The organism is Allobosea sp. LjRoot9 (assembly GCF_964252745.1).
Lineage (GTDB): Bacteria > Pseudomonadota > Alphaproteobacteria > Rhizobiales > Beijerinckiaceae > Allobosea.
The window spans coordinates 56,578-263,637 of the sequence record NZ_CAXUPC020000008.1 but is presented as its reverse complement, the minus strand read 5'-3'; the positions used below and the strand labels follow the sequence as shown (position 1 = coordinate 263,637).

General features: G+C 65.8%; 192 protein-coding genes, 3 tRNA genes, 2 pseudogenes and 1 other annotated feature (1 of these 198 only partly in view). Of the genes and pseudogenes, 83 read left to right on the top strand and 114 right to left on the bottom strand.

The window, feature by feature from the left end; all coding sequences use genetic code 11:
* The 3 genes and pseudogenes from ACSQ3P_RS25575 to ACSQ3P_RS25565 all read left to right on the top strand — a co-directional run.
* The coding region (locus ACSQ3P_RS25575) for a hypothetical protein (protein WP_436168273.1) at positions 1–1,318 on the top strand (1,318 nt) is incomplete at its 5' end.
* Positions 1,319–2,099: 781 nt separating this feature from the next.
* A pseudogene (locus tag ACSQ3P_RS25570) lies at positions 2,100–2,180 on the top strand (IS5/IS1182 family transposase); the annotation flags it as partial.
* A 59-nt stretch (positions 2,181–2,239) separates the two neighbouring features.
* Positions 2,240–2,680 carry a hypothetical protein gene (locus ACSQ3P_RS25565; RefSeq protein ID WP_436168272.1) on the top strand — a complete coding sequence of 147 codons (441 nt, stop codon included), beginning with the start codon at positions 2,240–2,242 and terminating at the stop codon, positions 2,678–2,680.
* A gap of 293 nt (positions 2,681–2,973) precedes the next feature.
* On the opposite strand, the gene ACSQ3P_RS25560 is transcribed toward ACSQ3P_RS25565, so the two are convergent.
* Positions 2,974–3,429 (bottom strand): hypothetical protein, encoded by a 456-nt coding sequence (locus ACSQ3P_RS25560; protein ID WP_436168271.1) that lies wholly within the window; start codon positions 3,427–3,429, stop codon positions 2,974–2,976.
* Between the two features lie 79 nt (positions 3,430–3,508).
* Positions 3,509–3,599: transfer RNA gene (locus ACSQ3P_RS25555), tRNA-Ser, on the bottom strand.
* A 225-nt stretch (positions 3,600–3,824) separates the two neighbouring features.
* Here ACSQ3P_RS25555 and ACSQ3P_RS25550 point away from each other — a divergent pair.
* Positions 3,825–4,187, top strand: coding sequence for a hypothetical protein (locus tag ACSQ3P_RS25550; RefSeq protein ID WP_436168270.1), 363 nt, complete (start codon positions 3,825–3,827; stop codon positions 4,185–4,187).
* Positions 4,188–4,342: 155 nt separating this feature from the next.
* On the top strand, positions 4,343–4,630 hold the full coding sequence (locus ACSQ3P_RS25545) for a BrnA antitoxin family protein (protein WP_310152049.1): 288 nt from the start codon (positions 4,343–4,345) through the stop codon (positions 4,628–4,630).
* Positions 4,631–4,884: 254 nt separating this feature from the next.
* Here ACSQ3P_RS25545 and ACSQ3P_RS25540 read toward each other — a convergent pair whose 3' ends face one another.
* The 8 genes from ACSQ3P_RS25540 to ACSQ3P_RS25505 all read right to left on the bottom strand — a co-directional run bounded on the left by ACSQ3P_RS25540 (position 4,885) and on the right by ACSQ3P_RS25505 (position 10,113).
* Entirely contained in the window at positions 4,885–5,145 is a 261-nt protein-coding gene (locus tag ACSQ3P_RS25540) for a hypothetical protein (RefSeq protein ID WP_436168269.1), read from the bottom strand.
* An 85-nt stretch (positions 5,146–5,230) separates the two neighbouring features.
* Positions 5,231–5,548 carry a hypothetical protein gene (locus tag ACSQ3P_RS25535; protein WP_436168268.1) on the bottom strand — a complete coding sequence of 106 codons (318 nt, stop codon included), beginning with the start codon at positions 5,546–5,548 and terminating at the stop codon, positions 5,231–5,233.
* 491 nt (positions 5,549–6,039) lie between these two features.
* Positions 6,040–6,480: a GFA family protein gene (locus ACSQ3P_RS25530; protein WP_436168267.1), complete on the bottom strand. Its 441-nt coding sequence runs from the start codon at positions 6,478–6,480 to the stop codon at positions 6,040–6,042.
* A 113-nt stretch (positions 6,481–6,593) separates the two neighbouring features.
* Positions 6,594–6,905 (bottom strand): OmpA family protein, encoded by a 312-nt coding sequence (locus ACSQ3P_RS25525; protein WP_436168266.1) that lies wholly within the window; start codon positions 6,903–6,905, stop codon positions 6,594–6,596.
* A gap of 354 nt (positions 6,906–7,259) precedes the next feature.
* Positions 7,260–7,976: an ABC transporter permease gene (locus ACSQ3P_RS25520; protein ID WP_436168265.1), complete on the bottom strand. Its 717-nt coding sequence runs from the start codon at positions 7,974–7,976 to the stop codon at positions 7,260–7,262.
* Positions 7,977–8,001: 25 nt separating this feature from the next.
* A complete protein-coding gene (locus ACSQ3P_RS25515; RefSeq protein WP_436168264.1) occupies positions 8,002–8,670 on the bottom strand; it encodes an ABC transporter permease in 669 nt (222 codons plus the stop codon).
* A complete protein-coding gene (locus ACSQ3P_RS25510; protein WP_436168263.1) occupies positions 8,667–9,350 on the bottom strand; it encodes a hypothetical protein in 684 nt (227 codons plus the stop codon). The genes ACSQ3P_RS25515 and ACSQ3P_RS25510 overlap by 4 nt, the downstream gene beginning before the upstream one ends.
* A gap of 22 nt (positions 9,351–9,372) precedes the next feature.
* Complete coding sequence (locus ACSQ3P_RS25505; RefSeq protein ID WP_436168262.1) at positions 9,373–10,113, bottom strand: transporter substrate-binding domain-containing protein; 741 nt, start codon at positions 10,111–10,113, stop codon at positions 9,373–9,375.
* Between the two features lie 328 nt (positions 10,114–10,441).
* On the opposite strand from ACSQ3P_RS25505, the gene ACSQ3P_RS25500 reads away from it, so the two are divergent.
* Positions 10,442–11,257, top strand: a complete 816-nt coding sequence (locus ACSQ3P_RS25500; RefSeq protein ID WP_436168261.1) for a helix-turn-helix domain-containing protein — start codon at positions 10,442–10,444, stop codon at positions 11,255–11,257.
* An 18-nt stretch (positions 11,258–11,275) separates the two neighbouring features.
* On the opposite strand, the gene ACSQ3P_RS25495 is transcribed toward ACSQ3P_RS25500, so the two are convergent.
* On the bottom strand, positions 11,276–14,731 hold the full coding sequence (locus ACSQ3P_RS25495) for an indolepyruvate ferredoxin oxidoreductase family protein (protein ID WP_436168260.1): 3,456 nt from the start codon (positions 14,729–14,731) through the stop codon (positions 11,276–11,278).
* A gap of 138 nt (positions 14,732–14,869) precedes the next feature.
* On the opposite strand from ACSQ3P_RS25495, the gene ACSQ3P_RS25490 reads away from it, so the two are divergent.
* Entirely contained in the window at positions 14,870–15,337 is a 468-nt protein-coding gene (locus ACSQ3P_RS25490; protein ID WP_436168259.1) for an Lrp/AsnC family transcriptional regulator, read from the top strand.
* A gap of 60 nt (positions 15,338–15,397) precedes the next feature.
* Here the strand turns inward: ACSQ3P_RS25490 and ACSQ3P_RS25485 are convergent, their stop codons facing one another.
* Positions 15,398–16,102, bottom strand: coding sequence for a L,D-transpeptidase (locus ACSQ3P_RS25485; RefSeq protein WP_436168258.1), 705 nt, complete (start codon positions 16,100–16,102; stop codon positions 15,398–15,400).
* A gap of 147 nt (positions 16,103–16,249) precedes the next feature.
* Between ACSQ3P_RS25485 and ACSQ3P_RS25480 the strand changes: the two genes are divergently transcribed.
* Complete coding sequence (locus ACSQ3P_RS25480) at positions 16,250–16,513, top strand: hypothetical protein (RefSeq protein WP_436168257.1); 264 nt, start codon at positions 16,250–16,252, stop codon at positions 16,511–16,513.
* A gap of 271 nt (positions 16,514–16,784) precedes the next feature.
* Complete coding sequence (locus tag ACSQ3P_RS25475; RefSeq protein WP_436168256.1) at positions 16,785–17,996, top strand: hypothetical protein; 1,212 nt, start codon at positions 16,785–16,787, stop codon at positions 17,994–17,996.
* A 328-nt stretch (positions 17,997–18,324) separates the two neighbouring features.
* Here the strand turns inward: ACSQ3P_RS25475 and ACSQ3P_RS25470 are convergent.
* The 5 genes from ACSQ3P_RS25470 to ACSQ3P_RS25450 form a co-directional block, all read right to left on the bottom strand.
* Positions 18,325–18,400: transfer RNA gene (locus tag ACSQ3P_RS25470), tRNA-Phe, on the bottom strand.
* 149 nt (positions 18,401–18,549) lie between these two features.
* The gene (yacG, locus tag ACSQ3P_RS25465) at positions 18,550–18,762 is read right to left on the bottom strand and encodes a DNA gyrase inhibitor YacG (RefSeq protein WP_436168255.1); all 213 of its coding nucleotides are present in this window, start codon (positions 18,760–18,762) and stop codon (positions 18,550–18,552) included.
* On the bottom strand, positions 18,755–19,576 hold the full coding sequence (locus tag ACSQ3P_RS25460; protein WP_436168254.1) for an SDR family NAD(P)-dependent oxidoreductase: 822 nt from the start codon (positions 19,574–19,576) through the stop codon (positions 18,755–18,757). The genes yacG and ACSQ3P_RS25460 overlap by 8 nt, the downstream gene beginning before the upstream one ends.
* 170 nt (positions 19,577–19,746) lie before the next feature.
* Positions 19,747–20,226, bottom strand: a complete 480-nt coding sequence (locus ACSQ3P_RS25455) for a GNAT family N-acetyltransferase (protein ID WP_436168253.1) — start codon at positions 20,224–20,226, stop codon at positions 19,747–19,749.
* Between the two features lie 412 nt (positions 20,227–20,638).
* On the bottom strand, positions 20,639–21,247 hold the full coding sequence (locus ACSQ3P_RS25450; protein ID WP_069693701.1) for a Maf-like protein: 609 nt from the start codon (positions 21,245–21,247) through the stop codon (positions 20,639–20,641).
* A 331-nt stretch (positions 21,248–21,578) separates the two neighbouring features.
* On the opposite strand from ACSQ3P_RS25450, the gene ACSQ3P_RS25445 reads away from it, so the two are divergent.
* Positions 21,579–21,938, top strand: a complete 360-nt coding sequence (locus tag ACSQ3P_RS25445) for a hypothetical protein (RefSeq protein WP_436168252.1) — start codon at positions 21,579–21,581, stop codon at positions 21,936–21,938.
* 167 nt (positions 21,939–22,105) lie between these two features.
* Here the strand turns inward: ACSQ3P_RS25445 and ACSQ3P_RS25440 are convergent, their stop codons facing one another.
* The 4 genes from ACSQ3P_RS25440 to ACSQ3P_RS25425 all read right to left on the bottom strand — a co-directional run bounded on the left by ACSQ3P_RS25440 (position 22,106) and on the right by ACSQ3P_RS25425 (position 25,054).
* Positions 22,106–22,951: a CDP-alcohol phosphatidyltransferase family protein gene (locus tag ACSQ3P_RS25440; protein WP_436168251.1), complete on the bottom strand. Its 846-nt coding sequence runs from the start codon at positions 22,949–22,951 to the stop codon at positions 22,106–22,108.
* Positions 22,952–23,168: 217 nt separating this feature from the next.
* A complete protein-coding gene (locus tag ACSQ3P_RS25435) occupies positions 23,169–23,906 on the bottom strand; it encodes a phosphatidylserine decarboxylase (protein ID WP_436168286.1) in 738 nt (245 codons plus the stop codon).
* Between the two features lie 102 nt (positions 23,907–24,008).
* Positions 24,009–24,488: a hypothetical protein gene (locus ACSQ3P_RS25430; protein WP_436168250.1), complete on the bottom strand. Its 480-nt coding sequence runs from the start codon at positions 24,486–24,488 to the stop codon at positions 24,009–24,011.
* A gap of 29 nt (positions 24,489–24,517) precedes the next feature.
* The gene (locus ACSQ3P_RS25425) at positions 24,518–25,054 is read right to left on the bottom strand and encodes a hypothetical protein (protein ID WP_436168249.1); all 537 of its coding nucleotides are present in this window, start codon (positions 25,052–25,054) and stop codon (positions 24,518–24,520) included.
* A 274-nt stretch (positions 25,055–25,328) separates the two neighbouring features.
* Here ACSQ3P_RS25425 and tam point away from each other — a divergent pair, with 274 nt between their 5' ends.
* The 3 genes from tam to ACSQ3P_RS25410 all read left to right on the top strand — a co-directional run bounded on the left by tam (position 25,329) and on the right by ACSQ3P_RS25410 (position 28,381).
* Complete coding sequence (tam, locus tag ACSQ3P_RS25420) at positions 25,329–26,105, top strand: trans-aconitate 2-methyltransferase (RefSeq protein WP_436168285.1); 777 nt, start codon at positions 25,329–25,331, stop codon at positions 26,103–26,105.
* A gap of 171 nt (positions 26,106–26,276) precedes the next feature.
* The gene (locus ACSQ3P_RS25415) at positions 26,277–26,756 is read left to right on the top strand and encodes a GNAT family N-acetyltransferase (RefSeq protein ID WP_436168248.1); all 480 of its coding nucleotides are present in this window, start codon (positions 26,277–26,279) and stop codon (positions 26,754–26,756) included.
* 263 nt (positions 26,757–27,019) lie between these two features.
* Positions 27,020–28,381: a cytochrome P450 gene (locus ACSQ3P_RS25410; RefSeq protein WP_436168284.1), complete on the top strand. Its 1,362-nt coding sequence runs from the start codon at positions 27,020–27,022 to the stop codon at positions 28,379–28,381.
* 168 nt (positions 28,382–28,549) lie between these two features.
* Here ACSQ3P_RS25410 and ACSQ3P_RS25405 read toward each other — a convergent pair whose 3' ends face one another.
* Both ACSQ3P_RS25405 and ACSQ3P_RS25400 read right to left on the bottom strand, forming a co-directional pair.
* Positions 28,550–29,038, bottom strand: coding sequence for a hypothetical protein (locus ACSQ3P_RS25405; RefSeq protein WP_436168247.1), 489 nt, complete (start codon positions 29,036–29,038; stop codon positions 28,550–28,552).
* A 258-nt stretch (positions 29,039–29,296) separates the two neighbouring features.
* Complete coding sequence (locus ACSQ3P_RS25400; protein WP_436168246.1) at positions 29,297–31,249, bottom strand: ABCB family ABC transporter ATP-binding protein/permease; 1,953 nt, start codon at positions 31,247–31,249, stop codon at positions 29,297–29,299.
* Positions 31,250–31,380: 131 nt separating this feature from the next.
* Here ACSQ3P_RS25400 and ACSQ3P_RS25395 point away from each other — a divergent pair, with 131 nt between their 5' ends.
* A complete protein-coding gene (locus ACSQ3P_RS25395; RefSeq protein ID WP_436168245.1) occupies positions 31,381–31,728 on the top strand; it encodes a hypothetical protein in 348 nt (115 codons plus the stop codon).
* A gap of 156 nt (positions 31,729–31,884) precedes the next feature.
* Here the strand turns inward: ACSQ3P_RS25395 and cimA are convergent, their stop codons facing one another.
* From cimA to cysS, 3 genes are all read right to left on the bottom strand, one after another.
* Positions 31,885–33,483, bottom strand: a complete 1,599-nt coding sequence (gene cimA / locus ACSQ3P_RS25390; protein WP_436168244.1) for a citramalate synthase — start codon at positions 33,481–33,483, stop codon at positions 31,885–31,887.
* A gap of 112 nt (positions 33,484–33,595) precedes the next feature.
* Positions 33,596–33,997, bottom strand: coding sequence for an endonuclease domain-containing protein (locus ACSQ3P_RS25385; RefSeq protein WP_436168243.1), 402 nt, complete (start codon positions 33,995–33,997; stop codon positions 33,596–33,598).
* Positions 33,998–34,206: 209 nt separating this feature from the next.
* Positions 34,207–35,673 carry a cysteine--tRNA ligase gene (cysS, locus tag ACSQ3P_RS25380; RefSeq protein WP_436168242.1) on the bottom strand — a complete coding sequence of 489 codons (1,467 nt, stop codon included), beginning with the start codon at positions 35,671–35,673 and terminating at the stop codon, positions 34,207–34,209.
* Positions 35,674–35,992: 319 nt separating this feature from the next.
* Between cysS and ACSQ3P_RS25375 the strand changes: the two genes are divergently transcribed.
* Positions 35,993–36,319, top strand: a complete 327-nt coding sequence (locus tag ACSQ3P_RS25375) for a hypothetical protein (RefSeq protein ID WP_436168241.1) — start codon at positions 35,993–35,995, stop codon at positions 36,317–36,319.
* Here ACSQ3P_RS25375 and ACSQ3P_RS25370 read toward each other — a convergent pair.
* Positions 36,303–36,854: a hypothetical protein gene (locus ACSQ3P_RS25370; RefSeq protein WP_436168240.1), complete on the bottom strand. Its 552-nt coding sequence runs from the start codon at positions 36,852–36,854 to the stop codon at positions 36,303–36,305. The genes ACSQ3P_RS25375 and ACSQ3P_RS25370 overlap by 17 nt on opposite strands.
* A 133-nt stretch (positions 36,855–36,987) precedes the next feature.
* Positions 36,988–37,506 carry a CreA family protein gene (locus ACSQ3P_RS25365; RefSeq protein WP_436168239.1) on the bottom strand — a complete coding sequence of 173 codons (519 nt, stop codon included), beginning with the start codon at positions 37,504–37,506 and terminating at the stop codon, positions 36,988–36,990.
* 147 nt (positions 37,507–37,653) lie between these two features.
* On the opposite strand from ACSQ3P_RS25365, the gene ACSQ3P_RS25360 reads away from it, so the two are divergent.
* Positions 37,654–38,235 (top strand): GNAT family N-acetyltransferase, encoded by a 582-nt coding sequence (locus ACSQ3P_RS25360; protein WP_436168238.1) that lies wholly within the window; start codon positions 37,654–37,656, stop codon positions 38,233–38,235.
* Positions 38,236–38,305: 70 nt separating this feature from the next.
* Here the strand turns inward: ACSQ3P_RS25360 and ACSQ3P_RS25355 are convergent, their stop codons facing one another.
* Positions 38,306–38,839 (bottom strand): hypothetical protein, encoded by a 534-nt coding sequence (locus ACSQ3P_RS25355; protein ID WP_436168237.1) that lies wholly within the window; start codon positions 38,837–38,839, stop codon positions 38,306–38,308.
* 175 nt (positions 38,840–39,014) lie between these two features.
* Here ACSQ3P_RS25355 and ACSQ3P_RS25350 point away from each other — a divergent pair, with 175 nt between their 5' ends.
* Positions 39,015–39,296 carry a HigA family addiction module antitoxin gene (locus ACSQ3P_RS25350; RefSeq protein ID WP_310160283.1) on the top strand — a complete coding sequence of 94 codons (282 nt, stop codon included), beginning with the start codon at positions 39,015–39,017 and terminating at the stop codon, positions 39,294–39,296.
* A 39-nt stretch (positions 39,297–39,335) separates the two neighbouring features.
* Here ACSQ3P_RS25350 and ACSQ3P_RS25345 read toward each other — a convergent pair whose 3' ends face one another.
* Positions 39,336–40,349, bottom strand: coding sequence for a fumarylacetoacetate hydrolase family protein (locus ACSQ3P_RS25345; RefSeq protein ID WP_436168236.1), 1,014 nt, complete (start codon positions 40,347–40,349; stop codon positions 39,336–39,338).
* A 63-nt stretch (positions 40,350–40,412) separates the two neighbouring features.
* Here ACSQ3P_RS25345 and ACSQ3P_RS25340 point away from each other — a divergent pair, with 63 nt between their 5' ends.
* Positions 40,413–41,498 carry a TRAP transporter substrate-binding protein gene (locus tag ACSQ3P_RS25340; RefSeq protein ID WP_436168235.1) on the top strand — a complete coding sequence of 362 codons (1,086 nt, stop codon included), beginning with the start codon at positions 40,413–40,415 and terminating at the stop codon, positions 41,496–41,498.
* A 37-nt stretch (positions 41,499–41,535) separates the two neighbouring features.
* Here the strand turns inward: ACSQ3P_RS25340 and ACSQ3P_RS25335 are convergent, their stop codons facing one another.
* Positions 41,536–42,519 (bottom strand): CHAD domain-containing protein, encoded by a 984-nt coding sequence (locus ACSQ3P_RS25335; RefSeq protein WP_436168234.1) that lies wholly within the window; start codon positions 42,517–42,519, stop codon positions 41,536–41,538.
* Positions 42,520–42,733: 214 nt separating this feature from the next.
* On the opposite strand from ACSQ3P_RS25335, the gene ACSQ3P_RS25330 reads away from it, so the two are divergent.
* The 4 genes from ACSQ3P_RS25330 to ACSQ3P_RS25315 all read left to right on the top strand — a co-directional run bounded on the left by ACSQ3P_RS25330 (position 42,734) and on the right by ACSQ3P_RS25315 (position 46,965).
* A complete protein-coding gene (locus ACSQ3P_RS25330; protein WP_436168233.1) occupies positions 42,734–43,228 on the top strand; it encodes a MarR family winged helix-turn-helix transcriptional regulator in 495 nt (164 codons plus the stop codon).
* Positions 43,229–43,404: 176 nt separating this feature from the next.
* Positions 43,405–44,046, top strand: a complete 642-nt coding sequence (gene maiA / locus ACSQ3P_RS25325; RefSeq protein ID WP_436168232.1) for a maleylacetoacetate isomerase — start codon at positions 43,405–43,407, stop codon at positions 44,044–44,046.
* Between the two features lie 231 nt (positions 44,047–44,277).
* Positions 44,278–45,429 (top strand): DUF2865 domain-containing protein, encoded by a 1,152-nt coding sequence (locus tag ACSQ3P_RS25320; protein WP_436168231.1) that lies wholly within the window; start codon positions 44,278–44,280, stop codon positions 45,427–45,429.
* A gap of 216 nt (positions 45,430–45,645) precedes the next feature.
* The gene (locus tag ACSQ3P_RS25315; RefSeq protein ID WP_436168230.1) at positions 45,646–46,965 is read left to right on the top strand and encodes an MFS transporter; all 1,320 of its coding nucleotides are present in this window, start codon (positions 45,646–45,648) and stop codon (positions 46,963–46,965) included.
* Between the two features lie 160 nt (positions 46,966–47,125).
* Here the strand turns inward: ACSQ3P_RS25315 and gltX are convergent, their stop codons facing one another.
* Positions 47,126–48,466, bottom strand: a complete 1,341-nt coding sequence (gltX, locus tag ACSQ3P_RS25310; RefSeq protein ID WP_436168229.1) for a glutamate--tRNA ligase — start codon at positions 48,464–48,466, stop codon at positions 47,126–47,128.
* Between the two features lie 159 nt (positions 48,467–48,625).
* Positions 48,626–48,681, top strand: a sequence feature (sul1 is cis-regulatory element that is thought to sense ions involved in sulfur or methionine metabolism; They are found in Alphaproteobacteria).
* A 62-nt stretch (positions 48,682–48,743) separates the two neighbouring features.
* Here gltX and ACSQ3P_RS25305 point away from each other — a divergent pair.
* A complete protein-coding gene (locus ACSQ3P_RS25305) occupies positions 48,744–50,228 on the top strand; it encodes a SulP family inorganic anion transporter (protein ID WP_436168228.1) in 1,485 nt (494 codons plus the stop codon).
* A gap of 18 nt (positions 50,229–50,246) precedes the next feature.
* Here ACSQ3P_RS25305 and ACSQ3P_RS25300 read toward each other — a convergent pair whose 3' ends face one another.
* Positions 50,247–51,986: an NAD+ synthase gene (locus ACSQ3P_RS25300; RefSeq protein WP_436168227.1), complete on the bottom strand. Its 1,740-nt coding sequence runs from the start codon at positions 51,984–51,986 to the stop codon at positions 50,247–50,249.
* Between the two features lie 133 nt (positions 51,987–52,119).
* Between ACSQ3P_RS25300 and ACSQ3P_RS25295 the strand changes: the two genes are divergently transcribed.
* The gene (locus ACSQ3P_RS25295; protein WP_436168226.1) at positions 52,120–53,001 is read left to right on the top strand and encodes an outer membrane protein; all 882 of its coding nucleotides are present in this window, start codon (positions 52,120–52,122) and stop codon (positions 52,999–53,001) included.
* An 82-nt stretch (positions 53,002–53,083) separates the two neighbouring features.
* Here the strand turns inward: ACSQ3P_RS25295 and ACSQ3P_RS25290 are convergent, their stop codons facing one another.
* Complete coding sequence (locus ACSQ3P_RS25290; RefSeq protein WP_436168225.1) at positions 53,084–54,469, bottom strand: class II 3-deoxy-7-phosphoheptulonate synthase; 1,386 nt, start codon at positions 54,467–54,469, stop codon at positions 53,084–53,086.
* Positions 54,470–54,855: 386 nt separating this feature from the next.
* Here ACSQ3P_RS25290 and ACSQ3P_RS25285 point away from each other — a divergent pair, with 386 nt between their 5' ends.
* The 3 genes from ACSQ3P_RS25285 (at position 54,856) to ACSQ3P_RS25275 (ending at position 56,723) form a co-directional block, all read left to right on the top strand.
* Positions 54,856–55,890, top strand: a complete 1,035-nt coding sequence (locus ACSQ3P_RS25285) for an esterase (RefSeq protein ID WP_436168224.1) — start codon at positions 54,856–54,858, stop codon at positions 55,888–55,890.
* A gap of 153 nt (positions 55,891–56,043) precedes the next feature.
* Positions 56,044–56,283 carry a type II toxin-antitoxin system Phd/YefM family antitoxin gene (locus tag ACSQ3P_RS25280; RefSeq protein ID WP_436168223.1) on the top strand — a complete coding sequence of 80 codons (240 nt, stop codon included), beginning with the start codon at positions 56,044–56,046 and terminating at the stop codon, positions 56,281–56,283.
* Positions 56,280–56,723, top strand: a complete 444-nt coding sequence (locus tag ACSQ3P_RS25275; protein ID WP_436168222.1) for a type II toxin-antitoxin system VapC family toxin — start codon at positions 56,280–56,282, stop codon at positions 56,721–56,723. The genes ACSQ3P_RS25280 and ACSQ3P_RS25275 overlap by 4 nt, the downstream gene beginning before the upstream one ends.
* A gap of 65 nt (positions 56,724–56,788) precedes the next feature.
* On the opposite strand, the gene gor is transcribed toward ACSQ3P_RS25275, so the two are convergent.
* Together gor and ACSQ3P_RS25265 are read right to left on the bottom strand one after the other, a co-directional pair.
* The gene (gene gor / locus ACSQ3P_RS25270; RefSeq protein WP_436168221.1) at positions 56,789–58,156 is read right to left on the bottom strand and encodes a glutathione-disulfide reductase; all 1,368 of its coding nucleotides are present in this window, start codon (positions 58,154–58,156) and stop codon (positions 56,789–56,791) included.
* Positions 58,153–59,385, bottom strand: coding sequence for an O-antigen ligase family protein (locus tag ACSQ3P_RS25265; protein ID WP_436168220.1), 1,233 nt, complete (start codon positions 59,383–59,385; stop codon positions 58,153–58,155). Before ACSQ3P_RS25265 ends, gor begins: the two co-directional genes overlap by 4 nt.
* Before the next feature lie 689 nt (positions 59,386–60,074).
* Between ACSQ3P_RS25265 and ACSQ3P_RS25260 the strand changes: the two genes are divergently transcribed.
* The 3 genes from ACSQ3P_RS25260 (at position 60,075) to ACSQ3P_RS25250 (ending at position 63,182) form a co-directional block, all read left to right on the top strand.
* Positions 60,075–61,040 carry a Bug family tripartite tricarboxylate transporter substrate binding protein gene (locus ACSQ3P_RS25260; RefSeq protein WP_436168219.1) on the top strand — a complete coding sequence of 322 codons (966 nt, stop codon included), beginning with the start codon at positions 60,075–60,077 and terminating at the stop codon, positions 61,038–61,040.
* Positions 61,041–61,192: 152 nt separating this feature from the next.
* Complete coding sequence (locus ACSQ3P_RS25255; protein ID WP_436168218.1) at positions 61,193–61,669, top strand: tripartite tricarboxylate transporter TctB family protein; 477 nt, start codon at positions 61,193–61,195, stop codon at positions 61,667–61,669.
* A 13-nt stretch (positions 61,670–61,682) separates the two neighbouring features.
* Positions 61,683–63,182 (top strand): tripartite tricarboxylate transporter permease, encoded by a 1,500-nt coding sequence (locus ACSQ3P_RS25250; RefSeq protein ID WP_436168217.1) that lies wholly within the window; start codon positions 61,683–61,685, stop codon positions 63,180–63,182.
* A 110-nt stretch (positions 63,183–63,292) separates the two neighbouring features.
* On the opposite strand, the gene ACSQ3P_RS25245 is transcribed toward ACSQ3P_RS25250, so the two are convergent.
* The 4 genes from ACSQ3P_RS25245 to ACSQ3P_RS25230 form a co-directional block, all read right to left on the bottom strand.
* The gene (locus tag ACSQ3P_RS25245; protein ID WP_436168216.1) at positions 63,293–63,805 is read right to left on the bottom strand and encodes a DUF2059 domain-containing protein; all 513 of its coding nucleotides are present in this window, start codon (positions 63,803–63,805) and stop codon (positions 63,293–63,295) included.
* Between the two features lie 108 nt (positions 63,806–63,913).
* Positions 63,914–64,615 (bottom strand): ribose-5-phosphate isomerase RpiA, encoded by a 702-nt coding sequence (rpiA, locus tag ACSQ3P_RS25240; protein ID WP_436168215.1) that lies wholly within the window; start codon positions 64,613–64,615, stop codon positions 63,914–63,916.
* On the bottom strand, positions 64,612–66,063 hold the full coding sequence (locus tag ACSQ3P_RS25235; RefSeq protein ID WP_436168214.1) for an NAD-dependent succinate-semialdehyde dehydrogenase: 1,452 nt from the start codon (positions 66,061–66,063) through the stop codon (positions 64,612–64,614). The genes rpiA and ACSQ3P_RS25235 overlap by 4 nt, the downstream gene beginning before the upstream one ends.
* A gap of 157 nt (positions 66,064–66,220) precedes the next feature.
* Positions 66,221–66,640: a hypothetical protein gene (locus tag ACSQ3P_RS25230; protein WP_436168213.1), complete on the bottom strand. Its 420-nt coding sequence runs from the start codon at positions 66,638–66,640 to the stop codon at positions 66,221–66,223.
* 136 nt (positions 66,641–66,776) lie between these two features.
* Here ACSQ3P_RS25230 and gph point away from each other — a divergent pair, with 136 nt between their 5' ends.
* The 3 genes from gph (at position 66,777) to ACSQ3P_RS25215 (ending at position 68,080) form a co-directional block, all read left to right on the top strand.
* Positions 66,777–67,481, top strand: a complete 705-nt coding sequence (gph, locus tag ACSQ3P_RS25225; protein WP_436168212.1) for a phosphoglycolate phosphatase — start codon at positions 66,777–66,779, stop codon at positions 67,479–67,481.
* 70 nt (positions 67,482–67,551) lie between these two features.
* Positions 67,552–67,626 (top strand) — tRNA-Val (locus ACSQ3P_RS25220).
* Between the two features lie 199 nt (positions 67,627–67,825).
* Entirely contained in the window at positions 67,826–68,080 is a 255-nt protein-coding gene (locus ACSQ3P_RS25215; protein ID WP_436168283.1) for a DUF7696 family protein, read from the top strand.
* 153 nt (positions 68,081–68,233) lie between these two features.
* Here the strand turns inward: ACSQ3P_RS25215 and ACSQ3P_RS25210 are convergent, their stop codons facing one another.
* The 6 genes from ACSQ3P_RS25210 to ACSQ3P_RS25185 form a co-directional block, all read right to left on the bottom strand.
* Positions 68,234–68,467, bottom strand: a complete 234-nt coding sequence (locus ACSQ3P_RS25210) for a hypothetical protein (RefSeq protein ID WP_436168211.1) — start codon at positions 68,465–68,467, stop codon at positions 68,234–68,236.
* Positions 68,468–68,612: 145 nt separating this feature from the next.
* On the bottom strand, positions 68,613–68,903 hold the full coding sequence (locus tag ACSQ3P_RS25205) for a DUF7696 family protein (protein WP_436168210.1): 291 nt from the start codon (positions 68,901–68,903) through the stop codon (positions 68,613–68,615).
* 149 nt (positions 68,904–69,052) lie between these two features.
* Positions 69,053–69,619: a hypothetical protein gene (locus tag ACSQ3P_RS25200; protein ID WP_436168209.1), complete on the bottom strand. Its 567-nt coding sequence runs from the start codon at positions 69,617–69,619 to the stop codon at positions 69,053–69,055.
* 173 nt (positions 69,620–69,792) lie between these two features.
* Complete coding sequence (locus ACSQ3P_RS25195) at positions 69,793–70,017, bottom strand: hypothetical protein (protein ID WP_436168208.1); 225 nt, start codon at positions 70,015–70,017, stop codon at positions 69,793–69,795.
* Complete coding sequence (locus ACSQ3P_RS25190) at positions 70,014–70,886, bottom strand: glycoside hydrolase family 108 protein (RefSeq protein WP_436168207.1); 873 nt, start codon at positions 70,884–70,886, stop codon at positions 70,014–70,016. The genes ACSQ3P_RS25195 and ACSQ3P_RS25190 overlap by 4 nt, the downstream gene beginning before the upstream one ends.
* 206 nt (positions 70,887–71,092) lie before the next feature.
* Entirely contained in the window at positions 71,093–71,491 is a 399-nt protein-coding gene (locus ACSQ3P_RS25185) for a hypothetical protein (protein ID WP_436168206.1), read from the bottom strand.
* Between the two features lie 115 nt (positions 71,492–71,606).
* Here ACSQ3P_RS25185 and ACSQ3P_RS25180 point away from each other — a divergent pair, with 115 nt between their 5' ends.
* On the top strand, positions 71,607–72,383 hold the full coding sequence (locus ACSQ3P_RS25180; protein WP_436168205.1) for a toll/interleukin-1 receptor domain-containing protein: 777 nt from the start codon (positions 71,607–71,609) through the stop codon (positions 72,381–72,383).
* A gap of 95 nt (positions 72,384–72,478) precedes the next feature.
* Here ACSQ3P_RS25180 and ACSQ3P_RS25175 read toward each other — a convergent pair whose 3' ends face one another.
* Both ACSQ3P_RS25175 and ACSQ3P_RS25170 read right to left on the bottom strand, forming a co-directional pair.
* On the bottom strand, positions 72,479–74,224 hold the full coding sequence (locus ACSQ3P_RS25175; RefSeq protein WP_436168204.1) for a tetratricopeptide repeat protein: 1,746 nt from the start codon (positions 74,222–74,224) through the stop codon (positions 72,479–72,481).
* A gap of 213 nt (positions 74,225–74,437) precedes the next feature.
* Complete coding sequence (locus ACSQ3P_RS25170) at positions 74,438–75,190, bottom strand: class I SAM-dependent methyltransferase (RefSeq protein ID WP_436168203.1); 753 nt, start codon at positions 75,188–75,190, stop codon at positions 74,438–74,440.
* 41 nt (positions 75,191–75,231) lie between these two features.
* On the opposite strand from ACSQ3P_RS25170, the gene ACSQ3P_RS25165 reads away from it, so the two are divergent.
* The gene (locus ACSQ3P_RS25165) at positions 75,232–75,576 is read left to right on the top strand and encodes a hypothetical protein (protein ID WP_436168202.1); all 345 of its coding nucleotides are present in this window, start codon (positions 75,232–75,234) and stop codon (positions 75,574–75,576) included.
* Positions 75,577–75,595: 19 nt separating this feature from the next.
* Here the strand turns inward: ACSQ3P_RS25165 and ACSQ3P_RS25160 are convergent, their stop codons facing one another.
* Both ACSQ3P_RS25160 and ACSQ3P_RS25155 read right to left on the bottom strand, forming a co-directional pair.
* A complete protein-coding gene (locus ACSQ3P_RS25160; protein WP_436168201.1) occupies positions 75,596–77,395 on the bottom strand; it encodes a hypothetical protein in 1,800 nt (599 codons plus the stop codon).
* Entirely contained in the window at positions 77,395–77,733 is a 339-nt protein-coding gene (locus ACSQ3P_RS25155; protein WP_436168200.1) for a hypothetical protein, read from the bottom strand. Before ACSQ3P_RS25155 ends, ACSQ3P_RS25160 begins: the two co-directional genes overlap by 1 nt.
* A 159-nt stretch (positions 77,734–77,892) precedes the next feature.
* Between ACSQ3P_RS25155 and ACSQ3P_RS25150 the strand changes: the two genes are divergently transcribed.
* Positions 77,893–78,387 carry a hypothetical protein gene (locus ACSQ3P_RS25150; protein ID WP_436168199.1) on the top strand — a complete coding sequence of 165 codons (495 nt, stop codon included), beginning with the start codon at positions 77,893–77,895 and terminating at the stop codon, positions 78,385–78,387.
* A gap of 140 nt (positions 78,388–78,527) precedes the next feature.
* Here the strand turns inward: ACSQ3P_RS25150 and ACSQ3P_RS25145 are convergent, their stop codons facing one another.
* The 17 genes from ACSQ3P_RS25145 to plsY all read right to left on the bottom strand — a co-directional run bounded on the left by ACSQ3P_RS25145 (position 78,528) and on the right by plsY (position 96,310).
* Positions 78,528–80,654, bottom strand: a complete 2,127-nt coding sequence (locus tag ACSQ3P_RS25145; protein ID WP_436168198.1) for a hypothetical protein — start codon at positions 80,652–80,654, stop codon at positions 78,528–78,530.
* The gene (locus tag ACSQ3P_RS25140) at positions 80,654–81,667 is read right to left on the bottom strand and encodes a hypothetical protein (protein ID WP_436168197.1); all 1,014 of its coding nucleotides are present in this window, start codon (positions 81,665–81,667) and stop codon (positions 80,654–80,656) included. The genes ACSQ3P_RS25145 and ACSQ3P_RS25140 overlap by 1 nt, the downstream gene beginning before the upstream one ends.
* Positions 81,668–82,504 (bottom strand): hypothetical protein, encoded by an 837-nt coding sequence (locus ACSQ3P_RS25135; protein WP_436168196.1) that lies wholly within the window; start codon positions 82,502–82,504, stop codon positions 81,668–81,670.
* 10 nt (positions 82,505–82,514) lie between these two features.
* On the bottom strand, positions 82,515–83,141 hold the full coding sequence (locus tag ACSQ3P_RS25130) for a hypothetical protein (RefSeq protein WP_436168195.1): 627 nt from the start codon (positions 83,139–83,141) through the stop codon (positions 82,515–82,517).
* Positions 83,141–83,437, bottom strand: coding sequence for a hypothetical protein (locus ACSQ3P_RS25125; RefSeq protein WP_436168194.1), 297 nt, complete (start codon positions 83,435–83,437; stop codon positions 83,141–83,143). The genes ACSQ3P_RS25130 and ACSQ3P_RS25125 overlap by 1 nt, the downstream gene beginning before the upstream one ends.
* On the bottom strand, positions 83,437–84,063 hold the full coding sequence (locus ACSQ3P_RS25120) for a hypothetical protein (RefSeq protein WP_436168193.1): 627 nt from the start codon (positions 84,061–84,063) through the stop codon (positions 83,437–83,439). The genes ACSQ3P_RS25125 and ACSQ3P_RS25120 overlap by 1 nt, the downstream gene beginning before the upstream one ends.
* Positions 84,063–85,433 (bottom strand): hypothetical protein, encoded by a 1,371-nt coding sequence (locus ACSQ3P_RS25115; protein WP_436168192.1) that lies wholly within the window; start codon positions 85,431–85,433, stop codon positions 84,063–84,065. The genes ACSQ3P_RS25120 and ACSQ3P_RS25115 overlap by 1 nt, the downstream gene beginning before the upstream one ends.
* A complete protein-coding gene (locus ACSQ3P_RS25110) occupies positions 85,433–85,804 on the bottom strand; it encodes a hypothetical protein (RefSeq protein WP_436168191.1) in 372 nt (123 codons plus the stop codon). The genes ACSQ3P_RS25115 and ACSQ3P_RS25110 overlap by 1 nt, the downstream gene beginning before the upstream one ends.
* Before the next feature lie 441 nt (positions 85,805–86,245).
* Positions 86,246–87,481, bottom strand: a complete 1,236-nt coding sequence (locus tag ACSQ3P_RS25105; RefSeq protein WP_436168190.1) for a P22 phage major capsid protein family protein — start codon at positions 87,479–87,481, stop codon at positions 86,246–86,248.
* Between the two features lie 121 nt (positions 87,482–87,602).
* Positions 87,603–88,460: a hypothetical protein gene (locus ACSQ3P_RS25100; protein ID WP_436168189.1), complete on the bottom strand. Its 858-nt coding sequence runs from the start codon at positions 88,458–88,460 to the stop codon at positions 87,603–87,605.
* Between the two features lie 298 nt (positions 88,461–88,758).
* Positions 88,759–90,960, bottom strand: a complete 2,202-nt coding sequence (locus ACSQ3P_RS25095; protein WP_436168188.1) for a portal protein — start codon at positions 90,958–90,960, stop codon at positions 88,759–88,761.
* A gap of 8 nt (positions 90,961–90,968) precedes the next feature.
* The gene (locus ACSQ3P_RS25090; RefSeq protein ID WP_436168187.1) at positions 90,969–92,549 is read right to left on the bottom strand and encodes a hypothetical protein; all 1,581 of its coding nucleotides are present in this window, start codon (positions 92,547–92,549) and stop codon (positions 90,969–90,971) included.
* Positions 92,550–92,772: 223 nt separating this feature from the next.
* The gene (locus tag ACSQ3P_RS25085) at positions 92,773–93,054 is read right to left on the bottom strand and encodes a hypothetical protein (RefSeq protein ID WP_436168186.1); all 282 of its coding nucleotides are present in this window, start codon (positions 93,052–93,054) and stop codon (positions 92,773–92,775) included.
* Positions 93,055–93,519: 465 nt separating this feature from the next.
* Entirely contained in the window at positions 93,520–93,969 is a 450-nt protein-coding gene (gene rpiB / locus ACSQ3P_RS25080) for a ribose 5-phosphate isomerase B (RefSeq protein ID WP_436168185.1), read from the bottom strand.
* A 157-nt stretch (positions 93,970–94,126) separates the two neighbouring features.
* Positions 94,127–94,624 (bottom strand): N-acetyltransferase family protein, encoded by a 498-nt coding sequence (locus ACSQ3P_RS25075; RefSeq protein ID WP_436168184.1) that lies wholly within the window; start codon positions 94,622–94,624, stop codon positions 94,127–94,129.
* A 96-nt stretch (positions 94,625–94,720) separates the two neighbouring features.
* Positions 94,721–95,461 carry a class I SAM-dependent methyltransferase gene (locus ACSQ3P_RS25070; protein WP_436168183.1) on the bottom strand — a complete coding sequence of 247 codons (741 nt, stop codon included), beginning with the start codon at positions 95,459–95,461 and terminating at the stop codon, positions 94,721–94,723.
* A gap of 207 nt (positions 95,462–95,668) precedes the next feature.
* Complete coding sequence (gene plsY, locus ACSQ3P_RS25065; protein WP_436168282.1) at positions 95,669–96,310, bottom strand: glycerol-3-phosphate 1-O-acyltransferase PlsY; 642 nt, start codon at positions 96,308–96,310, stop codon at positions 95,669–95,671.
* A gap of 253 nt (positions 96,311–96,563) precedes the next feature.
* Between plsY and ACSQ3P_RS25060 the strand changes: the two genes are divergently transcribed.
* Positions 96,564–97,559: an aldo/keto reductase gene (locus ACSQ3P_RS25060; protein ID WP_436168182.1), complete on the top strand. Its 996-nt coding sequence runs from the start codon at positions 96,564–96,566 to the stop codon at positions 97,557–97,559.
* A gap of 179 nt (positions 97,560–97,738) precedes the next feature.
* On the opposite strand, the gene ACSQ3P_RS25055 is transcribed toward ACSQ3P_RS25060, so the two are convergent.
* The 5 genes from ACSQ3P_RS25055 to ACSQ3P_RS25035 form a co-directional block, all read right to left on the bottom strand.
* On the bottom strand, positions 97,739–98,251 hold the full coding sequence (locus tag ACSQ3P_RS25055) for a DUF305 domain-containing protein (protein ID WP_436168181.1): 513 nt from the start codon (positions 98,249–98,251) through the stop codon (positions 97,739–97,741).
* Positions 98,252–98,363: 112 nt separating this feature from the next.
* Positions 98,364–100,667: a copper-transporting P-type ATPase gene (locus ACSQ3P_RS25050; protein WP_436168180.1), complete on the bottom strand. Its 2,304-nt coding sequence runs from the start codon at positions 100,665–100,667 to the stop codon at positions 98,364–98,366.
* A 74-nt stretch (positions 100,668–100,741) separates the two neighbouring features.
* Positions 100,742–101,023, bottom strand: a complete 282-nt coding sequence (locus ACSQ3P_RS25045) for a hypothetical protein (protein ID WP_436168179.1) — start codon at positions 101,021–101,023, stop codon at positions 100,742–100,744.
* Complete coding sequence (locus ACSQ3P_RS25040; RefSeq protein ID WP_436168178.1) at positions 101,016–101,234, bottom strand: DUF2933 domain-containing protein; 219 nt, start codon at positions 101,232–101,234, stop codon at positions 101,016–101,018. The genes ACSQ3P_RS25045 and ACSQ3P_RS25040 overlap by 8 nt, the downstream gene beginning before the upstream one ends.
* Before the next feature lie 216 nt (positions 101,235–101,450).
* Positions 101,451–101,714 (bottom strand): winged helix-turn-helix transcriptional regulator, encoded by a 264-nt coding sequence (locus tag ACSQ3P_RS25035; RefSeq protein WP_436168177.1) that lies wholly within the window; start codon positions 101,712–101,714, stop codon positions 101,451–101,453.
* A 172-nt stretch (positions 101,715–101,886) separates the two neighbouring features.
* Between ACSQ3P_RS25035 and ACSQ3P_RS25030 the strand changes: the two genes are divergently transcribed.
* The 7 genes from ACSQ3P_RS25030 to ACSQ3P_RS25000 all read left to right on the top strand — a co-directional run bounded on the left by ACSQ3P_RS25030 (position 101,887) and on the right by ACSQ3P_RS25000 (position 109,364).
* On the top strand, positions 101,887–102,540 hold the full coding sequence (locus ACSQ3P_RS25030; protein WP_436168176.1) for a hydrolase: 654 nt from the start codon (positions 101,887–101,889) through the stop codon (positions 102,538–102,540).
* A 3-nt stretch (positions 102,541–102,543) separates the two neighbouring features.
* Positions 102,544–103,380 carry an alpha/beta fold hydrolase gene (locus tag ACSQ3P_RS25025; protein ID WP_436168175.1) on the top strand — a complete coding sequence of 279 codons (837 nt, stop codon included), beginning with the start codon at positions 102,544–102,546 and terminating at the stop codon, positions 103,378–103,380.
* Between the two features lie 69 nt (positions 103,381–103,449).
* Positions 103,450–103,734 (top strand): XapX domain-containing protein, encoded by a 285-nt coding sequence (locus tag ACSQ3P_RS25020; protein ID WP_436168174.1) that lies wholly within the window; start codon positions 103,450–103,452, stop codon positions 103,732–103,734.
* Positions 103,731–105,698 (top strand): amidohydrolase, encoded by a 1,968-nt coding sequence (locus tag ACSQ3P_RS25015; RefSeq protein ID WP_436168173.1) that lies wholly within the window; start codon positions 103,731–103,733, stop codon positions 105,696–105,698. Before ACSQ3P_RS25020 ends, ACSQ3P_RS25015 begins: the two co-directional genes overlap by 4 nt.
* A gap of 131 nt (positions 105,699–105,829) precedes the next feature.
* Positions 105,830–106,276, top strand: a complete 447-nt coding sequence (locus tag ACSQ3P_RS25010; protein WP_436168172.1) for a DoxX family protein — start codon at positions 105,830–105,832, stop codon at positions 106,274–106,276.
* A complete protein-coding gene (locus ACSQ3P_RS25005; RefSeq protein ID WP_436168171.1) occupies positions 106,276–107,919 on the top strand; it encodes an MFS transporter in 1,644 nt (547 codons plus the stop codon). Before ACSQ3P_RS25010 ends, ACSQ3P_RS25005 begins: the two co-directional genes overlap by 1 nt.
* Positions 107,916–109,364 carry an alginate export family protein gene (locus ACSQ3P_RS25000; protein ID WP_436168170.1) on the top strand — a complete coding sequence of 483 codons (1,449 nt, stop codon included), beginning with the start codon at positions 107,916–107,918 and terminating at the stop codon, positions 109,362–109,364. The genes ACSQ3P_RS25005 and ACSQ3P_RS25000 overlap by 4 nt, the downstream gene beginning before the upstream one ends.
* Before the next feature lie 174 nt (positions 109,365–109,538).
* Here ACSQ3P_RS25000 and ACSQ3P_RS24995 read toward each other — a convergent pair whose 3' ends face one another.
* Entirely contained in the window at positions 109,539–113,882 is a 4,344-nt protein-coding gene (locus ACSQ3P_RS24995) for an autotransporter domain-containing protein (protein WP_436168169.1), read from the bottom strand.
* 230 nt (positions 113,883–114,112) lie between these two features.
* Here ACSQ3P_RS24995 and ACSQ3P_RS24990 point away from each other — a divergent pair, with 230 nt between their 5' ends.
* Positions 114,113–115,771, top strand: coding sequence for a winged helix-turn-helix domain-containing protein (locus tag ACSQ3P_RS24990; protein ID WP_436168168.1), 1,659 nt, complete (start codon positions 114,113–114,115; stop codon positions 115,769–115,771).
* 331 nt (positions 115,772–116,102) lie between these two features.
* Here ACSQ3P_RS24990 and ACSQ3P_RS24985 read toward each other — a convergent pair whose 3' ends face one another.
* The 6 genes from ACSQ3P_RS24985 to ACSQ3P_RS24960 form a co-directional block, all read right to left on the bottom strand.
* Entirely contained in the window at positions 116,103–116,984 is an 882-nt protein-coding gene (locus ACSQ3P_RS24985; RefSeq protein WP_436168167.1) for an AraC family transcriptional regulator, read from the bottom strand.
* 277 nt (positions 116,985–117,261) lie between these two features.
* Complete coding sequence (locus tag ACSQ3P_RS24980; protein ID WP_436168166.1) at positions 117,262–120,636, bottom strand: molybdopterin-dependent oxidoreductase; 3,375 nt, start codon at positions 120,634–120,636, stop codon at positions 117,262–117,264.
* Positions 120,637–120,761: 125 nt separating this feature from the next.
* Complete coding sequence (locus ACSQ3P_RS24975) at positions 120,762–121,823, bottom strand: ABC transporter ATP-binding protein (protein WP_436168165.1); 1,062 nt, start codon at positions 121,821–121,823, stop codon at positions 120,762–120,764.
* Positions 121,824–121,833: 10 nt separating this feature from the next.
* Entirely contained in the window at positions 121,834–122,658 is an 825-nt protein-coding gene (locus tag ACSQ3P_RS24970; protein ID WP_436168164.1) for an ABC transporter permease, read from the bottom strand.
* A 2-nt stretch (positions 122,659–122,660) separates the two neighbouring features.
* Entirely contained in the window at positions 122,661–123,557 is an 897-nt protein-coding gene (locus tag ACSQ3P_RS24965; protein WP_436168163.1) for an ABC transporter permease, read from the bottom strand.
* Positions 123,554–124,456, bottom strand: a complete 903-nt coding sequence (locus ACSQ3P_RS24960; protein WP_436168162.1) for an ABC transporter substrate-binding protein — start codon at positions 124,454–124,456, stop codon at positions 123,554–123,556. The genes ACSQ3P_RS24965 and ACSQ3P_RS24960 overlap by 4 nt, the downstream gene beginning before the upstream one ends.
* Between ACSQ3P_RS24960 and ACSQ3P_RS24955 the strand changes: the two genes are divergently transcribed.
* Positions 124,403–125,506, top strand: a complete 1,104-nt coding sequence (locus ACSQ3P_RS24955; protein WP_436168161.1) for a response regulator transcription factor — start codon at positions 124,403–124,405, stop codon at positions 125,504–125,506. The two genes, ACSQ3P_RS24960 and ACSQ3P_RS24955, sit on opposite strands and share 54 nt — an antisense overlap.
* Here the strand turns inward: ACSQ3P_RS24955 and ACSQ3P_RS24950 are convergent.
* Both ACSQ3P_RS24950 and ACSQ3P_RS24945 read right to left on the bottom strand, forming a co-directional pair.
* Positions 125,464–127,755, bottom strand: a complete 2,292-nt coding sequence (locus ACSQ3P_RS24950) for a response regulator (RefSeq protein WP_436168160.1) — start codon at positions 127,753–127,755, stop codon at positions 125,464–125,466. The genes ACSQ3P_RS24955 and ACSQ3P_RS24950 overlap by 43 nt on opposite strands.
* 301 nt (positions 127,756–128,056) lie before the next feature.
* Entirely contained in the window at positions 128,057–128,986 is a 930-nt protein-coding gene (locus ACSQ3P_RS24945) for an FCD domain-containing protein (RefSeq protein ID WP_436168159.1), read from the bottom strand.
* A 96-nt stretch (positions 128,987–129,082) separates the two neighbouring features.
* Here ACSQ3P_RS24945 and ACSQ3P_RS24940 point away from each other — a divergent pair, with 96 nt between their 5' ends.
* The 8 genes from ACSQ3P_RS24940 to ACSQ3P_RS24905 all read left to right on the top strand — a co-directional run bounded on the left by ACSQ3P_RS24940 (position 129,083) and on the right by ACSQ3P_RS24905 (position 136,458).
* Positions 129,083–130,546, top strand: a complete 1,464-nt coding sequence (locus ACSQ3P_RS24940) for an amidase (RefSeq protein WP_436168158.1) — start codon at positions 129,083–129,085, stop codon at positions 130,544–130,546.
* The gene (locus ACSQ3P_RS24935; RefSeq protein WP_436168157.1) at positions 130,546–131,385 is read left to right on the top strand and encodes an alpha/beta hydrolase; all 840 of its coding nucleotides are present in this window, start codon (positions 130,546–130,548) and stop codon (positions 131,383–131,385) included. The genes ACSQ3P_RS24940 and ACSQ3P_RS24935 overlap by 1 nt, the downstream gene beginning before the upstream one ends.
* Positions 131,386–131,423: 38 nt before the next feature.
* The gene (locus ACSQ3P_RS24930; RefSeq protein WP_436168156.1) at positions 131,424–132,986 is read left to right on the top strand and encodes an ABC transporter substrate-binding protein; all 1,563 of its coding nucleotides are present in this window, start codon (positions 131,424–131,426) and stop codon (positions 132,984–132,986) included.
* A gap of 140 nt (positions 132,987–133,126) precedes the next feature.
* Positions 133,127–134,437 (top strand): bifunctional sulfur transferase/dioxygenase Blh, encoded by a 1,311-nt coding sequence (gene blh, locus ACSQ3P_RS24925; protein ID WP_436168155.1) that lies wholly within the window; start codon positions 133,127–133,129, stop codon positions 134,435–134,437.
* Positions 134,438–134,463: 26 nt separating this feature from the next.
* Positions 134,464–134,802, top strand: a complete 339-nt coding sequence (gene bigR / locus ACSQ3P_RS24920; RefSeq protein ID WP_436168281.1) for a sulfite-sensing transcriptional repressor BigR — start codon at positions 134,464–134,466, stop codon at positions 134,800–134,802.
* Positions 134,799–135,209 carry a YeeE/YedE family protein gene (locus tag ACSQ3P_RS24915; protein ID WP_436168154.1) on the top strand — a complete coding sequence of 137 codons (411 nt, stop codon included), beginning with the start codon at positions 134,799–134,801 and terminating at the stop codon, positions 135,207–135,209. The genes bigR and ACSQ3P_RS24915 overlap by 4 nt, the downstream gene beginning before the upstream one ends.
* Positions 135,206–135,694, top strand: a complete 489-nt coding sequence (locus ACSQ3P_RS24910) for a DUF6691 family protein (protein ID WP_436168153.1) — start codon at positions 135,206–135,208, stop codon at positions 135,692–135,694. Before ACSQ3P_RS24915 ends, ACSQ3P_RS24910 begins: the two co-directional genes overlap by 4 nt.
* Positions 135,691–136,458, top strand: coding sequence for a sulfite exporter TauE/SafE family protein (locus ACSQ3P_RS24905; protein ID WP_436168152.1), 768 nt, complete (start codon positions 135,691–135,693; stop codon positions 136,456–136,458). Before ACSQ3P_RS24910 ends, ACSQ3P_RS24905 begins: the two co-directional genes overlap by 4 nt.
* Before the next feature lie 143 nt (positions 136,459–136,601).
* Here the strand turns inward: ACSQ3P_RS24905 and ACSQ3P_RS24900 are convergent, their stop codons facing one another.
* Entirely contained in the window at positions 136,602–136,964 is a 363-nt protein-coding gene (locus tag ACSQ3P_RS24900) for a winged helix-turn-helix transcriptional regulator (RefSeq protein ID WP_436168280.1), read from the bottom strand.
* Positions 136,965–137,235: 271 nt separating this feature from the next.
* Here ACSQ3P_RS24900 and ACSQ3P_RS24895 point away from each other — a divergent pair, with 271 nt between their 5' ends.
* Entirely contained in the window at positions 137,236–137,970 is a 735-nt protein-coding gene (locus ACSQ3P_RS24895) for an SDR family NAD(P)-dependent oxidoreductase (RefSeq protein WP_436168151.1), read from the top strand.
* An 82-nt stretch (positions 137,971–138,052) separates the two neighbouring features.
* Here the strand turns inward: ACSQ3P_RS24895 and ACSQ3P_RS24890 are convergent, their stop codons facing one another.
* The 6 genes and pseudogenes from ACSQ3P_RS24890 to ACSQ3P_RS24865 form a co-directional block, all read right to left on the bottom strand.
* Positions 138,053–142,213 (bottom strand): autotransporter domain-containing protein, encoded by a 4,161-nt coding sequence (locus tag ACSQ3P_RS24890; protein WP_436168150.1) that lies wholly within the window; start codon positions 142,211–142,213, stop codon positions 138,053–138,055.
* Positions 142,214–142,458: 245 nt separating this feature from the next.
* Positions 142,459–143,109: a glutathione S-transferase family protein gene (locus tag ACSQ3P_RS24885; RefSeq protein ID WP_436168149.1), complete on the bottom strand. Its 651-nt coding sequence runs from the start codon at positions 143,107–143,109 to the stop codon at positions 142,459–142,461.
* 128 nt (positions 143,110–143,237) lie between these two features.
* Positions 143,238–143,990, bottom strand: a pseudogene (locus ACSQ3P_RS24880) (YoaK family protein); the annotation flags it as partial.
* A gap of 293 nt (positions 143,991–144,283) precedes the next feature.
* On the bottom strand, positions 144,284–145,360 hold the full coding sequence (locus tag ACSQ3P_RS24875) for a cache domain-containing protein (protein ID WP_436168148.1): 1,077 nt from the start codon (positions 145,358–145,360) through the stop codon (positions 144,284–144,286).
* An 11-nt stretch (positions 145,361–145,371) separates the two neighbouring features.
* Positions 145,372–147,342: a glycosyltransferase gene (locus ACSQ3P_RS24870; RefSeq protein ID WP_436168147.1), complete on the bottom strand. Its 1,971-nt coding sequence runs from the start codon at positions 147,340–147,342 to the stop codon at positions 145,372–145,374.
* The gene (locus tag ACSQ3P_RS24865) at positions 147,342–148,547 is read right to left on the bottom strand and encodes an HlyD family secretion protein (protein ID WP_436168146.1); all 1,206 of its coding nucleotides are present in this window, start codon (positions 148,545–148,547) and stop codon (positions 147,342–147,344) included. The genes ACSQ3P_RS24870 and ACSQ3P_RS24865 overlap by 1 nt, the downstream gene beginning before the upstream one ends.
* 324 nt (positions 148,548–148,871) lie before the next feature.
* Here ACSQ3P_RS24865 and ACSQ3P_RS24860 point away from each other — a divergent pair, with 324 nt between their 5' ends.
* The gene (locus tag ACSQ3P_RS24860) at positions 148,872–149,480 is read left to right on the top strand and encodes a class I SAM-dependent methyltransferase (RefSeq protein ID WP_436168145.1); all 609 of its coding nucleotides are present in this window, start codon (positions 148,872–148,874) and stop codon (positions 149,478–149,480) included.
* 177 nt (positions 149,481–149,657) lie between these two features.
* Here ACSQ3P_RS24860 and ACSQ3P_RS24855 read toward each other — a convergent pair whose 3' ends face one another.
* Complete coding sequence (locus ACSQ3P_RS24855; protein WP_436168144.1) at positions 149,658–150,311, bottom strand: hydrolase; 654 nt, start codon at positions 150,309–150,311, stop codon at positions 149,658–149,660.
* Between the two features lie 153 nt (positions 150,312–150,464).
* Between ACSQ3P_RS24855 and ACSQ3P_RS24850 the strand changes: the two genes are divergently transcribed.
* Positions 150,465–151,358 carry a LysR family transcriptional regulator gene (locus ACSQ3P_RS24850; protein ID WP_436168143.1) on the top strand — a complete coding sequence of 298 codons (894 nt, stop codon included), beginning with the start codon at positions 150,465–150,467 and terminating at the stop codon, positions 151,356–151,358.
* Positions 151,359–151,441: 83 nt separating this feature from the next.
* On the opposite strand, the gene ACSQ3P_RS24845 is transcribed toward ACSQ3P_RS24850, so the two are convergent.
* A complete protein-coding gene (locus ACSQ3P_RS24845) occupies positions 151,442–152,224 on the bottom strand; it encodes an SDR family oxidoreductase (RefSeq protein WP_436168142.1) in 783 nt (260 codons plus the stop codon).
* On the bottom strand, positions 152,221–152,547 hold the full coding sequence (locus ACSQ3P_RS24840) for a nuclear transport factor 2 family protein (RefSeq protein ID WP_436168141.1): 327 nt from the start codon (positions 152,545–152,547) through the stop codon (positions 152,221–152,223). The genes ACSQ3P_RS24845 and ACSQ3P_RS24840 overlap by 4 nt, the downstream gene beginning before the upstream one ends.
* Positions 152,548–152,626: 79 nt before the next feature.
* On the opposite strand from ACSQ3P_RS24840, the gene ACSQ3P_RS24835 reads away from it, so the two are divergent.
* From ACSQ3P_RS24835 to ACSQ3P_RS24825, 3 genes are all read left to right on the top strand, one after another.
* On the top strand, positions 152,627–153,037 hold the full coding sequence (locus ACSQ3P_RS24835; protein WP_436168140.1) for a winged helix-turn-helix transcriptional regulator: 411 nt from the start codon (positions 152,627–152,629) through the stop codon (positions 153,035–153,037).
* Positions 153,038–153,208: 171 nt separating this feature from the next.
* Positions 153,209–153,730 (top strand): RNA polymerase sigma factor, encoded by a 522-nt coding sequence (locus tag ACSQ3P_RS24830; RefSeq protein WP_436168139.1) that lies wholly within the window; start codon positions 153,209–153,211, stop codon positions 153,728–153,730.
* Positions 153,731–153,734: 4 nt separating this feature from the next.
* A complete protein-coding gene (locus tag ACSQ3P_RS24825; protein WP_436168138.1) occupies positions 153,735–154,073 on the top strand; it encodes a carboxymuconolactone decarboxylase family protein in 339 nt (112 codons plus the stop codon).
* Positions 154,074–154,255: 182 nt separating this feature from the next.
* On the opposite strand, the gene ACSQ3P_RS24820 is transcribed toward ACSQ3P_RS24825, so the two are convergent.
* Together ACSQ3P_RS24820 and ACSQ3P_RS24815 are read right to left on the bottom strand one after the other, a co-directional pair.
* Positions 154,256–155,005: an SDR family oxidoreductase gene (locus ACSQ3P_RS24820; protein WP_436168137.1), complete on the bottom strand. Its 750-nt coding sequence runs from the start codon at positions 155,003–155,005 to the stop codon at positions 154,256–154,258.
* 120 nt (positions 155,006–155,125) lie between these two features.
* Complete coding sequence (locus tag ACSQ3P_RS24815) at positions 155,126–156,034, bottom strand: AraC family transcriptional regulator (RefSeq protein ID WP_436168136.1); 909 nt, start codon at positions 156,032–156,034, stop codon at positions 155,126–155,128.
* Between the two features lie 188 nt (positions 156,035–156,222).
* Here ACSQ3P_RS24815 and ACSQ3P_RS24810 point away from each other — a divergent pair, with 188 nt between their 5' ends.
* From ACSQ3P_RS24810 to ACSQ3P_RS24790, 5 genes are all read left to right on the top strand, one after another.
* Positions 156,223–156,438, top strand: a complete 216-nt coding sequence (locus tag ACSQ3P_RS24810; RefSeq protein ID WP_436168135.1) for a type II toxin-antitoxin system Phd/YefM family antitoxin — start codon at positions 156,223–156,225, stop codon at positions 156,436–156,438.
* A 242-nt stretch (positions 156,439–156,680) separates the two neighbouring features.
* A complete protein-coding gene (locus tag ACSQ3P_RS24805; RefSeq protein WP_436168134.1) occupies positions 156,681–156,971 on the top strand; it encodes a hypothetical protein in 291 nt (96 codons plus the stop codon).
* On the top strand, positions 156,971–157,867 hold the full coding sequence (locus ACSQ3P_RS24800; protein ID WP_436168133.1) for a Ku protein: 897 nt from the start codon (positions 156,971–156,973) through the stop codon (positions 157,865–157,867). The genes ACSQ3P_RS24805 and ACSQ3P_RS24800 overlap by 1 nt, the downstream gene beginning before the upstream one ends.
* An 18-nt stretch (positions 157,868–157,885) precedes the next feature.
* Positions 157,886–160,528 carry a DNA ligase D gene (gene ligD, locus ACSQ3P_RS24795; protein WP_436168132.1) on the top strand — a complete coding sequence of 881 codons (2,643 nt, stop codon included), beginning with the start codon at positions 157,886–157,888 and terminating at the stop codon, positions 160,526–160,528.
* A 116-nt stretch (positions 160,529–160,644) separates the two neighbouring features.
* Positions 160,645–161,667: a DNA topoisomerase IB gene (locus ACSQ3P_RS24790; protein WP_436168131.1), complete on the top strand. Its 1,023-nt coding sequence runs from the start codon at positions 160,645–160,647 to the stop codon at positions 161,665–161,667.
* A gap of 295 nt (positions 161,668–161,962) precedes the next feature.
* Here the strand turns inward: ACSQ3P_RS24790 and ACSQ3P_RS24785 are convergent, their stop codons facing one another.
* On the bottom strand, positions 161,963–164,359 hold the full coding sequence (locus ACSQ3P_RS24785; protein WP_436168130.1) for a xanthine dehydrogenase family protein molybdopterin-binding subunit: 2,397 nt from the start codon (positions 164,357–164,359) through the stop codon (positions 161,963–161,965).
* Positions 164,360–164,643: 284 nt separating this feature from the next.
* Here ACSQ3P_RS24785 and ACSQ3P_RS24780 point away from each other — a divergent pair, with 284 nt between their 5' ends.
* From ACSQ3P_RS24780 to ACSQ3P_RS24760, 5 genes are all read left to right on the top strand, one after another.
* Positions 164,644–165,675: a cupin domain-containing protein gene (locus tag ACSQ3P_RS24780; protein ID WP_436168129.1), complete on the top strand. Its 1,032-nt coding sequence runs from the start codon at positions 164,644–164,646 to the stop codon at positions 165,673–165,675.
* A 280-nt stretch (positions 165,676–165,955) separates the two neighbouring features.
* Positions 165,956–166,327: a hypothetical protein gene (locus ACSQ3P_RS24775; protein WP_148663426.1), complete on the top strand. Its 372-nt coding sequence runs from the start codon at positions 165,956–165,958 to the stop codon at positions 166,325–166,327.
* Positions 166,328–166,438: 111 nt separating this feature from the next.
* Positions 166,439–166,837, top strand: coding sequence for a FixH family protein (locus ACSQ3P_RS24770; protein ID WP_436168128.1), 399 nt, complete (start codon positions 166,439–166,441; stop codon positions 166,835–166,837).
* Positions 166,834–168,228, top strand: a complete 1,395-nt coding sequence (locus tag ACSQ3P_RS24765) for an efflux RND transporter periplasmic adaptor subunit (RefSeq protein WP_436168127.1) — start codon at positions 166,834–166,836, stop codon at positions 168,226–168,228. The genes ACSQ3P_RS24770 and ACSQ3P_RS24765 overlap by 4 nt, the downstream gene beginning before the upstream one ends.
* A complete protein-coding gene (locus ACSQ3P_RS24760) occupies positions 168,225–171,416 on the top strand; it encodes an efflux RND transporter permease subunit (protein ID WP_436168126.1) in 3,192 nt (1,063 codons plus the stop codon). The genes ACSQ3P_RS24765 and ACSQ3P_RS24760 overlap by 4 nt, the downstream gene beginning before the upstream one ends.
* Before the next feature lie 77 nt (positions 171,417–171,493).
* On the opposite strand, the gene ACSQ3P_RS24755 is transcribed toward ACSQ3P_RS24760, so the two are convergent.
* Positions 171,494–172,888: an MFS transporter gene (locus ACSQ3P_RS24755; protein WP_436168125.1), complete on the bottom strand. Its 1,395-nt coding sequence runs from the start codon at positions 172,886–172,888 to the stop codon at positions 171,494–171,496.
* Between the two features lie 98 nt (positions 172,889–172,986).
* Here ACSQ3P_RS24755 and ACSQ3P_RS24750 point away from each other — a divergent pair, with 98 nt between their 5' ends.
* Together ACSQ3P_RS24750 and ACSQ3P_RS24745 are read left to right on the top strand one after the other, a co-directional pair.
* Complete coding sequence (locus ACSQ3P_RS24750) at positions 172,987–173,934, top strand: LysR family transcriptional regulator (protein WP_436168124.1); 948 nt, start codon at positions 172,987–172,989, stop codon at positions 173,932–173,934.
* A 262-nt stretch (positions 173,935–174,196) separates the two neighbouring features.
* On the top strand, positions 174,197–178,228 hold the full coding sequence (locus ACSQ3P_RS24745) for an autotransporter domain-containing protein (RefSeq protein WP_436168123.1): 4,032 nt from the start codon (positions 174,197–174,199) through the stop codon (positions 178,226–178,228).
* On the opposite strand, the gene ACSQ3P_RS24740 is transcribed toward ACSQ3P_RS24745, so the two are convergent.
* The 7 genes from ACSQ3P_RS24740 to ACSQ3P_RS24710 form a co-directional block, all read right to left on the bottom strand.
* A complete protein-coding gene (locus ACSQ3P_RS24740; protein WP_436168122.1) occupies positions 178,218–179,384 on the bottom strand; it encodes a glutamine amidotransferase-related protein in 1,167 nt (388 codons plus the stop codon). The two genes, ACSQ3P_RS24745 and ACSQ3P_RS24740, sit on opposite strands and share 11 nt — an antisense overlap.
* A gap of 54 nt (positions 179,385–179,438) precedes the next feature.
* On the bottom strand, positions 179,439–180,608 hold the full coding sequence (locus ACSQ3P_RS24735; RefSeq protein ID WP_436168121.1) for a M24 family metallopeptidase: 1,170 nt from the start codon (positions 180,606–180,608) through the stop codon (positions 179,439–179,441).
* A 3-nt stretch (positions 180,609–180,611) separates the two neighbouring features.
* Positions 180,612–181,769: a mandelate racemase/muconate lactonizing enzyme family protein gene (locus tag ACSQ3P_RS24730; protein WP_436168120.1), complete on the bottom strand. Its 1,158-nt coding sequence runs from the start codon at positions 181,767–181,769 to the stop codon at positions 180,612–180,614.
* An 11-nt stretch (positions 181,770–181,780) separates the two neighbouring features.
* On the bottom strand, positions 181,781–182,938 hold the full coding sequence (locus ACSQ3P_RS24725) for a M20 family metallopeptidase (protein WP_436168119.1): 1,158 nt from the start codon (positions 182,936–182,938) through the stop codon (positions 181,781–181,783).
* An 85-nt stretch (positions 182,939–183,023) separates the two neighbouring features.
* Positions 183,024–183,767 carry an amino acid ABC transporter ATP-binding protein gene (locus tag ACSQ3P_RS24720; protein ID WP_436168118.1) on the bottom strand — a complete coding sequence of 248 codons (744 nt, stop codon included), beginning with the start codon at positions 183,765–183,767 and terminating at the stop codon, positions 183,024–183,026.
* Positions 183,768–183,831: 64 nt separating this feature from the next.
* Complete coding sequence (locus ACSQ3P_RS24715; protein WP_436168117.1) at positions 183,832–184,551, bottom strand: amino acid ABC transporter permease; 720 nt, start codon at positions 184,549–184,551, stop codon at positions 183,832–183,834.
* A 127-nt stretch (positions 184,552–184,678) separates the two neighbouring features.
* Positions 184,679–185,488 carry an ABC transporter substrate-binding protein gene (locus tag ACSQ3P_RS24710; RefSeq protein ID WP_436168116.1) on the bottom strand — a complete coding sequence of 270 codons (810 nt, stop codon included), beginning with the start codon at positions 185,486–185,488 and terminating at the stop codon, positions 184,679–184,681.
* Positions 185,489–185,773: 285 nt separating this feature from the next.
* Between ACSQ3P_RS24710 and ACSQ3P_RS24705 the strand changes: the two genes are divergently transcribed.
* Positions 185,774–186,700: a GntR family transcriptional regulator gene (locus ACSQ3P_RS24705; RefSeq protein ID WP_436168115.1), complete on the top strand. Its 927-nt coding sequence runs from the start codon at positions 185,774–185,776 to the stop codon at positions 186,698–186,700.
* A gap of 483 nt (positions 186,701–187,183) precedes the next feature.
* On the opposite strand, the gene ACSQ3P_RS24700 is transcribed toward ACSQ3P_RS24705, so the two are convergent.
* Genes ACSQ3P_RS24700 through ACSQ3P_RS24690 form a run of 3 tightly spaced genes read right to left on the bottom strand, consistent with a single transcriptional unit; the run spans position 187,184 to position 189,924 of the window.
* Entirely contained in the window at positions 187,184–187,615 is a 432-nt protein-coding gene (locus ACSQ3P_RS24700; protein ID WP_436168114.1) for a hypothetical protein, read from the bottom strand.
* A gap of 16 nt (positions 187,616–187,631) precedes the next feature.
* Positions 187,632–188,972, bottom strand: coding sequence for an RHS repeat-associated core domain-containing protein (locus ACSQ3P_RS24695; RefSeq protein WP_436168113.1), 1,341 nt, complete (start codon positions 188,970–188,972; stop codon positions 187,632–187,634).
* A gap of 52 nt (positions 188,973–189,024) precedes the next feature.
* Complete coding sequence (locus tag ACSQ3P_RS24690) at positions 189,025–189,924, bottom strand: AraC family transcriptional regulator (protein ID WP_436168279.1); 900 nt, start codon at positions 189,922–189,924, stop codon at positions 189,025–189,027.
* A 216-nt stretch (positions 189,925–190,140) separates the two neighbouring features.
* On the opposite strand from ACSQ3P_RS24690, the gene ACSQ3P_RS24685 reads away from it, so the two are divergent.
* Positions 190,141–190,866, top strand: a complete 726-nt coding sequence (locus ACSQ3P_RS24685; RefSeq protein WP_436168112.1) for a DUF1028 domain-containing protein — start codon at positions 190,141–190,143, stop codon at positions 190,864–190,866.
* Between the two features lie 201 nt (positions 190,867–191,067).
* Here ACSQ3P_RS24685 and ACSQ3P_RS24680 read toward each other — a convergent pair whose 3' ends face one another.
* The gene (locus tag ACSQ3P_RS24680; protein ID WP_436168111.1) at positions 191,068–191,376 is read right to left on the bottom strand and encodes a hypothetical protein; all 309 of its coding nucleotides are present in this window, start codon (positions 191,374–191,376) and stop codon (positions 191,068–191,070) included.
* A gap of 33 nt (positions 191,377–191,409) precedes the next feature.
* Positions 191,410–191,598, bottom strand: a complete 189-nt coding sequence (locus ACSQ3P_RS24675; RefSeq protein ID WP_436168110.1) for a DUF3008 family protein — start codon at positions 191,596–191,598, stop codon at positions 191,410–191,412.
* A 161-nt stretch (positions 191,599–191,759) separates the two neighbouring features.
* On the opposite strand from ACSQ3P_RS24675, the gene ACSQ3P_RS24670 reads away from it, so the two are divergent.
* On the top strand, positions 191,760–193,040 hold the full coding sequence (locus tag ACSQ3P_RS24670) for a DUF763 domain-containing protein (RefSeq protein WP_436168109.1): 1,281 nt from the start codon (positions 191,760–191,762) through the stop codon (positions 193,038–193,040).
* Positions 193,041–193,116: 76 nt separating this feature from the next.
* On the opposite strand, the gene ACSQ3P_RS24665 is transcribed toward ACSQ3P_RS24670, so the two are convergent.
* Entirely contained in the window at positions 193,117–193,761 is a 645-nt protein-coding gene (locus tag ACSQ3P_RS24665) for an extensin-like domain-containing protein (RefSeq protein ID WP_436168108.1), read from the bottom strand.
* A 149-nt stretch (positions 193,762–193,910) separates the two neighbouring features.
* The gene (locus ACSQ3P_RS24660; RefSeq protein WP_436168107.1) at positions 193,911–194,909 is read right to left on the bottom strand and encodes a L,D-transpeptidase; all 999 of its coding nucleotides are present in this window, start codon (positions 194,907–194,909) and stop codon (positions 193,911–193,913) included.
* Positions 194,910–195,141: 232 nt separating this feature from the next.
* Between ACSQ3P_RS24660 and ACSQ3P_RS24655 the strand changes: the two genes are divergently transcribed.
* Positions 195,142–195,441, top strand: coding sequence for a DUF1028 domain-containing protein (locus tag ACSQ3P_RS24655; RefSeq protein WP_436168106.1), 300 nt, complete (start codon positions 195,142–195,144; stop codon positions 195,439–195,441).
* Here ACSQ3P_RS24655 and ACSQ3P_RS24650 read toward each other — a convergent pair.
* Positions 195,335–196,690 carry a serine hydrolase domain-containing protein gene (locus ACSQ3P_RS24650; protein ID WP_436168105.1) on the bottom strand — a complete coding sequence of 452 codons (1,356 nt, stop codon included), beginning with the start codon at positions 196,688–196,690 and terminating at the stop codon, positions 195,335–195,337. The genes ACSQ3P_RS24655 and ACSQ3P_RS24650 overlap by 107 nt on opposite strands.
* Positions 196,691–197,035: 345 nt before the next feature.
* Between ACSQ3P_RS24650 and ACSQ3P_RS24645 the strand changes: the two genes are divergently transcribed.
* Together ACSQ3P_RS24645 and ACSQ3P_RS24640 are read left to right on the top strand one after the other, a co-directional pair.
* Positions 197,036–199,513 carry an EAL domain-containing protein gene (locus ACSQ3P_RS24645; protein ID WP_436168104.1) on the top strand — a complete coding sequence of 826 codons (2,478 nt, stop codon included), beginning with the start codon at positions 197,036–197,038 and terminating at the stop codon, positions 199,511–199,513.
* 610 nt (positions 199,514–200,123) lie between these two features.
* Positions 200,124–202,928, top strand: coding sequence for an autotransporter outer membrane beta-barrel domain-containing protein (locus ACSQ3P_RS24640; protein ID WP_436168103.1), 2,805 nt, complete (start codon positions 200,124–200,126; stop codon positions 202,926–202,928).
* Positions 202,929–203,045: 117 nt separating this feature from the next.
* Here the strand turns inward: ACSQ3P_RS24640 and ACSQ3P_RS24635 are convergent, their stop codons facing one another.
* On the bottom strand, positions 203,046–203,327 hold the full coding sequence (locus ACSQ3P_RS24635; protein WP_436168102.1) for a hypothetical protein: 282 nt from the start codon (positions 203,325–203,327) through the stop codon (positions 203,046–203,048).
* Positions 203,328–203,441: 114 nt separating this feature from the next.
* Positions 203,442–203,747 (bottom strand): hypothetical protein, encoded by a 306-nt coding sequence (locus ACSQ3P_RS24630; RefSeq protein WP_436168101.1) that lies wholly within the window; start codon positions 203,745–203,747, stop codon positions 203,442–203,444.
* A gap of 66 nt (positions 203,748–203,813) precedes the next feature.
* Here ACSQ3P_RS24630 and ACSQ3P_RS24625 point away from each other — a divergent pair, with 66 nt between their 5' ends.
* The 5 genes from ACSQ3P_RS24625 (at position 203,814) to ACSQ3P_RS24605 (ending at position 205,960) form a co-directional block, all read left to right on the top strand.
* On the top strand, positions 203,814–204,068 hold the full coding sequence (locus tag ACSQ3P_RS24625; RefSeq protein ID WP_436168100.1) for a hypothetical protein: 255 nt from the start codon (positions 203,814–203,816) through the stop codon (positions 204,066–204,068).
* A gap of 165 nt (positions 204,069–204,233) precedes the next feature.
* Positions 204,234–204,602: a GNAT family N-acetyltransferase gene (locus tag ACSQ3P_RS24620; RefSeq protein ID WP_436168099.1), complete on the top strand. Its 369-nt coding sequence runs from the start codon at positions 204,234–204,236 to the stop codon at positions 204,600–204,602.
* Positions 204,602–204,979: a VOC family protein gene (locus tag ACSQ3P_RS24615; protein ID WP_436168098.1), complete on the top strand. Its 378-nt coding sequence runs from the start codon at positions 204,602–204,604 to the stop codon at positions 204,977–204,979. The genes ACSQ3P_RS24620 and ACSQ3P_RS24615 overlap by 1 nt, the downstream gene beginning before the upstream one ends.
* A 187-nt stretch (positions 204,980–205,166) precedes the next feature.
* Complete coding sequence (locus ACSQ3P_RS24610; RefSeq protein WP_436168097.1) at positions 205,167–205,724, top strand: hypothetical protein; 558 nt, start codon at positions 205,167–205,169, stop codon at positions 205,722–205,724.
* Between the two features lie 11 nt (positions 205,725–205,735).
* Entirely contained in the window at positions 205,736–205,960 is a 225-nt protein-coding gene (locus ACSQ3P_RS24605; protein WP_436168096.1) for a hypothetical protein, read from the top strand.
* 178 nt (positions 205,961–206,138) lie between these two features.
* Here ACSQ3P_RS24605 and ACSQ3P_RS24600 read toward each other — a convergent pair whose 3' ends face one another.
* Together ACSQ3P_RS24600 and ACSQ3P_RS24595 are read right to left on the bottom strand one after the other, a co-directional pair.
* Positions 206,139–206,573 carry a CBS domain-containing protein gene (locus tag ACSQ3P_RS24600; protein WP_436168278.1) on the bottom strand — a complete coding sequence of 145 codons (435 nt, stop codon included), beginning with the start codon at positions 206,571–206,573 and terminating at the stop codon, positions 206,139–206,141.
* Between the two features lie 213 nt (positions 206,574–206,786).
* Positions 206,787–207,060, bottom strand: partial view of a hypothetical protein gene (locus ACSQ3P_RS24595; protein ID WP_436168095.1) — the 3' portion only. The gene runs 128 nt beyond the window's last position; 274 of the gene's 402 nt are visible here — the last part of the coding sequence; its start codon lies off the right edge, out of view; it ends in the stop codon at positions 206,787–206,789.

The window sequence follows — 207,060 nt, the reverse complement described above, 5'->3', positions numbered from 1 at the left end:
GCTTTCAGCCATGGCCGCCGCTACCGCCGTGACCGCCACCGCCACCGTGACCGCCGCCACCCTGGCCACCGCCACCCTGGCCGCCGCCGCCACCCTGGCCACCGCCACCGTTACCGCCGCCGCCATGGCCGCCACCGCCACCGTGACCACCACCGCCATGGCCACCGCCACCACCGTGACCGCCACCACCGCCATGGCCACCGCCACCGTGGCCACCGCCGCCACCATGGCCGCCGCCGCCATGGCCGCCGCCGCCATGGCCGCCGCCACCGCCGTGACCGCCACCACCGCCATGGCCACCGCCACCGTGGCCACCGCCGCCGCCATGGCCACCACCACCACCGTGACCGCCGCCGCCATGGCCGCCGCCGTCGCCGTTACCGCCGCCACCGTGACCACCACCGCCGTGGCCACCGCCACCGCCATGGCCGCCACCGCCGTGACCGCCGCCACCGCCATGGCCACCACCACCGTGACCGCCGCCACCGCCATGGCCACCGCCACCGTGACCGCCGCCACCGCCATGGCCGCCGCCGCCGTGACCGCCGCCACCGCCATGGCCACCGCCACCGTGACCGCCGCCACCGCCATGGCCACCGCCGCCGTGACCGCCGCCACCGCCATGGCCGCCGCCACCGCCATGGCCACCACCGCCGTGGCCGCCGCCGCCCTGGCCACCGCCACCCTGACCGCCACCACCTTGGCCGCCGCCGCCCTGGCCGCCACCACCCTGACCGCCGCCACCTTGGCCGCCGCCGCCCTGGCCGCCACCACCCTGACCGCCGCCACCTTGGCCGCCGCCGCCCTGGCCGCCACCACCCTGACCGCCGCCGCCTTGGCCGCCGCCGCCCTGGCCGCCACCACCTTGGGCGCCACCACCCTGACCGCCGCCGCCCTGGCCACCGCCACCTTGGGCGCCACCGCCCTGACCGCCTCCGCCCTGACCGCCACCACCTTGGGCGCCACCGCCCTGACCGCCTCCGCCCTGACCGCCACCACCTTGGGCGCCACCGCCCTGGCCGCCGCCGCCCGAATTGCCGCTCGCCCCGCCATTGGAGGCGCTTCCAGAACCGTCGTTAGAGCCGTCGCCTCCGCTGCGGCCGTTGCCTTCGGGGCCTGCGGCGCCGCTCGGGCCGCCCGAGGACAAGGCTCCCGTCGTCAAGGGCGGGCACATCCAATATTGACTGCCGCCCTGCTGAATCAGGCTGCACGCGGCATTGGGTGCGCGTACGCGCCTGCCATTGGCGGAAACCGCACTGTAATATTGGACATTGCCGGCAGTGGCGCCCTGAGGCGCGGGCGTCGGCGCGCCGATTGACGCGGTTGTCAGTGGCGGGCAGGTCCACAGCAGGTCGCGGTCGTATTGTACGACGATGCAATCCCGGCTCGGCGCCCGCGTTCTGCGGCCATTTGGGGATACGGCGTTGTAGTATCGTACCCCACCTGCATCTGCCAGGGTTGGCCCGGGCGCTGCCGCTGGGACTGTGCTCTGGCGGAATGGGTTGCCGGGTGCCGCCGGATCGCATTCCCACAGCCAGTTATCTTTACCCAACAGCCAGTTGTCTCTGATGAGCTTGCGTTCGCAAGCGCTGTGGGGCCTCGGTGTCGGACTGCCGTCGACCGCGAAGCCCGCGTGGTACTGCGGCCATGGCTTGGCCCCTTGCGCGTAAGCAAAGGTCGACGTAGTCGCAAGAAGTCCCGCAATAAGGATCTTGTTCTGCAGGTAGCGCATGACGTACCTCCCGCCCGGGAGGTCTAGCGGCCACCCAGCGCAAAAAAAGATGCACTTCGAGATGGCCTGCTTTAGATTTCGGAAGAAGGCCAATCCGACACCTTAAGCAATAGCATGCGGTATTGTTTTGACTTTATTCTATTCGAGCGAACGATTCAGTTCGTTCGAACTAATCCGATGGGATTACTGCCGGACAAGGCGACCGGGAGGGAGACGAGGGATGCTGACGTCCTGGAAATGGGCGATGACGAGCGGCTTCTCCGAGAAGCTCGAAAACCACGTCTTCGCCGTCGCTCTGCATATGAAGCATCACGACTTCCTGCGCATCCATTCGATGCTGCGGGTGTCCCCTGCTGGTATTGGGATGAGCCGATATGATAAGCTCGCAGCCAACTTCCTTGCCATGGCCCGGCTCGCTTCAATGCGGCTGCGGCTCCGTACTTATTAGTCAACAGCCTAAATTACCGAGCTGCGATGAAACGATACACTTTTCTCCGGATTAATTTAATGTCGATATCGTTCGTTATAGGAATTATTTTGTTCTGTCTTGCGTTAATCGCGGGCAATCGAATGTGGATAAATCATAATCTTCGAAAATATGTATTCCTCGATTACAATGAAACGAAAATATATCATAGTTGGAAGGGCGATCGACCGCTTAGTTACTGGTATGCACTTGCGCCAAATCATGAGGCGGAACAATTTGAGCCGCAAGATTTTGACATTCGGGAGCTGCCGCCAAAATACACTTCTGGCCTTGCTATTAATACTGAGAAACTCCGCCTGGCAAACGCCAAGCCAGGCGAGAAGATGCCAGCACGTAGTAGCGAGGAAATAAGACGCGACATAGAAGAGATGCAGGAAGCGCATAAGGAAGCCCTGAGAAGGGCCATCGATGACCACTATGTATTTGTAGAGCGGCAGGAGCCAAAAATAAAATCACAGTAGAATGACGTTGTGGCAACAAATCCCGACCATGCTTGGCTTCGCGGCGCCGCCGGCGCTGCGGTCCGATTTACGGACGGCTCAATTTTGCTGCACCAGCTCATTGAAGGGGAAAAAGTCGGGGCGCCTGTAGGCGTATGAGCGGGCTCCAATCAACATTTCACCCCCCTCTAGTCTTTGGGCTCGTCGCACGATGACGGGCTCGAAGCAATGGGGCTCTCGTAGGTCCTGGCAGTCCGCTCGCGGATGCCAACTCACGACCCATATCAGACTGAGGGCCGATGATCTGTGCCGAACTATCGGGAAGCAGCGTAGGTCAGGATCGCTTGGCACGCGATACGGATCGGCTCGTCAAGCCGCGCCTCAACCTCGGCCAATTCGGATTGCTTTCGATCACGGATGTCAGGGTGCCACGCGTCTAGGTTTTCGCCGATGAAACCAATTCGATCTGCCTCGTCGCAGGCCATGTAAATCACCGAGAGCGGTCCGTGGGCGCCCTTTGTGTCCTCCCAAACTGATTGAGCGAGGTCGACGTAACGGACTAGGCGCAGGGCAGCCTGGAGCGGCCTCAATCTACCCTCCAGCATTGCTGAAGCGATGTTCGCCGCCTCACCGATATCTCCGCCGTCCGCCATGGCGGCAGTCTGCCGAATGTGGCTCATGAGGTCACCGAAAGATTTTGAATTGCGGCTCTCCACCCGTTGCTGACGGTGAGAAAGACCGCCGTTGATTGGCCGGCGAGCGCACGCCATCCGCGCTCTCGCCCAGCCCGACCCCGAGGGTGCTTTCCGGCGCTCAGCAAAATTCAGCGAAATCAGAAAAAGGGAAGGTTGGCGGAGACGGAGGGATTCGAACCCTCGATACCCTTGTGGGGTATGCTCATTTAGCAAACGAGTGCCTTCAGCCTCTCGGCCACGTCTCCGTTACGCGCTCTATGCCCGATTGCCGCGCGCTTTGACAAGCCGTCCCGTGGCGATTTGCGTAGGTTTTGCTGTGAGCCGCTGAATCAGGGGCAAGCGGCGCCGCGTAAACCGCCGCCCTGCCCGGCTCCGGAGTGCCAGTGGCAACGCAGCAGAAACAATCCAGAACAACTTGCCCGGCAAGCTCCTAGCGAATCGCGCGCGCGGCGCGCGCTCCGGAGCCGGTCATGAGCAGCATATCAGGCGTCAGCGCCGCATCAGTCATCAGCACGGCGTCGCTCGGCAGCGACAATACCTCCGCCCTCGCCCAGGCCGACGCCGCGGCGGCACAGGCTTCGGCCGCACTCGCCACGGCCTCGGCGAAGCTCGCCGCCGACGAGAAGGACAAGGCCGACGACCAGACGCTGCAGCAGGACCGCGCCGCCGTGCAGCAGGCCGAGCAGGCCTTGCGGGCAGCCGAGCAGCGCGCAGCCCAGCTCAAGCAGGCGACTGAGGCGAACAAGAGTGCCGAGCAGGCGAAGCCGGCCGAGGAGGCGCAAGAGAGAAACCCCGTGCCGGGCCTCGGCGAAGTGGTGGACGTCTCGGTCTGAGCCAGGCTCGCGGCTCCCAGCGAAAACGGCTCCCGTCCTGTACAGCGGTCGCGGCAATCACTAGCCTTTGCTTGGACACGTTCGACCACCTCGCTTTGCCTGGTGAGTCGGCCGGATGTCGCCGCGACGATCCATGCACAACGCCAAGGCCTCTCATGAGCCAAGATAGACCCCGCCGGCCGGTCAATCTCCGGGACAAGGCCGAAGCCTTGTTCAAGCCAGCCCCACCGAAAGTCCCCGCCCCGGCCGTGAAGCGGCCCGCCATTCCCGGAGCCCGGGAGCTGGTCTCGCTGCGGATCGACAGCGAGGTGCTGGAGCATTTCCAGAGCGGCGGCCCCGGCTGGCAGGACCGGATCAACGATGCCCTGCGGCAGGCCGCGGGCCTCGGCAGCGACGATGAGGGCCTGACGCCGGACGAATTGAATTCCTCGAATGACGGCTGATTGGCGGGGTTAGGCCCTGATGGCTTGATCTGGAAACACCGCCGTCATTCCGGGGCGGCCCGCAGGGCCGAGCCTGGAACCCATAACCACCGGAGTTGCCAGATCGGGTGCGACCGCCCTTGCGCCTTACCCGTCTCCAGCTGAGGATATGGGTTCCAGGCTCAGGCCTTCGGCCTGCCCCGGAATGACGGCGTGGTTCCAACCGAAATCATGAGGCTCTGGCGCACCGCTCGCCAGCACCTCACTGGAACGCCTCACTTGGCGGCCACGCAGGTCCCAAGGCTCGCGACAGTGCCGGCGGGGCAGGTCTTCTTGCCGAGCGTCGGCGCGGCCCGTTGCGCGCTGGCCTGGAAGGATTCGCAGCAGGCGCCGCGCACATAATAGCCGCTCGGGCAGGCGCCGCTGCGCTCGATGCGGTCCTTGCCGTCCAGCGTCGGCCGGCAAGCCCCGGCAGCAAGAGCCTCGCCGGCGAGACCGGTGATGGCAACAGTGATGAGGGCGGCGACTCGGATCATGCCGGCAAACATCGCCCATCCCGCCCGGCCTGTCACCGGCGAAACGCGCCTGTCCCCGGCTCAGGAGAGCCGGCCGGCCTTCGCGTCAATCGCACTCGCGGACGCGGTTATAGCCGACGAAATCGCCCCAGCTGTTATAGACCGGGCGCCGCGTGACATAGCAGTCGGACTCATAATAGCGCGGCCCGGCATAGACGGGGGCGGGTCCGTAATAGGGCGGCGGCGGAGCATAGCGCCCGGCTCCGGCGAGCGCGCCGCCGACGAGAGCGCCGGCCGCCATACCGCCGAACAAGGCGCCGTTGAAGCCGTCACGTGCCTGCGCGGCCGTCGACAGCGACAAAGAGGCTGCAGAGATACCCACCGCCAGAAGACCAGCGATACCGATTCGAGTTAGCGCGCCCATGGCACCCTCCATCACGTGTAGGGTAGGTTTAACAATCCAAAAATGAATAAAAACTGAATGACAAGGTATCGCAGCGTCATAACCATGCCGAAATTCGGCCACAACTGTTAATTTGCATGAATCCCTCTTGGCATTATCAGTACAATCTCGAGATCTTTCGCAGTTTATTACGACAGATTCAAAATACTCTCTTTGTCGCTGCATCGTCATGAGACGTTTCTTGGGCGTTCCCCAGAACCCGGTCAATCATGTGAGCAAGGATTTCAGTCGGTTGGAATTTCGGGAAACGCGCCGTCATCCCGGGCGACTGCAAGGAGACCCGGGATCCATGCCGGAACCTCTCCTGCAAGCACTCCCGAATGGATCCCGGATCTCCGCTTCGCTGCGTCCGGGATGACGGCGCGGGTGATGGCAAGCGATCGAGGCCTCCTGAGATCGCTCGTTTCATGTCAGGCCAGCCCCACCGTGGTGGAATACAGCCCACGCGCCCCTCAGCGCCCCGCCGGCCAGCCGACAAGCGTCGTCGGTATCCAGCGCGCCTTGCGCCGCGCGATGCGTCCCTCGGCTGCCTCGGCGCTGAAATCCCTGGGCTCGGCCGGCCGGATGAAGGCGGCACGCTCGTCGAGCAGGTCGATATTGAGCGTGGTCCAGGCCTCGCCCTGATCCGTCATCAGCATCGCGACATAAACCCCGCAACGCCTGCAGATCACCACCTCCGAAGTGCTCAGCCCGAAGGTGTAAAGCTGCAACTGCTCGGGCTCGCGCGCTGTCAGCGTGGCGCTCGATTTCGGATCGGAGAAGGTGCGGGCATTGTGCTTGCGGCAAAACGAGCACTGGCAGGCGCCGATGACCTGCTCATCAGGACCGCGCGGCGTGCGCAACTCCACCGCGATCGCCCCGCAATGGCAGGCACCCTTGTGAAGGCGTTCCATGCTCAGTCCTCGCGGGTTTGCTTGCAGTGAGCGCGAGGCTGCGCCCGGGCGGCGGCTTCGGTCAATGGCCGCGCAAGGCGGGCGCAGCGACCGCGGCCGCTAACGGCGCAAGCCTAACGGATCGTCACGGAGACAAAGCGATTGCGAGGCTCCCGCTCCCCTGCCGCGGTGGCAACGGGCAGTCCGCGGGTGCCGGCAGCTTCGAGACGAACAATGGCCCGGCCCGGCACGCCCGCCGCAATCAGCGCCTCGCGAACGGCCTCTGCGCGCGCACGAGCCAATTGGGCGGAGCGCTCTTCCGACCTGTCGGTGTGGCCGGAGATGGTTATGCGAGACGACGGGGTTGCGCTTTCGCGGATGGCCGCGATGATCTGCCCGGCCGACGGCGACACAGTCGCCAAGCCCCAGTCCATGAAAATCATCATGGTTCGCGGCGAGCGTGCAGCAGCCGCGATGGGCCTGCACTGATATTGTTCAAAGCAGGATGGCAAACCGGCCGCCCGGTCCTCCGGCCTCTGCACGCTGCAGAGCGCGCCACTGGAGATCCGCTTCGTTTGGGAAGGGCACCTGCATTCCGGAGCGACCTTCCCGTCTTGTGTCGCGCAGGTCTCCGCACGAGCGGGGGCGTAAGTCGCCAGCGTCAGAGCCAGCAGCGTCGGCAGAACTGTCCAGAATTTCACGCCCATTCCCCCCAGTTTATGCGTGGAGACTATGAGCCGCATCATGGGCCTGTGCTAGGGCGGGTTCCGAACCGTCAGGACGAGCGCCTGCCCGATCGCTCAGCCGTGAGCCGCTACGGCAGCCTTCGCAAGGATACCGGGATCCACCGCCTTCAAATTCTCGATGGCCAGCCGCCGTTCGAGCTTGCGCAGCGCCCATGAGAGCGTTGTCGTGATGCAGAAATAGATGGCGCCTGCGGTGAGAAACACTTCGTAGGGGGCGTAGGTGTTCGTCACTTCCAGACGCGCGACGCCGGTCAGATCGAGCAGTGTGATCGTGCTCGCCAGCGAGGTCGCCTTCACCGTCAGGATGATCTCGTTCTCGTAGGCGGGGAGCGCGGCGCGCATGGCGAGCGGAAGGGTGACCAGGAACTGCGTTTGAAGCCATGACAGCCCCATGGCGTGCGCCGCCTCGACGAGCCCTTTCGGGATCAACCGCAGCGCCCCCGAGATGATTTCGGCGGTGTAGGCTGCCGAGTTCAGGCCCAGCGCCAGGATCACGCAGAAGAACGGGTCGCGGAAGACGGGCCAGAGGAAGGAGTTGCGCACGATCTCGAACTGGGCGAGGCCGTAATAGACCAGAAAGACCTGCAGCAGTGCCGGTATGCCCCGGATGATCAGGATGTAACCGTTTGCAGGCAGCGACAGCCATGTCGAGGTCGAATTCCGGGCAAAGGCCAGCGGCACGGCCAGGAGCATTCCGGCGATCAATACCAGGACGGCCAGCTTTCCCGTCATGCCCAGGCTTTTGAGCATCGGCGGAAGGACGTCGGCCATGATCGAGACATCCAGCATGGTACCCTCACGCGAAGCCGCGATTGGCTCGGCTCTGCGCCCAGCGAAGCAAGACGGTCGCGATCGTCGTCATGACCAGGTACATGAACGCGGCGATCGCATAGACGTAGAACGGTTCCCGGGTGGACCCGGACACAACCGCCGAGGCGCGAAGCAACTCCTCGAGCCCGATGACGGAAATCAGCGACGTCTGTTTCAGAAGGATGATCGTGAGGTTGCTGAACCCGGGCAGAGCAAGCCTCCAGGCCTGCGGGAGAATGACGTGGAAAAACGCGATTCTCTTTGAAAGCCCGAGAGCGTCGGCGGCTTCCTTCTGGCCTCGGGCCACCTGTTGGATGCCAGCTCGAATGATGTCGCTGGCATAGGCGCCGAAGATCAGCCCCAGGGCGAACACACCGGCTGTGAAGCCGTTGATGTCGACATAGGCGCCGGTCAGCTTGGTCAGGGCAACGGTGCTGCCGAAATAGATCAGGTATATGACGATCAGGTCGGGGACGCCCCTGACAACCGCCGTATAGGCTTCGGCGATGTAGCGCAGAGGACGGGGACCGTAGATCTTCGCGGCGCCAAGGCCCAGGCCCAGAACCGAGCCGAAGATCAGGGCGAAAAACGCGACGGAGAGCGAAACCAGCGCTCCGGCGAAGAGCTGGTAAGTGTAGCCGGAGAAGAGGGTCACGTGCGCGCTCGCGCAAAGGTCCTGGGTTTGGCTAAAGTCTTGGGCTTGATCGCCGCCTTGTTGCGGACGAACTGAGCTCCCGGGCTGTCATACCATGCCTGCAACCTGCCGCCGGAGGTGCGTTCCGTGCCGTAGACGATCCACACGTCGTCGGGGGAGCCGATGATCTGATCGATCCGAACCCGATCGGGATGCTGGTCGGCATATTCGAGATAAACGAGCGCGGAATCGTATTTCCCGCCCAGCAGATTCTCGAAAATGATTGGAAGAGACCGCTCCGACACCCTGGTTTCCCATTTGTCGATGTCGATGTAGCTCTCGGTCGCCGGCATGAGCAGGCCGATCGACTTTGGCGTCTCGACATCCCTGCGGGTCAGGACGGCAAGATCCTTGCTGCGCGAGATGAATGTGTCGATCGCGAAGACTTCGTTGAAATAGGCGCCCATCGTCCCCGGAGTCGCCGGATGGACCGCGCATTGCAGCACGAAATCATAGCGGCCCGCTCGAAGCCCCTTGATCGCGATTTCGAAATTGTCGACCAGGGCGATATGCGCGTCTTCCAGCTGGTTGAACGCGATGTATTGCTGCGTCACCAGCTCATGGTTCGTCCCGGTGGGGCCGAGCGTCGCAAAGGAAATCATGGTGTCATCCTGACTGGGAGGATTGGCGCCGCAGGCCAATCCTCCGGGCTCGGTCGGCGTTTCACATCAGCTTGAAGCTGAAGTATTTTGCCGTGACCTTGTCATAGGTTCCGTCCGCGATGATCGCGTCGATCGCTGCATTGATCTGGGCAAGCAACGCCGTGTCTTCCTTGCGCAAGGCGATCGCATTGCCGTCGCCGAGCAGGCCGCCGCTGTACTCTTCGCCCACGAGTTCGAAAGCGGCTGCTTCGGGCTTCTTCAGGAAGCCGAGCATCGACGTGACCTTGTTTGCCAGCAGCGCGTCGACCCGGCCCGACAGCAGATCCATCTCGACATCGGTGGTCTTGTCGTAGCGGACGATTTCCGACTTGGCGTAGGTCTGGGTCAGGAAGGTGTCCTGGATCGAGCCGCGCTGCACGCCGATGCGCTTGCCGGCCAGCCCGGCAGGAGACGTATCCGTCAGGGCGCCCTTCCTTGCCGCGAACTGGCTGGAGGTATTCTTGTATTTCTTGGTGAAGGCGACCTGCTGCTTGCGCTTCTCGGTCACGCCCATGCTGGCGACGATGAGGTCGTATTTCCTCGCATTCAGGCCGGGAATGATGCCGTCCCATTCCTGCGCCTGGATGGTGCACTTTGCCTGCATCTGCTTGCAAAGCGCGTTTGCGATATCGACGTCCCAGCCGGTCAATTGGCCCGCATTATCGACGAAACTCCACGGCGCATAGGTGCCTTCCGTCGCAATTCTAAGGGTTTTCTCCTGTGCCGACAGGTTAGTGGATGTAACGGCGGCAGAAACAATCATCGCCGACGCAAGAAAGAGCCCACTGAAGCTGGGTTTCTTCATTCAGATCGTCCCCTCTTTTTATCATGACCCGCATTGAGCGCTCCCGACATGCAGCGGCACTCAACCGACGAATGGGCAATTTTCAGCCATCGGAACCGGTCGGTCAATAATCTGGAAAATATTTTCATCTAAGGAAAATACCTGCTCCAACTCGGTGTCGGACGGTTCATGACGCGCGCCTTTCTGCGATCCGTTCATGCGGGGCCAGACAAGGAATCTTCCTCGGGACAAGGCCATCGCCACGCGATGAAGACGGAGACCGCCGCGTTGGCCATAGTGGCTCGCGGTGCTAGAATCTGCTGTCGGATGCGGGATCCGGTCCGATGCCTCAGAAGACGGAAACAGGGCCGTTCGGGCCCGGCCATCACGAAAACGGGGTGATTTGCTCTTGGTTCAGCCACCAGTCAAAAAGAAACCGACGGCGGCAAAACGCGTCCGGCGGGGCGCGCTTTCGATGATGATCCGGCCCAAGACCGACGACGCTAACCAAGACGATGCGCAATCCAGCGCTGCTTCGGCGAAGGCGAAGGAAACCGATGCGCTCGCCCTTGCGGTCGGCAAGGAGATTCGCAGCCTGCGCTTGAGCCTCAATATGGCGGCCAACGCACTCGCCGAGGCGGCCGGCCTGTCCAACGGAATGCTCTCGAAAATCGAGAGCGGTCAGTCGACCCCGTCCTTTGCGACCTTGCTGGCGCTCTCCGGCGTGCTGAAGGTGCCGGTGGCAAGACTATTCGCCAGCCACAACACGCATGCCGATTACTCGCTGGTGCGCGCCGGCAAGGGGATCGACGTGCAACGCCGGGGCTCGAAGATCGGGTTCAACTACCAGCTTCTGGGCCATCTCCTCTCCGGAGAGAAATACGCCGAGCCCTATCTGGTCACCATCAGCGACGCGGCTTCCCCCTCGCCCGGCTTCCAGCACACCGGGATCGAATTCATGCATATCTTGGAGGGTTCGATGATCTATCGATACGCCGATGCATTGGTCGAGCTGCATCCCGGCGATACGATGATTTTCGACGCCAATTCGATTCACGGGCACGAGCGATTGCTGAAATCGCCCGTGCGTCATCTCTCGGTTGTCTTCAACCTTCGCGCATAGCCGGCTCTTGAGATTGCACTATCCCCCGGCAACCCGGCGCACCCTGCCATTCGCGGCCGGCGGCAGCGGCCGGGCGAGCAACTCGCTTACACGCGCCCTCACCTCCTCGACCGCCTTGTCCTTGACCGGACCATAGCCGCGGATGTCCATCGGCGCCGTGGCGATCTCGGCTGCCCCCGCCGGGCCCTGCTGCGGCAGGCGCTCCAGCAGCTGCGCGACGATGCCTTCGTACCAGCCGATAAGGCCCCGCTCCATCCTGCGCTCGGCGGTATAGCCGAACAGGTCGAAGGCGGTGCCCCGCAGCCGCTTGAAGCGAGCCAGCACCCGCAGCGGCGTCTGGATCCATTGGCCGAACTGGCGCTTGAGCGGCCGGCCTCGCGCGTCCCTGCCGCTCGCGAGCAGAGGCGGCGCGAGGTGGTAGTTCACGGAGAAGTTGCCTTCGAACTCGCGCTTCAGCTCGTCGAGAAACCCGCTCTGCATATGCAGCCGCGCGACCTCGTATTCGTCCTTGTACGACATCAGCTTGAAGAGCGAGCGCGCCACCGCCTCGGTCAGTGCGGTGGAGTTGAAGGGAGCCTCCGCAAGCCGGACACGCTCGACGGCGTCGCGGTAGCGTCGCGACCAGGCCTCGTCCTGATAGCCGACGAGAAACGCGGCGCGGCGCGCGATCACCTCGTCGAGCGTCTCGGGGCCGGCCGCTTCCTCCGTGCCGTTGAAGTCCGGATCGGCGCAGGCCAGACGTCCCGCCGCGAAGGCCTGCCGGTTCTTCTCGACCGAGACCCCGTTGAGCGCGATGGCGCGATCGAGTGCGGCATGCGAGACCGGCACCAGCCCTTGCTGCCAGGCATGCCCCAGCATGAGGACATTGGCGAAGACGGCGTCGCCGAAACGCTTTTCCGCCATGGCGTTGGCATCGAAAGCGCTGATGTTTCCGGCCCCCGCCACGGTCTCGATTTCACGCAGCCGGCGGCGCGAGGCGAGATCGGCATCGCGGATGCGGACGATGTCGCCGGTCGGCATCTCGGCAAGATTGACGACCGCTCGCATGCCGCGCCGATAGGTCGCCGACGCCTTCGGCGAGGAGGACACGACGATGTCGCAGCCGATCAGGGCATCGGCCGCGCCGTTGTCGATCCGGACCTGGTTGATGGCCGATGGCGTGCCGGCCAGGCGGATGAAGGACAGGACCGGCCCGAACTTCTGCGCGAAGCCGGTGAAATCGAGCACCGAGCTGCCCTTGCCCTCGAGATGGGCCGCCATCGCGATCAGCGCGCCGATCGTGACCACGCCGGTGCCGCCGACGCCGGTGACCAGAAGATCGAACGGCTTGTCGAGCGACACTGGCGCCGGCGCAGGAAGGACGGCGGCACGGGCCACGAAATCGTCTTCCAGCACGGTTTTCTTGCGCCGCGTGGCGCCTTCGACCGTGACGAAGCTCGGGCAGAAGCCGTTCAGGCAGGAGAAATCCTTGTTGCAGTTCGACAGGTTGATCTTGCGCTTGCGCCCGAACGGCGTCTCCTTCGGCTCGACGCTGAGGCAGTTCGACTCGACCGAACAATCGCCGCAGCCTTCGCAGACGAGATCGTTGATGTAGGCGAAGCGCTTTGGGTCCTCCATCGTGCCGCGCTTGCGGCGGCGACGCTTTTCGGTGGCGCAGGCCTGTTCATAGATCAGCACCGAGACGCCCTTGACGTTGCGCAGCTCGCGCTGCACGGCGTCGAGATCGCGGCGGTGATGAATGGTGATGCCGGCTGGCAGGTCGCGGCTTGAGAATTTCTCGGGCTGGTCCGACACCAGCGCGAGACGCTCGACACCTTCGGCGCGGACCTCCTGCGCAATCGCCTGCACGCTGATCGGCCCGTCGACCGGTTGACCGCCGGTCATCGCCACGGCGTCATTGTAGAGGATCTTGTAGGTGATGTTGGCTTTGGCCGCGATCGCCTGGCGGATCGCCATCGACCCGGAATGGTAATAGGTCCCCTCGCCGAGATTCTGGAAGATGTGCCCCTTGCCGGTGAACAGCGACGAGGCCGCCCAGTTCACGCCCTCGCCCCCCATCTGGATCAGCGAGGTCGTCTCGCGGTCCATCCAGCTCGCCATGAAATGGCAGCCGATGCCTGCCAGCGCCTTGGAACCTTCCGGCACCTTGGTCGAGCTGTTGTGCGGGCAGCCCGAGCAGAAATAGGGCGTGCGCGTCGCGCCCGGCACCTGGATGAGGCGGTCGGCCTCGGGCACCAGGCTCGCCGCCCGCGCGGACAGGCGCAGATCGGGAAACAGCGCATCCAGGCGCCGCGCGACGATCGGCGCCAGCATGATCGGCGACAATTCGCCGATCCAGGAGATCAGCCGGTTGCCGTCCTCGTCGCGCTTGCCGACCATGGCGTGAGGCTTGTGGCCGGGATAGTCGTAGAAATACTCCTTGAGCTGACTTTCGATGATACCGCGCTTTTCCTCGACGACGAGGATCTCGGTCTTGCCGCGCACGAAATCGAGCGCATCGCGGCGCGCCAGCGGCCAGACCATCCCGACCTTGTAGATGTCGATCCCGAGCTTACGGCAGGCCGCCTCGTCGACGCCGAGCAGGCGCAACGCCTCCATCAGGTCGAGATGGCCTTTGCCGGTGGTGACGATGCCGAAGCTGGCGTCGGGTATGTCATAGATGCGGCGGTCGATCGGATTGGCCTCGGCGAAGGCGAAAACGGCCATCTTCTTGGCCTCCATCCGCTCCTCGATCTGCGGCCCGGGCAGATCGGGCCAGCGATAATGCAGGCCGGTTGCGGGCGGCGTGTAGGCGGGCGCGTTGAAATCGCGCGGCGGCGGAATCTCGACCGATTGGCCGCTTTCGACGGTTTCCGAGATTGCCTTGAAGCCGACCCACATGCCCGAATAGCGCGACAGCGCGTAGCCATATTCGCCGAAGGCCAGGTATTCGCCGATCGAGGCCGGATTCAGCGTCGGCATGAACCAGGCCATGAAGGCGACGTCGGACTGATGCGGCATGGAGGACGAGACGCAGCCATGATCGTCGCCCGCCACGACGAGAACGCCCCCGTGCGGCGAGGAGCCATAGGCGTTGCCGTGCTTGAGCGCGTCGCCGGCGCGGTCGACGCCCGGCCCCTTGCCGTACCACATCGCAAAGACGCCCTCGACCTGCTTGTCGGGGTTGGTCTCGACCTGCTGCGAACCGAGCACGGCGGTCGCGGCAAGGTCCTCGTTCACCGCCGGCAGGAACGCGATGTTGTGCTGCGCGGTCAGGTCCTTGGCGCGCCACAACTCCAGATCGACACCGCCGAGCGGGGAGCCGCGATAGCCAGAGATGAAGCCTGCCGTGTCGAGGCCGCAGGCCTTGTCGCGCCGCGCCTGGTCGAGCGCGATGCGCACCAGCGCCTGGGTTCCGGTCATGAAGACGCGGCCGGAGCTCTTCGCGTAACGGTCGCCAAGCGCGTAGTCGCCAACCGGGACATCGTAAGCCATGGGCGAAACCTCCCGCATGCGTTGTTGCGGTCGATTCAACCAGGATTCTCTGGAAAATCCTGCCTCACTTTGTAGGCTTTGCCTTTAATTCGGTTTATCCTACCGAAAATTGCCGCAACACCGGTGGAAATTTCCAGAATGGCTAGGATCGAACTCGGCACCCAGGACAGCAAGCTGCTGCAGATCCTGCAGTCAGATGCGCGCGTCTCCAATCAGGATCTGGCTGATCAGGCCGGCATGTCCGCGTCGGCTTGCTGGCGCCGGGTGCGAGTGCTGGAGGAGGCCGGCGTGATCGCGGGCTACATGGCGATCGTCGATGCCGAGAGGGCGGGGTTTGGCTTCAGCGCGATCGTGCATGTGACGCTGCTGCGCCACGAAGCCGATCACGTGTCCAATTTCATCGCGCGCGTCGCCCAACAGCCCGAAGTGGTGGAATGTTTTTCGACCACCGGCGAGGCGGACTATCATTTGCGCGTCGTCTGCCGCGACAAGGACGACTACAACGTCTTTCTTGAGCAGTTTCTCTTCCGCCTGCCGGGCATCGCGCATGTGCGCACCAATCTGGTGCTGAAGGAGATCAAGCTACACGGCAAGATTCCGGCATAGCGCGGCGGAAGACGGTCGAGATGCTGTTCGCGCACCTCAAACCCCGATCGTTCGACGCGTTTACGCGGGCAACACGGTTACAGGCGTGCCCAGCGACACCCGCGCATACAAATGAATGATGTCCTGGTTTATCATCCGAACGCAGCCGGACGACACGTTGGTGCCCACCGTATAGGGTTCGAGGGTTCCGTGAATGCGGTAACCGAGATCGCCGCTTGCATCGAACAGATACATGGCGCGCGCGCCTAGCGGGCTTTTCGGGCCGCCGAGCACGCCGAGGCCTCGGGGCGTCCTTTCGAGCTTGGCTTTGATTTCCGGGTCGCGTTCGACCATTTCATGAGGCGGCACCCAGTCCGGCCAGTCGCGCTTCATATTGATCTTCGCCGCGCCGGACCAACCGAAACCCTCGCGGCCGACACCAACCCCATAGCGGGTCGCGATCCCCGGCGATTCAACGAAATAGAGATGGTAGGATGCAGGATCGACAACGATCGATCCCGTTGCATGATCCCGGCTGAGCTCGACGGTCTGGCGAAGATATTGCGGATCAATATCGCCGGAGTTGACCGCAGGAACCGGAAAGCGCTCGCCTGGATAGGCGGTGTAAACCTCGGCATAGTTCGGGCGCGCCAGCGTACGGGTCCGAGCGCTCGGCTTGCCCACTGACATGTCCGGAAGGGCAACGATGCTGCCGGTCCCACAGCCTGCCAGGCCGGCCGCGCCAACGGACAGGGTGAACAGGTTAAACGATCGGCGGCTCAGCATCGGGTATCTCTCGGCAAAGGCTGAGGAGAGACATGGGCTTATATGGTTACCACCGCGTGAAGGCGGGCGGGCCATCTGGGCTGGCCGGGAGGACTTGCAGTCATCTACGGTATGAGTGTCAGGAATAACTCCACTGGGGCTGCAATCTTGCTGGAAGCAATCGTTGGGCAAACGCTCCGTTTCCTTTGGTCCGTCATCTCGGAAATCATCTGCTTCCACACGGGCAAGGCTCTTGTGGAGTGCCTTACGTTTGGCAGCCTAGCTGTCGCCGACTACCGCGAAACCAAGAAGCCATTCGCAGCTTACTGGCGGGAAGGGCGGCAGCCCGTTCTCAACAGCGGCATCGCGGTTTTGATCGGCTGGGCGTTCTGGATCGCGCTTTTCATCAGCGCCATTCATCTTCTTCGGTGACGGCTATCGGGGCTCGACTTACCGGATCAGTGTCTCCGTCGACTGGCGCAGAGTTGAGGCGTGAAAGGACAAGACCGGCAATATCAGCTTCCTGGCGCGCTAGCAGTCGACATTTGAGGGTGCGAGCATGACGGTTCAATCGCTTCGCGGGCGAGCCGGTCGCTTTGCCGCGCAGCCGGTGGCGGCTGTCGTCGATTGCATGGTACAAATAGGCTGGAGGGCGCTGGCTTCACAGTAAAATTTGCGCAATGCTCGTTGCGGGGGACGGGCTATGCATGTGCGGTTGGTATTGTTGGCGTGTTTGCTGGGCAGCGGAGCGGCAGCTGAAGAGGACAAGGCCCGGCGTGAACTGCTTCCAACGGTAAGAGCCGCAACCGACTGCGTGTCGCGTTCCCTAATCCAGGAGAAGGTCACAGCATCGGCGAACGACGATGCGATCCGAAATGGGGCCCGCCGGGCTTTCGGCCTGCAGTGTCAAGCCGAAGGCCGCAAGCTTGTTCTAGAGCACGATCGTCTCCACGGCGTAGGAACAGGGAGAGGCTTCGTCGACGGCCCGTATTTCGCGGATCTGCCTCGCGCGGTCCGCGTGAGGATGGCCAATACCTATGCCGGTACGATGCCGTCAGCAAAGCCGCGGCGCTGCCCCGATATGCTCGAAATCTACGAAGTACAGGACAGTGGGCGAACACTTGCCCAAGCTGAGCAGGCTGGCCTGCAGCGTCAGACGAAGACCGAAATGGAGGTGCTGGCCAGTTTCACGCAGCGCATGGAACAGCGGCTACAGCAGGCGCGTCACGCGATGGCTAGGCCCGTTCTGGAAGAATTCAGGGCGCTGCCTGCTTCGGATATGGGGATCTGTTTTCCCGCCATCGTGCCAGTTATGGCCGAAGCCCGGGCCATCGCTGAGCAAATCGAGTTGCGCCGGCAAGAGGCCGAGCGGCAGCAGGCCGAGTCCGAGCGCCAAAGGTACGAAGAGGCCCAGAGACGGGCGGAGGCCGAGCGGATAGCAGAGGTCCGGCGCGCCGAAACGCAACGGATAGAGGAAGAACGTCGCGCGGAGGCCCAGCGGATCGCTGAAGAGCGGAGGCAGGAAGCGAGGGCCGCCGCAGAGCGTGCTCGCCTAGCCGCTGAGAAAGCCGCGGAGGAAGAGCGCCTTGAGGCGCTGCGCCCGATCAACGTCCTGAAAACCGCCTATCAGTACTACGCCTTCGTCAAAAAATGTAACGAGTTCCGAGACGGCTACGTCAGCATCTTCATCTCGGAAAATGAAATCGTTCGCGCACGGACCGCCATCAAAGCGATCGAGACCAAGATCAAGATTTTGGAGCCATCGATAAACACGGATATGGCTTGGTCCACAGCAACTGGGGGAACGCTAAACGTCGTACCGGAGAGGGCCATGTGCCAGGGGTCTCTCCAGAGTCTAATCGCAATGTTTGAAAAGCTCGCGCCAGACGCGGCCGCTCCGAAAAAAGATTTTTGACCCACGCTTTAGGGTCCGTTTGCCTCCGCCCGCGCTGGGCCTGAGCGTCGAGCTAGGCGCAATGGTCGAAATGGCGCTGCCAACCACGCAAAGCCGATCTCAGGCCGGTTGATGTCCCAGGCGCGGCGTAAGGCTCCGCGTATCCCCGCGGCCTCGAGAAGCGGGCCGACGCCTGCTTTTCGATCACTGACAACCCTGCCAAGCGGTCAGTAAGCCCACCGTCCCGCCCCGCGGCAGGAAGAAGTCACGAACCGCGAGCGTTCCAATCGGTGAAACCACCGATTTCTCGGACTTTTTAGAGGCTCATGGAAATTGATGGAGAAAGGAATGGTGCCCAGAGCTGGAATCGAACCAGCGACACTGCGATTTTCAGTCGCATGCTCTACCAACTGAGCTATCTGGGCGCCGGAGATGGGCAAGCGCCCGTCCCTGTTGGTGGAGGCGGTATAATGGCCGGGCTCGCGGCTGTCCAGTCGCTTGCGCAAGCTTTCCATCGCTATCGCGACAAGGCGCTTTCCGGCCCCCTTCGCGCCGGCTTTCCCGCCAAACCCGCTCAATCCTCGTCGTCGCGCTCGCGGCCGGGCTTGTCGGCCTCGGCCTCGTCGACGGGCGCGCCTGGAATCACATAGCTGCCCTTGAGCCAGCGGCCGAGGTCGATATCGGCGCAGCGGGGCGAGCAGAACGGCTTGTATTGGGCGACCCGCGGCTTGCCGCAGATCGGGCAGGGTTTGGCGGCGGGCGGCGCGGCGTTTTCATTGTCAGCCATATCCGAGCGTGATTCCTCCATCGACGACGAGTTCGAGGCCGGTGACATAGCGCGCTTCGTCGCTGGCGAGAAACAGCGCGGCGTAAGCCACGTCCCAGGCCTCGCCCATATGGCCCATCGGCACCTGCGCATCGCGCGCCGCCCACATCGCATCGATGTCGCCATCGCCATAGACCTGGGCGAGGCCGGCGGAATGCTCGACCATCGGCGTCTTCATCAAACCGGGCAGGATCGCGTTGACGCGGATCTTCTGGGGCGCGAACTGCGCGGCCGTGGTGCGGGTGAGCTGGTTCAGCGCCGCCTTGGTCGCGGAATAGCTGGCATAGGGCACGCCGGTATGGCGAATCGAGGCGATCGACGAGATGTTGATGATCGAGCCGCCCTCGCCGCTCTCCTCGAACTGGCGCTGCATCACCGGGATGACATGCTTCATCGCCAGGAAGGCGCCGGTGAGGTTGACCTTGAAGACGCGGTCCCAGACCTCCTCGGGCAGGTCGACGACGCTGCCGACCTCGGCGATGCCGACATTGTTGTCGAGGATGTCGATGCGGCCATAGCGGCCGAGCGCGCGCGCGACGAGATCGGCGACCGCATCGGCCTTGGTCACATCGGTCTGCACGGCAAAGGCCTGGCCGCCCTCGTTCTGGATGATGGCGGCGGTTTCCTCGGCCGCGTCGCGGTTGATGTCGGCGCAGATCACTTTCGCGCCCTCGCGGGCGAAGATCGTCGCGGTCGCCTTGCCATTGCCCCAGCCCGGCCCGATCGAGCCCGCGCCGGCCACGATCGCGACCTTGCCCCTGAGACGTCCCGTCATGCGCAGTCCTCCTGGAGGCGCGCCTTGTCAGGCCGGCGCGCTTATGGGACGTAAGGATCGGAGGTTACGGGATACGGCGCAAGATGCGGCGCGGCAGACGGGCCAAGCAAACCCGCCTGCCCTGAACCGAGCGGATCGCCTCGGCCCGGCGGCCGCCTCATCCGTGAGCTCTACGTCAGATCCTTGACCATCAGTATCCACTCTCCGGGTTCATCCGACCCCGGAAATGCGGAAAAGGGGCGCCTGTCCCACTCCCTGAAGCCGGTCTGCCGATAAAGCCCATGGGCTCTCGCGTTGAAGCTGCCGACCATCAGCGTCAGCCGATCTTTCCCAGCGGCCCGCGCAATGGCTTCGGCCTCGGCGAGGAGGGACTTTCCAAAGCCCTTGCCCTGATGCTCGGGATAGATCGCCGCCGCCGCGATGTACCAGGTCCCGGCGGCCATGGCCTTCAGCTCGTTCAGCGCCCGCACGACCTCCGCGGACGGTGCGGCAGGGCTGGTTGGCGCGGGGATGACATATCCGTTCAACGCCCCGGCGATCCGCCCTTCACGCTCGGCGACGCGCCAGTTGCTGAAATGCGTGAAGTGCGTCTCATCATTGCGGATGACGCCGCGACCGACCTCGAAAGCCGACCGGCCGGCATCGGCCATCTGGCCCCACAGGAAGGAGGTCAGGCGGCGCGTCGCCATGTCGGCCAGCAGCGCCAGATGAGCGCAATCCTCCTGGGATGAGGGCCGAAATGAGATGCTTGGCGAGGCGGGCGCTGAGGACATATCTGCTCCAAGGGGTCGACGATTTCGGGTTCGGCGATTTCAGACAACAAAAAACCCGCCGACCGAAAGGTGGGCAGGTTGCGGAAAACTCAGGGACGATGACGGGGCCTAATGTCCCCGGAAACCTCGTCGCAGAATCGACACGCCACGCTGCGCGGTGATGCAGCGTCGGCGTCGGACGATCTCAGCGAGGCGATGGTTGAGATTCATGGGCCGCGAGGATGATGGGGATTCGTCCCCTGGTCAACGGCATTGCCCGGCGCTCGCGACCCATGTCGCGACAGCCCCCTCACCCGACATTCATCCAGCCGAACCGCACCGGAAACCCCTCACCGCCGAGCAGGTTGACCGTCTCGTAGAGCGGCAGACCGACGACACCGGTATAGGAGCCGACGAGCTTGATGACGAAGGAGCCGGCGATGCCCTGGATGGCATAGCCGCCGGCCTTGCCGCGCCATTCGCCCGAGGCGAGATACATCTCCAGATCCTCGTTGGAGAGCCGCTTGAAGCGCAGGCGCGTCTCGACGATGCGGTCGCGGATCGTGCCATTGGGCGCAACCACCGCAACCCCGGTATAGACCCGGTGCGCGCGGCCTGAGAGCAGGCGCAGGCAGGCGGCCGCCTCGTCGACGATCTCGGCCTTGGGCAGGATGCGCCGGCCGACCGCGACCACGGTATCGGCGGCAACGATGTAGCAGCCTTCGAGATCGGCCCGGCTCTTGGCGCCCTCGCGCGCAGCTTCGGCCTTCTCGCGAGCGAGCCGGCGCGAGAGGTCGCGCGGGCGCTCGCCCTTGAGCGGGGTCTCGTCGAGATCGGCCGGCAGCAGCGCGTCGGGCTTGAGACCGGCCTGCTCCAGCAGCGCGAGCCGGCGCGGCGAGGCCGAGGCCAGAACCAGCATGGGGCGCCAGCCGGGATGTTTGGGAGAGGCGAAGAAGCTCACAAGGCGGCTCGACGAATTGGGGGCGCGCAACGGGCGGCGCGCTCGTGGCTAAGGCTCTAGAGCATTTTCCACGGCGGATAAATCCACCGCTGGCGCAATGCATTGGGCGCAAGCGGTGGGGCGTGTTTCACTCCGGCCATACATCCTGCGCATATTATAGGCGGGACTACGGGCCATGCCGCATTGCACAATGGCGCGTGAGGCACCACACTACCCGACCAAGCGGGCTGTACGTCCCGCGTTCCGGAGTCACTCCCTTATGGCAATATCGAGCAAGCCTCCGTCCGCCGTGACAAAAGCGGGGGTGGAAGCGCAGGCGCTCGCCACGAAGGTGCTGACGATGCAGGCCGATGCCGGGCTGACCATCGCCATGCGGATGCCGATCCTGCTGAAGGGCGCCTTCGGCGACAGCCATGGCCAGCGCGAGGCGGCCAAGGCCGTCAGCGAAAAGGTTTCGGCCGTGATGGAGAGCGGGCTTGCCGCCTCTCAAGCCGCCGCGATGTTCTGGTGGGGCTTTGCCCTCAACCCGCTGGCGCAGGTCGATTTCGCCGAGGCCGTCGCCAAGGTCGCCAACAGCTCGCTGGAGCCCTTCGCCAAACGCACCCGCGCCAATGCGAGCAGGCTCACGGGCCGCGCCCGCACGCGCTGAGGGCTGTCATCCCGTGCGCGCTGCGGCACGCAGTGCTGCGGCGCAGACACGGGACCGCGCGACGTGAAGGCGCCTTTTCCTGAGCGCGCCGCAATAAGTGCTTTTTCTGATGACGGTCCCGCATCTGCGCAGCAGCACTGCGTGCCGCAGCGCGTGCGGGATGACACTCAGACGCTATCGGCCAGCACTTCCGCCGCGACGGCAGGCCCAGCGGGCGAAGCCGCATGCTGGCGCTCGAGCTTGCGATAGCGCGCCACGCTGAGCGGCAGCAGCGCGAGATAGGCGACCACGATCAGCGCCAGCATCTCGAAGGGATAGGCGAAGAGCAGCCCCGCCACGACGACGACCGCCACGAAGATCGGCAGCACCTTGTCGCGCGGCACGCGCGTGCCCAGCGTCTTGCCGGCATAGCAGGGGATGCGCGAGATCGTCAGGAAGGCGATGAACAGGATGTAGAGGCCCACGAATGGCGCGCCATATTCCGCCACCGGCAGGCCGATGAACTGCAGATAGAGCGGCAGCATGGCGGTGATCGCACCCGCAGGCGCCGGCATGCCGACGAAGAAGTTCTTCTGCCAGTCGGGCCGGTTGGGATCGTCGATCATCACATTGAAGCGCGCGAGCCTCAGCGCCATGGCGCAGGCCAGCGTCAGCACGATGATCCAGCCGAAGGATTTCAGATCGTGCAGCACGAAGATCCACAGCACATAGCCGGTGGCGACGCCGAAATTGACGAAATCGGAGAGCGAATCGAGCTCCGCGCCGAAGCGCGAGGTGCCCTTCAGCATGCGCGCCAGGCGGCCGTCGACGCCGTCGAGCGCGGCTGCGATCAGGATGCAGACGGTCGCGATCTCGAGCTTGCCCTCGACGACCATGCGCATCGCGGTGAGGCCCAGGCACAAGGCCAGCAGCGTCACGACATTGGGCGCGATCAGCCGGAACGGGATCGGCTTGAAACGGGCGCGCTTGGATTCGACGCGCTCGGGCTCGAAGGGGGGAAACAGGTCGCTCATGCGAGCGGGAATACGCGGTTTTGCAGGCGGAGGCTAGAACCGCCTGTCATCCCGCGCGCGCTGCGGCGCGAAGTGCCGCTGCGCAGATGCGGGACCGTGATCTGGAAGGGGCGAATCATCCCGACTCCGGGCGAAAGGACGCTTTTCTCGTCTTGCGGTCCCGTGTCTGCACCGCGGCATTCCATGCCGCAGTGCGCACGGGATGACACCCCTGCCCTCAAATCCCCCGGAACGTCCGCTTCACCGCCTCGTTGCCGCTCATATCGGCCAGCACCGTCTCGCCCGCGATCGCGGTCTGGCCTTCGCCGACCAGCGGGATCACGCTTGTGGGCAGATAGACGTCGACGCGCGAACCGAAGCGGATCAGGCCGAAGCGCTCGCCGGTCGCGATCGAATCGCCCTCCTTGACGAAGGGCACGATGCGGCGCGCGATCAGCCCGGCGATCTGGACGACGCCGACGATGCCGGCCGGCGTCTCGATGGCGAGCGCGTTGCGCTCATTGTCGTCGCTGGCCTTGTCGAGCTCGGCATTAAGGAAGAGGCCCGGCGTATAGGCCATCTTGACGATGCGGCCCGGGACGGGCGCGCGGTTCACATGGCAGTCGAAGACGTTCATGAAGATCGAGACGCGCGTCATCGGCTCGGCCGGCAGGTTCAGCTCCGGCGGCGGCAGGGCCGAGGCGATCTGGCTGATGCGGCCATCGGCCGGCGAGATCACCAGCCCCTCGCGCTGCGGCGTGATCCTGATCGGGTCGCGGAAGAAATAGCAGATCCAGATCGTGATGATCGCGCCGATCCAGCCGAAGGGCGACCAGAGATTGGCGAGCACGATCGTCGCCACGAGGCCGATGGCGATGAAGACATAGCCCTCCTTGTGGATGGGCACGATCACCTTGCGGACGGAATCGACGAGCGACATGGATCTGGTTCCGTTGGCTTTAGTTGGCGCCCGCAGGCGCGGATGTGGCGGCTTTCTGCGGCGAAACTCGGGCGCAGAGCGTGGCGCTGGTTTAGGGGGTTCGGCGCGCGGGGGGAAGAGGCCCGCAGTCGCGCGCTATCACCCGGCCGGGCAATTCCCGATAAGATCGGCCAGCGCCCGCTTGGCGAGGCGCAGATCGAAGCGCGCCTCGGCGGGTGCCCCAGTAGCGTCGGGCACCGAGACCGCCATCTGCTGCGTCGCCAGCACCAGCCCGAGCATGGGCGCGGGCGCCGCCAGATAGAGCGCGCGATCCTCGGTGACGCGGCCGGCCATCTCGGTTGCCGCACGCCCAGCGGGCTGGACGGACACGGCAGCCGTGCGGCCCCTGGCGCCGAACAGCCCCTCATCCCGGAGCGGTACGAGCGCAACCGACAGGGTCGCATCGATGCAGCGAATGGCGAGGCCAAAGGGCGCGCCCGGCCCGGAGACGATCGCTGCGACATCCTTGCGACCATCGAGTTTGTCGTTGGTGATCACCACGAAGGGGCCGACCTTCCTGGTCCCGGTTGCCTGCACAGCCCCGATCGATTGGAACAGCAGGACAACGACGCCCAGCAACAGTGCTCCCCGCCCCATCACGAAATACCTCATCGCAGGGTGGGGGCCGAGGCTGTGCTGAGCGGGGTCAGCGCCTGGCTCCAGGCCGCAGAGACCGGCTGCGCGATCTCGGCAGGAAAGGCCGGCAGCAGCGAGAGGCTGAGCGGCGCTCCGGCCTTGTCGCTCTGGATCACCAGCGTGTCGAACCTGAGCAGCCTGGCCGATTCCCGCCGAAGCACGGCTCCGGCCGCGACGACCGTGCCGCGCACGCTCAGCAGGAAGCAGGAATCGAAGGCGTTCCAGCGCTCAGTCGCGTGCTCGCCCTGCCGGCCCGGTTGCGCGAGATAGCCGCCCTGCCAGCGGATCGAGAGCGGCTGTTCGAGCCGCAAGGGCGTGCGGCCGCCCGGCAGCATGGTGGAGGCCGAGAGCGCGGAAACCGTCCTGAGCGAGGCGCAGCTTTCGAGATGGCCCGGCCTGTCCGGCTTGACGACCCAGAGCGCCCAGCTCTGCGCCGGCTCGGCGGCAAGCGGCCCCGCAGCGAGGCAAGAGACGAGAAGCACCCCCATCGGGCGCTGGCGCTTCCACATCTCGTCCACCTCACGACCTTGCTCGGAGCCCAGCCTTGCTCAGAGCCCGGCCTTGCTCAGAGTTCATGCCTATGGCCCGCTTTGCGTCGGCGCAAGCGCCATCGCCGCGCGCCCTGCCCTTTGGGGATTGCTGTGGACGGCGCTTGGCGGTGACAGCGCTTGGCAGGCCCGCGCCATCCGGGCTGGAACGCCTCGGGTCGCGGGCGTAACCTCTGCGCCGTTCGCGCTCAGGCCCGAACCCGATCCGATGCGGCCGCAAACAGCGGCCATGGAGATGCAGATGAGCTGGTCCGCCACGCAGTACAGCAAGTTCGAAGCCGAACGGAACCGCCCGATCCGGGACCTGCTCGCCCAGCTTCCAGGCGACGATGTCGCATCCGCGGCCGATATCGGCTGCGGCCCCGGCAATTCGACGGAACTGCTCAAGCAGCGCTTCCCTGAAGCAACGGTCATCGGCATGGATTCCTCGCCCGACATGATCGAGGCCGCCCGCAAGCGCATGCCCGGAACCGGCTTCGAGATCGCCGACATCGCAAGCTGGCAGAATCCAGGCCCGTTCGACCTGATCCTGTCCAATGCCGCGCTGCAATGGGTGCCGGACCATCGCGCGCTGCTGCCGGCGCTCATCGCCAAGCTGAAGAACGGCGGCTGCCTTGCCGTGCAGATGCCCGACAATTTGGATGAGCCGGCCCATATCCTGATGCGCGAGACGGCAGCCGACGGCCCCTGGGCCGGGGCGCTGGTCAACGCCTCCAAGGCGCGCGGCACCCGCCAGAGCGCCGACTGGTACTACCGCCTCCTGCGGGAGAGCGCCTCCGGGGTCGACATCTGGCGCACCACCTATCACCATCCCCTGGCGGGCGGTCCGCCGGCGATCGTCGAATGGTTCAAGGGCACGGCGCTGCGCCCTTTCCTCGACCCGCTCGACGCGGCGCAGCGGGCGGGCTTCCTCGAACGTTACACGGCTGTGATCGCACAGGCCTACCCCGCCTTGCCCGATGGCAGTGTGCTCCTGCCCTTCCCGCGATTGTTCTTCGTCGCGACGCGGTGAGCATGGGCTAGAGCGTTTTCGAGCGAAGTGGCTACCGGTTCGCTCGCGACAAACGCGAAGCGTTTGCGCGGAGAAAACGCGTTAAAACAAAGCGCTAGAGCAATTTAACGATCCAATTGGATCGGAAATTGCTCTAGCCTGCAACGATCGCTCGGGGAGAGGAGAGCGCCCATGATCCGGCCTGGCTCGACCGCCGATGCAGATGACGCCCTCCCCTCCGGGCTCGCCTTCGAAGACGTCAGCTTGCGGCTCAGCCATGTCTACCCGGTCGAGACCTCGCCCTGGGGCGTGCGCACCTTCCGCTTCGACATCCTGGTCGAGGGTATGGTCGCGGGCACGATCAGCCTGCGGCCGGCGACCACGCATCTCCTGACCCATCTCTCCGGCCAGATCGGCTTCTCGGTCGAGCCCGGTTTTCGCGGGCGCGGGCTCGCCGCAAAGGCGGTCCGCGCGCTCGTGCCGGCCGCACGCGCCCATGGCCTCGACGCGCTCTGGTTCACCACGACGCCCGACAATGCCGCCTCAAGGCGCACGCTGGAAAAGCTCGGCTGCGTACTGGTCGAGAGCGTCGCGGTGCCGGAAGACTATGTCAGCCATGCCAGCGGCGAACGGACGAAACTGCGCTACCGGCTGGACCTGGCGGATGAATAATGAAGGGCGCGCTTCTTCCCTTCTCCCCTCGCGGGAGAAGGTGGATCGGCGCAGCCGAGACGGATGAGGGGGCGCTGTGAGCTCGCCGCCTGGCTGAACACGACGCCAACCGGAAAGGGCACAGCGCCCCCTCATCCGGCGCTACGCGCCACCTTCTCCCCCGAGGGGAGAAGGAAAGAGCATCCCGGTTGTTCATTCGCCACATTCGCAGGCACAATGCCGGCGCGTGGCGGAGCGCGAACCGGGAGACCGAAGCCTTGACCATGATGGCCGCCGCTGCCGCCGAGATCGCCCCCGAAATCCCGTTCCGGAGCCGGCGCTCCTCGCTCTCCGTGCTGACCTCGCTGCTGCGCAACCCACTCGAGGCGATACCGCCGGAGGCGTTTTCGGAAAAGCTCGTGCTCTCGCGCGTCGCCGGGCGGGACAGCCTCTATATCTGCGACCCCGCGCTGATCCAGGAGGCGCTGCTGCGCAATGCCGACGCTCTCGGCAAGGGCGACACCATGCGCCGGGTGCTCGGTCCCGCGCTCGGCCAGGGCCTGCTGACGGCCGATGGCGCACATTGGCGCTGGCAGCGTCGTGCGGTCGCGGCGAGCTTCCAGCATGACAGCCTGACCGGCTTCCTGCCGGCGATGATCGCAGCCGCCGAGGCAACGCGCGACGACTGGCTCGACAAGACGAGGCCGCTCGACATCGGCCATGAGATGATGCGCACCACCTTCGCCATCATCGTCGAGACGATGCTTTCGGGCAGCGGCGATTTCGACGCCGGCAAGGTCGAAGGTGCCATCACCGACTATCTCGAACCGAGCAACTTCATGTTCGCCTACAGCCTGCTCCGCACGCCGGAGTGGCTGCCTTATCCGGGCCGCAGGCGCGCCTTCACCTCCGTCGCCTATCTGCGCGAAACGCTCGGCGCGATGGTCGCCAAGCGGCGCGCCAGCGGCGACCACCGCAACGACCTCATCGACATGCTGCTCGCCAGCGCCGACCCTGAATCCGACCGCGCGATGAGCGATGCCGAGATCGTCGACAACCTCCTGACCTTCGTCACCGCCGGCCATGAGACGACCGCGCTCGGCCTGGCCTGGACCTTCCATCTCCTGGCACGGAACCCTGCGGTCGAGGATGCCGTACTGGCGGAGATCGAGGCGGTGACCGGCGGCGGCGTGCTGCAGCCGGAGCAGGTCATGGCGCTGCCTTTGACCAGGGCCGTTTTCCAGGAAGCTATGCGGCTCTACCCGCCCGTGCCGGTCATCACCCGGCAGGTCGAGGAACCCTTCCAGCTGGGCGGCGTCGCACTGAAAGAGGGCATGGTGCTTTATGTGCCGATCCTGGCGGTGCACCGGCATGAGCGGCTCTGGGACCAGCCCGATCTTTTCGACCCGGCCCGCTTCCTGGGCGAGGCTGCGCGCCAGCGGCATCGTTATGCCTATCTGCCCTTCGGTGCCGGTCCGCGCACCTGCATCGGCAGCGCCTTTGCCACCATGGAGGCGGTCGCGATCCTGGCCGTGCTGCTGCGCGCGATCAGGCTCGAGCCGCTGACGCAGGAGCCGCCCGTGCCGACTTTGAAGATCACCTTGCGGCCGAAACGGCCCTTGCTGATGACTGCAGCGCCTCGCTGAGAGACCGTTTGGAAACTTCAGCCCTCATCCTGAGGAGCCGCGCAGCGGCGTCTCGAAGGATGCTCCAGGAGGCTCTTGAACCATCTGGAGCATCCTTCGAGACGCCATTCCTCGCGGAATGGCTCCTCAGGATGAGGGCTGAGGAATATCTCAAACGGGTGCTGAGACTCAGGCGGCCACATGGACGCTGGTGAAGCGCCTCGAGGCGAGCCAGGTCAGCACGGCGAAGACGACCAGCACCACGCCTTGCGCGATGGCAAAGGGCGGCTCGGCTTGCGTCGGCGCGAGCGCGCGCAGCGCCGGCACCTTGAGGAAGGCCTGCGCGACAGCGACGAAGACGAGCAGATATAGCGCCAGCATCGCGGTGATCGCATAGATCCGCCGCCAGCCATCGGCGAGACCGCGACCATAAAGCGCGAAACCCGCCACGATCAGCAGCACGAGCGAGATCGCGCCGACGATATGGGAGGGCAGTACGCCGGTGAAGGGAAAGCCGTAGCCCGTCGCGCTCGTGGCGAAGGCGGTGGCAAGATAGACCCCGGTCCAGCGCGGAACAGTGTGGCCCTTGAGCAGGCCGCTCGCGACGGGAATACCCGTCAGGATGGCGATGATGCTGAGCCAGGTGTGAAAGCCTACGAAACTAGTCGGATCGAACATTGGAAGCCCCCGCTTCGGCCATTGGAGCCACCGGCTCCACCATGGTCACGATGCAGGAAGCGCGCCGCAGACGCGAGTGGTTTTAAACGGCTTCCCTTCTCCCCTCGCGGGAGAAGGTGGCTCGGCGAAGCCGAGACGGATGAGGGGGCGCTGTGAGCCTTCCGTTTAGACGAACACGACGCTGACCGGAAAGGGCACGGCGCCCCCTCATCCGGCGCTGCGCGCCACCTTCTCCCGCGAGGGGAGAAGGAAAGCTGCCTACTCCGTCAGGCTCACGCGCACGCTCGGCGCTTCCTCCGCGGTCGCGCGCTGCAGTGTCGCCTTGGCCTCGTCGACCTGGCGCTGGCGGTTCCAGAGCGCCGCATAGACGCCATCGGCCGCGAGCAGCTGCGGATGGCTGCCGCGCTCGACGATCAGGCCCTTGTCGAGCACGATGATCTCGTCGGCATTGATCACGGTCGAGAGCCGATGGGCGATGACCAGCGTGGTGCGGCCCTCGCTGACCCGGTCGAGCGCATCCTGGATCTCCTTCTCGGTGAAGGAATCGAGCGCCGAGGTCGCCTCGTCCAGAACCAGCACGGGCGGGCCCTTGAGGATGGTGCGGGCAATCGCGACGCGCTGCTTCTCGCCGCCCGAGAGCTTCAGGCCGCGCTCGCCGACCGAGGTGTCGTAGCCCTCCGGCAGGGATTTGATGAAGCGGTCGATCTGGGCGAGCCGCGCCGCCTCCTCGACCTCGGCCTCGCTCGCATCGGGCCGGCCATAGCGGATGTTGTATTCGATGGTGTCGTTGAACAGCACCGTATCCTGCGGAACCATGCCGATGGCAGCGCGCAAGCTGACCTGCTGGACATCCGCGATCGGCTGCCCGTCGATCAGGATGCGGCCGGAATTCGGCTCGTAGAAGCGGAACAGCAGGCGGGAGATCGTCGACTTGCCGGCGCCTGACGGCCCGACGATCGCGATGGTCTTGCCCGGCGGCACGGTGAAGGAGATGCCCTTCAGGATGGGCCGCTCCGGGATATAGGCGAAATGGACGTCCTCGAAGCGGACCTCGCCGGCATCGACCCGCAGCGGCAGCGAACCCGGCTTGTCCTGGATCTCGGGATCCTTGCCGATCAGCGAGAACATCTGCTCGATGTCGAGCGTCGCCTGCTTGATCTCGCGATAGACGGTGCCCATGAAATTCAGCGGCTGGTAGAGCTGGATCAACATGGCGTTGATCAGCACGAAATCGCCGACCGTATGGGTGCCGGCGCGAAAACCGCGCACCGCCATCACCATCGAGAGCGTCAGGCCGGCGGCGAAGATGGCGGCCTGACCGAAATTGAGCCAGGCGAGCGAGGTGTAGGCCTTGATCGAGTTGCGCTCATAGCGCGCCATGGAGAGGTCGTAGCGCGCCGTCTCGCGGGCTTCGGCGCCGAAATACTTCACCGTCTCGTAGTTCAGCAGCGAGTCGATCGCCTTGGAATTGGCGTCGGTATCGGACTCGTTCATCTGCGAGCGGATGGCGATGCGCCACTCCGTCGCCTTGATGGTGTAGGTCATATAGGTCGTCACCATCACGACCAGCACGACGACATAGACCCAGTCGAACATCACCAGCAGCACGGCGATGATCAGCACGAGCTCGATCACCACCGGAACGAGCTGGTTGAGGCCGAGCCGGACCATCTCCTCGATGCCGTTGCGTCCGCGCTCCAGGACCCGGGTCAGGCCGCCGGTCTTGCGCTCCAAATGGAAGCGCAGCGAGAGATAATGCAGATGGCCGAAGGTCTGCAGCGCCAGCGTGCGCACCGCATGCATGAAGACCGGTGCGAACAGCGCATCGCGCAACTGGATGAAGGCAGCCGAGCCGACGCGCGCCAGCCCGTAGATCACCGTCAGCGCCAGGGGCGCGCCGACGAGCCAGGGCAGCCAGCGCTCCAGGCTGGTGGGCGTATTGGCGAGCGCGTCCGTCGTCCATTTGAAGGCGAAGGGCACGCCCATCAGCACGATACGGCCTGCGACCAGCAGGGCGAAGGCGAGCACGACGCGCTTGCGCAGGTCGGCGCGATCGGCCGGCCAGAGATAAGGCCAGAGCGCGCGGAAGGTCGCGACGAAGCCGGAGCCGGGCTGGAGCACGGCCGAGCGGGCGAAACTCGGCGGCGGGTTGGACACGGCTGGCGCAGACATCTTGAAACGATTCCAGTTGGCCGGGTGATATAGGCGCATTCGCGCGGCAATGCATGCCCATCCGGCGCAAGGTTCCGATTGCGCCGGCTTGCTGCCTTGTTCTCGTCCCAAGCCCGGTGTCAGATATCGGCGGAGAACGCCAAAGCTTTGCTAATGGGGACGAAACAATGATGAAGTTCCAACGCGTTATCGCCACCGCCGCTGTGGGCCTCTGCGCCGGGCTGATGCTCGCGGCTGCTCCCGCCGCCGCGCAAAAGGCCAAACCGCCGGCGCAGATCAAGATCACCAATATGCGCGCCTCGCCCCTGACGACCTTCGAGATCGCCACCACAGGCGACCAGTCGCGCCTCGTCGGCAAGCTCGCCAAGCCGCTGGAGCCGGGCAAGAGCACGGCGGTCAAGCTCAACAAGCCCTTGGGCTGCAACTACTACGTGCTCGCCCGCTTCGGTGACGATGCCGAGAGCGACGGCGAGAGCATGGATCTGTGCAAGGACAGGGTGATCCGCCTGACGGAGTGAGGACGATATCATCATCCTCGCCGTCATCCCGGACAAGTCGCGCAGCGACGCAGATCCGGGATCCATCGGAGGGCTCCGGAGCTCTACGATGGATCCCGGATCTCCGCTTCGCTGCGTCCGGGATGACGGCGTGTTTCCATCGCCCCATTCAGCTGTTCAAGCCGTCGCGCCCTCGCGCATCAGCTTGTAGGTGATCGAATCCACCAGCGCCTGGAACGAGGCGTCGATGATGTTGGCGCTGACGCCGACCGTGGTCCAGCGCGCGCCGGTCTCGTCGGCCGATTCGATCAGCACCCGGGTGACCGCGTCGGTGCCGCCCTGGAAGACCCGGACCTTGTAGTCGACGAGGCGCAGGCCCTCGATCAATGACTGATAGCGGCCGAGATCCTTGCGCAGCGCCAGGTCGAGCGCGTTGACCGGGCCGAGCGCGCTCTCGGCGACCGAGATCAGCGCCTCCTCGCCGACCTTCACCTTCACGATCGCCTCGGAGAAGGTGACGAGCTCGCCCAGCGCATTATGGCGGCGCTCGACATTGGCGGTGAAGCGCTCGATCTCGAAATAGGCCGGCAATTCGCCCATGATGCGCTTGGCGAGCAGGAAGAAGGAAGCGTCGGCGCCCTCGAAAGCGTAGCCTTGAGCCTCCTTCTCCTTGACCTCGTCGAGCACCCGGCCGAGGCGCGGATCGTCGCGGCCGAGCGTCACGCCGATCCGCTCCAGCTCGGCGACGAGGTTTGACTTCCCGCCCTGGTCCGAAATCAGAACCTTGCGCAGATTGCCGGTCGCCTCGGGCGGGACATGCTCATAGGTGCGCGGGTCCTTCAGCACGGCCGAGGCATGGATGCCGGCCTTGGTGGTGAAGGCGGAGGCTCCGACGAAGGGCGCGTGGCGGTTGGGCGCCCGGTTCAGCATCTCGTCTAGCGCGCGCGAGACATGGGTGAGCTCACTGAGCTGCGCCGCGTCGACACCGATGGCGAAGCGCTCGCGATAGCGCTCCTTCAGCTTCAGCGCGCCGATCAGCGTCACCAGATTGGCATTGCCGCAGCGCTCGCCGAGCCCGTTCAGCGTGCCCTGGATCTGGCGCGCGCCGGCCTCCACCGCGGCCAGCGAATTGGCCACCGCGCAGCCGCAATCATCATGGGCGTGGATGCCGAGATGGTCGCCGGGAATGGTTTTCGTCACCGCGGCGACGATCGCCGCGATCTCATCGGGCAGCGTGCCGCCATTGGTGTCGCAGAGCACGACCCAGCGCGCCCCGGCCTCATAGGCCGTACGGGCGCAGGAGAGCGCATAATCGGGGTTGGCCTTGTAGCCGTCGAAGAAGTGCTCGCAATCGAGCATGACCTCGCGGCCGGCGGCCCTGGCGGCCTCGACGCTCTCAGCGATACCAATGAGGTTGTCTTCGAGCGGGATCTCGAGCGCGACATGGACATGGTAGTCCCAGGCCTTGGCGACGAAGACGATGGCGTCGGCCTTGGCTTCCAGCAGCGCCGCGATGCCGGGATCATTGGCGGCCGAGCGGCCGGCGCGCTTGGTCATGCCGAAGGCGGCGAATTTGGCCTGCGTCGTCGGCTTCTGCGCGAAGAACGCCGTATCCAGCGGATTGGCGCCGGGATAGCCGCCCTCGACATAGTCGATGCCGAGCCTGTCGAGCATGGCGGCGACGTTGCGCTTGTCATCGAGCGAGAAATCGACGCCCGTCGTCTGCGCGCCGTCGCGCAAAGTGGTGTCGAAGAGGTGGATGCGGGCAGCGCTCATCGCCCCCGCCTCAGTTTGAAGCGCAGCACGCGCGGCATCACCATGGCGAGCATGACGAGCTTCATGGCGACGGACAAAGCGCCGGCGGGGCGGATTTTGGGGGTGGTGGTCATCATCGAAGTTCCGCTGTTTCTGTCGGCTCGACCCGAACCAGGCCGTCCAAATCGTGCCAAAATGTATCGCGCACCTCGTCGGGGCGCTGCAGGATGTCTGCGTTCCAGAAGCGGCGGAGACGAAAGCCCTGACCAGCGAGCCAGGCATCGCGCTCCGCGTCATATGAATTTTCGGCGTGCTGCCCGCCATCCGCCTCGACGATAAGCCGCCGATCGAGACAGACGAGATCGACGATGTAGCGCCCGATCGGCACCTGCCGACGGAATTTGAAGCCGCTGAAACGCCGATCTCGCACCAGATGCCAAAGCTTGCGCTCGGCCTCGGTCGGCTCCTTGCGCATGGCGCGAGCGCGCCCTCGCAAGGTCTGCTGAAGCGTCGCCGCATCCTCCCCTTCTCCCACCCATCTCGGGCCTGCCCGAGATGGGCAACCCAAAGTGTCAAAGTCGGCAACAGCCGACTTTGATGCGGGAGAAGGTGGCCGCGCAGCGGACGGATGAGGGGGCGCCGTGAGGTTTCCGGTTGGCGCTTGGTCGTGCGCGAACCCGGCGCTGTCACGGCGCCCCCTCACCCCAACCCTCTCCCGCGAGGGGAGAGGGGGTAGGTCGCGGTTCATCGCTTTACCTCCCACGTCGTGGTCGGGTTGCCGTCAGCACCCTTGCCGTCCTTGAGCTGGATGCCTTGCGCCAGAAGCGCGTCGCGAATGCGGTCGGATTCGGCGAAATTCTTGGCGCGGCGGGCTTCGAGACGAGCGGCGATCTGCATCTCGACAGCAGCACGAAGCGTTGTGTCGTCCAGCGAGTTGCTCTGGGAACGCAGGCCGATGCCGAGCAGCGACAGCCCTCCGCGCAGCCGGGACAGCTCGCCTGCTTTGCGAAGCGCATGAAGCTCGGCCAGCGCCTTGGCGATGTTCAGATCATCAGCCAACGCATCCAGGAACGCCTGCGAGGGCGGTCCGACCTCCGCATCGCCGGCGACATCCGACCATTCGGCAAGCGTCTTCTCCGCCTCCTCCAGCGCCTTCACCGTCCAGTCGATCGGCTGGCGGTAATGCGTCTTCAGCATCGCGAGCCGCAGCACTTCGCCCGGCCATCTCCGCCCGCCAAAGACCTCCGTCTCCAGCAGTTCGTTGATGGTGACGAAGTTGCCGAGCGATTTCGACATCTTCTCGCCCTCGACCTGCAGGAAGCCGTTATGCATCCAGATATTGGCCATGCGCCCTGCCCCGTCGGCGCCGCCAAAGGCGCAGCAGGATTGGGCGATCTCGTTCTCATGATGCGGGAAAACGAGATCGATGCCGCCGCCATGGATGTCGAAGAGGTTTTTGGCCGGGTCGTCGCAGGCGAGCCCGCCGCCGAAAGGCGACAGCAGCTTCGCCATCGACATGGCCGAGCACTCGATATGCCAGCCGGGGCGGCCGGGCGTGGCGATCCCTGCCGGCGACGGCCAGCCAGGATCGACGCCCTCGCGGCTCGGCTTCCACAGCACGAAATCCATCGGATCTCTTTTGTAGGGCGCAACGTCCACCCGTGCCCCGGCGATCATCTCGTCGAGCGGCCGGCGCGCCAGCGAACCGTATTTCGGCGCGGCCTTGAGATGTTCGACGGCGGGCACATGGAACAGCACATGCTCTTCCGCGACATAGGCGACGCCGCGCGCGATCAGGCGCTCGATGATCGCCTTCATCTCCTCGATATGGTCGGTCGCGCGTGGCTCGGCGTCGGGCGGCAGGTTGCCGAGCGCGCCGATATCGGCATGGAACTGCGCCGTCGTCGCTTGCGTGACTTTCGCGATCGCCTGGTTCAGCGGCAGGCCGGGATAGTCGCGGGCCGCCCGCGCGTTGATCTTGTCGTCGACGTCGGTGAGGTTGCGGGCATAGGTGACATGGTCGGTGCCATAGAGATGGCGCAGCAGCCGGTAGAGCACGTCGAAGACGATGACCGGGCGGGCATTGCCGATATGGGCATAGTCATAGACCGTCGGGCCGCAGACATAGATGCGCACGTTTTGGGGATCGATCGGAGCGAAATCCTCCTTCGTCCGCGTCAGCGTGTTGTAGAGCCTCAAGGTCGGCGACATCGGAGAGTGTCCTGGCGAAACGGCGGAAGGCATGGAGACGAGCATATCCTGGCCGCTGGCCGGGGCGCTGTCTGTCTTTCCGTTTCAGGACGAGGACGTGAGCAGCCGGCCAGCGAAAGCTAGCGGCAAATAATGCAAATCGGGTTGGCGGCTCGCGTCATAAAAAACTGATTGCCTGCATGCGAGCTTTGCGTCAAGAGGGCGCCCCACTTGTTGCGCCGCACCATGGCTTGCGCAAGTTCATCCAAATTTAACCGGTTGGAACCATCCTCACGATTTGAGGGTTGAGCGCCCGACCGGGTCACGAGGAATATCTGAAATGCGCCGCGCCATCGCTCTTGTCGGCCTCTTCGGAATCATCGGCGCGGGCCTGTCCCTGTCGATCCTGCCCTCGACCAAGACTGTCGCGGCCGCCAGCGACCAGCGCACCTTCCTGATCCCGGCCAGCGACGGCTACGGCGTCGCCGATTGCATCTCGTCCAAATCCGAATGCGGCAAGATCGTCGCCAATGCCTGGTGCGAGGCCAAGGGCTTCAAGATGGCGACCAGCTTCGGCCTCGCCGATCGCGAGGATTTCACCGGCGCGCTGACGAAGACGGCCGTGACGGCAGAGCCCGAGCAGCCGCTGGTCATCGTCTGCGGCTAAGGCTGCCTGGCCTGTTCTCTGCCCACCAGTCGCACTGCCAATCCGTGTAACCCAGCAATTTCCCTTCGCGGCGCTCTGACGCTTCGCTCCATCCCGATTTTTCGGCGCTCTGCCACATCTCGATATAGGCATCGATGCGCCATTCCTGCCCCGGCAAGGCAAAGCACACGCGGCGTATCCCATCGAGAGGCTGACTATCTACGACACCCCGCTTCGGCGACGGGAACGGGTGGTCGATAGTGCGCCGCACGAGGCGTCCTTGCTCCACGAAAGGGTCGAAAGGCGCGAGCTGCTCGTCAAGAATGGCACTGGGATAGGCGTCGCTGAAGACGGCGAGAGGCTTTCGTCCTTCCAGCATCAACGCCAGTTCGAAACCGGTGTGAATGAGGTAAGGCACATCGCGAAGAGAGCTCCAAGGAACCAGCGAGACTGTGCCCATGTCTGCTGGAAACGGGCAGTCGAACGCTCGCGAGATTACCGAGAGCTGTCCGCTGTCGAGTTCATACCCGTGTTCAAGCTCATGATCATCACCCACATCCGAGCCTAGCACGACGCGAAGTCGAGCCAGATCGTCGCACCGGATCTGGGCTTCTAGGATGGGACAACCGGTCCGGGGATCACCGACTTGCAAGACGAAGCGGCGTGGCGCCGTCGCTTCCAACTCGCCCTCACTTCACCCATTCGGCGCATTTCGGCGCATCGCCATTCGCGCCCCAGGGCATGATCGGCACGGTCGAGGTCGAATTCTGCGGGGAGCCGTCGATCAGCTTGTCGGTATAGACCATGTAGATCAACACGTTGCGCTTGGCGTCGCAGCCGCGCACGATCTGCATCTTCTTCCAGATCAGCGAGCGGCGCTCGCGAAAGACGACATCGCCCTGCTCCGACTTGTCCTTGAACTTGATCGGGCCGATCTGCCGGCAGGCGAGCGAGATGTCCGAGACCTGCTCGGCAACGCCGAACATGCCGGCGACGCCGCCCTTCTCGGGCACAGTGTAGTGACAGGCGACGCCCTCGACGACCGGATCGTCGACGCCGTAGACCGCGAGCTTGTCGTCGGGCGTCAACATCTTCCAGACGGTCGACTTGCGGAAGATCAGGTCTTCCTGAGCCTGGGCCGGCGAAAGCGCGGCGCCAGCAAGAGCCAACGCCGCCAAAGCGACCAGGACGTGACGACGAAACCGCATTCTCTCTCTCCCGACGCTTTTCCGCATGGCGGCGGTCAGGATATGGGATATCGCGCCCTGCCGCACCAGAGCCGGATCAATGCGAAAAACCGGTTGCTCTGAGGCGGTGACGGCTCAGCCGAGATCGCGCCCTGCGAGACCCGCGACATGACCATGACGGCACTGCCAGAATTGAAGACCGCGCGACTGGCGCTGCGGCCGCGCCAACTGGCCGATCTCGACGCCATCGCCACGATGAACGCCGATCCCGAGGTGATGCGCTACATCGCGCCGATCGGCGATCCCGCGATGGGCCGGGACGGCATCGCGGCGCGCAGCTTCGTCCATGTCGGGCGCGGGCTCGGCTACTGGTCGGTCTTTCCCGCGGTGCAGGCAAATGACGTCATCGAGGCGGAGCTCATCGGCTATGTCGGGCTCATCCCCGATGGCGAGGCGCAGCAGGTCCAGCTCAGCTACCGCTTTGCGGCCCGCCATTGGGGCCAGGGCCATGGTTTCGAGGCCGTTTCCCGCCTGCTCCGCCATGGCTTCAAGACGCTGGCCCTGCCGGAGATCGTCATCGTCACGCATCCGCAGAATGCAGCTTCGCTGCGGCTGGCGGAAAAACTCGGCTTCGAGCCGGCACTGAGGCAGGCGGAGACGCTGATCGGCGCACCGCCCGTCATCGCGACCCGCTTGCGCTTGGAGCGCCCCCGCGAACACAAGAGCGAGCCCTATTGGCCGATGCCGTAGCTCGTCAGCGCCGCCATACGCTGCGCGATGATCTCCGCCCGACAGGCCGGGACATGCAGGGCCTGCATGGTCACGCCGCCAGCGGCTTGAACACCAGATAAGCCGCCACAATCGCACCGATGATGCCGAGCGAGAACAGCACCAATTTCAATCGCGTGGTCCCGCTGGCGAAGGCGACATCGCCGGCCTCGACCTTGGGATATTTGTCGAGCAGGCGCGCAATGCCGAAATTCTCGGCGACATCGCAGAGCCCGCCGAGCAACCAGCCGCCGCCGCACAGCGCCGCGACCCACCAGGGTTGCCCGCGCATGCACAGCCCGGCGATGATGACCGCACCGACGATCGCATAGACGAAGGCGACAGCGACATCGGCGGGTAATACGCGGTGGCGGTATTTCGCGCGGCGCTCGTCGCCATAGGCGGCAAAGAGCTTCTCGACATCGGCCACGGTGAAACCGTTCCAATCGCTCTCGAGCAGGCGCGCCACGCCCTGCCGGCTCGCCCAGACGCCGACCAGCCAGTACAGCAGCATCACCAGCGCCGGGCCCCAGACGAAGAAGGCCAGCGGGATGGTGGTCGGGTAGAGCGGCACGGATTCGATCATGGCAGGCAGGGCTCTCGCGGCAAGCGGGTTGCGAACAGAGCCTAGAACATCAAGCCGAAGCGTGGAAACCGGTTTTCGGACCGGGCCTCGATTTCATGTGGTATTAAAGGTGCTTCGCGAGCGGAGAGGCAGCCGGCGGCGGTCGAGATCGTCGATTGTCATTGAGGAGCCAGCGATGCCGCGCATCCGCACCCATCCCGGCGAGATCCTGCGCGAGGAATATCTCGCCCCGCTCGGCATGAGCGCAAGGCAATTGGCGAAGGCGCTCGGCGTTCCCGGCAACCGCGTCAGCGAATTGCTGCGCGAGCGCCGGGATGTCTCGGCCGATACCGCAATCCGGCTGGGGCGCTATTTCCAGACCGATCCGCGCTTCTGGCTCAATCTTCAGGCAGCGCACGACCTCTCCAAGGCCGAGACGCAGCAGGACTATTCAGCCGTCCAGCCGCACGCCGCCTGAAGCGCCCCTTCCCTCGACCCGCGGGCTTGGCGCAGCCCATCACTCGGCGTGAGGCAGGATCTCCTGTTCGATCGCGCCAAAGATCGAGTGGCCGGCGGCGGTCTTCATCTCGATGCGGATGCTGTCGCCGAAGCGCAGGAACGGCGTCGTCGGCGCGCCGCGCGCGATCGTCTCGACCATGCGCTGCTCGGCGATGCAGGCATAGCCGAGCCCACCCTCCGCCAAAGGCTTGCCCGGGCCGCCCTCAGCGCCGCGATTCGAGACCGTGCCCGAGCCGATGATCGTACCGGCCGCGAGCGGACGGGTGCGTGCCGCATGGGCGATCAGCGTGCCGAAATCGAAGGTCATGTCGATGCCGGCCTCGGGTCTGCCGAAGGGCTTGCCGTTGAGCTGCGCCAGCAGCGGCAGATGCAGCTTGCCGCCGGCCCAGCTCGCGCCCAGTTCGCCCGGCGTCACGGCGACCGGGGAAAAGGCGGTCGGCGGCTTTGACTGAACGAATCCAAAGCCTTTCGCCAATTCGTTCGCAACCTGATTCCGTAGGCTCACGTCGTTTGCGAGCATGATCAGGCGGATATGATTGAGGGCCTGGGCGGGCGAGACGCCCATCGGCACGTCGCCGGTGACGACCGCGATCTCGGCCTCGAAATCGATGCCGTCGACCTCGCTGCGGGCGCGGATCGCCTGGCGCGGCCCGAGATTGGAATCGCTGCCGCCCTGATACATCAAAGGGTCGGTCCAGAAGCTCTCCGGCATCTCGGCGCCGCGCGCCTTCCGGACCAGCTCGACATGGTTCACATAGGCCGAGGCATCGAGCCACTGATAGGCGCGCGGCAGCGGGGCCGCGCAATCATGCTCGTGGAAGCGGAAGGACGGGACCGAACCATGCTCCAGCGTCTCCGCCAGATCGGCGAGGCGCGGCGCGTAGCGATCCCAATCGTCGAGCGCCGCCTGCAGGGTCGGCACCACGGGGAAGGCGTCGGTGGCTCGGGTAAGGTCTTTCGAGACCACGACGAGTCGGCCATCCCGGCCGTGCATAAGCGACGCGAGTTTCATGTCTTTTCATTCCTCCCCGGACGCGCCAGAAAGAGCGCAACAAGCTTTTTGGGAGACGAGCATATGAAACGTCGCGACTTTTTGAAAACAGGGGCACTTGCTGCCGCCGCGACCCCGGTCGCGATGCCTGCGATCGCGCAGTCGGCTCCCGAGGTGAAATGGCGGTTGACGTCGAGTTTTCCGAAGTCGCTCGATACGATTTACGGCACCGCCCAGCAGTTCTCGAAATTCGTCAGCGACGCCACGGACGGCAAGTTCGAGATCCAGGTTTTTGCGCCCGGCGAGATCGTGCCCGGCCTGCAGGCGCTCGACGCGGTCTCCTCCGGCACGGTCGAATGCGCGCATTCGCCGACCTATTTCTACATCGGCAAGGATCCGACGCTGGGGCTCGGTACCGGCATCCCGTTCGGGCTGAATGCACGCCAGCAGCATAGCTGGTGGTATTTCGGCGGCGGCGAGCAGATCGTCAACGGCGTGCTCGACCGCTTCAACGCCTATTCGATCCCCTGCGGCAATTCCGGTTGCCAGATGGGCGGCTTCTTCCGCAAGGAGCTGACCGGCCTCGATGACCTCAAGGGCCTGAAGTTCCGCATCGGTGGCATGGGCGGCGCGGTCTTGGCCAAGCTCGGCGTGGTTCCGACCCAGATCGCGCCCGGCGACGTCTATCCAGCGCTGGAGCGCGGCACGATCGATGCGGCCGAGTTCGTCGGTCCCTATGACGATGAGAAGCTCGGTTTCATCCGGGTCGCGAAATATTACTACTATCCCGGTTGGTGGGAGGGCGGCGCGATGCTGCACCTGATCATCGGAAAGGAGGCCTGGGCCAAGCTGCCCAAGCATTATCAGGCGATCGTCCAGAACGCCTGCGAGGCGGCCAATAACTGGATGCTGGGGAAATACGACTTTGTAAACCCCGGCGGCCTGCGCCGCCTGGTGGCGCAGGGCGCGCAGTTGAAGGCGTTCCCGATGCCGGTGATGGAAGCCGCGCTCAAGGCCGCCGAGGAATACTACGCCGAGACCTCGGCCAAGAGCCCGGACTTCAAGAAGGGCTATGATTCCCTGGTCGCCTTCCGCGGCGAGAACCTGCTCTGGTGGCAGGTGGCGGAGCTTTCGTATGACTCGTTCATGAACAGGCTGCGGGCGCGCTGAGGCCGAGGCCTCCGGCGAGACGACGAGGCGCACCGGGTCAGCTCAACTTGACCCGGCGTGGCTCGCGAAGCGCCATCATCTCGCCGAGGCGGGCGCGCAGGGTCTTCGGCTGCTCATCGAGCAGCCGGCGCGCCAGCCGCGCCGCCTTCCCACGCCGCTTGAGGGCGCGCCGGGCGATTCTGTGCTCGGCCTTCTTGTGCTCAGCCCGCTTATACTCAGCCTTGGCCCTGTGCCCGGCCGGCATAAGCGTGACCAGATGTCTTTGGGCCAGATCGAGATCGACGACAGCGCCGAGCTGCGAACGCAGGCGCTCTGCCAGTTTGCCCCGCAGCGCAAACTCCGCCGCCTCAGCCGGGCGAAAGAACTGGAGCTGATAGCCGAGATCGACAATCGCCGTCCGCGATGCGTGCAGGCGTTTCAAACTCATCCTGAGCGGATCACGATGCAGGCGCCGACGCGTTTTCCGACAAGAGCGTTCGAAGCCCTTCAGCAGAAAGGCGCCGCCCTCCCCAGCCACCGACCAGCGCGCCATCTCGACGGAGAGCCGGCCCAGCTTGATGCGAGCCGCCTCCAGTCGCGGTCGCAGATCGGACGGAGCCGGCGACCCGGCCTCGCCCTCCGGTTTCGGCAGACGCTCGAAGAGGCTCTTCCCCAGCGCGTCCTCGAGGGTCCTTGCCAGGACGACGGCATCGCGTGCGGCGCCGAAATCCCGGCGCAGCGCCCTGATCTCGGCGCGCACCGCCCTGGCCTCCTCGGCCAGCGAGTCTGGCGCGAGCTTCAGCAGGGAACGCCATGCCTTCATCAGGCGGCGGAAAGCGTGGACCTGCTTCTCGGGTTCGGCCCCTGCGTCGTTGATCAGGCGAAGGGCGTGCTTGGGCATGTCGCGGCAGCTGCGCAACCAATGGCGAGCCCAGCGCTGCATCATGGCGCTGCCTTCGGCGGAGCGCTCCGGCGCGTGACGCGCGGCCAGTCCGCTACCGGAACGAGCCTGCCTGGCCGGCGCTTTCGCTCGGACCGCCACAACGCCCTCCTCATGCCCCTTGCCGGAGAGACAACCCCAAACGCCGGGAAGCCGCAAGCCCAGCGGCGACGCCCTGGCCTTGTGCAAGGCGGAACGAAGATGCAAGGCGGGACGAAAAACGGCCTCAACCCACTTCGTCTGCCTGGGACCTAGGCTCCGAGGTCACGAGGCCGCATCATGCCCTGTAAACTGACGCCGCCGGACGTAAAAATCGATGTCGACGAAAAATCCTCCATCCGCCGCCGATCCCCTGCTCCGGCTGGAGCAGTTCCTGCCCTACCGGCTCAACGTCGTCGGCCTTCTCGGCAGCCGGGCGCTCGGGCGGATCATCGGCGCGCATTTTGGCATCGACATCCCGCAATGGCGGGTCATCGCGCAGCTCGGCGAATTCGGCAAGCTGACCTCGCGCGACATCGGCGAGCTCGCCGAGATGCACAAGACCAAGGTCTCGCGCGCCGTCGGCGAGCTGGAGAAGCGCGGCCTGGTCTCGCGCGCCGAGAACCGCCAGGACCGGCGCGAATCCTTCGTGGCGCTGACCGCGGCGGGCGGGCGCATCTACGGCCAGATCGTGCCGCTGGCGCTCGCCTTGCAGGCGCGCTGGACGGAGGGCATCGCTCCCGAAGAATTGAAGGTGTTCGAGCGCGTGCTCTCGACTCTGACCGAACGCGGCCGCCATCTCGCCGGTGGCTATCGCGGCGACGAGGCCTGACGGCAAGGACGAGAACGGACGGCAGGGAGCGACAGGCAAGAGCAGGATACGAAAAAGTGGGAACCGCTTTTTCGTATCCTGCTCTCACTCTTGGATGAGAGACGGATTCAGATTTCAGATGGAACCACCTTGTGATTCCATCTGAAATCATCCGGCTCTAGCGGGAGGTCTTCGAAATGCGCCTCATATCGCGTTGGCAGAATTCGGCTGGGGAGCGTGTCCGCATCGCGCTTCGCCTCAAGGGCCTGGACTACAGCTATGTTCCGGTGAACTCCCTGGCGCCGGGCGAATATCTGCGCCTGAACCCGCAAGGATTGCTGCCTGCCCTGGATGTCGACGGCCAGATCATCGCTCAATCCTCGGCGATCCTCGATTATATCGAGAGCATGTTTCCCGCTCCCCGCCTCCTGCCGTCCGAGCCCGTCACCCGTGCGCAAGCCCGCGCCTTCGGCGCGCTGATCGCCTCCGAGATGCATCCGCTCACCGTTCTGCGCGTCCGCCGTGTCCTGCAATCCCAGATGAACGTCGACGAGGCTGGCGTCGCCCGCTGGGTGCAACATTGGCTGGCGCTGGGTTTCGGAGCGCTTGAAACGACGCTGGCGCAACGGACGCAGCAATGGCCGTTCTGCTTCGGCGAGCGGCCGGGCTGGGCCGACCTTCACCTCATTCCGCAGCTCGGCGCCGCTCGCCGCCTGCATTGCGACCTCTCCGCCTACCCGCTTCTGCTGCAGGTGGAGCAGCTTTGCACTCCCATCGAAGCCTTCCGTCTGGCGCGCCCCGAGGCGCAGCCCGACTTTCCCGCCGAGGAGCGTTCCTGATCTGCGTGCCGAATGGGACGCCGCGCCCCGCCGAATGCCCAAAACCACAGCCGATTGCCGCTCGCAGGCAAATATGGCATGCGGGCTCAGCTACGGCTCCCAGCGAATCCGCGCCAGGTCGCCGCAGGAGCCGTCCTTAGTTCCGTCGCGTTTGGCAGGTGTTCTCGCGCGTGAGCAATCGGCGCGGCAAGCGCCTGGACCAGCAAAACAGGTGATGTGGCCCGACCCGCGATGACAGTTCCGTTTTTCCGACGCTTCGGCGCCGTGCTGGTGGCGCTGGCGAGCCTGGGTGGCGCGGCTTTCGCGCAATCGCCGGCATGCAATGCCTGGCGCTCCGAGCTCGCCAGCCTGCAGGGCCAGCGTGGCGGCGATCCGCGCTCCGCCCAGGCAGCCCAGCGCGCCGGCGCGCAGCTTGCGCAGGTGACCAGCCAGTATCGCGCCATGGGCTGCGACCGCAACTTCTCCTTCTTCGGCGAGGGGCCGCCGCCGCAATGCGGCCTGCTGCGCTCGCAGATCGGCCAGTTGCAGGCGCAATATGGCGCGGCTCAGCGCCAGGCGGAGGGCGGCGGCGTCGAGCAGCGCCGCGCCCAGCTGACCGCCGCGATCGACAATAACTGCCGGCAGCAGCAGCGCGGCTTCTTCGAGACCATCTTCGGGATCGAACCGCGCCGGGGCGAGATCGACACGACCTTGCCGGAGCTCCAGCCCGAGCAGCCGCTGGAGCCCGAGAAGCCGCGCATGGGCGGCGCCTACACCGTCTGCGTACGCAGCTGCGACGGCTTCTTCTTCCCCCTCGCCAACAATCCCGGCAATGCCGACGAGATGTGCCAGGCCCTGTGCCCGGGCTCGGAAACCACCGCCTTCGGCATGACCGGTGGCGGCGATATCCAGAACGCCGTCTCCCGCAGCACCGGCCAGCCCTATACCTCCCTGGCGAACGCCGGAAAATATCAGCGCAGTTTTGACGCCGCCTGCACCTGCCGAGGCCAGGGCCAGAGCTGGGCGCAGACGCTGAAGGACGCCGAATACCTGCTCGACAAGCGCAAGGGCGACGTCATCGTCACCGAACAGCGCGCGGCCGAATTGTCGCGGCCCAAGGTCGATCCCAAGGTCGATCCCAAGCGCCGGGGCGCCACGCCTGCGACCGTGCAGCCCGCCGCCGTTCCCGATGTCGCCGACGAGAAGCCCATGCCATCCGAGAACTCGCCGACGGCGGGCACGGAATCGGCCGGCGTCGGCCCCGATACGGTCGGCGAAAAAGTCCTCAGCAAGGGCGACGGGGTGAAGAGCGAGACGAAGAGCGTCACCGGCGAGAAGCGCACGGTGCGGATCGTCGCGCCGAACCTTGCGCCCAATCTCGGCCCCTCGGCGACGCGGCAATAGAGCAGTGCTCTAAACTCCTGGAATCGATCATGGCTTCATGCACAGAAACCATGACGCTACACCGCCAACCGGGCAACCCGGCACTGGACGCATGACCAGCCAGCGCGCATTAAAGGGCCACCCCTCATAAGGGGACGCCGCCTGGCCGCAGAATGACGCGCCCGTCTCCCGACGGCGCGAGGCCGCCTCCGTCCCCCCAAAGACCCAGAGGCCGCCATGTCAGACGACGCCATCCCCGCCCACCCCCATCCGATCGAATTCAACGACGCCAAACGCCGCCTGAAGGCGATTTTCATGGGCTCGGTCGGCAATCTGGTCGAATGGTACGACTTTTACGCCTATACGGCCTTCGCGCTGTATTTCGCGCCGCATTTCTTCCCGTCCAGCGACCCGGTCGTGCAGCAGCTCAACGCCGCGACCCTGTTCGCCGCCGGCTTCATCGTGCGCCCGATCGGCGGCTGGCTGTTCGGCCATCTCGCCGACCGCTATGGCCGCCGGCTCTCGCTGACCGTCTCGGTCGTGCTGATGTGCTTCGGCTCATTGATCATCGCGGTGACGCCGACCTATGCCTCGATCGGCTTCGCCGCGCCCGCCCTGCTCGCCTTCGCCCGCATCGTCGAGGGCCTGAGCCTCGGCGGCGAATACGGCGCCAGCGCGACCTATCTCACCGAGGTCGCCGACCCCGAGCATCGCGGCTTCTATTCGAGCTTCCAATACGTCACGCTGATCGGTGGGCAGCTCACCGCGATCCTCGTGCTGCTGCTGCTCCAGAACGTCTTCCTGACGCATGAGCAGCTCGTCGCCTGGGGCTGGCGCATCCCCTTCGTCATCGGCGCGGCGCTCGCCATCATCGCCATGTTCATGCGCCGCCATATGCACGAGACCGAGAGCTTCGAGGCGCTGAAGGGCAAGAAGCGCGAAAGCTCGATCCGCGGGCTGTTGCGCTATCCGCGCGAGGTCGCGATCGTGGTCGGCCTCACCGCCGGCGGCACCGCCGCCTTCTACACCTTCACCACCTATATGCAGACCTTCGTGAAGCAGACGGTGGGCCTCAGCGACCTGACCACGACCTATGTCATCGCCGGCTCCCTGATCTTCGCCGCCGCCCTGCAGCCAATCTATGGCTCGATCTCGGACCGGATCGGCCGCAAGCCGATGCTGATCTTCTTCGGCGTCGCCGGCACGCTGCTGACGGTGCCGATCCTGACCGCGCTCGCCGGGACGAAATCGCCCTGGATCGCCTTCCTGCTGATCTCGGGCGCCTGGGTCTTCGTCGCCGGCTACACCTCGATCAACGCCGTGGTGAAGGCCGAATTGTTCCCGACCTCGATCCGCGCGACGGGCGTCGCCGTGCCCTATGCGCTGACGGTCTCGATCTTCGGCGGCACGGCTCCGGCGATCGCGCTCTGGTTCAAGACGCTCGGCCACGAGCAATGGTTCTACTACTATCTCGCCGGCGTGATCTTCCTGTCGCTCCTGGTCTACACGACGATGCGCGACACCAAGCACGATTCGGCGATGCACCGGCACGATTGAGCTTTTACGGCTCTCTCGGGAACACCACGTCATCCCGGACGCAGCGATGCGGAGATCCGGGATCCATCGTAGAGCGCCGGAGAGCCCTTCGATGGATCCCGGATTGGCGCCGCTATCGCGGCTTGTCCGGGATGACGAGCTTTATTCTGCCACGGTGGAGCTAAGCCGCCTCGCCGGCCAGCCGCTTCAGCGCTTTTTCCCGCCCGATCAGCGGCAGCAGGGTCGCCAATTCCGGGCCGTGCTCCAGCCCGGTCAGGGCCAGGCGCAGCGGCATGAACAGGGCCTTGCCCTTGGCGCCGGTCGCGGCCCCAACGGCCTGGGTCCAGCTCTTCCAGCTCGTCGCATCGAAAGGCTCGGCCGGCAGCACGGAAGCCGCCATAGCGGCGAAAGCGGGGTCGGTGACGACCGGCTGCAGCGGCCCTTCGACGACCTGCCACCAGGCCTTCACATCATCGAGCTTGCCGAGATTGCCGCGCACCGCGAGCCAGAACGGCTCGCTCGCAGGCACGCCCAGCACTGCCAGCCTCTCGGCCACGGCGTCATAAGGCAGTTGGTGGATTGTGCGGGCGCTCAGCGCCTCCAGCTCGTGCTCGTCGAACTTGGCCGGCGCGCGCGAGACATGGGCGAGATCGACGAGGCCAGCGAGCTCATCCAAGCTCGCGACGGGCCTGACCGCATCCGAGGAGCCGACGAGCACGGCAAGTGCCGCGACGGCCAGGGCCTCGACGCCGCTTTCGCGCAGGCCGCGCAGCGAGAGATGGCCGAGCCGCTTCGACAGCCCCTCCCCGCTCGCCGTCGTCAGCAGATTGTGGTGACCGAAGAGCGGCAGCGTTGCGCCCAGCGCCTCAAAAATCTGGATCTGCACCGCCGTGTTGGTGACGTGGTCCTCGCCGCGGATGACATGGGTCACGCCGGTCTCGGCATCGTCGACGACGGAAGGCAGATGATAGAGATAGCTGCCATCCTCGCGGATCAGCACCTGGTCCGACAGCGAGGCGCAATCGACATGGGCCTCGCCGCGGACGAGATCGTTCCAGGCGACGATGCGCGGCTCGAGCAGGAAGCGCCAATGCGGCTTGCGGCCCTCGGCCTCGAGCTGCGCCCTGTCTTCAGCCGTCAATTTCAGAGCGGCGCGGTCATAGACTGGCGGCAGGCCGCGCGCGAGCTGGCGCTTGCGGCGGCGGTCGAGCTCGTCGGCCGTCTCGTAGCAGGGGTAGAGCCGGCCGGCCTCGCGCAGGCGGGCAGCTGCGGCGTCATAGATCGCCAGCCGGTCCGACTGCCTGATGACGAAGTCGGGCGCGACGCCGAGCCAGGCCAGGTCTTCCGCGATTGCCTCGGCGAATTCCGGCTTCGAACGCGCCAGATCGGTATCGTCATAGCGCAGCAGGAAGCGCCCACCATGGCGGCGCGCGAACAGCCAGTTGAACATGATCGACCGGACATTGCCGATATGCAGGAAGCCGGTCGGAGACGGTGCGGTGCGGACGAGCGGAGAAGTCATGCGCGGCTTATGGCGCGTTTGACGGGGGCGGACAATCGCCGAGTGATCGCTGCGCCCAGTGATCGCCGCGCCCAGTGAACCTCTCTGTTGCGCGCCGATCGCTTCCGCAGCAATTCCTGTTGCGGCGCAGCAGGACTCATGGCTAGAAGATCTCATTCGAATGGACCCGGTGAAATTCCGGGTGGCTCTTCCGGCCGCCGATCCGCCGGACAACCCAAATGTCGATCAAGCCTGATCCTGCGCATCGCGCAGGCGCTGATTGCTCGTGGGTTCCGCAATGTCAAAAATGACTGCCTATCGCCGTGAATGGTTCTCCAACATCCGGGCCGACATCCTGTCGGGCATCGTCGTCGCGCTCGCGCTGATCCCGGAAGCGATCGGCTTTTCAGTCATCGCCGGCGTCGATCCCAAGATCGGGCTCTACGCCTCCTTCGCCATCGCCTGTGTCTCCGCCTTCGTCGGCGGGCGCCCCGGCATGATCTCGGCCGCGACCGCCGCCACGGCCGTGCTGATGGTCACGCTGGTGAAGGAACACGGCCTGCAATATCTCTTCGCGGCAACGATCCTGATGGGGCTGATCCAGCTCGGCGCCGGAGCGCTCAGGCTCGGGCGAGTGATGAGTTTCGTTTCGCGCTCGGTCATCACCGGCTTCGTCAATGCGCTCGCCATCCTGATCTTCATGGCGCAGTTGCCCGAACTGATCGGCGTGCCGACCCTGACCTATGCGATGATCGCGGCCGGCCTCGCGATCATCTATCTCCTGCCCTATCTGACCAAGGCAATCCCTTCGCCGCTCGTCGCCATCGCCGTGCTGACGGCGGTCGCATGGGGCTTCGGGCTGAACCTGCGGACGGTCGGCGATCTCGGCGAACTGCCTTCGACCCTGCCCGTCTTCGCGCTGCCGCAGGTTCCGCTGACCTTCGAAACGCTGAAGATCATCTTCCCTTATTCGGTCGCGCTCGCCGCGGTCGGGCTCCTGGAATCACTGCTGACGGCACAGATCGTCGACGACATGACGGAGACCGGCAGCAACAAGAGCCAGGAATGCTACGGACAGGGCGCGAGCAACATCGCCTCGGCGCTGATCGGCGGCATGGGCGGCTGCGCCATGATCGGCCAGTCCGTGATCAATGTGACGTCGGGCGGGCGCGGCCGGCTCTCGACCTTCGTTGCCGGAGCCTTCCTGCTGTTCCTGATCGTCGTGCTCGACGACCTCGTGCGAATCATCCCGATGGCCGCCCTCGTCGCCGTGATGATCATGGTCTCGATCGGCACCTTCTCATGGCGCTCGATCCTCGATCTGCGCCTCAACCCGCTGCCGTCCTCCATCGTCATGCTGGCGACCGTCACGACAGTCGTCGCCACGCATGATCTCGCCAAGGGCGTGCTCGTCGGCGTTTTGCTGTCGGGCGTGTTCTTCGCCGGCAAGGTCGCGCGGCTCGTCGCCGTCGATAGGCGCGAGAGCGCTGACGGGACGAAGTGCGACTACATCGTCCGGGGTCAGATCTTCTTCGCCTCGACCGAGAGCTTCCTCGCGGGCTTCGCCTTCGACGAGCGGCCGGAGCGCGTGACGATCAACCTGACCCATGCGCATTTCTGGGACATCTCGGCGATCGCGGCGCTCGACAAGGCGGTCTTGCGGTTCCGCCGTAACGGAGCGGAGGTCACCATGATCGGCCTGAACGAAGCCAGCGCGACCATGGTCGACCGCTTTGGCCAGCACGATAAGGCTGGCGCGTCCAACTCGGCCTCAGTGCATTGATCGCGGGAGGAGAGCCTCTCAGAAGTCGAAACTCTCCCCGCCCGCCCGGCCCACGCCCTTCACCAGCGTCGCATCGGGCTGGTAGGCGCCCTCGCCCGGATCGCTGAAACCGTTGACGACCGGGTAGCGGCGATCGCGGCCGAGATTGCGGCCGGTGACCTTCACGCCCGGCGCAGCCTGGCGGCGCTTGTATTCGGCACGATGCAGCAGGCGCTCGACCGCGAGGACGGTTTCACGCTCATGGCCGAGCGCGACGATATCGGCGACGCGCATCTCGCGCTCGATCAGGCAGGCGAGGATGGCGTCGAGCACCTCATAGGGCGGCAGCGCATCCTGGTCGGTCTGCCCCTCGCGCAGTTCGGCGCTGGGCGGCCGGGCAATGATGCTTTCGGGGATGACCACGCCATTAGGGCCAAGCGCACCCGCCGGCTTCCAGTGGTTGCGCAGCTGCGCGAGGCGGAAGGCCTGCGTCTTGTAGACGTCCTTGATCGGGTTGAAGCCGCCATTCATGTCGCCATAGAGCGTGGCGTAGCCGCAGGACATCTCGGATTTGTTGCCGGTCGTCACCAGCATCCAGCCGAATTTGTTGGAGAGCGCCATCAGGAGCGTGCCGCGCGTCCGGCTCTGCAGGTTCTCGTCCGTGACGTCGCGCTGCGTGCCCGCGAAGAGCCCGGCCAGAGCCGCCTCGAAGCCCGCGACCGGCGCCGCGATCGGCAGCGTCTCATAGCGGACACTAAGTGCCTTGGCGCAGGCCTTGGCATCGTCCAGGCTCTGCTGCGCGGTGAAGCGGGAGGGCATCATCACGCAAGTAACGCGCCCCGGCCCGAGCGCATCGACGGCGATCGCGGCGCAAAGCGCGGAGTCGAGGCCCCCGGAGAGGCCGAGCACCACGCCGCGGAACCCGGTCTTGCCGACATAATCGCGCAGGCCCAGCACGCAAGCCGCGTAATCCGCCTCGTCGCCGCTCTCGATCGCCGCGATCTCGCCCGGCTGGGCGCGCCATTGCCCGGCCGCGCGCGCCCACTCGGTGACGACGAGCGCCTCGCGGAAGGCCGGCAGTTGATGCGCCAGCGTTCTGTCTGAGGCGAGCACGAAGGAGGCGCCGTCGAAGACGAGCTCGTCCTGGCCGCCGAGTTGGTTGAGATAGACCAGCGGCAGGCCGGATTCGACCACGCGCGCGACCGCGATATTCATGCGCTCGTCGCCGACATCGCGGCGATAGGGCGAGCCGTTCGGCGCGAGCAGGATCTCGGCCCCGGTCTCGGCCAGGCACTCGACCACCTCCTCGCTCCAGATGTCCTCGCAGATCGGCAGGCCCAGCCGGACCTTGTCGCGGAACACCACCGGGCCGGGCAGCGGGCCGGGCGAGAACACGCGGGAATCGTCGAAGACGCCATAATCGGGCAGCGCCACCTTGAAGCGCACCGACTGGATCAGGCCGCCATCGAGCAGCGCATAAGCGTTGTAGAGCTTGCCGCCCTCGGCCCAGGGCAGGCCCAGGAGCACGGCCGGACCGCCATCCCCGGTCTCGTGCGCGAGCGCCTCGCAAGCCTTGCGGCAGGCATCCTGGAAGGCCGGCTTCAGCACCAGATCCTCCGGCGGATAGCCGCAGAGGAAGAGCTCCGGCAGCATCAAGAGCTCGGCGCCGGCATCGCCTGCGGCGCGGCGAGCGGCGCGGACCTTGTCGGCATTGCCGCAGATGTCGCCGATGGTCGGGTTGAGTTGCGCAAGCGCAAGACGAAGGGAGGTCGCAGTCATGACTTTGCCTGTAGCGCGGCGCCCCAAAGCCAGCAATGCGCGTAGCGCGGGCTTAACTGCCCGTTAGGGTTAATCGGGCATGAATAGCAGCGTGTCGGGCAGTGACGATGACCGGCCGGCTTGGAGAAATTTCATGCGCATCCGCTCCCTCATCCTCACCGGCGTAGCAGCAGCCGGGCTCGTTCTGGCCGTGGACCGGGCCGCTTCGGCCGCGGATTACCCGGTCCTGCGCGGGTCGCAGCAGACCGAGGATACGCCGCCGCGAGATTTCGAATCCGGCACCTTCAACTGGTCGGGCTTCTACTTCGGTGGTGGCGCTGGCGTATCCGATACCAAGTTCCAACCCGGTAGCGGCACCATGCAGGATCTGGCGCGCTTCGCCTTCCGCAACACCACGCTGGGCAATGAGGTCGATATGGGAGCGCTGGTTTCTGACCTGCCGTCCAAACGCGACAGTGGAGCGACTTTTTTCGGATTTACAGGCTATAATTACCTGTTCGGCGATGCAATGCTGGGCTTCGAGGCCGATTATACCCGCTCCGGGCATAGCTACAGCGTCAGTGACTATATCGCGCGGCGCTTTATAACCTCAGATGGCACGGTCAACGATTTTTCACTGAGTTCAAATCAAGGTGCGAAACTGCACGACTACGCGACCGCCCGCCTGCGCATGGGCTGGGCCTATGGCCGTATCATGCCATTCGCGACGATCGGCGGTGTCGTCGGGCGCTTCGATACGACATCGACCATTGATGCGACCTGGCGCTTTACCCGGACCGACCCTGTTACGGGCGCGATTCAGAACAACGTCGTCGCCAGCGGCTACCCGCTCCGCGTTGGCGCGACCAAGAACAATGTCTACGGCTTCGGCCTGGCCGTCGGCGGCGGCATCGACATGGCGCTCACCGACAATCTCTTCGTCCGGGCCGAGTATCAGTTGATCCGCTTCGCGGATATCGAAGGCACCACGACGACGGTCAATACAGCCCGCGTCGCGGCCGGCTTGAAGTTCTGACGCTCGCTCCAAGGCTATCAACGAAAAGGGCCGGGCTTTTCGCCCGGCCCTTTGCTTTTTTTGACGACCCTCGAAGCGATCTTTACTCCGCCGCCTCGACCTCCGGACGCACTCGGCCCGAGCGCTCGCGCTTGACCAGCTCGGCGACGAGGAAGGCGAGCTCCAGCGCCTGCTCGGCATTGAGGCGCGGATCGCAGACCGTGTGGTAGCGGTCGTTGAGGTCCGCATCGGTCATGCCGCGCGCGCCGCCGGTGCATTCGGTGACGTTCTTGCCGGTCATTTCCAGATGCAGGCCGCCGGCATGGGTGCCCTCGGCCTGGTGGACGGCGAAGAAGTTCTTCACCTCGGTCATGATCAGGTCGAAAGGCCGCGTCTTGTAGCCGCTCGCCGCCTTGACCGTATTGCCGTGCATCGGATCGCAGGACCAGACGACATTGCGCCCTTCCCGCTTGGTGGCGCGCACCAAAGCCGGCAGGTTGTCAAAGACCTTGTCAGCGCCGAAGCGGGCGATCAGCGTCAGACGGCCCGGCTGGTTTTGCGGATCCAGGACATCGATGAGCTTCAGCAAGCCGTCGACGGTCGTGGACGGCCCGCATTTCAGGCCGATCGGATTGCGGATGCCGCGGAAGAACTCGACATGGGCATGGTCGAGCTGGCGCGTGCGATCGCCGATCCAGACCATGTGGCCGGAGGTGTCGTAGTACTCGCCCGTGGTCGAGTCCGTGCGCGTCATCGCCTGCTCGTAGCCGAGCAGCAGCGCCTCATGGCTGGTGTAGAAATCCGTCGTGCGCATCTCGGGATGCGTCTCGGGATCGATGCCGATGGCGCGCATGAAGTCGAGCGACTCGGTGATGCGTTCGGCGACCTCGTTATAGCGCGACGAGGCCGGCGCATCCTTGACGAAGCCGAGCATCCAGCGATGTGCATTGTCGAGATTGGCGTAGCCGCCGGTCGCGAAGGCGCGGATCAGGTTCAGCGTCGCCGCAGACTGGCGATAAGCCTCGAGCTGGCGGCGCGGATCTGGGATGCGCGCCTCCGGCGTGAACTCGATGTCGTTGACGATGTCGCCCTTGTAGCTCGGCAATTCGACGCCGCCGATCGTCTCCGTTCCAGCCGAACGCGGCTTGGCGAACTGGCCGGCGATGCGCCCGACCTTCACCACCGGCGAGCCGCCGGCGAAGGTCAGCACCACCGCCATCTGCAGGAAGAGCCGGAAGAAATCGCGAATGTTGTCGGCCGAGTGCTCGGCGAAGCTCTCCGCACAATCTCCACCCTGGAGCAGGAAGGCCTCGCCGCTTGCGACTTTCGCGAGAGCCTTCTTCAACTTGCGCGCCTCACCCGCAAAAACGAGCGGCGGAAAGCCGGCGAGCTGCTGCTCAACCGCCTTCAAGGCTGCCTGATCCGGGTATTCCGGCATCTGCTGAACGGGCTTGGCCCTCCAGCTCTCGGGCGTCCAACGCTCCGACATTTGTCTTGCTCCTGCTTACGATCGCGCGGCTGTTAACCTCATCTCAGCGCGAAGCGGGGCCTATACACCCATCATCGCGGGCTGACCACCATGGCGAAGCGACATCGCCGGGAAAGGCCAAGGCAGCCTCGCCGGCCAAGGGCGGAAGCTTGAATCATCGCAACGCGATGGCGCAATCGGCTCGCATCCTGAATCCGGCCGCTGAGACGCTGATTCAAGTCGCTGAGATGGCGATTCAACCAGCTCTGATTTTGAATCATACCAGACAAGGCCGAATTTTGCGCAAGCTCGACTGCGGCATGGGGCCATGTCCCGCCGTTGACTTCCGGCCGCCGTCTCTTAGCGTCCGCCCCAAGATAGAAAGAGAAACTGTCAGGGAAACGCAGATGGGCTTTCGTTGCTTCGCAATGGCGGGGGCATTTTTCGCCGCCACACTCTCCGGTGCTTTCGCAGAGGAGCCGCTGTCGCTACGTGGCATGGGTTCGTTCCATGTCGGCGGCAAGCTGGTCGAGATTTCAGGCCGGCCGGTCAAGGAGGTGACCTTCACCCCCGGCGGCGTTCCGGCCAAAGTCGATCCCAACGGCACCTATCAGACCGGCCAGATGTATGTGCAGTATTTCCTGCCACAGAACGAGCGCGGCGCCGCCCCTCTCCTGCTCTGGCATGGCGGCGGCATGACCGGCGTCAATTACGAGACGACGCCGGACGGGCGGCAGGGCTGGCTGGAGTTCTTCCTGCGCAAGGGCTGGGCAGTCTACAACTCAGACGCGGTCGAGCGCGGCCGTTCGGGCTGGGCGATGTATCCCGACGTCATTCCAGGCGAGCCCGTCTTCCTGACCACGGCGAACCCGTTCGAGCGCTTCCGCATCGGCGACGGCGCGGGCAGCTACAATGGCGATCCCGCCAAGCGGAAATATCTCACTGGGAGCCAGTTCCCAGCCGATGGCTACGACAACTTCGTCAAGCAGATCGTGCCGCGCTGGACCTCGACCGACCAGATGATCATCGACGCCTATATCGCCGAGGTCGACAAGGTCTGTCCCTGCGTGATCGCCTTCCACAGCCAGGCCGGGCAGTTCGGCTTCAAGGTGGCGCAGGCGCGCCCCGACAAGGTCAAGGCGCTGATCGCGGTCGAGCCGGCAGGCCTGGGCGACCCTGCCAAGGCCGATCTCCTGAAGAACATCCCCGTGCTGATGGTCTATGGCGACTATGTCGAGCAAGATGCGCGCTGGCCGGCGATCCGCAAGGCGGGAACCGATTTCGGCGACAAGATCAAGGCGGCCGGCGGCTCGGTCGACGTCGTCAACCTCCCGACTGTGGGCATCAAGGGAAACTCCCACATGATGATGCTCGACAAGAACAATCTGGAGGTCGCCCAGCTGATCCAGGACTGGCTCGCCAAGAAAGGGCTGAGCAAATAACGGATGGCGGACGCGCTCTTCCGCCGCATTGGGATGCCACGCGACCGTGCGGTCGAAATCGGCCTTGGTCGTGCCCAGCATCACGGCTCTGGCCCCGCCGGCCATACCGACCTATCTTTTCATCTCGTTTGAAAGTCAGGTTGGAAATTCGCCATGGTCACGATTGGCGCTTTTGAGGCCAAGACTCATCTCTCGGCGCTGCTCGAACGGGTCGCCGCCGGCGAGGAGCTGGTCATCACCAAACATGGCAAACCGATCGCGCGGCTGACCGGCGCGAGCGATATCGATCAAACGCGCCGCGACGAGGCCTTCGCCAAATTGAAAGCACTGCGCGGCAGAACGACGCTCGGCGGGCTGCCCTGGAAGGATTTGCGGGACGAGGGGCGGCGGTGACGCTCGTCATCGACGCCTCGATCGCACTCGCGTGGTGTTTCGAGGATGAGGCGTCCCCGGAGAGCGATGCGATCGCGGAACGGGTTCGCCAAAGCGGAGCGATCGTGCCCGGCCTGTTCGCACTGGAAATCGGCAACATCCTGTTGCAGGGCGAGCGGAAGGGCCGCCTCAGCGCCGCCGCGGTCTCCGAGCGCCTGGAACTGCTCGGCCAATTGGGCTGGTCACGGATGCGGAGACGGCGGGCCGCGCCTGGCGCGATACGCAAAATCTCGCGCGCGCATCGCCTGACGAGCTATGGCGCAGCCTATCTTGAACTGGCGACGCGCGACCGAGACTTGGCGCCGCCGCCCGATCGCTCGGCGTGCCCGTGCTGCCATAGAGCAGGATGCGAAAAAGTGGGAACCGGTTTTTCGCGTGATCCTGCTCTAACTCTTAGATGAGAGACGGATTCAGATTTCAGCTGGGATCACTTCGTGATTCCATCTGAAATCATCCGGCTCTAGCCCTACCCCGCCCGCGCCGTCCGCATCGTCACGAGCTCCTCCGCAGCGCTGGGATGAAGCGCAATGGTGCGGTCGAAATCGGCCTTGGTTGCACCCATCGTCACCGCGATGGCGACGGCCTGGATGATCTCGCCCGCGTCATGGCCGAGGATGTGGACACCGAGCATCCTGTCCGTCTTCGCGTCGACCACCAGCTTCATGTAGATGCGCTCCTGCCGACCCGAGATCGTCGCCTTCATCGGCCGAAAAGCCGATTCGAAGACACGCAGCTCGTAGCCGGCCGCAAAGGCCTGGTTCTCGGTCAAGCCGACCGTGCCGATCTCCGGCGTGGTGAAGACCGCAGAGGCCACGAGGTTGTGGTCCATGTGCCAGGGCTTGCCGCCGAAGGTCGTATCGGCGAAGGCGTGCCCCTCCCGGATCGCCACCGGGGTCAGGTTGACGCGGTTGGTGACGTCGCCGACGGCGTGGATCGAGGGCACGCTGGAGGCGGAATTCTCGTCGACCATGATCTCGCCGACGGGGCCGAGCTTGACGCCGGCGGTCTCCAGCCCGAGCCCGACCGTATTGGGCCGGCGGCCGGTCGCGACCAGCACCACCTCGGCGTCGATCGGGCTGCCCTTGGCGCAATGAGCGCGGCGCACGCCATCCGGCAGCAATTCGATCCGGTCGATGGTGCAGCCCAGCCGCAGCGTGATACCGGCATGCGCGAGCGCGTCGCGCAGGCGAGTGCGGATGTCCTCGTCGAAGCCGCGCAGGATGTTGTCGCCGCGATGCAGCAGCGTCACCGCGACGCCGAGCCGCGCGAAGACGCTGGCGAATTCGAGCGCGATATAGCCGCCGCCGACGACCAGCATGCGCTTGGGCAGGCTCGGCAGATGGAAGATCTCGTTCGAGGAGATGCCGAGCTCGCCGCCCGGGATCGGCGGATCGAAAGCGGGATAGCCGCCGGTCGCGACCAGGATGTGGCGGGCGCGGATGGTCTCGCCGCTCTTTGCCAGGCGCAGGCTATGGGGCCCCTCGACCACGGCGCGCTCCTCGCGGATCGCGACCTTGGCGCCCTCCAGGCCCTTGCGGTAGAGACCCGACAGCCGTGTGACCTCGCCCGCCACAGCATCACGCAAGGTCGGCCAATCGAAGCTCGGCTTGGGAACGCTCCAGCCGAAGCCGGCGGCGTCCTCGAAATCCTCCGCGAAGCGGCTGGCATAGACGAAGAGCTTCTTGGGCACGCAGCCGCGAATGACGCAGGTGCCGCCGATGCGGTCCTCCTCCGCGATCATCACCTTGGCGCCGTGGCCAGACGCGATGCGGGCGGCGCGCGTGCCGCCGGAACCCGCCCCGATGACGAAGAGATCGACGTCGAATTCACTCATCGGCTTGTCTCCGCATCGTTCCGCTTGGCATCGTTTCGCCTGGCATCATTTCGCCCGATGCTCATGAACCAGATCGCCGTTGCGCCAAGAGCCGCGATCCACCAGCCCTGCCAGGCGCCATGGCCGACCGAGGCCACCCCCAGCGCCGCAGTGATCACCGCAAGACGCGGGGCGAGAGCCCGGGCCGGCATATGGCGAAGGCGGCCCAGAAATGCGAGCCCCGCAGCCGAGATCAGCAGGACGCCGATCAGGCCGGTCTCGACCCAGACCTGCAGGAAGGCGTTATGGGGATGGCCGACATCGAGCAGCAGCCGGTGCGGCTCGGAGACCGCGGCCGCGGCCGGATGCGTGCGCAAGGCGGCCGAGGTTCCAAAGCCGAAGCCGGTCAGCGGGCGCGCCCTGATCGCCTCGCCGAAGCTGAGCCAGATGTCGACGCGGTCGCGCGCATGGGCGCGGGCAAGCTGCTGATAGACGCCAACTGGCAGGACGCGGTCGGCGAGCGGGCCGAGCACGGGCGCGACCGCCACCATGGCGACGAAGGCGAGCGCCAAACCGGCCAGCGCCAGGCGCGGCAAGGCCAGCGCGACGAGCCAGGTAGCGGCCATCAGCATCAGCCCGAGCTTGGCCGCGCCGCTCTCGCCGGCCATGATCGCGGCGGCGACGAAGAACGCCGCGAGCACGGCAAGCCTGCGGCCGCCGCGCCCACCCCCGGGGACAGTCCAAAGGCCGTAGACAGCCGGGGCCAGCAGGAGCAGGCAGGTCAGGAGCGGCCGGTTGAAGATATAGAGCTGGCTCCGAAGCCCCAGAGCGTCACGCAGGCCCGGCCCGAGGCGCAATTCGCCCAGGACCAGGATACCGGTCAGTGCCAGCGACCAGCCCTGCGCCCGCCTGGCGCGCGCAGGCGCCGTCTGCGGCCAGCACAGGGCGATGACGAAGCCAGACGCCAGCGACAGGACCAGTTCGCCATACATGGCGAGCCCGGCGCGCGGGAGATGGCTCCACAGCAGCGTCACCAGGGCCCAGCCGAGGAAGCCGAGCAGCGCCAAGGCCAGGGGCTGCATGAGAGCATTGCGCGCCTGCTTCAGTCGGGCCGGCAGGCGCCCGGCCAAGGCATCGGCAGCAAGGACCGCCAGCGCCGCCAGCGAGAGCAGCAGCGGCGCGGAGCGATTGGCCGCCCACATCACCGGCGGGAGCATGATGAGAAGCGCGCTGGCAATATTCAGGGCCAACGCGGCATGGCCAAGTGGCGCAGGCTCCTTCGGCGCGGATTCTCGCGGCGCGGGCTCTTGAGATGTCGGAGACAAGGTCGATCGGCTCATCGGCAAGCGATTACGCGATCATGGCAGGCCCGCCTAGAGGCTGTTCTGAACCATGGGGTCGATTTGACGCTGGCGATTTTGCGCGAATGCCAGGAGTTCGAGGACGCAAACCTTCCGGTTTGCTACGAAGAACGACGCCGCAGTCGCGCAAAAGCGCCGCGCCCTGCGGGTGAGGTGAAAACGCCGGAGCTGCAGCGTCGCATCGCTTGCCGATACCGATGGTATCGCCTGCGCAATGCTCCTCCCATCTCCGTCGTTTTGACCTCATCACATCGGCCCCCATGGTTCATAACAGCCTCTGGAGCATTGCGCGAAAAAGTGGAGACCGGTTTTTCGCAGGAGCAATGCTCTAAGCTTTTGGAACCGATCACATTTTTCGCATTCGGGTGGAAATGTCCCGATGCGACGTGATCGACGGCCGGCGACAGCAATTCAAACATCGGCGGACGTCGCAGAGGCAGATCATTCCTCGCTGCCGCGCGCGGTAATTTATGACATAAGATTGTGCAATCACGTGCAATTGACGCTGGAAGTGTCAAAGTGTCACTGCGGGTCGTTCAAGATAAAATCTGCGGGAAACCCGCGAGCGGAGGAAACCCATGCTGAGATCCATTCTGAAGCGCGGCGCTGTCACTGCCGTAGCGTTGGCTGGCCTGTCGACGGCCGCTTTCGCCCAGCTCGAACTGAAGATCATGGCGCCCGCCGCGCCCGGCGGCGGCTGGGACGGAACCGCCCGCTCGATGCAGCAGGTGCTGACGGCGTCTGGCATCGCCAAGAGCGTGCAGGTCAACAACGTCAACGGCGCCGGCGGCACGATCGGCCTCGCCCAGTTCGTCAATGGCGCCAAGGGCGACGGCTCGCAATTGATGGTCAACGGCTTCGTCATGGTCGGCGCCATCCTGCTGAACAAGTCGCCGGTGAACCTGTCGCAGATCACCCCGATCGCGCGGATCACCGCCGAGGCCGAGGTCATCGTCGTGCCGACGGACTCGCCGATCAAAAACGCCAAGGACCTGGCCGACCGCGTCAAGGCCGATCCGGCCAAGGTGACCTGGGCCGGCGGCTCGGCCGGCGGCGTCGACCACATCATGGCGGCACTCTTCGCCGGCGCCGTCGGCGCCGACGCGACCAAGGTCAACTACATCCCGTTCTCGGGCGGCGGCGAGGCACTGGCTGCGATGCTGGGCGGGCGCGTCACGGCCGGCATCTCCGGCTATGGCGAGTTCGAAGGCCAGATCAAGGCCGGCAAGCTGCGCGTGATCGGCGTCAGCTCCGGCTCGCGCCTGCCCAACGCACCCGACGCCCCGACTCTGAAAGAGGGCGGCGTCAATCTCGAAGTGCTGAACTGGCGCTCGGTGATGGCACCGGCCGGCATCACGCCCGAGCAGCGCAAGGTTCTCTCGGACGCGATCGAGAAGATGGTCAAGACCAAGGAATGGGCCGAGGTCCTCAAGGCGCGCGGCTGGGACGACGCCTATCTCGGCGGCGCCGCCTTCGAGACCTTCCTGAAGGACGAAGATACCCGCGTCACCAAGGTGCTCAAGGATGTCGGCTTGGTAAAGTAAGGCAGCCTGGTCGAGTAGGGCTTGGTAAAATAAGGTCCATCTGCAAAACCACTTGACGAAGGGGCCGTGCAAGCGGCCCCTTTGTTTACGGATCAACGCCGGATCAACCGGCGGAGCCGCTAGGCAAGAGCGCGCAAGGCAAGAGGGTTGGAATGAACCAGGATGTCACCACAAGCCGGGTCGACTGGCCTGCCCTCGTCGTCGCGGCCCTGCTGCTCATCGCAGCGGCACTCGTGTTCTACGACGCCCGCTCGCAGACCATCGTCTCGACCTACGGCCTCGGCCCCACGGCCATGCCCTATCTGGTCAGCGCCGTACTGGCCATTCTGGGCTTGTCGCATGTCGTCGTCGCCTTCCGCGAAGGCCTTCCCAAGCCGGAAGCGGTCGACCGCAACGCCATCCTCTGGCTGACCGGCGGGCTGATCGGCCTGATCGCCTGCATCGGGCTCGGCGGCGGCTTCATCATTGCGACCGCGATCGTGTTCTCCTGCACCGCCCGCTCCTTCGGACGTCAGGCCTTGGCGATCGATTTCGGCATCGGCGCGGTGCTGGGCCTGTCGATCTTCCTGCTGTTCTCGAAGCTGCTGCAGCTGACGCTGCCGTCCGGCCCCCTCGAAAACCTGTTCTGAGAGGCCCGGGACAATGGATACCTTCGCCTCACTGATGCACGGCTTCTCCGTCGCGCTCGAACCCTCCAAGCTGCTCTTCGCCCTGGTCGGCGTGTTTCTCGGCACTGCTGTCGGCGTGCTGCCGGGCATCGGGCCGGCCCTGACGGTTGCGCTGCTCCTGCCCGTCACCTTCAAGCTCGACCCTGCCGGCTCGATGATCATGTTCGCCGGCATCTATTACGGCGGCATGTATGGCGGCTCGACCACGGCGATCCTGATCAACGCGCCGGGCGAAAGCGCCTCGCTGGCGACGGCGCTCGAAGGCTCGAAAATGGCCAAGGCCGGCCGCGGCGGGCCGGCACTCGCGACCGCCGCAATCGGCTCCTTCGTCGCCGGTACGATCGCGACCCTGGGACTTGCCTTCCTCGCGCCCTGGCTCGTCGACATCGCGGTCAAGTTCGGGCCGTGGGATTATTTCGGCCTGATGATCCTGGCCTTCGTCACGGTGTCGGCGACCTTCGGCGACTCGCCCCTGCGCGGGCTGACCAGCCTCGCGATCGGCGTGACGCTCGGGCTGGTCGGCATCGATAAATTGACCGGCCAGGCGCGCCTGACTTTCGGCGTACCCGAACTGCTCGACGGGGTCGAGGTGACGACGCTCGCGGTCGGCCTCTTCGCGGTCGGCGAGGCGCTCTATGTCGCCTCCAAGCGCTTCCGCGACCCCGAAGAGATCGTGCCTATCAAAGGCTCGCTCTGGATGACGAAGGAAGACTGGAAGCGCTCCTGGGCGCCCTGGCTGCGTGGCACCGCCTTCGGCTTTCCGATCGGCGCGTTGCCGGCGGGCGGCGCGGAAGTTCCGACCTTCCTGAGCTATTCGACCGAGCGGAAGCTCTGCAAATATCCCGGCGAATTCGGCAATGGCGCGATCGAGGGCGTGGCGGGGCCGGAAGCGGCCAACAACGCCTCGGCCGCAGGCACGCTCGTGCCGTTGCTGACGCTGGGCCTGCCGACCTCGGCGACGGCGGCGATCATGCTGGCGGGCTTCCAGCAATATGGCCTGAACCCGGGCCCGCTGCTCTTCGCCGAACGGCCGGACCTGGTCTGGGGGCTTATCGCCTCGCTCTTCATCGCCAACGCCATGCTGGTGATCATCAACCTGCCGCTGATCGGGCTCTGGGTCCGCCTGCTGGCGATCCCGCAGCCCTGGCTTTATGCCGGCATCCTCGTCTTCGCGGCGATGGGCACGCTCGCGGTCAAGGCCTCGGTGGTCGAGCTCTCGATGCTGTTCGTCTTCGGGTTTCTTGGGTTCCTGATGCGCCGCTACGACTATCCCGTCGCGCCAATGGTGGTCGGGCTGATCCTGGGGCCGATGGCGGAGGCGCAGCTCAGGCGCGCCCTGCAGATCAGCCTCGGCGATCCGATGATCCTGCTGGAAAACCCCGGCTCCGCCATCCTGCTGGGCTTGGCCTTCATCGGCCTGATCGCGCCCTTCGTGATGAGCGGGCTGAACAGGTTCAAGGCCTCGGAGGACTGACGGCGCAAGGTGGAGAAGCCCCCGCGGGGGCAAACCATTCTCAAAAAAGAAACCCGCCTGCGTTCTCCGCAGGCGGGTTTCTCGATTCTTGTCCGGCTTGCGGCCCAAGCTTACATCTGGTGGCCGCGCTTGCGCATTTCCTGGGTGAAGCGGTCGAACAGGAAGTTGCTGGTGTTGATGCTCCAGGGCTCGAGCACCACGTAGATCTCGTCGATCGCCTTGGTGCGCGCCGCGTTGTAGCGCTGGCCAACCGGCGATTTGAAGAAGGCGACGACCTCCTTGAGATCGGCTTCGTTGATCTTCCGGGCAAAAATCTCCGACGCCGTGACCATGATCTCGGCCCGCTTGGCGTCCGCCTCCGGCTTCAGCGCCTCGATGACGAGGTCCATGTCCTTCTTCATCTCGGGGCGGGTCGTGCCGACGAGCTGCTTCGTGCGCTCGCTGAACTCGGTGTAGATCGACTCCAGCGACGAGGAGATGCCGGTGAGCTCGGCGGCTTCACGCGCCAGTTGAAGGTGGCTGGGCGTGATAGCCGGAGCCGGAGCCGCCGTCTGCGCGAAAGCCGGTGCCGACAGGATCAGGGCGAGACCAAGAGCCGCGCTGGCGAGAGAGTGACGGATCATGCAGTGGTCCTTCGTCATGCGGCCGGACAACGGCCCGGTGCGCCGTCGGCCGCGGCGGGCCGTTTCGGTTTCGGGGCGATCCTTAGCGTGGTTTTCACTGATTGGGAATCACCCGGTCGCACCAAGCAGGCGCAAGCCGTCGGCGCCCGCCAGGATGGCGCCCGACGCAAGGCCGATGAAGAGCCCGTGTTCGACGACGCCGGGAACCTGGCCGAGCGCCAGCGCCAAAGCCTCGGGCTGCGCGATCGCTCCCAGATGAGCGTCCAGGATGTAATTGCCGTTATCGGTGACCACGGTCGCGCCATCGGGCCGCTTGCGCAGCACGAGCTCTCCGGCAGAGCCGCAGCCGGCGATGGCAGCGGCCACGGCGCGGCGCGTCGCCTCCAGGCCGAAAGGCACGACCTCGATGGGCAGCGGAAAGCGGCCGAGCCGCTCGACCAGCTTGCTGTCGTCGGCGATGACGATCATCCGCACTGACGCGGCCGCGACGATCTTCTCGCGTAGATGCGCCGCGCCGCCGCCCTTGATCAGGCGCAATTGCGGATCGATCTCGTCGGCCCCGTCGACCGTGAGATCGAGCTCCGGCGTCTCGTCCAGAGACGACATCCTGATGCCGAGTGCAAGCGCCTGCGCTTGCGTCGCCTCCGAGGTCGCGACGCAGATCACGTCGAGCCCGGCAGCGACGCGCTGGCCGAGCAGATCGACGAAATGCTTCGCTGTCGAGCCCGTGCCCAGGCCCAGGCGCATGCCGGGGCGCACGAGCTCGAGCGCCCGCGCCGCCGCCAGCTTCTTCAGCTCATCAGCGGTCAAACGCCCAGCCCGCCCATCAGCATGTATTTGATCTCGACGAACTCATCCATGCCATGGAGCGAGCCCTCGCGGCCGAGCCCCGATTCCTTGACGCCGCCGAAGGGGGCGACCTCGGTGCCGAGCATGGCCGAGTTGATGCCGACCATGCCGTATTCCAGCTCCTCGGCGACGCGGAAGGCGCGGCCGAGATCCTTGGAGTAGAAATAGGCGGCCAGGCCGAAGGGCGTGTCGTTCGCCATCGCCACGACCTCGTCCTCGGTCTTGAAGCGATAGACTGGGGCGACCGGGCCGAAAGTCTCCTCATTGGTCACCAGCATCTTGGTGGTGACGCCCGAAAGCACGGTCGGCTCGTAGAAGGTGCGGCCAAGCGCATGGCGCTTGCCGCCAACGACGACCTTGGCGCCATGGGCTACGGCGTCGGCGACGTGGCGCTCGACCTTCTCGACCGCGCGCTCATTGATCAGCGGGCCCTGCACGACGCCGACCTCGACGCCGTTGCCGACCTTCATCTTGGCGACCTCGCCGGCGAATTTCGCGACGAACTCGTCATGGACGCCGTCCTGGACGAAGAGGCGGTTGGTGCAGACGCAGGTCTGGCCCATGTTGCGGTACTTGGCGGCGATCGCGCCCTGGACGGCGGCGTCGATATCGGCATCGTCGAAGACGATGAAGGGCGCGTTGCCGCCCAGTTCCAGCCCGACCTTCTTCACCGTCGAGGCGGCCTGCTGCATCAGGAGCTTGCCGACAGGCGTCGAGCCGGTGAAGCCGATGAAGCGCACGGCCGGGTGCGAGGTCATGACGCCGCCGATCTCCTTGGCATCGCCGGTGACGATGTTGAGGACGCCAGCGGGAATGCCCGCACGCTGCGCGAGCTCGGCCAAAGCGAGTGCGGTCAGCGGCGTATCGGGCGCGGGCTTGACCACGAAGGTGCAGCCAGCAGCGAGGCCGGGCGAGCATTTGCGCGTGATCATCGCGGCCGGGAAGTTCCAGGGCGTGATCGCGGCGCAGACGCCGACGGGCTGCTTCTGGATGATGATGCGCGAATTCGGGAAGGGCGAGGGAATGGTCTCGCCATAGATGCGCTTGGCTTCCTCGGCATAGAACTCGACGAAGGAGGCGGCATAGGCGACCTCGCCACGGGCTTCCGTGATCGGCTTGCCCTGCTCGGCGGTCATGATCTGGGCGAGGTCTTCCTGGTTCGCCATGATCAGCTCGAACCATTTGCGCAGGATGACGGAACGCTCCTTGGCGGTCTTCTTCGCCCAGGGCTTGAAGGCGCGCGAGGCGGCCTCGACGGCAGCCGTCGTCTCAGCTGCGCCGAAGCGCGGCACCTTGGCCAGCACCACGCCCGTCGCCGGGTTGTCAACCGCGTCGACGCCCTCGCCGATCCAGGCGCCATCGACATAGCACTGCGACTTCAGGAGCGACGGGTCGTTGAGCTTGAGCATGACAAATCTCGAGGGAAGATCACGGGAGCCGTTCGTCTAGCATGGCGCGACGGCATATGCCGACGGTCAATGCCGCATGGCGCCGATATCATCGGCTCAATACAGGCCGGAAAATAGCGGGTTATTTCGCCTGGGCAGGTTGTTTCGCCTGGGGCCATTATTTCGCCTGGGGCGTGCAGACCACCTTGTCGTCGAAGACGTAACAGACGCTCATCTCGCCGGTGCGGATGTTGACGCGGAAGATGCCGCCCTCGCGCTCGTGTCGCGACGGCACGAGCTGGTAGTCGCTGGGCGCCTGGGGCCCGGCCCCCTCGCCCGCCGCAAAGCAGATCGTCATGCCGACGCCACCTTCCTTGAGCTGGAACTGGCAGGCCCCGACCTCGCCGGTGGCCTTGTCGATACGATAGACGCGGTTGAGATCGGTCTGCGGCGCCGGCGCGAATTCGAAGGGGGCAGCAATGGCCGGGCCGACCGCCACGATGCACAGGCCAGAGGCCGCCACGAGGCGCACCAGCTTTTCCAGGGAGTTTAACACCGCAGCATTCCTTCCAGCGAATCGGCGAGACGATATCACCATCGATGAAGCTTTTGCCGACAGAGCGGCATCAGTGCGGCGTCCACAGCCTTTCCGAAGCAGCCTTAAGCGGGCTAAGAGGCTTTATACCCCCCGCGCCCCCCGCCCGGAGAGGCTTGCCCATGAGAGAGACCTGCCCATGAGTCTGCCCGCCATCGTCGTGTTCGATCTCGACGGCACGCTCGCCGAGACCGCGCCCGACATCATGCGCACGCTCAATCTCATCCTGGTGCGCGAGGGCCTGCCTGCCCTGCCGCTCGACCGCGCCCGTGAACTGGTCGGCGCCGGGGCCCGGGCCCTGATCGAACGCGGCTTCCGCGTCTCCGGCCGCCCGCTCAATGAGGCGACGCTGGAGCGACTGTTCGAGGATTTCCTGCTGATCTATGCGCAGGACGCCGCCTCCAACAGCCATCTCTTCGACGGCGTGTTGGAGGCGATGGATGCGCTTGCCAGCGAGGGCTATGTGCTCGCGGTCTGCACCAACAAGCCGATCCTGCATACGCGGTTGATTCTCGATCATTTCGGCATCACCGGGCGTTTCGCCGCCATCGCCGGGCGCGACAGCTTCCCCTTCCACAAGCCCGATCCGCGCCATCTGACCCTGACGATCGAGGCTGCCGGGGCCGATCCGGGGCGGGCCGTGATGATCGGGGATTCGCGTACCGACATCGCCACGGCCAAGGCCGCCGGCATTCCCTGCATCTGCGTGCCCTTCGGCTATACCGACGTCGCGATCGAGACGCTGGAGCCCGATCTCGTGATCCAGCATTTCGATGCCCTGCCCGACGCCGTGCGCCAGGTCTTCGGCCAGCAAGCGCTTGGTCGCGTGCCCATGCATTCATGAGGCCAAGCATTTCTTGACGCCGCTCATTCTTGACGCCACGGCGCGCGCCGACTAGGAGAAGCGCCGGTGCGGGCGACTAGCTCAGCGGTAGAGCACTCCCTTCACACGGGAGTGGTCACAGGTTCGATCCCTGTGTCGCCCACCATTTTCTTTCAGTCATTGCGGACCCCGCCCCCGACAGCCGTCCAGGTGTCGCCGATGATGGTTCGTGACCGGCGCGATGGCCCAACCGTGCGGGCGTCGGGCTAAGGCCATTGCCAGGCGGATCACCAGCCGTCCCGACAGATGCCCGGCAGGCGCGCAGGAGGTAGGGTCTCCGCTCCAAAGGAGATTCGCCTGTGCCTATGCCTGCCCCGTCATTCACCTGGTCCGACCTCGCCGGCCGCGAGGTTTCGACATCGTCCGAGGAATGGCGGCTCGAATGCGAGGTCGCGTATCTGCTCAGCCTGCCGCTACTGAAGCGCAACGCGATGCTGGACGGCGTGACCGGCTCGACCGATCGCGATGCGCGCGGCATCAAGGGCATTCGCGGAGAGGCGGCGGTCGTGGCGCTGCGGGCGCAGATCCAGCGGTTGAGCGAGATCAGGAAGCGCGGCTGAACGAAAAAGGCTCGGCTCGCCGAAGCAAAGCTGGGCATGCGCGCAGCCGTCCAGAGCAAATTCCGATCCAATTGGATCGTTCAATAGCTCTGGCTCGTTGTTTTAACGCGTTTTCTTCACGCGAACCGGTGTCCGCTTCGCTCGCATCTTGCTCTACGCGCCGCTGGTCTGCGACACGCGCAGCCCGAACTGGTGCAGGACGTTTTTCTTGAGGTCACCCTCATCGAGCGCCAATGGCGCAAGGTTCGCGACGAGATAGGCAAGCCTTGTGCGTTCGCTATCGCGCTCCGGCTCAGGGATGGCATCCTTGAGCTCGTTCCATGCAGCCTCCATCACCGCACAGGCTCGGGCCAGGTCGGATGGGTCTCTCAACGACGAAAAGGGCATTCTCTTTCCCCCGGATTGACAACGACGCGGGAAATTTAGGAGCCGCTACGCGTGCCGCAAGTCCTTGTCGCAACGAAAAAAGCGCCTTGGCGCCATGAAAAAGGGCCCACCGCCCCCGAGGGAAGGACGGCTCAATTGGCGAGGCTTATCGGACGAGCGCGGGAACCGCATCGCTGCGAAGCCGGAACAGGATGATCTGGCTTCGCAGGAACCTGACCTCCGCCGGTCCCCTGATCGCCGTGATGCTGCGGTGGCTTGCCCTGCGCCCGAAACCGGTCAGGATATCTTCCAGGCAATCGGGCGAAAGCGAGCAGAGAAATTCGACTTCGCGTTCATGGCGAAATTCCTCGGACGCGTTGGAGATTAATTCACCGGTCAAAACAGATTTTACCGGCGTTGATCCTGCTAAATCACGGGGAGTTCTATTGGAAAACATGGCAAACCTCCTGGTGAGCAACCTTTCCAGGCCGATTACGTTCCACAGAATTCGAAATCAGGCTCCGCTGAAGTAAAACCTGAGCCCCCCCCGCACGCTCTCAAGCCAGGCGCCCTCCGGCGATCTGGACTCAAGGCCCGCCATTCCGATCAGGGCGGCGTCGGCCTTCGCGCCACCAGTTCGCGCAGCAGCTGTTCCAGCGCCCGCATCCGCTCGTCCTGCGAGCGGATGCGCTCCTCATGGCGCGCCATCACAGCGTCGAAGCTCTGCGCCTGGTCGATGAAGCGGCTGCTCATGGCCGCGCTCTGCTCGACCAGGCCGAGCTTGACCCGATCGGCGGCCATGTCGCGCTGCCCCTGCTGCTGGGCGGTGTTCAGGGCGGTGATGGCATCGCCCTGTCCGCGCACCGAGAGCGTCACTTGCGCGAGCTGAGAGGCGAGATCGAGCCGCACTGTGGCGATCTGCCCGTTGACGAGAAAAATCAGGCCGCCGAACAAGACCGACGTCACCACCACCGCCGTGCCGATCATGCCGACGATCTGCGGCATGGTCAGGCGGGCGGATTTATGCGCGGCGCGGTCCTCCTCCGCCTTCTCCGACCACTCCCTTCGGAAGCTCTTCAGATCCTGGCCGAGGTTCTCGAGGTTCGCGCCGAGCAGCTGGATGTCCGTCTCGACCTTGCCGAGTCGGCGATCATAGTTTTGGGCTTCGGTCATCATCGGCATAGCCCCTGACATTGGGCGCGCGCTTTCCGCCTGGGCGCCGGCATGTCGCTGACGATCATGCCGGACACCAGGCGCCGCGACGGGCATTGTTGCCCTTGACGCCGTCGATGGTCTCGGGCGTGTCCCTGGAAGACCACAGCACAGGCTTCCACACGGTGCAGACCTCAGTCACGCCGGTAGCCGTCGTTTGACAGCCGGCAAGCAGGGTCAGCGAGACAGCGAGTATGGGCGTCGTCAGCCATCGTTGCATCGTCGAGCTTCCTTCGGATGGTGTCGGCTTGTTCGGCACGCTCGGCGTCGCGGCCGCTCTGCTTCGCCTGATGCCATGCCCCGGAGAGCGCGAGCGCGACCAAAACGCCGAGCGCGAGACAGACATAGAGCCTGGTCATGCCGTCACCCCCGAGGGCAGATCGAGCGCTTCTGCGATGTCATGCGCGCGTCGGGCCGCATACCAGCGATAGCCAAGCCCCACGATGATCAGGGCGGCGCAGATGAGTGTGAGGCCGACGATCAGGTAGTCGATGAAGGTCGAGCTCCCGGCCAGCGGCTCCAGCGTCTCCCTGGTCGACTGGAGCACTCCGGCAATGCCGCCCGAAGCGATCCCTGCGCCGCTGGCGGCGTCGGCCGGGGCCTTGGCCGGCAACGGGCTGGCGTTCTCGATCGGCGCCTTGGCGCTCGCCCCCATGAGCGCGTTTGCCCCAATGAACGCGACGCCCTTGCCATCGTCGTTCGCGCCGGCCGCCCAGGCCTGCCCGATCCTGCGGACCTGCCCGACACGAGAGGACCAGCCCTTGCCGAAGCGCCCCCAGGTCCTGAGCGCCTTGAGGAAGGCCAGCCGGCGCTCGCAAATGGCTGCGATCAACGCGTCATGGTCAGGATGCGCGTCGATCGCAGCCAGCGTGGCGGGGCCGACGACGCCATCGATCCGCGTCACCATGAGCGCGCGCTGCAGCCATTTGACCGATTGATGCGGGCCCGAATTCACCGCCCCGTCAAAGACGACGATGTCGATGCCCGCCGGAAGCTGGTCGCCCCTGATCTGGTTCCAGTAGCCCTCGCGATAGATCGCGTCGCGCTCCGGGGCCGTCATCCTGTAGACATCCTGCCGGGGCTTGCCATCGCGCTCCCGCCAGCCGTCATAGACACGCTGGATGACGCCCTGGTTGGTGCGGCCGCCGGGATCATGCGGGTCATCGACCTTGCCGCCCTCGAAGATCAGGACGTGCTTCATGCAGGCGGCGAAGTTCTTCGCGGTCATCGGCAGTTACCTTTCCGCACGCGGGAGATGCCGGTCCAGAGCGCGCCCATGCCGCCATCGCGGCGCGCATGCTCTGAGGGCGGCGAGCCGAAGCGCGCCGGCTGGGGAGCATGGGACAGCTTGGAAGGCGGGGCGGGGAGCGGACAGGCGGAGGGGCCGCAGCGAAAGCGCAAACCGGCAGCGCCGCGGCGGGATTTTGATCTCAATCAAGGAGAGGGCGTCAAAAGCGCCGTATCGAACCGGACAATGGGACGACGTTCGAAACTATCATTTGTGTTGCGGCGTTTGCAGCTCAGGCGCGCGAGAGCGCCGCGCCCGAAGCTGCGCCTGGTGATCGTCGATACCGCCCCTGTGAGCAGCACGGACACCGCCGCGCCCACCATGTCGCCGCTGGCCCTGGCCCCGGCGGCCGACGAGTCAAAGGCGAGCTGGGAGATGTCCCCTAAGCCCGTCTGCCTGGTCGCGAGCGTTCCCTGTGCCTCGGCTTGCGACAGCACGGTCCACGGCGCCACCGACAGCGCCTGAACACGGCGGAGATCACGCCGCAGGGCGCCAGGGTATAGCCAAAGCACCGCCAGCGCCGTCTGCACAGCGAGCGTGTCCATGAGACTCCGGAGGTGGGAAATCGGCCGTAGGCGAGCCGCTTCGATGACGCAACGTCGCTGGCCTCACTCAACCAGAGCGTGCTACCAGTCGGCGATCGCAAAAGGGAAGGTTGCTATGCCTAAGCTGTGGCTGACCTACGCATGGGTCGACAACAACGACCAGAATGTCGATTTTGTTATCCAGCAGCTTGAGGGCCGCGGGATCGAGGTAATCTACGATCGCGCCGTCTTGAATGTAGGCCAGCGCCTTTGGTCCCAGATCGACAAAGGCATTACCGATCCGACGAGATGCGACGCGTGGGCCATTTTCACGACTGCCGCCAGCCTAAAGAGCGAACCCTGCCAGGAGGAGTTGGCGATTGCGCTCGACCGAGCATTGAGGGCGCGATCGAGCAGCTTCCCTCTCATTGGCATCTTCGCGGAAAAAATCGACCGAGAGTTGATCCCATCGGCGATCGCGACGCGGCTCTATGTCAATCTCACCGATCCCGATTGGCTAGACCGGATCGCCGCGGACTTGACCGGCAGTCCCAGGCCGAAGCCCGGCCCAGTCGACCCAGAAGTTATTACGACACACTATCGACCAGACGGCAGGATAACCCTTGAAATTCGGCCGAGGACCGGCCGCTGGTACCCTGCCGCGGTTCTTACCAAGAAGGCCGAGCGAGGAATGCTCCTAACTGTAGAGCATGGCCCGGTAGGCTGCCCGCCGATGACGTCGATGACATCAACCGGAGATATCTTTTCAGAAGACGGAGAATGGGCCGGGCGCGTCATCCACAATGAAATCAATGCGGGTAACAGCCTCTATGCAACTTTCTCCGCGGTGCCGAGCGCTATCGCGTTTGGGCAGCCGCCAGAACTCCGCTACATTATGAATCGACCCATTTGAGCGGAAGCCAAGGCGCCCAACGTCGCCACCCTCGTCATCTTGAAAAAGCCGCCCGGAGCCGGCTGAATCGGTTTGATCGTCAAGAGGGGGTAGGCCTAGGAGGCCTTGCCCAGAGCGACAAAGGATGAGGGAACCTCCGCCTCAGCAACGCTTCTCGCAAGCCGCTCCGCATCCTCGACCCCACGTGCATGCTCTGGGTTTTCAGGCTCCAGCTCGCGCGCGCTCGCAAATGCTCGGGCAGCCTTGGCATGGTCTCCGACTTTCAGCTGCAGCCGGCCGAGGAAGTGAAAATGCCAGGCCTCGGCAGGCTGGCAGCTTGTCGCCACCTCGGCAGCCCGGATAGCAGCATCATCATTGCCCAGGCGATACTCGAGTTCGCCCAGAAAATAGGAATACCCTGCCCGCTGGGGCGCGGTTTCGGCTGAGAGCCTACTGTAGCGTGCAGCCTCCGCGAGATCGCCAGCGCCAAGAAGAGCTGCGGCCTTTTGATGATAGCATTCGGCCAGTAACTGCCGGATGGCAGGCAGGTTCTCATTTAGGGCCAAAGCCGACCGCGCGGCTCGAATGGCCCCATCGTAGTCGCCCAGGGCCACGTGAGATTGGCTCGCATGCATCGGGTAGCGATACTCGCGAGGCTCAAGCTCTGCGGCTCGAGAGAATTTCACGACGGCCTCTTCGTGCAGACCCGCTTCCGCCAAAAGGCTTCCGAGGTGATGGAACAGCCAGGGAATGACAATGAGCGTCCCCGCGCTGCGGCCCGAGGCCGGCTCGACCGCCCGCCTGCCGTACTCAATGGCCTTATCGAGGTCTCGTCCCCTGTAGTAGCAGTCGCTCAGATAGAAGTAGGCTTCCGAATCCTGTGTCGCCGTCAGGCCACCCTCTGCGATGCGAGCAGAGAAATAGTCGATCGTGCTTTGGAGGGTCTGAGCACGGCGGGTCGACAACTGCTCGATCAATCGGTCGATCGCCGAGATCTGCGGGGTGTGAGCCCCGCTGTCCATTGCGAACCGATTCATCGCCGCCTGGTAGGCGAATATCGCCTTGCTACCGAGGATCATAGCTGAATCCTGGTCGCCGCGCCGAGCCTGCTCGACCGAAAGCATATCCAGAATCGGCCCATCATTCGCGAACCGACCATCGGCTTCCAGCAGCAATTGCTGAAACTCAGCCTCACTGATCCCGCTCGGGTCTTGCAGGAACTGATATCCGAGGCTGCGAGCCGATTTGGTGGCGACGAAACTGATCGTCTCCAGGTCGTAACCAAGCTCCGCCGGTAATGCCGGGTCGAGCCGGGACCAGAAATCCAGAACGAGACGCTTGTCCAGAGAGCACTCCAGCCGACGATAAGCCTCGACATCTTCCGGGGCGAAGGCCAGCGACATCGGAACCGAAGCAACATGCCCACCGCATTCGCTGGCCACCCCGGCCTCAATGAGGCCGCCGACATAATCGGAGCCGCCGTCCAGGGTCGCCTCATAGGAGACGAGCGATCCATGCCCCGCGGCGCAGACGGCGCTCCACCCGCTATAGTAGTGCGAATATACGTCCGCGAAGGATGCGGGGCTGTCCAGGCCGTCCTTGAAGAACTCGGGGCGCCGAGTAACCAGGTCACGCGGCGAATGAAGCAGGCAGCTCTGCAGCCACATCACCGGATGGCGTGTGACGACCAGAAACCGCTTGCCCTCCATCGCATCGGCGCATTCGCTGACGAAGGCGTGCTTCCAGACGCCGGACCGCGTGGTGACATCGATCCCGAACCGCTCCCGGATCAGGCTGCTGACGTAATTCGTTCCGGACCGTTGGAGGCCAACTAGGGCCATCAAGGCTGTGGTCGTAGACATCAATTCCCCGGAAGCATCAAAATTTGATGCCACCTAACTACCTGAATCGCAACTTTTGGGAAGCCATGCTCCCAGCAATTTGGTTGCTCAATATGTCCAGAACAGCGGCCTGCCGTTGTCCTCGCTGCATGGTGAAATGCTGGCCAATGGGCATTGGGAAGCCGTGCGTTCTCCTACAGCATCAAATTCTGATGCTGCCCGGCTGCCTGAACGCTACTTAAAAAGCCAAGCCTGGAGCCCGGCATAGTTGTTCCACAACCGCCTATCGACGCCGCCCATATCATTGAAGACATGCGTCAGGCCTTCTCGGCTGTAGAGGCTGATGTGCCCGTTATGGGGGCCGAGATACCACCAGTCGCGATCGAGGGACGCAGGGTCCCATTGCGCGGTTTGGAAGGCGAAGACACCCGGCGACTTGAGATGAGCCCGGATGAAATCGAAGATCGCGCGCGGATTCGGCAGATGCTCGATCACCTCGCAGGCGGTGATGACATCGAATTTCTTATCGCCGAGATCCGGCAGGAACCACTCCTTGCCCACCTTGGGCGGAATGATATCCGTTCCCCAGGTCTTCAAGCCAAGGCTGCGATGGCTCATATCCAGGAATCCGCCAATGCCGCAGCCAAAATCGAGGATCTCGATCTCGTCGAGCCGTTTGCGCAAAAGCTCGTTGGCTAGAGCGACCAGGCGGAATGTCTCGGTGACGCGACCATACCAGTCGGGATCCTGATTATGCCAGTAGGTCTCGTCATAGATCTCGGTGTGATCGTCGTCATCCAACGCGGGGGTGAACAGAAAATTGCAATGAGAGCACTGATAATACCAGCAATCATCCGGCTCATCAGGGATAGGGTGGTTGGCGCGTTTGTTGTGGGGAAGGCCAAACTGAAGCTCTGATGGATTCCCGCAGAGCTTGCAGCTTATCGTCTTAGGTGCCTGCTCTCGGGTCAGAAACTTAGTCGCCATCTGCACACGCTCTCGTACGATCCTGCTCGATCGTACGTATCGTGAGCGTTTGTGATTTGCTAGATCAATCCGGCCTCAAAAGCGCGAACGCTGGTACATGGTCAGCTCCGAACCAGCATCAGCTTTCGCAGAAGGCGAAGCTCGGCGAAACCGCGAAGCGTCTGGACGACGGTCGCGCCATCATCGTCTTTAATCTTGGTGCGCGCGAGACCGGCCTCCTCGTCCAGAAAGATGCATCCATCCAGCGATTTTCCATTCAGTCACCGCTCGAAGGAATGCAGGCCAAGGAAGAAATCGGGGCTATTGCGATCGGTAGAAATCCGCATCGGGCGACGGTGTGTTTGCAGCATACTCCTCAATCCGTTGGGTGCCGCTCCTCTGCGTAGCGCACCTTGGGACGCCGCCTCAAGTATCGTTCACATTGTCCGCCATGGTGACATTGGTCCCAGTCCCGGTGTTGAAGCCAGTAACCACGTCGCGATAAGTGTTATCCTTGATGACCCCGTTTTTCGCAGCGGCGTTGATGCTGAGTGCATACGCTGCCCGGCTAGAACAATCGAAATCGCACCCGATGAATTTGAAGCCGCGCGCGGTCGGATTAAGGTGAACTGCTGAGTAGCTGCCTGCTCCCGCTTTCGACATGTCGCTGAATGTGGTGCCAATGTATTGCGTCCGCTTGCCACTTTCGTCCACAGCCTGACGCTGGCAATTGGTAATCCGACCGCCAATAAACTTGGTGTCGAGCATATTCTCTCCCACAAACACGGCTGCGGTGTCCGCGCCTCCCTGCCCAACCGCACCAGAGGTGTTGCTGATATCGCAGCGGTGGAACTCGGTACGGAAGCCGCGATCCAACACCGCGGCGGCCTCCGTCGCGCGGTCAACCTCGAACTTGTAGAAGGCGCAAAATGACGGCAAATCAGCCAGCACCGTCGAGGTGGAAATCATTTGAAGGCCGCGTTTCACACCGAGAGCATAAAATCCGTTCGTGTGCACGCCGGCCACACGGCCGCTAATGACGAGGCCGTGAGAGCCCGCGCAGTTTGCCTGAACCGTAAACTCGTCAAAGACGACGATATCGGTTCGATAAGCCGTCGCTGGATTGCTGACGACACGAGCGCCTATGCCGGTAACAGCATAGGGCATGTTGATGTGGCAACGGTTGAAATAAATCGAATTGCCATGCTCGACTCTGACACCTTCGACCGATCCATCCGAGATGAAATTGTGCACCTCGCAGATATTGGCGTGCGTAAAAACGACATCGCGCTGGCCGGATGGCTGGGAATCCCGGTAGATGTATAGGTCGCGAAGGTAGACGTAGTAGACTGGGTTTGTGCCGTCCCCGACAATGAACACATCGCCACCAGCAGCTGTGACTTTAAGCCTAGCCTGCTGACCGACGCCTTGGATCTTCACGCGCGACCCAGTCACGCCTGTCTTGTGGCCGTAGATAGGGCCGCCAATTTTCCAATCCACCCCCGGAGCAATTGGCGGAAGCCATGCGATACCACCGCCATTCGTGATGACGCGGTCAATACAGGAATTGATCGCTGAGGCATGATTGGCATCTGCTGCGGCGGCGCCATCGAAAAGAGGCGTGCTCCCCGTCCGCTGGATGATATCGCTCAGCGTCGCCGGGTTCGCCATATCCTCGTAGCTGAATTCGGCCCGCTCAACTGCGACGCGCACCTGCGCCGGGACCATCAGCTTTGCCGTGCCCACTAGTGCCTCGGAATCCGCATCGGCCGCCAATCGAGCATCGATCTGCTGCTTCGTCCGCAGCGGCGACATCAGCTTGTCATCGTCCGTCCCGGCCTCCGCGACAGCCTGACTGGCTAATCGGGCCGTGGTCTGCTGAGCCGTTCGCAGCGGCGACATCAGCTTGCCATCGTCCGTCCCGGCCTCCGCGACAGCCTGACTGGCTAATCGGGCCGTGGTCTGCTGAGCCGTTCGCAGCGGCGACATCAGCTTGTCATCGTCCGTCCCGGCCTCCGCGACAGCCTGACTGGCTAGTCGGGCCGTGGTCTGCTGAGCCGCCCGCAGTGGGGACATGACCTTCTCGGCGTCAGTCCCGGCTTCCGCCTGTAGCTGCGTGGCATAGTCTCCTTCAGCCAACGGCGGCGCCGGCGGCCCGACAAGGCCGGGGCGGAACCGCATTTTCAGCGAGGACGGTCCGCGCGCGACAATGCTGACATCGGGCATCAGAAATTCCCCTCGGTAACGGTGACTGAACCGTCGAAGACCTGGATCGTCTTGCCGGTCGCGATGTGGGTGATCCGGCAGCCATGCCGGTACTGACCGGCGCAAAGGCGCATCGCCTCGGGCGGCTGAAAGGTGATGGTGTTTTCGCTGGGGTCGACAGCCAGGCCGTCACCACCGGTGAGCGACAGGACCGCGCGGCGATCGCTCTTCAGCTCATAGGCGTAAGCGTAGTCCGCCCAGGGAAAATCGGAGCCGTCCGCAAGCGTCCATTCGCAGGTGAACTCGTAGGTTTCGTCGTCGGTCGCGGAAACATTGACCTGATAGGCAGCGCCGGCCATGGCGGCTCCTCATGGAAAAAGCCGCCCGGTGACGGGCGGCTTGGGGAAGGTTCGGATTGGCTGAAACAGCCGGGGACTTGGCAAGGTTTGATATGGACTTGGCCCCCTACCCTACGGCAGGATCAACAACCTGAGGGACCGCTTGGCGGGCGATGACATATGAAAAACCTGCTTCTCTGGTATCTGCCGCAGGCGGGGCTTTTCTGCGGAACGCTGTGGCTTGTCTACGTCGATACAATAGCGAGGGGGCAGCAGCCAAATGTAGGTGTCATGCTCATCGCCGGGGCGGTGATCGCCGGCGTCTACACCGCCGCAGTTATAGCCGTGCGGGATGCCCCTTTGCATTTGCGGGGCATCGGGCGCTGGGGGCGCCGGGTTTTTGCGAGCCTGCTCTTGGCTATCGTCGTTACAGCCTTCGTCCCCAGCCTGCTCGCGCTATACCAGACAGGTGATTTCCTCTCGACCTTGTTCGCTTCAGTTGTTGTATTCGGGTTTCTTGGACTAATCTGGGCCACCGCCTTGGCGTTGTGGCACAGCTTCACCGTTCGCAAGTCAAACGCCTCTGCTGCGCCGGAGCCAAACGTCGAGAGGATCGCGAAAAGCCCCCGGCCCTCGCCCCCTGGCTCCCTCACGCATTTGCGGCAGGATCGCTGAATGAGCGGCGAGGGCATTTTGGATACGCCTGTCTCAGCCTGGCGACCCGGATCACCCCGGGTTGGGCGTGTGCGAAGATCAAAAGGCGTCCCGATCGACAGCCCTGCAGCCTGCACCGGCGCGGCCATCTCATCATGGGCCTATTTGCGTGGTTGCGCGGCCGCAATGGCCTGCGCGGCCATGGCAGCCAGCCGGATGGCGAGAGCCTGAGCCTGGCTGGAACCAGGCGCGGCCTTCGCCAGCCGCCTGAATGTCTCGATTCCCGCCGGGTCGGTGATGAGCCGGGCGATCTCTTCGGTATTCTGGCCCAACCGCCACCGCTCATAGATTTCCATGGCCTTTTTCGGCCATTTGATGCGGCCGTCCACCGCCATCCCGGCAGCGTCTGCGACCATCCCGCCGCCCCCGCCCTTCAAGGCATCCTCCGTCTGCTTGATGAAGGCGGCTTGCGAGCCGGGGTGCAGGCGCTGGCCGGTCGCGCTCAGGATGTTCAGGAACTCGTCAAAGCCGTGCAGGAGTTCCGGGCCGCCAACGCCCTGGATCGCAGCGGCGAGGTTTTCCGCCCGCTGCGGGTTTCCCTTCAGCGCGGAGACGAAGTCCGCCCCTCCGAACTGGTTCGGCCTGGCTTGAATCGTCTGGGTCGCATCATTGAACACGCTCTCGACATGGGCGCGGACGAGCTGGCGCGCGGCCATGGGGTTTCGCCGCGTCAGAGCCCCAACGGTATCCGTGATTTCCCGAGCGCTCCCCGCCAGAAGTTTAGTCGGGAACAGAACCTCGATCGCCTCGCGCGTGCCGATGTCGCGCTTGGCGATCTGCCCAAGCGGGCCAGCCATCAGTGGCTCGAGATATTTCTGGCGCAACGCCTCCCGCTGAGCCCGCACGGCCTCATATGATCCGACTTGCGCAGGCTGTGTGGCGGTAGCCGCCCGCGAGCCTGTGGCCCTATCCGCGGCGGCTATCGGCGCGGTGCGGGCATCGGAATAGGCGGAGGTGGCCATATTGCCCGCACCCGCCTGCCCCGGAACGGCTGCATGCTCACCCATGCGGCGCTGGACCACGTCGATCACACCGACCGCATCGTCCGGCAGATTGGCGATTGTCCGGTTCAAGGCCGGGGTGCTGCGCACCTCCTGGAACACCTGCGCATAAAGCGGGTCAGACATCAGCGCATCATGCACTTGCGGGCCGACACGTTGCGCTTTTGCCGCCTGATAGGCCGGGCTCGTCGCGCGATCTATGATTCCAGTCGCCTCTTGAATTGTATCGTCGGCCGCGCGACCGATGGTAGGACCGAGGGTCGAGGGAGCCTGGGATTGCGGCGCGAGGGCATCAAACGCCTGCCGGCCCGCCGCCTCGACCTGCGCAGGGCGCTGGGCCATGAAGTTGGCCATGATATCGCCCCCACCGACGGAGTCCTCGGTGAAGCGCTGAAGCTTGACGAGACCTCTGCCGCCGCCATTGGATACCTGCGCGATGGCTTCCGGCCACGTCAAGGTCATGCCGCGTGCTTGAGCGGCCTGTATGAGCTGCCCCGCCGCGACAAGGGTCGCCTCGTCAACGCCGCGCAGATTGGTAGAAAGAGTCGTCGCTGTGGCGGGGCGCGTTGTGAGAGCTGCAAGACCCCCAGTCACCACAGCCGCGCCACCGCGAGCCAACGGTTCAAGAGGCGTTCCCTCCGTCGCCTGCCCCGCCCGCTCGGCCGCGATACCTGGAGCGACAGCATAGCGCAGCTGATTGGCAAGCGAGCGTCCGGCACCGGGGATGAACTCACCCACCGTCTGCGCATATTTGCCGGCGGTGGTCTGCGGCTCGTAGAGCTTGCCCGTCAGGTTCTCAAAATCCTGAGTTAGCGCGGCCGCCCCGATACGCGCGGCGGGTTTGTTGGCCCTCCATTCCTCAGTGAGTGGGCGCCTGTCCAGACCGGGCAGAATCGCCCAATCAGGAAGATGAGGGGTGACGGTGTCGGCGACCCAATCAGCGCCCATCCCTAGGCCTTGGGCCGCGAGACCCGGCAGCCCTGCAATCCCAATCGCGCCCTTGATGATGCCGGTCGGCAGCGCCTGCCCCGCATCTGCCAGCGTCGATTTCACACTGTCCCACGCCGAAGGAGCGGGCGCGGGCTCATTGGTCGGTGTGAACCCTTCCGGCGATGCGGGGATGTCGCGCTGGCGGCGATTTGGCGCGACCGTGACGACAAGCGGCCCGCTGCCGGTATCAACAGGGAGGTCATCGATGAGGATAGCACCGCGAGGAAGTTCAGCCATTATTCCGGCCTCCACTGGTTGTTGCGCAGAGTGATGATCGTGCCGTCCGGCATGCGAGCGCGTGAGCCTTCACGAGCCTGCGGCTGGGCAGGAGGCTCCTGCGCCCGCCCTTGCGGCGGATCGCCACCCAGGCGCCCGTTCACCGCAGACTGGATCATCGCGGAGGGATATCGAGCGCCGGCCGCGCCATGCTCCTGCGCGATCAGCGCCTGCATGAAGGCCTGCGCCCGCTGCGGATTGGCGAGCTCGAGATCCTGATCAGGGGCAAGGCCCATGGCGCGCGCGATGTTGGCGGCGGCAGTGCTGTTGCCCGGCGTCCAGCCGTTGCGGCCGGCGATCAACTCATCAGCCGTGCGCTTGCCGCCCTGATATTTGCGCAGGGCCAGGCCGTAAGCCGCGGACATGCCGGCCTCGGGCGAGTTGAACACGCTTTGCGGATCGCCCTGGTCGGTATTCCGGGACGGCCCGAGAACGCCGGGAAAGGCGGCATTCCCGGCATATTTGAGATTGCCGGGATTATTGTTGCGCATGCCGGCCGGCAAGGCGGGGTTGCCATAGCCGAACCGGTTGCGCTGCTCCATCTCGGCTTCAAGCCGCTGCACATCCTCCTCGGTCTCGGCCACTCGAACCGGGCGCTTGAACGCGCGCTGCGCCGGGCTTGCGGGCGTAGCTGGCGCGACCGCGGCCTGCGGTGCGTCCGCAACGGCTGAGCCCGGCGCCGATAGCGCGCCCGGCGCAATGAGATTGCTCGCCTCCGCATCGCTCGCTTGCGCGCGCGCCCTCGCCTTCTCACTGAGCGCAAGGATGCTTGCCGCGCCCCTGGCGTCGCCGGTCGCGAGCAGGCCCCGGGCGACCTTCAGATAGCCCTCGGGCGAGCCGTCGAGCCTCTGGCCGATCTCGGCGAGGCTCTGGCGCTTATGCGCCTGGTCGAGGGCGTTGTTATAGGCCTCACCGAGATTGCCGAGCGCAGTGAAGTCTGCGGCCGGAGGTCCGAGATTCCAGGGCTGTACCATTTAAGAGCCTTTCGTCGGGGCGGCGAGGCCCATAAGGCTGAGGCCGCCAGTGAACGGGGCCGCGAGCACGCTCACCGCCGTTTTGGCGAGGTTTGCGCCGAAATTCATCCGGTTCTGCGCTGCCTGCTGGCCTGCCAGCAAAGCACCGCTGCCGGCGCCGATCTTCGTGTTCGACATCTGGTTGAGGTTGTTGAGACCGAGACCGGCATAGCCCTGAAGGGCTCCCGCCTCCTGCCCTGCCGCTCCGGTATAGACACCGGCCTCATCGCGGCCATTCTGAGCCTGAAGATTGCCGAGCTGCCCGAGGAGCCCGGTCTGCTGACCTGTCGCCTGCAAGCCGGTGTTGGACAGGCCGTTGAGCCTGTCCTGCCAACCGCCGTACTCCTGATTGGCGAGCTGCGAAGACCTGTCGGTGATCGCCTGCATGGTGTTACCGGAGCCGAGCGCGCCGAGCGCCGACTGCTTGCGCGCCACTGCATCGACGGCCTGGTCTCGCTGGTAGGCGTAGCCAGGCGATTCCTGAAAGGCCGCGACCGCCGCGGCATTGCCACCGGCCCCATTGAGCCCGAGCGAGTTCTGATAGGTCGAAAGCGCCGATTTCCCGGCGTCCACCCAGGGGTCATAGCGAGAGACCGCCCCGTTGATCGTGCCGGTCGCATCCGAGAGCCCCTGCCCGAGGCTGGCGAGCGCGCCGGTCCTGCCGCGATCGATCGCGCCAAGCGTGTCGGTCTTGGCGGCATCGATAAGCTGGTTGCCGGTCGCGTAGTCCTGCAACGCCTGGTCCGTCGCCCACATGCCGGCGAGACGGCCGGCGCGGCCTGAAAAACTTGAAGCCATGGTGATTTCCTCAGTAGTTCGTCACATCGACGGCGGCGTAAGAGCCGTCCCGCGCGAAGCCGACGACAGCGCCGAACGCCACCGTGCTTCGAAGCGCTTCGATCACGTTCCCGTTCGTGCGAAGCGAGTAGGTGTCATAAACACTAGTGCCGCCGGGGACGGCGAAACCATACATCGGCATCCCAAGGACAAGCGCAGCTAGGTCGCGCCCAGCCGGCCCCGTGTATCCGCTGGTCCCGCCAACCGTCGCGACAATGCGCAGCGGCTTGAACTGAGAGTGGAAGATCAAGGCGCCGGAAGCATCCATAACCTTGAGCCCGACCGTCTCGGTTGGCGTGGGGGGCTTCCCGAAGGCATAGACGGTGAAGGTGCACGCCCCGGTCGTGAGAGGGTTATTGTAAAAGGAGAGGCGAAAGGTCCACGTGCCGCCGGATACGCTGCAGGTCGTCACCGTGAACGTCTCCGGATAGACCTTCACCGCTATGGCGACGATATCGCCCGATACAGAATAGTCATAGGCCGTCGTGACCGGCGTCGAAATTGTGGCGGTGAACTTGTCGATGAGGACGAGATTGAAATAGCTCTCGTCAATCTGGATCGTGCCGGAATCGTTGTAGATCTTGATGCCGGTCGACATCAGTAAACCCCATAAATCAGCATATGGTCACCTGACGGAGAGGCAATGTTGTAGTTCATCGTCATCCCCGCGAAGGAGATGATCGGCGCGGCCATCGAGTTATTTGGCTGGTTTGGCGCTCCGGCATTGATCCGCAAAGCGATGCAATACGGCGCTCCGGTTGCGAACCCAGCATCAGTGACTGAACCCGTGGCGCCCGAGGGTACCGCGATATTCCCCAGGACACGGGATATCCGCGTGGTTCCATCAAACGTCAGGTTGCCGGAGGCGTCCCAGACTTTGAGGCCCGTCGCCATTAGATGTCGATGCCCATGGCGACCCGAAGGACGTTGCCGGCGTCGTAGATCTTGCTGTTCTTGTAGGTGATCTCCTGGCGCTCGCCTGAAGTGCCGGAGCGAATGACCATCGCGGAATTCAACACCCAGACGCCACTTGCGTATGTGAACACCGGCTGCGATGTCCCGGCATCCGTGAAGACGAACTGATTGGCCGTCATGCCGATGGCGGAACCGCCGCCGCTGAGGGCAAGCGCCTCAAAGCCGGCATAGGACGCCCCCGCAGTCAGGTAGAGCCCATATGCCGCCGCGGCACCGGCCGGACCAGCCTTCGCGGCGAAATAGATCTGTCCGTTGGCCGTCGCATCATCGACGCTGGCGGCCACTGTGGTGACCTGGGCCGCCAGCGCGTTATCCGCGTCGGCACGCGCGATCTGCTCCTCCTCGATTGCCGCCGTGTTGTCGCCGACGCTGTCGGTCAGCGTCGTGACCTTGGTGGTGAGGTCGACCACGCTCGCCTTCATCCAGCTCCAGAGCGAGGTCAGCCAGTCATGGAAAGCCGTCTTGGGCTTGCCCGTGCCGGTATCGACCAGCGCAATGTCGGTGGGCGGGACGAAAGGGATGGAATTCGGGTCGATATCGGCCATCACGCCGCCCTCGCATCGATACGGCTTGCCGCCGCCCCAAGGAACGAGAAGTCAGCCGCCCCCTCCCAGCGAAAGCGGACGATGAGGCCCGCCTGCGTCGAAAGCCCGAGATTGCTGACGCTCACCGGCCATTTGTCGGCCTCGGCCAGCGAGCGCGGAAGCTCCGTGCTCCAGCTCTTGCCGCCGTCATGCGACCAGGAGACGTAGATCGTGATCTGGGCTTGCGTGCAATCGGCGGAGAGCCTGGCCGCAACCCGGGCCGGAAAATCCTTCAACGGCCCCGATTGAATGAGGCCACCGAGCACAGCGCCATTCTCCGTCAGCGTGTCCGACATGCCAAGCAGATCGCCGCTCAGCGCGTCCCCGAAAACCCATTGATCGCCGGAATAGGTCGAGAACTTCGCCCTCCAGCGGGTCGCCCCGGTGCTGACGCGCTCGCACCAGGCCTGGGCCTCCACGTCGAACAGCCATGTCCCGATGTCGCTGGAGACGGCGATGCGGGAGCGGCCTTTCCAGACGAAGGCGGTGATCTCGACCGTGGACGCCGTCGATGCCGACAGGAAGCGCTCGACATCCGGCGTCGAGACGGGGGCGATCTCATAGCCGCCCAGCGCCATGACGCGCTTGTCGGCCGAGACGAAATAGGTCGGGGCGTTCCAGCTATCCTCAAAACCGGCGACGGCCATTGTGGTCAGCAGGCCCACCTGCATGACGGTGGGCGAGCGCTGGAGCGGAAATGGCGAGGCGCCGATGTTCTTCCAGGGCTCGATCGTCGTCCCGCCCATGGCATAGGAGATGTTGCCGCGCACGATGATGCGCCGCAGGCCATCGGACCGGGCCTCCGCCGTGGCGAAGCTCAGCGCGTTGATGTCGGTCGAATTCAGTTCGCTGGCGAAGACCCGGCCATCGCGGATCGAGAACAGGAAGAAGCCCTCGAGGAAGGTGACGCTGTTGACCGTCGCGGGCAGATCCGCGTCGGGATAGGCGCTGACCGTCGTCGCGGTCAGGACATAAGCGCCGCCGCCCTCCCGCACCGCGACGATATCGGGCGTCGAGACGCCTGATGTCACGTTGTTGTTGCGCGCCAGCGTGACGCCGTCGGAGCCTGGGATGGAGCCCGTCAACGTCGCGACCGTCGTCCCCGTCACGGTGGTGACGGAGCCCGTCCAGACGACATAGAGCACGCCGTTGACATCGAGCAGGCCGCGAATGCCGGCCTTGCCCGTTGCCACGAGCCGGGCGAGCCCGGCCGCGCGCCTGACATAGGAGCGCCCGCCCTCCTCGACCGCCTCGCAATTGACATAGCGGCCCTCGCCCTCGCCCGGCCGAACGCCCGGCGTCGAGGATTTGGGAAAGGGAAGCGGCGGCATCAGAGGATGCCCCCATGGCGGCGGGGCACAAGCGCGCTCTCGACGCGCAGCATCCGTCCGGTTCCGCCGCCGATGCGCTGGATGGTGCGCAGTTCGCCCTCAGTAAGTTGCTTGGCGACAAGGTCGCGCGGCCGGCCGAATTTCGGGCCGCAGATCTGCGCGAGATAGGCCACAAGCGCGTCGAAAACCTCGTCGTCGATCTCCTGCGCATCGGGGATGTAGATGACGTTGCGCTTGGCCAGGCCCGCCAGCACTGGGTCGATGCGCTGCTCGACGAAGGCGGTATCCTCAGCGCTGGGCACCTGCCCCGAGGCAAGCGAAAACAGCTCTCCGAGCACCTCGCGAACGAGATCGGCTTTGGTCTGGCTCATGGTGTGCCTCGCGAATGAAAGGGGGCGGCCTGGGTCCAAAGCCCGACCATGACGGCAGGGCTCGGGAACCCTTCTCCCCTGGCGGGAGAAGGTGGCTCGGCGCAGCCGAGACGGATGAGGGGGCGCTGTGAGCTCTCCGCCTAGCCGAACACGACGCCAACCGGACAGGGCACGGCGCCCCCTCATCCGGCGCTGCGCGCCACCTTCTCCCGCCAGGGGCGAAGGGAAGAGGGCGCGTCGTCCTCGGGCGGAGCGAAGCGCAGAACCCCAAGAATGACGCTCTACGATGGATCCCGGATCGGCGCGGCTTCGCCACTCGTCCGGGATGACGGCGTGTCTCCGAGGATGAACAGCATCCGCTCAGAGGCCGTCAGGATCATGCCCCGCCAACGAAAAGGGGCGGCCCGAAGACCGCCCCTCCTATTGCCCGCGTCAGCGCGCTCAACTGCCCGACAGGCGGACCGCGAGGCGCGGATCGACCGTCTTGACGCCGTAGAGGATGTCGAGACGCCAGGCCGATTTGTCGTTGGTGCCGTCATAGACCGGGATCACGCGCGCATTGATGTTCTTGTAGGTCTCGCGCGAGACATCGACGGCGCCCGGCGGCTTCACCAGCGGCACCACGACCAGGGCGAACGCATTCTTGTGGAAGACGAGGTTCTGGGCGTAACCGGTTCCCCCAACGCCGAAAAATGTCATCGCCGCATTGTCCGCCGGCACGGCTGAGACCGTCTGGAAGGCGCCCGAGCTGATGATCGGCGGCGAGATCGTCAGCGTCGCATTGCCCGAGGCGTCCGAGGACGCGTCCGCCTTGACGACGAACATCTTGAGATGCGGCAAGGCCGCCTTGGTCACCGGGTTGACGTCGAAGACACCGGCGATGGTGAAGACGTCGCCGGCCTTGACGCGGGCAGCTGCGGCCGCCGTCCAGCCATCCGTGATCAGCGACTGGCTGCCGATGTCCTTGACCGCGGCATAGGTCACGCCCTGCGCGCCGCCATTGACCAGCGGCGTGCCGCCGAGCGGGCCGACAATATGCGTCGGCACGTTCTGCGACATATAGGTGTCGATGCCGCCGATCTCACCGATGCGGCCCTTGCGATAGGCCCCCTGCGCGACGTTCTGCATGTAGAGCGCCGTCTGCGAACCGGCCATCGCCCAGTAATCGGTCGGGCTCAGCACGCCAGAGCGCATGTCCTGCGGCACGGCGCCGAGATCCATGCGCGTTGGCGCCTTGGCGAAGTCGGCAAACGCATCCACGGTCTGGCCCGGCGTGCCGACCCAGTTGGGCACGTTCCTGTATTCCGCCATCACGTCGAGATCGATCTGGTTGGCGAGCTGGACCATGGCCGGCTTGATGACGCGCTCGGCAAGCTCGTCGATGTTCAGCGTCAGCTCTTTCGAGGTGAAGGCGAAATCGACGCCCTTCTGCTTGTCGACCGTGATGGTGGTCCGCCCTTCCGTCACGTCCTGGCTCGCCATCACGGCGCCGTCACGCACGGTGAAGTCGGTCGGCTTGCGGATGGTGATGGTGTCGCCGGCGGAGTAGCCGTTCAGCTTCTTGTCGAACTCGTCCTCATAGCCGCGATAGACCATGCCGGCCATGACGAGCTCGTTTTCGAGAATGCGCACCGCCGTTTTGGCGACGATGGAGGGGGTAAGCGTGGTGTTTGCCATGTTGGCTGTTCCTCAAGGGCGTTTCGAGCGAAGCGGGGACCGCTTCGCGGGAAGAAAGCGCGTTGAAACAAGGATCTGGAGCCGTTGAACGATCCGGCTGGATCGGCTGCGGCTCCAGGGCTTAAGCCCGGTCGCCGTATTGCCGCTTGAGATACGCCTCCATGCGGGCCTCCTGGCTCGATGGGCTGGCGCCGCCTTTGGGAGCGGTTACGGGCGGTGGGGCTCTGGTTGCGGTGGTGGGCTTGGCCAGGGACAGGCGAGCCTCGATCTTGCCCATTTCACGGGCGGCGCCGAGCGGCGACAATCCGTTGAGGCGGCGCAGATCGGCGGGATTCCTGGCGAAGTGGTATTGCAGCAGCGCGCCCTTCTCGCTTTCGAGAATGAGCTGCCCCACGACGGGAGAGACGGGGTGCGTCCTGTCATTCGTCTTGCCGACGACATCGAGGAAGTCCGGGATCACCTTGGCCGCATCACTGACGCGATCATTGAAATCCTCGACAAGATCGCTCATCCGCTCGGCGGAGTGAGAGGCGACCTGGCTTGCCAGCGCCTTCACCTCGCGGGTGACGATCCTGCGTTCCGCCTCATAGGCGGTCAGCGCTCGCTCGTAAGCGAACCAATCGCCCCTGAAATCGTCTTCGCTGGGCGGGTCGCCGATTTCCCTTCGGACAAGGCCGTCGATCGCCGCGCCGTCGTCTACCACCGGGGTGCGACTGCGCAGAAGTTCGACCTCGTTGCGAAGCGCATCGCGCTCCCGCTTCAGCCGTTCGACGCCGGAGCGGCGCTTCTTCGGCTTGTCCTGCTCTTCCTCTTCGCCTGCACCTTCCGGCTGTTGCCCGTCAGTGCCGTCCTGCTCGTCAGTCCCTGTTTCGGACGCCTCCGCGGCTTTCGCCGTGGTGCCGTCCTCAGACTGTTCTCCGTCGGCTGGCGCGCTTGCGCTCGCCTGCCCGTTGGCCAGGTCGTCATCCTCGTTGATCATGCTGGTTCCAAAGAAAAAGCCGCCGGGAAAGGCGGCTTGCTCATCATCGCGGCCTGCGCCTCATGCGCCGGCCTGGCGTGAAGTCCTGTTCAATAGGCGTCTGAGGCTCGCGCCTCAGGGTAGGCTCCGCCGTCATTCCGGGGCGATCCGAAGGATCGAGCCCGGAACCCAGAACCGATGCCGCTGCTTGGGAAGGCGCGGGTCGCCGGCTCGCTTCGCGAGGACACGCATCGGTTCTGGGTTCCGGGCTCAGGCCTGCGGCCTGCCCCGGAACGACGGCGGAGACTAACGCCAACGCTTAGCGCTGAAGGCCGTCAGTATCGGTGGCCAAGGCCTGCGCCTCGCGCAAGGCGGCACCGTGCTGCGCCATCGCCATATCCGTTTCCGCCCTGGCCTCCGCGCTGCCGGCGCCCCGCCCGATCGCCCCGATCTGCGCCAAGGCGAGGGCTCGCCTCGCCTCGATCAGCGCGATCTCCGCCTCGGTCCTGCGCGCGGCGATTTCGGCCTCCCGCGCCGCGATCGCCCTCGCATTCTCCGCATCGGCGAGATCGCTCTGCGCCCTGGCGAGGTCGATCCGGCGCTGCTGTTCCTCGGTCGCGATCTGCGACTGGGTCTTCGCGCCGTCCATCTGGATGCGCGCGCCCTGCGCTTGCGCCTGCTGCTGCGCCGCGACCGCCTCCGGCGAAGGTTGCGCCGGCGGCTGCGGTGGCGGCTGTTCACCCGATCCTTGAGCCTCCATCTGCTGGATGGCGGGCGGCAGGCCCAGTTTCAGGCGCTTGGCGATCTGGTCCTTCATCGGCCAGTCCTGCGCCTGGACATAGAGATCGCCGATCAGCCCGAACGTACTGGGCACGGACTGGACGAGGGTCGCCATGCCGTCCTTGGCCTCCTCGCGCCTGGTCGAATAGGACGGCCCCTGCTCGATCACCACGTCATAGGCGCCCACAGACAGGTCGTTGAGTTTTTGGGCGGTGGCCGCTTCGCCGTCATCGCCCTCGCCGCCGACGACCATGCCGACGGCCTGGTTGATGCGCAGCGGCGTCATCCTGCCGTCCTCGCCGACGATGCGGATGGTGCGCTCGGTGTCGTAGATATGCGGGATCAGGTCGAGCACGATCACGCCGGTGTGGCGGACCGCGCGGGCGAAGTTGTCGAGATAGACGAAGGTGCCGACATCGCCCTCGCGCTGACGGGCGAGGATCGCCCGGCCGCTCTTCTCGTTCGAGGCCTCGCCGAGCCCGGCCTGGTGGATGCCGATCACCGACATCATGTTCTCGGCCGCAAGCTGGAGCCCTTCCGAGACGCCCTGCGACGACACCGGCGGCTGCACACGCTGCGGGGCGGCATTGCCGTTCGACGGATCCGGCGTATAGCGCAGATAGGGCCTGGACTCGGTGTTGGCGTTCTCCCACTCGTCCTCGTACTCCTCGAAATTCCGCTCGGTGCCGAGCCAGGGCGCCTTGGGCTGGAGCGCGATGACCTCGGCCTGTTTCGAGGCGAAATAGTTGAACATGCGCTGCGGATCGCGGGCAAAGCGCACGATGCCGTGGCGGATGACGCGCGGCCCGATCCGGATCTCCTCGCCGAGCAGGGGCACGATCGGGATATAGCGGCCGGGCCAGAGCGCAGGCTTTTCCAGGATATGGCCTTGCGTGATCAAGCAGCGATAGATTTTGAAGCTGTCGCGCTGATCGATGCGGGCGCCTTGCTGCCGAAGTTGCGCCAGTTCCTCGGCCGCCGCCTCGGTGACGTCGCGGATCGTGCCGTCAGCGGTCAGGGCAAGCGTGATCCGCGCCGGCTTCTTGTAGAAATACTCGGCGACGCGCACCGTGCTGGTGGTGACCCAGCCCTCGAAATGGCCTTCGCTCTCCCCGCTGAAATCGGTGACCGGCGCGTCCGGGTATTTCTCCTTGTAGGCATCGATCGCGATATCGACGGGCACGAAGCACCACATCGCGTCCTTGCGGGTCAGGTCGACGGCGTCCGGGTCCCAAACGACCGAAACGCCGTCCTGCACCAGCTGGATGCCGATCTCCTGGTTGAAGGTGGTCTGCGAGGCATATTCGGTGATGACGCGCCAATGGCCGATGCCGCTGTTGACCTGGCTGTCGGCGGCGGAAAAATAGGTGCCGGGCGCATCGCAGCGGTTCTCGATGTAACGGATGATGCCGGCGCGCAGCTCGGCCGCCGCCTCGTCGCCGCCATCATCGACCGGAACCACCTTGATCGCGGGCCGGCCCTGGCGAATATCGCCGGTGACCTGGCGCACGAATTGCGGGATGCGGTTGATCGTCAGGCACGGGGCCTGATCGGCCTCGCGCTGGGCGATCGCCTCCTTCGGCCACTGGTCCCCGGCGCGAAAGCGCAGATCCTCATAGGCCTGGTTGATGTTCTCGCGTTCGGCGTCATAGCCTGCCGACCAGCGCTTGGCCGCCTGGGGCAATAGCTCGTCGGCCGCAGAGGCCGAGGCGTTCGCGTTATCATCGTCTTGAGCGATCATGTCTGGTCCTATCCGCCCATCCAGGCGCCGCGTCCGCGCGGGCTTCGCGGGCGGCGCTCCCTAGGCTGCCGATCCCTGACGGGCTCGGCGAAGGTCAATGCGATGGCGTCCCAGTCATCGGGCGACCGGATCCCGCGCGCCCTCATATGCTCTTTGCTTTCCAGGAGCAGGCGCTGGTTCGCGTCGTAATGGTAGGACGGGCCGCAGGCATCGGCCTGCAGCCCATCCTGGTCCGGGATGTCGGCGCCGCCGGGCTCGTCGAGCCAGTCGCGCGAGCGCTTCCACATCTCGGCCCGGCGGTTGCGCGGGCCCGGCTTCTTCGTGCCATCAGGTAGCAATTCGACCGGCTCCTGCGGCTCCGAGCCGAAATTCACGGGCACGACGATATCGTCATAGGGCGCGCCCCAGGACTGCAGGATGTCGACGACGCCGGCGCCGACGCCGCCGACATCGACAAACACCCTTGCCGGTTTGTCGGCGTCGATGACCTGCCTGATCCAGTTCGCCCCAGCGACGACATCGATCTTCGCCTTGCTCTCGGTCTTGCTGACTTGCCGTCCCTTGCGCCAGGCCAGCGAAAAGCGGTCATCACCGAAGCGCGCGGGATCGGCGCCGATGACCAGCGGCCCGATGCCCTCGCAGCTCGCCTTGCGGGCCCGCAGCACGGCGTCCGACTTGATGAAGCTGTCATGGCCGGTGAGCTGGAAGGCCTCGGCCGCGGTTGCCGGATATTCCTGCTTGAACAGCAACTCGTCCTTCAATTCGGCGACCTTGGCGCGGCGCCAGGCCATCTGGCCCAGATCCAGGCCGTGGGCCTCGGCGTAAGCCTGCTCGTCCACGTCGAGCGCAAAGCCGTCCGGAGCCGGCCGGCGATACTCGTCCTGCCAGAACCAGGGGATGAAGATCGCCTCATAGTCGCCGATGCCGCTTTCCGCCTGCTGCCAGCGCGCGTGGAACTCGCCGCCGACGCCATTGGCCGTGCTTTCCAGCACGATCTCGGTTCCCGGCAGATCGGGGATGGCCTGGACGACACCGGCGAAATGCGTTGCGGCATTGGGCCAGAACGCGACCTCCGAGCCATGGAAGAGCTGCACCGTCTGCGAGCGGCCGACCGCCCTGGCGCCGGCGGTGCCGACGGCATAGCCGCTCTCCAGCTTTGAGAAGGAAAGCTCCCTCGCATTGGCCGCGCCGGTCTGCGGCTTGAGAAGCCGCGGGCAGTGCTGGTGGTAGCGCTCGACCATGCCGAACAGGTTGTTCGTCGCCTCCCGCTCATGCGTGAGAATGAAAACTCGCACGCCCCGCGCGTGACTGGCGCGCCAGTAATAGCGCCCACCGATATAGGTCGAGATGCCCTGCTGGCGGCCCTTGAGCACGAGCGCGCGGACCTTGCCGGTGCGCGCCCTCTGCTGCTCCAAGCGGCCATGCAGATAAAGCTGCGCCTGGTTGAGCTGGAGCGGCGCGATCGCGCCGGTCTTGGTCCGGATCCGCAGCGCCTTTTGCGCGTAGTGCTCGAACTCAGCCCGCAGCCTCCGGCGGATCGCCCTCTCCTTCGGGCTCATTGTCTCGGGGTTCATCGTCTTGGGTGCCATCGTCCCTAGGCTCATACCAACGGCCTTTGACATCGGCTTATAGCTGAGGCTCCGCCGTCATTCCGGGGCGATCAGAAGGATCGAGCCCGGAACCCAGAACCGATGCCGCTGTTTGAGAAGGCACGGGGCGCCGGCTCGCTTCACGACGACACGCATCGGTTCTGGGTTCCGGGCCCATGGCTGCGCCATGTCCCGGAATGACGGAGGAGAATAACGCCATCGCTCAGCGCTGAAGGCCGTCAGGCTCATCGTCGAGTTCGGCGAGCGCGTCTTCATGGCTGAGCGCGATGCCGCCGCTGTGCTCGACGGTGGCAAGCTTGGCATGGACATAAGGGGCTGCTGCCTTGGCGATCTCGAACCGAGCCTTGGGCTCGAGGCTCTCGTCGCGAAGCATGGTGAGCATATAGTCGAGCGGCGTCAGGCCGCCCTCAGCGGCCAGCCCCGCCTCGATCGGGCGCGCCGCCGCACCGGCCTTGCGGCTCGTCCTTGCAGCGCCTCTGGCCATGTCTGGATCTCTGAAGTGAAGGCTTCGCTTGCGCCCGGCCTGAAACGAAAACGCCCGCGAGCGGGACGCTGCGGGCGGCAGGCACAGGAATTCACAGTGCTATTAAGACATTAGACCCATCATAGGATTGCTGTCAACAGGCATTTGAAAGAATTCTTATGAAGGGTGGGTGGGCGGCGTGTGTGGGCCGGCCTCGCCTCGACGCAGAACCCTCTCCCAGAGGGAGAGGGCAGGGTGAGGGGTCGGCCGCTCCCCGCATAAGGCTCACGTGAGCCGCGGTGGGGTCTGCGCTCCACTGGTCCAGAGGCCGACACCTCATCCCTGCTCTTCTCCTTACAGGAGAAGGGTTCCCCGCGCCCTTTCCGTCATGGTCGGGCGTCACGAAACCGGCTTCGAGGCAGCATCCGGACATCGGTTCCTTGCTGGGAAGCGGACACTATCCCAAGCAAGACGCAATGACTGGCGCTACCCCTCCAGCGCCCCGATCATCTCCACCCGCGTCGCATGCCGGCCGCCCTCGAACCGGGCGCTCAGGAAGGCATCGACGATATCCAGCGCCAGCCCCTCGCCCACCACGCGCGCGCCGATCGACAGCATGTTGGCATCGTTGTGCTGGCGGATCATGCGGGCTGAGAATGTGTCGGCGCAGACGCCGCAGCGGATGCCCTTGATCTTGTTGGCCGCCATCATGATGCCCTGGCCGGTGCCGCACAGGATGATGCCGAGCCGGCAATCGCCGGAGGCGACGCGCTGCGCCGCCGCTTCGCCATGCTGAGGGTAGTGCGTGCTCTCCGGCGTCGTCGGTCCGATGTCGACCACCAGCCAGCCTTGCGCCGTAACATGGGCGGCAATGGCCTGTCGCAGCTGAATGGCGGCGTGGTCGCTGGAGAGGACGATGCGGTTGCTGGCTGTCAAGGAGGCGTCATCCCGTGTCCCGAGGCAATCCGGCGGCTTGACCGCGCTGGATCAGGGGCTTTTTGCTTGGGCGCTATACGTGCGTGACCAAGAAAAGCGTTGTTGATCGCGCTATCCTACGGTCTGCTTGAACGACCGCATAGGGCTGGTATCCGACCTAGCGTGCGCAGAGATCGAGGGCCATGAGGATGCTGTCGCGGTAGACGCCCTCGCGCTTCCAATCGCGCACGCGCCGCCCCTCGCTCTGAAAGCCAAGCCGTTCGTAGAGCCTGCGAGCCGGGGTGTTGTCGTGGAGAACCGACAGCTCGATACGTTCAAGCCCTCGCTCACCCGCCCGCTCGATCGCCAGGGTTAAAAGACGCTGGCCGAGCCCCTGGCCGCGATGGCTCGCGAGCAGGCCCATGCCCAGGCTTCCGACATGCGCACGCACCGGCGAGGCGTCCGGGGCGATATCGCACCAGCCGACCACTTCGCTGTCGACGGCAACGATCCTGGGGGCGTTGGCCTCTCGCAGGCTGGCCACGAAAGCTGCGTATCGTTCGATTGGCGGCGCGCTCAGCCGTGACAGCCACCGCCCCTCCCCGGCAACCGCGTCAAGGCAGCGGTGACAACCGACCAGATCAGCCTCGAACGCATCGCGAATTTCGATGGCCATCCAGTTCCCTAGCCTAGCGTTCACATGACCGACGGATTGTAGCGGCAACCGCCGCATGGTGAAGGCCCGCAACGGGCGGAAAGCCGCTATCGCCCATCAGGCCGTCTGATGATCAGCGCGAATGATCAGAAACGATGGACGCCGGACATGGTCGGCCAATTTCGGCCATTGCTGCAACGAAGCAGGATCGGGCCCAGGTTCGAGAACGCGGCGGATGACCAGGCCTGCGTCGATCAGGGCATTCATGTAGCTGGCGACGGTACGATGTTCCCTTGGCGTGTCGGCGCCGAGCCAGCGTACAAGGCGCGGTCCCTCGTCAAGATAGCGATCCACCGGCCAATGCTGCCGGGTGCCGTCAGCCGCCTCAGCCCATTGCCGGGAGGCGCAGGTCATGATCGGGTGCTCGACGGAGACAATGAAGCTTCCCCATTCTCTCAACCACCCTCTGACGCGCCGCGACACTGTCACGACGTCACGGATGTAGTGCAGCGCAAGCCCGCTGACGACGACATCGGCGCTGCGATCGGGAAGCGCGACATCCTCGATCCGGCCTATCTCGTAGCGTGAACGAGAATCGCCGCCGAGCTTGATCGCCTCCCGGATCATCTGCTCCGAGGCGTCGAAGGCCTTCACCGAACGCGCGCCTTGCTCAAGGGCCAATCGTGCCAGGCCACCCGAGCCACAGCCCAAGTCAACGACATCCTTTCCCTGAAGCGAAGGCATCAGCGATCGCAGCGCAGGCTGCTCGATGACCTCATTGGGGCACCCGGGCCGGGATCGCAATTTGCTATAGGCGAGGCTGAGCAGCGGATCGTCGTAGAGCGCTCGATCTGTCATGTTCAGCGCTGTTCCCGTGGTTTCAACGCATGATGGAGACGACAATCCAGCTCCGCAATGGGCCGCACGCTGTTCTCGCGCCACACGTCATGCTCAGGCTTGACCCGAGCATCTCAGGCCGGAAGAGGCGTCGGCAAAGGTAGGCTCCCCCATCACGAGATGCTCGGGTCAAGCCCGAGCATGACGGCCGAGGGCCGATAGCTGACGTCAGCCGCCCAGGCTTTGCCCGAGGCGGGGTTCCGTCCCCGCCAGCAGACGCCTGATATTGGCGCGATGGCGGGCAATGACGTAGACGCCGCCCGCGACGACCAGCAGGCGATAGGGCATGGGCTGCTCCAGGCTGCAGATGAGGAGGATCGCCGTCAACGCCGCCAGGATCGAGCCGAGCGAGACAATCCGGGAAACAGCCATGACAACGCCGAAGACCGCCAGGGCACCGATGGCCACGGGCCAGGATATCGCCAACACCACGCCCAGGCCTGTCGCGACGGATTTGCCGCCGCAAAACCCCAGCCAGATCGAACGGCTATGGCCCAGCAAGGCAGCCAACCCGGCGATGCCTACAGCCCAGGGCGTCCAGCCATGCTGATCAAGCGCCGGCGGCGGCGTGACGATCGTATCAGCGAAGCGCAGGGAGCAAAGCCAGCGCACAAGGACGACCGCGGCTACGCCCTTCAGGACATCGACCAGCAGTACGACGAGCGCAGGCCCCTTGCCCAGGACGCGCAGCGCGTTCGTCGCGCCGACGGATCTGGAGCCGTGCTCCCGGATATCGAGGCCGTAGATCCGGCCTGCCAGATAGGCGGTCGGGATGGAGCCGCAGAGATAAGCTCCCGCCCATCCGGCCATGGTCGCGATCCAGAATGCCGACACGGCATCACCTCACATCGGCGCTTAAGTCACATGGGCGCTTAAGTCACATGGGCGCTCAAGCTAGCATCGGGAGCCTTTCATGGGCAGACGCGGTGTCATGGCCTCTACAGCCAAGAGTCATTGATTAGCAGGCCTTATGAGACCTTGCGGACTATCGCTTCTAATCGACGCGAGCGCGCCTCGCTAGATATCCCTCATCGACATTCCGTTCGGGATTATGAGGTGGATTATGGAGCAACGAGCACTCGGCAGAAGCGGCCTGACCGTGTCGGCGCTGGGATTGGGCTGCATGAGCATGAGCGCCCTCTATGGGCCGCCAGCCGACAAGCAGGAGATGATCAAGCTCATCCGGGGAGCCTTCGCGCGCGGCGTCACGCTGTTCGACACGGCTGAATCCTACGGCCCCTTCACCAATGAGGCGCTACTGGGCGAGGCCCTCGCGCCGATCCGCGGGCAGGTCGTGATCGCGACCAAGTTCGGCTTCGATATCGACCCGGAGACCGGCGAACGGCGCGGCGGCCTGAACAGCCGTCCCGACCACATCAGGCAGGTCGCAGAGGCCTCGCTGAAGCGGCTGCGCACCGATCATATCGACATCTTCTACCAGCATCGCGTCGACCCCGATGTGCCGATCGAGGACGTCGCCGGCGCGGTCAAGGATCTCGTGGCGGCAGGCAAGGTCCGGCATTTCGGCCTGTCGGAGGCAGGCATCGCCACGATACGCCGCGCCCATGCGGCGCACCCCGTCACGGCCGTGCAGAGCGAATATTCGCTGTTCCACCGCGAGGCGGAGCGCGAGACGCTGCCGGTCCTGGAGGAGCTCGGCATTGGCTTTATCCCCTTCAGCCCGCTTGGCGCCGGCTTCCTGACGGGAAAGATCGACGAGACCACGGTTTTCGCGCCATCGGATTTCCGCAATGCGGTTCCGCGCTTCTCGATCGAGGCCCGCAAGGCGAATGCCGCGTTGGTCGCATTGCTGAAGCGCGTGGCGGCCCGAAAGGGCGCAACCCCGGCTCAAATCGCCCTGGCCTGGCTCTTGGCCCAAAAGCCCTGGATCGTCCCGATCCCCGGCACGACCAAGCCGCACCGCCTCGACGAAAATCTCGCCTCCTGCGCGGTCGCGCTGACAGCTGGCGACCTTCGTGAGATCTCGGAGGGCACGGCCAGGATCAGCCTGAAGGGCGAGCGCCTGCCCGAGGCGGCGCTGAAGATGACCGGGCGCTGAACCCACAGCTTGCGAGCCTCGGTCTGGGAAGGCGAGCCCTCATCCTGAAGAGCCGCGCCGTCACCCGCACAAGCGGCCCCCGGGGTCCGGCCTTCAGCCGGCCCGAGGACGCAAGCTGCGCCGCGCCAATCGCGGTGTCCATGAAACCGGCGGCGTCGATGCGCTGCCGCTTGTCAGCGTCACTTGGCCTTCATCGTCTCCACCCGCGCGGTCATCTCCGCGATCTCGGCCTTCTGAGCCTTGATGATGCCTTCGGCCATGGTCTTGGACGCGGCATCCGCGCCGAACTTGATTTCGATCGTCGCCATGTCGATCGCGCCCTGATGGTGCACGATCATGCCGCAGTTGAAGGCGAGGTCGGGGTCCTTGATGTGGTGCGTCATCATCATCGGCATGTGCATCTTCATCATCGCCTGCATGGATGCCTTCTGGGCCTCGGTCATCGCCATCTGATCCATGCCGGGCATGCCCGCGCCGCCCATCATCTTCGACATGTCCATGCCTTCCGCCATCTTGCCGTCCATCATCTTGCCTTCCCCCATCTTGGGCATGGCCATGTCCTTCATCAGGGCCTCACGACAGGGCTGAGGCAGCACCGACATGTCCGCGCCCATGGTCATCTTGTCCTGGGCGGCGGCGCCGGTTGCGGCAAGGCCGAGGGCGACGAATGAGAGTGTGAGAAGCCGACGCATGATGTCCTCCGGTGTTGGGGGCCGTTTTGGAAAGGCCGGCCTGGGCCTTGGTGACGTGGGTCTTGGTGACGTGGGTCTTGCCTTGGCGACGTGGAAAAGGCGGTTCGTCCGGCTAGGTTGCGGGCTGGATCGTCACAAAGCGCAGGCGCAATGCATTCGCGATCACGCTGACGGATGAGAGCGCCATGGCCGCCGCCGCCAGGATCGGCGACAGCAGCAGGCCCGTGAACGGATAGAGCAAGCCGGCGGCGACAGGGATGCCCGCCACGTTGTAGGCGAAGGCGAAGAACAGGTTCTGCCTGATATTGCTCATGGTCGCCTGGCTGAGCTTGCGGGCGTGGACAATGCCCGCCAGATCGCCGCGCAGGAGGGTGACGCCTGCGCTCTCCATGGCGACATCCGTCCCGGTTCCCATCGCGATGCCGACATCGGCGGCCGCGAGCGCGGGCGCGTCGTTGACGCCGTCTCCGGCCATGGCGACGACACGCCCCTGCGCCCTGAACTCCGCGACGATCCTGCCCTTGTCCTCGGGCAGCACCTGCGCCCTCACCTCATCGATGCCGAGCCTGGCGGCGACCGCCTGCGCCGTCGTCAGGTTGTCGCCGGTCAACATGACCACGCGGATGCCGGCGTCGCGCAGGGCGGCGATCGCGCTTGGAGTGGTCGCCTTGATGGGGTCGGCAATGGCGATCACGCCGGCGGCCCTGCCGTCGATCGCGACGAGTAGCGCCGTGGCGCCATCCTTGCGCAAAGCCTCGGCTTCCGTTTCAAGCGCCGCGACATCGATGCCGATCCCGCCGAGGTAGTCGGCATTGCCGAGCACGACGGCGCGCCCAGCCACCTTGCCGATGACGCCCCTGCCCGTCGGGGAGTCGAAATCCTCAGCCTTGTCGAGCCCGAGCTTGCGCTCCATGGCCGCCGCCACGATCGCGGCCGCGAGCGGGTGTTCGCTTGCCTGCTCGAGGCTGGCGCTAAGGCGCAGCAATTCGTCTTCCTGTAGCCCGGCCACCGGGCGGATCGCCGTCACGCGCGGCTTGCCCTCGGTCAGCGTGCCGGTCTTGTCGACGACGAGCAGGTCGACCTTCTCCATGCGCTCCAGCGCCTCCGCGTTCTTGATCAGGACGCCCATCCGCGCGCCACGGCCGACGCCGACCATGATCGACATCGGGGTGGCGAGGCCGAGCGCGCAGGGACAGGCGATGATCAGGACGCTGACGGCTGCGATCAGCCCGTAGACCATCGCCGGCTGGGGTCCCCAAAGCGCCCAGGCGGCGAAGGCTGCGACCGCGATCGCGACCACGGCGGGCACGAACCAGGCGGCAACGAGATCCGCCAGCCGCTGGATCGGCGCGCGCGAGCGCTGCGCCTTGGCGACCATCTGCACGATCTGCGCGAGCATGGTGTCGTGGCCGACCTTGTCGGCGCGCATCACGAAGGCGCCCTGGCCGTTGAGCGTGCCGCCTATGACGCTGGCGCCCGCCGCCTTCGCGACCGGGAGAGGCTCGCCCGTGACCATCGACTCGTCGATATTGGAGCGCCCTTCGAGGATCTCGCCATCGAGCGGAACCCTGTCGCCTGGGCGCACGCGCAGATGGTCTCCGACCTTGACCTGGTCCAGCGCGACCTCCTCGTCGCCGCCATCGGCGCGCAGCCGGCGCGCGATCGTCGGCGCAAGCTCCAGCAGGGCCTTGATGGCGCCAGAGGTCTGCTCGCGGGCGCGCAACTCCAGAACCTGGCCGAGCAGCACGAGCACGGTGATGACGGCGGCCGCTTCGAAATAGACGGCGACCGCGCCGCCATGGCCGCGAAACGCCGACGGAAACACGCTCGGCGCCACCGTCGCGACGACGCTGTAGCCCCAGGCGACCCCGGTGCCGAGCGCGATCAGCGTGAACATGTTGAGCGAACGGTTCACCAGCGAGGCCCAGCCCCGCGCGAAGAACGGCCATCCCGCCCAGAGCACGACGGGCGTCGCGATCAGCAACTGCGCCCAGTTCGACATGGCCGGGCTGACGAAACGGCCGAGATCGAGGAGATGGCCCCCCATTTCGAGGATGACGACGGGGATCGACAAGACGAGCCCGATCCAGAAGCGCCGGGTCATGTCCCGCAGCTCGTCACTCAGGCCCTCCTGGCTCAGGCCTTCCCGGCTCGGGCCTTCCTGGCCCGTCACGAGCTCCGGCTCGAGCGTCATGCCGCAGATCGGGCAGTTTCCGGGCGCGGGCTGGCGGATCTGCGGATGCATGGGGCAGGTATAGATCGTGGGGGCGGCATGGATCGTACCCGGCGGCACGGCCGGGCGCGGCGCCGCCGCAAGCTCGCCGCGGATGCTGGCCGAGGTGCCATGCGGGGGCGGGCCGCCATGGTCGTGGTGAGGCGGGTGGCCGGCATGGTCATGGTCAAGCTGCAGCGGCATGGCTGACTCCCTGCGTGTTGCCACAAGGCCTGGCTGAGGCCTCCAACGCTGGGAGCCCCACATCAGCCAACGGCTCACCGGTTGGTGGTCCGTCCCGATCCGCGCCCGACAACCGCATTGTACACCAACACGAAAGCCCCCGCGGTGATCCATGCGACGACGATATTGGCGAGGATGGCGCGGAACACGGCGGAGAGCGTCAAAGGCGGGGTGGCGCCAAACAGCGCCAGCCAGCCATGCGTCGCGGTGAAACTGGGCGTCGCCACGGCGATCAGCGCACAAAGAGCATAGATGGCGACCAGCGCCGCCGATAATCCCGCGCCGAGAGGCAGGACCCCGATGCCGCGTTCAGACATCGGGCTTCTCCTTGCCGCGGTCATGCCCGGCATGTCCGTGGCCTCGATGCATGAAAACATGCATGAGCGGGCATGCGAGGAGAATGAGGTAGGGCAGGATTCCGAAGAGATGCGCCCAATGATCGGCCACCGCCAGAGCCAGCCCAATCGCAAAGACGCCCGCCACGGCCCAGCCGAACAGCGTATGCGGAACGAGGGACGATAGCGTCATCGGCGAGCTCCTCGGGAGGCGGCGTATCACGCTGGTTGGCATCAAAAGAGTGGGCATGTTCCGCAGCGTTCGCGCTCATCTCTCAAGCTACGCCAGCTGGACCAAGCTCCGTGTTGATCAAGATCAAGGCCGCCACGGGAGCCGCCCTCCCCGTCCGCTCGAAATGCGCCGGTCGCTGAGATTGAGAAGGCTTGCCGCCCGGTTCTCCAGACCCGGTCAGGGGGCCGCGCCCCCGCCCGGCTGGAGCAAGGCCTCGCTGCGCGCCAGCGCCGCGTCGACCTCGCGGCCCCGCGCGGTCAGGCCGTATTCGACATGGCGCACGCGCTCGCTCAGATCGCGGCGCTCGACATAGCCCGCCGTCTCGAGCGCCTTCAGTCGCGCAGACAGGACGCGGGCGGAGATGCCCGGTGGCATCTGGCGGCGCAAGGCGCCGAAACGCAGCGTGCCGTGGCGGGCGAGCGTAAAGACGACATGGCTCATCCATTCCTGCGCGAAGAACTTGAGAATTGGATCAGCAAGACAATAATCGTCTTGTGTTACTTGAAGTATTACTTTGTCATTCATGGCTCTAGGTAGTATCCCGCCCGTAACTAATGGCCACCGCCGCGATGCGGCCCTAACGTCCCGGCGATTCCAACCGGAGACCCCACCCTTGTCCCACGCCATAGCAGCCCCCGGCAAACTCCTGCTCACGCCGCAGGATCACACGCTGATCCTGATCGACTTCCAGTCGCAGATGGCCTTCGCGACCAAGTCGATCGATGCCGTCGCCCTGCGCAACAACGCCGCGCTGATCTCGCACGCCGCCGCAGGCTTCGGCGTCCCGACCATCCTGACCACCGTCGCCGAGAAGAGCTTTTCCGGCCCGATGTTCAGCGAGATCACCGAGGCCTTTCCCGACCAGGCGCTGCTCGACCGGACCTCGATGAACACCTGGGAGGACGCGGCTGTGATCGCCCGCGTCAACGCCATCGGCAAGCCGCGCATCGTGCTGGCCGGGCTCTGGACCGGCGTCTGCATCGTCGGCCCCGCCCTGTCGGCGCTCGATCAGGGTTTCGAGGTCTATGTCATCGCCGATGCCTGCGGCGACGTCTCCGAGGAGGCGCATGAGCGCGCCATGCTGCGGATGATCCAGGCCGGCGCCCGCCCGATGACCGCCGTGCAATATCTGCTCGAGCTGCAGCGCGACTGGGCCCGCACCGGCACCTATGAGCTGACCACCAGCATCGCCCGGAGGTTCGGCGGCGCCTACGGCCTGGGCATCACCTACGCCAAGACCATGTTCGGCGCGCAGGAAGGGCACTGAGCCATGCCGGTGATCACCACCCAGGACGGGGTCGCGATCTTCTTCAAGGACTGGGGTCCCCGGGACGCGCAGCCGATCATGTTCCATCACGGCTGGCCGCTCTCCTCGGATGACTGGGACGCGCAGATGCTGTTCTTCCTGGCGCAGGGCTATCGGGTCGTTGCCCATGATCGCCGCGGCCATGGCCGCTCGGCGCAGGCGAGCGGCGGCCACGACATGGACCATTACGCCGCCGATGCCGCGGCGGTGGTCGAGCATCTCGATCTGCGCGACGCGGTCCATATCGGCCATTCCACCGGTGGCGGCGAGGTCGCCCGTTATGTCGCCAGGCATGGCGAGCCGCAGGGCCGCGTCGCCAAGGCGGTGCTGGTCAGCGCCGTGCCGCCGCTCATGCTCAAGACCGAAAACCACCCCGGCGGCCTGCCGCTGGAGGTCTTCGACGGCCTGCGCCAGGCGCTTGCCGACAACCGGGCCCAGTTCTTCCTCGATCTGCCGGCCGGCCCCTTCTACGGCTTCAACCGGCCGGGCGCGAAAGTCTCGCAGGGCGTGGTCCAGAACTGGTGGCGCCAGGGCATGGCCGGCAGCGCGCAGGCGCATTACGAGGGCATCAAGGCCTTCTCCGAGACCGACCAGAGCGACGATCTGAAGGCGATCACGGTGCCCACCCTCGTGCTGCACGGCGAGGACGACCAGATCGTGCCGATCGACGCGTCAGCCCGCCTCTCGGTCAAGCTGCTCAAACACGGCACGCTCAAGACCTATCCGGGCTACCCGCACGGCATGCTGACCACCCATGCCGATGTGATCAACCCCGACCTGCTCGCCTTCATCCAGGGCTGACCCGGCGCGGTGCGGCGCAGCCGCACCGCGCCCTTGCACGAAGACCTTGCATCAAGACCGGGAGACATCATGAAACTCTATCTCGCCTCGCTGGGCGCCGGCCTGCTCGTCGGCGTGATCTACAGCCTGCTCGACCTGCGCTCGCCGGCACCGCCCGTGGTGGCGCTGATCGGCCTGCTCGGCATCCTGGCCGGCGAGCAGATCGTGCCGATCGCCAAGCGCGTCGTCGCCGGCGAACGGCTCAGCCTCGGCTGGCTGCAGCGCGAATGCGGCGAGCACGTCTTCGGTGCCTTGCCGGCGCGGGCCGCAGCCAAGGATGGCGGCAGCCAACCCGGCGAAGGCAGCCCCTCATGACCCCGACACGCAGACAGGCCGCCATCGGCGGCGCAGCCGGCGCCTTGTCGGCCCTTTTCGGCGGATCCGCCACAGCCCAGACCTCCGGCTCGGGAGCCAGCACCATGATCGCGGACCTCATCCTGGTGAACGGCCGCTTCACCACGCTCGACCAGACCAATCCGAACCCGCAGGCGGTTGCGATCGCGGACGGGCGCTTCATCGGCGCCGGCTCCGAGCACGAGATGCGCGCGCTCGGCGGGCCAACCACCGAAATCATCGATCTCGGCGGCCGGCGCGCCGTGCCCGGGCTGATCGACAGCCACATGCACATCATCCGCGGCGGGCTGAACTACAATATGGAGCTGCGCTGGGACGGGGTGCGCTCGCTCGGCCAGGCCATGGAGATGCTGAAGCGCCAGGTCGCCGTGACGCCGCCGCCGCAGTGGGTTCGCGTCGTCGGCGGCTTCACCGAGCATCAATTCGCCGAGAAGCGCCTGCCGACGCTGGACGAGATCAACGCGATCGCGCCCGACACGCCGGTCTTCATCCTGCACCTCTACGACCGCGCCTTGCTCAACGGCGCCGCCCTGCGCGCCGCCGGTTACACCAAGGACACGCCCAACCCGCCGGGCGGCGAGATCCAGCGCGACGCTGCCGGCCACCCGACCGGGCTGCTGCTCGCCAAACCCAACGCCACGATCCTCTACGCCACCCTGGCCAAGGGCCCCAAGCTGCCGCCGGAATACCAGCTCAACTCGACCCGGCATTTCATGCGCGAGCTGAACCGGCTCGGCGTCACCACCGTGATCGATGCCGGCGGCGGCTTTCAGAACTATCCCGAAGACTACGCCGTCATCGAGAAGCTCCACGCCGATGGCGAGCTCAGCCTGCGCATCGCCTACAACCTCTTCACCCAGAAGCCGAAGCAGGAACTGGCGGATTTCGAGAGCTGGTCGAAGCAGGTCCGGCCGGGCCAGGGCGACGATCTCTACCGCCATAACGGCGCCGGCGAGATGCTGGTCTATTCCGCCGCCGATTTCGAGGACTTCCGGGTCGAGCGCCCGGAGATGCCGCCGTCCATGGAGGGCGATCTCGAGCCCGTCGTGCGCCTGCTCGCCGAGAACCGCTGGCCCTGGCGCCTGCACGCCACCTATGACGAGACCATCACGCGGGCGCTCGATGTCTTCGAGAAGGTCGATCGCGACGTGCCGCTCAAGGGCCTGCACTGGTTCTTCGACCATTGCGAGACGATCAGCGACCGCAATATCGACCGCATCGCCGCACTCGGCGGCGGCATCGCCGTGCAGCATCGCATGAGCTTCCAGGGCGAGTATTTCGTCGAGCGCTACGGTGCCAAGGCGGCAGAGCGCACGCCGCCGATCGCGCGCATGCTGGAGGCCGGCGTGCCGGTCGGCGCCGGCACGGATGCGACCCGCGTCGCCAGCTACAACCCCTGGGTCTCGCTGGCCTGGCTCGTCACCGGCCGGACGCTGGGCGGCCTCAAGCTTTACCCGCAGCGCAACCTGCTCGACCGCGAGAGCGCGCTCAGGCTCTGGACCCAGGCCAATAGTTGGTTCTCGACCGAAGAGGGCAAGAAGGGCCAGATCAAGGCCGGGCAGCTCGCCGATCTCGTCGTGCTCGACCGCGACTACATGGCGGTGCCCGAGGACGAGATCCAGGACATCGAGAGCATGCTGACCCTGCTCGGCGGCAAGCCGGTCCATGGCGCGGGCGACTATGCCGGCCTCGCGCCTCCCCTGCCGCCGGCGATGCCGGACTGGTCGCCGGTCAGGAGTTTCGGCGGCTACCAGAAGCGCGCGGCGCTGGACGAGCGCAAATACGCCTTCGCCGCTGCCTGCGGCTGCGCCAGCGCCTGCGGCGTCCATGGCCATGGCCATGCCGGCGCGCTGGCGGCCGCCACCCCCGCCCGCGACGAGGGCGCCTTCTGGGGCGCGCTCGGCTGCTCCTGCTGGGCCTTTTGAACGCCAGAGCATTTTCGAGCGAAGTGGACACCGGTTCGCGTGAAGAAAATGCGATAAAACAAATAGTTAGAGTATTTTCGCGCTTCGGAGAAACGCGGAAATGCTCTAGAGATCATCGAAGGATTTGCACCATGTCGGCCTCGCCGCTCCCCGTCGTCCAGCCGGCCGTCGAAACCTTGCTCGGCCGCTCCTGGCTGGCGCTTTTCGCCCGGCTCGCGGTCGCCCTGCCCTTCCTGCTCAGCGGCCTCGCCAAGCTCGCCGATTTCGGCGGCGCCACGGTTGAGGTTCGCGGCCTGACCGGCTTCGAGCCGGCCGCTCTCTTCGCCGTGCTGGTCATCGCGACCCAGCTCGGCGGCTCCGCCCTGCTGATCGCAGGCGGCCGCCACGCCTGGATCGGCGCGGCCGGGCTCGCCGGCTTCACCGCGGTTGCAACGCTCTTCGCCCATGCCTTCTGGCTGAAGCCGGTAGCTGAGCGCGTGCTGCACCAGAACATCTTCTTCGAGCATGTCTCGATCATCGGCGGCCTCGCGCTGCTGGCGATCCTGGCGGCGCGCTCCACCGGCGACGCGCGACCGTGATGGCCGAGGTCCCGAACCCGACCCCAAAGGCGCCGGCGCCATCCGCTTTCTCGCCGCTGCGCCGGCCCGTCTTCGCCGTGCTCTGGGCGGCGACGATCCTGGGCAATATCGGCAGCTTCATGCGCGACGTCGCCAGCGCCTGGCTGGTGACCGACCTCTCCGGCTCGGCCTCGGCCGTGGCAATGATCCAGGTCGCCGGCACCTTGCCGGTCTTCCTGCTGGCGATTCCGGCCGGCGTGCTCTCCGACATCGTCGACCGCCGCAAGCTCCTGATCGGCGTGCAGATCCTGCTCGGCCTGATCAGCACCGCGCTGCTCGCCCTGGCGCTCGCCGACAGGCTGAGCGTCGCGATCCTGGTCGGGCTGACCTTCCTCGGCGGCATCGGGGCGGCGCTGATGGGGCCGGCCTGGCAGTCGATCGTGCCCGAGCTCGTGCCGAAGCCGGACCTGCGCAACGCGGTGGCGCTCAACTCGCTCGGCTTCAACATCGCCCGCTCGATCGGCCCGGCGCTCGGCGGCGCGCTGCTCGTCGGCTTCGGGGCAGCCGCGACCTATGGCGCGGATGTGCTGAGCTATGTCTTCGTCATCGCCGCTTTGGTCTGGTGGCGGCGCCCGGCCGGAGCCGACGATGCGCTGCGCGAGCATTTCGGCGGCGCCTTCCGGGCCGGGCTGCGCTATGCCCGCGCCAGCCGCGAGCTGCATCGCGTCCTGCTGCGCGCCACGCTGTTCTTCATCTGCGCCAGCGCCGTCTGGGCGCTGCTGCCGCTGGTGGCGCGCCGGCTGCTCGAAGGTGGCGCCGGCTTCTACGGCCTGCTGCTCGGGGCGGTCGGCGCCGGGGCGATCAGCGGCGCGGTCCTGCTGCCGCACATCCGGGCGCGAACGGGCGTCGACGGCCTGATGCTCGGCGCCGCCCTCGTCACCGCCGTGATCATCGCGGCGCTGGCAGCCGTGCCGCCGCAATGGCTCGCGGTGATCCTGCTCTTCATCCTCGGCGGGGCCTGGATCGCGGCGTTGACCACGCTGAACGGCACCATCCAGGCAATACTGCCGAACTGGGTGCGCGGCCGCGGCCTGGCGCTCTACCTGACGGTGTTCAACGGCGCCTCGGCCGCCGGCAGCCTGCTCTGGGGCATTGTGGCGGAGGCGATCGGCCTTCACGGCACGCTCATCGCAGCGGCGCTGGCGCTCAGCGTGGTCGCCCTCGTCGCACTGCGCCTGCCGCTGCCGGCGGGCGAGGCCGATCTGACCCCGTCCTCGCATTGGCCCGAGCCCGCCATCGTCGAACCGGTCGAGCATGATCGCGGTCCGGTGACGATCACGATCGAATACCGCATCGCCCGCGAGAACCGCGTCGGCTTCCTGGCGGCCATCGCCCGGCTCGCGCCGGAGCGGCGCCGCGACGGCGCTTTCGCCTGGGGCGTCGCGGAGGACGCCGCCGATCCCGAGCGCATCGTCGAGTGGTTCATGGTCGAGTCCTGGGCCGAGCATCTGCGCCAGCACAAGCGCGTCTCGCGCGCCGACGCCGATATCCAGGCCGAGGCGGCGCGCTTCCATGCCGGGCCGGAGGCGCCCGTCATCCGGCACCTGCTCGGGCTTTCCACGCAGCGCGAGGGTCGCGCGGCCCCGGCGGAGCGCGGGGAATGAGTGCCACACGGTCGGGATCTTGGCCGGCATTCCGGCGGGGTCGTCACCTGTGGCGCCTCGCCGGCCCGGCGCTGCTCGCGCTGCTCGGGCTCGGCGCTGCGGCGGCGTCGGCCCAGACCTCCCCCGGCCGGCCCTCCTATGAAAGCCTCCGCTTCAACGAGGATTGGTCGGCGCTGCGCGACCCAGCCCTGCGGACCGACCCGTTCGATCCGCTGAAATGGATCCCGCTGAACGGCGCGGGCTCGGCCTATCTGACCTTGGGCGGCGAGCTCAGGGCGCGCTATGAGGCCGCGCGCGCTCCGGTCTTCGGCCTCGGCGCGCCCCGGCGCAACGACTATGCGCTGCTGCGCTCCTTCCTGTTCGCCGACCTGCATCTGGGCCCCGATGTGCGGGCCTTCCTCGAACTGGCCAGCGGTTTCGCGCCGGGCTGGGCCGGCACGCCGCCGCCGACGCAGAAGGACGAGCTCGATATCCTGCAGGCTTTCGGCGAGCTGACGCTTCCCACCGCTCATGGCGCGGTCATGCTGCGCGGCGGCCGGCAGGAGATCAGCCTGGGCTCCTCGCGCCTGGTCTCGGTCCGCGACAGCCCCAATATCCGCCGCGCCTTCGACGGCGTCCGCGCCGCCTGGATCGGGGCCGGCGATACGCGCATCGATGCCTTCCTGCTGCGTCCGGTCGCGCCGCGGTCCGGGACCTTTAATGACGGCCGCGACCCGGCCCAGCTGTTCTGGGGCGTCTATGCGACGGCGGCGGTCCCGGCCGTGCCCGGTCTCAAGGCCGATCTCTACTATCTCGGGCTGGAGCGCGACGAGGCCCGCTTCGCGCAGGGCGTGGCGAACGAGCGCCGGCACACGCTCGGTGCACGGCTCTTCGGCAAGCGTGGCGGCTTCGACTGGAATGTCGAGGCTGCCTACCAGTTCGGCAGCTTTGGGACGGCCGCCATCCGCGCCTGGACCGTTTCGGCCAATCTTGGCTACAGCTTCGCCGATCTGCCCTTCTCGCCGCGCCTGGGCCTGAACGCCGATGCGATCAGCGGCGACAGGAACCTGCGCGACAACCGGCTCGGCACCTTCAACCCGCTGTTTCCGAAACTGCCCTATTTCTCGGAAGCGAACCTCGCTGCGCCGGCCAACCTGCTCGACATCCAACCGAATCTGACCTTGTCGCTCTGGCCGAAGCTCAGCCTGACGCTCGGCTGGAACCCGCTCTGGAAACAGGCGGAGGCGGACGCCTTCTATGCGCCGCCGCTCAGCCCGGTCCGAGGCAGCGCTGGAGGAACCGGGCGCTTCATCGGCCAGCAGACCAGCCTGGCCCTGAGCTGGAGCGCGACCGAACATCTCACGCTCGGCGGAACCTATGTCCACTACACGCCCGGTGAGCGGCTGAAACAGGCTGGGGCCGGCAGCGGCGCGTTTCTCGCCGGCTGGGCGCAATTCATCTTCTAAAGCATGCCTGACCCGGCTGGATCGTCCAGATGCTCCAGGTCATTATCTCGACGTGTTGCCTTCATGCGAACCGGTGGCCGCTTCGCTCGAAAACGCTCCAGAACCGAAAGCGACGGCCCCATGCGCTTCCGCCTGGACGGAATGCACAGGGAGCAGCGGCCGGGCGCGAGCCCCTCAGAACCTCACAGCCAGCACGCCCTTGAAGGCGTGATCCTGCGTGTCCTGGGCGAGCTGGCCGGTATAGGACAGGCCCAGGCTGGCGCTCGGGCCGATCGCCAGGTCGAGCCCGGCCTCGACCAGCGCCGCATCCCGCGCGATCGGGATGCCGGCCACGGTGAAGGCGCTCGCGCTGGCGAAGGCGAGCCTCGCGCTCGGGCTGACCTCGCCGAGGGCGTGGCGCCAGGCGAGCCCGCCGCGCAAGGTCAGGTCCAGGCCCTGCAAGGCAAAGCTCGACGAGGCGCGCAGGCCCAGCGTGGCATAGCCGATGCCGGTATCGCCACTACGGGCGCTCAGCGCCGCCGCCCCGCCGGTCTCGCTGAAGCCGTCGGTGTGCAGGTTGACATAGGCCAGACCCGCGAAGGGCTCGAAGGCGGTTTTGCCGAGATCGATGCGGTAGCCGAGCTCGCCGAAGGCCTGCGCGGTGCCGGCATTATAGCCGGCGCGCGGGTTATCCCCGAAGCCGGAGAAGGCGATGGTGCGGCGGGTCTCGATGTCGTGCCAGCTGTAGCTCGCGCCGGTGCGCAGGCCGAGCACGCCCCACTGGCCGCCAGCGTAGAGGCCGAGATGGTAATTGTCGCTCTCGCCCGAAGAGCGCCTGGCGTTCACATCGAAATTGCTGCGGCTATAGCCGGCGATCACGCCGAAGCGCATGGCGTCGAACACAGCCGCATCCGCGCCGATGAGGGCACCACCGGTCGAGCGCGTCAGCTTGGCGGCGTTGCCGTTGCTGTCGCTGTGGCCCCATGAGCCATAGCCCTGGCCCCAGACCGCGAAGCGGTCCGATCTCAATCGCGGCATCGGCCCGGTGACGGAGGGCGCCTGATCGGCGGTGAAGCCATAGTCCAGCGTTGCCATCGGCTGGGCCCCGACCGTACCGAAGGCGGCGCGCAGCCGGTCGTTCGCGGCGCTGCGCAGGAGCCGGCTCTCATCGATCAAGGCGCTCTTGGCCGAGGCATGGATCTCGCCGGAGAGCGCGTCGAAGGCAGATTGCGCCTGCGGCGCCGACAGGTTGAGCACCGCGTTGTAGAGGGGGCTGCTTCCGCCGAGGCTCTCGACGGCGACGGCGGTGGTGATCTGGTTCGCGGTCAGGCCGACGCCGGCGAAGCCGAGATTGTTACGGGTCATCGTCAGATAGGCGTTGTTGGCGTCATAGCTGAGCGAAGGATCGAGGAAGGCGAGGTTCGAGGTCACGCCACTGAAGACACCGCTCAGCCCGCCATTGGCGGTGAGGATCGTGTAGCGCGTCTGCGACGCGTAACTGCCCGAGCCCGCCAGCACCTTGACCGTGCTGCCGGCGATGGTCGCCATGCCGCCGGCGACGATCCTGTCCGATTGCCCGGCCGCATTGACCTCGACCTCATAGACCGAGCCCGCCGCGAAGGTGAGGTTTCCCGCGATGTTCAGCGTGCCGATCGAGTTGCCCGGCGCGATCGTGCCGGACACGCTCATATTGCTGACCGCGCCGCTGCCTTGCAGGCGGCCGCCGGCCAGCACCTCCACCGTGCCGCCGAGCGCGCCGTTGACCGCCAGCGTGCCGTTCTCGATCGTGGTCGTCCCGGAGAAGGCGGCGGAGTTGCCGGTCAGGGTGAGAAAGCCCGCGCCGGCCTTGGTGAAGCTGCCGCTGCCCGAGATCACGCCGGCATAGGTCGCGCTGACGGCCTGGTCGAAGGTCAGGGAGGCGCCTGAGACGAGGGCGACATTGCCGCTGAAGCGCGCGGCCGAGGTGATGAGCCCGCCCGCCTCGACCGTCCAGTCGAGTGACGACAGGCCGGTCAGCGTCAGCACGCCGGCGCCGCGCTTGATCATCGCGCCGCCTGTGCCGTTGAGCGCCGCGATGTCGCCGGCGAAGCTCGCATTGCCTGCCTGGTTGAAGACGACCGTGCCGGCATTGCCGATATGGCCCGAGATCGAGGCGGCATTGCCGATCAGCGTACCGGCAGCGACAAGCGTGTTGCCATAGGCATTGGCGCTGTTGTCGAGCCTCAGCGTGCCGCTGCCCTGCTTGATCAGGTCGCCGCTGCCCGAGACCACGCCGGTCAGCCCGAGTTCGGTGCCGGCTGCGACATCGAAGCGCCCCGCCTGCGTCAACGATACCGTGCGCGCGGTATCGAAGCTCGCCGTGGTCGAGAGCGTGCCGCCCGCGAAGGTCAAACCGCCCGTGGCTGCGCCCAGATTGGCGTCGCGCGACACCGACAGCACGCCGCCCGCGATCGTCGTGCCGCCGGTATAGCTGTTGGTTCCGGTCAGGATCAGCGTGCCCGCGCCGGCCTTGGTGAGCGAGGTGCCGTTCCAGCCGGTTGCAAGGTTCGCCGCCTGATCGGCCAGCACCGCCCCGACCGTGAAGCTGTCGGTGGCGTTGGTCAGCGTGAAGGTGCCGTGGGCGAGGTTGTTGCCGGCGGTCCAGCTCAGGCCATAGCTGGCGAGATATTGCAGGCTGTCGGCCGATTTGCGGGTGGAGACGGTGAGGTAGTCCACCGTACCGCTGAAGCCGCCGACATTGATGCCGGCGAAGTCGCCGCTGATGCCGGATGCGGTATTGATCAGCACCCTGTCGAGCTGGCTCGCGTCCGTGATGCCGCTGATGTTGAAGGTGACGCCGTTGCCGATCGTGATGCTGTTGGCGGAGAGCGCGGGGCTGCTCGTGCCGGCGGCGATGGACAGCGTGGTGCTGTCGCCGAAGGTCACGGCCTGCGCGACGGTCAGGGTCGTCGGCGCCTGGATCGCCAGCGTGCCGCCGGTGACGGTGATGCTGCCGGCCAGATTGATGTTGCCGCTCGACGTGCCATTGCCGAACTGGAGCGTGCCGCCCGCGATCGTCGTGCCGCCGGTATAGGTGTTGGCGCCGGTCAGGGTCAGCGTGCCGGTGCCGGTCTTGACCAGCGAGCCGCCGGTGCCGGAGATGACGCCGCTCACCTCGGTCGAGAGATTGTTCGAGCCGACCGTCAGTTCGTTGGCGCCGAGGATATAATTGCCGGCGCCCTCGATGGAGCCTGCGCTCAGCTTGCCGTCACCGTTCGGGCCGGTGCTGGCCGAGAAATCGACCGTTGCACCGGCATAGTTGCTAAGGGCGGCGCTGCCGGCCGTGCTGGTGTTGTTGAAGTTCAGGAAACCGTGATTGGCGATGGTGGCGCTGTCCGCCGTGCTGGAGTCTATGAAACTCAACCAGTTGTTGTTGGTGATGATGGCGCTGCCAGCCGCGCTGGTGTTGGAGAAGCGCAGGGTGCCGCCGTTGATGATGGCGGCGCTGCCCGCCGTGCTGGCGTTCGAGAAGCCCAGGAAGCCGAAGCCATTGTTGGTGATGGTGGCGCTGCCCGCCGTGCTGGTGCTGCTGAAGTTCAGATTGGCGTTGTTGGTGATATTGGCGCTGCCCGTCGTGCTGGTGCCGTAGAAATACAGTAGGCCGTAGTTGGTGATGGTAGCGCTGCCCGCCGTGGCGGTGTCGTTGAAATTCAGCCCGAAGTTGTTGGTGATGGTGGCGCTGCCAGCCGTGCTGGTGCCGTAGAAATACAGACCGCCGGTGTTGCTGTTGGTGATGGTGGCACCACCGGCTGTGCTGGCATTGTTGAAATACAGAGCACCGTTGTTGGTGATGAAAGCGCTGCCGGCCGTACTGGTACCGCCGAAAGTCATTGTTCCGCTGGAGCTGCTTGTGATGGTGGCGCTGCCCGCCGTGGCGGTGTCGTTGAAACTCAGCCCATAGTTGTTGGTGATGTTGGCGCTGCCCGCCGTGCTGCTGTTCCCAAAAACCAGGCTGTAGCTGTTTGTAATGGCGGCGCTGCCGGCGCTGCTGCTGTTGTTGAAATACAGATTGCCCGTGTTGGTGATGGTGGCGCTGCCAGCTGTGCTGGCGTTGTAGAAAATCAAGACATGGCCGTTGGTGATAGCGGCGCTGCCGCCGTTGACGACGATGCCGGCGCCGACAAATTGCAACCAGGCGGGGTAGGTGGCGGCGAAAATGTAGTCAGATGCCCCCGCATTGAACGTCCAGCCGTCGAAGGTGCCCGAGGCACCCAGCGTCAATGTGGCCGTGTTCGAGGTGCCGAACGTCGCTGTGCCGGTCGGCACGCTGCCCGTGCTCCAGTTGCTCCCAACGAAGAAGTCGCCCGACCCCGGATTGGTCAGCCAGGTCGCGTCCTGCGCCCGCGCCGGCCCCGCGGCCGGGAGCATCGCTGCCAGCACCAGGGCCGTCGAGGCCAGCAAGGCAGTCCGCAACGGGCTGCCCAAGACGCTGCGCAAGGAGAAGACGCTGCGCAGGGACGTGACGCCGCGCACTGAGGTCGAAAGCACTCGTGAAGGCATATTGTCCCCAGCCTGGAAGCGAGGGCTTGCGGTCCCCGCGATCCGTGTTCGTCTCGTCCCTGTGCCTTATGTCTGTGCGGGCCGGGGAAAGTCCTGAATGGGCGTCGGAGAAATTCTGAAATTTCGTTGAAACTCAGCTTTCGCGCGGAAAAACGAATGGCTTAACGGCCAATTTCATGTTTTTGGCGGAATGTCGGAGTTCCGGGATATCGCGCAGGAGAGGAGGCCCGGTGCTCAGATTTGTTGGATTTGAACTCGATCGGCTGCGCTCCGAACTGCGCGGGCCCGGTGGCGAAACCATCAAGCTGCGGCCGAAGGCTTTCGACCTGCTGCAGCTGCTTGCGGCCAACCCGGGCCGAATCATCGGCAAGCACGAGCTGATGGCGGCGGTCTGGCCGAATGTCCATGTCGGCGAAGACAGCCTGTTCCAGTGCATCCGGGAGATTCGCACCGCGCTGGGCGACGACAGGCGTCAATTGATTCGTGCCGTCTCCGGCCGGGGCTACCTGTTCGAGGCCGAGGTGTCGCGAGCGCCGGATGCGGGCGCGCCGGACAAGTCTCCCCAGCAGATCGGCCCCGAACCGGCGAGCGAGCCGGCAGGACGCTGGCTCGCTCTCAAGATGCGGCGCCGTACCGCGCTCGTGGCCATGTCGGGGCTCGGCGTGTCGGCCTTGGCGGCAGCCGCGACGCGGCTTCCCCGTTTCTTCGCGGGTTCGCCCCCGACCGTCGCCGTGATCCCGATGACGGCTGCGAACAATGACCCGCTGGCCACCGGGATGGCGGCCAGCGTCACCCGTGACCTGACCGGCGGCCTGGCGAAGATCGAGACGATCCGGGTGGTGATTCCGCCGGGCGGCGGCGTAGGGGGCGCCGATCTCGTCGTCAGCAGCGAGCTGGAGAAGACCGAAGCGGCGTGGACTCTGCGCGCGCGCATGACCGAGCCAGCGACCGGCGCGGTCAAATGGGCCACGACGATATCGGTCGGCCTGGCCGGCACCGACGTGGAACTCCAGCAGACCCGCCTGACGGCCGGCATGGGCCACGCGCTGGCGCTGCGCATCAACGTGCTTCTGAATTCAGGCGAACGCTCGGCCGAGGGCTTGCCGACAGGCAGCACCAAGGCCGCCGTGGAGCAAGCAACGGCCTCGATCAACCAAACCACGCCCGAGCGCTTCCGTGCCGCGCAGGCGATGCTGGAACAGGCCCTCGCCGACGACGCCGGCAATGTCGACCTGCAAGTTGCGCTGGCCGCGTTTCAACTGCGCGGGATCCAGATGGCCTGGTTCCCCACTGCCGAGCGCGAGTCGGTCGAGACGCGCGTCGGCGTGATCATGGCACGCGCGTTGCGCGCGCAGCCCGATTACATTCCGGTGCTGGAAACGCAGAGCCGGTTTCTGTCGACGACCAACCGCTTCGTCGAGAGCCTGGTAGCCTGCGGCAAGGTGCTCGCCCATGATCCATGGAACGGGATCGCGCTATACCTGATCGGCCTCGCCCAGATCTTCCTGGGCCGCTTCGACGACGCGCTCGCCTCGTTCAAGCAGGCGGACCGGTTCGATACGCCCCAGGTCGCGCGCTGGACATGGGCGATCGGCGCGGGCTGGACATACCTTCTGATGGGGCGCGCGGAAGAAGCCTTGCCCTGGCTGCAGCGATCGATCGCCATCACGTCGGCCAGCGGACGCACGCATATGCTGCTGGCCGCGGCCTATCAGCAATTGGGCCGGGCCGACGACGCCAGGGCGGCGATGGCGGTGGCCTTGGAATTGAGGCCCGGTTCGACCGCGCGCAACGCGCCACCGTCCACCAAGAACAATAGCGCGATTTTTCTGGAGGCGTCCGAACGCGTCGTGGGCCTGATGGTTGCCGCCGGCCTGCCCGAGAACTGACGACGGGCAACGGCACGCAGATCCTGGGCCTCTTGCCGAGCGTCATTCCCGGACTTGCGCGCCTTGAGAATCTCATGACCAGAGGACAGAAATCAGAGATGCTCGGGTCAAGCCCGAGCATGACGGCACCGGGCGCCGCGTTGCGAAGCCTGCTTCGGGCCTTCCGGCCACCCAGTCTCCAGTCGGCACAAGCTGTGTCTTGCGGTCAGGTTCCCGCAGCCCCGTCAGGTGGCCGCGAGAACCTGGTTCGGGCAAGCCTCGCTTACGTGCCAGCGCCGCGCTGCCCTGCTGCCTCCGCGCAGTTCGGGAGGGCTATTTCAGCTCGGGAGGGCTATTTCAGCGGCAGAAAAAGCTCCGCTACCGCCTCATGCTCCGGCACTTCCGGAAACAGGCTCAGCCGCTGGCAATAGATCGGGAAGTCGCGGGCTTCCTCGCCGCTGGCTGGGAGCCAATCGCGATACAGGTAGAGCGCGGCGGGCTCCAGATTATGGGTGTTGCCGACGACGCGCAGTACCGCGCAGCGTCCGCCTGGGATCTCGCCGGCCTTGATCGGCTCGCCATGCGCCTCGATCGGCCGGTCGGTCCCGGCACAAAGGTCGTTGCTGTAGTCGGCCGGAGACGCGGGCCGCCTTTCGGAACGCCAGACATTGAAGGTCGGGCTCGTGCTGGGATGCAGGCCAGCAGCCTTGCGCCAGGCGATGAAGCGCTGGATGGTGGCGCCCAGCGTCGCCGGATCGCCCCGATGCTCCATGATCGCCACCGGCGTTGTCGGCACATCGCGGATCGTCACGTCGTCAGCGGTAAAATTCGTCTGCATGAGCTTGCTCCTCGCATCGTCGAAAGGCCCGAAGGCCGCAAGCCACGGCTCCCAGTCGGGAGATTTCCGGAACGACGAAGGCGACTGGCCAAACCGTTGCCGAAAGGCGCGGGCGAAGGCATCAGGCGCATCGTAACCGGCATCCATCGCTATGTCGGTGACGCTTTGGGCGTCCCTGTAGGCCAGCCGGTATGAAGCGCGCTTCATGCGGGCAAGCTGGACATAGCGATGCACGGACACCCCGAAGGTGGAGATGAACTGCCGGTGGAAATGGTATTTCGAGAACGCCGCGACGCCGCTCAACACGTCCAGGCCGAGATCATCGTCGAGATGCCGGTCTATGTGGTCCAGCACCCGCTGCATCCGGGCATGGTAGTTTTCAAGCGCCGCCTTCATCGTCCCTTCCTCCGTGGCGCCGCCAGTTAGTCGCCGATGGCCGGAATCTGCTCGACCGATCTTGCGGTTTGAGGGGATCGACCGGAAACGCCCCGCGACCGCTTGCAGGCGGCAGCGGCATTCGCGAAATGACCGTGACAAGGCGCTAGCCGACCAGCGGTTTTCCACCGGCTTCGGCGGGACGCCATAGGCACGCTTGAAGGCGGTCGTAACGTAAACCCGGTCAGGCCGACACGCTGTCCTTATAGGCGTGCCCGGTCGAGGCAGCGAGCCGAGCTCAGAACGCTATTGTGAGAGCGGAGAGCGGAACGGCCTGGCAGGTCAGGCATTGATCGGGCTCGCCGTCGAAATCGACCATATGGGCGAAGCGCCCTTCGACGACACGAACCGAGCAGCTCTCGCATTGGCCGACCCGGCAGCCGCTCGGCAGCGACAGGCCAGCCATGAGCGCGGCATCGAGGATCGGGCCGGCGGCGGGCGTCCAGAGGAAGGATTCTCCGGTTCCCGCGATCGTCACGGTCTGCGATTCCAACTGCGTCGGCATCTCTCCCGGCGCGGAAAAAGCCTCGGTGAAGATGTCGAAGCGCGGCAGGCCGAGCTGCAGCAGCGCATCCGTCATCGCCGTGTTGAAGCCCGGCGAGCCGCAGAGATAGGCGAGCGGCCGCTGCGGGACGAGATCTGCAAGGCCGCTCAGGTCAAGCCGCCCCTCCCGGTCGAAGCGCTTCGCCAGCCGGTCCTCGTCACTTGGCTGCGAATAGGCCGTCACGCGGTGCAGCAGCTCCAACTCTTGCGCGAGTTCGTCGAGGCGCCCGGCAAGGTGATGCTCGGCGCCGCTGCGGCAGCCATGCAGGAGATGGATCTGGTGAGATGGCCTGGGCTTTGCTGCCGCCACCGCCTCGAGATAGCCGACGAAAGGCGTGATGCCGATCCCGCCCGCGATCAGAATGACAGGGCGCGTGCTGGTGACGGGCAGCGTGAAGACGCCGGCCGGCGCCTCGACCAGCAGCTCGTCGCCGACACGCAGATGCTGGAGGGCCTGCGAGAGCGAGGCGGCGCCTGTGGTCTGCGCATTGCGGCGTACCGCGATCGAGAGTTCGCCCGGGCGGCTCGCCTTGCCCGTCAGGGAATAGGCGCGCGCCAGCGGGGTGTCCGGCAGGCGGATGAGGACATGCTGGCCGGGTACGAAATCGGGCAGGCCGCGATCGTCGCATGGCGCCAGCGACACTGCGATGGCGTCGCTGCCCTCCGGCCGGGCCGAGGCAACCCTGAAGCGGCGCGCGCCGGTCCAGCGGCCCCGGTTCGCGGAGGGGTGGCGGCGGATGTCACATCCGACGGCGCGCAACGGCACCGATCCGCTGACGGGATCGCGCTGCGCATCTCCCAGGGCGGCGTTGATATTCGTCGTGTCGGAGCCGGTGATCGCACCGCCGCCAAGCCCCAGCGGCACGCATGCCTCCCACCAGCCGAATTCCGCCACGACCGTCCGGTCGTCGAGTGCCGTGTTGATGCGGACGCGCAAGGTCGCGCGGCCGATGCGCGTCTCGACCACGGCCCAGTCCCCCTGGGACAGCCCGCGGGCCTGCGCCAGCCCGGCACCGATCTCGACGGAAGGGTCGGGCGCCTTGCGCCGCAGCGAGGCGATATGGCGGTGCGAGCTGTGCACGAACCAGCCGCTCTTGGCGGTCGTCAGCAGCAACGGCAAAGGGCTCGCTTCGGCAGCCCCGTCACCGGTCGAGACGAAATCGGCAAGCGGGTCGTAGCCATGCGCGAGCATCAGCTCGGAATAGAGTTCGACGCGGCGGGTCGGGGTGGCGAAACCCTGTGCCCCGCCCTCCCCGCGATCGGCGAATTTGCGGTAGTGGAAGGGCTGGGGAAAGCGCTTGCCATCGGGCAAGGCGCGCAATTCGTCGACCGTAACGCCAAGCGGCGCGAGCTGGTGGTTCCAGCCGGCGACGATGTCTCCGCCAAAGAAGCTCTCAGTCAGGCCCATGCGCGTCGCCAGCGCCATGACGATCTCGTAATCGGCGCGGGATTGCGCGAAACGCGGCAGCATCTGGCGCCGCAACTGCACCGTCTCGACGGCTTCCTGCGTGATCTCGAAGCCGATGCGCAACGCCTCGCGCTCCCACGGCATGCTCACCGGCAAGACGATGTCGGCGCATTCGGCTGTCGGGTTCATGAACATGTCGGCGTGGACATGGAATTCGAGCGCCCGCAGCGCCGCGAGGTTGCGGCTCGTATCGGCTTGCGAGACGGCGAAATTCGTGCCGAAGCTCATCAGGGCGCGCACAGGATAGGGCTCCCCTTGAAGCACGGCGCGGCTGAAGTCGCGCGCGGTGATCCAGCCGCGTGCCGGCGGTCCCAGCGGCAATTCGTCGAGGCCGAGCGCCTTCTCCTTCTGCCCCTGCGGCAGCAGCGAGAGATCGTTGATCGCATTGGCTGGGGGCGGCACCGGCCAGATATTGCCGCCTTCGCGATCGCAGGAGCCCGTCAGCGCGAAGAGGGTGGCGATCGCCCTCTCGGTCATCGTCGCATTGCTGTGCTGGCCGACACCGGTCCAGCTGTAATAGGCGAGGCGCGGCGCGTCTTCGAGCAGGGCATGGAAGGCGGCGATCTCGGCCTCGGCGATCCAGGTCAGCTCCGCCACGCGGGAAAGCGTGTAGCCGCGCGCCCGTTCGGCAAGCAGGTGGAAGACGGTCGAGGCGTCGATCATGCGGCCGTCGAGCGCCTGCAGAGCGACCGCCGCGTCGAGCTGGATGCCCCCGCCATCGGGAAACGCCTGTTTGGTGTCATAGCAGGCCGGCTTGCCCGCATCGTCGAGGATAACGAAGCCATCCGGCGCGCCCGCGATGATCTCGGATGCGCGCAGGAAGCGGCCCGAGGCGCGATCGACCAGAAGCGGCGCATTCGTCCAGTCCTGCACGAAATCGGCGTCATAGCTGCGCGTCTCGATCAGATGGCGGATGGCGCCCATGGCAAGGGCGGCATCGGCGCCCGGCCGCATCCGCAGCCAAAGATCGGCCTGCTGGCCGGAGCCGTCCGGCTTGGGGTCGATGACGACGACCCTGGCGCCCCGGCTTCGCGCCTCGGCGACCCGGCTCGCCTGCGCCAGCCAGGTCCGGGCCGGGTTATGGCCCCAGAGCAGGATCACATCGGCGCGCTCATAGTGCGGAATGCCGAGGCCGCGGCCGAATGTCAGCGCATGCGCATAATCCTTGTGCCAGCCGCAGACCTCGACCGCATAGATCAGGTTGGGGCTGCCGAAACAGCGGATGAAGCGCTCGACCCAATCATAGCTATCGACGATCGGAGTGCCGCTGAAGGTCGTCATAGCGAAGGCGACGGCCTCCGCGCCCGATTCCGCGCGGATCGACAGCAGGCGCGCTGCGATCTCGTCGAGCGCTTCGTCCCAGCTGATCGGCGCCCATTGCGGCGTGCCTTCGCCTTTCTTGCCGATGCGGCGCAACGGTGTGGTCAGGCGCAGCGGGCTGTGGACCATTTCAGGCGCCGCGCGCCCCTTGGCGCACAGGGCCCCGCCCGTGGGGTGGCCGGGGCGAGGCTCGACCCCGACCATCCGGCCGTTCTCGACGAGGGTCACCGAGCCGCAGCGCGAGCGGCAAAGCGTGCAGTATCCGTCATGTCGCTCGGTCATCACGCGCCTCGAAGCGGTTTCGTCCCAGTACGCGTCTTGCGCGCGCATCCTCGTTCGGGCGCTGCGCTCGCCGCGCGCCCGTCATCCCTGCCGGTGCCTCCAAGTCTCAGAAGGCGCGCAAAGTCTCAGAAGGCGCGTGTCGCCGCCGCCGACCATGCCGCGACCACGCGGTCCCCAGGCCGGGGAAGCTCGCTCTGCGCGATATCCTGGTTCTGCTTATGGGCGATCAAGCGCTGGCCGGCATCGCTGCGGACGATGAATTCGGTCAGCGCGCCGCGATAGGAGACCGCCTCGACGGTCGCCGCCATCTGGTTATCCGCGAGGATCGCCACGGCGGGCCGGTGCAGGCTGATCCGTTCGGGGCGGATCGCGATGGTCGAGGCGCCGGCGCGACGCGCATCGGCCGTGATGGCCAGGGTTTCGCCATTGCTGGCGCGGAAGCGGTCCGGCGCGGCGAGGTCGCCTTCCATGAAATTCGCCAGACCGATGAACTCGGCGACGAAGCGGCTCGCAGGCGCCTCATAGATCTCGTGAGGCGTGCCGATCTGCTCGACCTTGCCGGCCGACATCACCACAATCCTGTCGGCCACGCTCATCGCTTCGTCCTGGTCATGCGTGACGAAGATGGTGGTGAGACCAAGCTTCGACTGGAGACGCCGCAGGTCGGTCCTGACCTCGTGTCTCAGCCTGGCGTCCAGCGCCGACAGAGGCTCGTCGAGGAGCAGGACTTCCGGCTGATAGACGATGGCGCGCGCCAGAGCGACGCGCTGCTGCTGGCCGCCGGAGAGCTGCTTGGGCAGCCTGTCCGCGAGATGATCGAGCTTGACCAGGGACAAGGCCTCGATGACGCGCGCTTGCGTCTCCTCGCGGCCGACCTTGCGCATCTCCAGCCCGAAGGCGACGTTCTGGGCGACGCTCATATGCGGGAAGAGCGCATAACCCTGGAAGACGAGGCCGGCGTCGCGCAGATAAGGCGGCAGGACCGTGACGTCGCGATCGCCGAAATGGATGCTGCCCTCGCTGGCGAAGGCGAGCCCCGCGATCATGCGCAGCGTCGTCGTCTTGCCGCAGCCGGAAGGGCCGAGGAAGGCGATGAACTCGCCCTGCGCGATCTCGAGCGAGACCTTGTCGACCGTGGTCAGGCTGCCATAGCGCTTGGTTAGGTCGCGAAGTGTGATCTTTGACATCGACGCTTTCTCAGAATGCGCGCGTGAGCTTGAAATAGCGGTCCGTGACCACGAGCCCGGCCGCGATGAGAACGATCTGGACGGTGGCAACGGCCGCGATCGTGGGATCGATGCTCCACTCCAGATAGTTCACGATGGCGATGGGCAGCGTGGTGGTGCCGGGGCCCACCAGGAACAGGGACTTCTCGAGGTCGACGAAGGAGACCACAAAGGAGAACAGCCCACCCGCCACGACACCTGGCCGGATGACCGGCCAGGTCACGCGCCAGAAGGCCTTGAGCGGCCGGGCTCCCATGGTGAGCGCCGCCTCTTCGAGCTGGCGGTCGGCTCCCAGCAGCGAGGCCGTGACGAGCCTGACCGTCCAAGGCAGAGCGATGAGGCTGTGGGCGATCGCCAGGCCCGAAAAGGTCATCGCGATCTGGACGCCGGTCACGACCTCGATCTCGATCAGGAACATGTAGAAGGCCGCGCCCGCGACGATGCCCGGCACGATCAACGGCGCGAGCAGCAAGGCCTGGATCGCCTCCCGCCCGGGAAAATCGCCCCGCGCCAGCACGACGGAGGCTGGAACGCCGACCAAGAGGCTGACCAGCGTCGCCACCATGCCCAGCTGCAGGCTGGTGACGAAGCCGTCGCGAAACCGGGTCATTTCCCAGGCGGCCAGATACCAATCGAGCGTGTAGCCGCTCGGCGGAAAGCCGATGATCTTGTTCTTGAAGAAGCTGACCCAGATGACCGCGACGAGCGGCGCCAGCACCGCCACGAAGGCGATGGCGGAGCCCAGGATCATGGCGGGACGAAAGCTGTCGAATCGTACCGAGCTGGCGCGCCGCATCGTCACACCATCCCGTAGCGCTTGCGCAGCGTGACGCTCGACAGCACGGTCAGCGCGAAGGTGACGCCCATCAGGATGAAGGCGAGGCTCGCCGCGAAAGGCCAGTTATAGACCTTGATGGCCTGCTCATAGACCTTCGGCGCCATCATCTGGAAGGACGGCCCTCCGATCAGGACAGGTGTCGCATAGGCGTTCACGGCCAGCACGAAGCAGAGCAGGCAGCCGGAGAAGATGCCGGGCATCGCCAGCGGCAGCAGCACGCGAAAGAACATCGACCAGGGCCGGGCGCCAAGGCTGAGCGCCGCCTCCTCGTAGATTTCGCCGATGCCCTCGAAGACGCTCTGCAGCGAGATGATCATGAAGGGCAGGAGCACTGCGATGAGGCCGATCACGACCGCGGTGCCCGTATAGAGAATGCGGACAGGCTCGACGATGATGCCGGTGTAAAGCAGCGCCGAATTGACCAGCCCGCGATCCGCCAGCAGCACCATCCAGCCGGCGGCGCGCACGGCATTGCCCATCAAGAGGGGAATGATCGTCGCCAGGATCAGCGCGGTCTTCAGGCCCGGACTCGTCAGGCGCGTCAGGATGTAGGCCGCAGGCAGGCCCAGCACCAGGCAGACCAGCGTGCAGGAGGCCGCGACCGTCAAGGTGCGCGCCAGAATCCACAGATAGAACGGATCGCCGAAGAAGCGCGTGTAGTTCTCCAGCGTCAGCCCCTCAGTGGCGACCTGGCCCGGATCGAACACCGCCAGGCTCGTCCGCCCCATCATGACGAGGGGCAGGACAAGGCCGGCCAGCACCAGGGCCAGGCTCGGGAGCAGGAGCCAGCCGGCACTGAACCGGCGGGCGGGGCGCGGCGAAAGGCTCGGCGCGGCAGTGTCCAAGGCCAGGGTCAAGCCTTGAACTCCTTGTTCCACCATTCGACCCATTTCGGATCGCTTTTCGCGGCATAGGGGTAATCGACGAAATTCAGCTTGGCGATTTGCTCGGGCGTGAGTTCGAGGCGCTTGCGCACATCAGGTGCAAGCTCGGCATTGCCGGTCACCACCGAATAGGAGGTCGCCTCCGCGATCGCGCCCATGGGCTTGGGCTGCAGCATCGCGTCGAGATATTTATAGGCGCCGTCGATATTGCGGGCGCGCTTGGGAATGCCGGCTCCGAACGAGACGAAGACCGCGCCTTCCCTCGGGTAGGACCAGCGGATCGGCAGGCCTTCGACCTCCCATTGCACCGCGCGGGCGCTGTAGTTGGCCGAGATCCAGATCTCCTCATCCTTGAAGGCGGCGGCGAGAGCCTGGTGCGAGGGGTAAAGCCGGGGCTGGACCGCCTTCTTCATATCGAGCAGCGCCGGGAAGGCCTTGCCGACATCGCCCATCGAGCCGCCATGGGAGAGCGCGGCGGCATAGATGTAGTTGAAGTAGATCTGGTCCATCAGCCCGACGCGGCCGGCATATTTCGGGTTCCACAGATCGGTGAAGCTTGTCGGAGGCTCGGGGATCTTGGCGGGATTGTAGAGGATCACCACGCCGCCATAGATGCAGGGCACGAGATAGGGCAGCCGGAACTTCTCGTTGACGCTGCCAAGGCTGGGGATGCGCGCGACGTCGAGCGTCTCGAGCGCGCCCTGGGCGTTCATTTCGTAGGCGTCGGCGTCGCTGAGCCAGGTCACGTCGACAGTGCCGCGCGGCAGACGGCGCTCGGCGAGGAGCTTGGCCTTGCGCTCAGGCACCGGGGCGAGGTCATGGACGATGCGCAGCGGCGAGGCACCGAAGGCCGGGGCTTCAAACCCCTTCACGATGCGTTCGTTCCAGTCGCCGCCCCAGTTCGAGACGACCAGATCGCCGCTCTGCGCCCGCGAGGGCGTGGGCAGCATTGTGCCCAGGGCGGCGGCCGCCCCAAGCCCAAGAAGGCGCCGACGGTCGAGGCCGTCCGCCGCAAGATGATGATCCGACACGGTTATTCCCCTTGCTTGGGGCCGCTGCCGGCGACCCGCCATTCCTTCACCCTTCGGGGTGTGAACCTGCAAGCTAACCGCGGCGCGCTTCACGAATGCGTTGTAATTGCTTCACGATTGTTTCAGCCTTGCGGCGCCCAAAACAGGAGGCTTCCGATCAAGCGACTGCTGCTCATCGAGGATGACGACACTTTCGGCATTCTTCTCGCCGCCTATTTCAAGACGGCGAATTACCTCACCGAGAGAGTGGGCTCGGCGGAGGCTGGGCTGAGGCGGCTGGATCGCGAGAGCTGGGACGCCGTCATCATCGATCTCAACCTGCCTGACGAGGACGGCATCGTGCTGACGCGCATGGTGCGGGCGCGGTCGTCTATCCCGATCGTCGTGGTCACGGGGCGCCATGGCGCGGAAGACCGGCTGCTGGCGCTGGAAATCGGCGCGGATGACTTCATCACCAAGCCGTTCGAGCCGCGCGAGCTCGTGCTGCGTCTCAACAACATCCTGCGCCGCGGCGAGCGGCAGGACAAAAATCCCGCCAAACGCCTGAGTTGCGCCGGTGGGGAGCTCGATCTGGTGGGCCGCACCCTGCTCAACGGCGCCGGCGACCGGATCGATCTGAGCGCGATCGAATTCGCGATGCTGACCGTGCTGGCGCGAAGCCCGGATCGCGTTCTGACGCGCGCCCAGATGATCGATGCCGTAACCAGTGGCGATGCACCGGAAACCGAGCGCGCCATCGACATCAGGATTTCGCGGTTGCGCAGAAAGCTGGCCGAGGCCGGGCTCGACGCCGCCTTGCTGAAGACGGTCCGGGGCTATGGCTACAAGCTCGAAACCACACCGCGGCTTCAGGTCAAAAGCACTGGGCGTTCATCGAGACGCGACGCATAGTCCACCATCCGTGCGATCGCGTCGGTAAGGCAGTCGATCAGAAGCCGGCTCTGGCGTTGCAATAGGACGCCGTCCGCGTCCGCGATGGGGTGCAGGGTTCTGTCCGACAGCTCGTGGAAGCCGAAAAGGCCGGCGGCGGCATGCACCTTGTGCATCAGCTTTCCGAGTTCGCCCTCATCGCCCGAGGGTTGCGCCAGCGCCTCGGCAGCCTGCCGGAAGGTCGCGGTGCCCGCGACGACGATCGCCTGGACATTCTCCGGCCCGATATCGCCGACCATGCGGTCGAGGCGGGAGGTGTCGAAATCGCCGAGGCTGTCCGCCCGCTCGGAAAAGCGCAGACGATCCTTCGGCTGCAGCACGCCGATACCCCGCGCGAAATCACGCGTTGCCGTCAGCGTCTCCGCCAATTGCTCCAGGGCGACAGGCTTCTCGACGAAGCCGGTGAAGCCTGCTGCGAAATAGGTCTCGATGTCGGCGGGCAGCACGTTTCCGGTCATGGCGATGATGGCTGGCCGGCCCTCTCGCGGCCGCGCATTGACGATCCACCGGGCGACATCGATGCCGGACATGTCCTGCATCGAGATGTCGAGAAGGACGGCGTCATAGGAACGCTGCTCCAAGGCGGCGATGCCCGCACGGCCGTCGAGCGCGGTCGTCACCCTGTGACCGAGCCTTTTCAGCAGCGCCTCGGCGACGATCAGGTTGATCTGCTCGTCATCGACGACCAGGACATCGAGCGGCGGGCCGCCGGCGCGGATGATGGCGTGTGAAGCGACTGGCGTCTCCGGCTGGTGCATTTCGCCGAGGTTGGCGAGGGGGACATCGACCCAAGCCCGCGTCCCGCGATGGCGGCCGGGCGCCAGCCCCAGCTGCGCGCCGATGGCCTCCGCCAACTCCTCGCTGATCGCCAATCCCAATCCAAGGCCTTCGATTCCCGAGGCGACATGGTCCTTGTGCCTGCCATAGGGCGCGAAGGGGCGTCGCGAGCGATCCTTGTCGATGCCGGGACCGGAATCGGTGATGGTGACGCGCAGCACCGGGCCGCCGCGGGCATTGTGGCGGATGGATGCCCGCAGCGAGATCGCGCCCGACGAGGTGTATTTGAACGCATTGCTCAGCAGATTGAAGAATATCTGCCGCAGGCGCCGGGGATCCGACCAGATCGGCATCAATGAGTCGGGGCTGATGCGGGCATGGAAGGTCAGGCCCTTCTGCTTCGCCATGGACCGCGCAAGGCCGGCGATCTCCTGAAGCAGGGGATGACTTTCGACGATCTCGCACTGGATGGCGACGCGGCCCGAGGTGATGCTTGCGATGTCGAGGATGTCGTTCAGGACATCGCGCATCGCGCGGGATGCACCGACAAGGTTCTGGATCATCGCCTGGTGCCGCTTCGGCATCGTCTCCTCGGCCAGGAGTTGCGCGATGCCGTAGATCACGTTCAGCGGATTGCGCAATTCATGGCCGACCTTGGTGATGAACTGGGTGCGCATCGCGATCTCCGCCTCGGCCCTGGCGCGGGCGGCCCTGAGATCGCGCTCGCGCGCCTTGAGCACAGTGATGTCGGCTCGGATGCTGGTCGTGCCGCCAGAGGGGGTGCGCCTTTCGCTGACCTGGATCCAGCGCCCATCGGCAAGCTGCTGCTCGAAGAAGCCGATACCCGTCCTGTGGAAGGAGATGCGACGCTCGACCCAGTTGTCCTCGTCATCACTGATCTTGAAGACGCCCCGGCGCACGCTTTCGCGCACCAGATCCGGGAAATAGAGCCCTGGCTTCATGAGATCGGCGACCGCCGGGTAAAGGCGCTTGTACTGCGCATTGCAGATCAGCATCCGATCGTCCGCATCATAGAGCACGAAGGCTTCCGGCAGGGCTTCCATGCCTTCGATCAAGGCGCGGCTCAATGCATCGGATCGGCCATCGCGGGCGAGCTGATCGGGGAATGCCGCACCCGCCGCTTCGAGCGGGCCGATCGACCGGCCAAACACCGCGGCGCCGTCGAGCGCGAGAAAGGCAGGACCGGCGGCGATATGGCCGGCAAAGGCCGAGTTGTCCCGGGCTGCGGACTGCGCGAGCTGGCTGAGTGTCGAAATCGTCCGATCATGGAGCCGGACCTGCGCATCGCCCTTGCGGAGCCGCGACGCATCCGCGGCCCTCTTCAGGGATGCTGGTACAGCCCATGTGATCTCATTTGCACGCCCGGACCAGTGCCAGAGCAACGCATCGCCTGAGACAGCTTCATCAACCATGGAGCGCCATATGCCCGTTTCAAAGAAGGCCGGCACCGAGGTTGGCCAATTCGGCACCCGCGCAAAAGCACTTTTTGCGAATCGGCCTCGAAGGCCGGGCTCGGCATGAAGGAAACCCAATAGGGCTCCAGCGCCTCGCGGCCCAGATCATCGAGGGGCCGATCGCCATGCCTCTCCCCAGAGAAACGGGGACCGGTTTTTCGCCCTGATCCTGCTCTCACTTCTGGATGAGAACCCGCACGGCAGTGACGAAACATGACGTATGTAGCGTTATGATATCATAAAATGCATATTTTGCCTGCTAAGCCGGGTTGGCGGCGCGCGGGGAGAGGCTGACCTCGCGGGCGCGGTCGAGATGACGGCGCAGCAGGACCGCCGCGATCTCGCGCTCGCCTGCCTCAAGCCGGGCGATGATCTCGAGATGCTCGCGGCAGGAGACCGCGACGCGCTCGGGCCCGTAGCGCCAGGAATAATTCGCATAACGCCGCAACCGGCTCTGCTGCTGCAAGGCCAGCAGGAGAAAGCGGTTGCCGCAGGCGGCGATGAGCCCTTCGTGGAATTCGCAGTTCATCTCGAACAGCGCGACACTCGCGGTTTCGCTCCAGGGCCGCGCCAGCATCGCCTCATGGCGCCGGCGCATCTCTGCGAGCCAGGCCGGATCGGGCGCGAAGCCCGTTTCGAGCAGCGCCGCCGGCTCGATGATGCGACGGAAGGCGTAGCTTTCGACGATCGCGGCATCGTCGTTCAGCGGCGAGAAATGCCAGCCATGGCCCGGCCGGCGCTCGACCAGCCCGACTCCGGCCAGTTTGTTCAGGATGCGCAGCAGCAGCGGCCGACCGATATCGTAGCGCCGCATCATATCGGCTTCGGAGGCCTGCGACGGCAGCGCGCCGGCGACACGATCCCTGGCGATCGCGACGCAATAGGCGTCGAGATCGGCGGAAGCTGCGGCGTATTCGCTCTCGGGGATCTCGCTGGCCGGCCGCGACAAAGCATGGCCGCCATTGGGCAAGGCGGCGATGACGCCGCGTTCCGCGAGGTGGCGCAGTGCGGCACGCACCGGCGTGCGCGAGACCTGGAGGCGCCGCGCGAAAGCCGCCTCCGGTAAGCGCTGGCCCGGAAGCAGCGCGTCTTGCCGGATCATCTCGAGGATGCGCGGCAGCAGGTCACGCTGCAGCTTGCTCGGATGCTCGGAGGTCGGCGCAACCGATGGGATATTTTTATGTCTCATGGTTTGACAAAATACATATTCTTGGCCTCCATAGGAAGCGGTTACCTCGGTAGGAAGACCTTGCCTCCCTAGAACGATCTGCAGCCGGAGCCTGTGATGCCGCCTGACCAGCCCCCAGCGGTATCCCCCGCCGACCGGATCGATGCGGACGCCCTGTGGCGGCTCGAGGCTCACGAACTCGCGCGATTGATCGCTCTCGGCCTGGTGTCGAGCCGCGAAGCGGTCGTCTCCTGTCTTGCCCGCATGGATGCGGTCAACGGCACGCTCAACGCCGTCATCCGGCGCTTCGATGCCGAGGCGCTGGCCGACGCCGACGCCGCAGATGCGATGAGGGCGCGGGGCGAGACGCTCGCCCCGCTCCACGGCATTCCCGTCACGGTCAAATGCAATATCGACCAGAAGGGCCACCCGACCGATGGCGGCGTCGAGGCTTATCGCGATCTCGTCGCCGAGAGCGACAACCCGGTCGTCGCCAATCTCCGCTCTGCGGGCGCCGTGATCATCGGGCGCACCAACACGCCCTGCTATTCGATGCGCTGGCACACCGAGAACGCGCTGCATGGCGCGACGCTCAACCCATGGCATGCCGGCATCACGCCTGGCGGATCGAGCGGCGGCGCGGCCGCGGCCGTGGCCGCGGGCATCGGGCCGATCGCCCATGGCAATGACATCGCCGGATCGGTGCGCTATCCCGCCTATTGCTGCGGGCTCGTCGGCCTGCGACCGAGCTATGGCCGGGTGCCGTCGAGCAACGCGACCGCCAAGGGGCTGGCCGCGATTTCCTCGCAGCTCATGGCGGTTCAAGGCCCGCTGACGCGCAGCGTGCGCGATTGCGAAATCGCCTTCGATGCGATGGCGCAGCCGAGCCCGCGCGATCCGCGCTGCGTCGTGCCGGCGCCGTTTGCGCCCCTGCGCGGCCCGCTGCGCGTCGCCTTGGTGGCCCGGCCAAAAGGCGCCGTGGTCGATCCGAGCGTGACCGAAGCGGTGCTCAGCGCCGGCCGCGCGCTCGCGGCCGCCGGCGTCATCGTCGAGGAGATCGAGCCGCCGGACCTGGCCGGCATCGGTGAGCTCTGGGGCAAGCTCGCCACGGCCGATGTGATGGCGAACCTGCAGCCGCTGATCGAACAGAACGGCGATGAGGGCATCCGCCGCGCGCTGGCGCTCTGGGACGAAGCCTTTCCGCGCTACAGCGCGGCCGACACGCTGGCTGCACTCGGGGAGCGCGCGCTCGCCTTGCGCAACTGGCAGCTCTTCTTCGAAGACTATCCGGTCGTGGTGATGCCGTGCTCCTATGCGCCGCCCTTCCCTGTCGGCTTCGACCTCAAGGATGTCGCTGAGACCACCCGCGTGCTGGCGGCGCAGAGCCCGCTGATGGCGATTTCGGTGCTCGGCCTGCCCGGGCTGGCGGTGCCGACCGCTGCGCAAAGCGGGATCCCCGCAGGCGTCCAGATCGTCGCCGGGCGCTTCCGCGAGGATCTCTGCTTCCGCGTCGGCGCCATCATCGAGGCGCATCTGCCCCGGGCGACGCCGCGCGATCCAAACCCGACAGGAACACCCTGATGGCTTTCGTCAGGCGCCACGGCGTCAAGCTCTCGGCCTATGATTTCGGCCGCACCACGATCCACGCCTGCCAGGCCGATCCGCGTTTCAGCTGGTGCGCCTATGTGCCGGAGGATTACGACGAGGCCGGCACGGAGCGCCACCAGCTCCTGGTCTCGGTCCACGGCACGATGCGCGACATGGTCGCCTATCGCGACGATTTCATTCCCTTCGCCGAACGGAGCCGCTGCATCGTGCTGGCGCCGCTGTTTCCTGCCGGCATCACCAACCCGGGCGAGGTCTCCTCCTACAAGCTGATGACGCCCTCAGTGGTGCGCTACGACACGGTCCTGCTCGCCATGGTCGAAGAGGTGCAGGCGCGCTACCGGATCGCCAGCGATCGTTTCGCGCTGTTCGGCTTTTCCGGCGGCGGGCATTTCGCGCACCGCTTCCTCTATCTGCACCCCAAGCGCCTCTCGGCGGTGTCGATCGGCGCGCCGGGCATCGTGACGCTGCTCGATTTCGAGCATGATTTCTGGGTCGGCGTGCGCGATTTCGAGGCCGTGATGGGCCGCCCGATCGATCTCGAGGCGATGCGCCGGGTCGCAGTCCAGATGGTCATCGGCGGCGACGATACCGAGACCTGGGAGATCACCCTGGCGAAAGGCTCAGCCCTATGGCGCCCCGATGGCGAGATCGCCGGACTGAACCGGCCCGAGCGCATGCGCGCCCTCAAAGCGAGCTTCGAGAACCATGGGATCGCGGTGCGCCACGACGTCGTGCCGGGCGTCGCCCATCGCCATACCGGGCTGCTGCCGGCGGTGACCGATTTCCTGGCCGAGGCGATGCCGGAATCGTGACGCCTGACTTTCACCCCACCCCTTGAAGGAGACCGGCCATGCGACGCAGCACCTGCCAAGTTCTTGTCGTCGGATTGGCCTTTTTCGTCGGATTGGCCACAGGATCGGCCTTCGCCCAGTCGGCCCCGACGACCAGCCGGCTCGTCGTCGCGCTCAACGCCGATATCCGCAGCCTGGAACCGGGCGTCAACCGCGATACCAACACCGACACCGTGATCCACCAGCTCTTCGAGGGGCTCGTCGCCTACAAGACCGACCTCGATGTCGGGCCGGCGCTCGCCGAAAGCTGGACGCTCTCGGATGAGGGCCGGAGTTATACCTTCAAGCTGCGCCCGGCGACGTTCCACAACGGCAAGCCGGTGACCTCGGCCGAGATGAAATGGTCCTGGGATCGGCTCAACCAGTCCTCCGCCTGGACCTGCAGGCCTGTCTTCAACGGCCAGTCCGGCGCCAAGGTCGTGGCGGTCGAAACCCCGGATCCGCAGACCGTCGTGTTCAAGCTCGACCGGGCGAGCGCGATCTTCCTGAAGCAGCTCGCCAATATCCAATGCCATGTGCTGGCGATGCATCCCGACAGCGTCGATGCCGAGGGCAAATGGTCCAAACCGATCGGCTCCGGCCCGCTCAAGCTGCGGGAATGGCGGCGCGCCGAATATGTCCTGCTCGACAAATTCGCCGAGTATCGCGGCAGCGCCGCACCCGCCAACGGCTTTTCCGGCGCCCGCGACATGCTGGTCGAGCAGGTCCTGTTCCAGGTGATTCCCGATCCGAGCGCGCGTGAAGCGGCGCTGCTGACCGGCGCCGTCGATATCCTGCACGACATCGAGCCCGACCAGATCGAGACGATGAAGCAGCGCGGCATGCGCGTCCTCAGCACGCCGGGGCTCGGCTGGTCGGCGCTTTTGCTGCAGACCGACGATCCGCTGCTGTCGAACGTCAAGATCCGGCAGGCGATCGCGCATGCCATCGACCTGAAGCAGATCGCCGAAGCCCAGACGCTCGGCATGGCCCCGGCCAACGCCTCGGCGGTGAGTAGCTCGACCGCCTTCTACAATGCAGGCTTCGCGGCCTGGCCGGCCTATGACCCGGCGCGCGCCCGGGCGCTGCTGAAGGAGGCCGGCTACAAGGGCGAGCCGCTGCGCCTCCAGACCAACAAGCAGTATCAGAACATGTATCAGAATTCGGTGATGATCGAGCAGATGCTGGCGGGCGCCGGCTTTGCCGTGAAGCTCGAGGTCATCGACTGGGCGACGCAGCTGTCGAACTATCTCAACGGCCGTTTCCAGATGCAGTCCTTCGGCTATTCCGGCCGTTTCGATCCGGCTCTGATGTATGCCGCCTTCGTCGGCGACAAGACCCGGTTCAAGACCGCGCAGTATGGCGATCCCGACGCGCTCGCCCTGCTCGGGCAGCTCGATACGACCGATGACCCGGCCGTGCGCGGCAAGCTCTTCGCCGCGCTCCACGCCAAGGTCCAGGCCGATGTGCCGATCGTCGGGCTCTACTTCTCGCCGATCATCGAGGCGGTGCATCCGCGCGTCGAGGGTTACGTCTCCTGGCCGGCCAACCGCCCGATCACCTGGGGCGTCCGCAAGCGCTGAAGACCGGGAGATCGGGCGGAGTTCGACGGAGCCGGCCAGAGGCAGCTCCGAGGCTTGCGCCGCTTCAATATATATTATATGAAAATATATATTGAATGTCAGCCAAGCCTTGAACATCAGCCCTGCCCTGGAGGCCGGTCATGCACCCCGTCAAAATCTCGGAATCGCTTTCGGTCGCCGGCCAGCCCGCAATGGCCGACTTCCCGGCCCTTGCCGCGCAAGGCTTCAAGGCCGTCATCAACGACCGGCCCGATGGCGAGGAGGCAGGGCAGCCGGGCTCGGCTGCCGAGAAGAAGGCGGCCGGCGAGGCCGGGATGGCCTACAGCTTCATCCCGGTGACCGGCCCGACCATCACCGAGGCCGATGTGGCAGCCTTCCGTGCAGCGCTCGCGCAGGCATCGGGGCCAGTGTTCGCCCATTGCAAGAGCGGTACCCGCGCGCTGACGCTTCACGTGCTGGGCGAAGTCCTGGACGGTCGCATGCCGGCCGATGCGGTGGTCGGTTTCGGACAGACGCTCGGCTTCGACCTCACTGGGGCCAAGGCCTGGCTCGATCGCCGCGCGGCCCTGGCGCCACAGGTCGCGGGCTTCTACGAGCCGAGGACCGGCAGCATCCAGTACGTCGTCACCGACCCTGCGACGAAGGCCTGCGCCATCATCGATCCCGTTCTCGACTATGACGAGAAATCGGGCGCGACCGCCACGACCCAGGCCGACATCATCCTCGCCTTCATCCATGAGCGGGGCCTGCGCGTGGAATGGATCCTCGACACCCACCCCCATGCCGATCACTTCTCCGCCGCGCAATATCTCAAGGGCAAGACCGCGGCGCAGACCGCGATCGGCGCGCAGGTCGTCGCCGTGCAGAAACTCTGGAAGGGTCTCTACAACGTCCCGGACCTCGCCACCGACGGCTCGCAATGGGACCGGCTCTTCGCCCACGGCGAGCGGTTCAGGCTCGGCTCGCTGGAGGCCTCCGTGCTGTTTTCGCCGGGGCACACGCTGGCCTCGATCAGCTATGTCATCGGCGATGCCGCTTTCGTCCATGACACGCTGTTCATGCCCGATTCCGGCACCGCGCGGGCCGATTTCCCCGGTGGCAACGCCAGCGCGCTCTGGGCCTCGATCCAGGCCATTCTCGCACTGCCCGACGAGACGAGGCTGTTCACCGGGCATGACTACCAGCCCCATGGCCGCGCGCCGCGCTGGGAAAGCACGGTCGGCCAGCAGAAGCTGACGAACCCGCATGTCGCCGGGCAGGACGAGGCCTCGTTCGTGGCCTTGCGCCAGGCCCGCGACAAGACGCTGCCCATGCCCAAGCTCATCCTGCATGCGCTGCAGGTGAACATCCGTGGCGGCCGCCTGCCCGAGCCGGAGGCGAACGGCCGGCGCTATCTCAAGATCCCGCTCGATGCCTTGAGCGGAGCGACCTGGGACGAGGCGGCGCCATGACACAAGCTCCCATGATGCAGGCTCCGATGCCACAGGCCCCCATGACACAGGCATCGATGAATCGGGCGGAGCTGGCGAGCCGGGCGGCGGAGGTCGCCTTCCTGCTCAAGACGCTCGCCCATCCAAACCGGCTGATGATCATCTGCACGCTGGTCGAGGGCGAGTATTCCGTCGGCGAGCTCGAAGAGATGCTGGACATCCACCAGCCGACGCTCTCGCAGCAGCTTACGGTGCTGCGCGAAGCCGGCATCGTCGAGACGCGGCGCGAGGCCAGGCAGATCTTCTACCGCTTAACCGAGCAGAAGGCGGCGAGCCTCGTCGCCGCGCTTCATGCCATCTTCTGCGCCCAGGAGCCCGCGCCATGACCGCTTACTGGCCGTCTCTCATCGGCGGCATGCTGATCGGCCTTTCCGCCAGCATGCTGCTGCTGCTCAACGGCCGCGTCGCCGGCATCAGCGGCATTCTCGGCCGGCTGGCGTTGGGCACGCAGATGCCCACCAACGCCGCCTTCGTCATCGGGCTCATGATCGGCCCGCCGCTCTATCGGCTCGGGTCGGGCACGTGGCCCTCCGTGACGATCACGGCCTCCCTGCCGGTCATCGCGATCGCCGGGCTGCTGGTCGGCTTCGGCAGCCGGATGGGCTCGGGCTGCACCAGCGGGCATGGCGTGGTCGGGCTTGCGAGGCTGTCGCCGCGCTCGCTCGCCGCGGTCGCCACCTTCCTCGCGGCCGGCGTCGCAACCGTCACCCTGATGAGGCTCGTTTCGCCATGATGCGTCCGGCTCGGATTTCGTCCGCGCAAGTTCTCGTCGCGCAAACCCTGGCCGCGCAAGTCCTGGTCGCGCTGCTTGCCGGCGCCGTCTTCGGGCTCGGCCTGTCGTTGTCGGGCATGCTCGATCCTGCGCGCGTGCGCGGCTTCCTCGATGTCGCCGGCGATTGGGATCCCAGCCTCGCCTTCGTCCTGGGCGGAGCCGTCACTGTCGCCTTCGCGGCGATGGCCCTGCGCCGCCGCCTGCGGCGGCCCGCCTTCGATGCCGCATTCCACCTGCCCGCGACGACGCCGATCGACCAACGCCTGATCCTGGGCTCGGCGATCTTCGGGGTCGGCTGGGGCATGGCGGGCCTCTGCCCCGGCCCGGCGCTGGCCGCGCTCTCGCTCGGGCTCGCCCCGGTCGTGCTCTTCGTCGCGGCCATGCTCGCGGGAATGGTGATTCATGACCGCTTTGCAGCGCGGCAGCCGGGCGGGAGCCGATCATGACGGCGCAGATCCTGATTGCGATCGGTTCGGGCAGCCTGGTCGGGTTCACGCTGGGCCTTGTCGGCGGCGGCGGGTCGATCCTGGCGACACCGCTTTTGCTCTATGCCGTCGGCATCGCCCAGCCGCACATCGCGATCGGGACCGGTGCGCTCGCCGTTTCGGTCAACGCCTATGCCAATCTGGTCGGACATGCCCGCAAGGGCCATGTGCAATGGACCTGCGCGATCGTCTTCGCCCTGATCGGTTCTGTCGGCGCGCTGGTCGGCTCGACGCTCGGCAAGGCGATGAACGGACAGCACCTGTTGTTCCTGTTCGGCCTGCTGATGCTGCTCGTCGGGGCGCTGATGCTGCGGCCGCGCAAGGCGGCCGGCGGCAACGCGCGGCCGGTCGATCGACGGATGTGCTTGGCGACCGCAGCCGTCGCGATCCTCGCTGGCGGCGCATCGGGCTTTTTCGGGATCGGCGGCGGCTTCCTGATCGTTCCGGCCCTGATCCTGGCAACAGGGATGCGCACGATCGATGCCGTGGGATCGTCCTTGCTCGCGGTCGGCACCTTCGGTCTCGCAACCGCTTTCAACTACGCGCTCTCGGGCATGATCGACTGGGCGGTCGCAATCGAGTTCATCGGCGGCGGCGTGATCGGCGGGATCGTCGGCATGCTGCTGGCGACCCGGCTCTCCGCGCAGAAGAATACGCTCAACCGCATATTCGCAGCGCTGATCTTTGTCGTAGCGGGCTATGTGCTCTACCGCAGCGGCAGCTGAATGGGGCAGGCTGATAGGTTCGGTCATCCCATTTGGCGCAGCGGATGATCGGCGCTGGCCTCAGGCTCACCCTCCCCTGCTTTTCAAGGCCTGCCCCTGCCCTTCAAGACCTGCCCCTGCCCTTCAAGACTTGCCCCTGCCCTTCAAGACTTGCCCCTGCCGTTCAAGGCCTCGCGCCGGGCGAAGACGCGGGTGACCTCGGCGAGGTTGTCCGTGCCCCAGGCGCAGAGCGGCACCAGGGCCTCGGCCAGGCTGTGGCCCAGCGGAGTGAGGCTGTAATCCACCCGTGGCGGGACTTCCCTGTAGTCGGTGCGCTTCACCAGGCCGTCGGCCTCCAGCTCCTTGAGCTGCTGGATCAGCATCTTGTCGCTGACGTCGCGCACGGCCCGCCGCAGCTCGCCATAGCGGGTCGGGCCGCCCTGGGCGAGGAAGTACAGGATCAGCGGCTTCCATTTGCCGGCGACGACCCGCAGCGTCGCGTCGAGCCCGCAGGTGAAGCCGGGCAATGTCGGGGTGCAACTCTGCACCGGCGCTGGATTCCGTGCTGGTGGCGAGGTCGGGTCTGAACGGTCTGATGACATTTTCCGGGCACTTACCAAAAGGTGCATACTTGTCGATAGGTGGGTAGCTCGCCAGCTCAGTGCAACCTCAGAGCCTTGCGCGAAAAACTGGGTACCGGTTTTTCGCGGGAGCAATGCTCTGAGGCTTTCAGAACCGATCACGTCGCCTTCGGACGGTTCCGTCCGAAGGCGACGTGATCCAGTGAAGGAGCACATCATGAGTAGACTACAAGGCAAGACGGCAGTGGTGACGGGCGGCGGAAGCGGCATCGGACTGGGAGCCGCCAAACGGTTCATCGACGAAGGCGCCTTCGTCTATCTCTTCGGGCGGCGGCAGGAGGCGCTCGACGCCGCGGTGGCGCAGCTCGGATCCAACGCGCGGGCGGTGCGGGGCTCGGTGACCGATCTGGCCGATCTCGACCGGCTGTACGAGACGGTCAAAGCCGAACGCGGCGGGCTCGACATCCTGTTCGCCAATGCCGGGACCGGGTCGTTCGCAGCGCTCGGTGAGATCACGCCCGAGCACTACGACCAGATCTTCGACGTCAATGTGAAAGGGCTGATCTTCACGGTGCAGAAGGCCCTGCCGCTGATGACGGCGGGGGCGTCGATCATCCTGACCGGTTCGAGCACGGGTGTGATGGGGACGCCGGCCTTCAGCATCTACAGCGCCACCAAGGCGGCGCTCCGCAATCTGGCGCGCAGCTGGGCGCTGGACCTGCGCGGCACCGGCATCCGCGTCAATGTGCTGTCTCCCGGACCGACCAGGACGGAGCTGGCGATCGAGGTCGTGGGTGAGGAGGCATTGGACGCGCTTGGGGCGACGACGCCGCTCGGCCGCATGGGCGACCCGGCGGAGACAGGGGCGGTGGCCGCGTTCCTGGCGTCTTCGGACAGCAGCTTCATGACCGGCGGCGAAGTCTTCGTCGATGGTGGGCTGGCCCAGGTCTGAGGCGGCCAGGCCCAGGTCTGAGGCGGGCTGGCTCAGGCCTGGCGCCTGAGCGTGAGGGCTTCGCCGGTAGAGACCGAAGCCCTCAGAACCTCACAGCCAGCACGCCCTTGAAGGCGTGGTCCTGCGTGTCCTGCGCGAGCTGGCCGGTATAGGACAGGCCGAGCGTGGCGCTTTTGCCGATGGCGAGGTCGAGCCCGGCCTCGACGATGGCGGCGTCCCGGGCGATCGGGACGCCGGCGACGGTGAAGGCGCTCGCGCCGGAGAAGGCGAGCGTCGCGGTCGGGTTGACCTCGCCGAAGGCGTGGCGCCAGGCAAGCCCGCCGCGCAGGGTCAGATCCATGCCCTGCAAACTGAGGCTCGACGAGGCGCGCAGGCCCAGCGTGGAGTAGCCGAGGCTGGTGTCGTCACTGCGGGCGCTCAGCGCAGCCGCGCCGCCGGTCTCGGTAAAGCCATCCGTATGCAGGTTGACATAGGCGAGTCCTGCGAAGGGCTCGAACGCGACCCGGCCGAGATCGATGCGGTAGCCGAGCTCGCCGAAGAGCTGCGCCGAGCCCGCGGTATAGTCGCTCTTCACACTGTCGCCGAAGCCGGAAAAGGCGACGGTGCGGCGCGTCTCGATCTCGTGCCAGCTATAGCTCGCACCGGTGCGCAGGCCGAGAGCGCCCCATTGGCCGCCGGCGTAGAGGCCGAGATGATAATTGTCGCTCTCGCCCGAGGAGCGCCTGGCGTTCACATCGAAGGTGCTGCGGCTATAGCCGGCGATCACGCCCACACGCAGCGTGTCGAACACAGCGGCATCGGCGCCAAGCAGAAAGCCGCCGGTCGAGCGCGTCAGCTTGGCGGCGTTGCCGTCGCTGTCGCTGCGGCCCCAGGCGCCATAGCCCTGGCCCCAGACCGCGAAGCGATCCGACTTCAGCCTCGGCATCGGCCCGGTGGTCGACGGCGCCAGATCGGCGGTGAAGCCGTAGTTCAGCGTCGCCATCGGCTGGGCCCCGACCGTGCCGAAGGCGGCGCGCAGCCGGTCATTGGCGGCGTTGCGCAGGAGCCAGCTCTCATCGACCAGCGCGCTCTTGGCCGAGGCATGGATCTCGCCCGAGAGCGCGTCGAAGGCGGCGCGGGCGGAAACAGCGTCGAGCATCAAGAGGCTGTTGTAGAGCGCCAATGTCCTGCCGACCTGCGGCAGCGTATCGAGCCCGCCTGCGGTCGCGAACTGGTTACGCGTCTGCGCCACGGTCTCGAAAATCGCCGGCGGCGGGCTGGCGGGCGGCGTCACGGGAGTGGTGCCTGGCGGCGTGACGGGAGGGCTGCCCGGATCGGGAGGCGTCACGGACGGCGTTCCCTTGACCTGGATGACGAGGTCGACCCGGTTGGGCTGCGGATCAATGGTGAGGTCGAGGAAGGCCGAGCGCGAGACCGCGCCTGCAACCGCTCCGACGATCCCGCCGGTCGCGGTGATGATGGTGTAGCGCTGGCCGCTGATATAGCTCGTCTGCGGGTCGAGCGCGGTGACGGCGACCTGGCTGCCGGTCACCGTGGCGCTGCCTGAGACCGCGATCCGGTCGGAGGTGCCGTTGCCGGCGACCTCGACCTCATAGGTCGAGCCCGCCGCCAGCACGAGGTTGCCGGTGACGGTCAAGGTACCGATCGAGTTACCGGGCGCGATCGTCGCGCCGGACTGGATCATGGCGGCGCCGACCGCGCCGGAGCCGCCGAGCGTAGCCCCCGAGAGCACGGTGACCGTCGCAAGCAGAAGCGTGCCGTTGACCGAGAGCTTGCCCGCCTCGACCGTGGTCGGGCCGCCGAAGGTGCTGAGGCCGGTGACGTTGAGGTTGCCGGCGCCGCGCTTGATGAAGGAGCCGTTGCCGGTCATCGTGTTGGCGAAGGTCGCGTCGGTCGGCTGGTCGATGATCAGCGCGCCAAGATTGGCGATCCGGCCGCTGCCGAAGCTCGTGGCCTGGCCGATCAGCGTGCCGGCGGCGATTTCGGTGCCGCCCGTATAGGTGTTGACGCCGGTGAGCGTCGTCGAGCCCGTGCCGCTATGAGTGACCACGCCCGTGCCCGAGATCGCGCCGCCGAAGCTGACGGCGTCCGAGCGGTAGAACACCAGGCTGCCGTTGTTGACGACATCGCCGATGATCGAGCCGCTGGTGGCGCCATCGCCGAGCAGCAGGCGGCCGGCCGAGATCACCGTGCCGCCGGTATAGGTATTCGTCCCGGTGAGGTTGAGAATACCAAGATCGGACTTCACCAGCTGGGCGCTGCCGATGAGGTTGGAGGCGATCGTGGCCTGGGCGAAGGCGCCGCTCGCGGTGCCGTCGCCGACGCGGATCACCGCCTGCGCGCCGGTCAGGGTGATGTCGCCGCCCTGGATGGTGTAGCCGCCGCTGGCGAACTGCATGCCCGAGGTGGTGACCGGCCCCAGCGTCGTGTCGACCGTGATGACATAGGGGCCGGTGGTGCCCTGGAAGACGGCGAAGGAGCCTACGGCGAAGGCCGCGTTCGACAGGCCCTGCCGATTGGTCCAACTGGTGTCGCCTGAAGCCTGCCAGGTCCCGTTGCCGCCGCTGATGACGCCGTCGCCCGGCGTGCCCGGGCCGTCCCAGAAGCCGAGCGTCAGGCCGGCCGTGTTGACCAGGTTGATCTGGCCCGGAACCGCGGTCTGCACGGAGAAATCGGGCGTCGGCATGCTGCCGACCGTGAGGCCGCCGCCGCTGAGCGTGCCGGTATAGTTGAAGATGCGGTAGATGCCCGGATCGAACGGGCCGCCCCCGGAGGCCGTGACGTTCAGGGTTCCGTCGAGGCTGAGGTTGCCGTTGACATTGGTCAGGTCGTTGAGCGCACCGCCGGCAACGCCGGCCTGGCCGAGCTTATAAGCGAGCAATGCGCCGCTATTCAGGGTCAGGTTGCCGTTGATCGTCAATATGCCGGGCGCCGCCCCGGCCGCGCCCGGCGCCAAGGTGCCGTTGTTGCCGATGGTGACGTCGCCGCCGATGGTGCCGGCGCCGCCGAGCCTCGCGTTGGGGAGCACGTCGATCGGTCCAAGCGTCGAGCCGTTGACCAGCAGCGTGCCTTGCGCAACCGTCCAGGGACCCGAAGCGGTCGCCGCCCCGGTCAGGGTCCAGGTGCTGGTGCCGGTCTTGAGGAAGACGTCGAAGTTGCGGTACTGCGCGGTGGGGCCAATCGTCGAAACGTCGAAGCTGGCATTCGCCGTGCCGCCGAGGCGGAAGGTATCGCTTGCGCCGGCGCCCGCGACCACATTGCCCTGGATCAACGAGCCGGCCTGGAGCTCCAGATCGATCAAGCCCGTCGAGCCCGCGACCAGCCCGATCGCATCGGTCTGGCCGGTGCCGGCCCGGATCGTGCCGCTGTTGCCGATAGCGAGGTTTGTAGCCGCCTGATCCGTGGTGATCGCAAGCGCCCCGTTTCCGCCTTCGATCGTGCCGGTATTGATGACCGCGCCGCCGGCCCCGGTACGCACCAGGACACCAGCGCCACCCGTGGCGCCGGAACCGCCACGGATCACGCCGTTATTGGTCAAGATCACGGTGAAGCCGGGCGAGCCGATATTGACGCCGACGCCGCCGGCCCCCGCCAGGCTGGCGCCGCCCTGGATCGTGCCGTTATTGACCAGCGAGCTGCCGGCCCTGACCTGGACGCCGGTTCCCCCGTCCTCGCCGGCAAGCGCCCCGACGCCGCCGGTGATGATGCCGTAGTTGACCAGTGTCGCGAGATTGGAGAGTTCGGTGCCGATGCCTCCGGCCCCTCCAAGGCCCCCGCCGGTGCCGCCGGTGATCGAGCCTCTGTTGACGACGGAAGCCTGGTCGCTGACGAGCAGGCCCGAGCCGCCGGAGGCATTGAGAGCCGGGCCGGAATCGTCGCCGACAACGGTGCCGCGCAAGGTCGTCTCGCCGCCCAGGCCGAAGATGAAGGTCGTGCCGCCGGCGCCTCCGGTGTCGGCACCGGAGAGGGTGAAGCTCCCCGTGTCGATCGTGATGGGCTTGCTGGCTGTCGGAAGCGCGCCGACCGACACGGCAAAGCTGCTTGTCAGCGTGATCGTCGAGCTCGGGTCGCCGTCGCCATTGGCGGCGGTGATGGCAGCGCGCAGCTCGGCGTCGGTGCTGACCAGATAGGTCGCGGCCATGGCCCGCGCCGGCAGCCAGCAGGCGATGGCGACGCAGGACACGCCCGCGAGAAGCCTCGCCCGCGCGGTATACCCGGCGCGCCGGCCCAGACCCGCTTTCATGAGAGGCTCTCCAGGGGGAAACAAAATACTCCAGGTTGCAACAATGCTGGGATTCGAGCCCGCCCCTCAAGGCCGCGCTGGCAACAAACCGAACAGAAAGTCTACAAAGCAGCAAATATATCACAGTGACGCGCCAGGCGTGGAGCTGCGCCGCGCAAGCCGCGCCAGGGCCGGCGCGCCGGATCTGCTTCAGGAGCCAGATTTGCTCATCAGGCCTATCTGTTCGTGAATCCCGGGGCTCTCTATCAGCCGGTCGATGCAGCGGTGAAAACCGCCAGCTGTGCCTCGAAAGCACGCTGATACGCCGGCCGCGCTTCAGCGCGGGCGACATAGGCGGAGAGGTTTGGATACGCCTCCAGCAGGCCCGATCCCTGCAACCTGCGCAGCACCGTCACCATCAGCAGGTCGCCGGCGCTGAACGCGCCATCGAGCCAGTCGGCATCGCCAAGGCGGCTGGACAGCGCGCCCAGCCGTTTCCCGATGCTGTCCTCGAGCGCATGCAAGCGCTGCGCGTACCAGGGCTCGTCACGCTCGAGGATCGTGGCGAGGGCGCGCTCGAAGATCGGCGGCTCCAGCGTGTTGAGCGCGGCAAACATCCAGGCGATCGCGCGCGCCCGGGCATTCGCATCCTCGGGCAGCAGGCCCGCATGCCGTTCGGCGATATGGAACACGATCGCACCCGACTCGAACAGAGCGAGATCGCCCTCCTCATAGGTCGGGATCTGCCCGAAAGGATGCAGCGCGAGATGCGCAGGCTGCTTCATCTCGCCAAACGACAGCAGCCGGACATCGTAGGGTTGGCCAACTTCCTCGAGCGCCCAGCGCACGCGCATGTCCCGCGCTAGACCCCTGCCGCGATCGGGGGATCGTTCAAAGGCGGTGATGGTGGCGGTCATGGCCAGGCTCCGGATCCCTGCACGCTGCCCCGAAGAGCCGCCGTTGACAACAAGGCGTCAGGCGAGCGCCTCGGAGACCGTTTGAGCGTCCCTCAGCCCTCATCCTGAGGAGGTCTCGGGCGCGTCAGGATGAGCGGAAATCCAGCGAGCAGCACGAGTGCGATCGCAAGCGGAACGGTCGTGATGTAGCCGATTTGCTTGAACCCGACCGCGCCAACAATCCCTCCGAGTAGGAACAGACCGATCAGCGTCGTCAGGATTCGCAATTTCGTTCGGCTGGCCACCACCCTGGCGCGTCTCCCGGGCGCTATATTGACGTAGAACAGCTTGCCGAGCTCAATTCCAAGATCCGTCACCATGCCCGTGACATGCGTCGTGCGCATCCGGGCATTGGAGATTTTTGTCACCATCGCGTTCTGCAGCCCCATGATGAAACAGAGCAAGGGGATCGCGACGGCGATGAAGACGGCCGTTCCATTGAAAAAATGACCGGAGAGTCCAAAGCAGAGCAGCAGGACCGCCTCGACGAACAAGGGATAGGCGAACCGGGCCGATTTGTGGTTTCTCCGGCCCCAATTGATCAGGATCGCCGACAGCGCCGCGCCGGCCAGAAATGCCGCCAAGGCGAGGAGCGCGACACCGACGAGCGCGAAACTCCCAAGCACCACATTATCGGCGATCGACGAAACGATGCCCGACATATGCGAGGTGTATTGTCCCACGGCCAGGAATCCACCGGCATTGGTCGCTCCGGCGATGAAGCACAGCACTTCCGCCAGGCGCAGATCCCCGATCGCGCTTCGCTCGACCGCGACTGTCGATCTCAGCTGATCGGCAAATCGATGGCTGACCGGAGGCCGCGATTCCCGAGCGCTCAACATTGAAGTCCTGCTTTTCCCTTTAGCGCGCGCCGCGCCGGCGGCCTCGCCCCATCGCGCCAAGCGACGCGGCAACCGGACGACACCTTTGGCAGACCTAACAGGTCCAGGCCGAAAATGAAGAGACCGGCGCACGGAGCGGGCCTGGCCTGATGGCGGGCGCGGTGGGGCGAATGGTCACAGCGCGAGGAACCGGCGCGAGATGATCTTCGGGACCGTTACGGGCGAAACGAAACGGTTTGGCTTTGGAGACGGCCGGGCGCGGATCGGCGCGGGCGCTCACCCGTGCGGCATCATCATCTGCGCAGTATCTTGGATTGGAGCCTGACCAGCGCGTGGCTCAGGCGCGCGGCTTCCGCATAGCGGGTCTCGACATGGGGTATGGTTTGCTCGCCATCCGCGACGATGGCTTCCGACGAGCTGGCGAGCCGGCGCAGCGGCGTCGTGATCCAGTGCGAGCCGAGGAAGAGCAGCGCCAGCGCCACGATCGCGCCCGCGCCGAGCATCAGCCAGAAGGTGCGAACCAGCTCGCGCGTCGTGGCAAGCGCCTCATCCAGGTTCTGCCGGACAAGAAGAGACCAGCCGAAGCCGGGGAGATCCCCATATGAGATGGTTGGAACCACGACCGTCACATAGTCCCGTCCGTCGGGCCAGCGTTCGTCCAGCACGGCCAGGGTCACGCGATTGGCGGCCTGGGCGGCCCCGATGTCCAGGGGCTTGTCGATCAGGCTGGCCGGGCCATAAAGCACCGTCCGGTCGCGCGAGAGCAGGAGAAGCTCGATCCCGGGCGCCTGCAGATTATTCAGGCTGTCGACGACCCAGCGCCAGTCGAGATGGGCGCCGACGACACCGATCACGGCATTCGACTTCTGGATCGGCGCCGCCATGTCGATGAAATGATACGGCTCCGCCGCGGCCGGCATCAGCTTCGCCAGCATCTGGGCCTGGTGGACATCGACCGCGGTGGGTCCTCTGAGGCCGCGACGAAACCAGGGCCGCTCGGCGACGCTTTGCCCTTCGAGCATGCCGCGCGACGCGGTGAGCACGGTGCCCTCCACATCGGCGACCCCGATCCAGGAATAGCGCGTATCGAGCTGGCTGATGAGGTTGAGGCTGTCGCGGCTTTTCGCGGGGGCGTCGACATCGATGATCTTCGACAGCGCGCTGACCTCCTGCCAAAGCTGATTGAGGCGCCGGCCGAGCAGGCTCGCACTCAGTTCGCCGCGTGCCTTCAGCCTCTCGACGAGCAGCGTCTCGGCGCGCCGCTGCAGGGCGCCGGTGTAGAACGTGCCCGCGATAATGGCGGGCATGAGCATCAACACGGCGCCGCCGCCAAAGACCATGGAGCGCAGGCTCAATCGTCCGCTTGCCATCGTTTTCTCCTTCATCGCGTCAAGGCGCGGGCGAGCTCGCGGATCATCTGGCCGAGGTCGCCCTTGCCGGTGCCGGGCGCCGCCGCCGCTGTGTGCAACCGCGCGATGATCCGCTCGCGCTGCTCCTCGCTGGGTGTGAGCCTGATGCGGTAGCCATCCAGTGTCGGCGCGATGACATGCGCCGCGATCTCCCCGATGATCGGCAGGCGCAGGCTGCCCTGCGCCCCCACGGACAGGCCGGAGGGGCCGCTGACCCTGGCGCCGCCGACGCCGAGATTGACCAGCCAGCCGCGATGCTCCTCGCCGGCGACGGTGAGGGTCACCGGCTCGATGATCTGCCGCATCGGACGGTCCGGACGCGGCTGCTCGATGCAGGCCGCGATCGCCACCAGCAGGACGAGCAGGTTGTAGACCGTCCAGAACATCACCACGACCATGCCGTCACCGGCGCGAGCGGCATTGTTGACCACAAAATCGGAGCTCAGATTCAGGACGAGGCCGCCGACGGTGAGCCCGAAGAACAGGATGAAGGGCCACATCATCGGCCATTGCACGATCACCTTGGTGCGGTCGCCGCCCTTTGCCGTCACGGAGAAGCGGTGCGGCCCGGGCGTCAGCAGCCCGAGCGCGCAGGCGCGCGTGATCGGCCAGGCGGCCATGAGCTGGGCGACGTCGTTGACGATCGGGATGAACAGCCCCTTCGAGAGCCAGTTCAGCACCGCCATGACGGCGATGTAGTAGGGCACGTAATAGACGACGATGTCGGTGACCGAGGCGTTCACGATCGTGACGCCGAACCACCAGTAGAGCAGCGGGCCGATGATGCTGGCGAGGCGGAAGGGGAAGGTCGTGGTCCAGTAGAGCAGCGAGTCGAACACGCTCAGCCGGTGGATGAGGCTGAGCTTGTGGCCGCCGAACGGGTTATAGACGTTGCGCACGATCTGCATCATGCCCAGGCACCAGCGGCCGCGCTGGACGATATACTCGCGCAGCCCCTCCGGGGCGAGACCTTCGGTCAAGGGTTCGTTGAGATAGACGGTCTTCCAGCCGTTTTCGGCCAGCCGCAGGGTCAGCAGGAAGTCCTCGGTCACGCTTTCCGTCGGAAAGCCGCCGATCGCCTCGAGGGCCTCGACCCTGACCATCGAGGAGGTGCCGCAGCAGACGGCGATCCCCCAGGCGTCGCGGGCCGGCTCGACATTGTCGAAGAAATGCCTCTGCTCGTCGGGATAAGCCGAGCTGATGCCGAGATTGTGCTGGATCGGGTCGGGATTGAAGAAGTGCTGCGGCGTCTGGACAAGGCCCGTCGCGCGATCGTGGAACAGCGCCAGGGCCCGTTCGACGAAATCGGTATGCGGCACGAAATCGGCGTCGAGCACCGCGACGAAATCGGGTGGATCGGCATCGCGGGCCCGCTGCGCCAGCGCATGGTTGATGTTGCCGGCCTTGGCATGGGCGTTGTCGGGGCGAATGAAATAGCCGATGCGGTGGCGCTCGCAGAGCTCCCGCAGCCAGGGGCGCCGGCCGTCATCCAGGATGAAGATCCCCAGATTGGGATACATCATGGTCTTGGCGCCGATGATGGTGCGCTCCAGCACCTCGCGCTGTTCGTTATAGGTCGCGATGAGGATGTCGACGCGCGGCGCCGGGGCCGGCCGCCACCAGCCCTTGTTGCGGTCGGCCTCGCTGCTGCGCTCCTTCACCCGCGACAGGATGAAGAAGGCGATGGTCGAGGACAGAACGGTGAGCGCCTCCAGCAGCGCGAAGCCCCAGCTCAGCACGGCGTCAGTGGTCCAGGCCAGCGGCGCGACCGTGTCGGTGAAGCGCCAGATCACATAGCGCCAGGCCAGCAGCATCGCCGCGCCGAGCAGCAGCGCGCGCCAATACCAGAGCCTGGGATCGAGCAAGGGCAGCAGCAGCAGGCGCAGGCCGACGACCACGGCCGCGCCGGCAAACGCCGCCAGCAGTGGCGGCAGGGCGAGCATCAGACCCCGTAGCGGGTCAGGAAGCGACGCAGCGTCGCCAGCGGCCCGCTCGTGAAGATGACGCGCCCCGTCCGGCCGATCGCGCAGGAGAGGTCGGGCTGGCTGGCAAGCTCGGGCACGTTGATCGTCACGTCGAAGCGCTCCAGATGCTCGGCGCTCGGCCCCACCGCGAGATTGGCGTAGAGGGTCGCGGCGCCAGAGCCGCCCAGGCGCGTGATCGTGCCACCGAAGATGCGATCGTCGCCGAACAGGCGGAACTGCACGGCTGTCCCGATCGAGAGGCTGTCATAGAGCGCTTCCGTCACGCTCGCGGTCACGACCAGGCTTCGGCAGTCGACGAGCTTCACCAGATCCTGGCCGCGGCGCGCATATTCGCCGTCATCGACCAGGAAATCCCAGGCCATGCCGGCGACGCGGGCATTGAGCGTGGCTGAGGTCAGGCGGCTGACGCGAACCCGCTCGGCCCTGATCTGGCGCTCGAACTGCGCGGCCCGAGCTTCGATCTGCTCCTGTTCGGCGGCAAGCTCGGCGAGACGCAGATCGAGCTCGCGGACGCGCTGCGAGGAGAACGGCGCGTCATTGTAGGAATCGCCGATGAAGACGCCGCCGCGGGCCGAAGCCAGCTCGGTGGCGAGATAGTTGCTGCGCTGCCGGGCGCTTTCGAGATCCTGCTGGGCGACGTCCTGGGCGGCGCGGGCGCGTTCCAGATTGGCCGCGGTCTGGACGCCGCGACTGCTCAGATCATTCGCGCGCTTCAAGGCCCCGTCGGCCTCGCGCAGGCGGGCGAGCGCGGCATCCTGGGCTGCCCTGCCCTCGGCTATGCGCGCCTCGATCTGGCTGACGCGCCCCTTTTGATAATCGGCGAGCTGCGTCGCAAAGCCGGCCCGCGCCAGGCTCAGCGCGGCCTTTTGCGTGGCCACGCGCTTGAGCTCGATCTGCTGATTGTCGCGATCGCGTTCGAGATCGAGCAGGCGGGCGGTGTCGAAGCGCTCATCGGCGATATCGGCGACCAGTTCGCCGGCATTCACCCGCGCGCCGATGCTCCTGACGGCAAGGCTGACCTGTCCCTCGATCGGCGCGCGGATCACGTTGATCCGGGCATTGATCGTCGCATCGGCCGAGGTTCCCGCGAAATATTCGCCAACCAACACGAAGAGTCCGCCAAGCAGCAGAACGACGCCGACAAGGATACGTAAAACTTTCAAATTTGACCTTTCGGTATGCCGAGGCGTTTCATTCACGCCGTCAAATATGACGAATGCCTTAACATCGGGACCGGCATTATCTCAACGCCGGCTTGCCGTACCGTAACAGACGGCGCCTGCGTGGATGCTGCCTGGTGTACTTTCAAGTGGCGGAAATTACTGAACTGCCTTCGGTTTTTCGGACCGTCCAAGGCTGGATTGCCAAAGGCCACGCAGCCCTGCCGCAAGGGCGGGAAGCACCCACAGCCTGACGGTTCCCGCTACTTGTGCGACGCTTGAGGAGTGGTCGTTCGGGCGCCAATGTAGCTTGACCACGGAGGGAGCATGATCGGCCGCGCCGAAGATGCCGTGATCGAGGTTTACCAGCGCCACGGCCCCGCCTGGGCCAGGCTGCGCGGTGACCGCTTGACCGAGGGTTCATGGCTCGCCCGCTTCTGCGACCGGCTTCCCGCCGGAGCTGGAGTGCTCGACATCGGCTGCGGCTCCGGCCTGCCGATTGCACGCGAACTGGTCTCGCGCGGCTTTGAGGTGACGGGGCTGGACGGCACGCCGGCGATGCTTGCGCTGTTTCAACGCAACCTGCCGGGCGCTCCGGCGCATCTGGCGGATATGCGCGACCTCGCTTTGGGCCGACGCTTCGCAGGCCTGCTCGCCTGGGACAGCTTTTTTCACCTCTCGCCCAGTGATCAGCGCGCCATGTTTCCCCGTTTCCAGGCTCATGCCGCGCCGGGCGCCGCGCTGATGTTCACCAGCGGGCCTGCCGAAGGTCAGGCGATTGGCGAATTGGAGGGCGATCCGCTTTACCATGGCAGCCTCGGCCCGGACGAATACCGTGCCTTGCTGGGCGCCACCGGCTTTGCAGTTGTCGATCACGCCGTGGAAGATCCGAGCTGCGGTCGTCGAACCGTCTGGCTGGCTCGCCAAGGCGGGTGACCGGATCGGCGACTCCATCATGCGACGGGCTGGAAGCCGCGGGAGCGCGGGCCACCAGACCCGGCCGCGTGCATGACGGCATGGACGGTCTTCCCCTTGAGAGGGGATGAGGAGACACGATAAGCAATCCGCCTTTTCGCGACGCGCCGCTCGAGAATCTCCGCATGCCCGCCCGGATCAGCCCGCGGTGCGCGGCACCGGGGTGTTGAGCAGCTGCTGCTCCCACAGATAGGCGATGCCGCTGCCGGCGGCGTGCTGCTTGAGCACCTCAGTCAGCTCGCCGGCGTGCTCGGTGCGCGCCCAGTCGCGCTGCCATTCGGCCGCCAGCGCCAGCCAGGTCATCATGTTCGCGCCGGCCGCAATCATGCGCTGGATGGCGACCTCGTGCGCTTCGACCGAGGTGCCGCCCGAGGCGTCAGTGATGACCGTGACATCCCAGCCTTCGCCCAGCGCCTGGATCACTGGCATCGCAACGCAGATCTCGGTCCACAGGCCAGCGATGATGAGCTGCTTGCGGCCGGTCGCCTTGACCGCGTCCACGACCTTCCTGTCTTCCCAGGTGTTGATGAGCGTCCGGTCGATGACCTCCTGGCCGGGAAACACGTCGGTGATCTGAGGGAAGAGGAGACCGCCCCGCTCAGCGATCACGCTCGTCAGGATGGTGGGGACGCCGAAGGCCTTGGCGGCCTTCGCCAGCGCCGTCGAGTTGTTGACCACTGCATGCGGGTCGTGGCTGTTCAGGTTGGCAAGCTGGTAGGGCTGGTGATCGATAAGGACGAGTACCGAGTCTTCGGGACGAAGAAGCGAAGCAAGTCCGTTACGAAAGGTCATTATTACATCCTTTGCTGCCGCCCATGAGCGGCATTGGTTTGGCGGGAGACATGCGTCAGGGGCGACGTTGCCTAGAATTAGTATTGCCGTTCCTATTTTGGATGCGATAGCGCCGTTTTATGGCAAGCTGTGTCGCGGAAAGGGGAACGCCAAATGGATATCGAGGAGTTGCAGACCTTCGTGGAAGTGGCTGATGCCGGGGGAATTTCGCCTGCAGCGCTGCGGCTCGGCGTCTCCAAGTCAGTCGTCAGTCGGCGGCTCTTCCGGCTTGAAGCGGAACTTGGTGTCCAGCTTCTTGCACGGACCACCCGGGGCGCCGCTCTCACGGAAGCTGGGGCCACGTTCCGGGATTATGCAGCAAGAGTCTGCGCCGAGATCGACGTAGCCAGGGAAACGATCCTGCCCGCCGGTGAGCTTCGCGGCCGCTTGCGCGTCGCCGTGCCGCTTTCTTTCGGCCAGACGCACTTCGCTCCCATCCTCGCGGAAATGGCGCGCCGCCACCCCCAGCTCCACATCCACACCTGCTACAGCGATCGCTTCGTCGATCTCATCGCAGAGGGCTATGATTGTGCGATACGGGTTGGCTATCTTCAGGATTCCAACCTGATCGCAAGACGCGTCGGACCGATCCATGGGAAGTTCGTCGCGAGCCCGGACTACATCAAGGCGCATGGCTCGCCCGAGACGCCGGAGGAACTCGTTGCCCATGAGGCTCTGATGCAGGGCACCGAAGCCTGGCAACTCATGGATGGCGACAAGATCATCACGGTTCGTCCGCAGGGGCGCTTCAAGGCCGACAACGGCATCGCTCTGGTCGCCGCCGCGGCAGCAGGACTCGGCATCGCTTACCTGCCGGATTGCCTGACCCATGACTATATCGCTTCGGGTGCGCTCATGCCGGTCATGACGCGTCATCCACCACCTCCGGCCGGTGCCTATGTCATCCGCCCGCCAGGTCAGCATCCCGCGCGGAAGATACGGGTCCTCACCGAATTGCTGATCGAGTATTGCGAACCGGCTCCGCACCTCGCGGGTGTCGATCGCTGAAGCACGAATGGCGCTCTCCACCCACCGGCTCCGCCGATGACACGCCATGACGGATCACCGGTCGTGTCCCCTCCGCCCAGGGTTCAGGCTGTCGGCACGGTTCCGCCGTCGATGACGAATTCCGTGCCGGTGATGGCGCTGGCGCGCGGCGAGGCAAGAAATGCGATGAGGTCGCCAACCTCAGATGGACGTGCCGGCCGGCCGAGGGGAATACCGCCGAGCCCTCGCATGACGATGGCCTTGCCGCCTTCGTAATCCGTGCCGGCCTCAGTCGCCAGCCGCTCGACAAAAGCGGCCGCAGCCTCCGTCTCGACCCAGCCGGGCGAGACACGAACCACGCGAACGCCTTTCGGCGTGACCTCCTTGGAGAGGCTTTTGCTATAGGTGGAGAGCGCCGCCTTGGCTGCGGCATAAGCGGTGGTCGATTGCGGCAGCGGCAATTGATGCTGGATCGATGTCACATGGATGATGACGCCCGATCCCTGAGCCACCATCGACGGCAGCAGCGCGCGGTCGATCCGAACCGCCGACATCAGGTTGAGGCTCAGCTCCCGTTCCCAGATCATGTCGTCGAGGACCGCGAAGCCACCGGGCGGCGCAGATGATCCGCCGACGACATTGACGATGATATCGACACCGCCGAGCTGGTCGAGGACGCAGCTTGCGACATGCGCGCAACCCTCGGCCGTGCTGAGATCGGCGGCGATATAGGAGATGCCGGAGGGGGATGTTTCAGGGACGACACGCGCGGTCGTCACGATCCGAACCCCGGCTTTCGCCAGCACATCGACGACAGCCGCGCCGACGCCTTTCGTGCCGCCCGTGACCAGGGCACGGCGTCCCTTCAAGCCGAGATCGAAGCTCATAGCCCAATCTCCAGGCTGGCGATCTTGCCGGCTTCGAGGACGAAGCTGTAGCGCAGATCGACAGGGCTGCCGGGGAAGTTTCCGGTCACGCGGCTGGTGACGATAGCCCGGCCCTCATCCTGCTCGATGGCGAAGGGCTCGCTGACATAAGTGTATTTGCTGGAGGCCTGCGTCTTCCAGCGGTGGATCGCCTCGCGGCCAGCATGGGTCTTTCCCTCATCCTTCACGATGGCAGCCTCGGTGAAACAATCGGCGACGCCGGTGCGCTGCGTGCGGTCGGCGGCGAAATAGGCGGCAATGGGTTTTGGCAAGGAGATGGACATTGGCTTTCCTCTTCATGACGGTCGTCGCCATCGCGGCGGCGGCGTTGCATCCCGGAAGAGTTCGCCCTAACCTCACTAAATGACAAGAACAGACGAAAAAGTAAGGTACTCACCTGAAAGTAAGCTCAGCCCTGCGGTCTATACGCGCGAAACGGCGGCCGAGGGCGTCGAGCAGGCGCTGAAGCTGCTCGAAGGGCGCTGGAAGCTGACCATTCTCTTCCATCTGTTCGGGGGACGGGTACAGCGCTTCTCGGAGCTCGAACGGGCGATCCCGGCGGTATCGCAGAAGATGCTGATCCAGCAGCTTCGCCAGATGGAGCAGGACGGCATCGTTCGTCGCATCGTCCATCATCAGGTGCCGCCGAAGGTCGAATATGCGCTGACCGACTGGGGGCAAGCCCTATGCCCTGCACTCGACGCGCTGTTGACCTGGGCTGGTCAACGACCCGCAACCGCCGAGGCGCCTGAGGGTGATACCGACGAGCCGTGATGCCGGGAGCGTCGATGAGCTTGCCGTCTGGCGCCGCGGATTGCGGCCGCACGATCCATGCAGAGGCAAGTCATGCGGCGTCAGAGCGCCAAGGCGTGCCTTCGCGCTCAGCGGCGTCTTCGGCTATTGCCCGATATGCGCGATCGCAGGGATGGGCGGCGGGAGCCGATCATGAGCATAGGCGTGGTTACGAACGAGACGTTCGAGGCTGCCCGCCTCGGCGACAGGGAGGCCATCGCCCGCCTTCTGGAGCGCACACAGCCGAACATCCGCCGCTATGCGCAGTCGACCTGCCGCACCGCATCTGATGCGGAGGACGCCACCCAGGAGACATTATGGCTTCTGACCCGTCATGTCGGCGCCATCCGGGCGCTCGCCGCCCTGTCGGGCTGGTTGTTCAGCGTGGTGCGCCGGGAATGCCTCAGGCTGGCCCGCCGAGCCGGCCTGACTGTCGCCGCCGATGACGATGCGCTGGAAGCGATCCTCTCCCAGCGGCCGGATGCTGAATTACGGCTCGATCTGGCGGCGGCCTTCGAAGCTTTGCCGCCCCGATACCGCGAGGTCGCGCTGATGCGGGATCTCAAGGAAATGACCATCGACGAAATCGCCGTAGCACTCTGCCTGTCACGGCAGGCGACCAAGGCGCGCCTCCATCGGGCCCGCCTGCTTTTGCGCGAATATCTGGCGGGGTGAGGACATGGCCGATTATCAGGCACCAGAGGATCTCCAGACCATTCCGCAGTTTGCCGCGCTGGCGCCGGTCGAGGCGAAGGCGTTCCTCGCCTTCAACCATGCTTGCGGGCGCCAGGACGGCGCAATCCCGCCGAAATACCGCGAGTTGATCTCGCTGGCGGTCGCACTGACGACGCAATGCGCCTATTGCCTTGACGTTCATTCCCGCGCGGCGGTGAAAGTCGGCGTCACCTGTCAGGAACTTGCGGAAGTTGCCATGATCGCCGCGGCCGTGCGCGCCGGCGGATCACTCGGGCACGCGCTGCTGGCGCTGCGTCTGTTCGATCGGCCTGAGCCGTCCTGATTGCCTGCACGTCAGGCGGCGTCAGAGGGTCATGGCGTAGATGGAGTGCCGCCATCGCCGGGCCTCTACCTCCGCCAACCCCGCCGCTCCCACGCCATGGCGCGACCCTCCTCTGCGGCTTCGGCCAAGCGGTCGACGCCCATCGTTCCATGCTTCGCCACAGCTTCGAACGCAGCCAAACCTTATCCGTGGCGGGCCTCATAGAGGGCGGCCGCATCGGCCCCGGCCGGAAAATGAAGCTGGCCGGAGGTATCGTGGATGGCAGCCCAGACAGCCTCGGCGACGTCCGTCTCCTTCGTCGTCAGCGCAGGTTTGGCGAAGGCTTCGAAGATGGGCGCCGCGAAACCGGCATAGGCCGGCGGAATCAAATCCTCGACGCGGACGTCGGTGTTCTCGGCGAAACGGGTGGTCGGCGCATATCCCGGCTCCACCAGCTTCATGCGAATATCGAAGTGCCCGAGTTCATGGGCGAGCGAGCCGGTGAACCCTTCGATGGCCTGCTTGCTGGCGGTATAGGCAGCCGCCAGCGGCATCGCAGCGAGGGTGACGCTCGATGTCACGTTGACGATGACGCCGGATCGACGCTCGCGCATCTGCGGGATGAGCGCCTGGCACATCGCCATGACGCCGAAGGTGTTGGTGTCGAACACCTTGCGAATATGCGAGAGCGGCGTGGCTTCGAACGCACCGACGACGCCGATGCCTGCATTGTTGACGAGCGCATCAATCGGGCCGGCGGCCGCGACCATTGCCGCGATGCTCTCCTGGCTTGTCACGTCGAGCGGCAGGATGCGCAGGTTCTGCGCATGCGGCAGGGCGTCCGTGTCGGGCCGCCGCATGGTGGCGATGACACGCCAGCCCTTGGACAGGAAATGACGCGCGGTCTCAAGGCCATAGCCCGATGACGTGCCGGTGATCAGGATCGTTTGCATGGGAACCTCCATCTGTTTCTGATGGGGTCCTTGTAAGCCCAGACGACCGGACGATACATAATTCAAAGTCCAGTATTATTTTCCAATCGTCCAGATTCACTCGACCCGGCCCGAGCGGCCTTAGGCAGGATCGGCGACAGCACCGATCCGGGCGAACTTTCCGGGCGGGCAGCCCAGCCGCTTGCGGAATGCCGTGCTGAAGGCGCTCGCGGATTCATAGCCGATCTCGTCGGCGATCCTGTCGAGCGTCTTGGCACCGCGCATCAGCGCGTCTTTGGCGAGCGCCATCCGCCAGCGGGCGAGATATTCGATCGGCCCACAGCCCAGCACCTCGCCGAAGCGCGCGGCGAAGGCCGAGCGGGATTGCCCGGCAACCTTCGCCAGGGCAGCGACCGTCCAACTGGCCCGGGCATCGGCGTGCATGGCGCCGAGGACGCGGGCAAGCGCAGGATCGCGCATCCCCTTGAGGAGGCCGGCATCATCAAGCGCCATGCCGCGCCAGCGAAGGGCTTCGACAAGCAGGACTTCGAGCATACGCTGGAGGATCATCTCCCTACCCGGCTCGCGACCGGCACATTCTTCCGCGATCAGTTCGATCACCCGGCCCAGCCGTGCCGAGCGCGGCTCCGAGGCTGGGATGTGGATCATGCGCGGCAGAAGCGCGAGCAGCAGCGGCGCGTTCACCGGTTCGATCCGAAAGGTGCCTCCCAGTGATTCGAAATCCGCCTCACCCTCCTGCTCACCGTGGCGGACGGGCGCGTGCACCGGATCGCGCAGTTCACAGGCGACGTCCGGCTTGCTGCTCAAGGTGAATGCCGGCGTGGAGGGAAGGAGAAGGAACGCACCTTCCTGCAACCGCAACGGCTCTTGCCCCGCGAGGCAAATCCAGCATTCGCCCTTCAGAATGATGGTGAAGCCGGGAGCGTCGTGCGCCGCATAGCGGACACCCCAGTGGCCCCGCCCGGTAATCGGCTTGGAGATCGCCGTGTTCGGCCGGAGCAGGGCTATGACATCGCTAAGAGGGTCCACGCAGGACGATCCATAATAAAAAACCAGATGCAATTGATATAGAGTCTTGGGCCACGCGTCCAGCGCATCGCGGGAATCGCGACCTCGCCGTGGTTGCCGATATCGGCCAGACAGCCGCCGCCCCAGCTGAACGGCATGGCTCTCGCTCGGCGCGGCCCCTTAGCTATGTTCCAGCTAAGGAGATGCCGATGGCCCAGTTCTCGGTTCACGATGCCAAGACCAACCTGTCCGAACTGATCGCAGACGCGCTTGAGGGCGCAGATGTGGTCATTGCCCGTGGCAGCGTGCCGGTCGCGCCACGCGGCAAGCGGCGCTTTGGCGCGCTCAAGGGAAAGATCGCCGTCGATGCGCGCTTTGACGAGCCGCTGCCCGAGACTGAACTCGGGGGCTGGAATCCCAGTTGAGGCTGCTGCTCGATGCCCATGCCCTGATCTGGTGGCTTGCGGATGATGAGGCGCTGAGCCGCCCTGCCCGCATCTCACGACAGTCGCCGGAGGGATGACAGGCGGCCCGCGCCTCCAAGAGTTCCTGCTGCCAGGGTTCTTGCCGCCAGGGTTCTTGCCGCCAGGGTTCTTGCGCTCGCCTGGGAACAGCCCTGTGCCCGGCACGTTGAAAGGGGGATGGGCTCATCTGCGGGAGTGGCGTCATGCATCTGACGGCGAAGGACAGGTTGATCGCGGCGCTCGCTGCGCAGCTTCGCGCCGAACGTGAGACGCGCGAGGCGCTCGCCTTCGTCATCGCCAACGGCCAGCTCGACGGCGATGTTCTCACAGCCATCCTGACCGACCCGGTCCCGGTGTTCACGCAGGACGATCTCAATCGCGCCAACGCCTTGTCCCGGCAGGATCAGTCTGGGAAGGATGTATCCCGGCAAAATCTGTCCCGGAAGGCTCCGTCCCGACACGGCGGCAAGCCCTCGCGGCGGGAGGCGGCATAATGGCTCCACGTCCCGCCTGGAAGGGCTATCTCAAGCTCTCGCTCGTGTCCTGCGCCGTCGAGCTGACTGGTGCGACCGACCACAGCGAGAAGGTCTCGTTCCGCATCCTGAACCGCAAGACCGGCAACACCGTCCGCCGGCAATATATCGACAGCGTCACCGGCAAGCCGGTGCCCGATGACGACGAGGTCAAGGGCTATGAGATCGGCGACGATGAGTATCTGCTGGTCGAGGAGGATGAGATCGACGCGGTTCAGATCGAATCCTCGCACACCCTGGCGATCGAGCATTTCGTCGACCGCGACGATATCCCGCAGATCTATTTCGACATGCCCTATTACGTCACCCCGTCGGACGACGCCTCGGAAGAGGCCTTTGCGGTGATCCGCGAGGCGATGGCGCGGCAAGACAAGGCAGGCATCGCGCGCATCGTGCTGTATCGCCGCGAGCGCCCGGTGATGATCGAGCCCTTCGACAAGGGTCTGCTGCTGACGACGCTGCGCTACGACAAGACGGTGCGCAAGCCCGATGAGGTTTTTGCCGGCATAGCCAAGTCCAAATTGGATCCGGAGCTGATCGAGCTGGCGACCCACATCATCGACAAGAAACAGGCGGCGTTCGATCCCTCCCATTTCGAGGACGGATATGAGGCGGCGCTGCTGGAGCTGATCCAGGCCAAGCAAAAGGGCCGGAAGCCGCCGGTGGTGCAGGCGGCCGAGCGCCCGGCCAATGTCGTCAACCTGTTCGACGCGCTCAAGAAGAGCCTCGCCGGGGACAGCGGAGCCAAGAGACCGGCATCGAAGACCCCTGCATCGAAGACCCCTGCATCGAAGACGCCGGCAGCGGGGAAAGCGGCCGCACGAAAATCTGCCGCCAAACCCCGCAAGAGCGCCTGATCGGCGGAGGCCCGGAGTATGGCCAGTCTCGAGCTTTATCGCGCCAAGCGGAATTTTTCGCACACCGGGGAGCCGAAAGGCGCAGCTGCGCGCAACAAGGCGGCAAGTCGCGGCGGCGCCTTCGTCATTCACAAACATGCGGCGCGCCGCCTGCATTACGATCTCAGGCTCGAACATGACGGCGTGCTCTGGTCCTGGGCCGTGACGCGCGGTCCCAGTCTCGATCCCGACGACAAGCGCCTCGCCGTGCATGTCGAGGACCACCCGCTCGAATATGGCGCCTTCGAGGGAACCATCCCCGAGGGCCAATATGGCGCCGGCTCGGTCATCATCTGGGATGAAGGCCAGTGGCTTCCCGAGGGCGACCCCACCTTCGGCATGAGCAAAGGCCATCTCGCCTTCACGCTGGAGGGGCATAAGCTCGCCGGCAAATGGCATCTGGTCCGGCTGAAACCCCGGCGCGGCGAAAAGCGCGACAACTGGCTATTGATCAAGGTCAGGGACGAATTCGCCAGGGATGACGAGGACGTCCTTGAAATCGCGCCGCTTTCGGTGAAATCCGGGCGAAGCATCGAGGAGATCGGCGCGGACGGCACGAAACTCTGGCCGACGACGAAGCGGCCCGGAGCAGGCGCCCGCAAGGTGGCGGGTACGAAACGGCGCGCGGTCACGAGAACGGCCAAAGCTGACGTGGCGCTTCCGCCTTTCGTCGCGCCCTGCCTCGCAACGCTTCAGGACAAGCCACCGGTTGGGGAGAACTGGCTGCACGAGGTCAAGTTCGACGGTTACCGGCTGCAGGCGCGGATCGAGGCCGGCCAAGGGAGCGAAGCCGGCAGGGTGAGCAAGGCTGGCAAGGTGAGCCAGGCCAGCACGGTAAGGTTATCGACCCGCTCGGGGCTCGACTGGACGGAGCGCTTCGGTGCGACGCTGGTGGACGCCCTCGCGAAGCTGCCTTGCGAAACCGCATTGATCGACGGCGAGGCCGTGGCCCTGGGCGCGTCCGGCATTTCGTCTTTCTCGGCGCTGCAGGAGGCGCTCTCCGAAGGACGCACCGATGCTCTCGTCTTCTTTGCCTTCGATCTACTGCATCTCGACGGTGAGGACCTGCGGGCCGAGCCGCTGCTGGCACGCAAGGAGCAGCTCGAAGCCCTGCTCCAGGCCGCCCCGGCCGATGGCCCGCTGCGCTACAGCGAGCATTTCGTCGAGCCCGGCCAGACCATGCTGCGCCATGCCTGCCGCATGGGGCTGGAGGGCGTCGTCTCCAAGCGCGTCGACGCGCCCTATCGCAGCGGTCGCGGACGCGACTGGATCAAGTCGAAATGCACCCAGCGCCAGGAATTCGTCATCGCCGGCTATGTGCCCTCCAAGGGCTCAGGCCGTGAGCTCGGCTCGCTCGTGCTCGGCTATCACGCCGATGGCGCGCTGCAGCCGGCGGGACGCGTCGGGACGGGCTTCACCCGCAAATCCGCCGCCACACTCAAGCGCAGGCTCGATGCGATAAAAACCGAAAACCCGCTCTTCGCGGGAGCCGCCGAGCGTGATCGTGAGGTGGTCTGGGTCAAGCCCGAGCTCGTCGCCGAAATCGAGTTTCGCGCCTGGACCGCCTCGAAGACGCTGCGGCATGCCTCTTTCCTCGGCCTGCGTGAGGATAAGCCCGCCGCCGAGGTCGTCGCGGAAACGCCAGCTTCGTCCAAGGCGCCCTCCAAAGCTCCGGTCTCGAAGGCTGCGGCCTCGAAGGCCAAGAGCGCGTCGGCCAAGACCGCGTCGGCAAAGCCCGGGGCGGCAGCGCCGGCCCGAGCCGAGACGCAGGTCAGGCTCAGCAACCCCGACAAGCCGCTCTGGCCCGATATCGGGCTCACCAAGCAGGGCCTGCTCGATTATTACGCGACCGTCTGGCCATTGATGCGGCCCTTCGTCGTCGATCGGCCTCTCAGCCTGCTGCGCGCTCCCAACGGTATCGCCGGCCAGGCCTTCTTCCAGAAGCATGCCGGCCCCGGCCTGAACAAGGCGGTCGCGACACGGAAGGACACGGATGGCGAGGAGCTGCTGTATATCCGAGATTTTGACGGGCTGGCCGCGCTGGTCCAGCTCGGCACGGTCGAAATCCATGTCTGGGGCGCGATGATCGACGCGATTGAAACCCCCGACCAGGTCATCTTCGATCTCGATCCGGACGAAGGCGTGCCGCTCGAGCGCGTGCGCGAAGCCGCGCTCAGCATCCGCGAACGGCTCGGCGAGCTGAGTTTCACCAGCTTCCTGAAGACCTCCGGAGGCAAGGGCTTCCACGTCGTCATTCCCCTGAAACCCAAGGCCGACTGGGGCGAGGTCAAGGGTTTCGCCCGTGATTTCGCCAAGGCGATGGAGCAGGCCGACCCCAGGCGCTACACCGCGACCCTGTCGAAGAAGGCCCGCAAGGGGCGGATCTTCATCGATTACCTGCGCAATGCGCGCGGAGCCACCGCGATCGCACCCTATTCGACGCGCGCCCGCCCGGGCGCTCCGGTGGCCATGCCGATCGGCTGGGAGGCGCTCGCCAGCAGCGAACCGAACGGCTCGAGGGCAACCGACATCGCCGCCGGGCAAGCCAGGAGCGGCACCACCTTGAGCGACACGGTCTGGAGCGGATTCTGGCAGCCCTCGCGTGGGCTCAAGCGCGGTTAGAGCGTTTTCGAGCGAAGGGAACACCGGTTGGCACGAAGAAAACGCGTTAAAACAAAGAGCTGGAGCCGTTTCCTATCAAACTGAATCGAAAATTTCTCTAGCTGGGTGAGGCGGGCATGGCCAAACAGCGACAGCCGGGCGCGCGATTGCACAAGGTCGCGGCCGACGAGCTGACGATCCGCCGCCTGCGACGCGGCAAGGGTTTCGGCTATCGCGATGCCGCGGGGCGCACCATCCGGGATGCCGGCACGCTCGCCCGCATTCGCTCGCTGGCGGTTCCCCCCGCCTATGAGGATGTCCGCATCGCAGCCGATCCGCACGCCCATTTGCAGGCCATCGGCAGGGACGAGGCCGGGCGCATCCAGCATCGCTATCATCCCGCCTGGGAGAAGCGGCGCGAGCGCCGCAAATTGAAGCGGCTGCTTGGCATCCTCGATGTGCTGCCGAAGCTGCGCGCGAGCGTCGCGCGCGACCTGAGGACGCGCGGACTCGGGCGGGACAAGGCGCTGGCCTGCGCGGTCGCCATCATCGATCGGTGTCATATCCGGGTCGGCAACGAGGCTTACGCCACGGCCAATGGCAGCTTTGGCGCCTCGACCCTGCTCAAGCGGCATGTCGAACTGACCGGCCGGCGGGTCGCGCTGGTGTTTCGGGGCAAGAGCGGGGTGCAGGTCGCATGCGCTTTCGAGGATGCGCCCCTGGCGCGCGCGCTTGCCCGCATCATGACGTTGCCGGGGCGTCGGTTGCTGCAATATCGCGACGAGGATGGCGCGGTTGCGCCAATCCGCGCCGGCGAGGTCAACGCCTATCTCCGCCGCGTTTCGGGTTTTCCGGTCAGCAGCAAGGATCTGCGCATGCTGGCCGGCAACGCCACTGCGGCGGAATTTCTGCTCGCGAACGGCAACGGGGCCGCGCCGGGCCACCAGAAGCGCGAGCTTGCTCTGGTCATGCGCGAGGTTTCGGAGCGGCTCGCCAACACGCCGGCGGTGGTGCGCAAGAGCTATGTCCACGAGATCGTCGTCAACGCCTATGCGAGCGGCCGGCTCAAGGCCTGCTATGACGGCGTGCGCGCTCGCGCCGGCTGTTCGCGCGCGGAGCGGGTGCTGGCCCTGCTGGCCGCCGAGGCCGCGACGCGATAGGGCGCAATCCCGAAGACTGGCTGGCAGCGTCGGCGGCTGTGCTCCGAGGCCGTTTGAGATTCACTCAGCCCTCATCCCAACGGGTTTTGACACCGACTTATGACTGAGGCCGCGCCGTCATTCCGGGGCGATCCGAAGGATCGAGCCCGGAACCCAGAACCGATGCCGCTGCTTGAGAAGGAGTAATCGGCTCACTTCGCGAGGACATGCATCGGTTCTGGGTTCCGGGCCCATATTCTTTCGCGTCATTGGCTTCGCCATGTCCCGGAATGACGGGAGTGAATAACGCCGCCGCTCAGTGCTGAAGGCCGTCCGGGCCCGCTCCGGGCTGCCCGGACCGGATCGCCCGCCAGACCGCCTGGGGCGTTGCCGGCATGTCGAGATGCGTCACACCATGGGGCGCCAGCGCATCGACGACCGCGTTCATCACCGAGGGCAAGGAGCCGGCGCAACCCGCCTCCCCGCAGCCCTTGGCGCCGACCCGGTTATTCTGCGTCGGCACGCCCTGGCTGATGAAGGAGAAGAAGGGCACATCGACTGCGCGGGGCAAGGCGTAGTCCATATAGGAGCCGCTCATCAGCTGGCCGCTGTCGTCATAGACGGTCCGCTCGAACAGGGCCTGGCCGATGCCCTGGACGACGCCGCCATGGAGCTGGCCCTCGACGATCATCGGGTTCACCACGGTGCCGAAATCATTGACCATGACATAGCGCGCGATCGCGACATGGCCGGTCTGCGGATCGATCTCGACCTCGGCGACATGGCAGCCATTGGGATAGGCCGATGGCGCCGCTTTGAAGACGTGATCGACGTCGAGCGATTGCGGCAGTCCCGGCGCGAGCGCGGTGCCGGCCCGCAGCCGCGCCGCCAGCTCCATGATGCCGATCGCGCGGTCGGTGCCGACCACGCTGAAGCGGCCGGCAGCGAAGGCGATATCGGCGGTATCGGCCTCCAGCACATGGCCGGCGATGAGCTTGCCTTTTTCGATGACGAGATCGCTCGCCTCGATGATCGCCGAGCCGCTCGCCATCAGCGATTTCGAGCCGCCCGTGCCGCCGCCCGCGATCAGCCTGTCGCTGTCGCCCTGCACGAGCTTGATCTTATCGAAGGGAATGCCGAGCTGGCTGGTGAGCAATTGGGCGAAAGGCGTCCAATGGCCCTGGCCGTAATCCAGCGTGCCGGTGACGATGGTCACGCTGCCATCCGGCTCGAAATGGATGCCGCCCATTTCATTGGTCGGTGGCGCCGTGACCTCGAGATAGCAGCCGATGCCGCGCCCGCGCAGCAGCCCGGCCTTGCGGCTCGTCTTCAGTCGCCCGGCATAACCCTTCCAATCCGAGGCTTCGAGCGCCCGCTCGAACAGCGCCGGGAAATCGCCGCTGTCATAGACCGTGCCCACCGGCGTCGCCCAAGGCAGCCTCGCGGGCTGGACCAGATTGCGCCGACGCAAGCTCGCCCGGTCGATGCCCATGCCGCGCGCGGCCTTATCGATCAGCCGCTCCATCAGGTAGTTGCCTTCCGGGCGGCCGGCGCCGCGATAGGCGCCGATCGGCGCCGTATTGGTCACCGCGCAACGCGTCTTAACCTCGACGAGCGGCGTCCTGTACATGCCGACCGAGTTCTTGCCGATATTCAGCGTTGCCATCAGCGGCCCGGCGGGCGTGACATAGGCGCCCATATTGGCGACGCCGGTGAAGCGCGTGGCGAGGAAGCGCCCGCGCGCATCCAGGGCCAATTCGGCCTCGAAGACCATGTCGCGGCCATGGTGATCCGAGACGAAGCTCTCCGAGCGCTGGTCGGTCCATCTCACCGGCCGCTTCAGCATGCGCGCCGCGTGGAGCAGCACGACATATTCGGGAAACACCGCGGCCTTCATGCCGAAGGAGCCGCCGACATGGCCGGTGACCAGGCGCATCTGCGCAGGCTTCACCCCCATCGCCGCCGCCAAATTGTTGCGCATGCCGAAGGCGCCCTGGCTGGGCGCATGCAGCGTGTAGCGTTTCGTCTTGCCGTCAAAGCTCGCAATCGCGGCGCGCGGCTCGATCGGGTTGACGACGATGCGGTTGTTGACGATCCGCAGCCGGGCGACATGCGCGGCATCAGCAAAGGCCGCGGCGACCTTGCCGGCATCGCCGGAGTGGAAATCGACGATCAGATTGCCGGCGACGTCGTCATAGAGTTGCGGAGCCTCGAGGCTAAGCGCCGCCTCGGCATCCGTGACCGCGGGCAGGATATCGATATCGAGCCTGACCATCTCCGCCGCGTCGCGGGCCTGCTCGGCGCTGCGCGCGACGACGACCGCGACGGGGTCGCCGACGAAACGGACCTTGTCGGCCGCCAGCGCCGCGCGCCCAGGCTTTCGCATCGAGGTACCATCGCGGGCAGGTATATCGACCACCGTCAGGATGGCGTTGTAGCCGTGGCCGTCGAGGTCGGCCGCGGTATAGATCGCAACAACGCCCTTCATCGCGCGCGCCTCTGCCGTATCCACCGCCCTCAGCTCGCCATGCGCATGGGGGCTGCGCACGAAGGCCGCGAAGAGCTGCCGCTCGACGTTGAGATCATCGGTATAGCGCCCCTGCCCCTGCACGAGGATCGCGTCCTCCCGGCGCGGCACGCGCTGGCCGATCTCGACCGAAGCCGCGGCAGCGCCACCAGGGGAAAGGTCAGCAGGGGAAACGCGAGAGTTCATCAGGCACCGGCCATGAGAGGACAGGAGAGATGGGCGAAACGGGGAGGAAAGCTCGGCCTCATTGATAGGGCGGGTATTGGACCCGCTGAAAGAGCGCTCAATGCAGCCCCGCCAAGCGCCCAGCGGTTGCGAAACGCGCAGAGCATGCCAAACTCACGGGGGTCGCCAAACTCACGGACCAAGCCGGCATAGTCGCGAAGGCGGGCTCGCAAAAGCATGATGATTGGCTGCCCCACGACTGGGCAAACGAAACAGGTGTCCCGATGGGCCTTCGCTTCATTTTCATGCTCACACGCAACGACCGCACGGTCAGCGACGCGATGGAGCAGCTTCAAACTGCTCTGGCGCTCGGCGTCAGGCATATCGGCTTCAAGGATATCGGCCTGCCGCTCGACGCGCTGAAGGCGCTCAAGACAGCGATCAGGGCGGGCGGCGCCACCTCCTATCTCGAGGTGGTTTCGCTCGATCGCGACAGCGAGATCGCATCGGCGAAAGCCGCCGTCGAGATCGGCATCGACAATCTGCTCGGCGGCACGCGGGTCGACGACGTGCTGCCGATCATTGCCGGCACGACGATCCAGTACTGCCCGTTCCCCGGCACGATCTCCGGACATCCCAGCGTTCTCGAGGGCTCGATCGACGAGATCGTCGCCAGCGCGCAGGCGCTTGCCGCGCGTGAGGGCGTGCACGGGCTCGATCTGCTGGCCTATCGCTCGCATGAGAACGTGCCGGCGCTGATCGCGGCCGTCTGTGGCGCAGTCTCCAAGCCCGTCTATGTCGCGGGGTCGATCGATACGCCGGGCCAGATCGCCGCCCTGAAAGAGGCCGGCGCGGCCGGCTTCACCATCGGCACAGCCGCTCTCGACGGGAAATACCCGGCCGACGGCACGGATGTACCGCGCCAACTGGCGACGATCATCCGCGATGTCGCGCAGCTCAACCGGCACATCTCGCCATTTCACAAGGACAATCTGACGCACGCTTTCGGGCGCTTTTCCGAGCGGCGCTTTTCCGACGCCTGGCCCCCTCGCCTCGCCGCTTCGGTCAATAATCCGCGAATCAGGCTGGCGACGCTGGATGGCGAGACCGGCTGGCATTTCAACAGCCGGGAGGACGAGGTCTTCTTCGTCCATAAGGGCCGACTGCTGATGAAGTTCCGCGACCGCGACGAGGTAATCGAGGAAGGCGAGTTCATCCTCGTGCCGCGCGGCGTCGAGCGCTGCCCGACCGCGCTGGAAAAGGCCTGCAAGGTCGTCATGCTTGAAATCGACGCGACGCGCCGCGACAGCCAAGGCGGCAAGGAACAACGCGCCTGATGCTTGGCCCGGGCGCAGGCTTCAGCTCAGTTTCTGATTCAACTGGATCGGAAATTGCTACAGCCCTTTGTTTTAACGCCTTGTTTTAACGCGTTTTCTTCGCGCGAACCGGTGTCCGCTTCGCTCGAAACGCTCCAGAGCATTGCGCGAAAAACCGGGCACCGGCTTTTCGTGGGAGCAATGCTCTCAACCCCTGGGATCGATCACGCCATGAGCGGCTGACGATCTCTTGAAGTCGCCGAGCTTCCGCGGGCCGCTCGCATATGGCAATCATCGCCCCATGAAGCTCCGGCTCCTCGCGCATTGTCTGGTTCTGGCCCTGTTCGTCACGGCCAGCGTCCTGACGGCTTTCGTCAGCCCGGCCAAGGCCGGCTATGGCCGCGTGGAGGTCGAGGCGACAATGCCGATGGCGTCCGACATGCCATGCTGCCCGCCCGATCAAGCTGGGCCGCTGGACTGCAAGACAAGCTGCCCGGCACTCACCTTCTGCCTGGCCAAATGCTTTGCCAGCGAGCCGATGAAGGCTTTTGCCACGCTCGCCCAACCGATCATCGTCGCGCTTGAAATGACCGGCGACGATGCTGCGCAGGCCTCGCGGCCGTTCGAGCCGCCGGCACGACCTCCCCGAACCCAAGGCATCGCCGGCGCTTGAGTGCCGGCTCCGGCCGCGCGGATGGTCCGGCGCGGTCGGTGAGCCGTGGCTTTCGCCACGTGGTTTGGCCGTGCGCAAGCGCGGCAGCCTGATCTATTCGGGACTTCGATCATGACATCCATCAACACGCTGCGCGCGCTCGCCGCCGCACTTCCGCTCGCCCTCGTTTCGCTTCCCGCCTTGGCCGACATCAAGGACTACGCGTTTCGTCTGACGCAGGATGAACTGAAGCAGGGCGACGGCGTTATCGTCACCGTCCAACTCATCGACAGGCGCTCGGGCAAGCCGGTGCCCGATGCGGTGATCTTCAGCAAACGCCTCGACATGGAACCGGACGGCATGGCGATGATGGCCACGCCGCTCGAAGCCTTGCCCGTCAGCGAGCCGGGCTCCTACCGCTTCAAGACCAACCTGACCATGGCGGGCGGCTGGCGCCTTTCGCTCGGCGCCAAGATCCAGGGCGAGACCGGCACGCTCGAGAACAAGCTGACCCTCAAGGCCGTACCATGAACCGCATTGCCCTCACGGGCCTCGCCCTCGCCGTCGTCATGGCGGCGGGGGGCGCAGGCTATTGGGCGGGGCACCGGGGTCTTCCGGTGCCTGGCCCGCGCGAATGGCGCGGTGGCGAAGGAACGCGCGCAGCGGGAGCGCCTGCCGCGACGGGTGCGGTGATCTACTATCAGGATCCCGACGGGAAGCCGCTCTATTCGGCAGAGCCGCGCCAAACGGAAGATGGCAGGGCGTACCGGGCCGTCCGCGCCAGCCAGGACATCAGCTTCGACGAGCCGGCAACAGCGCAGGCCGCCAAGGCGAATGGCGAACGCAAGCTGCTCTATTACCGCAATCCGATGGGGCTGCCTGATACGTCGCTCGTGCCGAAGAAGGACTCGATGGGGATGGATTATCTCCCCATCTATGCCGGCGGTGATGACGATGGAAACAGCGTCAAGGTCAGCCCCAGCAAGCTGCAACGGACAGGTGTTCGCTCGGAGCCAGCCGAGCGGCGCGTCCTGTCGCGACCGGTGCGTGCCTCCGGCACGATCCAGCTCGACGAACGGCGTATCACCGTCGTGGCGACGCGCTCCGACGCTTTCATTGATCACGTCGAAAACGTCACGACGGGCGACCAGGTCCGCAAAGGGCAACCCTTGCTGCGGTTCTATTCTCCCGAGATAGCGGCCGCATCCGCGCAATATCTGTCCAGCCTCGGGGTGCAGGGCGCTCGGCAGCGTCTCGAAAACCTCAACGTTCCGGCTGAGGTGATCGCCGAGATCGAGCGCAGCCGGAAAGTTACGACCTCGATCGTCTGGGCGGCGCCGCGCGACGGCGTCGTCATCGAGCGCAATGTCGTCGACGGCATGAAGGCGGCCCCCGGCGACGTCCTGTTCCGGCTCGCCGATGTGTCGACGGTCTGGGCGCTCGTCGACGTCACCGAGCGCGATTTGCCGATGATCGCGGTCGGCCAGACCGTGACGGTCCACGCCCGCGGCTTCATCGGCCGGAGCTTCACCGGCCAGGTCGCCGTCATCTATCCGCAGGTCAACCGGCAGACGCGGACCACGCGCGTGCGCGTCGAGCTCGCCAATCCCGAAGGCATCCTTCGCCCCGACATGTATGTCGACGCCGAGATCGCCACCGGCTCCCAGGCACCGGCGATCACCGTTCCCATGAGCGCCGTCATCGACAGCGGCACGCGCCAGGTCGTGATCATCGACAAAGGCGAAGGCCGCTTCGAGCCCCGCCCGGTCAAGCTCGGCCAGCGGAATGCGGACTTCGTCGAGGTCCGGGACGGCGTCGCGGAGGGTGACCAGGTCGTCATCGCCGCCAATTTCCTGATCGACGCCGAAAGCAACCTCAAAGCCGCCTTGCAGGGCCTGACCGCCGCGGGAAACGCAAAATGATCGCATCCCTCATCACCTGGTCGGCCCGCAACATCATGCTGGTGCTGATCGCAAGTCTGTTCGCGGTCGCTGGCGGGCTCTATGCGCTGAGCCGCCTGCCGCTCGATGCGATACCGGACCTCTCGGACACGCAGGTCATCGTCTATACGGAAAATCCCGGTCAGGCCCCGCAGGTGGTCGAGGACCAGGTCACCTATCCCCTGACGACCGCCATGCTGACCGTCCCGAAATCAAAGGCGGTGCGTGGGTTTTCGTTCTTCGGCGTCTCATTCGTCTACATCATCTTCGAGGACGGGACCGATATCTACTGGGCGCGCTCGCGCGTGCTCGAATACCTGAGCGCCGCGGCCAAGCGCTTGCCGAGCGGCGTCACGCCGACGCTCGGACCCGATGCGACCGGCGTCGGCTGGGTCTATCAATATGCCGTCACGGCGCAGAACCAGAGCCTGGCGGAGACGCGCACCACGCAGGACTACGCGCTGCGCTATGGCCTCGCCAAGGCCGAAGGCGTGGCGGAAATCGCCAGCGCCGGCGGCTTCGTCAAGCAGTACAACGTGATCGTCGATCCGCAGCGGATGCGCGATCTCGGCATCGCGCTCGACAAGGTGCGCGAGGTCATTCGCGGCAGCAATACGGATGTCGGTGGACGCACGATCGAGCTGTCCGGCTTCGAATTCATCGTACGCGGCAAGGGCTATTTGCGCGGGGTCGACGACATCGGCAAGATCGTGCTGAAAACCGACAACGGCACGCCGGTGCTGCTCCGGGACGTGGCGCGCGTCGAGCTCGGGCCGGACGAGCGGCGCGGCATCACCGAACTCAACGGCGAAGGCGAAGTCGCCAGCGGCATCGCGCTGCAGCGCTCCGGCTCCAATGCGCTCGATGTCATCGACAGCGTCAAGCGGCGCATCGCCGCCCTGATGCCGAGCCTGCCGGAGGGCACGAAGATCGTGCCGGTCTATGACCGCTCCGACCTGATCAACTCCGCCATCGAGACTCTGAAGCACACGCTGCTCGAGGAGAGCATCATCGTCGCACTCGTCTGCATCGTGTTCCTGCTGCATATCCGCAGCGCGCTCGTCGCCATCCTCATGCTGCCCGTCGGCATCCTGATGGCCTTCGGCGCGATGCGCCTGCTGGGCCTGGGCGCCAACATCATGAGCCTCGGCGGCATCGCGATCGCGATTGGCGCCATGATCGACGGCGCGATCGTGATGATCGAGAACGCCCACAAACATCTGGAGCGCGCCGCGCCAGGCAGGTCCCGGGCCGAGGTGCTGATCGAGGCCGCGCGCGAAGTGGGGCCGCCGCTGTTCTTCAGCCTGCTCGTCATCACCGTATCGTTCATGCCGATCTTCACGCTCGAATCGCAGGAGGGCCGCCTGTTCGGCCCGCTCGCCTTCACTAAGACGTTCGCGATGGCCGCCGCCGCCATCCTGTCGATCACGCTGGTGCCAGTGCTGATGATCCTGTTCGTGCGCGGCAAGATCATCCCGGAACACAAGAACCCGATCAACCGTACGCTGATCTGGATCTACCGACCGCTGATCCGTGGCGTGCTGAAGGCAAAGACGCTGACGATCGTGCTGGCGCTCGTGGTGCTGGGGGCCAGCGCCTGGCCGCTCGGGAAACTCGGCACAGAGTTCATGCCGGCGCTGAATGAAGGCACGCTGCTGTTCATGCCGACGACGTTGCCGGGGATCTCGGTGACGTCGGCCGCTCAATTGCTGCAAACGCAGGACCGCATCATCAAGGGCTTCCCCGAGGTCGCATCGGTCTATGGCAAGGCCGGGCGGGCCGACACCTCGACCGATCCCGCGCCGAGCGAGATGTTCGAGACGGTCGTCAACCTCAAGCCCAAGGACCAGTGGCGCCCGGGGGTCACGACCGAGAGCCTGACCGCGGAGATGGACAAGGCCCTGCAATTCCCCGGCGTCTCGAACGCCTGGACCATGCCGATCAAGGCTCGCACCGACATGCTCGCCACCGGCATCCGCACGCCGGTCGGCATCAAGGTGCTCGGCCGAGACCTCGGCGAGATGGAAAAGACCGCGCGCGAGATCGAAGCCGTGATGCGCAACGTTCCGGGCACGTCCAGCGCCTATGCCGAGCGCGTCATCGGCGGCTACTACCTCGACATCGTGCCGGATCGCGACGCGCTCGCTCGCTACGGGCTGATGGTCGGAAACCTGCAGGACACGATCTCGATGGCGCTCGGCGGCGACGCGGTCACGACGACCGTCGAGGGCCGGGAGCGCTACACCGTCAATGTCCGCTACCCGCGCGATCTGCGCAGCGACCCGCAGGCCATCGCGCGCGACGTGCTGATCTCGATGCCAGGCGGCGGCACGGTGCCTCTCGGCGAAGTCGCCAAGGTCCAGCTCGCGCGCGGCCCGACCTCGATCCGGACCGAGAACGGGCAGCTTGCCCTCTACATCTTCGTGGACATGCACGACCGCGACCTCGGCGGCTACATCACCGACGCGCAGAAGGCCGTGACCGACGGCGTCCGCTTTCCGCCAGGCACCTACGTGCAGTGGAGCGGACAGTTCGAATATCTGGAACGCGCCACGGCGAAGCTGAAGATTGTCGTCCCTGTGACGCTGCTGATCATCTTCCTGCTGCTCTATCTGAATTTCCGGCGGCTGACCGAAACGCTGATCGTCATGCTGTCCTTGCCCTTCGCGCTTGTCGGCGGGCTGTGGCTGATGTGGTGGCTCGGCTTCAACATGTCGGTCGCGGTTGTGGTCGGGTTCATCGCCCTGTCCGGGGTCGCCGCCGAAACCGGCGTCGTTATGCTGATGTATCTCGACCAGGCGTTGAACGAGGTCGGGGCGAAGCGGCAAGCCGCCGGGCAAGCATTCACGCGCGCCGACCTCGATGACGCGATCATGCTGGGCGCAGTCGAGCGCGTGCGACCCAAGATCATGACCGTGGTCGCGATCATGGCGGGCCTCTTACCCATCCTGTGGAACACCGGCACCGGCTCGGAGGTGATGCAGCGCATCGCCACGCCGATGATCGGCGGCATGGTCTCTTCGACCCTGCTGACGCTGCTGGTGATCCCGGCGATCTATGGCCTGGTCAAGGGCTGGGGGCTGCCGAATCAGGACACCTCAAGCGCCACCGTCGATGCACCGGCATCCACCGGGGTTGGACCATTTGCACAGCCACAGGAGCTGCCGTGACGGCACCGGGATGATCTTTGCACCGGTTGCCGATATCGGCTCGACGCCAGGACGCCGGCATCAAGAAGACGCCGGCATCAGGCTCCGGCCCTGTGCCTTCCGTTCAATGAAGCCGGGAGCAGAAGGGAGGCCAGCACGCCGCACATCGACGCGACAGTGGCAAAGCCGAAGGGCCAGACGAAGCCGGCAGCGGCAAGGTCGGATGGCGTAAGCGCCCCAAGCGCAGCGACGCCCATCGCAAAGCCGGCCTGTCTCGCGATGACGGTGACGGCCGATGCCATGCCACTGGCCTCCGGCGGCGCGAGCGCCATCACGGCCCCGGAGAGTTGCGGATGCGACAGGGCGGCCCCTGTGCCGATCAGCATCATCCCGGCGAAGGCCCATGCGAGGGCCGGCACCGTTGCTTCCGTGAGCGCCGCGACAGTCAGCGCGCATCCGCCGATCGCGACCAGCGTCAGCGCCGATGCGAACAGCCGCCGCCAGCCCAGCCGGGCTGCGAGGCGACCGCCAAAGGGCGGGATGACAAGCATGGGGAGGGTCGCGGCCAGCAGCCCCAATCCGGCCGACCTGGCCGTCCAACCGAAGGCGCTACCCAGGAAAAGCGGCAGGTAGACGAGGACGGCCCAATATCCCGCCGAGACGGCCAGCAGCAAGGCGGCGATGCCGGCCATCGGTCGGCTCGCGAAAACGGCCGGATCGAGCATCGGCCGCGGCTGCCGCCGTTGCCGCACAGTGAACGACGCGACAAGCCCGGCCCCCGCCGCGAGCCCGATCGCCATGCGGATCAGCGAATGGCGGGCCTCCAGAATAGCAGCGATCGCCAACCCCAGCGCCAGGGTCAGGATAACGACCCCAAGCCAGTCCAGCGGCTTGTCCGTGTCGTCACGCATCTCGGCCACCATCCGCGGTACCACGAGGCCGATCAGGATGCAGAAAGGCAGATTGGCCAGGAAGATCCAGCGCCATCCCAGCCCGGAACTGATCATACCGCCCAGGCTCGGCCCCAGCGCCATGGCGACCCCGGAAACGACGCCGACGATGCCGAAGGCGCGAGCCCGCGGTCCCGGCGCCGGAAACGCGGAGGCGATCAAGGCGAAAGCCCCGGTCACGACAAAGGCCGCGCCGCCGCCCTGAGCCGCGCGGGCCACCAGGAAGAACGGACTGTTCCACGCAAGGCCACATGCAAGCGATGCTAGGAGGAACCAGGCATTTCCGATGATGAGCGTCCGCCGCCGGCCGAAGCGGTCGGCCAGGGCGCCCGCCACGAGCAGGGTCGCGGTAAAGGCGATGCTGTAGGCGTCGACGATCCAGGCCAGGCCGTCCACGGAGACGCCGAGATCCGTCCCGATTGCCGGCATGACGACCACGACCGAGGTCACGTCGAAATTCGCCAGGAAGGCGCCAAGACCCAGCGTGGCTGCGGTCAGCCGGCTGCGTGCGTTCCAGACATCGTCTTCCAGAAAGTGCTGCATGGCTCCGGCATGACGTGTCAGGCCAGCCCACGGCAAATGAGCATTGCTCCGCACGGCATGAAGCTGTTTCATGCGGTGTGCGTTCCCTCTCAGCCCAGATGCCGCCCTTCGCGGGCCTGCTCACTTTCGAGGCTGTGCTACGGCTCGGCAGCATGACGCTCGCCGCCGATGAACTCGGCCTGACGCAGAGCGCCGTCAGTCACCGGATACGGGCGTTGGAGCGCTTCTTCGGCGTCCCCCTGCTTGAACGGCTCAACCCCGGCCTGCGCGCGACCGAGGCAGGCCTGCGGCTCGCCCGCGAGCTCGCTCCGCTGCTGGGCACGATCGCGGGCATGCGACGCCGGATCGCCGACCAGCCGGGGCCGCGGGTCTTCCGGCTCGGCCTCAGCCCGTCACTGCTGGCTTGGTGGCTGTCGCCCCGCCTCCCCTCGCTCTGCAATGCCTTTCCAGACCTGTCCATTGAGGTTTGTACCTGGGACACGGCGGCCGAGGCCGCGCGCACCGAGGTTGACCTTGCCCTGCTGTGGCTGCCGCAGTCTGGCAAGCTGCAGGCTGACAGGATGGAAGAAGCCCGCGAGCTGCCCTTCCCGTCCGAGAGCGTCTTCCCGGTCGTCGCACCGGGGCTGCTGGGGAGCATCGGCCCGGGTCAGGATTGGCGGGCGCTGCCGCTGCTGGCGAAAGGACGGCGAGGCGAGGAGACGGAGCGGGAATGGTCCTGGGCGACCTGGTTGCGGAAAGGTCCCGGCCACGAAGCGTTGCGCTTCCGTGATATCGGCAGCTCCCTCCAGGCGGCGCTGGATGGCAACGGCGTCGCTCTGGCGCGTTCGCTGCTCGTCGCGGATGCCTTGCGTCAGCAGCGCCTGATGCGCCTGACCGGGCTGGGCGAGGCGCAGGCCTGCTCCAACACGCAGGTCGCCCGGTGGCGGGATCCCCACGACCGGACGGCCGAACGCATGGCGGCGTGGCTCGTATCGTCAGCGGGGCAGGACATGACGGCTGGTGAAGACATGACGGCGAGTGAAGGCATGGCGGCTGGTGCGTCGTGATTCGGCAGTCGGCAGTCGGCAGTCGGCAGTCGGCAGTCGGCAGTGAAGCAACGTTGTGTCCGCTATCCGTCAATCCCGGTCACCCCGGTTATGAGGTCACGGCCTTCCCCCTTGGGAACACGCGCCTTGCGCTGTGCCGGATTTGTTACAGCGCGCCGGCCAAAAGCCTTGTGAATGCTGGTTCATTGCCTCGCCCGCATAGGGCTGTATTCCCCTAGGTGAGCAGGGGTGTAAATCTGCTGCCACGGTCGGGGGGCCTTGCGTGTCGGCGGCAGAATTCAATCAGGAGCTTGCTCGGGCCAGACTGGCGCCGCGCCTGGTCGTCGCGATGCTCGCAGCGGGGCTCGCGCTGCCGGGGCTCGCGCCGATGGCGCGCGCCCAGTCGGTGACCGGCACGGGCGAGCTTTCCCCCACGATCCCGGCACCGCCGCTCACCAGCTGGGATCTGGGCGGGGTCGATCTCACCATCGGCGATGCCGGCACTGGCGCGCTGACGATCGCGGCCGGCGGCGCCGTTTCCGATGTCCGCTACGGCTATATCGCCAAGCAGGCCGGCAGCAGCGGTGCGCTGAGCGTGACGGGCGCCGGCTCGAGCTGGGCCAACGATCTCGGCGAGATCTATATCGGATATGGCGGCACCGGCACGCTGATGGTCGCGGATGGCGGCGCGCTCACGACCGGCGTCTTTCGAATCGGCAACAACGCCGGCAGCAACGGCACGGCGACCGTGACCGGCGCCGGCACCAGCCTGACCGCCTTGTATCAGACCTACGTCGGCGTTGCCGGCACCGGCTCATTGACCATCGCGGATGGTGCCACGGTCTCCAGTGGCGGGGGCGGCGGCTCCGGCTATATGGGCGGCGCCGCCACCGGCAATGGCACGGTGACGGTGACCGGCACGGGCTCGCGCTGGATCAACATCTTCGACCTCGGGGTCGGTCTTGCCGGCACCGGCGTATTGAGGGTCGAGAATGGCGGCGTCGTCGAGAGCTCTATCGGCCGGATCGGCACGATCACCACCGGCAACGGCACGGTGACGGTGACCGGTGCGGGCTCGCGCTGGACCACCTCGTCCGAGATCATCATCGCGGATGCAGGCACCGGCAGCCTGATCATCGAGAATGGCGGCGTGGTCTCCAGCGGCCAAACCTCCAATCGATCGGGCACGATCGGCTACAGCGCCGGCGGCAGCGGTACGGTGAGCGTGACCGGCGCCGGCTCGAGCTGGACCCTATCGCGCGATCTTGCCGTGGGCCGTCAGGGCAGCGGCGGGTTGACCGTCAGCAATGGCGGCACGGTTTCCAACCGTGCGGGCATCATCGGCCAGATGGCCGGCGGCAGCGGCGCGGTGACGGTGACCGGCGCCGGCTCGACCTGGACCAATTCCACCACGCTGTCCGTCGGCGCTGCGGGCAGCGGCACGCTGACCATCGCGGCTGGCGGCAAGGTCAGCGCGACGGTGACGACGCTGGCGGCCTCGGCCGGATCGAGCGGCACACTCACCCTCTCCGGCACCAGTGCGAGCGGCCGCGGCGCGCTCGAGACCGGGCAGGTCGTGAAGGGCGCCGGCACTGCGACGCTTACCCTCGACGGCGGTATCCTGCGGGCGACGCGCAACGAGGCCGATTTTCTCTCCGGCTTCTCCGCGCTGACGCTCGGTGCGGGTGGCGTCGTCCTCGACAGCAACGGCTTCAGCCTCGGCGTTTCCACCGGTTTCTCCGGCACTGGCGGGTTGACGAAGAGCGGCTCCGGCACGCTGATCCTGACCAGCGCCAACAGCTATTCCGGCGCGACCTCGGTCGCGGACGGCACGCTCTACGTCAACGGCTCCCAGGCGCTGTCGGCGGCCTCGGATTATACGATCGCGATCGGTACGCTGCTCGACGTCAATGACGGGCTCGGCATCGTCACGACCGGCTCGATCGCCGGCGCCGGCCAGATCCGGATCGAACAGGATTCGACGCTTGAAACCGGCGCGACCAACGCCTCGACGAGCTTCACCGGCGTGATCTACGACGCAGGCGCGCTCAGGAAGGTCGGCACGGGCACGCTGACGCTGACGGGGGAGAACACCTATTCCGGCGGGACGACGATTGCGGGCGGGGCGATCAGCATCGACAGGGAGAGCAATCTCGGCGCTTTCACGGGCGCGCTGACGCTGGATGGCGGCGTGCTGCGGGTGACCGGGACGACGCTGACCGGCCTCATCCGCAACATCGTCTTCGGCGCCGCGGGCGGCGGCTTCGACATCGCCGATGCCGGCAATACGTTCACGGTGACCCAGTCCTTCGCGGGCGCGGGCTCGTTCAGCAAGGCAGGCGCCGGCACGCTGGTGCTGGCGGGCACGCAGAGCTATTCCGGCGCGACCACGGTCACGGGCGGGATCCTGCGGGCCGGGCAGGCAGGCTCGTTCTCATCAGCCTCGGCCTTCACCGTCTCGGCCGGGGCGACGCTCGATCTCGCCGGCTTCAACCAGAGCATCGGTTCGCTCACCGGGGCCGGTACGGTGACGCTCAGCGCGGCTGCCCTCACCACCGGCTCGGATAACAGTTCGACGACGTTCTCCGGCGCGATCAGCGGCAGCGGCGGGCTGACCAAGACCGGCAGCGGCACGTTCACCCTGTCGGGGACGAACAGCTATACCGGCACGACGATCGTCACGGCCGGCAAGCTCGTGATCAACGGCTCGCTCGCGAGCACGGTTGCGCTCACCGGCGGCACGCTCGGCGGCTCCGGTACGATTGGTGGAGTGACGATCGGCAATGGCGCGACGATCGCGCCGGGTAATTCGATCGGGACGCTGAGTGTCGCCGGCAATGTCGCCTTCGCCACCGGCTCGATCTATCAGCTCGAGATCAACGCCGCCGGGCAGAGCGACCGCATCGCCGCCTCCGGCACGGCGACGATCAGCGGCGGCACGGTCGCGCTTGTGCCTGCGACCGGCACCTACGCGGCCGCGACGCGTTACACCATCCTCACTGCCGGCGGCGGCGTGACCGGCCAGTTTGCGGCGGTCACCTTGAACTTCGCTTTTCTGACGCCGGCGCTGAGCTATGACGCAACCAGCGTCACGCTGACCATGACCCGCAACGACACCGCGTTCGGCCCCGGCACTGCGGGCGCGAGCTTTGTCGCGCAGACGCGCAACCAGGGCTTCATCGCGGTCGCGGCCGAGCGGCTCGGCGTCGGCACCTCAGTCTATGACGCGCTGATCTCGGCGACAGTGGCGCAGGCGCGGGCCGGCTTCGACCTGCTCTCGGGCGAGGCGCATGCGCAGGCCGTCAGCGTCGCGATCAGCGAAAGCGCCCTGCTGCGCGAGGCGATCCTCGGCCGCCTGCGCGGGCCGTTGCTGACCGCGCCGGGCGGACAAGTCGCGGCCGCCTTCAGCGCCGACCTGCCGGGCCGGAAGGACGCGGTCACGCTGCCCTCGCCGCGCTTCGAGCAGCGCTACGCGTTCTGGGGCGAGGCGCTCGGCGGACAGGCCAACAGCGACGGTGACGGCAATGCGGCGAGCCTGTCGCGCCGCAGCGGCGGGGCGGTGCTGGGCGCCGACATGCTGCTCTACGACACGGGATCGCGTTCGCTGAGGCTCGGCATCGCCGGAGGCTACACCCAGTCGCGCTTCGATCTCGACGCCAGGCGCTCGACCGGCACGCTCGATAGCGGCCATGCCGCGCTCTATGCCGGCGCCCGCTTCGGCGCGCTGCGCCTCGATGCCGGCGTCGCCTATAGCCGGTCAGAGAGCGATATTCGCCGCCAGGTCGCGATCGGCAGCTTCGGTGACATCCTGCGCTCGCAGCGTCCCGGCGCGGTGACGCAGGCCTTTGCCGAGCTCGGCTACACCGTTGCCTGGCCAGGCGACGGTGTGGGCAAAAACCTGGCGTTTGAGCCCTTCGCCCAGCTCGCGCTGCTGCGCGTCTCGAGCGAGGCCACGACCGAGCAAGGCGGGGCTGCGGCCCTGCGGCTGTTCTCCTCCGAACAGACGCTGGGCTTCAGCACGCTGGGCCTGCGCGCGGAGGCGCAAGTTTCGGCGACGCCGTTCTTCGCCCGCGCCATGCTCGGCTGGCGCCATGGCTTCGGCGAATTGACCCCGCAGGCCGTCACCGCCTTCGCCGGCGGCACGACGCAGGCCCGCGTCTTCGCCGCCCGCCTCGACCGCGACGCGCTTGCCGCCGAGGCCGGCCTCGACTGGCGCGCCTCCAGCGCCACCACGCTCGGCCTTACCTATGCCGCCACGCTGGGCGAACGCAGCCGGGACCACGCCCTCAAGGGCCGGATCGACGTCAGGTTCTGAGGTACGGGACCGGTGTGGCGGGTGCGTCGCGAGCTGCGAGAAGGAAGGCAGGAAAGACGGGATGCGGCGCGCTCGCCGCGGGGGCCAGTTCGGGGTGACCCTGGAGGCCCAGGAAGAAGGGATGCGCCGGCCATTCGACGGCATCGGCGACGCGGCCGGCGAAGCTGGTCGCGCTGACGACGAGACCCGCCTCCTGCAGATCGCGACGCAGCGATGCAGCCAGATGGAAACGATGGTTGCAGCGCACGCGCATCGTCTGCATGCCCATCAAGGCGGCAAGCCGCGTACCCGGTACGAGATCGACATTTGCATCGCCGGTGCGATGCTCGGGCAGGTTCGCAGAACCATCGGCGGTCATCTCCGCCGCCATGGCGACGAAGCTCTTGGTTCGCGCCTCGGGATCGGCTTCGGCGAGGTTGACCATGCCATCCCCCAAAACCCTCTGCGCGAAGGCGGTCGTCATGGTCTGCATGCCCAGGCATAGGCCGAGCACCGGAACGCCGCGAGCCAGCGCAAATCGCGCCGCACGGATCTGGCCGGGGACATTGCCCATGTCCGAACCGCCCGGCAGGAGGATGCCGGCGGCATCCTCGTACAGCGCTGCATCGCTGTCCCGCGGATCGATGAAACGGATGGCGATCGCGAGATCGAGGGCCGCAATGGCCTCCTGCAGCGAGACGAGCGCAGCCGGGTAGACGTTGCGATGATCGTGCTCGCGCCCGACGAGACAGATGGAACGGGAGGGCTGGGCGGGCCAGGTGCGGGCAGGTGCCGCTTCCGCCTCCTCCGGCGCTGCAATCTCCTCATCGATCGCAATGCCGGCCTGCAGCGCGCCTTCGCGCAGCAGCCGGCCTTCCTGACCGAAGCTCGGATGGATCGGCACCACGACATCGGCCTGACGCGCCTCGGACAGGATCTCCGCAACGCTCGCCGCCGCCGCGATCGGGCGGCCCAGGACGCGCTCGGCGAAATAGAGCCCGCTCGGCCCGAGGCCGCCGGCGGCATGGACATATTGCTCGGCGTCGGGATGCGCCGCGAGATCGAACATCGCGGGCAGATGCATGAAGCGCGCGCCGCGGCGGCGCGCCACGACCGCCGCCGCTGCCCCGAACCGGGCCGGACGAGCCGTGTGGTCGATCACGAGATGGAGGGTCACGGCGTCCCCATGGTGCAAAGCGGGCAGTCGAGATGGATCAAGCCACTACATGGTTCAAGCCACCTGGAGCAGCGCCCTGTCGATGGTGCCGAGCACACGGTGGCCCGTTTGCGTCACCACGATCGTCTCGCTGACGCCGACGGTAAAGCGGCCATAGATGCGCAGCGCCGGCGGCAGGTGGAACGCCATGCCGGGCTGGAGTTCGGTCTTGACGCCCTTGTTCAAGTTCAGGATCGCGCCTTCACCCCAATCGGGCGCGAAGGAGATGCCGACGCTGTAGCCGAGGCGCTTGCGGAAGGCGTCGGTATAGCCGGCCTTGTCGATCACGGCCTGGCAGGCGAGATGGGGCACCTCGCAGGCGACGCCCGGCCGGATTTCGTCCAGGGCGGCGGCAAGGGCGTCCTGGCAGGCCTTCATCATGTCGCTCGCCACGGCGGGCGGCGCACCGAGCCAGGCCGAGCGCATCAGCGCGGCGTGGTAGCGGTCGTGGCAGGCGGCCATTTCGAGGAAGGCGGGGTCGCCCGCCTCGATGCGGCGGCGCTTCCAGGTGCCGTGCGGCACGCCCGAGCGCGGACCCGACGAGACCAGCGGCTCCATGCCCATATATTCCGAGCCGGCCGCGATCGCCGCGCCCATCATCGCCGCCACGAGATCGTTCTCGGTCGCGCCGACCTTCACGGCGGCCAGGCCCGCCTTCATCCCGGCATCGACATAGGCTGCGGCATGGTCGAGCTTCTCCAACTCCAGCGGCGACTTGATGGCGCGCAGCGCCTCGACGATACCGGCCGCATCGCCAATAGTGCCGAGCTCGGCCTGGAGCGCTTCATAGACGGCGATCGGCAGGAACCAGCCGCGCTTGTCGATGGCGACGCGCTTGCCGGCGAGGCCCTTGTCGCGGATCACCTTGGTCAGGAAGCCGACCGGATCCTCGCCGTCCTGGTAGATGGCGGCGTCCGCGATGAAGGTATTGGCGATGAAGTTGAAATATTCGAGCTGCCGGATGACGAAGACGGGATCGCCCTCGACCGGCAGCACCAGCGCCTGGAAGGTGTAGTAGCCCGGCGTCTGCTGCCCGGTGAGGTAGAAGATGTTCTCAGGCCCGGTGACGACCATCACGTCGAGCTCGGCCGCGGCGAGACGCTGGCGCGCCCTGGCGACGCGGCCGTCATATTCGCTCTTCGGAAAGGCCGATTCCGAGCCCTGTACGACGCTGCCGATATCCATCGCTCAATTCTCCCAGAGTGTCTCTGTGCGCTCGCGCGCGAAGGAAAGGCCGAGGCCTGGCAGCACTGGTGCGGACACCAGGCCATCCGCATAGACGAGGCCCGGCGCCGGATCGTTGCTCAGGCCGTCGGCGCCGTAGAGCTCGGCGAAACGCGGCTGCGTGGCGACGCATAGATGCAGCGCGGCGGCGGTGGCGAGGCCGCCCTCGTTCATCTGCCCGATCATGCAGGGCACGCCGGCCACTGCGAGCGCCCGGGCCGCGCGCAAAGCAGGCGCGAGGCCGCCGAGCTTCACCAGCTTCAGATGCGCCATCAGCCCGTGGCCGCCGCCGGCCAGGCGCATCGCATCATCCTCGCCCCTGACGCTCTCGTCGAGCATGATCGGGATCGGACTAGCCTCGGCGAGCCGCGCCAGCAGATCGAAGCCAACCGGCGCGACCGGCTGCTCGACATAGGCAAGATCGAACGGCGCCAGCGCCTCAAGCCGTGCCGGCGCATCCGCCAGGCTCCAGGCCGCATTCGCATCGACCGCGATCTTGACGCCGGCGCCGAAGCGCGCGCGCAGACTACGGATGCGGGCGAGATCCTCAGTGAAATCGGCCGCGCCGATGCGTACCTTCAGATCCTTGAAGCCGCGCCCGACATAGGCCTGCGCCTGACGCAGGAAGGTCGCATCGTCCGAGATGAACAGGGTCTGGTTGGTCGCATAGCTGACCGGCCCGGCCTCGGATTTGCCCAGCTCTGTCTTGCCCAGGTCTGACTTGCCCGGCTCTGACTTGCCCAGCTCTGACTCGCCCAGGAACGCCGCCAGCGGCTGGCCGGCGCGTTTGGCGGCGAGATCGTGCAAAGCGAGATCGACCAGCATGCGCAGCGGCGCACTTGCGCGCGACAGCAGCGGCGGCGGCGCGGCCAGGAGCGTCTCAGGGGCGGGCGTCAGGTCGAGGCCCGGCAGCAGCGCGAGCGCCTCCGTGACGACAGCCTCCGCGGCGAGCCCGTTGAGATAGGCGATGTTGATCCGGACCTCGCCTGTGGCCGTGATGCCGTCGGCGTCCTGCAAAGCGAGATAGAGCGTGTCGAGGCCCGCGACCGGCCCCGACGAGGCCGTGTGCAGCAGCAGGCCGCCGCCATAGCTCAGCATCGCCCGGTGCAGGGACAGGCGCATCGGCTTTCCCCTCAGCCCGACAGCATCGCGACGGCGACGTCGCGATAGATCAGGCTCGCGGTCACGAACTCGTCGACCGGCACGAACTCGTCGGCCTTGTGCGCGACGGAAAGCGAGCCCGGACCGATCACGACGCCCTCGGCGCCCGTCGCCCGGAAATGCACGAGGTCGCAGCCACCCTGGAAGCCGAACGGGCCCGGCTCGGCGATGCCGTGGCGGCGCGCCGCCGCGAGGCTGCGTTGCACGATCGGCCGGTCGGGGGCGGTCTCGGTGGCGCCGCCCGTGGTGGCTTTCCACTCCAGGATATCGGCGCGCAGGCCGAAACGCGCATGGGCCTGCTTCAGCAGCAGCGCGATCTCGGCCTTGACCCCATTCTCGTCCTCGCCCGGCACCATCCGCCGGTCGAGCAGCAGGTCGCAGGCGCCGGGCAAGACATTGTCGGCATGGCCGCCATGGATGCGCGTCACGGTGAGGCTCGCCTCGCCGACGAGCGGGTGGGTGCGGCGTCGGACATTCGCCTCATGCTCCTCGGCGACCATGGCGAGAAGCTGCCCGGCGCGCAGGACGGCGTTCTCGCCGAGATGCGGCGTGCCCGAATGGGCCGGGACACCGTGGACGCGCACGAGCGGGCGCAGGCTGCCCTTATGGGCGCTGTAGATCGTGTTGGAGGTCGGCTCGCCGACCACAGCGACATCGATCTTCGGCCGCTTGGCGGCATAGTGCTTGGCGCCCTCGCTGGCGATCTCCTCATCGGCGACGAAGATGGCGAGCAGCGTGCCCGACCAGCTCTCGCGCGTCGCGGCCAGCATGCGCACGGCCTCCAGCATGGCCGCGAGCGGCCCTTTGCAGTCGCAGGCGCCGCGCCCGTAGAGGCGCCCTTCCGCCTCGCGCAGGACAAAGGGATCGCTCGTCCAGCCGTCTCCGGCGGGCACGACGTCCATATGCGTGTTGAAGGCGAAGACCGGCCCCGGCCCGTTGAGCAGGCGCGCCTCCACATTGACGCGGCCGGGCTTGTATTCGTCGAGCGTGACATCAAGGCCGATCTCGCGCAGCCGCGCCGCGACATAGTCGGCCGCCTCCAGCTCGCGGCCGGGCGGGTTTTCCGTGCGGATGGCGATGAGTTCGGCGAGCTCGCGCTTCATGCGGGACGCGTCGGGGGAGGTTGTCATGGCGTGTCTCGAAATCGGCGGGTCGGAAGCTGATGCATGACGCCGAAAAGCGGGAACCGGTTTTCGAGCGACGTCATGCTCGTGCTCAATGCAGGATCTGGTCGAGGAATTGCCGCGCCCGCGCATTCACGGTGCCGCCGAAGAAATCCGCGCTGTTGGCGATCTCGACGATCCGCCCGGCTTCCATGAAGACGATGCGGTCGGCGGCGCGCTTGGCGAAGCCCATCTCATGGGTGACGACGATGCTGGTCATGCCCTCGGCCGACAGCTCCGCCATCACATCGAGCACCTCGCGGATCATTTCCGGGTCCAGCGCCGAAGTGGGCTCGTCGTAAAGCATCACCGCCGGCTTCATCGCGAGCGCCCGCGCGATGGCGACGCGCTGCTGTTGCCCGCCGGAGAGTTCGTCAGGGTAGCTGTCGGTCTTGTCGGGGATGCGGACCTTCTTCAGCAGCCCGAGCGCAATGTCATGGGCATCGTGGCGCGACAGGCCGAGAACCTTCATCGGTGCGAGCATGATGTTCTCGGCGGCGCTCAGATGCTGGAACAGCTCGAAATTCTGGAACACCATGCCGATCTCCTGCCGGATCATCGGTGCGGCTCTCAGATCCTGCCCGATATCCTGCCCCTTGAAGACAATGTTGCCGCGGTCGGGCGGCTCCAGCAGGTTCACGCAGCGCAGCAGGGTCGATTTTCCGGAGCCCGACGGCCCGATCAGCACGACGGTCTCCTTCTCGTGAACCTCCAGCGAGCAGGTCTTCAGCGCCTGGAGCTGGCCGAAGCTCTTCTCGATGCCGATCAGTTCAAGCAGCGGGCGTTGCGCGGTCATGATGGCCTCCCGCGATCGGGACAGGATGCGTGCCTCAGGGATACTTGCCTCGAGAATATTTGCCTCATCGGATGTCAGCCGCCGCAGTCAGGCGCTCGACGAGCGGCTTGGCCTGCCTTCGTGCCCGGGCCCGCTTGGGGTCGAGCGCCTGCTCGAGCCAGGCCTGCCCCGCCATGAAGATGGTCGTGAGCACGAGATAATAGATACCGGCCGCCGAGAGGGCTTCGAAATAGCGGAAATTGGCGCTCGCGGTCTGGTTCGCGATCAAAAGCAGTTCCTCCACCGCCACGACGGAGACGAGCGCGCTCGTCTTCAGCATACCGATCATCTGGTTGCCGACCGGGGGAAGGATGATGCGTAGCGCCTGCGGCAGCACGACGTGACGCATGACGCCGGCGCGCGTCATGCCAAGCGCAAGGCCGGCCGTGCGCTGGCCCCTGGTTACCGATTTGATGCCGGAACGCAGGATCTCCGCCATATAGGCGCCCTCGTTCAGCGACAGCGCGATCACCGCCGACATGAAGGCCGACAGGCGAATGCCGAAGCCGGGCAGGACATTGTAGATGAAGATGATCTGGAACAGCACGGGCGTGCCGCGAAACAGCCAGAGATAGAAGAGCGCGACGACGCGGAGAAGCTTCAGCCTCGCCTCCTGAAGCAGGGCGACGACCAACCCCGCCAGGATGCCGAAGAACAGGGATGTCACGGTGATGAGCAGCGTCATCATCGCGCCGTGAAAGAAGATCGGCGACAGCACGTAATCGAGGACGAGCTGGAAGGACATCAGGACACTCGGCCACGCCTGTTTCTAAGATCTCGCATGGTTCTGAGGTCTCGCATGGTTCTGAGATCTTGGCTGCGCGGCAACGTCATGGCGGCCTCGTCAGGCGAGACCGCCAGTTTTCCGGAACTCAGTTGAAGATGGAGACCGAGGCCGGCAGCTTCCACTTCGCCAGCAGGCCCTTATAGGTTCCGTCCGCGACGACCTCCGCGATGGCGGCCTTGAGCGAGGCCTGCATCGCTTCATCGCCCTTGCGGGTGGCGATGCCGATCGAGGTGTTCGACTCGAACTCCGCCCCGACCGTCTCGAAGATCCCGGGCAGCTCGTCGAGCACCTTCGCGGCGCCCGGCGTCGAGTCGTAGACCGCGTCCGCTCGCCCCTGACGCAGGTTCAGCCAGGAATCCTGCGCGGTCGGAAAGGTCTTCACATCGACGCTTTTGAGGCCCTTCTCCTTGCAGCTCTTGTCATCAGCGCGAGCCTGGCTCTCCTGGATGCCTCCGAGCGTGACCGCGATGGTCTTGCCGCAGAGCGTCTCGTTGCGGCCCGTGATCTTGGCGCTATTGCCGGCCTGGACCACCACCATGTTGCCGATCTTCATGTAAGGCACGAAATCGACCTGCTCGGCCCGCGCCGGGTTCATGTACATCGCCGAATTGATGATATCGAGCCGCCCGCCCTGCAGCGCGGGAATCAGGCCCTTGAACTCCATGTTCATCGGCGCCGCCTTGGCCTTCAGCTTCTGGCTGATCGCCTCGACGAAATCGATATCGAAGCCGGTGAGCTTGCCATCCTTCTGGAACTCGAACGGCGCGAATGTCGCCGCGACGCCATAGGTCAGCGCGCCGGCCTCGACGAGGCCGCTCTTGGGCAGCTCGGCGGCCATGGCGGCGTGGGCCAACCCCAATGGCACTATGCAGGCTGAAGCGAGTTTTCGAAGCATGCCATTCCCCTCGTCGCGAACAGATTGCTCTATTGGTCAGCAACAATACAAGCCGGAACCCGAAAGGAGTCAACGCAGCCTCCGCGCGGCCCTTGATCAAATACCGGGCACGCCCTGGCGAAATCTGCGCCGGAATCCGCTCGTGGCCCGCGCAGTGTGAAGGCGAGGCTCGCAGCTTTTGGGACCGTCTGCCCCACGACAGCGTCGCTGCGCTTGCCCAAAATCGCCAACCCATTGTATCGATCGTTTGAAAGAGTTCGATCAGTGCGATCAGATAGGGACAGGATGGCCCGCGGTTCGAGCCAGCGGCGGCACAAGCTCGCCAATCAAATTCTCGATGTCGTCCGCGAGGCGCGCTTTGAACCCGGACACCATCTGCGCGAGCAGGCGCTCGGCGACCTGCTTCAGGTTTCGCGGACGCCGATCCGCTCGGCGCTACAGCTTCTCGCCGAGCGCGGCATCCTCGAAGCGCGCCGCAACCACGGCTATTTCCTCCTGGCGCGTCCTGAAGAGCTCTACCGGCTCGAGCTGGAGGTGCCCTCGACATCCGATCAGGACCTGTATGCGCTGATCGTGCAGGATCGCCTGGTCGGGCGACTGCCGGTGACCTTCATCCAAAGCGACATCGCGCGACGTTATGAGGTGGACCGCGCCGCGCTCCAGAGGACGCTGCTGCGCCTGCTCGACGATGGCCTGATCCATCGCAATACCGGGCGCGGCTGGAGCTTCGTGCCGACATTGGACACCAGGATCGGCATGCACGGCAGCTATGCCTTCCGCAGCATCATCGAGCCCGCCATCCTGCTGCTGCAGGATTTCCGGGCCGATGCGGCCATGATCGAGCGCAGCCGCCTGCAGCACCTCTATCTCGTGGCCCATCCCGCGATCGAAACGGTGGACCGGGCCCAGCTGTTCGAGACGGATGCCCAGTTCCACGAAATGCTGGCGGAATTCGGCGGCAACCCGTTTTTCCTCCAGGCCATCCAGCAGCAGAACCGCATGCGGCGGCTTCTCGAATTCGGCGGCTATGTCAATCGCCGCCGGGTCAAGGACTGGTGCCGCGAGCACCTAGCCATTCTCGACGCGGTCGGCGCCGGTGCCCGCGAGAAGGCGGCCCAGATGATGGGCGAGCATCTGAAAAACGCCTTCGCTGCGGTCCCGAACTTCAGCCTCGAGGATCGCAGCTCTCACCTGGCGAAACATCGCGCCTGAGAACAGTGGCGAGTTCGTCGCGGGACGACGACGACCACCATCTCTACCGCCCGTGAGGCGCGCCCCCAGGCTTTGCCTCACCTACGCCGCCGCACTGGACGAACGCAGCCGGGACCACGCCCTCAAGGGCCGGATGGGTGTCAGGTTCTGAAGCACGGCCCCCTTGCGGCGGGCCTGCGGATGTCCGCCTTTGCTTGCGCCGCCCTGGGCATCGAAATCGTAGCTCGCGACCGTGGCGGCGCCTTGCATCATGCCCGTCAGCCGGTTCTCCGGCTCATAGGCGTAAGTGAGGCTTCCATCCGAGGTCAGGTTGCCGTTGCCGTCATAGCTCGGCGTGGCCGCGTCGACGGCGGTGTACTGGTCGAGATTGTTGGCGGTATAGGCGGTCGTGCTGGCGGCCGCAGGAGAGCCATCAGTTGGCGTCGTTCGTGGCCTGGCCTATGCGCTGATTGGTGCTGCGGAGCAGATATTGCACCGACCTTGCTAAATTTTCTCGTATTCGCCAATTAAGCGCCGCAATTTTTTTAGCTCATCCTCAGGAACCGGCGATCCAGAATCTAAAATCCCCTTTGCGAGATAGTAATCATTATCGTTGCTTATAGTATCTTTCTTAATTAGATTTTTATATTTACTCCAATACCGCCTCCTAATTTCAGATAGAGAAGGAATTCCCGCTTCTATCAAACTCATATCTATCTCAGATACTTTTTCTGGCGGCAACCTACTCGTCATGACGATGCAATCTTGGATCGCCTGCTTAAGTCCTTTGCGCGCGATCGACTCGCTATCTTTTTCCAGCTCGCTAAGCCTCTGCATCGGATGCTCGCTTTCAGGAAGACCCTTTATATTCATGAATTTATCGACGATATAAGCCAAAAACCTCTTGTCGGATTGATAGCGTGAGCTGTCTGTCATTTTTCCAACCATTTTATCAAGGCCTATTGCTTGGCAGCGACCCAAATAATTGCGACGATGAATACATATAGATAGGCCTTAAAGGATTATAGTCTGAAATTCCATTGATCATATTGCGCGAAACTCCTCCAACGCTTTGAGCTCCGCCGTAATAATCGATAAGTTGCTGCTCACGCCCTCTTATGGCGCCATAGTTGTTAGTAGCTTGATCTAGAATAGGCAGAGAAAATCCTTCTGAATTTAAGATAGGCTGCCCATAGGCGCGTTGAGTTGCAAGCGCCTGTAATTGCAATGGATCTACCGGATTGGCAAAGCCTGATGTACGGCCAGAATATACCTGTTGAGTAACGGGATTTGCCCGGGTGTATGTAACATAAACGTATTGAGCAGAGTCCGCTTTTGTAACTGTATCGCCCGACAATGCGAGCGGTAGCATCAAAGCCCCAACTGTTGCTGCTCCGCCGATCCCAAGCGCCTCTGGCAGCGCGATAGCGCCACCCCTAACGCTGGGCAGCGCAATCGCACCTCCCAAAAGCAAGCTATTGGAGGTGCTAGTAAACTCGACTACAGCGCCGCTCGGATCCGTCGCATTCAGCGGGTCATTCCCGACATAGGCGTAGAGGTTGAGCCCGCCTTGCGTCCCGATCGGGTCGGGCTGGAGAAAGCGGCCGAGCGCGGGCGCATACATGCGGGCGCGGTAGTAGTAGAGCCCGGTCTCCGGGTCGATGCGCTGGCCGGTGTAGCGGAAGCTGCCTGTCGATGCCGCGCTCTGGCCGAAGGGCAGGTAGCCGCCCTTGGCGAGCGTGCCGGTGACTGATGCCAGCGTCGCCTGCACGGAACCCTGGATATCGGGAATGAAGCTCGTGCGCGTCGCCGGCGAAACCTCGATCTGGTTCAGCGCCTCATTGGAGCCCAGCCCATAGGCATACCAGCGCAGCACCTGCCCGCTCGTGCCGTCATATTCCAACACCTCGCGATTATCGGCGTCGGTGACGAACACCGTCTTGACTGAGCCGACCGTCTTCTGCTTGCGCCTCCCTTGCGCGTCGAAATCATAGCTTGCGACCGTCGTCGCGCCTTGCATCACGCCCGTCAGCCGGTTCTCCGGATCATAGGCGTAGGTGAAGCTTCCGTCCGCGGTGAGGTTGCCATTGCCGTCATAGCTCGGCGTGGCAGCGCCGACGGCGGTGTACTGGTCGAGATTGTTGGCGGTATAGGCGGTCGTGCTCGCGGCCGCCGGGGAGAGCCACCAGCTGGCATCGTTCGTGGTCTGGCCTATGCGCTGATTGGCCTGGTTATAGCTGTAGCCGAAGGCGACGCTGCTGGCGGTGGGGGCAACCGGGATGGGGGTGGACAACGGCCTGTCCGCTTCCCGCGAGCGGAAGGGACAGGCCGCCGTCGCAAGCGCGCTATTTCAGCGGCAGAAAGAGCTCCGCGACCGCCTCATGCTCCGGCACCTCCGGGAAGAGGCTCAGCCGCTGGCAATAGATCGGGAAGTCGCGGGCTTCCTCGCCGCTGGCTGGGAGCCAATCGCGATACAAATAGAGCGCGGCGGGCTCCAGATTATGGGTGTTGCCGACGACGCGCAGCACCGCGCAGCGTCCGCCTGGTATCTCGCCGGCCTTGATCGGCTCGCCATGCGCCTCGATCGGCCGGTCGGTCCCGGCACAGAGGTCGTTGCTATAGTCGGCCGGAGAAGCGGGCCGCCGCTCGGAACGCCAGACATTGAAGGTCGGACTCGTGCTGGGATGCAGGCCAGCAGCCTTGCGCCAGGCGATGAAGCGCTGGATGGTGGCGCCCAGCGTCGCCGGATCGCCGCGATGCTCCATGATCGCCACCGGCGTTGCCGGCACATCGCGGATGATCACGTCGTCAGTGGTAAAACTCGTCTGCATGAGCTTGCTCCTCGCATCGTCGAAAGGCCCGAAGGCCGCAAGCCACGGCTCCCAGTCGGAAGATTTCCGGAACGACGAAGGCGACTGTCCGAACCTCTGCCGAAAGGCGCGGGCGAAGGCATCGGGCGCATCGTAACCGGCATCCATCGCTATGTCGGTGACGCTTTGGGCGTCCCTGTAGGCCAGCCGGTATGAAGCGCGCTTCATGCGGGCAAGCTGGACATAGCGATGCACGGACACCCCGAAGGTGGACATGAACTGCCGGTGGAAGTGGTATTTCGAGAACGCCGCGACGCCGCTCAACACGTCCAGGCCCAGATCATCGTCGAGATGCCGGTCGATATGGTCCAGCACCCGCTGCATCCGGGCATGGTAGTTTTTCCGGGCATGGTCGTTTTCAAGTGCCGCCTTCATCGTCTCTTGGTCTTCCTCCGTGGCGACACCAGCTAGGCCCTTCCGGAGATGCCGCGCTCGACCGATCTTGCGATTTGGCATGGAACAGGTGCTTGCCGGCAACGGCTTACGGGCGAGCCCGGCCGCTTCGCGTGCGGAGGTTCTGCCGTGTAGACGTTGCTTTGAGAACGGCAGGAACACGGATATTGCGGCATCCTGACAAGCAGGGAATACCGCATGACGTGGTCGATCATTGCGCGGGATACGCAAACCGGCGCGTTTGGCGTGCTGTGCGCGTCGCGGGCGCTGGCGGTTGGAGCGGTCGTCCCCTATGGGGCGGGTCGAACCGGCGTGATCGCGACGCAGGCTTTCGCAAATCCGTTTTTCGGCGTCGACGGCCTGAGGATGCTTGGGGAAGGTTGTTCTTCCCAGGATATCGTCTGCACCCTGGCGGCGGCCGATGAGGGTCGCGATCACAGGCAGGTGCATGTGATCGATCGCACGGGCAGCGCGGCCTGCCATACCGGCGCGGCCTGCATCGCATGGAGCGGCAGCGTCAGCGCTCCCGACGTCTCCGTCGCCGGGAACATGCTGGCAGGGCCGCAGGTCGTCGAGGCGACGCTTAACGCCTATCTCGCGGCGTCCACGCTCGATTTCGACGAGCGCCTCATCGTCGCGATGGAAGCCGGCGAATGCGAGGGCGGCGACAGCCGCGGGCGTCAGTCCTGCGCCATCCGCATCTGGAGCGATGCCCCGTTTGCGAGCTTCGATCTGCGGGTCGACGACCATTCCGAGCCGCTGAAGGAGCTTCGGCGACTCTGGCGGCTGGCGCATCAAGGCTATGCGCCGTTTCAAACGGCCCTGCCCTCCCGCGCGAAGCCGGCAGGTGTCACGGATCGGGACGCCGTCAATCGGATGTGCGCCGAATATGCCGAGACCTGGAACGCCCGACACCCAGAATAGCCGTCGATCACAGCCCCTGAAGACGCCCATCGCCCAGCCCCGTTTGCGGCCCGACGCTGGAGGTCATCGTCACCGAGATGCCGGGCCATCTGCTTCGTCCTTGCGGCCTTCATCCTGGTCATGACGCTCCTGCCCGGCAGCAAGAAGGAGGCCGTTGCGGATGCGGTCGCTCCGGAAAACGGACCTACACAGGTCCAGCCGCTATCGCTTTGCCCGTCGTGCGCGGTAGCGATCGAGATAGTCCGCGCCCCACATGGTCAACCGCGCCATGGGCCGCTGCAGAAAAGGCACGTCGGCTGCGATCAGCATCAGGCCGAGCGGCAGCATCCACACTCCCAGGAACGGAAGGATCGCGAAGATGCCGCCGAAGATCAGGACAATCCCCGCCGGAAGTCTGACCCAGCGCGATTGGGGGTACCGCAACCAACGCATCCATGACGCCAGCCTGTGCGGTAGTTCCCGCTCGATGCGCTTGAAGGCGAAGCGAAGCTCTCTTGCGCCATCCGACATGCTATTCTGCTGCCTTCGCAACCGAGACGAGGCTCACGATTTCGACACATGCTCGGGCTTGCCCTTGCGTTTGGTCGAGGCGAGCTCGTCGAGTTCGCGTTCACTCATCGATGTCTCCATCGATTTGGAAGCGCCTTTGAGTTTGCTTTTCTTGATCTCGCCGCGCTTGGCGGCCAGGGCGGCGCCTGCCGCCTTTTGCTGAGCTGCTGATTTCGCCGGCATGTCCGCCTCCTCGAATAAAGCCACTCCCAAACGGCATTTGCTAAACCGGCCAACCGCCGAGACGTTCCGCGCGATCGGCGCGGACGCCCCCTCGGACGCTCTTGGCAACTTCCGTCGGACTGCGCTATGTAAAGTTCCCGTTTCGTTCGCAAGGACCTGGCATGACGCGCCGCTCGGGCAGTGCCGATCTGCCTTTGCATCACGGCCGGGTGCCGGTCTGGCTCGCCCAGCGCATGACGCGCCTCGGCGCTGTCATCTGCGAAGCGATCATCCATCATTATGGCCGGGACGAGTTGCTGCGGCGTCTGGCCCACCCCTTCTGGTTCCAGTCCTTCGGCGCGGTGATGGGCATGGACTGGCACTCTTCGGGCATCACCACGAGCGTCATCGGCGCATTGAAGCGCGGACTGGCACCGCTCTCGGGCGAGCTCGGCCTGCATGTGTGCGGTGGGCGAGGCAGCCATTCACGGCAGACGCCCGCAGAACTGGAGCGGATCGGCGCCCGGGTCGGCTTCGACGGGCATGCGCTGGCAAAGGCAAGCCGCCTCGTCGCCAAGGTCGACAGCGCCGCCGTGCAGGATGGTTTCGACCTTTATCTGCACGGCTTCTTCGTCACCGATGACGGCCAATGGGTCGTGGTGCAGCAAGGCATGAACGGCGATGGCGGCCTCGCCCGGCGCTATCACTGGCAGTCGGAAGGGCTCGGCAGCTTCGTCGAGGCGCCCCATGCCGCCATCGATGGCAAGAACCAGGGCCGCATCATCAATCTCACCGATGCGCGCGCGAGATCGTCCCGCGACGGCCAGATTGCAATGCTGCGCGAGATTGGGCCCGATGCCATCATCAGGGAATTTTCCGCATTGGAACGCGACCGGGCCCCGCCGGTGCTGTCGTCCGCGCAGCTCGCCTTGCCGCATCTGGTGATGCCGGCCCATCACGATGTCCGGCCCAAGGACGTGATCGCCCGGCGCCTGCACGGCGCGCTCGCCGCAGCCGCCGACAGTGCCCCGGCCGATTTCTCCGAGTTGCTCCTCGTACCAGGCGTCGGGGCCCGCACCGTGCGCTCGCTTGCGATGGTGGCCGAAGTGGTCCATGGCACGCCGTGTCGCTTCGCCGATCCGGCACGCTTCTCACTCGCCCATGGCGGCAAGGACCGGCAACCCTTCGCCGTGCCCACCAAGGTCTACGACCAGACGATCGCGGTGCTGAGATCCGCGGTCGATCGGGCAAAGCTAGGGCAGGACGATCGCCTCGCCGCGATCTCGCGGCTCGACCGCGAGAGCCGCCGGCTGGAGCAGATCGCCACCGGCCCGACACTGTGCGAATATGTGACCGAGGAACGCCGGCGTTCGGCCGAGTATGGCGGGCGGAGCGTCTTTGGTTGGGAGCAACATGCGTCCGAGGCGGCCCCGGCTGCTCCAGCGAAAACGCGCCCGGCGTGACATGCGGGCGCGGAGGGTCAGACGCCCTGAGCCTTTGAAACTGTCCCAAGACGTTCCAGTTCACGCGCCAGCGCCGTCACTCGACGGTCCATTGGCAGATCTTGAAGCCACGCGGCCTTTTACGCATGTCGAGATGGAGATGATCCTTGTGAGAGCTGTCGGAGCCCGCACCGAGCACCGTCGTGAAGCGTGCGCAGGCGCTCTTTTGAAGGGATTCCCGTAAGGGACGCGTCGCGTCGTCCCGACCGGCCAGGGTGACGATTCGGCCGTCCTGCAGGCGAAGGCCGCTGAGATCAAGCGCATTGCCGGTCGCATGTTCGCTGATGGGCGCGCCTGCCATCCCATTGCGCGGCCGGCAGGCATGTCCGCCGACCCCGACCAATCCGGTCAGCTTGCCGTTCTCAGCGCCCATGATGCCGGGCAGATCGTCGCGCAGCCAGCCCAGGACTTCCAGTGCAAAGGCGCAGCTGACAGTGACCGCACTGTCGAGCTCGACCTTGTGCCCATCAGCCATCGCAATGTTGCGGAACGTGACGGGATCGTCGATAGCGCACGCGCCACCGCCGTTCTCCGACGGCGAAGGAAGCGCGATGCCGCCGCGCTCGGCAAAGGTCGCGAGACACGCCGACGGCACTGCCGGCTTCTCGGGTTCGGGAGCAGGCTCCGCCTTGCCGCCAGGTACCGGAAGCGGCTTCAGATCGGCAGGGCGTCGCGGCGGCAAGGGAGAGACGACGCCGCGACGCGCCGCCGGCCTCTCACCGTCGCCAGGACCCAAGGCCAAGGCAGGTGCGACCGGGCAGAAGCAGAAGGCGCAAAAGCCACTCGCGAATGCCCATCTATATCGTCGCCGCAGGCGATCGCGCACGCCACTCAGTCCACGAAACGCACCGGGACACCCGGCTTCACGAGGTCGGCGAGTTCCTCGGCGTCCCAATTCGTCAGCCGGATGCAGCCATGCGAGCTGGTCTTGCTGACCTTGGCGGGTTCGGGCGTGCCGTGGATTCCGAAGGTCTTCTTCGACAGCGCGATCCAGACGGTGCCAACCGGCCCATTCGGTCCGGGCGGGAGATCGAGTGTCTTGGTGTTCTTGCCCTGCTGGAAATTCTTCTCTGGATCGTAAGTGTAGCTCGGGTTCCTTGCGATGCGCTCGACCGTATACTCGCCCGAGGGCGAAGGCGTGTCCTCGCTGCCGATGGTCGCCGGGTAGCTCGCCAGCACCTTGTCCTCCGCCCCCAGAACGATGACCATTCCGGTGCTCTTGACCGCATCGATCCGCAGCGCGGCGCCTTTCTCCGGCGAGCGCCGCCCCGACGCCACGAGCAGACGCGCGCCGGCTTCCGAAAACGCCTGCTTGGGATTGAGGACGCCCAGCAGCGTCTCGCTCATATGGAAGCGTTCGCCCAGCATCTCCTGTGGGCTGGTATAGGACAGGCGCTTCATCTTGGCCTGTTTGGCATAGTCGCGCGGGATTTCGTCGGCGAAGTCGTAGGCCGCGTCTTTGTCGGTCAGGGTATATTCGGCGATCACATCGGTCGTGGTGTCGCCGCCCAGGCTGAGCCAGGCCGGTTCGTCGATCTCGTCGCCATCGGGAAGCTTCTCCTGCCGTCGCAACTGCGCCACCGCCTTGCGGAAATTCTCGCCGTCGACGCCGTCGATCACGCCCGGCGAAATGCTGCGGCGACTGAGCAGAACCTGCGCCTTGACGACAAACGGGTTTGGTCCGGGCCAGGCCTGCTTGTCCTTGTCGGCGAAGATGACCGCATTCACCTCGTCGGCGGTGAGCGCCATCGCAGGCCATGCCACTGATGCCAGCACCGCCGTCAGAATGGCGATGCGCAGGCAAGCCTGGCGAGGATCGACAGTTTCCATCAGTGCTCCAACGACTGGCTGCGGCTTGCTGAAGCTATACGGATGAATCTGGCAGATGTTCCGCATGGGCAGCCAAGCGAATGACGCGCTTGCCTTTGCTCGTCTTCAACTGGTCGGCGCGGTCAGACGTCTCGATGGTGCTCGCCGGGCGTGATCGACGGCGTCGACGGCCTGAGGATGCTCCAGAAGGGCTGTTCTTCGCAGGATATCATCTGCGCGCTCGTGGCGGCCGATGAAGGTCGCGCATGTGATCGATCGCACCGGCAACGCGGCCTGCCATACCGGTTCGGCCTGCATCGCATGGAGCGGCAGCCTCAGCGCTCCCGACGTCTCCGTCGCGAGGACCATGCTGGCAGGGCAGCAGGTCGTCGAGGCAACCCTCAACGCCTATCTCGCGGCGTCCACGCTCGATTTCGGCGACCGCCTCATCGGCGCGCGGCGACGATGGCGGAGAGCAGTTTCGCGACGCTGTAGCCGATATCCTCCCGCGTCTGTCCCATGCGCAGGATCACCAGCTTTCGCGAGGGGATGATCGCGATCACCTGGCGCAGATGTCCCTGCAGCATGAAGGTGTCGGCGGGGAGATTGAAGCCTTGCCCCCGCGCCAGCCAAAGCTGTCCGCGACCATAGACCGGGCCATGTCCCTGATCGGACACCGGCAGGGGCGAGCGCATGTAGTCGACGAAGCCCGGCGGCAGAAGCTGCTCGCCGTTCCATTCCCCGCCCAGGCGCAGGAATTCGCCGAAGCGCGCCCAATCCCGCGCATTGGCGTAGAGAAAGCCTTCGCCGAGGAAAGTGCCGGACGGGTCGGCTTCGAGAACGGCGCTGGTCATGCCCAGAGGCTTGAACAACCGCTCCCGCGGATAAGCGTGTGCGTCCGCCCCAACCGCGTCCTGCCAGAGCCGCGCCAGCAGGACGGAGGAGCCGCCGGAATAGTTGAATCGCGTTCCAGGCGGGGCGACGAGCCCGCGGTCCCGCGCGAAAGCCGCCGCATCCCTTGCCAGATTCTCCAACCGTCCGGGGTCGGGAGAATTGCCGTGCTCTTCATCCCATTCCAACCCGCTGGTCATGGCCATCAGATCGGCCACCGAGATGTCGGCGCGCGCGTCACCGGTCCATTGCGGAAACAGGTTCTTCCGATCCAGGGAAAGCTTGCCGTCCTTGATCGCCAGGCCGGCCAGGGCGGCGTTGACGGTCTTCGTCATCGACCAGCCGAGCAGGGGCGTCGCGGCATTGAAGCCTTCGCCATAGGTCTCGCCGACGATGCGCCCGTCATGGACGACGACGATCGCGCGCATGCCCGGCCCCTGCAGGGCGGGATCGTTCAGCGCCGCCAGCAGGCGCTTGTCGTCGGAGAGTTGCACCCCCTCGCCGGCCGGCCAGAGCGCGTCAGGCGTCGCCGGCGGCAAAGCCGATAAGCCGGCGCGATCCGGGACTTCGTCCTTTGCGAGCAAGGTGCAACCGCGGCCCTCCTGATATTGGGCGTCACGTCTGGCGAACAGGCCGAGATAGGCCACCTCGACACGCTGCTTGTTGCGGTCGACGTCGATGCTCATGCGATTGACCAGACGTGGCAGTGCAAACGCCACATCGGTTGCAATGACCGCATCCAGCTCGCGCCCGGCGATGAACACGTTCGAGCAAAGCATTTTTGCCGCATAGGCCGAGGCGCCCAGCAGCCCCTCGGGCGGGCTGAAGCCAAGCCAGCCGCTCAGCCCCAGAATCCCCAGAAGCCCGATCGCGACGAGAGATTTGAACGCGACTATCAAAACCCGACGCATGCTTTTCCGCCTCGTCTCGACGCCGAACCTGCGCACCGACCAAACGCTCAAGCCCCGAGCCTACCTCTTTTGGAACAGATCCGGCAGGTCGCAGCCTCGCATGACAGACCCACCGCGAACGACCCTGCCAGCATCCCGGTCACCCGTCGCGGCACCCGGCGCGGGGGCGGATCCAGCCGCGCCTGCATGACGTCATCGCCGGCATGACGTCGCAGCCTGAATGATTTCCGCGACGGTCCTCTGCAATTTTAGCGTTCCTTGGCACGATGTCGTTCGCATTCTGCCCTATACGAGCGGAATGATCGTCAAAATTGCGCAGGCGCCATGTATCGAACACTGACGTGCTTGACGGATGAGCATGCCGCCTGGGTGCTGCCCTTGTCGGCGCTGGTCTGCTGGGTGTCATGCCATGCAGCGTTCGGCCTGCTCAAACAGGCCCGCGAAAGCGCGGGCTGGGCCGCCGTCATCTGGCTCGTCGCCACCGGTGCCGCGGCCGGCGCGGGCATCTGGAGCACGCATTTCATCGCCATGCTCGGCTACGAGCCGCCGCTCAGCATCGGCTATGATGTACGCCTGACGCTGGCGTCATTGGGCGTCGCCATCGCGACGGCTTTTTGCGCCGCGAGCCTGATCCGGGGCGCCGCCGGCCCCGTCGCCATTGTCGCCAGCGGCATCGTGCTGACCATGGGCATCGCCGCGATGCATTTCACCGGGATGGCGGGCGTCCGCATTCCCGGCCGCTTCATCTGGGACGAAGCGCTCGTCGCGGCGGCGCTCGCGTCAGCTGCCGTGCTGACCTGCGCGGCGCTGTTCGTGTTCATCCGCCGCCCGACCCGCTACCCCCGCGCCGTTGCCGCGACACTTCTGGCTGGCGCCATCGGCACCCTGCACTTCGTCTCGATGGCCGCGGTGCAGGCGGTGCCGGACCCCTCGATCGCCGCTCCCGACGACGAACTGGCGCGCGGAGCGCTGGCAGCCGGCGTGGCGGCCGTGATGCTGACGATCCTGGCGTTCTCCGCACTCAGCTTGTTCGCCGACCGCCTCAGGCGCGCCAACCGCGCCCTCGCCTCGCATGGCGCGGCGCTGCGCGTCAGCGAGGAGCGCCTGGCCCGAGCCCTGGATGCGGGAAGCGACGGCCTGTGGGACTGGAATATCGCGACCGGCCAGGCCTGGTACTCCGACCGCTGGCTGACCATGCTGGGCTACGAGCCCGGCGAGCTCGAGGGCCTTGTCGGGACCTGGCAAGGCCTGCTCCATCCACAGGACGCACTGAGGGCCCAGGAGCTCCTGCAGGCGCATTTCGACGGCCGCTCGCCGGTCTATGAATGCGAGTATCGGCTGCGCCGCAAGGACGGCAGCTGGGGCTGGGTGCACGCGCGCGGCAAGGTCGTGGAGCGCGACGCCGGGGACCTGCCCCAGCGCATCGTCGGCACGCATATCGACATCGAAGCGCGCAAGCTTGCCGAGCAGCAGATCGCCCATATGGCGCGCCATGACGGGCTGACCGGCCTGACCAACCGGACCCGCTTCTACGAGCTGTTGCGCCTGGCCTTGCGGCAGGTCGCCCATGACGGCGGCACTTGTGCGGTGATGTGCCTGGATCTCGACCGCTTCAAGACCGTCAATGATACGGCTGGCCACATGGCCGGCGATGAACTGCTGAAGCGTGTCGCCGGCAGGATCGCCGGGCGCATGCATCCAGCCGACATCGTGGCGCGCATGGGCGGCGACGAGTTCGCCATTCTGGTCAGGAGCGACCCGAGCGATGAATACCTGCGCCGCCTGGCCGAGGAGCTGATTGGCGCCGTGGGCAAGCCGTTCTCCCTGGGCGGACAGACCATCGAGGTCGGCCTCAGCATCGGGATCGCGCGGGCGCCGCAGCACGGCCTGGTCGAGACGCTTCTGTTCAGCCGGGCCGATCTCGCGCTCTACCAGGCGAAGGCCGAGGGGCGTAACTGCTATCGCATGTTCGACGCGGCGATGGACGAGGCGATGACGCGGCGGCGCGAACTCGAACGCGATCTCAGGACGGCGCTCGCCGACGGGAAGCTGGAACTCCACTATCAGCCGCAGGTGAGGGCCAGCAGCCGCAAGCTCATAGGCTTTGAGGCGCTCGCGCGCTGGCGGCATCCGGTGCGCGGCCTCATCCCGCCCGGCGAGTTCATCCCGCTGGCCGAGGAGACCGGCCTCATCTCGGCGCTCGGGGAATGGGTCCTGCGGACCGCCTGCAGCGAGGCGGCGCGCTGGACGCAGCCGCTCAAGATCGCGGTCAACCTGTCTCCTCGCGAGTTCCAGCAGGGCGACCTTCCCGAGCTCATCTTCGCAATCCTGGCCGAGACCGGCCTGTCGCCGAGTCGCCTGGAGATCGAAGTCACGGAGACGGCAATCTTCGCCGATATGAGCCGCGCGCTCTCGATCCTGCGGCGGCTGAAGGCGCTGGGCATCAGCATCGCGATGGACGATTTCGGAACCGGCTACGCTTCGCTGGCGACCCTGCAGGCCTTCCCCTTCGACAAGATCAAGATCGACCGGTCCTTCGTCGGGCAGGTCGAAACCAGCCCGCAGGCCGCGGTGATCGTGCGCGCTGTCCTGGGACTGGGACGCAGCCTCGGCATCGGCGTCGTGGCGGAGGGGGTCGAGACCGCCGGCCAGATGCGCTTCCTGGTCAGCGAAGACTGCGAGGAGCTGCAAGGCTATCTGTTCGGCAAGCCCCAGCCGATCGAAAGCTTCGCGGAGGCCATGGGCGGCCGGCAGGCTTCCGATCTCGCGACCAGGGCAGCGCCGGCCCGCCAGCTCGCCGCGCGCATGGCCTTCGCCTCGTAAGAGGCCTGCAGCATCAGGCCGAATTTCGTATTCGGCCTGATGCTGTGGTGCTTCGAGCTCGCATTGGCTTGGTCCGAAAACCGGTACCCCGTTTTTGGGGCCGATGCTCCAAGAGCCGGCTGGACCTGTGAGCCCTCATCCTGAGAGTCTGGCCAATAACGATGCCGCTATTTTCAAAATCTTGAATATTGGGGAAAAACGCGCCGTCATCCCGGGCGGAGCGAAGCGCAGACCCGGGATCCATGCCGGAACGCCTATCGCGAAAGGTTCAGGCATGGATCCCGGGTCTCCCTGCGGTCGCCCGGGATGACGGCGCAATTGTTGCCAAGGGCCAGGCCTTTGAAAATAAGGGCATCGTTATCGGCCAGGCTCTGAGGAGCCGCGAAGCGGCGTCTCGAAGGATGAGGGCTGCAGCTTGGGATGGGGCCGAAGTTTCCACGGGCTCCAAGCCGGCACGAGCCAGCCCCGGCCGCCTGTCGCAGCGCTGTGATATATTTGCTGCTTTGTAAACGTTCTGTTCGCCGTGTTGCCGGTGCGGCCTTGTCGCAAAGGCCGAATCCGGGAATTCTTGCAACCTGGGATATTTCCCAGTTTTCCCTGAAGAATCGCGATGGAGACGGGCGTGGGCGGGGCTGCAGGCATGGAATATACGGGAAAAGCGAGGCTTTTCGCCGGGGTCTCCTTTGCGGCGCTGGCCATCGCCGGCCTGACGCCGGCCTCGGCCGCGACCTATTACGTCAGCAATGACGGCCAGCTGCGCTCCGCCATCACTACGGCGAACGGCGACGGCGATCCGAGCTCGACGATCGTCATGACCGCTGATTTCACTACGGCTCTCGGCAATTTACCAACCGCGACGAAGCCCATCACAATCGACAGCCAAGGGTTCACTCTCTTCGGCACCCCCAACAGCGGTACCTCAATCTCTGGAGTCGGCGCCGTCAGAACGTTGGTAGGCACGTTCCAGGGCACCGACGGCGGAACTTCGGCAGCGGCTCTTGCCATTCGCGCCGGGGCGTCGGTAACGAATATGGGGCTCGTCCAAGGTGGAACCACCAATGCGGGGACCGGGGCCCCCGGCGTCGATTTTGGCGGCCCGGGAGCCATTGCGACGCTGACCAACCACGGCGTTATTCGCGGTGGAACAGGCACAACCGGCGGCCGTGGCATATCCGCGCGCAATGGCGCCGGCCAGATCATCAACACCGGCACGATTGAGGGCGGCACAGGCAACTTCGCGATAGCCGCCACCTCCGCCACTTTGGCACTCAATATCATCAACAGCGGCACGATTCGGGCCGGCGCCGGCAGCGATGCGATCGGCTGGATCGCCGGCGTCACTCCGACGACAGGCTCGCTCACGCTAGAGCTTCAGGCCGGCTCGGTGATCGAGGGCAATGTCGTCGCGAACGCCACCGGTGTGAACGACGTCTTCCGCCTCGGCGGCACCGGGATCTCCAGCTTCGACATCTCGGCGATCGGCCCGAGCGCGCAGTACCAGAACTTCGACAGCTTCGAGAAGACGGGGACCGGCACCTGGAGCCTGATTGGCGCCGGCACGGCGACCACGAACTGGCTGGTCCAGCAGGGCACGCTGCAGATCGGCAATGGCGGCACCAGCGGCAGCCTCATCGGCAGCGTCACGACCGCCGGTACCGGCACGCTGGCCTTCAACCGCTCCGATGCCTTCACCTTCGACAATCTTGTCCTGGGCAGCGGCACGCTCCGCCAGATCGGCAGCGGCACGACGATCCTGACGGCCAATAATTCGGCGTTCTCCGGCGCCACCCTGGTCGAGGCCGGCACATTGTCGGTCAACGGAGTGCTGGGCGGCACGGTGACGGTGCTCGGCGGCCGGCTGCAGGGCAACGGCACGGTCGGCGCGACCACGATTTCGGCCGGCGGCACCATCGCGCCCGGCAACTCGATCGGCACACTCACCGTCAACGGGACGTATCTGCAGGCGGCCGGCTCGACCTATCAGGTCGAGATCGACCCCGCGACCGTGACCTCCGACCTGATCCGGGTGAACGGCACGGCGACGCTGGCGAGCGGCGCGGCCTTCACTGCCATCAATTACACCGGAGCCACCCTGCTGGCCGGCCAGCGCTACACCATCCTGACCTCGACCGGCGGGCTGACCGGAAGCTATGGCTCGGGCGACTTCGCCATGACGCCGTTCCTGAGCCTGCGCGACAGCTACGACGCCAACAACGCCTATCTGACGGTGATCCAGACGCGCACCGTCGCCTCCGCCGGCTCGACCGGCAACCAGGTCGCGGTCGGCAACGGCGTCGACAGCCTGCCGGCGAGCAACCCGGTCCAGACCGGCATGATCAACCAGCCGACGCTGGATGCCGCCCGCACGGCGCTCGACCAGATCTCCGGCGAGATCCATGCCTCGGCCAGGACGGCGCTGATCGACGAGAGCTGGCTGCTGCGCGCCGCCGTCAACGACCGGCTGCGCTCGGCCTTCGGAGGCGTCGGCGTGGCGCCGATGGCGACGTTGAATTACGGCTTCACCGCCGACCTCGCCCCGAGCGTGAAGGGGCCGATGCCGACGCTGAACGCCGACCGCTTCGCGGTCTGGGGCCAGGGCTATGGTTCCTGGGGCCGCAGCGGCAGCGACGGCAACGCCGCCAGGCTGACGCATTCGACCGGCGGCTTCCTGCTCGGTGCCGATGCCGCCCTGTTCGACACGCTGCGCATCGGCGCGGTCGCCGGCTACAGCCGCAGCGTGTTCGACGTGAACAGCCGGTTCTCCTCGGGCGAGAGCGACAACTACCATCTCGGCCTTTACGCCGGCGGCCAATGGGGCGTGCTCAGCCTGCGGACCGGCGCGAGCTATAGCTGGCACGATGTCGAGACCAGCCGCACCGTCATCTCCTCGGCCTTCGGCAGCAATCTGCGCGCCGGTTACGACGCCGGCACGGCCCAGATCTTCGGCGAGCTCGGCTATCGCATCGACCTTGACCGGGTCGCCTTCGAGCCCTTCGCGGGCCTCGCCTATGTCAATCTGCATACGGACGGCTTCAGCGAGACCGGGGGCGCGGCCGCGTTGACCGCCCGCGGCGACGACACCAGGCTCGGCTATTCCACGCTGGGCCTGCGCGCCTCGACCAATTTCACCTTGCAGGGCATCCTGGCCTCGCGGGGCGTGGACCTGACCCTGCGCGGCGGGCTCGCCTGGCGCCATGCCTTCGGCGACGTCGATCCGACCACGACCCTCGCCTTCTCAGGCGCGAGCGCCTTCAGCATCGCCGGCGTCCCGATCGCCCGGGACGCCGCCATCGTCGAGGCCGGGCTCGACCTCGCCATCGGCAAGAGCGCCACGCTCGGCCTGGCCTATACCGGCCAGCTCGCCCAGGACACGCAGGACCACGCCTTCAAGGGCGTGCTGGCTGTGAGGTTCTGAAGCGCGCGCGAACCTGGCCGCGCTGCGTTTCGGGGAGCCGCCCTGCTCCGGCCGGCCCAAATGATCGGCTGACGCGGCTCTTCCGCTCCGGTTGCTCATCTGCCGTCGGGCTCGCCGCTAGGCTTTGCTGCTACCGCTGTCGATGACCACGAAGTTTTCGCCGAGGCCGGGCTTGGCAGACGGCTTCTTCGCCGGTTCGGATACAGGTTCGGTCCAATGCTTTTCGGCAGCAGTGCCCTCGGAGTCGTTTGGATCATAGGGCGCGTGCGGTCCGGTGGGGTTCACCGAGCGCGGGCTCGGCCCGGCCCGCCGTTCGGCATCCTCACCGGACTGTCCGGGGCGCTGCGGGGTGTTGTAGGGCGCCGGCGCATCCGTGGCGCGATGTGGCGTGTTCGTCATGGGGCTATCCTCCTCAAGGGAAGAACCGCTCGTCATGGGGTCGGGTTCCCCTGCCCCGGCCCATATCGGACGGCGCTGCCGCGTTATGGCTGAGGTTCTCGCACCCGGCGGTATCTAACCAACCACGCCCGCCCGACTGACCATGCCTGCCGCGACCTCCTCGACATAGCGGAGCCTGGCCGCGGCGGTGTTGGGAGCCGAGCCCAACCACGCCAGATAGGCGTCAGGCTTGATCGTGACGACTTCGATCGCTTTCCCGGCGGCGAGAGCCTCGGCCAGAACGCGGCGGGCATTGCGATGCCATGTGGCATAGTCGGGCGAAATCTCGGCGCGATCATGGGCGAGCGACCAGAGCCGCGCGAAATCCTCCTCCTCGTACCACGGCATCGCGACCGTGTACGCCCCGGATAACGGCTTCATGCGTCGTAGATCCCCCTGCCAGACAGACTACAACGCGGCGACCATACCGGCCTGCACAAGGTCATCATGGAACGAAGCGGCCGCCTTGTCCGTTTGGCGTTTTTGGAGGTCGCCATGAAAACGCATGTGCAACATGATCCTGCCGAGCGGGCATCCGATGCTCCCACGAGAATCCAGATCGAGACCTCGGAAGATTATGCGCTGGCGCTCAGGCGCATCAAGACCCTGAACAGGTCCCAGCGCTCGCAGAGCGAGGAGGCGGAGCTCGAGGCGCTGAACGAAGCCATTCGCGGCTGGGACAGTCGTCACGGTGCTGGCTAGCAGTCTCCGACCTGATTGGATCGCTCAATTGCTCCTGCTTTTTGCTTTAACGCGTTTTCTCCGCGCAAACGCTTCGCGTTTGTCGCGGGGGAACCGGTAGCCACTTCGCTCGAAACGCTCCAGCAGCTGCAGGAACTCGGACTGCTCCTCCAATCGGGACCAGGCATGGAACTCCGGGCCGAGCTGACGGTTCAACGCCGGGGTAAGCTTTGTGGAGGTGCCATGACCACGCATGCAACAAGCCCAACCGCGCCATCGATCCGTGACGAACCCGAACGCAACCGTTTCGTGATGCGCGTTCGCGGCGGCGAGGCCTTCGCAACCTACCGGCGCGCGAACGGCTACCTCGTCATCTCGCATACCGAAGTTCCGCCCACGCTTCGCGGACAGGGCATCGGGTCCGAGCTGGCCGCAGGCATTTTCGAATTCGCGCGTAGCAAGGGCGAACGTATCATGCCCGCCTGTTCCTTCCTGGCCGATTGGGTGCGGCGCCATCCCGAATATCGCGATGTGCTCGCGGGGAAGGAGGCGTGATGATCGACCATGTCTCGGTTGGAACAAACGACATCGTCCGCGCACGCATCTTCTACGATGCCGTTCTGGACCGCCTCGGATTGCGGCTGCTCAACAGCAGCGCCCGTTCGGCGGATTACGGGGTAAGCGCCATCCTGTTCTCCGTGGAAACGCCGCATGACGGAAAGCATGCCTCCGTCGGCAATGGAACTCATATCGCCTTCCTGGCTGGCGGCCGCGACGTCGTCGATGCGTTTCATGACATTGCTTTGGCCCATGGCGGCTCCGATGCCGGACCGCCCGGCCTGCGTCCCGAATACGATGCTCACTACTACGGGGCCTTCGTATTCGATCCCGACGGCAACAAGATCGAGGCCGTCACCCGCTCGGCGACATGAAGGAGGTCGAGATGCCTGCTGGCTCTCGGCTGGCCCCTCCCGGCAACCGCACGCTGGCTCTGCTTGTTCCCGGAGGCGAGTGATGGAACGGCCGCGCGTTCTGTCTTCGGGAACAAGATGCCCTTCGGGAACAAGATGCGCGGGACTTGGTTCGTTTCGAAGTGCATCCCAGCGAAGGAGCAGCTTCATGGCACGCACCATCACACGGTCCTATGATGACATCGCCGACGCCGAGACCGCTGTTTCGCGGCTCGAAGCGGCAGGTGCCCAATCCGAGGATATCAGCATCATCGGCTACCGCCCGGAGCAGGTGGAGGCCGATGCCAGGCATGGGGGCGAGGTCGGGGGCGTCGTCGGAGGCGGCGCCGGGCTGCTCGGGAGCTTGGCGGCCCTGCCGATCCCCGGCGTGGGCCCCGCTTTTGCGGCAGGATGGATTCTCAGCAGCATGGCGGTGGGCGCAGTCGCCGGCGTCGCAGCCGGCAATCTGATCGGAGCGATGACCAGCACCGGCCTGAATGATGACGAGGCCCATTATTTCGCCGAGACCATCCGGCGCGGCGGTGTGGTCGTTTCGGTCCGGACATCGGATTCGCACGCCTCGGTCATCGAGAAGATCATGGATGGCGCTGGTTCGGTCGATGCCGAAGCGCGCCGCCGAGAGTATGAGCGAGAGGGCTGGAAGCGCTTCGACGAGAGCGCCGGCCCCTATCGCACTCCGCATGATCTGTCCGGGATCATCTCGTGAGGGGATAGGTCATGGAAACCGAGGCCGAGCGACGGGCGCGGATGCAGTCCGTCGCGAAAGGCGGCGATCCCATTCCTCCGATGCGGGCCGACAGCCATTCGACAGCAGATCCCGCTGTCGAAACGCCAATCGAAGCCCGTCAGGGCTTTCTCGGGCGGCCAGTGCTGGTCGTTCTCGTCGGCGGGCTCGTCCTGGCCGCGGTCGCATGGCTGGCAGTCGCGCTGCTGGGTTATTGATTACCCCGGCTGGCCGCAGGGAACACAAACGACCGATCGCTGCGCGCAGCGCGGCAGTTACCCGCCCGGTGTTCATCGGCCCGGCGCTCCGAAAGGCGGCCGGGCCTCTCAGCCTGGAATTCGTCGCGCCGTCCAGGCGCAGGGGAAGCGGGGTTGCCCCCTGCCCCGGCAGTTCGGCTTAGCGCGTCTGGTTGTGCTTCCCGCCTGGCCGGGAAATTCCGCTCAAAGCCTCACCGGCCTTGCCGTTGCCATCCACAATCGCGACGTCGCCGAGCGAGACGATGCCGACCAGGCGCTTGGATCGATCCACGACCGGCAAGCGCCGGACCTGGATGTCAGCCATATTGCGGGTGACCTCGTCGAGGTCCTGATCGTCAAAACAATATTTGACGTCGATCGTCATCACGTCGCGGACCTTGGCGTCGGGACCCTTGCCCGCCGCGACGCCGCGTATCGCGATGTCGCGATCGGTGATCATGCCGACCAGGCGGTCCTGATCACCGACAGGCAATACGCCGGCATCGAGGCTCGCCATCATTCGCGCGGCCTCCTGGATGGTTTCGTTGGGACTGGCAACATAGACGTCCGGGGTCATTGCTTCACTGACTCGCATCGCCACCTCCTCTGGTTGGGACTGGTCGTCGCGCATGTCGCCGCCCGCTCGAACGCAAACGAGGACATGTTCTGCCTTGGGCTGCGGCACTAATTGCAGTGGAACGGGAGTCGGCTCGATCTGTTCCGACTCCTTTGAAAGAAGGCCGCATTTCGCAGGCTGCTTACGCCCGTCGGCGCGCCGCTTACTTCCGCGTCAGCTTTTGCTCCCGCATCAGCTTTTGCGCAGCTTGCCCCAATTTCCAGGCAGCCCGGAGAAAGGAAGGTCGTCGCTGGTCAGGAGCTTATCGCCTGCCGGCGTCTGGCCGACCTCATCCTCATCCCGGTCACCACGCAGCTGATCGCGCGCGTTCAGCAGTTCGCCCGCCGCCGCGAGGATTTCGGTTGGCGGCTCCAGATCCTCCTGAAGATGCCACTCGACGAAATCGCGGCTCTTGCCCGTCTGGTTCGCCAGGCTGGCGACCCAATCCTCATGCGGAAATCGGCTG

Excerpts from the sequence above, each read along its gene's own strand:
- ACSQ3P_RS25565 (WP_436168272.1), top strand. The coding sequence starts at position 2,240 with ATGTCGATATCGTTCGTTATAGGAATTATTTTGTTCTGTCTTGCGTTA.
- ACSQ3P_RS25560 (WP_436168271.1), bottom strand. The coding sequence starts at position 3,429 with ATGGCGTGCGCTCGCCGGCCAATCAACGGCGGTCTTTCTCACCGTCAG.
- ACSQ3P_RS25550 (WP_436168270.1), top strand. The coding sequence starts at position 3,825 with ATGAGCAGCATATCAGGCGTCAGCGCCGCATCAGTCATCAGCACGGCG.
- ACSQ3P_RS25545 (WP_310152049.1), top strand. The coding sequence starts at position 4,343 with ATGAGCCAAGATAGACCCCGCCGGCCGGTCAATCTCCGGGACAAGGCC.
- ACSQ3P_RS25540 (WP_436168269.1), bottom strand. The coding sequence starts at position 5,145 with ATGATCCGAGTCGCCGCCCTCATCACTGTTGCCATCACCGGTCTCGCC.
- ACSQ3P_RS25535 (WP_436168268.1), bottom strand. The coding sequence starts at position 5,548 with ATGGGCGCGCTAACTCGAATCGGTATCGCTGGTCTTCTGGCGGTGGGT.
- ACSQ3P_RS25530 (WP_436168267.1), bottom strand. The coding sequence starts at position 6,480 with ATGGAACGCCTTCACAAGGGTGCCTGCCATTGCGGGGCGATCGCGGTG.
- ACSQ3P_RS25525 (WP_436168266.1), bottom strand. The coding sequence starts at position 6,905 with ATGATGATTTTCATGGACTGGGGCTTGGCGACTGTGTCGCCGTCGGCC.
- ACSQ3P_RS25520 (WP_436168265.1), bottom strand. The coding sequence starts at position 7,976 with ATGGCCGACGTCCTTCCGCCGATGCTCAAAAGCCTGGGCATGACGGGA.
- ACSQ3P_RS25505 (WP_436168262.1), bottom strand. The coding sequence starts at position 10,113 with ATGATTGTTTCTGCCGCCGTTACATCCACTAACCTGTCGGCACAGGAG.
- ACSQ3P_RS25495 (WP_436168260.1), bottom strand. The coding sequence starts at position 14,731 with ATGGCTTACGATGTCCCGGTTGGCGACTACGCGCTTGGCGACCGTTAC.
- ACSQ3P_RS25490 (WP_436168259.1), top strand. The coding sequence starts at position 14,870 with ATGGCTAGGATCGAACTCGGCACCCAGGACAGCAAGCTGCTGCAGATC.
- ACSQ3P_RS25485 (WP_436168258.1), bottom strand. The coding sequence starts at position 16,102 with ATGCTGAGCCGCCGATCGTTTAACCTGTTCACCCTGTCCGTTGGCGCG.
- ACSQ3P_RS25475 (WP_436168256.1), top strand. The coding sequence starts at position 16,785 with ATGCATGTGCGGTTGGTATTGTTGGCGTGTTTGCTGGGCAGCGGAGCG.
- yacG (WP_436168255.1), bottom strand. The coding sequence starts at position 18,762 with ATGGCTGACAATGAAAACGCCGCGCCGCCCGCCGCCAAACCCTGCCCG.
- ACSQ3P_RS25460 (WP_436168254.1), bottom strand. The coding sequence starts at position 19,576 with ATGACGGGACGTCTCAGGGGCAAGGTCGCGATCGTGGCCGGCGCGGGC.
- ACSQ3P_RS25455 (WP_436168253.1), bottom strand. The coding sequence starts at position 20,226 with ATGGCCGATGCCGGCCGGTCGGCTTTCGAGGTCGGTCGCGGCGTCATC.
- ACSQ3P_RS25450 (WP_069693701.1), bottom strand. The coding sequence starts at position 21,247 with ATGCTGGTTCTGGCCTCGGCCTCGCCGCGCCGGCTCGCGCTGCTGGAG.
- ACSQ3P_RS25440 (WP_436168251.1), bottom strand. The coding sequence starts at position 22,951 with ATGAGCGACCTGTTTCCCCCCTTCGAGCCCGAGCGCGTCGAATCCAAG.
- ACSQ3P_RS25425 (WP_436168249.1), bottom strand. The coding sequence starts at position 25,054 with ATGTGGAAGCGCCAGCGCCCGATGGGGGTGCTTCTCGTCTCTTGCCTC.
- tam (WP_436168285.1), top strand. The coding sequence starts at position 25,329 with ATGCAGATGAGCTGGTCCGCCACGCAGTACAGCAAGTTCGAAGCCGAA.
- ACSQ3P_RS25415 (WP_436168248.1), top strand. The coding sequence starts at position 26,277 with ATGATCCGGCCTGGCTCGACCGCCGATGCAGATGACGCCCTCCCCTCC.
- ACSQ3P_RS25410 (WP_436168284.1), top strand. The coding sequence starts at position 27,020 with ATGATGGCCGCCGCTGCCGCCGAGATCGCCCCCGAAATCCCGTTCCGG.
- ACSQ3P_RS25405 (WP_436168247.1), bottom strand. The coding sequence starts at position 29,038 with ATGTTCGATCCGACTAGTTTCGTAGGCTTTCACACCTGGCTCAGCATC.
- ACSQ3P_RS25400 (WP_436168246.1), bottom strand. The coding sequence starts at position 31,249 with ATGCGCCTATATCACCCGGCCAACTGGAATCGTTTCAAGATGTCTGCG.
- ACSQ3P_RS25395 (WP_436168245.1), top strand. The coding sequence starts at position 31,381 with ATGAAGTTCCAACGCGTTATCGCCACCGCCGCTGTGGGCCTCTGCGCC.
- cimA (WP_436168244.1), bottom strand. The coding sequence starts at position 33,483 with ATGAGCGCTGCCCGCATCCACCTCTTCGACACCACTTTGCGCGACGGC.
- cysS (WP_436168242.1), bottom strand. The coding sequence starts at position 35,673 with ATGTCGCCGACCTTGAGGCTCTACAACACGCTGACGCGGACGAAGGAG.
- ACSQ3P_RS25375 (WP_436168241.1), top strand. The coding sequence starts at position 35,993 with ATGCGCCGCGCCATCGCTCTTGTCGGCCTCTTCGGAATCATCGGCGCG.
- ACSQ3P_RS25365 (WP_436168239.1), bottom strand. The coding sequence starts at position 37,506 with ATGCGGTTTCGTCGTCACGTCCTGGTCGCTTTGGCGGCGTTGGCTCTT.
- ACSQ3P_RS25360 (WP_436168238.1), top strand. The coding sequence starts at position 37,654 with ATGACCATGACGGCACTGCCAGAATTGAAGACCGCGCGACTGGCGCTG.
- ACSQ3P_RS25355 (WP_436168237.1), bottom strand. The coding sequence starts at position 38,839 with ATGATCGAATCCGTGCCGCTCTACCCGACCACCATCCCGCTGGCCTTC.
- ACSQ3P_RS25350 (WP_310160283.1), top strand. The coding sequence starts at position 39,015 with ATGCCGCGCATCCGCACCCATCCCGGCGAGATCCTGCGCGAGGAATAT.
- ACSQ3P_RS25345 (WP_436168236.1), bottom strand. The coding sequence starts at position 40,349 with ATGAAACTCGCGTCGCTTATGCACGGCCGGGATGGCCGACTCGTCGTG.
- ACSQ3P_RS25340 (WP_436168235.1), top strand. The coding sequence starts at position 40,413 with ATGAAACGTCGCGACTTTTTGAAAACAGGGGCACTTGCTGCCGCCGCG.
- ACSQ3P_RS25330 (WP_436168233.1), top strand. The coding sequence starts at position 42,734 with ATGTCGACGAAAAATCCTCCATCCGCCGCCGATCCCCTGCTCCGGCTG.
- maiA (WP_436168232.1), top strand. The coding sequence starts at position 43,405 with ATGCGCCTCATATCGCGTTGGCAGAATTCGGCTGGGGAGCGTGTCCGC.
- ACSQ3P_RS25320 (WP_436168231.1), top strand. The coding sequence starts at position 44,278 with ATGACAGTTCCGTTTTTCCGACGCTTCGGCGCCGTGCTGGTGGCGCTG.
- ACSQ3P_RS25315 (WP_436168230.1), top strand. The coding sequence starts at position 45,646 with ATGTCAGACGACGCCATCCCCGCCCACCCCCATCCGATCGAATTCAAC.
- gltX (WP_436168229.1), bottom strand. The coding sequence starts at position 48,466 with ATGACTTCTCCGCTCGTCCGCACCGCACCGTCTCCGACCGGCTTCCTG.
- ACSQ3P_RS25305 (WP_436168228.1), top strand. The coding sequence starts at position 48,744 with ATGTCAAAAATGACTGCCTATCGCCGTGAATGGTTCTCCAACATCCGG.
- ACSQ3P_RS25300 (WP_436168227.1), bottom strand. The coding sequence starts at position 51,986 with ATGACTGCGACCTCCCTTCGTCTTGCGCTTGCGCAACTCAACCCGACC.
- ACSQ3P_RS25295 (WP_436168226.1), top strand. The coding sequence starts at position 52,120 with ATGCGCATCCGCTCCCTCATCCTCACCGGCGTAGCAGCAGCCGGGCTC.
- ACSQ3P_RS25290 (WP_436168225.1), bottom strand. The coding sequence starts at position 54,469 with ATGTCGGAGCGTTGGACGCCCGAGAGCTGGAGGGCCAAGCCCGTTCAG.
- ACSQ3P_RS25285 (WP_436168224.1), top strand. The coding sequence starts at position 54,856 with ATGGGCTTTCGTTGCTTCGCAATGGCGGGGGCATTTTTCGCCGCCACA.
- ACSQ3P_RS25280 (WP_436168223.1), top strand. The coding sequence starts at position 56,044 with ATGGTCACGATTGGCGCTTTTGAGGCCAAGACTCATCTCTCGGCGCTG.
- gor (WP_436168221.1), bottom strand. The coding sequence starts at position 58,156 with ATGAGTGAATTCGACGTCGATCTCTTCGTCATCGGGGCGGGTTCCGGC.
- ACSQ3P_RS25260 (WP_436168219.1), top strand. The coding sequence starts at position 60,075 with ATGCTGAGATCCATTCTGAAGCGCGGCGCTGTCACTGCCGTAGCGTTG.
- ACSQ3P_RS25255 (WP_436168218.1), top strand. The coding sequence starts at position 61,193 with ATGAACCAGGATGTCACCACAAGCCGGGTCGACTGGCCTGCCCTCGTC.
- ACSQ3P_RS25250 (WP_436168217.1), top strand. The coding sequence starts at position 61,683 with ATGGATACCTTCGCCTCACTGATGCACGGCTTCTCCGTCGCGCTCGAA.
- ACSQ3P_RS25245 (WP_436168216.1), bottom strand. The coding sequence starts at position 63,805 with ATGATCCGTCACTCTCTCGCCAGCGCGGCTCTTGGTCTCGCCCTGATC.
- ACSQ3P_RS25235 (WP_436168214.1), bottom strand. The coding sequence starts at position 66,063 with ATGCTCAAGCTCAACGACCCGTCGCTCCTGAAGTCGCAGTGCTATGTC.
- ACSQ3P_RS25230 (WP_436168213.1), bottom strand. The coding sequence starts at position 66,640 with ATGGTGATATCGTCTCGCCGATTCGCTGGAAGGAATGCTGCGGTGTTA.
- gph (WP_436168212.1), top strand. The coding sequence starts at position 66,777 with ATGAGTCTGCCCGCCATCGTCGTGTTCGATCTCGACGGCACGCTCGCC.
- ACSQ3P_RS25215 (WP_436168283.1), top strand. The coding sequence starts at position 67,826 with ATGCCTGCCCCGTCATTCACCTGGTCCGACCTCGCCGGCCGCGAGGTT.
- ACSQ3P_RS25210 (WP_436168211.1), bottom strand. The coding sequence starts at position 68,467 with ATGCCCTTTTCGTCGTTGAGAGACCCATCCGACCTGGCCCGAGCCTGT.
- ACSQ3P_RS25205 (WP_436168210.1), bottom strand. The coding sequence starts at position 68,903 with ATGTTTTCCAATAGAACTCCCCGTGATTTAGCAGGATCAACGCCGGTA.
- ACSQ3P_RS25200 (WP_436168209.1), bottom strand. The coding sequence starts at position 69,619 with ATGACCGAAGCCCAAAACTATGATCGCCGACTCGGCAAGGTCGAGACG.
- ACSQ3P_RS25195 (WP_436168208.1), bottom strand. The coding sequence starts at position 70,017 with ATGACCAGGCTCTATGTCTGTCTCGCGCTCGGCGTTTTGGTCGCGCTC.
- ACSQ3P_RS25190 (WP_436168207.1), bottom strand. The coding sequence starts at position 70,886 with ATGACCGCGAAGAACTTCGCCGCCTGCATGAAGCACGTCCTGATCTTC.
- ACSQ3P_RS25185 (WP_436168206.1), bottom strand. The coding sequence starts at position 71,491 with ATGGACACGCTCGCTGTGCAGACGGCGCTGGCGGTGCTTTGGCTATAC.
- ACSQ3P_RS25180 (WP_436168205.1), top strand. The coding sequence starts at position 71,607 with ATGCCTAAGCTGTGGCTGACCTACGCATGGGTCGACAACAACGACCAG.
- ACSQ3P_RS25175 (WP_436168204.1), bottom strand. The coding sequence starts at position 74,224 with ATGTCTACGACCACAGCCTTGATGGCCCTAGTTGGCCTCCAACGGTCC.
- ACSQ3P_RS25170 (WP_436168203.1), bottom strand. The coding sequence starts at position 75,190 with ATGGCGACTAAGTTTCTGACCCGAGAGCAGGCACCTAAGACGATAAGC.
- ACSQ3P_RS25160 (WP_436168201.1), bottom strand. The coding sequence starts at position 77,395 with ATGCCCGATGTCAGCATTGTCGCGCGCGGACCGTCCTCGCTGAAAATG.
- ACSQ3P_RS25155 (WP_436168200.1), bottom strand. The coding sequence starts at position 77,733 with ATGGCCGGCGCTGCCTATCAGGTCAATGTTTCCGCGACCGACGACGAA.
- ACSQ3P_RS25150 (WP_436168199.1), top strand. The coding sequence starts at position 77,893 with ATGAAAAACCTGCTTCTCTGGTATCTGCCGCAGGCGGGGCTTTTCTGC.
- ACSQ3P_RS25145 (WP_436168198.1), bottom strand. The coding sequence starts at position 80,654 with ATGGCTGAACTTCCTCGCGGTGCTATCCTCATCGATGACCTCCCTGTT.
- ACSQ3P_RS25140 (WP_436168197.1), bottom strand. The coding sequence starts at position 81,667 with ATGGTACAGCCCTGGAATCTCGGACCTCCGGCCGCAGACTTCACTGCG.
- ACSQ3P_RS25135 (WP_436168196.1), bottom strand. The coding sequence starts at position 82,504 with ATGGCTTCAAGTTTTTCAGGCCGCGCCGGCCGTCTCGCCGGCATGTGG.
- ACSQ3P_RS25130 (WP_436168195.1), bottom strand. The coding sequence starts at position 83,141 with ATGTCGACCGGCATCAAGATCTACAACGATTCCGGCACGATCCAGATT.
- ACSQ3P_RS25125 (WP_436168194.1), bottom strand. The coding sequence starts at position 83,437 with ATGGCGACGGGCCTCAAAGTCTGGGACGCCTCCGGCAACCTGACGTTT.
- ACSQ3P_RS25120 (WP_436168193.1), bottom strand. The coding sequence starts at position 84,063 with ATGGCCGATATCGACCCGAATTCCATCCCTTTCGTCCCGCCCACCGAC.
- ACSQ3P_RS25115 (WP_436168192.1), bottom strand. The coding sequence starts at position 85,433 with ATGCCGCCGCTTCCCTTTCCCAAATCCTCGACGCCGGGCGTTCGGCCG.
- ACSQ3P_RS25110 (WP_436168191.1), bottom strand. The coding sequence starts at position 85,804 with ATGAGCCAGACCAAAGCCGATCTCGTTCGCGAGGTGCTCGGAGAGCTG.
- ACSQ3P_RS25105 (WP_436168190.1), bottom strand. The coding sequence starts at position 87,481 with ATGGCAAACACCACGCTTACCCCCTCCATCGTCGCCAAAACGGCGGTG.
- ACSQ3P_RS25100 (WP_436168189.1), bottom strand. The coding sequence starts at position 88,460 with ATGATCAACGAGGATGACGACCTGGCCAACGGGCAGGCGAGCGCAAGC.
- ACSQ3P_RS25095 (WP_436168188.1), bottom strand. The coding sequence starts at position 90,960 with ATGATCGCTCAAGACGATGATAACGCGAACGCCTCGGCCTCTGCGGCC.
- ACSQ3P_RS25090 (WP_436168187.1), bottom strand. The coding sequence starts at position 92,549 with ATGGCACCCAAGACGATGAACCCCGAGACAATGAGCCCGAAGGAGAGG.
- ACSQ3P_RS25085 (WP_436168186.1), bottom strand. The coding sequence starts at position 93,054 with ATGGCCAGAGGCGCTGCAAGGACGAGCCGCAAGGCCGGTGCGGCGGCG.
- ACSQ3P_RS25075 (WP_436168184.1), bottom strand. The coding sequence starts at position 94,624 with ATGGCCATCGAAATTCGCGATGCGTTCGAGGCTGATCTGGTCGGTTGT.
- ACSQ3P_RS25070 (WP_436168183.1), bottom strand. The coding sequence starts at position 95,461 with ATGACAGATCGAGCGCTCTACGACGATCCGCTGCTCAGCCTCGCCTAT.
- plsY (WP_436168282.1), bottom strand. The coding sequence starts at position 96,310 with ATGGCCGGATGGGCGGGAGCTTATCTCTGCGGCTCCATCCCGACCGCC.
- ACSQ3P_RS25060 (WP_436168182.1), top strand. The coding sequence starts at position 96,564 with ATGGAGCAACGAGCACTCGGCAGAAGCGGCCTGACCGTGTCGGCGCTG.
- ACSQ3P_RS25055 (WP_436168181.1), bottom strand. The coding sequence starts at position 98,251 with ATGCGTCGGCTTCTCACACTCTCATTCGTCGCCCTCGGCCTTGCCGCA.
- ACSQ3P_RS25050 (WP_436168180.1), bottom strand. The coding sequence starts at position 100,667 with ATGCCGCTGCAGCTTGACCATGACCATGCCGGCCACCCGCCTCACCAC.
- ACSQ3P_RS25045 (WP_436168179.1), bottom strand. The coding sequence starts at position 101,023 with ATGTCTGAACGCGGCATCGGGGTCCTGCCTCTCGGCGCGGGATTATCG.
- ACSQ3P_RS25040 (WP_436168178.1), bottom strand. The coding sequence starts at position 101,234 with ATGACGCTATCGTCCCTCGTTCCGCATACGCTGTTCGGCTGGGCCGTG.
- ACSQ3P_RS25035 (WP_436168177.1), bottom strand. The coding sequence starts at position 101,714 with ATGAGCCATGTCGTCTTTACGCTCGCCCGCCACGGCACGCTGCGTTTC.
- ACSQ3P_RS25025 (WP_436168175.1), top strand. The coding sequence starts at position 102,544 with ATGCCGGTGATCACCACCCAGGACGGGGTCGCGATCTTCTTCAAGGAC.
- ACSQ3P_RS25020 (WP_436168174.1), top strand. The coding sequence starts at position 103,450 with ATGAAACTCTATCTCGCCTCGCTGGGCGCCGGCCTGCTCGTCGGCGTG.
- ACSQ3P_RS25015 (WP_436168173.1), top strand. The coding sequence starts at position 103,731 with ATGACCCCGACACGCAGACAGGCCGCCATCGGCGGCGCAGCCGGCGCC.
- ACSQ3P_RS25010 (WP_436168172.1), top strand. The coding sequence starts at position 105,830 with ATGTCGGCCTCGCCGCTCCCCGTCGTCCAGCCGGCCGTCGAAACCTTG.
- ACSQ3P_RS25005 (WP_436168171.1), top strand. The coding sequence starts at position 106,276 with ATGGCCGAGGTCCCGAACCCGACCCCAAAGGCGCCGGCGCCATCCGCT.
- ACSQ3P_RS25000 (WP_436168170.1), top strand. The coding sequence starts at position 107,916 with ATGAGTGCCACACGGTCGGGATCTTGGCCGGCATTCCGGCGGGGTCGT.
- ACSQ3P_RS24995 (WP_436168169.1), bottom strand. The coding sequence starts at position 113,882 with ATGCCTTCACGAGTGCTTTCGACCTCAGTGCGCGGCGTCACGTCCCTG.
- ACSQ3P_RS24985 (WP_436168167.1), bottom strand. The coding sequence starts at position 116,984 with ATGAAGGCGGCGCTTGAAAACTACCATGCCCGGATGCAGCGGGTGCTG.
- ACSQ3P_RS24980 (WP_436168166.1), bottom strand. The coding sequence starts at position 120,636 with ATGACCGAGCGACATGACGGATACTGCACGCTTTGCCGCTCGCGCTGC.
- ACSQ3P_RS24975 (WP_436168165.1), bottom strand. The coding sequence starts at position 121,823 with ATGTCAAAGATCACACTTCGCGACCTAACCAAGCGCTATGGCAGCCTG.
- ACSQ3P_RS24970 (WP_436168164.1), bottom strand. The coding sequence starts at position 122,658 with ATGCGGCGCGCCAGCTCGGTACGATTCGACAGCTTTCGTCCCGCCATG.
- ACSQ3P_RS24955 (WP_436168161.1), top strand. The coding sequence starts at position 124,403 with ATGGACGATGCGCAGCGGCGAGGCACCGAAGGCCGGGGCTTCAAACCC.
- ACSQ3P_RS24950 (WP_436168160.1), bottom strand. The coding sequence starts at position 127,755 with ATGGTTGATGAAGCTGTCTCAGGCGATGCGTTGCTCTGGCACTGGTCC.
- ACSQ3P_RS24945 (WP_436168159.1), bottom strand. The coding sequence starts at position 128,986 with ATGAGACATAAAAATATCCCATCGGTTGCGCCGACCTCCGAGCATCCG.
- ACSQ3P_RS24940 (WP_436168158.1), top strand. The coding sequence starts at position 129,083 with ATGCCGCCTGACCAGCCCCCAGCGGTATCCCCCGCCGACCGGATCGAT.
- ACSQ3P_RS24935 (WP_436168157.1), top strand. The coding sequence starts at position 130,546 with ATGGCTTTCGTCAGGCGCCACGGCGTCAAGCTCTCGGCCTATGATTTC.
- ACSQ3P_RS24930 (WP_436168156.1), top strand. The coding sequence starts at position 131,424 with ATGCGACGCAGCACCTGCCAAGTTCTTGTCGTCGGATTGGCCTTTTTC.
- blh (WP_436168155.1), top strand. The coding sequence starts at position 133,127 with ATGCACCCCGTCAAAATCTCGGAATCGCTTTCGGTCGCCGGCCAGCCC.
- bigR (WP_436168281.1), top strand. The coding sequence starts at position 134,464 with ATGCCACAGGCCCCCATGACACAGGCATCGATGAATCGGGCGGAGCTG.
- ACSQ3P_RS24915 (WP_436168154.1), top strand. The coding sequence starts at position 134,799 with ATGACCGCTTACTGGCCGTCTCTCATCGGCGGCATGCTGATCGGCCTT.
- ACSQ3P_RS24910 (WP_436168153.1), top strand. The coding sequence starts at position 135,206 with ATGATGCGTCCGGCTCGGATTTCGTCCGCGCAAGTTCTCGTCGCGCAA.
- ACSQ3P_RS24905 (WP_436168152.1), top strand. The coding sequence starts at position 135,691 with ATGACGGCGCAGATCCTGATTGCGATCGGTTCGGGCAGCCTGGTCGGG.
- ACSQ3P_RS24895 (WP_436168151.1), top strand. The coding sequence starts at position 137,236 with ATGAGTAGACTACAAGGCAAGACGGCAGTGGTGACGGGCGGCGGAAGC.
- ACSQ3P_RS24890 (WP_436168150.1), bottom strand. The coding sequence starts at position 142,213 with ATGAAAGCGGGTCTGGGCCGGCGCGCCGGGTATACCGCGCGGGCGAGG.
- ACSQ3P_RS24885 (WP_436168149.1), bottom strand. The coding sequence starts at position 143,109 with ATGACCGCCACCATCACCGCCTTTGAACGATCCCCCGATCGCGGCAGG.
- ACSQ3P_RS24875 (WP_436168148.1), bottom strand. The coding sequence starts at position 145,360 with ATGGCAAGCGGACGATTGAGCCTGCGCTCCATGGTCTTTGGCGGCGGC.
- ACSQ3P_RS24870 (WP_436168147.1), bottom strand. The coding sequence starts at position 147,342 with ATGCTCGCCCTGCCGCCACTGCTGGCGGCGTTTGCCGGCGCGGCCGTG.
- ACSQ3P_RS24860 (WP_436168145.1), top strand. The coding sequence starts at position 148,872 with ATGATCGGCCGCGCCGAAGATGCCGTGATCGAGGTTTACCAGCGCCAC.
- ACSQ3P_RS24855 (WP_436168144.1), bottom strand. The coding sequence starts at position 150,311 with ATGACCTTTCGTAACGGACTTGCTTCGCTTCTTCGTCCCGAAGACTCG.
- ACSQ3P_RS24850 (WP_436168143.1), top strand. The coding sequence starts at position 150,465 with ATGGATATCGAGGAGTTGCAGACCTTCGTGGAAGTGGCTGATGCCGGG.
- ACSQ3P_RS24845 (WP_436168142.1), bottom strand. The coding sequence starts at position 152,224 with ATGAGCTTCGATCTCGGCTTGAAGGGACGCCGTGCCCTGGTCACGGGC.
- ACSQ3P_RS24840 (WP_436168141.1), bottom strand. The coding sequence starts at position 152,547 with ATGTCCATCTCCTTGCCAAAACCCATTGCCGCCTATTTCGCCGCCGAC.
- ACSQ3P_RS24835 (WP_436168140.1), top strand. The coding sequence starts at position 152,627 with ATGACAAGAACAGACGAAAAAGTAAGGTACTCACCTGAAAGTAAGCTC.
- ACSQ3P_RS24830 (WP_436168139.1), top strand. The coding sequence starts at position 153,209 with ATGAGCATAGGCGTGGTTACGAACGAGACGTTCGAGGCTGCCCGCCTC.
- ACSQ3P_RS24825 (WP_436168138.1), top strand. The coding sequence starts at position 153,735 with ATGGCCGATTATCAGGCACCAGAGGATCTCCAGACCATTCCGCAGTTT.
- ACSQ3P_RS24820 (WP_436168137.1), bottom strand. The coding sequence starts at position 155,005 with ATGCAAACGATCCTGATCACCGGCACGTCATCGGGCTATGGCCTTGAG.
- ACSQ3P_RS24810 (WP_436168135.1), top strand. The coding sequence starts at position 156,223 with ATGGCCCAGTTCTCGGTTCACGATGCCAAGACCAACCTGTCCGAACTG.
- ACSQ3P_RS24805 (WP_436168134.1), top strand. The coding sequence starts at position 156,681 with ATGCATCTGACGGCGAAGGACAGGTTGATCGCGGCGCTCGCTGCGCAG.
- ACSQ3P_RS24800 (WP_436168133.1), top strand. The coding sequence starts at position 156,971 with ATGGCTCCACGTCCCGCCTGGAAGGGCTATCTCAAGCTCTCGCTCGTG.
- ligD (WP_436168132.1), top strand. The coding sequence starts at position 157,886 with ATGGCCAGTCTCGAGCTTTATCGCGCCAAGCGGAATTTTTCGCACACC.
- ACSQ3P_RS24790 (WP_436168131.1), top strand. The coding sequence starts at position 160,645 with ATGGCCAAACAGCGACAGCCGGGCGCGCGATTGCACAAGGTCGCGGCC.
- ACSQ3P_RS24785 (WP_436168130.1), bottom strand. The coding sequence starts at position 164,359 with ATGAACTCTCGCGTTTCCCCTGCTGACCTTTCCCCTGGTGGCGCTGCC.
- ACSQ3P_RS24780 (WP_436168129.1), top strand. The coding sequence starts at position 164,644 with ATGCTCACACGCAACGACCGCACGGTCAGCGACGCGATGGAGCAGCTT.
- ACSQ3P_RS24775 (WP_148663426.1), top strand. The coding sequence starts at position 165,956 with ATGAAGCTCCGGCTCCTCGCGCATTGTCTGGTTCTGGCCCTGTTCGTC.
- ACSQ3P_RS24770 (WP_436168128.1), top strand. The coding sequence starts at position 166,439 with ATGACATCCATCAACACGCTGCGCGCGCTCGCCGCCGCACTTCCGCTC.
- ACSQ3P_RS24765 (WP_436168127.1), top strand. The coding sequence starts at position 166,834 with ATGAACCGCATTGCCCTCACGGGCCTCGCCCTCGCCGTCGTCATGGCG.
- ACSQ3P_RS24760 (WP_436168126.1), top strand. The coding sequence starts at position 168,225 with ATGATCGCATCCCTCATCACCTGGTCGGCCCGCAACATCATGCTGGTG.
- ACSQ3P_RS24755 (WP_436168125.1), bottom strand. The coding sequence starts at position 172,888 with ATGCAGCACTTTCTGGAAGACGATGTCTGGAACGCACGCAGCCGGCTG.
- ACSQ3P_RS24750 (WP_436168124.1), top strand. The coding sequence starts at position 172,987 with ATGCCGCCCTTCGCGGGCCTGCTCACTTTCGAGGCTGTGCTACGGCTC.
- ACSQ3P_RS24735 (WP_436168121.1), bottom strand. The coding sequence starts at position 180,608 with ATGGATATCGGCAGCGTCGTACAGGGCTCGGAATCGGCCTTTCCGAAG.
- ACSQ3P_RS24730 (WP_436168120.1), bottom strand. The coding sequence starts at position 181,769 with ATGCGCCTGTCCCTGCACCGGGCGATGCTGAGCTATGGCGGCGGCCTG.
- ACSQ3P_RS24725 (WP_436168119.1), bottom strand. The coding sequence starts at position 182,938 with ATGACAACCTCCCCCGACGCGTCCCGCATGAAGCGCGAGCTCGCCGAA.
- ACSQ3P_RS24720 (WP_436168118.1), bottom strand. The coding sequence starts at position 183,767 with ATGACCGCGCAACGCCCGCTGCTTGAACTGATCGGCATCGAGAAGAGC.
- ACSQ3P_RS24715 (WP_436168117.1), bottom strand. The coding sequence starts at position 184,551 with ATGTCCTTCCAGCTCGTCCTCGATTACGTGCTGTCGCCGATCTTCTTT.
- ACSQ3P_RS24710 (WP_436168116.1), bottom strand. The coding sequence starts at position 185,488 with ATGCTTCGAAAACTCGCTTCAGCCTGCATAGTGCCATTGGGGTTGGCC.
- ACSQ3P_RS24705 (WP_436168115.1), top strand. The coding sequence starts at position 185,774 with ATGGCCCGCGGTTCGAGCCAGCGGCGGCACAAGCTCGCCAATCAAATT.
- ACSQ3P_RS24700 (WP_436168114.1), bottom strand. The coding sequence starts at position 187,615 with ATGACAGACAGCTCACGCTATCAATCCGACAAGAGGTTTTTGGCTTAT.
- ACSQ3P_RS24690 (WP_436168279.1), bottom strand. The coding sequence starts at position 189,924 with ATGAAGGCGGCACTTGAAAACGACCATGCCCGGAAAAACTACCATGCC.
- ACSQ3P_RS24685 (WP_436168112.1), top strand. The coding sequence starts at position 190,141 with ATGACGTGGTCGATCATTGCGCGGGATACGCAAACCGGCGCGTTTGGC.
- ACSQ3P_RS24680 (WP_436168111.1), bottom strand. The coding sequence starts at position 191,376 with ATGTCGGATGGCGCAAGAGAGCTTCGCTTCGCCTTCAAGCGCATCGAG.
- ACSQ3P_RS24675 (WP_436168110.1), bottom strand. The coding sequence starts at position 191,598 with ATGCCGGCGAAATCAGCAGCTCAGCAAAAGGCGGCAGGCGCCGCCCTG.
- ACSQ3P_RS24670 (WP_436168109.1), top strand. The coding sequence starts at position 191,760 with ATGACGCGCCGCTCGGGCAGTGCCGATCTGCCTTTGCATCACGGCCGG.
- ACSQ3P_RS24660 (WP_436168107.1), bottom strand. The coding sequence starts at position 194,909 with ATGGAAACTGTCGATCCTCGCCAGGCTTGCCTGCGCATCGCCATTCTG.
- ACSQ3P_RS24655 (WP_436168106.1), top strand. The coding sequence starts at position 195,142 with ATGAAGGTCGCGCATGTGATCGATCGCACCGGCAACGCGGCCTGCCAT.
- ACSQ3P_RS24650 (WP_436168105.1), bottom strand. The coding sequence starts at position 196,690 with ATGCGTCGGGTTTTGATAGTCGCGTTCAAATCTCTCGTCGCGATCGGG.
- ACSQ3P_RS24640 (WP_436168103.1), top strand. The coding sequence starts at position 200,124 with ATGGAGACGGGCGTGGGCGGGGCTGCAGGCATGGAATATACGGGAAAA.
- ACSQ3P_RS24635 (WP_436168102.1), bottom strand. The coding sequence starts at position 203,327 with ATGACGAACACGCCACATCGCGCCACGGATGCGCCGGCGCCCTACAAC.
- ACSQ3P_RS24630 (WP_436168101.1), bottom strand. The coding sequence starts at position 203,747 with ATGAAGCCGTTATCCGGGGCGTACACGGTCGCGATGCCGTGGTACGAG.
- ACSQ3P_RS24625 (WP_436168100.1), top strand. The coding sequence starts at position 203,814 with ATGGAACGAAGCGGCCGCCTTGTCCGTTTGGCGTTTTTGGAGGTCGCC.
- ACSQ3P_RS24620 (WP_436168099.1), top strand. The coding sequence starts at position 204,234 with ATGGAACTCCGGGCCGAGCTGACGGTTCAACGCCGGGGTAAGCTTTGT.
- ACSQ3P_RS24615 (WP_436168098.1), top strand. The coding sequence starts at position 204,602 with ATGATCGACCATGTCTCGGTTGGAACAAACGACATCGTCCGCGCACGC.
- ACSQ3P_RS24610 (WP_436168097.1), top strand. The coding sequence starts at position 205,167 with ATGGCACGCACCATCACACGGTCCTATGATGACATCGCCGACGCCGAG.
- ACSQ3P_RS24605 (WP_436168096.1), top strand. The coding sequence starts at position 205,736 with ATGGAAACCGAGGCCGAGCGACGGGCGCGGATGCAGTCCGTCGCGAAA.
- ACSQ3P_RS24600 (WP_436168278.1), bottom strand. The coding sequence starts at position 206,573 with ATGCGAGTCAGTGAAGCAATGACCCCGGACGTCTATGTTGCCAGTCCC.